We start from the raw sequence: 223,845 nt of genomic DNA on the forward strand, positions 1-223,845 counted from the left end.
GAAACTTCGTCGCCAGCAGCGCCGCCGCCCTCGTCAGTGATCGGGCTTATAGACCCTACCTCCGAACCAAGTCAACAGGCCGATTTTGAAAAAAATCAAAAAACAAATAACTGATTGATTCTTATGTGAGTTTTGTGAACACCCCTGTGATCAGCGCAAATAAACCGCCAAAACACCCACAGGTATCCTCGATAAAGCGCTCTGGCCGGCCGGATGATGGCAGAACAAGCTGCAAAGCCGCATTTCTAAGTCCCCGCCCTCATCATCGCCCCAGCCATTTTATGGGAAACAGCATATGACTCGCCGCAAAAGCGACCGGTTGATTTGACACCCCTGTCATAAATATGCACATCTTCGCCCCCAGCCTGCGGCTTGCATGAAGGAAGCGGATCACGATCGGCATGATGACGGACAAGATGATGCTCCGATCGCTCGGTAACGAGCCGCCGATCCTGGCCGATGGCAGGCGGGCGCCGGATCGGCGCGAGGTTTCTCTCCGTTGGCTTTCCGGCACCTTCCTGACCGGCGTTACCTCGAGCATCCTGATGGGAGTGGCATTGTTTGCCGCACTCGACGGCCGACAGCAGCTCGCCATCCCCGCGGAAGCCTATGCGACGATCGACAGTCATAATGCTACCGACGATCAGGTCACGCGCGGCGGCCGGCTGATTTCCACCGCAATCGCTTCGAAGCCTTCCGACCGCAATATTCTCGAGGTTTCCACCGTTGTGCGCGATGGCGACAAGGAAGTGGTACGCCGCCAGCCCTTCGCTCATGTGAAGATCGCCCTCGCTACCAACCGCATCGCCAGCGAGAGCTACCCGCCCTTCGATCCTCTGGCGATCTTTTCGACGGACGACAACATCCCGCAGCCGGCCAACAAGACCGGTGCCATCTACGGATCGGACGTCGAATCCGAAGTCAGCCTGAAGACGATCCCCTTTCCCGCCAAGGACATTCCATTCCAGCTCGCCGGCTCCATGTCGCTGGACGAGGTCGAGGAGAACGTCCGTTCCAACGGTTCGGTGCTGGCCGATGGCAATACCCAGCTTTCGGCGCTCTACTATGTCGATCCGCGCCGTTTCGCCAATGACGATTCCGATGTCGACCTGACGGCGGGTCTTTCCGCACGCATCGTCGAAGAAAACATGTCCGTCTCGGCTCCGGAAGCGGTGACCGCGCAGACGGAAGAATTCGCCGACGACATCATTCCGGTCCGCGAGAACATGCCGATTGCCGCGGCACTCACGGGCGCCGGCTACCTCAAGGCTGACGCGAATGATGTCGCAAGCAAGATCCAGCCGCTCTTCGGTTCGTCCGATGTCTCCGCCGGCGACGTGCTGCGCATCGGCATCCTGCAGAAGGGCGAGCAGGCAAAAATCATCCGCGCCAGCATCTATCGCGGCACGAAACATCTGCTCACAATAGCCCAGAACGACCATGGCGAATTCGTAGCCGGGAACCCACCACCGATGCTCGATGCCATCTCCACGGCTTTCGACAACGACGCGCCTGCCCTGGCGGCCGGGCGCGATCTGCCGAGCGTCTATGACGGCATCTATCGCGCCGCTCTTTCCTACGGCATGACCAAGGAAATGGTGGCCCAGATCGTCAAGCTGCTTGCGAGCAATGTCGACTTCCAGGCACAGTTGAAGCCGACGGATTCGCTGGAAGCCTTCTTCTCCGTCACCGACGACAAGGGGCAGGCGACGGCCGATTCCGAGCTGCTCTACGTCAACGCGCGGTTCGGCGACAACGTCACCCGCTTCTACCGCTTCGAAGATCCGACCGATCACTCGATCGATTACTTCGACGAGAACGGCAAGAGCATCCGGCAGTTCCTGCTGCGCAATCCCGTTCCCACCGGCGTCTTCAAATCCGGCTTCGGCATGCGCCGCCACCCGATCCTCGGCTTTGCGCGCATGCATACCGGCGTCGATTGGTCGGCGCCCCGCGGCACGCCGATCATTGCCGCCGGCAATGGCGTCGTCGAGAAAGCCGGCTGGGATTCGGGCGGCTTCGGCAATCAGACGCTCATTCGCCATGCGAACGGCTACGTCTCCTCCTACAATCACCAGAGCGCCATCGCCAAGGGCATCGTGCCGGGCGCAAAGGTGGTTCAAGGGCAGGTTATCGGCTTCATCGGCTCGACTGGTCTCGCGACCGGCCCGCATCTGCACTATGAGCTGATCGTCAACGGCACGAAGGTCGATCCGCTGCGCATCCGCCTTCCCGGCGGCAAATCGCTGGAAGGCGATGCGCTCACCAAATTCCAGGAAGAGCGCAAGCGCATCGATACACTGCTCACCGACGAGAAGACGAAGCAGATCGCCAGCAAATAGCCTGGGCCCATTTCATGCTGAGCTGTCGGGTAGCCCCATGGCAAAATGGCGGCCCAAAGACCGCCATCCGCACTTCTTCATTTATTGAGCCGCCGCAACTTAGCGGTTCAGCTTTTCACGGAATTTCTGAACCACTCTATTTCTTTGTTTTCACGCTGTTCCGGACGGAAAACCGCTGCGCACGTTACCTATAATTGCTCTAGGCTGCTTCGTTTACCGCCTGGCGCGGACGGAACAAAAGCCGGTCCGAACCACTGGTAACCTTGACGAGCGAACCGTCCGGAATTTGACCCGAAAGGATCTGTTCGGCGAGCGGATCCTGAACATATTTCTGAATCACCCGCTTCAGCGGCCGCGCGCCATAGACCGGATCGTACCCTTTGTTGGCGAGCCAGTTACGGGCATCATCGTCGAGTTCGAGCGCGATCTTGCGCTCCGACAGCAGCTTCAGCAGGCGTTCGAGCTGAATATCGACGATCGCGCCCATCTCATCGCGCTTCAGGCGGTGGAACAAGATGATTTCGTCGATACGGTTCAGGAATTCCGGCCGGAAATGCGACCGGACAACATCCATCACCTGCTCGCGCACCAGATCGCTGTCATCGCCATCCTTCAGCTGAGTGAGATACCCGGCGCCCAGATTGGAAGTCATGATGATCATCGTGTTGCGGAAGTCGACCGTACGGCCCTGCCCGTCCGTCAAGCGTCCGTCATCCAGAACCTGGAGCAGGATGTTGAAGACATCGGGATGCGCCTTCTCGATCTCGTCGAACAGCACGACCTGATAGGGCCGGCGGCGGACCGCTTCCGTCAGCGCTCCGCCTTCCTCATAGCCGACATAGCCGGGAGGTGCACCGATCAGCCGCGCCACGGAATGCTTCTCCATGTATTCGGACATGTCGATGCGCACCATCGCCGTTTCGTCGTCGAAGAGGAAGCGGGCAAGCGCCTTCGTCAGCTCCGTCTTGCCGACACCTGTGGGGCCGAGGAAGATGAACGAGCCGATCGGCCGGTTCGGATCCTGCAGGCCGGCACGCGAGCGGCGGACGGCGCGTGAGACGGCCTGAACGGCGTCACCCTGGCCGACGACCCATTTTGCGAGCTCGTCCTCCATGCGGAGCAGCTTGTCGCGCTCACCTTCCAGCATCTTGTCCACGGGAATCCCGGTCCAGCGGGAGACGACCTGCGCGATATTGTCGGCGGTAACGACCTCCTGCACCATGGAATCGCGGGCACTATCCTGCTCTTCCGCCGCATGGAGTTCCTTCTCCAGATTGGGGATGACGCCATAGGCGAGCTCGCCGGCACGCTGGAACTCACCCTTGCGCTGGGCAATGGCGAGCTCATTGCGGGCATCGTCGAGCTGCTTTTTCAGGTCGGCGGCAAGACCGAGCTTCTGCTTTTCGGCCTGCCAGCGCGCGGTCAGCGCATCGGCTTCCTCTTCCAGAGAAGCAAGATCTGTTTCCAGCCGCTTCAGCCGGTCAGCCGAGGCCTGGTCGGTTTCCTTCTTCAAGGCTTCGCGCTCGATCTTCAGCTGGATGATGCGGCGATCGAGCTCGTCGAGTTCTTCCGGCTTGGAATCCACCTGCATGCGCAGACGCGCTGCGGCTTCATCCATCAGGTCGATGGCCTTGTCCGGCAGGAAGCGGTCGGTGATGTAGCGGTTCGAAAGGGTCGCAGCAGCCACCAGTGCGGCATCTGCGATGCGCACCTTGTGATGCTGCTCATATTTCTCCTTCAGACCGCGCAGGATCGAGATCGTGTCTTCGACGGTCGGCTCTTCGACCATGACGGGCTGAAAACGGCGGGCAAGGGCCGGATCCTTCTCGACATGCTTGCGATATTCATCGAGCGTAGTCGCGCCGACGCAGTGCAGCTCGCCGCGCGCAAGCGCCGGCTTCAGAAGGTTGGACGCATCCATGGCGCCGTCAGCCTTGCCAGCGCCGACGAGGGTGTGCATCTCATCGATGAACAGTATGATCTCGCCGTTTTCGGACTGCACCTCATTGAGGACGGCCTTCAGCCGCTCTTCGAACTCACCGCGGAATTTCGCACCGGCAATCAGCGCGCCCATGTCGAGCGCCATCAGTTTCTTGTCCTTCAGCGATTCCGGCACGTCGCCATTGACGATGCGCAACGCCAGACCTTCGACGATGGCCGTCTTGCCGACGCCGGGCTCGCCGATCAGAACCGGATTGTTCTTCGTGCGGCGGGACAGGACCTGAATCGTGCGGCGGATTTCGTCGTCACGGCCGATCACGGGATCGAGCTTGCCTTCGCGCGCCTCCGCCGTGAGGTCTCGGGCGTATTTTTTCAAGGAATCGAAGCCCTGCTCGGCATTGGCGGAGTCCGCCGTGCGGCCCTTGCGGATCTCGTTGATGACCTGATTGAGGGCAACAGGCGTAACGCCTGCATTCTTCAGCGTCGCCGAGGTCGAGGCCGTAGGCTCGATCGCCAGGGCCTGCAAAAGACGCTCGACGGTGACGAAACTATCGCCGGCCTTCTTTGCTGCATCTTCGGCGGTCGCGAAGACCTTGGCGAGCGGCTGAGAAAGATAGACCTGGCCGTCGCCGCCGGAAACCTTCGGCAGCTTGGCAAGCGCGGCATCATTCGCAATGCGGGCAGCTTTCGCGTCGCCGCCGGCGCGTTCGATCAACGAGGCGGCCATGCCCTGATCGTCGTCCAGAAGCACTTTGAGAACGTGCTCGGGCGTGAACTGCTGATGACCTTGCGCAAGCGCGTTGGTTTGGGCGGATTGCAGGAAACCGCGTACCCGCTCCGAGTATTTTTCAATATTCATATGAGACCTCCATGAATCGCTCTGCCCGGACCGGCACAGACCGATGATTGAGATTGAGCCCCCTCTAGAGGCAGGCCCCGCCTTCCCGCCATTGAGATTTGCGGCAAGACAACTGGAGAGAATATGGGAGGGTATTTGAAGAGTTTAAAGGGTGCGAAACGCGAAAAAGGCACGCGATTTGTCGCCGCAGCGCGCCGACTTATGGGGCAGTTCAACCCGGCTTCGCCAGCCGACGGCATCGAATCTTTGCGTCTCGCTGCTTGATGACATTCCGCCTTTCATACGCTCACAGCAAAACGGCAACGGCAGCGCATGTCGCACTGCCGTTGCCGTTTCAATTTCTGCCGTCCGCGCTGGAACGCGCATAGGTCTTATTCCGAAGCAGCGTCCGCCATGGCCGGCGCTTCGCCAGACCCGGCCTCATCACCTTGACCTTCGCCTTCGCCCGATGCAGCGCTGCGGCGCGGCTGGCGGCGCGGGCGATTGCCCCCCGCACTGCGACGGCGAGGCTGGCGCTCGCTGGCGGCGACGGCCGGTGTTTCCTCTTCGATCGCCACTTCGGCCGGAATGCCTTCGATTACGGGCTGGGGGCCTGTACCGTTGATGGCTTCGGCCTCGTGCGCGGGCGCTGCGGCAACCGCCGGAGCGGAATGCTGCGGGCGCGCCGAGGGCTGAGCCATCTGCGGTTGATCGTCGATTTCCTGCGCGTCCATATCGTCGAGGTCGCGCTCGGCATTATCGCGGTCGTTGTAGTTATGATGATCGTCGCGCTGATAGCGCTCCTGCATCTGCGCCTGCGCGCTGGCAATGATCCGATTGTAATGTTCGGCGTGCTGCAGGTAGTTTTCTGCCATGACGCGGTCGCCGGAGCTTTGAGCATCACGAGCCAAGGCCGCGTATTTCTCGGCAATATGCTGCGCGGTTCCGCGGATTTTCACATCGGGACCAGAGCTGTCGTAAGTCCTGGTCAGCGGGTTCGAGCCCTTGCGGTTGAAATTGTTGTTGTTATTTCCGCCGCCGCCGTTGTTGTTGTTACCACGCCCCCGACCGCGCTTGTTCTGCTGTCCTGGCCTCATAGATCCTTCACCTGAATTCTCTTCGTTGGGATAAAATCATACACGACACCCGCCGCCGCGGTCCGGACAACGCCAAACCAGGGCTTTCGTGCCGCAAGCAAACTGCGCTTTGGCGCCGGTCTGCCGCTCGACTACGTCAGATTAAACTGATCACGCATTGGGTTATCTTCAACCTTTGACACTCTTACCAGAGAGCGGTTCCCCGAGGCTGTCCAAGATAAGCGAATCGTCTCGCTCATTCCCAGCCGCCCAACGCGTGAGCGCAACCTATATTGCTTCCTCAGGAAATCCAAGCTTTTTCTTTGCGATAACAACGGGGTTCCACAAATCCGCTGAAAACGACGCATTAATGTTGAAATTCAAACACAAGAACCCGGTCGTTCTGCCCGTAGTCGCGAACCGCCTTGACGAGGGAAAATCCTGCTCCTTCAAAAATCGAAGTCACCGTTTCACGCTGATCGTAGCCGATCTCCACACCTATCATGCCGCCGGGATGCAGGAATCGAGCCGCGTCCTTCGCGATCGCCCTGTATGCATCCAGCCCATCAAGGCCCCCGTCAAGGGCTGCGGGAGGATCGAAATCCTTTACTTCTGGAGCGAGAGTGGAAATGACATTGGACACAATATAGGGCGGATTTGAGACAATCACATGAAAACGTTCGTGGATGGCGTCAAACCAGCTCCCATGCGCGGTCCTGAACCGCGCCGCCAGGCCATTTCGCTCAGCATTCCCGCGAGCGGTTTCCAGCGCTTCGCTGGAAATGTCGGAACCTACGCCCTTCGCTCCGGGGCATTCATGAAGCAGCGCCAGACAAATGGCGCCGGTTCCCGTTCCGATGTCCAGTATATGGATATTGCCGATCTGAGATTCAAGACGCCTGACATACGGCAGCATCGTATCGACGAGAATTTCCGTATCGGGCCGCGGTTCGAGTGTCGCAGCCGAAAGCCGCAGCGACAGGCCGTAGAATTCCCGCTCGCCGAGAATGCGATAGACCGGCTCGTGATCGAGCCGTCGGGCGATCGCCGCACGTACCCTCGCGGCGTCATCCTCGGACACAGGCTCGGAACCCCGCGTCACGAGCCGGGTAGCGGAAAGATGAAGAAGGCCGCCGACAAGAATCCGGGCTTCCGTGGCGGGATCGTCGAGATCGGCCTCGGCAAAACGCGCGCGCACCTCCTGCAGGAGCCCGGATACGGTTGGCCCCTGCCCGCCGCTCATGCCTGTTCGCCGAGCTGGGCGAGCTGGCTCGCCTGATAATCCGCCAGCAGCGCATCGACCACTTCGTCGATCTCGCCTTCCATCATCCGGTCGAGCTTGTAGAGCGTCAGGTTGATGCGGTGATCGGTGACGCGCCCCTGCGGGAAATTATAGGTGCGGATGCGTTCGGACCGGTCACCGGAGCCGACCTGGCTCTTGCGGTCGGCGGAACGCTCGCTGTCGGCGCGCTGACGCTCCATGTCGAAAAGGCGGGAACGCAAGACCTGCATGGCCTTGGCGCGGTTCTGATGCTGCGATTTTTCCGAGCTCGTCACCACGATACCCGAGGGGATGTGGGTGATACGCACGGCCGAGTCGGTGGTGTTGACGTGCTGGCCGCCTGCACCCGAGGAGCGCATCGTGTCGATGCGGATATCCTCAGGCCGGATTTCGATATCGATTTCCTCGGCTTCCGGCAGCACGGCGACGGTCGCCGCCGAGGTGTGGATGCGGCCGCTCGCCTCGGTTTCCGGCACGCGCTGCACGCGGTGAACGCCGGATTCGAACTTTAGCCGGGAAAACACGCCTTTGCCGCTGATGGTGGCGATGATTTCCTTGAATCCGCCAGCTTCGCCCTCGCTTGCGGAGAGCACTTCCACCTTCCAGCCGTTGCTGGCGGCGAAGCGCTCATACATGCGGAAAAGGTCGCCGGCAAAAAGGGCCGCTTCGGAGCCGCCGGTGCCTGCGCGGATTTCCAGGATCGCGCTCTTCTCATCGGCGGCATCCTTCGGCAGAAGCTCGATCTGAATGGCCTGCTCCAGCGTCTCGATACGCTCCTTCACCTCGGGCAGCTCCATTTCGGCGAGATCGCGCATGTCGCGCTCGACCGATTTGTCGGAAAGCATGGCCTCGAGATCGGCAGCCTCGGCAAGGGCGCGCTCGTAGTCGCGGATCTTGGTCACGACCGGCTGCAATTCGGAATATTCGGAAGCAAGCTTCACATAGACATCCGCGGCCGGGCCGGCGGACATGCGAGCTTCGATCTCGCCGAAACGGCGTTCCAACTCGCGCATTTTTTCAACGGGAAGCTTCGCCACCCTCTACTCCAATTCTTCTTATTATTTCTGCTTTGATATTATGCGCATGGTCCTGCCTGCAATCCGCTTCGTGCTTTTCGGGATCGGGCGCTAGAGCGGAATATTGTGGCTCTCGGCAAAGTGCACAAGGATCTCCCGCATCGATGCCTTGGGCTGCTTGTCATCCAGCGCAGCCTCCATGACATCGGACAGGGCCTTGAGGTCGAGCCCGAGCAGCATTGCCTTGACCGGGCCGATCGCGGCCGGCGACATGGAAACCGAGCGGAAGCCGAGGCCAAGCAGGGCCATGGCCGAAATCGTCTTGCCGGCCAGTTCGCCGCAGAGGGTCACCGGTGTATTGTTGCGTTGCCCGGCGCGCACGATATCGCGCAGGATTCGCAGGAACGGGCGCTCCAGCGGATCGAAGCGATCCGAAACGCGGGCATTGCCGCGATCGACCGCCATTGAGAACTGGAACAGATCATTGGAGCCGACGGAGACGAAATCGACCTCCGCCATCAGCTCGTCCAGCTGCCACAGCAGCGCCGGCACCTCGAGCATCGCGCCGAACTGCAGCTTGCGCGGCAAGCCGTGTCCGAAGCGCGAGAGGTGCTGGACTTCCTTCTGCAGGAGTTCGCGCACGGCCCTGATCTCGGAGACTTCCGTGACCATCGGCACCATCATCTTCAATTCGCCGTCGGCCGACGCCTTGAGCATGGCCCTGAGCTGCGTGCGCAACAGGCCGGGACGATCGAGCGAGAGGCGGATGGCACGCCAGCCGAGCGCGGGATTTTCTTCCTCATGCGCCCGGAAATAGGGAACGACCTTGTCGCCGCCGATATCGAGCGTGCGGAAGGTGACGACCCGGCCGCCTGCCTGCTTCATGACATTGCGATAGAAGGCTTCCTGCTCATCCGCCTTCGGCATGGTCGAGGCGATCATGAACTGCAATTCAGTGCGGAACAGGCCGATACCCTCGGCTCCGGATTCCGCAAGCTGCGGCAGGTCGACCAAAAGGCCGGCATTCATCAGCAGCGAAATGCGCTGCCCGTCCTTGGTGACCGGCTCGACGGAGCGCAGAGCCCGGAACTGCTCCTGCCTGCGGGCACGGAACCGGACCTTCTCCTCATAGGAGCGCTGATGATCGGCCATCGGCCGCAAATGCACATGGCCGCCGTCGCCATCGATGATGACCGGATCACCGTTTTCCGCCAGCGCGACGATGCCTACCGCCTGTCCGACGACCGGAATGCCCATGGCGCGCGCCACGATGACGACATGGCTCGTGACCGCGCCCTCTTCCAGCACCAGGCCGCGAATATTGGCGCGGGGATAATCGAGCAGTTCCGCCGCACCCATCGCACGCGCGAAGATGACCGCGTCGTTCGGAAAGCCTTCGGCGCTGGTACGGCCGGAATGCCCGATGAGCTGCCGTAAAAGCCGGTTCGCCAGATCCTCGAAATCGTGCATGCGCTCGCGCAGATAGGGATCAGTCAGCCGCATCATCCGCGCCTTGGTGTCGCTCTGCACCTTTTCGACGGCTGCTTCAGCGGTCAATCCATTGCGGACGGCCTCCTCGAGCTTGCGCACCCAACCCTGGTCATGTGCGAACATGCGGTAGGTTTCAAGAACCTCGCGATGTTCGCCTTCCATGGAAACATCGCGGCGCGAGAGCATGTCGTCGATCGAAATGCGCAGCGATCCGAGCGCTTGGGCGAGACGTCCAATTTCCTTGTCGGCATCCTCGTTCAGAAGGTTGGTGACGACGATGCGCGGCTCGTGCAGCACGACATAGCCGAGGCCAATGCCTTCATTGTAGCTGTCGCCATCGATCGTGACCGAGCGAGTGAGATCGAGTTCCAGGCCGGGCTTGGTGATCTTCTTCAGCTCGCCGGTCGCGATCATCTCGGCCAATACCATGGCCGTCGTTTCGAGCGCCTCCAGCTCTTCCTCTCGATAGGTGCGGCTCGCCTTGTTCTGGACGACCAGGACACCGAGCGACCGGCCGGTGCGCAGGATCGGCACGCCGAGGAAGGAATGATAGATCTCTTCGCCGGTTTCCGGCAGATAGCGGAAGGCCGGATGCGATTGCGCATCGGAAAGATTGAGCGGCTGGGCGGATGCGGCAATCGTGCCGACGAGGCCTTGCCCCATCTTCAATTGCGAAAGGTGGACAGCCTCTTTCTTGAGGCCCTCGGTAGCATACAGTTCGAGGACACCGTCGGCGCGCAGCACGTAGACGGAGCAGACTTCAGCAACCATGTTGCTGGCAATCTGGCGGACGATCCGGTCAAGGCGCTCCTGCGGCTCCAGCGGCTCCGCCATCAATTCGCGTAGCCGCTTGAGCAGAACGCGTGGACCGCCGGATAGGTCTCTCATTGCGCCACTAGCTCCCGAATCAAGATGTCATGCCTGTCTTGCCCACGTCAGGGCCGGCCGAAACTCGCCTCCGTCACGGTCCGTCGTCAGCTGTCGTGAATCAACTCTTATCCAGACCGTAGCAGGAATGCAAAGTCCTGACTGCGAGTTCTGCATAAGGACCGTCGATCAGGATGGAAATCTTGATTTCCGACGTCGTAATGGCCTTGATGTTGATGCCTTTTTCGGCAAGTGCCCGGAAAGCGGTCGCAGCCACGCCCGCATGCGAGCGCATGCCGATGCCGATGACCGAAACCTTGACCAGACCTGATTCGCTCTGGACGACATCGTAGCCGATCTTTTCCTTGTTCTCCCCCAGGACGCGCAGCGCCTTCTCGACATCGCCCGAGGGGACCGTGAAGGTCATGTCGGTCTTCGAGCCGTCCTCGGAAATGTTCTGGACGATCATGTCGACATTGATGTGGTTTTCGGCCAGCGGCCCGAAGATCGCGGCGGAAACGCCCGGCCGGTCGGCAAGACGGCGCAGCGAGATCTGGGCCTCATCCTTGGCATAGGCAATGCCGGTGACTACTTCCTGTTCCACGATTTCATCCTCGTCACAAATCAGCGTTCCGGGCGGGTTGAGCAGATCTCCCATGCCCGGAGCATCGGGATCCTCGAAAGAAGAGCGCACGAACGTGCGGACCTTGAACACCATGGCGAGCTCGACCGAGCGCACCTGCAGCACCTTTGCGCCGAGAGAGGCCATTTCGAGCATTTCCTCGAAGGCGATCTTCTTCAGGCGGCGTGCCTTGGGCTCGATGCGCGGGTCGGTCGTATAGACGCCATCGACGTCGGTATAGATATCACAGCGGTCGGCCTTGACGGCGGCGGCGATCGCGACCGCTGACGTGTCGGAGCCGCCGCGGCCGAGCGTCGCGACGCGATTGTCGGGACCGAGACCCTGGAAGCCGGCGACGACTGCCACCTGCCCCTCCTTCATCCGGCGGATCATGTCTTCGCCGTCGATGTCGAGAATGCGGGCCGCGCCATGCGCATTGTCGGTGCGGATCGGGATCTGCCAGCCCTGCCAGGAGCGGGCGTTGATGCCCATCGCCTGCAGCGCAATCGCCAGAAGGCCGGACGTGACCTGCTCGCCGGAGGCAACAACCGCATCGTATTCGCGCGCATCGTAGATCGAGTGATTGGCGCCGGCGACCTTGGGCATGTTCTGAACCCAGCCAACGAGCTCGTTGGTCTTGCCGGACATGGCGGAAACGACGACTGCCACTTCGTGACCGGCGTCGACCTCGCGTTTCACATGGCGGGCGACATTCTTGATGCGGTCCAGATCAGCGACGGAGGTCCCGCCGAATTTCATCACGATGCGTGCCATGTGCCTCTACCAGTACCCTGCGCCGGGCGGCTGAATGCGATAAGCCCGACATGCAAAATCGCCCTTCCGGTTCGGTAGCCGGAAAAGCGTGATCTCAATGGGGCCGTCTCTTAGCGAGTTTGTCGGGCAGGCGCAATAGCGCTGGACGCCACGGCGACTAAAAGTTTACTCTAGAAATCAACTTTTAAGGTGGACCAGAACTTGTCGAGAATACCCCCTTCCTTAGGCAGGTTTTCCCTGTTGAGGAAGGTCGCGACAAGCACGCCGCCTTCCGGCCGGCCGGTCGCAACGATCTCATACTCCATGACGTCGTCGTCCGTGGTCGTCTCGGCCTTGAGGCCCTTCAATACGGTACCGCTCGGCAATGTGCGCTGGGTTGACCGCTTGCTGACCTTCGCGCCCCCATTGAGGCTTTCCTGCACCATCTGCTGCAGGACGGCATCGGTATAGCTGGAAGGATTGAGACCCTTATAGACCTGCACGATGATGCCGGTGCCGATCGGCGTCATCAGCGCATATTGCTGGACGCCGCCCCCGAGATCCGTCTTTGCGACCGTGAATTTGCCATCGTGATCGAAGGAGAATTTTCCGCCGGTGAAGGTCACCGTCTCGCTGCGCTGCAGCTCCACAGGCACCTTGCTGCCGTCCTTCATGGTGACTTCGAGTGTATCACCGGGATTGATGCCAACGCTGACCCCGTCGATCGTCAGGCGAAACCCCTTGCCGTCCCCGGCATTTGCATGGCTGGCCGCAAGCCAGCCCATGGCGATGGCCGTCGCGAGACGGAGTGGTCTCATGAGGAACTCCTCTACAAGCCGGTCGATCGCAATCGATCCCGGTTCCGAAAGTCCATTTCACAGCCCGGGGATTGATCGGCCATAAGATACCTCCGTGTCAACCTTCCCATCGCAATTCGCGCCTCTCGATCGAGGTATCCCACAGCTGATCGAAGGCCGCAGGCCCTTGACATCGCGCATCGATCGTCCGACTTCACCCTACGGATAGAATTATTGCGTGCAGTCGTCCGAACATTCGAACGACGCAAATCTCGGAGCGAGCCATGAACGAAACGGCAAAGAGCACGATCGACCAGAGCGAAGTGGACCGTTTCTCCGCCATGGCGGCGGAATGGTGGAGCCCCACCGGCAAGTTCAAGCCGCTGCACAAGTTCAACCCGGTGCGCCTCGCCTATATCCGCGACCGCGCCTGCGAGAATTTCGACCGGGATCCGAAGAGCAGCCGGCCGCTGGAAGGCCTGCGCGTACTCGATATCGGCTGCGGCGGCGGCCTGCTGTCCGAGCCGGTCGCCCGCATGGGCGCCACCGTCATCGGCGCCGACCCTTCGGAAAAAAATATCGGCATCGCCTCGACACACGCAAAAGCCTCCGGCGTTCCCGTCGACTACCGCGCCGTCACCGCCGAACAATTGGCCGAGGCCGGCGAGACCTTCGATATCGTGCTCAACATGGAAGTGGTCGAGCATGTCGCCGACGTCGAATTCTTCCTGTCGACCTGCGCGAAAATGGTGCGACCCGGCGGCCTGATGTTCGTTGCGACCATCAACCGCACGATGAAGGCCGCGGCCCTTGCCATCTTCGCCGCCGAAAACCTCCTGCGCTGGCTGCCGCGCGGCACCCATCAGTATGAAAAGCTCGTGCGTCCGGAGGAGATCGAAAAGCCGCTTGCCGCGAGCGGCCTCGAGATCACCGCCCGCACCGGCGTCTTCTATTCGCCGCTGCAGGACCGCTGGAATCTCTCGAAGGACATGGATGTCAACTATATGCTGTTGGCGAAACGGGCGAATCTGAGCTGATCGCGCATCTGCAAACCTTTTTCAGGCCTTCGCGCTTCAAACCTTCAATGTCAGCACATGCGCCAGCAACTCGGTCTGACCCACAGCGTTAAGAGCAGCGATCTCCTTGATACGCAGGCGATCGATCTTCTGAGGTCGGCCATCAGGCCCATAGGACTGCTTGAACGAAAAGGCTGTCGGGCTTGCCCCGTGATCATGAAGATGCTCCAGCCGCTCGACGCCATCCTTCCATTCCGGAACGTCCCCCGCATCCACCCACCAGAGGACAAGCGGCGGCCAGCTCTGCCTGACGTTCCAATGTCGTGCGCCCTTCAGGGCGTCCGCATGCACGCCGCTATAGGTGAATGCCATCAGCGATTCGATATCGGTCCAAAGCGACAGGGATGACGGCGCGGTCTGAAAACCGCTGCCCTCGATGAAACGCGGAAAGACCTGCTCTCCCCAGCAAGCCGCGCCGGGCTCGCCGGCATAACCGGAGCGGCCGATGAAACCTCGAGCATGCGCAGCCGCCTCGAAATTCGCCGCTTCTCGCAACCGAAAACTCTCGACTGCATGGCTTTCATAGGCCGCAACATGCAGCCCGAAATTATACATGGCGAGATGCTTGCCCGCGCCCGCCGGCATCAGTTGATATCGTCTGGCAATACGGGAATGGCGGCGATCTCGATACCTTCCTCGACGAGGGCCTGTGCCTCATCCGGCGTCGCCTTGCCGATGATCCCGCGCGCATCCGCCTCGCCGTAATGGATCTTGCGGGCTTCCTCGGGAAACTTCGTGCCGACATCCTCTGCATTGGCCTTGATGGCGTCAACCGCTTCCTTGAGCTTTGCCATCGCCTCCTTGCGCGCTGCGTCCATTGCGAGCGTCTGCATCTCGTCCTTCTTGCGAGCCGTCGACACGGAGGGCGCCATCAGCAGCTTGGAGATCGCAGCCGAGTTGCAGACAGGACAAGTGAGGAAACCGTTTGCGACCTGGCGATCGAAATCGGCACTTTCGGAAAACCAGCCCTCGAACTCGTGGGCATTGTCACAGGTAAGCGAATAACGGATCAAGCAGCGGCGCCTCCAGCCGCCGGCGTCGCGATCTTCTCCAGTGAAAATTCACGCGCATTCTTCAGGTTCGGTATCTTGTCATGGGCTGATTTAACGGCGGCAACGTCGATCTCGGCAATGACGACAGCTTCGCCCGTGCCGCCAGCCGATGCCAGCACCTTGCCCCATGGATCGATGATCATCGAATGGCCGAAGGTCTCACGGCCGTCTTCATGCTTGCCCGCCTGGGCGGCGGCAATGACGAACATCCCGTTTTCGATGGCGCGGGCTCGCAGCAAAATTTCCCAATGCGCCTCGCCGGTCTGCTTTGTGAAGGCGGCAGGCACCGTCATCACCTCGGCGCCGGCAACGGCCTGGGCGCGGAAGAGCTGCGGAAAGCGCACATCGTAGCAGATGGAAAAGCCAAGTTCCGCAAACGGCAGCGACGCGATGCGCGCTTCCGATCCCGCGCGGTAGACGGCGCTCTCACGCCAGCTCTCGCCATTGTCGAGATCGACGTCGAACATATGGATCTTGTCGTAGCGATTGATGAGCTTGCCGTCGGGACCGAAGAGAAAACCGCGATTGGCGATCTTGCCGTCATCGAGCGCAATGGCCGTCGAGCCGATATGCAGATGGATGCCGAGTTCCTTCGCCAGTTCGGAGGCCGTCTTCAGGATGATATCGTTCGGCTCATCCCTCAGCACGGCACGCAGCCCCGGGCGATCCTTTTGCACGGCACCGGTCATCTCCGGCGTCTGCACGTAGATCGCGCCCTGCGAGGCGGCATCCCGCACCAGCCGCGCCATATCAGCCGCATTTTTCACCGGATCGACGCCGGAACACATCTGGACGGCAGCAGCCTTGAAGCTCATCCGTTTCTTCCTCGCCAATATGGATCAGGCAGCCAGCATCGCATCGAGCTTGCCGGCCCGATCGAGCGCATGGATGTCGTCGCAGCCGCCGACATGCTTGCCATTGATGAAGATCTGCGGGAAGGTCGAGGCGCCATTCGCCTTGGCAATCATTTCCTGCCGCATTTCCGGCGAATAGGTGGCGTTGTGCTCGACATAGTCGACGCCTTTCGATTCGAGCAGGGATTTCGCACGGGCACAATAGCCGCAGAATTCACGCGTATAGATAACGACGGATGCCATGATCCACTCCGTAAAAGCCTATATCTGACTGTCATATAAGATGGCCGACGACCCTTGCAAAGGTCAAAACAGTGACATCGGCAGCCCCTGCTTTCTTCAAGGCGCGCGCGGCAGCCGCGACCGTAGCGCCGGTCGTATAAACGTCGTCGACGAGAACGATGCGCCGCCCGAATATATCGGCGGCTCTATGCTCGGAAATGGCGAAAGCACCGCGCACATTGTCCTGCCGCGCCTTGGCTCCCAAACCCACCTGCTGGCTCGTGCGTTTGACGCGCAGCAGTGTTGCCGCCAGCAGCGGCTTGCCCGAAAGGCGGGCGATATGCCGGGCAAGTTCGGCCGCCTGATTGTACTTGCGCGCAAACAGCCGCGCCCGGTGCAGCGGCACCGGAATGATCGCATCACAGGCAGCGACCGTCCCGTCGCTGGCGCGCAGCATCCAGCCCGCCATCATCGGCGCGAGATCGGTGCGATCGCGATATTTCAGGCTGAGAACGAGATCGCGCACGATGCCGTCGTGAACGGCGGCGGAGCGCAGACGGTCGAAGACCGGGGGATCGGCAATCGCCTCGGCGCTCAGAATGCCGGCACCAAGATCATGGGAAAACGGACTGCCCAGTACCTCGCAATAGGGCCGCTCGATGAAGCGAATACCGGACCAGCATGCCGGACAGAGGCCTCGATGTGCGCCCACCGAAACCCCACAGCCCGGACATGCGGGCGGATAGACGAGATCGGCAAGCGCCATCCAAGGCTTTTTCAGCCCGGCGCTCAGCATCGAAAAGGTGATTTCGCGTCCCATCATCCCCATATGATTGAGACTAGCAATTCCAGGAAAAGTGTATAGCGCTTTTCCGTCCGGAATTGCGCAACAGGAATGCGTGTGCCCGGCCACCCGCCGAATTGAGGATAGCGCAGGAAACCATCATGGAAATCGTGTTCGACCAATCGCTGCTTTCGGCCCGCAAGCGCCGGGCGCTAAGACAAGGTGACGCGAAAGCGGCTTTCCTGCTCGACATTGCCGCTGGCGAGCTCGCCGAACGGCTTGCTGTTACCGAGCGCCATTTCGATTCGGCAGTCGAACTGCAGGGGGCGACCGGCATTGCCGCGCGCCTGGCTCTGGCGACGGGCAAGGTCGGTCACCTGAAACGGATCGAAAGTGAGAAGGGTTTTGCTGCCCCCGGCGAGACCATCATCGAGGCGCCGCCGGAGGAACTGCCGCTCACGCCGGAATCGATCAACCTCGTGCTTTCTCCGCTCAGCCTGCATGTCACCAACGACACCCCGGGCGTCTTCATCCAGATCCGCCGCGCGCTGAAGGCCGACGGTCTTTTCCTGGCGGCGATCCCGGGCTCGGGAACCCTGCAGGAATTGCGCGATGTGCTGCTCGCGACAGAGATCGAGCTTACGGGCGGGGCCAGCCCGCGCGTCATCCCCTTTGCCGATGTCCGCGATATCGGCGGTCTCCTCCAGCGTGCCGGCTTTACCCTACCCGTCATCGACGCCGAAACCTATACGGTGCGCTACGACAATCTGTTTGCCCTGATGCGCGACCTGCGCGCCATGGGCATGACCAATCCGTTGGTCGATCGCAGCCGCAAGCCGCTGACGCGCGCCTTCTTTCTGCGCGCGGCCGAGCTCTACGCCGAGCGCTATTCCGATCCGGACGGGCGGATCAGGGCGACATTCTCCATCATCTATGTCTCAGGCTGGGCACCGCACGAGAGCCAGCAGAAGCCGTTACAGCCGGGTTCGGCCAAGGCGCGGTTGGCCGATGCGCTCAAGGTTGAAGAGCACAAGCTCAAACAGTAGGCGATCGCGTCAGTTCTGCGACGCTGCCGAATTCTGTACCGTATTGGATAGAAGATTGAATGTGCTTGAGAGGCTGCCGCCGAAGGCGCCGACACCACTGATGATTGCGGCCGACATCAAGGCTGCAATGAGACCATATTCAATGACCGTGGCACCGGTCTTGTCGGTGAAAATACGCCGAACGGAACGCATAAGCTCGAAGCTCCCAGCATTGGACAACTGATGAATCCGATGCTCGTCATGGCATCCGGCAGGCTATGCTCATGCACTATCAGCATTTCCGCTTTTCTTCGATGCGCGAAACGCTCTGTCTTTTGTTTCCTTACGCATTCCGGACGGAAAACCGCTGCGCACTTTTCCTGGAAATGCGTTATTGGCAGCCGGTATCGGCCCCATAACCCTGGACGATGCAGACCGAACCCGGCTCCTGCTGCAAAACGCTGCGGCGGATCGTATACCGCTTGCCATTTTCCGTCTGCGGGATCGAACCCGTAGCAATATTGTCGATATCCGGCGCGCTTGCAAGCACGCGCGACTTGGATTTGTCCGAGAGCATCGGGGTCAGAATAAGCGAAAGCGCAACCGCCGCCGTGCCGAACAGCAAAGCGATATTCAACGCGCCCGTCCTGCGCGACGTGGAATAGGACTGCTCTTTTTCCTGAACAGCTTTCCAGAAATCGTCGTCCATTATGTCAAGCCTTCTCTAACGCACCCAACAACCGCTTGATTGAGAGAATTCAATGCCAGAAGGTCATAAACGATCTCTTAATATCCACATGTAAATTAATGAGACGTAAAATTCTGGGACAGTATCCGATTCTGACTATACCACTGATATAAAAGGGCTAATTGCCATTAACCATACTTGCGGCATACCGCCTTTACGCATTTCAAACCCTCATTGCGCAAACCCGAAAAAGATCCGCCCGCTACGGAACATCGAATTCGCTTCGCGGGCGCACGCGCTGCGGGAAGATTTCCTCGACACGCCAAATAATAGAGATTGACGCTTGCGCGCCCACGATTTATCGTGGAAGTTGTATTTTGTTATCTTGGATTGTGGGAATTTGCACATGGCAGGTTTGTTCAAGGCGGTTGGCGGTTTGGTGATTGGTATTGCGATCCTGTTCGGGATTGCGACGTTGTTTATTGGAAGTGCGGCTGGCGTAGCGGCAGGGCTGATAGCCGCCCTTTCCTACGCTTTTAGCGGTGCCGGGATTTATGCCTTTGGACTGATGCTCGAACATCTGGAGGCGATTCGCGGTGAGTGCGGCAGGCAATCTGACATGCTCACGGATTTGCTCCGCAGAATGCCGAAGACCGATGCGCCCCCCAGGGAGCCCGGCGTCTCCCACCTCGATCAACTTGCAAAATCAAGTTTCAAATTCAAGGATATCTAAACACGGCGCGACGCCACCGATGGCAGCGTTACCTCAGCCCTTACCTTAAAAAGCTGCCTTAAAAAGCTAAAGCAGATCCTGCAAAAACGGAATCAGCGGCTCGTCGGCCGGCGGCATGGGGTAATCACGCAAAACTTGCGGCCGCACCCATTTGATCGCCTGCCCTTCCCGGCCATGCGGTATCCCCTCATAGCGCCGGCAGATGTAAAGCGGCATCAGGAGATGAAAGGTTTCGTAAGTGTGGCTGGCAAAAGTCAGCGGCGCGAGACAGGCGATTTTCGTCTGGATGCCAAGCTCTTCCTGAAGCTCGCGCACCAGGGTCTCCTCGGGCGTCTCGCCGGCTTCCACCTTGCCGCCGGGAAATTCCCACAGGCCGGCGAGCGATTTTCCCTCAGGACGCTGGGCCAGCAGGATGCGGCCATCCGCGTCGATAAGCGCACAGGCGGCAACGAGAACGATCTTGCGGCCAGCCTCGCTCATGCAGCCCTCGGCGGTTGCCAATAGCGATAACGATAGGCTTCATGGAAGCCGAAACGGACATAGAGCGCCAGAGCCGGCGCATTGTCGGCGCTGACCTGAAGCCAGGCGGTCTTGGCGCTGCGCATACGGGCCCAGCGCAACGCAGAAGTCAGGATTTCGACGCCCAATCCCTTGCGCCGGTGCTGCGGCGAGACTGCAACCGACATGATACCGGCAAGATCATTGTCCTGCACGCAAAGCGTCGTTGCCAAAGGACCGGCTTCGGCATCCTCGATGACGAAGAGGCCTGATGGCGGTTTGATGCCGCTCACCACTTCGGCCAATGCGGGCTTCAGAGCCGGATCGGCCTCATCGACAACGAGACTCGCATCGACAAAGCGGCCGACATCGTGGCTCGGCAGGTGATCCAGCATGTCGGGCAGTTCGAGATCGATGAGATTGGCGGTCATGACGATCGTTTCGTCGAAACACGTCCAGCCGCGCTCCCGCAGGAGATCGATGAGTTTCGGCGAGGCGAGAGGCGTCTCGCGCACGACCATCGGCCTGCCGTAGGCCTCGAACTTGCGCTGTGCTTTTGCCAGCCGGATTTCGAGATCGCGATGATCGGAGGGATCGAGCGGCACGACGGAATTCAGCCGCTTCGACGGATGACCCGCCGTGAGCCGGATCTGCCAGCTGCCATCATATTGCACCGACGAAGCAGGCCATGCCCGAAAGCCGACGGCTTCGAGCCTGCGCACCAGGGGCAGCTTGTTTATCGTGGACTGCGCATGCATCAGCGAGGTATCAGCTCCGGTAGTCGCCATTGATGGCAACATATTCCTTGGTGAGGTCGCAGGTCCAGACCGTAGCGCTGCCGTTGCCGAGGCCGAGATCGACCTTCACCGGAATATCCTGCTGCTTCATGACATTCGAGGCGGCTTCCTCGGAATAGGAAGGGTCGCGCTCGCCGTCGACGGCGACGCGAACGTCGCCGAACCAGATGGCGAGCTTGTCGCGGTCCGCCATTTCGCCCGCCTTGCCGACCGCCATGACGATGCGGCCCCAATTGGCGTCTTCGCCGGCGGCCGCAGTCTTGACCAGCGGCGAATTGGCGATCGAAAGGGCTATGCGCTTGGCGGCCGCGTCATTTTCGGCGCCCGTCACGGTAATCTCGAGCATCTTGGTCGCGCCTTCGCCGTCGCGAACGACCTGGATGGCGAGATCCTTCAAAAGCTCATTGAGTGCCGCACGGAAACCGGCAAGCTTCGGATCGTCGGCACGGTCGATATGCGCCTGGCCGTCGGCTGCGGCGGCACCCGTGGCAAACAGCATCAGCGTGTCCGAGGTCGAGGTGTCGCTGTCGACCGTCATCGAATTGAAACTCGGGCCGACGCCGTCGGAAAGCAGCGTCTGCAGAACGGCAGAGGAGATATCGGCATCGGTGACCACGAAGGAGAGCATCGTCGCCATGTCGGGCGCGATCATGCCGGCGCCCTTGGCAATGCCGTTGATGGTGACCTTGACGCCGCCAATCTCGGCGGTGCGGGTCGCCACCTTCGGATAGGTGTCCGTAGTCATGATCGCCTTGGCGGCCTCGAACCAGAAATCGCTCGTCGCATCCTTGGCCATGGTATCGAGCACACCGGCAAACTTGGCGGCGTCAAGCGGCTCGCCGATGACGCCGGTGGAGGCGAGATAGACTTCGTTTTCACTGCAGCCCACAGCCGCAGCTGCGGACTTGGCCGTCAGCTCGGTCGCCTGGCGGCCCTTCAAACCGGTGAAGGCATTGGCATTGCCGGAATTGACGACGACGGCGCGCGCGCTGCCGTGTGCCAAGTTCTTGCGGCAGAAATCGACCGGAGCCGAAGGGCACTTCGAACGGGTGAAGACGCCCGCAACGGCGGCCGGCTTGTCGAAAACCATCAGCAGGACGTCGGTCCGGTTCTTGTACTTGATACCGGCGGATGCCGTGGTCATGCGCACACCGCGAAGCGCAGGCATGGCAGTAAAGGTTTTAGGAGCGAGCGGAGAGACGGAACCGGACATGAGACCCACCTAACAGGAAAGGGCCTGGAAAACCCAGGCCCTGATTGCTTGACTGCTGTGACTTACTGCTGCGGCTGAGCGTCGGGCGCTGCCGCACCATCGGCGGGAGCAACGGCGTCGTCGGCCGGCGCCGCATCCTGCTGCTTCTGCGCATCGTCATAGGCCTTGCTGAGCGCCGGATCGTTGATGACGACCTTGGTGTCCTGCTTGGCCTTGTTCAGGAGCTCAAGATATTTGTCGCGCATGACGAGCTGACGAACCTGGTCCTTGACCTGGTCGAACGGCGGAGGAGGAGCATTGCGCTTGTCCTCGACCTTGATGATGTGCCAGCCGAAATCGGTCTTTACCGGGGTCTTCGTGTAGGTGCCGACCGGAAGCGCGAAAGCCGCGTCTTCGAATTCCTTGACCATGCGGCCATGGCCGAAATAGCCGAGATCGCCGCCGTCAGCCTTGTTCGGGTCGGTCGACTTTTCCTTGGCAAGTGCGGCGAAATCCTTGCCGGCATCGAGTTCCTTGATGATCGCCTTGGCTTCATCCTCGGTCTTGACGAGGATATGGCGGGCGTGAACTTCTTCCTGCTTCGGCAGGGCTGCGACTTCCTTGTCGTAGCGGGCCTTGACTTCATCGTCCTTGATGGCGTCGGCAACGTGAGCCTTGAAGTAGGCATTGTGCAGCTCGCGGTCGCGCAGATAGGCCATATGGGACTGGAAATCCGGTGTCTGATCGAGCTTCTCGGCAGCGGCCTTCTGCGACAGCAGCTTCACGTCGACCGAGGCCGAAAGTGCTGCGACCTTCTTCTGGTCGTCCGGAAGCTGGCCGAGCTGCGGATCGAGATTGGCGATCGCCAGATCGAGTTCGGATTGATGGATTTCGACATCGCCGACCTTGGCGACAACGGGGTCCTTGGCATCGGCCGCGAAGACCGGAGCCTGGAAGGTAACGATTGTTGCGAAAGCAACCGCAGCAAGCTTGTTATACTTCAACATAAAATAACCCTTCGGTGGTCTCGACCGGCTCGACAGATGTGAATCCGGCGTGAAAAAGCCTTCAGCAGGAGAATGTGGCCTTTCTGTATCGGCCAAATCCCGTTGACATCAATCGACCCCCCTCTTATCTGTCACGCAACCTCGCGTCCAGAACAGTTTCCGGCCGTTTTGTGCTATACTCCCGTTTTTTTCGGGAAGGGATAAAGCAGGAAACGGCAGGATGAAATCTCAGAAAGGACCAGTCACATGGTCAGCCTAGGTGGAATTGCCCGCAAGTTGTTCGGCTCGTCCAACGACCGCCGGGTTAAATCGTTCCAGCCGCAAGTAGCCGCAATCAATGCGCTCGAGCCGGAGATACGGGCGCTGTCCGATGAAGCTCTGGCCGCCAAGACGGTTGAGTTCCGCCAGCAGCTCGCGGAAGGCAAGACGCTGGACGATATCCTCGTGCCGGCCTTTGCAGTGGCGCGCGAAGCCTCGCGCCGCGTTCTCGGCATGCGACCTTTCGACGTGCAGCTGATCGGCGGCATGATCCTTCATTCCAATGCCATCGCCGAAATGAAGACCGGTGAAGGTAAAACCCTGGTTGCTACCCTGCCGGTCTATCTCAACGCGCTGGCCGGCAAGGGCGTGCATGTCGTTACCGTCAATGATTACCTGGCGCAGCGCGACAGCGGCACCATGGGCCGCCTCTACAGCTTCCTCGGCCTGACGACCGGCGTCATCGTCCACGGCCTGTCGGATGAACAGCGCCATGACGCCTATGCCTGCGACATCACCTACGCCACCAATAACGAGCTCGGTTTCGATTATCTGCGCGACAACATGAAGTATGAGCGCGCCCAGATGGTTCAGCGCGGCCACAGCTTCGCGATCGTCGACGAAGTGGATTCGATCCTCGTCGACGAAGCCCGCACGCCGCTCATCATCTCCGGTCCGCTCGACGACCGCTCCGATCTCTATACCACCATCGATACCTTCATTCCCCGTCTGGCGAAGGAGGACTACGAAATCGATGAAAAGCAGCGCTCGGCCAACTTCTCCGAAGAAGGCACCGAGAAGCTGGAAAACATGCTGCGCGAAGCTGGCCTGTTGAAGGGTGAATCGCTTTACGACGTCGAGAATGTCGCGATCGTCCACCACATCAACAACGCGCTCAAGGCGCACAAGCTCTTCCAGCGCGACAAGGACTATATCGTCCGCAACGGCGAAGTCGTCATCATCGACGAATTCACCGGCCGCATGATGCCGGGCCGCCGCTATTCGGACGGTCAGCACCAGGCGCTGGAAGCCAAGGAACATGTGCAGATCCAGCCGGAAAACCAGACGCTGGCGCAGATCACCTTCCAGAACTATTTCCGCATGTACGACAAGCTCGCCGGCATGACCGGTACGGCTTCGACGGAAGCAGAGGAATTCGGCAACATCTACGGCCTCGACGTGATCGAGGTGCCGACCAACCTGCCGGTCCAGCGTATCGACGAGGACGACGAGGTCTATCGCACGCATGCCGAGAAGTACAACGCCATCATCAACGAGATCCTGGATGCTCACAAGCGCGGCCAGCCAGTGCTGGTCGGCACGACGTCGATCGAAAAGTCCGAACTTCTCGCCGACCTCATGCGCAAGCGCGGCTTCTCCAATTTCCAGGTTCTGAACGCCCGTTACCACGAGCAGGAAGCCTACATCGTCGCCCAGGCCGGCGTTCCCGGTGCGGTGACGATCGCCACCAACATGGCCGGCCGCGGCACCGACATCCAGCTCGGCGGCAATCTGGAAATGCGGGTCGAACGCGAACTGCACGAAATGGAGCCGGGTCCGGAACGCGACGAGGCCATTGCCCGCATTGCCGAAGAGATCAAGGAACTCAAGCAGAAATCGATCGCCGCCGGCGGCCTCTACGTCATCGCCTCCGAGCGCCACGAAAGCCGCCGTATCGACAATCAGCTACGTGGCCGTTCCGGCCGCCAGGGCGATCCGGGCCGCTCGAAATTCTACCTGTCTCTTCAGGACGACCTGATGCGCATCTTCGGCTCCGACCGCATGGACGGCATGCTGCAGAAGCTCGGCCTTAAAGAAGGCGAGGCGATCGTCCATCCCTGGATCAACAAGGCGGTGGAACGCGCCCAGAAGAAGGTCGAGGCTCGCAACTTCGACATCCGCAAGAACGTTCTGAAATATGACGACGTTCTGAACGATCAGCGCAAGGTCATCTTCGACCAGCGCGTCGAATTGATGGAATCGAAGGATCTCTCCGAATTCGTCGGCGACATGCGCCATGACGTCATCGAGGACCTCGTTGCTAGACATATTCCGGAGCGCGCCTATGCCGAACAGTGGGATGCCGACGGACTGAAGACGGCTGTCGCCAACTTCTTCGATCTCGATCTGCCCATTCATGACTGGGTCAAGGAAGAGGGCATCGCCGAAGATGACATCCGCGCGCGCCTGACGGAAGCGGTCGAAAAGGCAGCGGCCGAAAAGGCCGAGCGCTTCGGACCCGAGATCATGACCTATGTCGAACGCTCCATCGTGCTGCAGACGCTGGACAATCTCTGGCGCGAGCACATCGTCAACCTCGATCATCTGCGCTCTGTCATCGGCTTCCGCGGCTACGCCCAGCGCGATCCGCTGCAGGAATACAAGGCGGAAGCCTTCGAGCTGTTCCAGGCGCTGTTGAACAACCTTCGCCAGGCGGTCACAGCCCAGCTTTCGCGCGTCGAACTCGTACAGCAGCCGGCCGAGCCGGAAACGCCGCCGATGCAGGCCCGCCACATCGATGCGACGACGGGTGAGGACGAATTTTCCCCGTTCACGCTTGCAAGCGAAAGCTTCGTATCTCCGGAAAATCGCGATCCACGCAACCCCGCCACCTGGGGCCGGGTTGGCCGCAACGAGGCCTGCCCCTGCGGGTCCGGCAAGAAGTACAAGCACTGCCACGGCGCCTTCGAAAGCAGCGAAGTGGTCTGAGGCCCGCAAACCGATAGCAATGAGCAAAAATGCCGCCTTCGGGCGGCATTTTTGCTGGGCAGGATCTGAAACGGGTTATCATCTGATAAATCAGGGCGCCACGAATTCCTTCTCCGCTCGGGAGAAGAAGGACGCGGCGACGCCCTCATTTCATATGTAATTGCTGCCGGATGAGTGGAGTCGTCCCCCAACGAAGAGCCAAACGAGCTCAGACAGCGGAATGCGGATCCTCGCTATAGAGATGGATCGGGTAGCCTGATCCGATGACATCAAGCACACGATCGAACCAAGCCGTAAGTGCTGGATAATCGGCAAGATCGAAGCCGCAATCCGCCGCCTTGTGGGCGTAGGCGTAAACCGCAATATCCGCGATCGAAAACTCGTCGCCAACGAGAAACGTCGTGTTCTTCAGCCCGCGCTCGAGCGCTGCAAGCGCTCGAAGGCCGGCCGAGCGTTTGGCTTCTGCTATGACGGCATTGGAGTCCAGCCGCCCCGCCAGCGTCCAGAAGCGCAGCGTACCGATGACCGGTTCGACATGATATTGCTCGAAGAACAGCCATTGCATGATCTTGGCGCGCCGATAGCGCTCCGCCGGCAGAAACCGTGTGCCATCGGCAATATAGGTGAGAATAGCGTTCGATTCCGCAATCGTTCGCCCATCCTCCAGTTCGAGCACGGGAATGCCGCCTGCCGGATTGAGCTCGAAGAAGGCGTCTGTGCGCCCCTCACCTTCGAAGATGGATACCAGGCGGGTCTGGTAGGGAATATCGAGCAATCCGAACAGAACTCTCGCTTTCCAGCCATTCTGCGACGGCAAATAATCGTAAAGTGTGAGCATGAAATCCTCCTCCGATAGACCCTGGATTCTGCATGCCGGCCGAACCGCGGCCACCCGTTTCCTGAGGCAGCGGCATGACGCTGTCCCAAGGGAGATTGCGCCTCATGATTGCTTTCAGGATCGATCGATAAGCAACCCGCCATTTCGGGAAAGCCATTTTATAGGATGCAAGAACTGATTCTTAACTCTCCTCTGCCAAGACTATCGCGAGTTTGGGATCATACTTAAAGTATTGCGTATCTATCATGGCGGTCTTTCAAACAGCGGAAAGAATGTTGCCGTCCGCTTTGCGGGCCGCCCTATCGCCGTGTCTGCGCAGGATCAGCATCCTGCTTGCCGGTCAGGACGAGAAAGCCGCCTCGCAACGGATGGCGCTCACAGCCTTCGCCATCCGCGTCGCGGGCGCCGCCCTCGCCTTTCTCTCGCAGATCATCCTAGCACGCCTCATGGGCCGCTTCGAATACGGTATTTTCGTCTTCGTTTGGGTTCTGATGATCCTGTTCGGCAATCTCGCCTGCCTGGGCTTCCCGACGGCCATCATCCGCTTCCTGCCGCAGTACGACGCCAGCGGCAATTACAATGCCATTCGCGGTCTGAACACCACGGCACGCCGGTTCGTGGTCGCCGTCTCGGGGACGCTGGCGCTGATCGGGGCACTCTTGCTTTTTGCCTTTCGCGGCATGGTCGAGCACTACTACGTGATGCCGGTTTTCCTCGGTCTGATTGCCGTGCCGATGATCGCGCTCGGAGATGTGCTGGATGGTACGGCCCGCGCCAAGCACTGGCCGATCATGGCGCTCAGCCCAACCTTCCTCATCCGCCCGACGCTGATCCTGCTCTTCATGGTGGCTGCGATCCTCGCCGGTGCGCCCCGCGATGCCGTTACCGCCATGGCCGCGGCGCTCGCCGGTGCCTTCACCAGCGTCCTGCTGCAATATCTCGCAGTGACGCTCCGTCTGCGCCGCCAGTATCCGAGAGGTCCGAAGGCCGTGGAATTCAATGCCTGGACCGCCGTCGCCCTGCCGATCTTCCTGGTCGAAGGCGTGGGATACCTGCTCACCAACTCGGACGTCATCGTCGTCGGCATTTTCCTCGATCCGGATGAAGTCGCCGTCTATTTCGCAGCGGCAAAAACGATGGCCCTGGTGCTCTTCGTCTCCTTCGCCGTCAGGGCGGCCATCGGACCGCGCTTTGCCGCGATCCTTGCCGAAGGCGATCGGAGCAAGCTCGCAGCCTTTGCGACGGAGGCGACACGCTGGTCCTTCTTTCCGGCGCTCGCCATCGGCCTCGTGGTACTGGCGGCGGGGCAGCTTCTGCTCTCGCTGTTCGGCGCCGCCTTCGCGGAGGGACAGATCGTAATGGCGATCCTGCTTGCCGGCATCCTCGCAAGAGCGCTGGTCGGCCCTGCCGAAGTGCTCCTGACCATGGCGGACAAGCAGATGCTCTGCGTCTATCTCTATGCTGTGGCGCTTGTTGCCAATGTCGGGCTTAACGTCGTGCTCATACCCAACTTCGGCATCGAAGGTGCGGCAATTGCCGGCGCCACCGCCATGGCAATCGAAGCCCTGCTCCTGCACGTCGTCGTCCGCCGTGCACTCGGCATCAGCCTGTTTGCCCTTACGCGGCGTCCGGCGGTGCCATCAGCAGCGAGGACTTTCTGATCATGGCACGTCCTCCTCATATTGAAACCACCGATAGCCAAGTGAACGCCCTCACTCATACGCTCGCGGCGCTGCACTTCGAAACGCCAAAAGCCGAAGCGCGGGTCGAGGTCGGCCGCGCCGGGCGCGAACTCTGCCTCTATCCCGGCAAGCTCGGCTATGAGCTGCAGGATGAGCTCGACTTCCTCTCCAACCGCGCTATGGAACCGAACGTCTTCTTCTCGGGCCGCTTCCTGGCACCCGCCATGCCGCGTCTCGAGGACCGGCAGGTGCGTCTGGCACTGATGCGTGACAACAGCAGCACGCGCAGCCGCATCCGTCTTCTGATGCCCTTCACAGTCGACAAGCCGGGTTTTGCGATCGGCCCGTCGATCATCCGCGTCTGGTCGAATTCCTTCGGCCCGCTCGGCACGCCTTTGCTCGATTCCGAGGATGCCGGCGAAACGCTCGACAACCTCTTCGAGGCACTCTCCCGATCGGAACTGCATCTGCCCACTACGCTCGTATTGCCGGATGTCCGGCTCAACGGTCGCTTCGTCCAGATGGCCAAGGTCATTGCCATCGGCCGAAACCTGCCGATCGCCATTGCCAATCCGTTCCAGCGTCCGATGCTCCAGAGCAACGACGACGCGCTCACCTATCTCAGGCGGACGATTTCCAACGCGCATCTGCGAGAAATGCGCCGCCAATGGCGACTTTTGGAAAGCCATGGCGAGATCAGCTACAGCGTCGCCCGCCAACCCCGCGATATTCATGGACGCATGGAAGAATTTTTGGCGCTGGAGGCAAGCGGCTGGAAGGGCAGGAAGCGCTCGGCGCTCGTCACCGATCGCCATCATGCCGCCTTTGCCCGCGAAGCGATTTCCAACCTTGCGGCAATCGACGCGGTGCGCATCCACACCATCGATCTCGACGGCAGGGCCATCGCCTCGATGATCGTGCTCATTATGGGCGGCGAGGCCTATACCTGGAAGACCGCCTATGACGAAACCTATGCCCGTTTTTCGCCGGGCAAGCTGCTGATGGGGGAACTGACGGAATGGCATCTGGACGATGCCAACGTCGTCCGCTCCGATTCCTGCGCCGTGCCGGATCATCCGATCATGAGCCGCTTCTGGCATGAACGCGAGGACATGGGCACGCTGATCGTCGGCCTGACGCCGAACGGCGACCGCGACGTGCGCCAGGTGACCACGCAGCTGCATATGTATCGCAGCACGCGCAACATGGCGAAGCTGCTGCGCGAAAAGATCCTGTCGCTTACGAAACGCTGACTTCGGCAATTGCCTTCTCGCGCAGAAGGCGGCGGATCACCTTGCCCGAGGTCGTCAGCGGCAAAGCATCGACGAATTCGATTTCGCGCGGATATTCGTGCATGGAAAGCCGGGTCTTCACCCATTCCCGAATATCGGCGGCCAATTCTGCGCTCGGCTCGCGGCCGGGCACGAGGACCACATAGGCCTTGACGATTTCCGTTCTGACCGCATCCGGCTTTCCCACCGCCGCGGCAAGCTGCACGGCGGGATGGCCGCCGAGGCAATCCTCGATCTCGCTCGGCCCGATACGATAGCCGGACGAGGTAATGACATCGTCGTCGCGCCCCACGAAGGAAATATAGCCATCCGCGTCCTGCCGGCCGATATCGCCCGTCAGCAACCAGTCATGGGCGAATTTCGCCTCCGTCGCCGCCTCATTCTGCCAGTAGCCGAGAAACATCACCGGATCGGGCCGCCTTATGGCGATCTGCCCGCTCTCGCCCACGGGAACCTCGATACCCTCGGCATCGACGATCGCCACGCGATGGCCGGGCACCGGTTTGCCGGTCGCGCCGGCACGGCTGACGCCGAAGGCCTCGCTGGAAGAGAGCACGAAATTGCATTCAGTCTGGCCGAAGAACTCATTGACGCTGACACCGAGCGTAGACCGCGCCCATTCGAAGGTTTCGCGGCCGAGCGCTTCGCCGGCCGAACCGATGGTGCGCAGCTTGAGATCGTACCGGACACGCGGATTGTCGACGGCCTTCAAAAGCCGCAGCGCCGTCGGCGGGATGAAGGCATTGCGCACCTCCATCTCGGCCATGATGCGGAAGGCCATATGGGGGTCGAACTTCTGCGCGGGGGAGGAAACCACGGGAACGCCCAGCATCAGGCTCGGCAAGAGCGCATTCAGAAGGCCGCCGGCCCAGGCCCAATCCGAGGGCGTCCAAAGCCGGTCTTCGGACTTGGGAAAGCCCTCATGGGCGAACTGCATGCCCGGAATATGCCCCGGCAGAACGCGATGGCCGTGGAGCGCCCCTTTGGGCGGGCCGGTCGTGCCCGAGGTGAAGATCATCATTGCCGGATCGTCCGGGCCGGTGTCGGCGATCTCGAACCAGGGCGGGTGCGCCGCGATAAGCTCGGCAAAACCGGCAACGCCATCCTCGGCGCCATCGATACTGATCACTTGTGCGAGTTCAGGCAGGCGGTCTCGAATCGGACGCAGCCGTTCAAGACCGAAACGGTTCGTGACGATCGCCGCCGCACCGGCTGCCTTCAGCCGGTATTCCAACGCCTCTGCGCCGAACAGCAGGGCCAGCGGCAGGGCGATCGCCCCCATCTTGTAGATCGCCACATGCGCCACGACCGTTTCGAAACCCTGCGGCAGCAGCAGCGCGACCCGATCTCCCGCCCGCACGCCCAGCGAGGCAAGCGCATTGGCAAAGGAGGCGGAGCGATCCCGCAACTCGCCATAGGTCATGGAAAAGTGATTGCCGTCCGGATTGAAATGCTGAAGGCAGATCCGGTTGGGTTCGCGCTCGGCCCAGGCATCGCAAACAGCATGTCCTATATTGAATTTCGCCGGAATCTCCCAACGAAAGTCGCGATAGAGGGCTTCGTAAGTATCACACGGGGGCAATTTCATGCGGAATTCCAAAAATTGTGCGGCGCAGCTAACACCTGTCGCCCGCAGGGTTCAAGGAAACATTTGAGTTTGCCGTCTTCCCTGCCAAATGATTTGCCTTATTTATTGAAGAATACTTCGAAGCTCTTCACGAACTGACGCACCGATCGGCGGTAAGCCTGACCGCCGGATTATTTTGGTGACGCACGCATTCCGCCGCTCTCCAGGCGGCGGGCCTCTTTGCGCCGGGTAATCGAATGGACGGAGAATATCGATGGAATACGTAAAGCTTGGCCGGACCGGTCTGGAAGTCTCACGCATCTGCCTGGGTTGCATGACCTATGGCGACCCCAACAAGGGCACGCATGCCTGGTCGCTGAAGGAGGAGGACAGCCGCCCGCTGCTCCGCCAGGCGATCGAGGCCGGCATCAATTTCCTCGATACGGCCAACACCTATTCCAACGGCTCGTCGGAAGAGATCGTCGGCCGCGCCATCAAGGATTTCGCCAAGCGCGACGATATCGTGCTCGCCACCAAGGTCTTCAATCGCATGCGCCCCGGCCCGAACGGCGCCGGCCTCTCCCGCAAGGCGATCTTCGACGAGATCGACAACAGCCTTCGCCGCCTCGGCACCGATTATGTCGATCTCTACCAGATCCACCGCTGGGACTACACGACCCCGATCGAGGAAACGCTGGAAGCGCTGCACGACGTCGTCAAGGCCGGCAAGGCCCGCTATATCGGCGCCTCCTCCATGTACGCCTGGCAGTTCGCCAAGGCGATCTACACCTCCCGCCTTCATGGCTGGACCGAGTTCGTCAGCATGCAGGATCACCTGAACCTGCTCTATCGCGAAGAGGAGCGCGAAATGCTGCCCTTCTGCGAGGACCAGAAGATCGCCGTCATCCCCTGGAGCCCGCTCGCCCGCGGCCGGCTCACCCGCGACTGGGACGAAACGACGGCCCGTACGCAATCCGACGAATTCGGCAAGACACTCTATACCCAGGCGCTCGAAGCCGACCGCAAGATCGTCGATGCCGTCGGCGCAGTCGCCAAGGCGCGCGGCATCCCGCGCGCGCAGGTCGCAACCGCCTGGATCCTGCAGAAGAGCGCCGTCACCGCCCCGATCATCGGCGCCTCCAAGCCCGGCCACATCACGGATGCAGTCGCTTCCCTGGAAGTTAAATTGACGCCAGAGGAAATCGAGGCGTTGGAAAGCCCCTATGTTCCGCATGGGGTTGCCGGGTTCAAGTGATCGAAGATCTACGGATGGTCAGGTTGGTGATATTGCGGCTACTTGCCTAGCCCCTCACTCCTCTTCCGGCAAAGCAATCCGCATATGAAATGAAGTGGTTGCCGAGCAACTCCTTCTCCCCAGCGGGGAGAAGGTGGCCCGAAGGGTCGGATGAGGGGGACGGGGCTGGCCGACCTGAATTCATGGACTTTCCTGCTCTCGGCAAGCCCCTCATCCGCCTGACGGCACCCTCTGAAGCCGATTGGCCACGCGGCAAATCGCGCAAAAGTGACTTCACGAGCAGGTCATAGTTGGGGCTTAACAGATCGAGGTTCCTTTCCCCCGAGGATGATATCCGATGATCACAGTTCCCTTCGAAGCGCGGCGCTTTCAATCGACCGCGGCCTATTACCTGCGCTATCGCATCCCCTATCCCGACAGGCTGATCACCCGCGTCGCCGAGCGCAGTGGGCTGAAGCCCGGCGATCATGTGCTGGATCTCGGCTGCGGCCCCGGCCAGCTCGGCATTGCCTTCGCGCGGCTGCAGGGCGCCGCCGTCACCGCCATGGATCCGGAACCGGAAATGCTTGCAGAAGCCGCGCTCGGCGCGAAGACAGCCGGCGTCGACATCAGCATCCGGCAGGGTTCCTCCTATGATCTCGGCCCCGATATCGGGAACCTGCACCTCTGCGTCATGGGCCGCTCTTTCCACTGGATGGACAGACCGGCAACGCTTCAAGCACTGGACAGGCTGATCGAGCCGGGCGGCGCCGTCGCCCTCTTTCACGATAAAGGCATTTTGGCGGAGCCGGATTGGCGCGGCATCCTCGAGCCGCTGATGGAAACCTATTCGCCCGAGCGCAGCGCGGAGCGGCAGATGCGCCGGAGCAAGGAATGGGCGCCGCATGAAGCCATGCTGCTCGCCTCGCCCTTCCACAATCTCGAACGGATCGGCATCGTCTCGGAGTACACCAGAGATATCGAAGAGATCGTCGGCCGCATCTTCTCGATGTCATCGACCTCGCCGCAGGCGCTGGGCGACAAGGCGGCCGATTTCGAAGCGGCACTCCGCGCCGAGCTGCTGGCGGTCGCGCCCGACGGCAAATTCAGGGAGGTCGTCGAGGCGAACGGGCTGCTCGCCTTCCGCGACTAGATCAGCTGTTTTCGTTACCCCGCGGCGAAAGCTCCTGCCGGGTCGCCGACAGGAATTCCTGCGACAATTCGGGATTGTCCATCGCGCGCGCCAGGATGACGGCGCCGACCATGGCGGAAAGGCTGGCAAAAGCCTTGCGCCGGCGTTCCTCCGGCGTTTCGCCGGGCACAATCTCCTCAAGCACCTCGACCAGCCCCATGAGACCGCCGGTGAAAGTGGACTGCATCTTGGGGCCGTGGCGGCTGACCTCCTGTGTCAGCGCCGCAAAGACACAGCCGGTCGCATGCTCCACAACGTTGCGATGCGAGAGATAGTGGGCAAGCAGCGCTTCCAGCGGCTGGTCGGGCGAGCTTGCCGCCACTTCCTTCCAGCGCTCCAGCGAACGGGCCACCAGCGCCTTGCTCGCTTCGCAGGCAAGCTCGTCCTTCGAATCGAAATGTCCGTAGAAGCCGCCATGCGTCAGCCCCGCCGCCTTCATAATCTCGGCGACGCCGATGCCGTCGAAACCCTTCTCGCGAAAGAGCTCGCCTGCCACGGCAAGGATCTTCTCGCGATTCTCGGCGAATTTCTCCCGGCTCACTCTCATCAAAAAACTCCATCAGAACATCAAGAAAACTGTATTGACAATTTATATGATGGCCATCATCAATACGCAACAAATATGACAGCAATCATGTAAATGCCTTTGCACAAACGTTCAAGCCGGGAGAACGGCAGAGCGCTAGACGTGGTACGGTACCCCCCCGACTGTCCACGATCCGGCGTTTTCGCAAGTCCGGCCCCGACGACACGATACCAACCTGATTGGAACGCAGCTCATGGTTTCCACTGCCCTTGCCTCGACGCTTGCCCGGCGCAACATCCATTATGGATGGGTCGTCGTCGCCGCCACCTTTCTCACCATGCTGGTCACGGCCGGCGCCATGGGCGCCCCCGGCGTGCTCATCAAGCCGCTGGAGGATGAATTCGGCTGGAGCACCTCCTCCATCTCCTCCGCCCTTGCCGTGCGGCTGTTGCTGTTCGGCCTCATGGGTCCCTTCGCAGCCGCCTTCATGAACCATTTCGGCGTTCGCAAGGTCATCGTCTTCGCCCTGGCGACCATCGGCGTCGGCTTTGTCGGCTCGCTCTTCATGACGCAGGTCTGGCAGCTGCTTTTATGCTGGGGCATCATCATCGGCTTCGGCACGGGCCTTACCGCCATGGTGCTGGCGGCGACCGTCTCGACGCGCTGGTTCACCAAGCATCGCGGCCTCGTCATCGGCATGCTGTCGGCAAGCTCAGCCACGGGACAGCTGGTCTTCCTGCCGCTGATGGCGGAGCTGACGACGCGCTACGGCTGGCGCACCACGGTGCTTTTCGTCTGCGGCATGATCGTCGTCGCGGCCTTCATCGTGCTGCTTCTGATGCGCGACCGCCCCTCGGACGTCAATCTGCCGCTGGTCGGCGAGGTCCACATCACGCCGCCACCGGCCGCCACCAGGAACCTGAAGGCAGCACTCGCCTCGCCGATCGCGATCCTGCGGGAGGTCTCCACCACTTCGACCTTCTGGATCCTCTTTGCCACCTTCTTCATCTGCGGCCTGTCGACCAACGGCTTGATCCAGACGCATTTCGTCACGCTCTGCGGCGATTTCGGCATCGTGCCTGTCGCCGCCGCCAGCGTGCTCGCCGTCATGGGTATTTTCGATTTCTTCGGCACGATCGGCTCCGGCTGGCTTTCCGACCGCTTCGACAATCGCTGGCTGCTCTTCTGGTATTACGGCCTGCGCGGCCTGTCGCTGGTCTATCTGCCCTTCAGCGATTTCACCTTCTACGGCCTGTCGATCTTCGCCGTCTTCTACGGCCTCGACTGGATCGCCACCGTGCCGCCGACGGTCAAGATCGCCGCCGACCGCTTCGGCCGCGAAAAGGCTGGCCTCGTCTTCGGCTGGGTCTTCGCCGGCCACCAGCTGGGCGCCGCCACCGCCGCCTATGGCGCCGGCCTCACGCGCACGGAGCTGAACACCTACCTCCCCGCCTTCTTCGTCGCCGGCGCCTTCTGCCTGCTCGCCGCCATCCTGGCGATCACCCTGCAAAAGTCCGGCTCCACCAGCAAAGGCCCGGCCATGGCTCACTGAGCCTCAAACGGCAAAAAGCCCATGGCGTCCACCCGACACCATGGGCCAAACCGCAACCCTGCGGAAACACTCGCAATATCTGCCGACCCGGCTTGCGCGCCGAGCCGATCACATGCTAGACAGCCGCCTCGTCAGTACCCCGTTGCCCCATTGGCGGAATTGGTAGACGCGCTCGACTCAAAATCGAGTTTCGAAAGAAGTGCTGGTTCGACTCCGGCATGGGGCACCAAAAATCCTCAAATATGTCAAGAACTTTTCCAATGACTTGAGCTTCCATCTACTCAGCAGACTGCTACAATGCCAGACTTGGAGGACGTGACCATTTATCCTAGGTTGACCCTTGGAAACGGTACCTTCTATCATCGAAAATCCCCTCTATGTCGTGCACTCCTCGCGCCACAACATGGCCGATGGATGTGACCTAGCCGGCGTCCACCTGACCGACACGGCGGCAATTCTTGGCCACCTCAATACAGGTGCCAGTGAGAAGCACTACGATTCCGAGGTGGTAAAACGTACACGTCCAATGTGGGCGATGGACAGGCTTTCGTGACGGCCACAGAAGTGACGGCCCAGCCCGACAAATGACGGGCCGGCTCTCTAACTGGCTCGCTTAGCGACTACCCGTTGCCGATCATCTTTCCTGCCTGGTGCTCAACAACGCACTTTCAGGCTCCTTCACCGCGCCTTTGTCATGCGCTGAGAGCAATTTTTAGCGCCGAGCGCAAGCACCGAAAATGTTGGTTGACTTAAGGCGCACCACAATCAACTCTACCGCGAAAGAGTTTGAGGGGCATTGGACATGTTTAAAATTGTTGTCGCGGTAGGCCTCTGCCTGCTCGCTGTGGGCTGCGCACGTTCCAGTGCAATGCGAATTTCGCAAAACGAGGCAATCATAAGCACGAGCGCCGCGCCGGTTTGCGGAGATGAAGGCGCAATGAAGGTCGCCGAAAAACAAGCGGCGATCGAAACAATCAAGGCAGGCTATGATCGCTATATGATAGTCGGCCAGCAAGGACAGGACACGACCCATTTGATTCAGATGCCGGGATCTTACTCAACGACCGGCACTGCGACTTTCTCAGGCAATACCGGTTTTTACCAAGCCAACACTGTTTATCAGCCTGGACCTATGTTCGTCGCCGGCCGTCATAATCAGAAGCTGGCGGTGCATATGTTTAAGAACGGTGAGCCTGGGGCTCAAAATGCGCTTTCTGCGAAGGAAACACTTGGAACTAAATGGGCGGACATTGTTAGAGACGGCGTGATGACCTGTACCAGCTAAAGCCTTAGCGCCTGATCACCGGGCGAGGTCCCATCATCGACGCTTCATCATCACGAAAAATTTTGCCTTTCCGCCACTTCCATCAGTCCCCGACCATTTACAGCCATAATCCTGCCCCCTAAAGGTTTGCAACGCAGCAAAAAGGGGGCCCTATGCTTCGTAGACTGTACGACTGGACCATGTCGCTTGCCGGCCGCAAATCGGCGGAAATCTGGTTGGCCGTTATTGCCTTCGTCGAGAGCTCCATCTTCCTCGTTCCCGCGGACGTGCTGTTCCTGCCGATGTCGCTCGCCAAGCCCGAGCGCGCCTGGCGTTATGCGCTGACGGCGACGGTTGCCTCCGTGCTGGGCGGCATTGCCGGCTGGGCGCTCGGCTACTACGCCTTCGAGACCATCGCCAAGCCGATCCTCGAATTCTACGGCAAGCTCGACGCCTTCAACCAGATGAGTGCCGGCATCACCTATGAATGGGTGCTCCTGCTGCTGGTCACATCGGGCCTGGCGCATCTGCCGCCGATCAAGGTGGTGACGATCCTCTCCGGCGTCACTCATATCAATCTCGGCCTCTTCATTGTCTCGGCCATCGTCGCCCGCGGCGCCCGCTTTTTCCTCTTGGCCTTCCTGCTTCGCCGCTATGGCGAATCCATCCGCCATTTCATCGAAAAGCGCCTGGGCCAGATCGCCATGGCCGCCGCCGCCGTTCTCATCGCCCTATACGCCGTCTTCCATTTTGCCCTGGCGAGCTGACCAAGGAGCCCCCAACGCATGTCCACGACTTCGCCTTCCTCCCGCGCCGGCCTCGGCTATGGCGTCCTGCTGACGATCGGCATGATCGTGGTCATCGGCTCGGCGCTCGGCTTTCAGTATATCGGCGGCTATATCCCTTGCGCGCTCTGCCTGGACCAGCGCCAGCCCTATTATTACGGTATCCCCGTCGCCATCATCGCCGTGCTGACGGCAATCGCCGGCCTGCCCTCCTGGATCACCCGCGGGCTGCTCATCATCGCCGGCCTGATGATGGTGGTCGGCGGCGGCATCGGCGTCTATCACGCCGGCGTCGAATGGCACTTCTGGGAAGGCCCGACCACCTGCTCGACGACGGCAAGCAGCGTCACGCAGAATGCCGGCGACCTGCTCGGCCAGCTGAACACCATCAAGGGGCCGTCCTGCACGGAAGCGGCGCTGCGCATCCTCGGCCTGTCGATGGCTGGCTGGAATGTGATCGCCAGCGTGATCCTGGCTGCTATTGCTTTTGTGGGTGCGAAGAACGCTGCTTAAACCCTTCTCTCCCGCGGAGAGAAGGTGAGCGCGAGCAGGTGAGCAAAGCGAAACTGCGAGCGGCCGGATGAGGGGGACGAGAAGCGAAGCGACGAGGGCCTTGAGCGGCGAGCGAAAGGCAAATTTGCGAGCCGCCGCCCCCTCATCCGACCCTTCGGGCCACCTTCTCCCCAAGGGGAGAAGGAAATCTTACGGCTGCAGTTCCGAATCCCAGTAGAGATAGTCGAGCCAGCTGTCGTGCAGGTAGTTCGGCGGGAACAGGCGGCCGTTATTGTGCAGGTCCTGCACGGTCGGCTGGTATGGCTTCTGCGCCGGGAACATGCCGGCCTGCTTCGGCAGCTTGCTGCCCTTGCGCAGGTTGCAGGGCGAACAGGCGGCCACGACGTTCTCCCAGGTCGTCTCGCCGCCGTGGGCGCGCGGGATGACGTGGTCGAAGGTCAGGTCGTCATGGGAGCCGCAATACTGGCATTCGAACTTGTCGCGCAGGAAGACGTTGAAGCGGGTGAAGGCGGGATTGCGGGACGGCTGCACATAAGTCTTCAGGCATACGACGCTTGGCAGCCGCATCGAGAAGCTCGGCGAGGACACACATTGATCGTATTCCGCGATGATGTTCACACGGTCAAGGAAAACCGCCTTGATCGCGTCCTGCCAGGACCAGAGCGACAAGGGATAGTAACTCAGCGGTCTATAGTCAGCGTTCAGCACGAGCGCCGGCAGGGACTGCGGGGAGACTGCAATCGTCAAGGAACCCTCCTGATCGATTCGGCATCTACATCTTGTATATTAGGCCGGTTGTTACAGGATTGTGAAGTCCAATAAATTCAGCGCATAAAGGCGATTTCAGGGAGGGCGCCGATTATACTATAGGCAGCGCGTCCCGGCGCGTTTTCACGGCATAATAAGCCCAGAAGAGCCGGGCCGCGACCGAGCGCCAGGGCGCCCAAACCGCGGCCTCCAGGGCAACGGCCTTGGCCAAGGGCCTGACGTCATGACCGAACGCCATGCCGACGGCCGCCTGCAGCGCCACGTCGCCCGCCGGAAACACATCTGCGTGACCGCCGCAGAACATCAGGTAGACTTCGGCGGTCCAGGGGCCGATTCCCTTGATGGACGTCAGTTCGGCCAGCGCCTTTTCAGGTAATTCGGCGCTGAGCGCGTGAAGATCGAGGCTGCCGCCTGCAACGGCCTCGGCCACGCGATGCAGCGTCTCGTGCTTGATTCGCGACAGGCCGAAGTTTCGCCAGGCCTCCGGCTCCAGCCCCACATAGCCTTCAGCGGTCACCTGCCCCATCCCGGCAATCATCTTCCCCCAGATCGCGTCAGCACTGGCGCGCGAGACGACCTGCGATACGATGATATGGGCAAGCCCTTCGAAGCCCGGCTCGCGCAGGCGCAGCGGCAAGCTACCCGCCTCTGCGGCAACCGGCCGCAGGCGCGGATCGAGTTCCAGCAGGGCAGCAAGCCCTCGTTCGATATCGCGCTCGTCGCGAATGATCTGCATGACGTCTCGTAGTCCCCGGTTCGAATTCGTGGCAGAAGAAAGCATGATCGAGATTCCCCGTCAAAAGCCGAAGTTCCGTTTTGCCCCGAGCCCGAACGGCCCGCTGCATCTCGGCCATGCGCTCTCGGCGATCCTCAACCACGACATGGCTGCAGAAGCCGGCGGCGATTTCCTGCTGCGCATCGAAGACATAGATCAGGCGCGCTGCACACCCGATTTCGAAAAGGGCATCTATACCGATCTCTCCTGGCTCGGCCTCAGCTGGCAGCAGCCGGTGCGCCGGCAATCCGAGCATTTTGCGGCCTATCAGGCGGCGTTGCAGACCCTTATCGCACGTGGCCTCGTTTATCCCGCCTTCCTGACCCGCGGCGAGGTCAAATCGCGCGTCGCCGCTTTCGAGGCGGATGGCAAATCCTGGCCACGCGACCCCGACGGCACGCCGCTCTATCCACCCGACGATCGCGAGCGCAGCGATGCCGAGCGGCAGCGCCTGCTGGCATCGGGCATGAAACATGCCTGGCGTCTCGATATGGAAAAGGCGCTAGCGACAGTGGACGAACCATTGCACTGGCAAGAAAGCGGCGATGGCACCATCCTTGCCAACCCGGCCGCCTGGGGTGATGTCGTACTGTCGCGCTCGGATGCGCCCTCGAGCTACCATCTTTCTGTTGTCGTCGACGATGCCGTTCAGGGTATCACCCATGTCGTGCGCGGGCTGGACCTCTTCCACGCCACGTCGATCCATCGCTTGCTGCAGACGCTGTTCGGCCTGCCGGAGCCGCTCTATCATCACCACCGTCTCGTCCTCGGAGAGGATGGCAAAAAGCTCTCCAAGAGCATGCGCGACACCGGCATTGCCGAATGGCGCCGACAGGGCCTATCATCGGTTGAGCTTCGCCGACGCATCGGCCTCTGATTTGGCTCCTGGTTCTGAGGGTATCTTTTCCGAAGCTACCTCGGCGGCCGCACGGCTCGCCACCTTGCCGAACAGCAGACGGCGCACGCGAAATTTCATCAGCGCCGCATTGATCTCCGCCCCCATGATGAAGATCACCGCGAGCATGTAGAGAAAAATCAGCACGATCATCACCGAGGCGAGGCCGGCATAGGTGGCGGTGTAATTGGCGAAGGTCGAGAGATAATAGGCAAAGAGCACCGCGCCGATCGACCAGAAGAGCAATGTCAGTATGACGCCGGGGATGACGTCCAGCAGCCGCCTGCGTCCGGCCGCCAGCCACAGATGCAGGATCAGCAGGCCCGCCAGCAACAGGAAGATCGTACCGTAGATCCGCCAGCTGAAGACGATGTCGAGGATGTCGGCAAGCTTGGGCAGCCATTGCCGGGTGTAATTGAGGGCGAGGGGTACGGCGACGAGCAGAATGCTGAGAATGGCAAAGATGAGTACGGCAATCAGCACGTAGCCAAGGCTGGCGAGGCGGTTGAAATACCAGGGCCGGGTCTCGAGCACGCGGTAGGCGCGGTTCAGCGATATGCGCAGTGCCTCGACGCCGTTCGAGGCGAAATAGGCGGCTGCAAGCACGGAGACCGTCAAAAGCCCGCCTCGCGGGATGGTCAGCACCTGCACGACCTGATCGGCGACCGGCTTGGCGATCGCCTCCGGCCAGGTGTCGAAGATCAGATGCACGGCCGTCGACGAAAACTGGCTGGCGCCGAGAAAGCTTGCCAGCGCCGTGCCGAAGATCAGGAAGGGGAAAACCGCCAATAGCGTCGAAAGCGCCACATGACTTGCCATGGCAAATCCGTCGTCCTCGACGAAATGGAACACTGCGTCGTAGATCACCTTGTAAGTCGTCCGCAGGGCTGTCGGCATTCCATCTCCGCTTGGCGTCGGCATTCATTCGGCTGGTACCGCCGTTGTCGATTGTATCGGGGTCCTGAATATGGGAAACGAGTCCCGGTTTGTACAGGAATCATCTTCCCATGACGGAACAACGCACGATCCTCGTCACTGGTTGCTCCTCCGGCATCGGCGCTTATTGCGCACGGGCGCTGAAAGCCGATGGATGGCGCGTCTTTGCAACCGTGCGCAAGGAAGACGATCTCGCCCCGCTCGAAGCCGACGGGATCGAAGCGCTGCTCCTCGATTATACAAAGCCCGAGACCATTTCCGCCACCGTGGCGACGCTACGCGAACGTACGGGCGACCACATCGACGCCCTTTTCAACAATGGCGCCTACGGGCAGCCGGGCGCCGTCGAGGACCTGACGACGGATGTGCTGCGCGAGCAGTTCGAGACGAATTTCTTCGGCTGGCACGAGCTGACGCGCCAGATCCTGCCGCTGATGCGCAAACAGGGCCATGGCCGCATCGTCAATTGCTCGTCCATTCTGGGACTCGTTCCCTATCGTTTCCGCGGTGCCTATACCGCCTCGAAATTCGCGCTGGAAGGGCTCACGATCACGCTCAGAATGGAGCTGCAGGATAGCGGCATCCATGTGAGCCTCATCGAACCCGGGCCGATTGCGACGAAGTTTACCGCCAATGCGCTCACCAAGATCAACGAGCACATCGACCTCGAAGGCTCGCCCCATGCGGTGGAATACCGCAGGCAGCTGAGGCGTCTGGACGGCTCGGGCCCGATCAGTAAACATAAATTGGGTCCGGAAGCGGTCTATGATGTGTTAAAATCGGCTTTGAACGTTAGAAACCCGCGTCCACATTATCTGGTAACGACGCCCGCCAAACAGGGCGTCCTTCTGAAAAGGCTGTTGCCGGCCAACCTTTTCTATCGTCTGATGCGCCGGCTGGACTGAAGCAATCCCGAGAAAGATAGGACGCTATTTTCCGCGCGGAATTGCATGAAACTCAAGAAATGGCGGGCCGAGCTTGTATTGAAGACCGAGCTGCCGTGAAGACAAGGATGGAGGAGCCATGTCTACGTTTACCTACACTGCCGCCATCATTGTCATGGGACTTGTCGCGATCGTTCTTGTTCGCGGCCTGCTGAACATGATGAAAGGCGACAATCCGAACCTTTCGAACCGGCTGATGCAGCTGCGCGTGCTGCTGCAGGCAGTCGCAGTGATCCTGATCATGCTGACGCTCTGGCTGACGGGCGGCGGCCGCCCGGCCTAGAGCCGGATGATTTTAGATCGAATCGACCTAAAATCTGAATCCGTTCTAGAATCAAAGAAGTAGAGCATGATGTCGCCCGAAAACCGCTAACACTTTTGCTCGAAAGCAATTTCAGGAAAAGTACGTAGCGGTTTCCGTCCGGAATTGCGTAAAACGAAGGGTTGGAGCACTTCGCGATCCGAAGAAAAGCGAAAGGCTCTAACGACAGGAACACGATGGTCAGGCTCAACAAGATCTACACCAGAACCGGCGATGACGGCACGACGGGCCTTGCCGCCGGCCCGAGACGGCTGAAGCACGATCTGCGCGTCGAAAGCTACGGGACCGTCGACGAAGCCAATTCCGCCATCGGCGTCGCCCGGCTGCACATGTCAGACATGCCCGAAGTCGACGCGGTGCTGGTGCGCATTCAGAACGATCTCTTCGATCTGGGCGCCGACCTTTCGACGCCGGAAACCGATGAACCTCTACCCTATGAACCCCTGCGCATCACCGACCATCAGGTCGAACGCCTGGAACATGATATCGACCTGCTCAATGCCGATCTCGAGCCTTTGAAATCCTTCGTTCTGCCGGCCGGCAGTCCCGCCTCCGCGCATCTGCATCTCGCCCGCACCATTGCCAGGCGTGCCGAACGCCTGATGGTGGCGCTGTCGCGTGAGCAAGGCGAACGCGTCAGCCCGGCGGCACTGAAATACATCAATCGGCTTTCCGATTTCCTTTTCGTCGCCGCCCGTCACGCCAATGATAAGGGCCGCGCCGACGTGCTCTGGGTTCCCGGCAAGAATCGGTAGCGACAGGCGCCAGTCGCTGGGGCATATGTATTGACGTTGACGTAAACGTTATTTATGCCTTTCAAGCAATTCGCGTTTCAGCGGCCTGGAAGCGTTGTAATTGGGGAAAAAACGCGTATCCATGTCGCCATTCGACAAATGGAATGGCGCTAAGCAGCGCATGTTCTCGGGCGGTCATGTTGAAGGAAGGATTCCATGAAGATACTGGTTCCCGTTAAGCGGGTCGTTGACTACAACGTAAAGATCCGCGTGAAGCCGGATGGTTCTGGCGTTGAGCTTTCGAACGTGAAGATGTCGATGAACCCGTTCGACGAGATCTCGGTCGAAGAGGCGCTGCGTCTGAAGGAAGCCGGCAAGGCCGAGGAAGTGGTGGTCGTTTCGATCGGTCCGGCCAAGGCCGAGGAGACGCTGCGCACCGCGCTTGCCATGGGCGCGGATCGCGCCATCCTGGTCGAGACCGACGATGCCGTCGAGCCGCTCGCCGTCGCCAAGATCCTCAAGGGTGTCGCAGACGCCGAACAGCCGGGCCTCATCATCGTCGGCAAGCAGGCGATCGACGACGATTCGAACCAGACCGGCCAGATGCTGGCGGCGCTCCTCGGCACCGCCCAGGCAACCTTCGCCTCCAAGATCGAGATCGGTGAGGGAAGCGCCAAGGTGACCCGCGAAGTCGATGGCGGTCTGCAGACCATCGAAGTCAAGCTCCCGGCCGTCGTCACGACCGACCTGCGCCTGAACGAGCCGCGCTATGCCTCGCTTCCGAACATCATGAAGGCCAAGAAGAAGCCGCTCGACAAGAAGAGCCCGGCAGACTTCGGCGTCTCGACCGAGCCGCGGCTGAAGGTCCTGAAGACGGAAGAGCCCGGCGGCCGCAAGGCCGGCGTCAAGGTCGGCTCGGTTGCCGAGCTGGTCGAGAAGCTTAAAGTCGAAGCCGGCGTGCTTTAACCCACAGTCCGAACGAGGAGTTAGACATATGGCCATTCTTCTTCTGGCTGATCACGACAATGCCCACCTCTCCGACCAGACCGCCAAGGCGCTGACGGCTGCCGCAAAGATTGGCGGCGATGTGCATGTGCTGGTCGCCGGTGCCAGCGCCAGGGCTGCGGCCGATAAGGCCGCCAAGCTTGCCGGCGTCTCCAAGGTGCTGGTTGCCGAGGATGCAAGCCTTGCCAACAATCTCGCCGAACCGCTGGCGGCGCTGATCGTTTCGCTTTCCGGTTCCTATGACGTGATCATCGGCGCTGCGACCTCGGTCGGCAAGAACGTGCTGCCGCGCGTTGCCGCCCTGCTCGATGTCGCCCAGGTCTCGGAAATCATCGAAGTCGTTTCCGCCGATACCTTCAAGCGGCCGATCTATGCCGGCAATGCCATCCAGACGGTGCAGTCGACCGACGCCAAGAAGGTCATCACCGTGCGCACGGCTTCCTTCGCATCTGCTGCCGAAGGCGGCTCGGCTGCGATCGAGACGGTCTCGGCCCCTGCCGATCCCGGCCTCTCCACCTTTGTCGGCGATGCGCTGTCGACGTCGGATCGTCCGGAGCTGACGTCGGCCAAGATCATCATCTCGGGTGGCCGCGCGCTCGGCTCGGCGGAGAAGTTCCGCGAAGTCATCCTGCCGGTTGCCGACAAGCTCGGTGCCGCCGTCGGCGCATCGCGGGCCGCCGTCGATGCCGGCTATGCGCCGAACGACTGGCAGGTGGGCCAGACGGGCAAGGTGGTCGCCCCGCAGCTTTATATCGCCTGCGGCATTTCCGGCGCCATCCAGCATCTGGCCGGCATGAAGGACAGCAAGGTCATCGTCGCCATCAACAAGGACGAGGAAGCGCCGATCTTCCAGATCGCCGACTACGGCCTCGTCGCCGACCTCTTCGAGGCACTGCCGGAACTGGAAAAGGCGCTTTGATCGCGCCCACCGCCTTCTCGCAGTTGCGAGAGACTGGAAAATCGTCTCTTATAGGTCTATCAATCTTTGCCGGGCTAGAAATGGCCCGGCAAATTTAGGTTAAAAGCATAGCGCATCGCCAGGAGCGCGCCGGGGAGTTGGCAATGAGTTCGCTGAAAACGATCGGTATTATCGGCGCGGGCCAGATGGGCTGCGGCATCGCCCATGTATCCGCGATGGCCGGCTACAAGGTCCATATCTACGATCTCTCGCAGGACCGCATCGAAAGCGGGCTTGCCACCATCAACGGCAACCTCGCCCGGCAGGTCGCTTCCGGCAAAACGACCGACGAGGAGCGCAAGGCAGCCCTCTCGCGCATCACCGGCTCCGCCGATCTCAACGATCTCGCCCAGGTCGATCTCGCCATCGAAGCCGCAACGGAAGACGAAAGCGTCAAGCGCAAGATCTACGCGCAGGTCTGCCCCGTCCTGAAGCCCGAAGCGCTGCTCGCTACCAATACCTCGTCGCTGTCGATCACCCGGCTTGCCTCTGCCACCGACCGTCCCGAACGCTTCATGGGCATCCACTTCATGAATCCGGTTCCGGTCATGAAGCTGGTGGAACTGGTGCGCGGCATCGCCACCGACGAATCGACCTTCTCCGCCGCCAAGGACTATGTTGCTTCGCTCGAGAAGACGATCACCGTCGCCGAGGATTTCCCCGCTTTCATCGTCAACCGCATCCTGCTGCCGATGATCAACGAGGCGATCTACACGCTCTATGAAGGCGTCGGCACCGTGGATGCCATCGATACCGCCATGCGGCTCGGCGCCAACCATCCGATGGGCCCGCTGCAGCTTGCCGATTTCATCGGCCTAGACACCTGCCTTTCGATCATGCAGGTGCTGCATGACGGGCTCGCCGACTCCAAGTATCGCCCCTGCCCGCTCTTAGTAAAATATGTCGAAGCTGGCTGGCTCGGCCGCAAATCCGGCCGCGGTTTCTATGACTACCGCGGCGAAACGCCGGTTCCTACGCGGTAAACCTCTTTGCAGCCTTAGGTCGACCCTCGTGGTTCGAGGCTCCGCCCTTCGGGCTCCGCGCCTCACCATGAGCCCGGAACGAAACTGCACGGCGACCACCGAAAAGATGCGCTGAAAATGACGGAAATTGCAGCGGGGACAGTAGATTAGCCTCCCTCCGAGGTGGAGCGCAAGCGACCCTAGAAGGGAGAGGGCGGGTGATGGAACACCCAGACCGCTCAACTCCCAGCAGCCGCCTTCACCAGCTTCTTCGCGTCGTCGCTGTCCCACGCCGCAGGTCCGTTCATGGCTGACAACAGGCAGCCCTTGTCGTCGATGAGCAGCGTCACCGGCAAACCAAAGGCCAGGCCCTGCTTTTTCAGAACGTTAAATACGCCCATCGTGTTGTCGCGGTAGTAGCCGAGCTTGTCGATCGCATATTCGGTGCGGAAGGCCTTGGTCTTTTCATCGTCACCGGTGTCGATGTTGACCGCGACCACCTCGAACTTGTCGCTGCCGACGCTCTTCTCAAGCGCGTTCAGTGCAGGCATTTCCTCGCGGCACGGCACGCACCATGTCGCCCAGACGTTGAGCAGCACGGTCTTGCCGGCGAAGCTGCCGATCGACAGCGGCTGCCCCTCAGCTCCCTTGAAAGAAACATCCTCGAGCGAGATCGGTGACGGCGGCACGCTCATGGCGGCGACCTGACCTTTGGTAAAGGGCGTCAGAGCAGCGGCACGATCCTTGGCCGATCCGCATTGATCGGCAGAAGCCGTTTCACCAATGCCATTGCCATACCCTGCCTCCTTCACGTATACCGCTGCCGCGCCGGCAATGACGCCAGCGACGGCGGCAAGTATTACGAGTTTCATGGACGGCAGACCGAACGGCTTCTTTGCTGTCATTTCATTCTCCAGGTGGGCATCTCATGACTGACGGCACGGACACCAAATCCTCCAACCAGATGTGGGGCGGGCGTTTCGCTTCCGGCCCCGCGGCAATCATGGAGGAGATAAATGCCTCGATCGATTTCGACAAGAAGCTGTTTGCCCAGGACATCCGCGGCTCAATCGCGCATGCAAGCATGCTGGCCCATCAAGGCATCATTTCAACCGACGATAAAGACAAGATCGTTCACGGGTTGAACACGATCCTGTCAGAGATCGAGAGCGGCAATTTCGAGTTCTCCCGCCGTCTCGAAGACATCCACATGAACGTCGAGGCACGGCTTGCAACCTTGATCGGCCCGGCCGCCGGCCGCCTGCACACTGCCCGCTCGCGCAACGACCAGGTGGCGCTCGACTTCCGCCTTTGGGTCAAGGAAGAGCTGCAAAAATGCGAGCAGGCGCTGACGGAGCTGATCGCAGCCTTCCTCGACCGCGCCGAAGAGCATGCCGAAACCGTCATGCCCGGCTTCACCCATCTACAGACGGCGCAGCCCGTCACCTTCGGCCATCATTGCATGGCCTATGTCGAGATGTTCGGCCGCGACCGTTCGCGCGTGCGCCACGCCATCGAGCATATGGACGAATCCCCGATCGGTGCCGCTGCCCTTGCCGGCACCGGCTTCCCGATCGATCGCCACATGACGGCCAAGGCACTCGGCTTCCGCGAGCCGACCCGCAACTCGATCGACACCGTCTCCGACCGCGATTTCGCCCTCGAATTCCTGTCGATCGCCGCCATCGCCGGCATGCATCTGTCGCGCCTTGCCGAAGAGATCGTCATCTGGTCGACGCCGCAATTCGGCTTCGTGCGTTTGTCCGATGCCTTCTCCACCGGTTCCTCCATCATGCCGCAGAAGAAGAATCCGGATGCCGCCGAGCTCGTGCGTGCCAAGACCGGCCGCATCAACGGCTCGCTGGTGGCGCTGCTGACCATCATGAAGGGCCTGCCGCTCGCCTATTCCAAGGACATGCAGGAGGACAAGGAACAGGTGTTCGACGCCGCCGAAAGCCTGGAACTCGCTATTGCCGCCATGACCGGCATGATGCGGGACATGACGATCAACACCGCCCGCATGAAAGCCGCCGCCGGCTCCGGCTATTCCACCGCCACCGATCTCGCCGATTGGCTCGTGCGCGAAGCCGGCCTGCCGTTCCGCGATGCCCACCATGTGACGGGGCGTGCCGTGGCGCTTGCCGAAAGCAAATCCTGCGAACTCGCGGAGCTCTCGCTTGCGGACCTGCAGGCGATCCATCCGGATATCACCGACAAGATCTTCGATGTCCTGACGGTCGAGGCCTCGGTCGCCAGCCGAAAGAGCTTCGGCGGCACGGCGCCCTCGGAAGTGCGCAAGCAGATCGCATTCTGGCGCGCCCGCAACTGAGAAAAACGGCGAAATCACAAGCAACAATCAGGGTGCACAAGGGTCGGAAACTTCGCTAAGAAGAGTGACTTCCGCGTTTGCCGCCCAAGAGGATTTCGATGCAGATCAACATGCCGCACATCATCCGCCTGACCGTCGTGCTTTCGGTCGTCGGCCTTGCCGTGGTCGGATGTGGCCGCAAAGGCCCTCTCGATCCGCCGAGTGCGCACGCGACCAAAGGCGGTGACGTCTCCAAGCCAACGAAGGAACCGGGTACGGAGGACAAAAAGTTCTTCCTCGACCCGCTTCTCTGATTAGGCAGCGACCGTGAACCATTTTGAATATCGCGATGGCATCCTCTACGCCGAGGATGTTCCGGTTCCTGAGATCGCCAAGGCGGTCGGCACACCTTTCTACGTCTATTCGACGGCAACGCTCGAGCGCCATTATCGCGTCTTCGCGGAAGCCTTCGGCGATGTCGATGCCATGGTCTGCTACGCCATGAAGGCCAATTCCAACCAGGCGGTGCTGAAGACGCTCGGCAGGCTCGGCGCCGGAGTCGATGTCGTCTCCGTCGGCGAGCTGCGCCGCGCACTGGCCGCGGGCATTCCGGCAAGCCGCATCATGTTCTCCGGCGTCGGCAAGACGGCGCAGGAAATGGACGTAGCGCTCGAAGCCGGCATCTATTGCTTCAACGTCGAATCCGAACCGGAACTGGAAGTGCTGAACCAGCGCGCCGTCCGGGCCGGCAAGGTGGCCCCCGTCTCCTTCCGCATCAATCCGGATGTGGACGCCCGCACCCATGCGAAGATCTCGACCGGTAAGAAGGAAAACAAGTTCGGCATCTCCTGGGAGCGTGCCCGCGCCGTCTATGCCCGCGCCGCCGGCCTGCCCGGGATCAAGGTCTCCGGCATCGACATGCATATCGGCAGCCAGATCACCGAGCTGCAGCCCTTCGACGACGCCTTCAAGCTGCTGCGCGACCTTGTGGAAACGCTGCGCGGCGATGGCCACGATATCCATCACGTCGATATCGGCGGTGGCCTCGGCATCCCCTATCGCGACGACAACAATCCGCCGCCGTTGCCGGATGCCTATGCCGAGATCGTCAAGAACCAGCTGCGCGGCCTCAATTGCAAGATCATCACCGAGCCCGGCCGCCTGATCGTCGGCAATGCCGGCATTCTGGTGACCGAGGTCATCTATGTGAAGGATGCCGGCAACAAGAGCTTCGTCATCGTCGATGGCGCCATGAACGACCTCATCCGTCCGACGCTCTACGAGGCCTATCACGAGATCAGGCCGGTTGCGGCCGGCGATGCCAGCACACCGCGCATCAAGGCCGATGTCGTCGGCCCGGTCTGCGAGACGGGCGATTATCTGGCGCTCGACCGCGAGATGGCGCTGCCGAAGCCCGGCGATCTTCTTGCTGTCAGTTCGGCCGGCGCCTATGGCGCCGTACAGGCCGGCACCTACAACAGCCGGCTTCTGGTTCCCGAAGTGCTGGTCAGGGGCAATGAATTCCACGTCATCCGCCCGCGTGGGACGTACGAGGAACTGATCGGCCTGGATTCCATCCCGGTCTGGCTTGAGGGATAACCGGCTGCAATTAGTAACTTCGGGCAGAACTGCGAAAGCCGCTTTGCCCGATCACGTTTCAGCGAAGCCCGATGAAAAAGCAGCCTTTCACGCCCGTTGCCCTCGTCTTCGCCACAAAGAATGTTATCTTTGATTGAATGGTGTCTCGCCGTGCACCGCGTGCGCGAGCGTGTGGGACGCCGTGCCACCCAAACGGGCGACCAGCCAACGTCAGATCGGGAGAAGACCGGACCGATGACCACCTCCAGCAACCCTAGGAAGGGCGCTTTCGCCACCCGCCCGGCGCTGGCGCGCATGGTTGCGGTAAAGCGTCTTTTTGCGCGGCTGGTGCTGGTCAGCGAACAGCTTCTGCCGCGGCTGTTGCTGCCGGCCTCCATTCTGGCCCTGTTTCTGTCCGCCGCCTGGTTCGGCATCTTTCGCATAACGCCGGATGTTCCGCGCTTTCTGCTGCTTGCCGTCTTCGCCGTCGGTTTCGCCATCTCCCTCTATCCGCTGCGCCGCCTGCGCTGGCCGGACACCATGGAAGCGGATCGGCTGCTGGAGGAGCGCAACGGCCTCGCCCACCAGCCCGTTACGGTGCAGGAAGACGAACCGGCGCTCGACACCCCCTTTGCCCGCGCGCTCTGGCGCGAGCACCAGACGCGCATGGCAGAACGCATCGCCGCCCTGGACGCCGGGCCGCCAAGGCCGGATATCACCCGTTACGACCGCTTCGCATTGCGCGCCATCCCCGCTCTGCTGCTGGTAACGGCCTTCAGCTTTTCCATGTCCAACAGCGGCGGCTCGCTGAGCGATGCCTTCACGCCATCGAGTTCCACGTCCAGCAACCCGGATATCCGTGTCGATGCCTGGGTCACCCCGCCTTATTATACCGGCGAGCCGCCGGTCTATCTGACGGGCAATGTCGATAATGCCGGCAATAGCCTGAACGTGCCGCAATTCTCGGAGCTCACCGTGCGTGTTTCGGGTGCCGCAACGGACGAGAAAGTGCTGTTCCAGGCAACTGGCGCGGAAAAAGGCGCAGAAATTCCCGAGCAGGCCGATGATGCCGACAAGCAGGGGCCGGCTGGCGCAAAACCCGCGACGCCTCCCGGCATACCGCCGGCAGCGAACGGCACCGGCAATATCCCGGCTGCGGACGGGATGGTTGCCCGCACCCACGTTCTCAAACTCGAGAAGGGTGGCGAACTCACCGTCAACGGCAAGTCCTGGTCCTTCAACGTGGTCGTCGACAAACCGCCGGAAATCACCTTCGACGGCATTCCGCATGCGACGGCGAGCGGTGCGCTGGAACTCGGCTTCAGGGTCAAGGACGACTATGGCGTCGAGGAAGCCCACGCCGAGATCGTGCCAGTCGAATCCGATCCGGCCGCGACCCCGCTCTATGGGCTGTCCGAATACAGACTGGAGCTTCCGCGTCGTGACCGCCGCAATGGCAAGGGTCTGGCAAGCCACGATCTGACGCAGGATCCGCTGGCCGGCAAACGCGTGCGCATCACCCTCGTCGCCAAGGACGGAGCCGGTCAGACCGGCCGCAGTTCGCCCTATGAGATGATATTGCCATCTCGCAATTTCAGCCAGCCGCTCGCCGCCGCCGTGGCCGAAGAACGTCAGGTCTTCGCGCTCGACACACGGAAGATGCCGCAGGCGATCGAGCTCAACAAGTCGCTGACCATACGGCCTGAAGAGACCATTCCCGATCTCGGCAATTATCTTGCGATCAAGTCGGCGCTGACGCGCATGAAGCTTGCAAGCAGCGAAGCCTCGCTGAAGGACACCGCCGATTATCTCTGGCAGATCGCGCTCGGCATGGAAGACGCGCAGCTGACCGATGCGGAAAAGGCCCTGCGCGACGCCCAGCAGCAGCTCTCGGACGCCCTGCAGCGCAATGCCTCCGACGCCGAGATCAAGAAGCTCACCGACGAGCTGCGCAAGGCCATGGACGCCTATATGAAGGAGCTGGCCGAGCGCATGCGCAACATGCCGGCCCAGCCGAACCAGCGCGCCGCCAATATCCTGCGCCAGCAGGATCTGCAGCGCATGATGGATCAGATCGAGAATCTCGCCCGCTCCGGCAATCGCCAGGCGGCACAGCAGATGCTTTCCGAACTCCAGCAGCTGATGAACAGCCTGCAGGCCGGCAAGCCGCAGCCCGGGCAGCAGCAGCAGAATCAGGCCAACGACAAGATGCGCGAGCAGATGGACAAGCTCGGCCGCATCATGCGCGATCAGCAGAAGCTTATGGATCAGACCTTCAAGCTCGATCAGGCGATGCGCGACCGCATGCAGCGCGGCGATTCCAATGAGGATGGCGATGGCTTTATGGATCAGCCCATGCCCGGCCTCAACGATCAGATGCGCCCGGATATGGGCCAGCGCAATTCAGGTCAGCAGGATCAGCAGCAGGGCCAGAACCAACAGGGCCAGAAGGGCAAGGATCCCACCGACGGCATGACGGCGGATCAGTTGCGCGACGCGCTGAAGCAATTGCGCCAGCAGCAGGAGGATCTCGGCAAGCAGCTCGGCGAGCTTCAGAAAAATCTCGGCTCGCTTGGCATGAAGCCGAACCAGAATTACGGCAAGGCGCAGCAGGAAATGAAGGGCGCGTCAGGTCAGCTTGCCGAGGGCAATGGCGAAGGCGCCGTTCAGGGCCAGGGACGTGCGCTGGATGCCCTGCGCAAGGGCACGCGCGAGATGATGAACCAGCTCATGGCCCAGATGCAGCAGGGACAAGGCCAGGGTCAGGGACAGATGCCGGGACAGATGGGCCAGGGAGGCCAAAACAGCCGCGACCCGCTCGGCCGGTCGCGTAACGAGGGTGGTTTCTCCGACAATCCCAATGACAACATGGTGCCGGACATCATCAAGGCAGAGCGCGCCCGCCAAATTCTGGACGCCATCCGCGAGCGGCTGAGCAACAATCCGACGCTCAGCGAAGAACGGCGTTATCTGGAACGTTTGCTCAATTTGGGTCAGTAAGGCCGCTTTGGGCCTGTCGCGCTGACGAGAATGGAGCCAGCACGAACAACCCGTGCTGACCAGAAATCAATGTCAGGCAGCCAGCGCCCGCGCAACGGCTTTGCGGATGTCGGGCAACGCAAAGGGCTTCGCAACGACGTCGACGATCTTTTCCATAAGGTCGTCGGCACGTTCGCGCTGCTCCGCATAGCCGGTCATGAGCAGGATTTTCATGCCTGGGCACGTCGAATGCGCCTGATGGGCAAGTTCGATGCCATCCATCACGGGCATCCGGATATCCGACAGCAGGAGGTCGTAGCCGCCCTCTTTCAGCTTTTCCAAGCCTTCCGCGCCGTCCGCCGCCTCTTCGGTCTCGTGGCCGTCCAAGCGCAGCGCGCGGGCGACGAAGCTGCGAAGCGAATCTTCGTCTTCCGTGATCAGAATTTTTGCCATGGTCCGTGCTCCTGGTCCGTCATGTTCCGCGACCGAAATCACCAGAATTCCGTTTGCGATAGGTAAACGTCGCAGAGGCGATCGGGCTCCGTGGTTAACGGTTCGTCATCGTTGGAGCGGAATGGGAAAGGCGGACATGCCGCCGGGATTAACTTAAATTCAGGCCTCCGCGTCGCCCGTGACGACGCCGACGAAGGGCAGTTCGCGGAAGGCGTAGGCGACATCCATGCCATAACCGACCACGAAATAATCGGGGCATTCGAAGCCGACATAATCGGCCTCCAGCTCTTCCTGGCGCTTGACGCTCTTGTCGAGCAGCACGGCCAGCGTGACATTGCGGGCACCACGCTCGTAGAGCAGCTCCTTGGCGAAACGCAGCGTGCGGCCCGATTCTAGAATATCGTCGATCAGCAGCACATCGCGATCGCGAACGTCGCTGTCGATGTCCTTGACGATGCGCACGCCCTGCGACGTCGTGCCGGCGCCGTAGCTCGAAAGCGTGATGAACTCGACCTCCGGAGCAAGCCCGGTTTCATGCAAGGCACGCAGCAAATCGGCCGCGAAAATGAACGAGCCCTTGAGGATGGCGATGACGAGGAGATCCTTCGTCGGCCCGCTGGCGATTTCCTTCGCCATGGCGTGATTGCGTTCGGCAATCTGCTCGGCAGTGAAAAGCGGCTCGATATTCTTCCCGCGTACGACAGGCATTGATTGGCATGCTCCATGGCTGCGCGGCCCTTGGCCGCCGATCAAGCTCTACAGCGCCGCGCGTCGTATAAGACGCGCAAAGGTCGCTGTAGCACTCTAAAGCAGTAGCCCGTAGCACAATCGGCAAGCCGGACACACCCCAGCGACGGATGATTTTGGTCGAATCGACCGAAAATCCGAATCCGCTCCGGAATTAAATAGGTTGAGCATCATGTCGCCCGAAAACCGCGTACGCTTTTCGGCATCACGCTCTATGGCATGAAGGAAAGCCGGACATCCGGCGTTTTTCCACCGGGATGCTGCAATCGTGTCGAGAATCCGCGGCTTTCATGCGGCCCGAGACGATCGACGGCGGTGTCCACCACGATGCTCCTGACCAACTGGTTGCCGGCGAAAAGATCGGCGCGCACCTGCGGAACCGAAAGCGTGGCACCGCTGACATTCTCGATGATGCCGTTCAGTCTCAAGACGGGCAGCCCGTTCTCATCTCTTGGCGTCAGCGTCACATGCGAGAATTGCAGCGGATCGGACGTCGCCTCCGCTGGTGCGTTTGAGAAACCGGAAAAACCGCCGGAAAGACCGAAGATCAATATTGCAAGGCAGATGATGAGCGCCACGAAACTGCGACGCGATGCCTGCTGCAGGACCTCCTCGGTCACCTGCAGAACGGACAGGATGCGTGAGAAGGTGGTCTTGCGCGTTACCGGCTGCGGTTTTGCTCGGGCATGCCCGCCATAGCGCATGTTGACGCCGGATGCGGTCCGCCCGCGCGCAGCAGAAACGGTCACGAATTCGGCATCGACGATATCGGGCTTTGGCATGACGTAACGCGCCTGACCGGATCCCGCTCCGCGTTCGGGCGGAATGAGGTCATAAACCAGTCCCGCCTGCTGTTGACGGTGGCGAAAAGCGCCCATGATGGCCTCCCGTTGCGGTGATCCACATGGTTTCGACGCCCATTACTAATCAGGGCATTGAAACGAATCCTGCCCAGTCGTAAATTTTAATGGTTAATGCTTCGCAAAGATCGCCATGAATAGGGCGCCTTTCCAGAAAAATTTACCGGCTGTTAATGCCATTGGTTAACAAGTCGCCTGATTGAACCCTGCGGAAGACTGGACTGCCCGTTGATTCATTTTGAGAACGTCGGTTTGCGCTACGGCATGGGTCCGGAAATCCTCCGCGACCTGAGCTTCGACATACCGAGGAAATCGTTCCAGTTCCTGACCGGCCCCTCCGGCGCCGGCAAGACCACACTGCTGCGGCTGCTCTTCATGTCGCTGCAGCCGACGCGTGGGCTGATCCGCATGTTCGATCGCGAGATTTCGTCGATCCCGCGCAACGAACTGCCACTGCTGCGCCGCCGCGTCGGCATCGTCTTCCAGGATTTCCGGTTGCTCGAGCATCTGACGACCTATGAAAATGTTGCCCTGCCGCTCCGCGTGCGCGGCAAGGATGAAAGCTCCTACCGCACCGATGTCCTGGAACTGCTGAAATGGGTAGGGCTCGGCGAGCGCATCAATGTATTGCCGCCGGTTCTTTCGGGCGGCGAGAAGCAGCGCGCCGCCATCGCGCGAGCCCTCATCGACCGTCCGGAAATCCTGCTCGCCGACGAACCGACGGGCAATGTCGATCCCCCGATGGCGCGCCGCCTGCTCAATCTGTTTCTGGAACTCAACCGTCTCGGCACCGCTGTCGTCATTGCCACGCACGATCTCGCTTTGATGGACCAGATCGAAGCGAGACGCATGATCCTATCGGGGGGGCATCTCGATATCTATGACTGACCCCCGCCCCCGCAGGACAGCCCCGAGTTCCGCGGCTCCGCAAGCGCGGCAAGCGCCCGGTACATCGCCTGTAGAACGCAAGCGCCCGGAGATGCGCGTTCGCCCGACGGGGCCGATCGTGCCGTCCTCGAACATTCAGGGCAATGCGCTGATCGTCGTCATCGCCATCATGGCCTTTCTCGCCTGCCTCACACTCGGTGCGGTCAGCATGGTGCGCTCGACGGCGGCGAGCTGGGAAAGCCAGATTTCCCGCGAGATCACCATCCAGATCAAGCCGGACGACAATCTCGACATGGAAAAGGCGCTCGCGAGCGCCCGCGATATCGCATTGAGCTTCGTCGGCACCAAATCGGGCCAGATTGTCGACGAGGCGGCGACTGCGCGCCTGCTGGAGCCGTGGCTCGGCGCCGGCCTCGATATCAAGGAACTCCCCGTTCCGCGCCTCGTCATCATCACCATAGACGAGACGCATCCGCCTGATTTCGAAGCCATGCGCAACCTGCTCAAGGCGCAGATCCCGCAAGCGACCCTGGACGATCATCGCACCTGGGTCGACCGGCTCGTGTCGATGGCGCACACCACCGTTCTCATCGGCACGGGCGTGCTGCTGCTCGTCTTCACTGCCATGGTCCTGACGGTGGTTTTCGCCACGCGCGGCGCACTATCCGGCAATCGCCATATCGTCGAGGTCCTGCATTTCGTCGGGGCCGAAAGCACCTTTGTAGCCAATGAATTCCAGAAGCATTTCCTGAAGATCAGCCTCAAGGGATCCGGAGCCGGCAGCGCGCTCGCCGCCCTGTTCTTCGCGACAGCCGGCATCCTGCAGAGCCATACGATTGCCACGCCGCAGACCGACCAGGCAACGGCATTGTTCGGGACTTTCTCCGTCGGCGCGCTCGGCTATGTCGGCATTCTCGCCACCATGATCATCATCGCACTGCTGACGACGCTGACGGCACGTTTCACCGTGATGCGCACGATCTACGAGATCGATCTGGTCCGGTCCGATCCCGGGCGGACGGATAGCGTACAGAATTGACGCTTCAGCGATGTTTTTTTACCGTTTGCCAGCCCGTTCCTTGCCGCAATTGGCGTATAATACCGAATCATGAGCATGGATCTGACGACTCGCAAGACCGTGAGTTTGCAGTCGCTGCGGACACGCCCCCGCGGCGACGGACCCGTGCGCCGCAGCCTGTTCCGGCGTCTCCTGCGCTGGGGTGGCTTCGCTTTCATCTTCTTCGTCGCCATCGTTTTCGGCGGCTTCCTGCATTTCGCCGATTCGATCACCACCTTGAAGCCGCCGCTCGACCCCAAGGCCGATGCCATCGTCGTGCTGACGGGCGGCTATCAGCGGATCGATCAGGCGGTGGAACTGCTGCGCACTGGCGCCGGCAACCGCCTGCTGATCTCGGGCGCACATCCGACCACAACACCGACGCAGATCCGCAAACTGACGCAGAGTTCCGCCAGCCTGTTCAGCTGCTGTGTCGACATCGGCTACGACGCGCTCGATACGATCGGCAATGCCCGCGAAGCGGCAAAATGGATTCATGCCAGGGGCTATAAGAGCGTTCTCGTTGTCACGAACAACTACCATATGCCCCGCAGCCTGGCGGAACTGAAATATGTCGATCCCTCGACCGATTTCATTCCCTATCCGGTCGTCAACTCCGATCTGAAAAGCAAGAACTGGTTCACGGACCCGAATGCGCTGCGGACGATGATCTCCGAATATGTGAAGGTGCTCCTTGCCGGTGCCCGCAACCTTACCGGCCTCGGGCGCCCGCTGGGCCTGCGCTCGCGGCAGCCGGCCGAGGACGACGACTGAGGTCGGCCGCGTCAAACCGTGCGTCGGTTTGTGCGACATAGAGAGCTTCGCCCGCAAAGAGCGAATCTAGGAGGGCGAACGGGCGAAGACGCGCAACCACACAAAGACCGACTTTTTATTGACGCCGTAATCGTGTAGGCAAACTTTCGGATGCTGGCGCAAGCCGGTGCAGTGGAAAAGCCTCGATGATTATCTTGCGTTCGATCCTGTTCAACACGGCCTTCTATGCCAATCTGATCATTCGCATGATCGTGTTGACCCCGATTTACTTCCTCATGCCGCGCAAGGCGGCCTATGCGATCCCGAAGGCGTGGGCGAAATCCAGCACCTGGCTGATGGAGAAGATCGTCGGCACCACCTTCGAGATCGAAGGCCTGGAGAACATCCCCAAAGGCAGCTTCATCTTCGCGCCCAAGCACCAATCCTTCTGGGATACATTCGCGCTGCTGCCCTATCTCGAGGATCCGGTTTACATCCTGAAGCGTGAGCTTTTGTGGATCCCATTGTTCGGCTGGTATGCGAAGAAGCAGCGCATGATTCCGGTGGATCGCGGTGCGCGCGGCAAGGTCATGTTCGATGTGTTGAAGCGTACTCGCGAGGAACTCGCGACAGGCCGTCAGCTCATCATCTACCCTGAAGGAACCCGTCGTCCGCCGGGTGCTGAGCCGGTCTATAAATACGGCATCGCCCGCATGTATCGCGACCTCAACATCCCCGTCGTCGCCGTTGCCATGCATCCCGGCCTTTTCTGGCCGCGCCGCACCTTTCGCAAGTATCCGGGCCACATCAAGGTGCGCATCCTGCCGCCGATCGAGCCCGGCATGGACCCGGATGCCTTTTTCGCACGTCTGATCGAGGAAACGGAAAGGGCAAGCGACGAGTTGCTGGTCGAAACGATCGCCAACAACCCGAACCTGCCGGTTCCGCCGACGGCGGCGCAGCGTCTCGCGGAAATCACCAAGGCAAAACCCGTTACCGCGGCAGTCTGAGCGAGCTCTCAATGCCAGACGACGGGCTCAGGATGCCTTTCGCATCCGCTCAACTTCGCCGGCGACCTGCTCGAGCCAGTGATCGCGGATGCCCATATCCCGCAGATGCGCCAATGTATTGAAGAGATAGGCATCGTTCGGCCCGGAGCGGCCGATGGCGGATTCCACCACATGCGCCGCCTCGACCGTATCCAGCGAGCCGGCATATTGCCTATGGGTGCGATCGACGACATAGGCGACGGCGGTGACGCGCCGCCCGTCGGCGAGCCGGATCGGCAGGGTCTTTTCGAGATAGACGTTGGTGACGAGTTCGCGCTCGCGCAGATAGGTCAGCACCTCGTCCCAATCGGAGGCGGGAACCCGAAAGGCCATGCCGCGGCAGGAACCGCCGCGATCGAGGCCGAGGACGAGACCGGGGGTTTCCTCCGTGCCGCGATGAACCCAGGAACGGACGCACAGAGAGCGGCGATAACCGAAAATCAAGGCCTCGGCCCGCTCGTCATAACCAAAGCCCGGATTCCACATGAGGGATCCGTAGCCAAACACCCAAAATTCGTCCATATCCAACGCCAAATCACTGTGAAGCTTCGGTCCAACCATTGGAGAACAACATGGCAGCGTCAAGCCAGAGCGTAACGACCGGTCGAGGCAAGCGTCTGTGGCTCATCCTTTTTGGGCTTGTTGTGGTTTTGGCCGGTCTTTACACCGGCGGTTGGTACTATGCGACCGGTTTCGTCAGGAGCAATGTCCTGAAGGCGCTCGGCCAGCAGAACAGTGCCGGCATTGCCGGCAAATGCGAGAACATGGTCTTCAACGGCTTCCCCTTCTCCATCGGCCTGACCTGCGACACCGTGACGGTCGATAATCAGACGCGGGGCGTCTCCACCAATTTCGACGGGCTCAGCGCCTCCGCGCCGGTCTTCCAGCCCAACCATGTGAGCTGGAGCCTGAAATCTCCTGCAGAGCTACGGACGACGGAGGGCCTGACGGTATCGGCCGAATGGGCCTATCTGCAATCGAACCTCGTCGCCAAGGGCCGCGGCGTGGCGCAGACCCAGACCGTCATCGAAGGATTGAATGCCGGCATCGTCTCCTCCGTCACCGGCCAGAGCGTCAATGTCACCGCTGCCCACACGGAGATGCATGCCAGCCAGAACGGCACCGATCTGGATTTTGCGATCGGCATCGAAAATGCCAATGCCGTGATCAAGGATTTTCCGCAGACCCTGCCGACCGCCTCGACGAGCGCCAACGTCACGCTATCGGGCAAGGCCGGCCTGCTCGATGGCAGCGATCGCGAAGGGCTTCGCGGCTCGGCAGGCATGCTGCATAAGGCCGTCATCGACATCGGCGACGGGCGCATCATGACGCTTTCCGGCCCTTTCAATTTTGATGATGAGGGTTTTCTGTCCGGCCAGTTCAAGCTGGAGATCAATCAGATCGGCCCTTGGGGTGATAGTCTAACCACCACGCTGCCCGCCGCCAAGAACATCATCAAGACGGCCACGAAGATGCTGAAGGCGTTGGCCGGTGGCGGCGACAAGGTTTCCGTCGATCTCACCGCCGATCGCGGCCGCCTCTCGCTCAGCGGCTTCATCCCGCTCGGCAAGATCCCGCCGATCTAAGTTCAATACCGTCGCCCCGGCCGAGAGAAGGCCGAAGAGCAGTTATTCCTTCGCATCCAGCGCATGGCGACCGAAATCCGGCACGTCGACATCCTGGCCGGCTTCGACGATCGAACGGCGGATAGCACGCGTACGCGTGAAAAGGTCGAATATCTTGTCGCCGTCACCCCAGCGGATGGCGCGCTGCAGCGATGCCAGATCCTCGGAAAAACGAGACAGCATTTCCAGAATGGCATCGCGATTGTGCAGGCAGACGTCGCGCCACATGGTCGGATCGGATGCGGCAAGGCGGGTGAAGTCCCGGAAGCCGGAGGCGGAATATTTGATGACTTCCGACTCGGTCACCGTCTCCAGATCGTCGGCGGTGCCGACGATGTTGTAGGCGATCAGATGCGGCAGATGCGAGACGATCGCCAGCACCTTGTCATGATGCTCCGGGTCCATCTCGTCGACACGGGAGCCCAGAGTCTCCCAGAAGCCGCGAAGCGTCCTGATCGCGGCTTCGTCCGTGCCCGGAACGGGCGTGAAGATGCACCAGCGGCCCTTGAAGAGCCCCGGAAAACCCGCATCCGGACCGGATTTCTCCGTACCTGCGAGCGGGTGGCCTGGGATGAAGTGCACGTTCGGCGGCATATGGGGCTGCATCTGTGCAATGACTGATGCCTTGGTCGAGCCGACATCGGTGACGATGGCGCCCGGCTTCAGATGCGCAGCGATTTCCCTGGCGACGCTTTCCGAAGCGCCGACCGGCACGGAAACGATGACAAGATCGGCGCCCTTCACCGCTTCGGCCGAGGACGGCGTATAGCGATCGCCGAGCTTCAGTTCCTCGGCACGCTTCAGCGTCTCGGCGCTGCGCGTCGAGATCACGACTTCCTTGGCAAGGTGGAGACGCTTGATGTCATGGGCGATGGAGGAGCCGATCAGGCCGATGCCGATCAGCGCGATGCGGTCGAACTGGATGTTGCTCATGCGTTGCGTCCCATGAATTCGGTCAGAGCGTCGATCACGCCGAGGTTGGCCTCTTCGGTGCCGATGCTCAAGCGCAGCGAGTTCGGGAAGCCGTAGGCCCGCACGGCGCGCAGGATATAGCCGCGGCTCGTCAGGAAATCATCGGCCTCCGTAGCGCGCTTGCCGTTGCTGTCAGGGAAATGGATCAGCACGAAATTCGCAACCGACGGCGTCACCTTGAGGCCGAGAGCCTCGAGCGCAGCCGTCACCTTCCCGATCCAGAGCGTGTTATGCGCGACGGCTTTTTCCGTAAAGGCCTGATCGCGAATGGCAGCCGCTCCCGCGGCGATGGCCGCGCTGTTCAGGTTGAACGGAGCGCGCACGCGGTTGATCGCGTCGACGATATCGACTGGGCCGTACATCCAGCCGATACGAAGTGCGGCAAGGCCATAGACCTTGGAGAAGGTACGGGTCATGACGACGTTCTGATTGGCCGAAACGAGTTCAAGACCCGCCTCGTAGTCGTTGCGGCGGACATATTCGGCATAGGCGGCATCGAGCACGAGAATGACGTGCTTCGGCAGGCTCGCCTGCAGCCGGCGGATCTCGCTGACAGGCACATAAGTGCCGGTCGGATTGGCCGGATTGGCGATGAAGACCATTTTGGTCTTTTCCGTGACGGCGGCGAGGATGGCGTCGACATCGACGGTGCAATCCCTTTCCTTGACGGTGACGGGCGTCGCGCCGGCGGCCATGATCTGGATCTTGTAGACTAGGAAGCCGTGTTCGGTAATGATGCCTTCATCGCCCGCGCCGAGGTAGGTGTGGCAGAGCAGGCCGAGCAATTCGTCGGAACCGTTGCCGCAGAGGATATTGGCCACATTCAGCCCGTGGACATCGGCGATCGCCTGGCGCAGCTCCTTGGCCTGCCCGTCCGGATAACGCTCGAGATTGCCGGCAGCGCTGCGGAAGGCTTCGATGGCCTTGGGGCTGGCGCCAAGCGGCGTCTCGTTCGAGGAAAGCTTGAACACGCGCGCAACGCCCGGCGCATGCTCCTTGCCCGGCACATAGGCGGCGATATCGAGAATGCCGGAACGCGGGACGGGCTTGCTCATTTCCATGCTCATGGGATCGACCTTGGGAAGGACCGGAAAATTCCGGTTTATAACACCCCGTCGCATTAATGCGGATTGACAAATTTGTCGAGTGTGACGCTACGGCGAAAGCGTTACGCGCCATCGCGCGTCGTCGGTATGCCGCGCGGTGCCAGCACCGGCACGAAGACACGGCGCGAGGCACGGACGGCCACGGGCAGTCCCTGATAGAGCCGCTTCTGCGCCTCCACGATGATGACGCCGGAAAAAGCCGGCCAAAGGGTGCGGCCGACCCGCTCGAAGGCGCGGCGCAGCCGCAGCACGGTGCGCAGCTTCGATGGCGGAAAGAACAGTGCCTCCGCGGTCGCGCCGGGCGTGAAATTGGTTTCGCGCAGCAGCGAGGTGAGCTGGCCGCGCGAATAGGGCCGGCCGGAGCCGAATGGCGTATGCTCCATGCGCGCCCATACGCCGGTACGGTTCGGCACGACGATGACCAGCCGACCGCCGGGCGCCAGAACGCGCCAAAGCTCCTTCAGAGTCTCGCGCGGACTTTCAGCGAATTCCAGCGAATGCACCATCAGCACGCGGTCGATCGAACTGTCGGGCAGCGGCAGTTCTTCATCGAAGATCAGGGCTGTCGCCGAAGCCGAGCCCATAGGCCAGTTCACCGCACCCTGTCCCGCCGGCATGAAGGCGAAGGTGCGTTCGGTATCGGCACGAAAACGGTCGAGATAAGGAACGGCATAGCCAAGGCCGACAAGCCGCTCCTCCGGCATGCGCGCCCAGATGGAAGAAAGCGCCATGGCGATAGATTGCTCCGCCAAACGACCAAGCTCGGAATGATAAAACTGGCGAAGATCGACGATATCGGTATGCATCGAAACAAATGTTATCAGCCGAACGTTGGACTTCAAGGCCGAACGGCTTACATTCTCTACCAACGGAAAAGATGAGGATGATTTCGGTCATGAAACCATTGGAATTAGAGATATTTATCTGCCGTTCCGACAATTACGGCGTCTTGGTCCATGATCCCGAAACCGGATCGACGGCATCGATCGACGCTCCGGAAGCGGATGCGATCCTGAAGGCGGCCGATCGTCGCGGCTGGACCATCAGCCATATCCTGACCACGCATCATCACACCGATCATGTCGAGGGCAATCTGGCACTGAAGGAGCAGTTCGGCTTGGAGATCATCGGCCCGATCAACGAGGCCGTCGCCATTCCGGGCCTCGATCGCGCCGTCGGCGATGGCGATACGTTCGAATTTGCCGGCCATACCGTCAATGTCATCGAAACGCCCGGCCACACGGCCGGACACGTCTGCTATCACTTTGCCGACGACAAGCTGCTCTTTGCCGCCGACACGCTGTTTGCGCTCGGTTGCGGCCGCCTGTTCGAACGGCCGGCACTGGATATGTGGGCCTCCCTGCAGAAACTTGCGGTCCTGCCGGACGAAACGGCCGTCTATTTCGGCCATGAATATACGCTCTCCAACGCCCGCTTCGCGCTAACCATCGACCCGGACAACGAACGGCTGAAGGCACGCGCCGCGGATATCGAGGCGTTGCGGGCGCAAGGCAAGTTCACTATCCCGACTACTCTGGCGCTGGAAAAGGAAACGAACCCCTTCCTGCGCGCCGCCGATCCGGCGATCCGCCGCCACCTGCTGATGGAAAGCCGCAGCAACGAAGAAGTCTTCACCGAGATCCGCAAGCGCAAGGACAATTTCTGATGCGGGCAAAGGAGATCATCGAAACGCTTTCCATGCAGCGGCATCCGGAAGGCGGCTGGTATGTGCAGACGTTTCGCGACGAGAACGGCGGCGCGCGCGGCCATTCCACGGCGATTTATTATCTGCTGGAAGCGGGCGAACGCTCGCATTGGCACCGGGTGCACGACGCCGCCGAGGTCTGGCACTTTTATGCCGGGGCGCCGCTTGCTCTCCATCGTTCCGCCGATGGCAAGACCAGTGAAAAGCTCGTACTGGGCGTCGATCTGGCAAAGGGCGAGCGTCCGCAGGCCATCATCCCGGCCAACTGGTGGCAATCGGCCGAAAGCCTCGGGCAATTCACGCTTGTCGGCTGTACGGTCGCACCCGGCTTCGAATTTTCAAGCTTCGAGATGGCGCCGCCGGACTGGAAGCCTGCTTCAGGCTGAACCTTCTTTTACCTTTCATTGACATCACGCAGGGTGCGGCCAGACGGTGCGCAGCGACAGCCTTGAAAAAGCGACGCGCTGTGTCAGCTTTACACGGGGAAAGTGAAAATTGATTGATCCGGAGGAGGTTTTTTCGTGCGTTTGTTGTTTCCTTTTCTCGTCGCGGCGGGATGTGTCATGAGCGCCCCTGTCCTTGCCCTCGATGCCCCGGCTTCTCCACCCGCCAGCCAGCCCCTGAAGAACTTCGTGACCTCGGTCGAGAAGGATGGGTCGATCACTTTCCGCCTTTATGCGCCCGCGGCAAAGGCGGTTTCGGTTGCCTTGGGCTCGCGCGATCCTGTCGCCATGCAGCGCGGCGACGACGGCACATGGAGCGCCAAGACCGAAGTGCTGAAGCCGGATCTCTACGAATATTACTTCAACATCGACGGCTTTCGCACCATCGATCCCGGCACCAATGCGCCCAAGCCGCAGCGGCAGGTCAATACCAGCCTAATCCTGGTGCCCGGCAGCATTCTCGATATCCGCAATGTGCCCCACGGCGACCTGCGGCTGGTGACCCTGCATTCCAAGGCCCTGAATTCCGAACGGCAAATGTATGTCTACACGCCGCCCGGCTACACCGATTCCTCCAAGCCGCTGCCGGTGCTCTACCTCTATCACGGCTTCGGCGACACTGTGGGGTCCTGGGTCCTCCAGGGCCGCGCACCGCAGATCCTCGACAACCTTCTCGCTGAAAAGAAGATCGAGCCGATGATCGTCGTCATTCCGGATACGGAAACCGACGTGCCGAACGCGGTCGCCGAGAACTTCCCCGCCGCCGACCGCCGCGCGAATTTCTATCCCGCCAATGCCGAGGCAGCCGATCGCGAGCTGACGGAAGATCTCATTCCGTACGTGACGAAGCATTATCGGGTGCGAAACGAGGCGAGCGGCCGCGCCGTGGCCGGCCTGTCCCAGGGCGGCTATCAGGCCCTCGTATCCGGCCTCTCGCATCTGGACACGTTCGGCTGGGTCGCGACCTTCAGCGGCGTCAGCACGACGACCGTTCCGAACAAGACGGTCGACGCCGTGCTGAACGAGCCGGAGAAGATCAACAAGGCCTTGCACAACTTCACGGTAACGGTGGGAAGCAAGGACCAGGTCGTCGGCAAGGACGTAGCCGGCCTGAAGGCGACGCTGGACGACAAGAAGATCGAGCACGAATACCGTGAGTATCCGGATCTCCAGCATGAGATGGATGTCTGGCGGCCGTCGCTCGTCGCCTTCCTGCAAGAAGTCTTCAAGAAATAGGCGGCAATGACCGTGGTGGAACTACTCCGCCGCTTCCGCCTGCGTCCCTACGGCATCGTCCCGGCGCAGGATCATGCGATGGGCGGCCAGCACCGCCCCTCCCGTCACGAGGAGGCAAGCGAGTGCAATGCCCCAGCTCGGCTCGGCAAAGCCGAACAGCGTCAGGATCAGCGTCGAGAGTAGAGGCGCGGCATAGCTCGCCGCGCCAAGGATCTGGATATCGCCGTTCTTGACGCCATAATCCCAGGCATAAAAGGCAGCGCCGACCGGAAAAAGGCCGAGGCCGAGCACGGCGATCCATTGGGCCACGCTCTCCGGCCAGATCGTTTCCTCCAGGCCAAGGTGGCAGAAAAAGGAGAGAATCGATGTCACGAGGCAGAAGATGGTAACGACATCGGTGGAAACGGCCTCGAAGCGGCGCGTGATCAGCGAATAGCCGGACCAGGTAAAGGCGCAAAGGAATGCCGCGCCATAGCCGACGGCATAGGCACCCTCGAAATGAAAGCCGTTGCGGCCGATGATCAGAACCGTGCCCGCAAGTCCCATCAGGGCGCCGAGAATATGATACCATCGCAGCCGCTCGCCGGGTAGCAGCGCCGAACCCACGACGATCAGCAGCGGCCAGAGATAGGCGATGAGGCCCGCCTCCACCGCAGGCGCGTGGCGCAATGCCGTGAAATAGAGGAAGTGATAGCCGAATAGCCCGGCAATGCCTGTTATCCAGACCTTGGCAGGCTGGCGCAGCAGCTGCAGCCGCTCCGGCTTCAGCAGAAGAACGATGATGCCTGGAATGCTGCCGATCGCAAAGCAGACGGCAAGCAGCTGGAAGGGCGGCATCTTGCCGGAGGCGACGGTCAAAAGCGCCAGAAACGACCACATCAAAATGGCTGAAAAGCCTATCAACGTCGCGCGGAATTTCATCCCTGCCCCCAGCCCGTTGCCGCGGACGCCCCGAGCCCGCTAAAGCAATTCACAAAAATGCATAGCCATTTCCACCGGAAATTGCGTAGAAACAACGGCGGGAATCGTCAAGCGTTTCCGTAACACGGCACCCGGCCTAGCTGCCATATTTTACCGCCGTAATCGTCACCGTTCCATATTGTGTCGGGATACGGACGTAAACAGGAGCGTAGACATTCATGGTGTCCGCTTTGGCAAACCAGATCTCCATATTGTCGCTCTTGGCAAGATAGAGATAGTCCTTGCGGGTGCTCTTGTAGCCGCTTTTCGGCGTGAAGCGCACGCCGCAGGCAATGGTCTTGCCCTTGAAACCCTCCGTCGAGAAGGGGTGCGATCCCTTCGGCGACAGCTTCAGATCCATCCGCATCTCGCCGTCGAAGACGGCCAGCGTCTGATTGCAGAGATTGAGGCTGGGCGTGATCGGAAAGATCATGCCCGATATCGGATCGAGCACGGACTTCAGATCGCCTTCCGTGATGGGAATCCAGGTGTCCGGTCGTTTCGGCTCGGGCGTGATCGTGTTCGACGTCACGTTGCCGTTGGCATAGGCGACATCATAGGTGCGCTCTTTCTTCCCGCTCTTGTAGAAGAGCGTGTAATGGGTCGCCTGCAGCTTGCTGTCGTTGACGATGCCGGTCACATCGGTCTTCGCGTCGATCGAGGTGACGAGATCCGCAAGGCCTGCCGACGTGATGTCGCCGCGAATGGTGAACTGCTTGCCGGTGACCTCGGTCTTGAAATCCGCCCTGGCGATCGGCAGGCCGGCCAGCGAAACGCGATAGCGCGTTTCATGCCGCAGCACATCGGCCAGTGCCATCGACGGCATCGACACAACGATCGCTGAAATGAGAAGCCATTTCCGAATTTGAACCATGATCAGGGCCTTCAACGAGGGTCAGGCTGGATATATAGTTGCTTTGCTTGCCTGCTGCGAGCGTCAGACAACAGCAGCTTTTTGACGGAATTGCGGGAAAACACAAGGTTTGGCTTGACGCGGCCGGCCTCTCTGACTATAGAACCGCAACTTTCCAATTATGGCCTGTTGGATTGCGCGCCGGGTTTTGCCCGGGATGTCTATCCGATGGCCGAGAAAAACAAAAGTAGGTGTACCATGTCCCGCATGTGCGAATTGACCGGCAAGGCCGTCCTCGTGGGCAACAATGTCAGCCACGCCAACAACAAGACCAAGCGTCGGTTCCTGCCGAACCTCTGCCAGGTCACGCTGATCTCCGACGTTCTCGGCCAGCGCTACCGTCTGCGCGTTTCCGCTGCAGCGCTCCGCTCGGTCGAGCATCGCGGTGGTCTGGACGCTTTCCTCCTGAAGGCAAGCGAAAACGAACTCAGCATGCGCGCTCGCCTCCTGCGTCGCCAGATCGTCAAGAAGTCTGCTGAAGCTGCAGTCGCCGCTTAATCGGCACCTGCGCTTCGCAATTTTCATACGGGTTAAGAGGCTTGCACGGATGATATCCGGACAGGCCTTTTTCCATGCCCGGCTTCCCTCAACTGGTGGCATCACCCAGGATAAAAAAATGCTGACGGCACGCTATACCCTAATCTACGTTCTGCTGATGACGCTGGTCGTCGTCGCTTCCAACATTCTCGTGCAGTATCCGCTGCAGGCGACACTCGCCGGCATCAATCTCGCGGATATCCTTACCTGGGGCGCCTTCACCTATCCGGTCGCCTTCCTCATTACCGATCTGACCAACCGCCAGTTCGGCCCCAAGGCCGCGCGCAAGGTCGTTTTCGCAGGCTTCGTCGTCGGCGTCGCGCTGTCGTTCTATACGGCACAGCCGCGCATCGCGATCGCCTCCGGCTCGGCCTATCTCGCAGGCCAACTTCTCGATATCTCGGTCTTCAACCGCCTTCGCCGCATGGCCTGGTGGCGCGCACCGCTATTCGGTTCGCTCATCGGCTCGATGCTGGACACGCTGATTTTCTTCTCCTTCGCCTTCGCGCCCTTCTTCGTCTTCTTCGGGCCGAACGAACCTTTCGCGATCGAATGGGCGCCTATCCTCGGTGCCTTCGCCATCTCGGCGCCGCGCTGGATTTCCTGGGCGATCGGCGATTTCACGGTCAAGGTAACCGTCGGTCTCGTCATGTTGCTGCCTTACGGCGCGCTGATGAACATGCTGAAGCCGATGTCGCAGGCTCCAACCGCCTGAGCGGCCGACCGTCGGCGCGGATCGCTGCCGATTCGCGCCATGCGGGGGCATTAGCCCAATCGGGAAGACTGCGCGGGTCTTTGTAAGGCCGGTGTAGGAAGCCAGTCAGCCGCCCCGCTTCTATTTCTGACTGACGACACTTTCATCGTGCAGGCGAAATTCGAGCATCAGGCTGCGCTGCAGGATCGAATGATTGTCGTCCGAGATCAGAATGACATGCAGGGAGCCGTCGGCGGCCCTGAAGACGTCGATACCTTCCATATTGTCGATCTGCGCCGTGGATCCAGCCTCGAAGATAACGTCGCCATCCACGACCGCGCCCGGCTTGATATCCGCGCCGGCGATCCGGCGGATGCGGACGCCGAGACCATGCATCAGCCCGAAGCGCCGCTCCAGCAGCAATAGGTCTCCATCCGGCAGAAAGACGCCATCGCTGACGCTGAAGCCGGCGTGGCGCCGCACCGTGAAGCGGCCATTCAATGGTCCATCCAGAATGGCGGCAAGCATATCGCCCTGATCGTCCAGGCTGTCTTCGGTGACGAGAACGGCACTGCCGGCAAGCGGGCTCGACTGCGGCGCGATCATCAGCGCTTCGAGGCTGTGATTGGCCCGCAGCTGCAATCGCGGAATGGGAAGGGGCAAGCTCCCGTCAGGCGGAGAAATTTCGAAACCCGGGTCGGGATAGGCATCGACGCGATGATATTGCTCGTAGCTGACGAGGACATGATCTCCGCGCAGCGCCAGCCCTTCCGCATCCATATCCCCTTTGCCCGCATCCGTGCCGCCATGACGGTCGATCATCGGCGTGATGCGAGCGTCGCCGACACCCTTCAGGCGGCCCTCATCGTCTCGCTCGATGATTCCAGTCATCCAGTGTCCAGTATCCAGCACGGCAATGAAATGCCGCTGATCGGGACGCAAGCGAAGAGCCGAGATGGCGCCGAGAAACACATTGTTCGAGCTGAGTTCAAGGCCACCGACAAATTCCAGCGCGCCGAACCGTGTTTCATTCGAACCAGGCTTGAAGGTGGAAATCACCGTGGCGCTTATCTCCGCCGGACCGCCTTCCTCGCCCTTGTCGCCTGAGCTGCAGCCGGCAAGCAGCGCTGCGAGAACTGCGGCCAACAAGGTGCGCCACGGCCGCGGCAGATCACGGCCAGAGAGTACAGCCCCTTCCGGCAGAAAAGGCACCGGCCTTGTGGCCGATGCCGAAAAACAACGCAGCGGGCTCAGCTGGCGCGGCGCATGCGCGAGCGCGGCATGCTGGTCTGATCTTCGAACAGCGAGGCAAGCTGCTCCGTCATCGCGCCTGCAAGCTCGTCGGCATCGACAATGGTGACGGCGCGGCGGTAGTAGCGCGTCACGTCATGACCGATACCGATTGCCAGCAGTTCCACCGGCGAACGCGTCTCGATCTGGTCGATCACGGCGCGCAGATGCCGCTCCAGATAATTGCCCGGATTGACCGACAGCGTGGAGTCGTCGACCGGTGCACCGTCCGAGATCATCATCAGGATACGGCGCTGCTCGCGGCGGCCGAGCAGGCGGTTATGCGCCCAGATCAAGGCCTCGCCGTCGATATTCTCCTTGAGCAGGCCTTCGCGCATCATCAGCCCGAGGTTGCTGCGAGACCGTCTATAGGGCTCGTCGGCAGATTTGTAGATGATGTGGCGCAGATCGTTCAGCCGGCCCGGCGTCTGCGGCTTGCCGCTCGCGAGCCACTTTTCACGCGCCTGACCGCCCTTCCACGCTTTGGTGGTGAAGCCAAGGATTTCGACCTTCACGCCGCAACGCTCCAGCGTGCGGGCCAGGATGTCGGCGCAGGAAGCTGCCACCGTGATCGGCCGTCCGCGCATCGAGCCGGAATTGTCGATCAGCAGCGTCACCACCGTATCGCGGAACTGCGTATCGCGCTCCATCTTGAAGGACAGCGCCTGCATCGGGTCGATGATCAGGCGCGGCAGGCGGGCCGGATCGAGATACCCCTCTTCCAGATCGAAGTCCCAGGAACGGTTCTGCTGCGCCATCAGGCGACGCTGCAGACGGTTGGCAAGCCGGCCGACGGCACCCTGCAGATGCGCAAGCTGCTTGTCGAGGAAGGCACGCAGGCGCTCGAGCTCGGCTACGTCGCACAGTTCCTGTGCCGTGGTGGTCTCGTCGAACTCCTCGGTATAGACGTGGTAGTCGACCTTCTCGTTGAAGTCGGCAAAGGGCGTGTTCGGACGGCGGGTTTCGCCCGGCGTTTCCGAATCTTCCTCCCCCTCTTCGCTCATGTCGTCGTCGGAGATCTCGCCGCCGTCTTCGGTCGCACCGTCTTCCATCTGCTCGTCGGAAGCTTCGCTATCCTCCGCGGGCGCGGCATCGGCGCCCTCGTCTTCCTTGACCTCGTCGTTATCCTGGTCCTCGCCGCTCGGCTTGTCCTCTTCGCTCTGCTGATCCTCGCTGTCGGGCTCCGACTGCTCGTCGCCATATTCTTCGGCCATCTCCATGGCCGTCAGCATGTTGCGGACGATACGGGCGAAGCTCTGCTGGTCGTTGATGGACGACAGCAGGTTATCGAGCTCGCCGCCAGTCTTTTCCTCGATGAAGGGACGCCAGAGATCGAGCACCTTGCCGGCGGTTTCCGGCGGCTTCTGACCGGTTAGCTTCTCGCGCACGATCATGGCCATGGCCTCACCGATCGGCGCATCCTCGCGCCGCTCGATGCCGGAAAAATTCGCCTTGGCGTATTTTTCCGTATTCATCGAATTGAGGTTGGCGGCGACGCCGCTCATGCGCAGCGAGCCGATCGATTCGACACGGGCCTGTTCGACGGCATCGAAGATGCTGCGGGCATCCGCACCCTGGGGTGCCATGACGGCATGGACACGTGCATCATGACAGGCAAGCCGCAGGGCCATCGAATCGCCGAGGCCGCGGGTCACCGCGAGCTCATGGGCCGTCGGCCGTTTCGAAAGCTCCGGCAAGCGGATGCGCTCGCCGGTCATACCCGGGCGTTCGTTGGCAAAGGCCACCTCGACCTCGGCATCACCGGCGATCGAGCGGACGCAGCCGGTGATCGCCCGGCGCAACGGCTCCATGTCCACCGGTGCACCCGGCTTCGCTTTGGAATTATCTCCGCGACCTGACATGATGTATCGGCTTTTCCCTAAAGCAATTCGAGGAAAAATGCATAGCAGTTTTCTATCCGGAATTGCGTCAAAACAAAAAGATAGAACGTTTTCGCGATTCGAAGAAAAGCGGAAATGTTCTAGGCTTCGAGCACGATGTTGGCGGCACTTTCCTTCAGCTCAACGCCGAAGGCGCGCTGATAGTGCTCGGCGACCAGGGGCCGCTCCAGCTCGTCGCACTTGTTGAGGAAGGTGACGCGGAAGGCAAAGGCGACGTCGCCGAAGATCTCCGCGTTCTCGGCCCAGGTAATGACGGTACGCGGGCTCATGACGGTCGACAGATCGCCGTTCATGAAGGCCGCCCGCGTCAGGTCGGCAACACGGACCATCTTGGAAACGGTGTCGCGGCCCTTGTCGGTGCGGAAGGACTTCACCTTCGCCAGCACGATATCGACTTCGTTATTGTGCGGCAGATAGTTCAGCGTCGTTACGATCGACCAGCGGTCCATCTGCGCCTGGTTGATCTGCTGGGTGCCGTGATAGAGGCCGGTCGTGTCGCCGAGGCCGATCGTGTTGGCCGTCGCAAAAAGGCGGAAGGCCGGGTGAGGACGAATGACGCGGCTCTGGTCGAGCAGGGTCAGGCGGCCCGAGGATTCCAGCACGCGCTGAATGACGAACATCACGTCCGGACGGCCGGCATCATATTCGTCGAAGACGAGCGCGACATTGTGCTGATAGGCCCAGGGCAGGATGCCGTCCTTGAATTCGGTGACCTGCAGGCCGTCCTTGACGACGATCGCGTCCTTGCCGACGAGGTCGATACGGCTGACATGGCTGTCGAGATTGATGCGCACGCACGGCCAGTTGAGGCGGGCGGCGACCTGCTCGATATGGGAAGACTTGCCGGTGCCGTGATAGCCCGAGATCATCACGCGGCGGTTATGAGCGAAGCCGGCGAGGATGGCAAGCGTGGTCTCGCGGTCGAAGAGGTAGTCCGTATCCAGATCGGGCACGTAAGCGCTGCCCTGGCTGTAGGCGGGCACGCGGATATCGGAATCGATGCCGAAAACCTCACGGACCGAAACGGTGGTATCGGGGATCTCGGAAATATCAAGGTCAATCTTGCTCATCATGTCTCCAGGGCGGGTGGCTCTCACCCTGCCATATCAAACTTAGCCGATTTGTCCGAAACGCCGCAGCTTGTTGCCCGCATCCGTTCGGTCGGAACAGCGGCGATACTTCTCCGGGACTAAAGCAAAATCTCGGCGCGATGATGTGATCGCTTGCGAGCATCCTTGAACAGAGTCCCGGACAAGAAACGCCGCGTCCGGAAAGTTGACCGAGGTGCAGCCAGCCAAATGCGCACCCTGCCGCGGTTGCCCGCAGCTTCAGCCGATTTGGACCATACCTGATTGAAGGCGGAGAGCAAGAACAGGAATTAACAAAAACCGTTCTGTTTCAATAATTGATAGGCCTGAATGACTGCACGAAAACGCTCTTCCGATCCGCGGTCGCCGCCATTGGCATCGGGATGGTGCATTTTTACCAATTCCTTGTAGCGGCGCTTGATTTCCGGGGCCGAAGCATTGGCGCCGAGGCCCATTGTATCGAAGGCCTTCGCTTCCAGCGTCTTGAGCTTGCGCTGCTGCGGAAAACGCGGGCCTCGGCCCTGTCCTTCGCCTTCCCTTACGAAGCCGAAGGGATCGCGGACTCGGGAATAGGCGCCGGAACGGATATCGGAATGAAGCGGGCTATGCTTGGCAGCCTTGTTCACCCCGACCGTCCAGGTCGGACGGTGGCCGGTGATGGCTTCCTTCTGGTAGCGCGCGATTTCCCCGTCCGAGAGGCCGGAGAAATAGTTATAGCCCTTGTTGTATTCCTTGACGTGCTCGAAGCAGAACAAAAAGAACTGCCCTTCCGCATTGCGCCCCACCGGGGCGCGATGCGTGCCGTGTTTGTCGCAGCCGTCCCACTGGCACGTCGGCGGACCCTGTTCGGGCTCCTGCGCGCGCTTGCGGCGGGTGCGGATACGATCGAAATATTTTGAATCAAGTCTCATGGCGTCCTAATTATGGGGCCTTGGATACCCCACAACAAGAATTGACAAACAGGAATGTTACAGGCTTTGTGGGAGCCTTTTTTCGAGAACGAGGTCGAAGCGGGAATATGGAAACGATACTGCAATCCCGCATCGAGCGGAAGCTCATCGACGCCTTCGCGCCAGAGCGCCTTGCCGTCATCAATGAAAGCCACCTTCACGCGGGTCATCAGCCCGACATGACGGGAACCGGCGAAACCCATATAAGAATTCGAATCGTTTCCGCCAAGTTTTCCGGCATGCCGCGCCTTGCGCGCCATAGGGCGATCAACGAGCTTTTGAAGCCGGAGCTGGACGCGGGCCTGCATGCACTGGCGGTGGAGCCGGCGGCGCCCGGAGAAGCGGTGCGCTGGTAGACACCGCAAGACGCCCTAAACCGGCTTTGCCTCTTCGGTTTCGGCAGGGCGAATGCGCAGTTTCGTGATGCGGTTCTTTTCCCTTTTCATCACGATGAAGCGTTTGCCGTAAAAGGTGAAAGCCTGCCGCTCTTCCGGAATGGTCATCGATTCGTGGATGACGAGGCCGGCAATCGTCGTCGCCTCTTCATCAGGCAAATCCCAGTCGAGGGCGCGGTTCAGATCGCGAATCGGCACGACGCCGTCGACGACAATCGATCCGTCGGCCTCCTGCCGCACGCCCTGGATATCGAGATCGTGCTCATCGGCAATATCGCCGACGATCTCCTCCAGAATATCCTCCAGGGTGACGATGCCCTGTACCTCGCCATATTCGTCGACGACGACCGCGAAATGCTGCTTGCGGCGCAGGAAGGCATTGAGCTGATCTTCCAGATTGGTGCTGTCGGGCACGAACCAGGGCTTTTGCGCGATCTTGACGATATCGAGATTTTCCGGTTCGACATTGCGTTCCGCCAGCGCCCGCAGCAGGTCCTTGGCATGCACGACGCCGATGATGTTGTCGATCGTGCCGCGCCAAAGGGGCATACGCGTATAGGGGCTGTCGAGAATGCTCCGCACCACCACCTCAGGCGGATCGTCGGCGTTGATGGCACGCATCGCCGTACGGTGGACCATGATATCGGAGAGTTCCAGTTCGCCGAGATCGAGCAGACCGCCCAGACGGTCGCGGTCCGCCTTGACCACCGATCCCTCGCGGTGGAGCAGATCCACGGCACCGCGCAGCTCCTCATGCGCCGTCAGCATCGATACCTCCCGGGAGAGATTGACGCCGAAGATACCGAGGATCTGGCGCACGATGGCATTGACGACGCTCGACACAGGCCCGACGACGATGACGAAGAGGCGTGTCGCACCGGCGACATTCAGCGCGAAGCGGTCCGGCGTCGCAATGGCCCAGCTCTTCGGCAGAACCTCCGCGAAAATGACGAGAATGACCGTCATGGCGGCGGTGGCGATCGCCACGCCGGAATTGCCGAACAGACCCAGGAACAGGCTGGTCGCAAGCGAGGACGACAGAATATTGGCGAGATTGTTGCCGATCAGCAGCGCGCCGATCAACCGGTCGCGGCGCTCTATCAAGAGCCGCACGATGCCGGCCCGCCTGTCGCCATTGGCTTCCAACGTATGGATACGGCTGCGCGAAGCCGCCGTCAGCGCTGTCTCCGAGCCGGCAAAAAACGCGGAAAGCAGCACCAGGGCCACGATCGAGATAATCTCGGGCCAATATTCCCACAGAACAGCCAGCATGCCCTCGACGGTCATCAGGGATGTTTTTCCTTCAAGAAGCTCAGGACTTCGGAAGACGGCACATCGTCGGCAACGAAGGACTGACCGATGCCATGCGTGAGGATGAAGGTGAGCTTGCCGCTCTTGACCTTCTTGTCCTGCGCGATCGCATCCATCAGCGCTTCGGCCGGCGGCAGCTCGCCCGGAATATCATCCATCCGCGTCGGCAGGCCCACGGCCTTCAGATGCGCTACGACACGCTTGGCGTCATCGGGGCTTGCCAGATTGAGCCGGGCGGAAAATTCATGCGCCAGCACCATGCCGATCGCGACACCCTCGCCATGCACCAGCCGGCGGCTGTCATAGGCGGTGGCCGCTTCCAGCGCATGTCCGAAGGTGTGGCCGAGATTGAGCAAGGCACGCGCCCCGTTTTCACGCTCGTCGGCAACGACGACATCGGACTTTGCCTGACAGCTTGCGGCAATCGCCTCGATACGGGGCGTGCCACCGGCGAAAACATCCTTCCAGTTGCCCTCGAGCCAGGCAAAGAAATCCGGCTTGTCGATCAGCCCGTATTTGGCGACTTCGGCATAGCCGGCGCGGAATTCGCGCTCGCTCAGCGTATTCAGCACATCGGTATCGGCAAGCACGAGATCGGGCTGGTGGAAGACGCCGACGAGGTTCTTCCCGTGACGGGTGTTGATGCCGGTCTTGCCGCCGACGGACGAATCTACCTGCGACAGCAGCGATGTCGGCACTTGAACGAAACGAACGCCGCGGCGCACGATGCCGGCGGCAAAGCCCGCAAGATCGCCGATGACGCCGCCGCCAAGCGCGATCACCGCATCATTGCGCTCCACGCGCGCGGTCAGCACCGCATCGCAAACGGTGATCAGATGCTCGAAGCTCTTGGTCTTTTCGCCGGCTGGCAAAACGAGGCTGGAAGCCTCGATCCCGGCCGCCTCCAGGCTGGCGGCCAATGCAGCGAGATAAAGCGGCGCGACGTTTTCATCCGTGACGATGGCCGCCTTGCGGCCCTTCAGCCGCGCTGCGATCTCCTGGCCCGCACGCGCGATCAGGCCGGGGCCGATCAGGATGTCGTAGGCACGCTCGCCGAGAGGCACGCGCACGAGACGCTCTGCGGAGGCCGGTGCAATCGCATTCATGGCATTTTGCTTTCTGCTTTCTTTCCCTCGGCGATGGCGGCAAGGACTTCTCTGACCATGATATCCTTGCTTACGTCGCGGGAGAGAACCGTGATATCGGCTTCCGCGTAGATCGGATAGCGTGCATTCATCAGGTTCTCGAGGGTCTGTTTCGGATTCTCGGTCTTGAGCAGAGGGCGCGTATCACGCTTGTTCACCCGCTCCCACAGCACATCGAGATCGGCCTTCAGCCAGACCGAAAGGCTGCCGCGCTTGACGTGCAGCCGCGTGCTTTCGTTGATGAACGCGCCGCCGCCCGTCGAGACGACGCGCGGACCGCCCTTGAGCAGCCGCTTGATGACGCGCGTCTCCAGCGCCCGGAACTCCTGTTCGCCATAGGCGGCAAACAATTCGGCGATCGTCATGCGCGACACGCGCTCGATCTCGGCATCCGTATCGACGAAGGGAAGGCCGAGCTGCTGCGCAACGGGCCGGCCGATCGAGGATTTCCCTGCTCCCATCAATCCCACGAAAACAAGATTGCGCTGACCCAGCGCAGCGCGCGCCCTGTCTCTGAGGCTCTCGGCAAGGGTCAGGACTTGTTCACTCATCGGCCCATTCACAATTTCTTTGGAAACGGTATCGTCAAATGCACCGGTAGCGTCAAGACGCCGCTGCCGTAAACATGTCTGCATTATCCTTCGGCTAACTCTTGAAGGACATAATTATTGCGCATCGCCGCGCCAATGAACGGCGAAGGAGAGTTTTCGAATGCCCACCCTGTTTCGCTTCCTTGTCATCTGCGCGGTCATCGCCGGATCGATATATGGAGCGATGTGGGCTCTCGTGCTCTTCGTCGATCCCCAGCCGCGCGACGTGACGATCCGCATTGCCCCCGAGCGCCTCAACCCGCCGACGACAGGCTCGCTGAAACCATGAGCGCGCCGGCCGAGAATGTACGAGCGGGCAAGAGGGATCTGGGGCGCGTGCACCTGGAAGCTTTTCTGGAGATGATGAGCGCCGAGCGGGGTGCCGCCGTCAACACGCTGCAATCCTACGAGCGCGACCTCGATGACCTCCATTCCTTCCTGTCCGGCCAGGGTATCCGCTTGACAGAAGCCGGTCCCAGCGATCTGGCCGCTTATCTTTCCAGCCTGTCGAGCCAGGGCTTCAAGCCGTCCTCCCAGGCACGCCGCCTCTCCGCCATGCGGCAATTCTATAAGTTCCTCTATGCCGAAGGTCTGCGTACCGACGATCCCACCGGAATTCTCGATGCGCCCAAGAAGGGCCGGGCCCTTCCGAAGACGATGGGCGTCGATGAGGTGACGAGGCTTCTGACCCAGGCAGAGCGGGAGGCGGCGGTCGAAGGGCCTGATCAGCTGCAGCGCCTGCGCATGCTGGTGCTTCTGGAAATGCTTTACGCCACCGGCATGCGCGTCAGCGAGCTCGTCTCTCTGCCGGCAAAAGTCTTGGATCAGGAAGGTCGTTTCCTGATGATCCGCGGCAAGGGCAACAAGGAGCGGCTGGTGCCGCTATCACAGACCGCCATTTCGGCCCTGAAGGCCTATGGTCGTCTGCAGGCCGCGATTTCAGCCAAGGCCAGGCAGCCGCTATCCGAAAATCCCTGGCTTTTCCCCGCCGCATCCAAGCAGGGTTATCTGCCGCGTCAGGTCTTTGCGCGCGATCTCAAGGATCTTGCCATCCGGGCCGGCCTGACGCCTTCGATGATCTCGCCGCACGTGATGCGCCATGCATTCGCGAGCCATCTTCTCGCCAACGGCGCGGACCTGCGCGTGGTGCAGGAACTTCTCGGCCATTCGGACATTTCGACGACACAAATCTACACACATGTGCTGGAAGAACGCCTCCATCAGCTGGTCCAAACGCATCACCCCCTTGCCAAACAGGCAAAAAAACAGGATTAGGACCGGCATACAGGCCAAAGCCGCCATCTCTCGTCACGGGCAAAAGGATCGGAAACGCACCTCATGCACAATTATCTGGACTTCGAAAAACCCATCTCGGATCTCGAAGGCAAGATTCACGAGCTCAAGAAACTGGCGAGCGAAGACGAAAGCATCGACACGTCCGAAGAAGTCGGACGGCTTGAAATCCGCGTCCGCGAGGCGATGGCCGACATCTATTCCAAGCTCAACGCCTGGCAGAAGACGCAGGTCGCTCGTCATCCGCAGCGCCCGCATTTCGTCGACTATGCCAATACCCTGTTTACGGAATTCACGCCGCTCGCCGGCGATCGTCAATTTTCCGAGGATGCTGCCATCCAGGCGGGCTTTGGCCGTTTCCGCGGCCAGCCGGTCGCCCTCATCGGCCAGGAAAAGGGCAACGACACCAAAAGCCGCCTGAAGCACAATTTCGGCAGCGCCAGGCCGGAAGGCTACCGCAAGGCGATCCGCATTCTGGAAATGGCCGATCGCTTCCAGCTGCCCGTCATCACGCTGGTCGATACCGCCGGCGCCTATCCGGGCGTTGGTGCCGAAGAGCGCGGCCAGGCCGAAGCGATTGCCCGCTCGACCGAGATGTGTCTCGGCGTGAAGGTGCCGATCATCTCCATCGTCATCGGCGAAGGCGGTTCGGGCGGCGCCATCGCGATTGCCGTCGGCAACCGCGTCTATATGCTCGAACATTCCATCTACAGCGTGATTTCGCCCGAAGGCGCGGCGTCGATCCTGTGGCGCGATTCAACGCGCGCCAAGGAAGCCGCCACCAACATGAAGATAACCGCCGATGATCTGAAAAGCCTCGGCGTGATCGATGGCATCATCCCCGAGCCCGTCGGCGGCGCCCATCGCGATCCTAACGCCGTGATAAGCGCGGCCGGCGAAACGATTGCGAACGCGCTTGCTGAACTTTCCAGCCGTTCGGGCGAACAATTGCGCAGCGACCGCCGCCAGAAATTCCTCAACATCGGCCGCAATCTCTGAGCAGCATTCGAAAAAAGTGATCGCCGGAAGCGGGAATGAGGCCAAACCTTGGCCACATTTCCGTTATCGAAGCTATTATGGCAAAGAAAAGCTTGCCGACGCGCTGCGGGCACGTCATAGGCTGGTAAGGAATTTTCAAGTATAAACCGCCTATGATTCCGTTTCATGCTTCGAGGGGAGTGGCGAAACAGATCGAGCTGCCACTCTTCGCATTTATGGACCAAGTCAGAATGCGCATTCGTCACCTTGCCTATGTCTCCCTGATGGCGCTGGCGCTCGCCGGCTGCAACGACGCGCTGGACACCGCGTCGATCGACCTGTCGAAGGTGAAGAACAAGGTCGAACAGCCGCTTCCGAACCATATCCTCGCCGACATGGCCAAGAAGGGCATGGACCGCAACTCGCCGATCATGATCCGCATCTTCAAGGAAGAAGGCGTGATGGAGATCCTAAAGGCGAACCAGAACAATCGTTTCGAAGTCATCGCCGATTACAAGATCTGCGCCTGGTCCGGCCGTCTCGGCCCCAAGGTGAAGGAAGGCGACCGGCAGGCGCCGGAAGGCTTCTATATGCTGACGCCGGCCAACCTGAACCCGAATTCAAAATACTATCTCGCGATCAACACCGGCTTTCCGAACCGCTACGATGCCGCCAATGGCCGCACCGGCAACAATCTGATGATCCACGGCGCCTGCTCGTCGTCCGGCTGCTATTCGATGACCGACCAGCAGGTGCTGGAAATCTATGCCTTCGCGCGCGACGCCTTCAAGGGCGGCCAGAAGGCCGTTCAGCTCGAAGCCTTCCCCTTCCGCATGACGGCGGAAAACATGTGGAAGCACCGCCTCAGCCCCAATATCGAATTCTGGAAGATGCTGAAGGTCGGCTACGATAATTTCGAAGTCACCAAGCGCCCGCCCGAGGTCGAGGTCTGCGAGAAGAAATATGTCTTCAACCAGCAGGCCAGCGGTCCATTCAACGCCAGCGGCAAATGCCCTGTCATGACGACGCCGCCGGCTCTGCAGATGGCGCTGGCGACCTATGACAAGCAATATCAGACGGATTATGCCGCTGCCTCGAAGAAGTTCGACGGCATGGCTTGGTACGACCCGACCGAAGCCGAGCGCAAGGCCATCGTCGCCAAGCAGCGCAAGGGCCACGATATCGCCTATGCTCCGACAGGCACCGCGCTTGCCGCCGGCAAGATGATGAAAGTCGCCGATCTCGAATCGATGATGGCCAACCAGTCCGCACAGCAGGTCGCGCGCGGCGGCACGGCAGTCAGCCCGACGGCCAATCCGGCGACGGCCAGCATTCGCGTGGCAGCGGCAAGCCCTGCGATAGCAACCCCCGAAGCGGCAGCACAGCAGCCCGCGGCCGGTCCGGTCGTTGCGGCCAATATTCCGGCCAATGTGCCGATCCCGACGGCAAATCCGATGAACCCCGGCCTGAACGCGCTCGCCTATGCGCCGAACCCCGCCGTCGAGACCGCGCAGACCGAGGCCAAAAAGCCGCCTTTCTGGAAGTTCTGGGCGAAGAGTGAATAGTCCCGATACCGAGATCTACGATCTGCGCGGCCTGAAATGCCCCTATCCGGCGATCAAGACGGAGAAGCGCCTGCGCGGCATGGCAAGCGGCGCGACCTTGGCCGTGGAAACCACGGATCCCCTCGCCGTCATCGACATCCCGCATCTCTGCAACGAAAAGGGCCACACGCTTCTCGTGAGTGAGAAGACAGTCAGCGGCCATCGCTTTGTGATCCGCAAGGGGTGAGCATTTGCGACCGTGGCCATCCTCGTCGTTCGAGGCTCGCTGCGCTCCCGCCTCACCATGAGGGCAATCGCACATGAGGCAGGTACGCTGCCGCACACCCCTTCTCCCCAGCGGGAGAAGGTGCCGTCAGGCGGATGAGGGGGTACCCGCCACGCGCACGGAAGTCCATGAATTCAAATCGGGAAAGCGCCCTGACCGGCCCTTCGGGCCACCTTCTCCCCGCTGGCGACAAGGAGCTTCGAGCGCGAAGCGGGTTGTTGGATTTCATCGGGACTTAGCTAAAATTTCATCCCCGGCACCGCCAGCGGATTGTCCTCCAGCGCCGCCCTGTCAGGCGTATCGACACGCGGCTTGCTGAGGAAGGCGTCGAACAGGCCCTTCACGAAATCCTCGGGCAGATCCTTCGTGATGATGACCATGCGCGTGCGCCGGTCCTCGGGATCGGGCCAGGCCGGCAGCCGCACCGGCGTATGGAAGATGTTCTGTACGCCATGCAGCACGACGGGACGCTCCGGCCGGTCGGAGACGGCGACGATCGCCTTCATGCGCAAAAGCTTTTCGCCATGCGCCGAACGAAGGAGATCGATGAACATTTCGAGCGCCATCGGATCGATGGGCTGCGTCTCGACAATGGAGAAGGAGCGGATCGATCCGTCATGACGCGTGACATCATGAGCGTGCTGATGCCGATGGCCGTGATGGTGCCCATGATGGTGATGATGGCCATGGCCGCCGTGGTCATCGTGGTGATCATCGTGGTCATCGTGGTGATGGTGATCGTCGTCCGCCTGAAGCTCGTCCTGCAGCCAGCGGCCGACATCGGCGATCTTGGATGCTGGGTCGTAGAGGCCGTTGATGAGAATGCTTGCGCGGCCGGCTTCATCGCTATCGGCATTCAGGATTTGCGCGCGCGGATTGAGTGCCCTCAGCCTGCTCTCCAGCTCAGCCTCCGGCACGGCACCGGCAATCCCCGTCTTCGACACGATCAGCCGGTCGGCAACCGCCACCTGCTTGCGCGCCTCTTCATGATTGTCGAGCGTCTGCAGCCCGTTGACGGCATCGACGACGGTAATGACGCCATCGAGGTCGAAATTGTTGGCGATGATCGGATTGCCCATGACCGACTGCATGACGGGCGCGGGATCGGCAAGGCCGGTCGTTTCGATGACGACGCGCTTCAGCGGCCGGATGCGCCCTGTCTGCATCGCGTCCATGAGGTTTGCCAGCGTATCCACCAGCTCGCCGCGCACCGTGCAGCACAGGCAGCCATCGGAAAGCTCGATGATGGAATCGCCGGAGCTTTCCACCAGCAGATGGTCGATGCCGACATCGCCGAACTCGTTGATGATGACGGCTGCATCGCGCATCGCCTCATCCTTGAGGATGCGGTTGAGCAGGGTCGATTTACCCGCACCGAGGAAGCCGGTCAGGATGGCAACCGGCACTCTTTGCTGCGAAACGCTCATGGGTACTATCCGATAATTGTAGCAATTCCAGGAAAGTGCGTCGCGGCTTTCCGTCCGGAATTGCATGAAAACAAAAAGACGGAGCGGTTCGGAGTTTCCGTGAAACGCTGAACCGCTCTAGAAAGTGGGACGCGGCATCGGAACCGGCACATTGGCGCCGACGGAAATCGCGACCTTGCTGTCCTTGATCGCCTTGTCGCCTCGGGCGGTCACATCGTCCTTGTCGCCCTTGGCGGCCGTCGCGATGTCCTGGCCGCCGATCAGGCCGGCATAGACGAAATTGGGCTCGTGATCCATTTCGTGGATATAGGGCGACTGGACCTTGGTGCGGCCGAACGGATCGCGGGTTTCGCTGCGCGCCTGCGCGCCCTTGGCGCTGCAGATATCGGCCGTGACATCGGCGACCTCGCCGGTAACCGGCATATCGGGCCTGAGCGTCGCCAGCGTATCGTTGGTGGACAGCTGATTCTGGAAACCCTTTTCGAGGAGATTGGCGGAATCGTCGGCACGCGCCGCCAGGCTGTCGGTTCCGAGGACGACCGAGATCAGCGTGCGGCCGTTGCGGGTCGCCGAGGCGATCTGGTTGAAGCCGGCCGCGCAGATGAAGCCGGTCTTCATACCGTCGGCGCCCTCGAAGCGTCCGATAAGCATATTGATGTTCGGCACCTGCTTCACGCCGTTGGTGAAGCCTTCGAGCGAGAAATAGCCGGCATATTGCGGGAACTCGCGGCGCAGCGAGACGCTGAGAATGGCAAGATCGCGCGCCGTCGTATATTGCCCCTTGCCGGGCAGGCCGTTCGGGTTGATGAAATGCGAGTCGCGCATGCCGAGGCGCGCGGCTTCCGCATTCATCCGCGCCACGAAGCCCTGCTGTGAGCCGCCGACCGTCTCGGCAACGGCCATGGCGAGATCGTTTGCCGATTTGACCAGCATCATCTTCAAGGCATTGTCGAGCGTCATCTTCTGGCCCGGCTTGAAGTACATCTTCGCCGGCGGCTGTGCGGCAGCAAGCTTCGACATGACCACCGGTGTATCGAGCCGGACCTGACCGGATTGGATTGCCCGGAACGTGACGTAAGTCGTCATCAGCTTGGTGAGAGAGGCGGGATACCAGCGGCGAAAGGCCTCCTGCTGGTCGAGAACGCGCCCGGTGCCGACATCGACGAGAATATGCGGATTGGCTCCGGCCGTTTGCGCGGTCGACAGGAAAAGCATGGATGCTGCTGCGGCCATAGGAACGAGCCGCAGGGCGGCATACAAACGATTCTGCTTCGTCGGCACGATCTATCCTTCAGAAGTCCGGAATTTTCTCGAAAGCTTCGTCTATTTAACCTATATGGCTAGGAGAAGGCAAAGGCGATTGACGACTTTATTTCCCGATGGCACGCAGCAAGGGCCGCAAGAGGCCCGCCCAGGCTGTGCCAAGGACCCGCAGGTTGAACCAGAATCGATATTGAGCAGCAGGAAAATCAGCATATGCCGATCTTGAACAGAGCCGCAGAACTTCAAGGCGAAGTGACCGAGTGGCGCCGCCATATCCACGCGCATCCCGAACTCCTCTATGCCGTTGAAAATACGGCCGCCTTCGTGGCCGAGAAACTGCGCGCCTTCGGGGTCGACGAGGTGGTGACCGGCATCGGCCGCACCGGCGTCGTCGGCCTGATCCGCGGCAAGGGCGAAGGGCGCACGATCGGCCTGCGCGCCGACATGGACGCCCTGCCGCTCACCGAAATCACCGGCAAGCCCTATGCCTCCCAAACTCCAGGCAAGATGCATGCCTGCGGCCATGACGGCCACACCGCCATGCTGCTGGGGGCTGCGAAATACCTCGCCGAGAACCGCAATTTCAACGGCAACATCGCCGTCATCTTCCAGCCGGCGGAAGAAGGCGGCGCCGGCGGCGACGCCATGGTCAAGGACGGCATGATGGAGCGTTTCCACATCGCCGAAGTCTATGGCATGCACAACATGCCCGGCCTTCCGGTCGGCCACTTCGCCATCCGCAAGGGTGCGATCATGGCCGCGACGGATGAATTCACCGTCTCCATCAAGGGCCTCGGCGGCCATGCCGCCATGCCGCACAGGACGATCGATCCGATCGCCATCGGCGCGCAGATCGTCTCCAACCTGCAGCTCATCGCCTCGCGCAGCGCCGATCCGCTGAAATCGGTGGTGGTTTCCGTCACCAAGTTCAACGCCGGCAATGCGCATAACGTCATCCCGAACGATGCGAGCTTCGGCGGCACGGTGCGCACGCTCGACCCTGAGATTCGCGACCTTGCCGAACAGCGCTTCAAGCAGATCGTGACAGGCATCGCGACGAGCCACGGCGCCGAAGTCGAGATCGAATTCCACCGCAACTATCCCGTCACCTTCAACCATGCCGACGAGACCGATCATGCGATTGCGGTGGCCGAGGAAATTGCGGGCGCCGGCAATGTCATCCCGAATATCGATCCAATGATGGGCGGCGAGGATTTCTCCTACATGCTCAACGCCCGCCCCGGCGCCTTCATCTTCGTCGGCAACGGCGACAGCGCCGGCCTGCACAACCCGGCCTACGATTTCAACGACGAAGTCATCGCCCACGGCATTTCCTACTGGGTGCGCCTCGCCGAACAGCGCCTCAACGCCTAAGGCTTCTCACCGATTCCCCGCGCAGCCTTCAAAGCCGCGCGGGGTGCACGCTCAAGACAGATTGTCCCCACGACGCAAAAAGGCTTGGCTTCGGGCCTCTGCTTTTGTATGGATCATGCCAAGTGGTCTCGTAGCTCAGCAGGATAGAGCATCAGATTCCTAATCTGAGGGTCACGCGTTCGAATCGCGTCGAGATCACCATTATTTCAGCCTGAATGATGATCGCGTGGTCGAGATTGAGAGAACATCGGGCTTCAACGCGTACAAATGATTTTGACCCTTATTGAGCCAAGCCTGCTCAATTTGGACGGTTTCGAGCAGGCGCTCATGCGCGGATGGTCGCCCGATCCTCGACGCCAGCATGATAAGTCGTTCATCGAAGCTGAACGGTAACGCTTAGGAGAGATAGATTAGCTTTCCTCGCACGGATAATATCGATGACACCATCGGACCGTGGCGTCTTGTGCCGTACCTGCTCAACGTTTTCCGCAGAGCCTTTCTCCACCGCTACCTGTCAAGTTCCTGCCCTCGGCTGGGTGAATTAAGGAGGATAAAAGGGGATAATCTGATCCATATCTTGCGACTCACGGGCGACTAATATTGCATTAAAATGCAATCTAACAGCTGAGAACAAGATGGCACTGTTTATAGCGACCTATGACCTCGGCGAAGCGCATTCGCCGCATTCTGCGTTCTTAAAAGCGGCGAAGAGCCTTGGCTGGGAACCCTGGATTAAGGGGAGTTCTGAGCCCAAATGGAGAAAATTGCCCAATACGACACTTGAAGCGACCTTCTCAGACATCGATGCCGCAGTAACGGCGTTCAAGGCAATCAAGCCTGCCGCTGAACGTGAGCTCGGGTATTCTATCACGATAGAGAAGTGGATTGTTATCCAATACACCGAGGCGCGTTTTAGATCTGACGAAACACTCACGATAAAGAAATAGGCGCCTTGGGGGTAGATGAGATGAAAACTACGAACGAATGCATTCAAATCGCTGCATCCGGCGGCGGTCTCGATTTGACCAAAGCCGGGAAGTCAACAAATGACTTGATCATGATTGCTGCTGCAGCTGCAGGCAAAGGCGCTCAGATTTGGGTGCCAGGGTCCAAATCCACAAATGACCTTATCCAGATCGCTGCCGCAGGCAGAGGTTGTGTATTCGTTAAGTTCGATTGAAATCACGTTTTACTTGGAAGTCGGCATTGGTCTTCGTCACCAATGCTTGCGCGAACTTCTCACGCGACGATTTTTAGAACCCGCGGAGCTACGCACAATCGGCAGATTGCCAATAAAGTCGCACAAAAATAGAAATCAAAAGAAATATAGCCCGCAGAAGACCAAGAAAACTAACAAACACAACGGCAATTTCAATGAAGCGGTCAGATAGTATGTTCGGAATTTCCATTGAAACTGCTAATTCAGTTGCCAATTGGACGTATTTGATAGCCGGGGCTTCGGCAGTCGTCTTCACGGCCGTTACCGTTGCAGCGAGCTGGGTGATGTGGCAAACCTCAACGGAGATTTCCAATGCAAAAGATCGCGAACTAGCGAAATTTCAGTTCGAGGCAAAAGAACGGACAGCTACCCTTGAAAAGCAAGCATCGGAGGCCGACGAGAGATCTGCCCAGCTTAAAAAATCGTCTGACCAACTGAAATTGGAAGCAGTTGCACTACAGGAGAGGCTAGAAGCCGAAAGGGCGAGTCGCCTCAAGCTTCAAGCAGCCCTTTCGTCAAGGCATCTTTCACCAGAAGATTCAGACAAACTAGCAACCGCCGTAGCTGGCAAAATACAACAAGTAGTTCTCAGCTTTACAAGCGACGCAGAGTCACTTGCCTTCGCTCAAGATATTGCGAACGCGCTCTCCCGTGCTGGGGTAAACGTTATTCCTAATCCGTCAGGGATGATAGTACCAAAACCTTATGGTGTAATTGTGACAGCGCCCGACCCGTCGCCTCTGACGACTGGCCTAAGATCAGCGGCCGTCGGAATTAAAGTTATGCCCTACCGCGGCGGGGAGCTGTCGATATTAGTGGGCGAAAAGCCTCCCCCGTTTTAAATTTTGCTCCTATTCCTTGTCTGCACATTCTTCACGTCTGATATGGATAGCTCGCATGAAAAAACGGATGTTAGAACGTTCCAGAGTACGCCGACCCTTTGGCCGGTGGAAACATGTAAGTGATAGGCATGAGATCTCCATCGGGCTATGGACCCCGAATGGCCTTCCGCATGAACGGCATGCGTCGCTATCGTTCAACATGGGTGACAAGCTGAGAGCAGAGCATCTGCAGGTTTGCATCCACCCACATGATTTCGTGTCTCTGGCGGCCGCAATGATCGCAACGGATCGAGAGGCCACGTTGCAGGCTTTCGCCTCCGCCATTCTTGCATCGACAGTCCCACCAAAATCTGCATCGTAGAAGTCACGACCGTCCGGTCTCGGGATCGGCAACCAGTAGCACATCATAGATGATCTTCTCGCCCGGATCGGGTATGCCCTCGTAATCCCCATCGGACGCGGGATGAACAAGGATTGAAGCTCGCGCTTACCCTACCGCGATCCTATTCCTCACCAACCGCACGCCAGGAATGGATTCCGCGACCGCGGTTGCCCGCTTCACCTCCTGATAGGTCGCGACCGAACCGTGCAGGCGGATTTCCTGGCCTGCCGCGATCACGCTCACATCGGAAGCATCGATTCCGCCGGCGACGGCGAGCGCATTGGCAACGGCGGATTCCAGCGCCGAGCGCCTGGCCTGCTCGTTTTCCAGATAGAGCTCCATGCCGTGAAACGTTGCCGCCTTGAAAACCATTCTCCACCCTCCGCACTCAGGTGGTCGGAAAACGCAGCAGTTTGCATTTGGTTCAATGGAGATTGGAAAAAATATGACTAATTGCGTGATCGCTTTCTGCGTGTACCACCGGAGGAGCGGTTGCATGGCTCCGGACTTGCCGCTCCCGGCAATCCCCTGTAGAGCCTTGGGAAGCAGCAGCAAATGCGGATACATGAATGAACACCGCCAGCAAGGGGCGTCGGCGCCTGACGATATTGGGTTCGACCGGCTCCATCGGCCAGAATACGCTCGACGTCATCGCCCAGCTTGGCGGGCGCGACGCCTTCGATATCGCCGCCATCACCGGGCATGACAATATCGGCCTGCTGGCCGAGCAGGCCAAGGCCTGCGGCGCCGCTTTCGCGGTGACCGCTAATGAGGAGCGCTATCGGGAGCTGAAGGATGCGCTTGCCGGATCGGGCATTGCCGTCGGCGCCGGCAAGAATGCCTTGATCGAGGCCGCCTCCATGCCATCCGACTGGGCGATGGCCGCGATCGTCGGCACCGCCGGTCTCGCACCGACGCTGGCAGCTGCCCGCCGTGGCGCCGATATCGCGCTTGCCAATAAGGAATGTCTCGTCTCCGCCGGCGATCTCTTCGTGCGCGCCGTTGCCGAAGGCGGCGGCCGGCTGATCCCAGTCGACAGCGAACACAGCGCCATTTTCCAGGCATTGGAAGACGACCAGCAGCACGCGGTGGAGCGCATCATCCTGACCGCGTCGGGCGGCCCCTTCCGCACCTGGACGCGCGAGCAGATGGCCAATGTCACGCCGGCAACCGCCCGCGCCCATCCCAACTGGTCGATGGGCTTCAAGATCTCGATCGGCAGCGCCTCCATGTTCAACAAGGCGCTGGAGATGATCGAGGCCAAGCACCTGTTCAATGTCCGGCCCGATCAGATCGAGGTCGTGGTCCACCCGCAATCCGTCATTCATTCGATGGTCGGCTACACGGATGGCTCCGTGCTGGCGCAGCTCGGCTGTCCCGACATGCGCACCGCCATCGGCTATGCGCTGACCTATCCCGCCCGCACGAAGCTCAGCGTCGACCGGCTGGATTTCGCCAAGCTCGCGCGGCTCGATTTCGAGGCGCCGGATGAAGTGCGCTTCCCGGCACTGCGCCTTGCCCGCACCGCATTGGAGCGTGGCGGCCTGCAGGGCGCAATCATGAATGCGGCTGAGGAGATCGCTTTTCACGCCTTCGTCGACGGCCGCATCGGCTTCCTCGAAATGGCCGACATTGCGGAAGCCGTCATGGACGAGATGATCGCGACCGGCAGCGCCGACACCATGGATGCCGTCTTTGCGGCCGACGCCGAGGCGCGCCGCCGCGCCGCCGCGCTCGTCGCTCAGCGGGAGAAGGCCGCGTAACGCGTAAGTATAAGTATAAACTTACGATTGGTGGCAGCTAAACAGCACGTCTAGCTTACCGGCCGTTCCTTACGCAACGGCCCTTGCCAGCGCACAGCGGGACCAGAGTGCGTGCAGCGCACCGACGAGCTGCTCGATATCGCCATCCGAATGCAGCGGCGTCGGCGTGATGCGCAGGCGCTCGGTCTTCTTCGGCACTGTGGGATAGTTGATCGGCTGCACATAGACGCCGGCGTCGAGCAGCAGGTCCGAAATCCACTTGCACTTGGCAGCATCGCCCACCATCACAGGCACGACATGGCTCGGGTTCGGCATATGCGGAATGCCTGATGCGTCGAGTTGGGCGCGCAGTCTGCGCACGCGATCCTGATGGCGCATGCGTTCGAACTGGCTGACCTTCAGATGCTGGATCGAGGCGACGGCGCCCGCCGCCAGAGCCGGGGGCAGCGAGGTCGTGAAGATGAAGCCCGACGCAAACGAGCGGATGAAATCGCAGAGCGCGGTGGAGGCAGCAATATAGCCGCCCATGACGCCGAACGCCTTGCCGAGCGTGCCTTCGATGACGGTCAGGCGATCCATCAGCCCCTCGCGCTCGGCAATGCCGCCGCCGCGCGGACCGTACATGCCGACGGCATGCACTTCATCGAGATAGGTCATCGCGCCATACTTGTCGGCGAGATCGCAGATTTCCTTGATGGGGGCGATATCGCCATCCATAGAATAGACGCTCTCGAAGGCGATCAGCTTCGGCGCCTTCGGATCGGCAGCCTTCAGTTTGGCTTCGAGATCGTGCAGATCATTATGCTTCCAGATGACCTTGTCGCACTTCGCATAGCGAATGCCTTCGATCATGGACGCATGGTTCAGCGCATCCGAGAAGATGACGAGGCCGGGAATGCGCGCGCCGAGCGTGCCGAGCGTAGCCCAGTTGGAGATGTAACCCGAGGTGAAGATCAGGGCGGATTCCTTGCCGTGCAGATCGGCGAGTTCCTGCTCGAGAAGAACATGATAGTGGTTGGTGCCAGAAATATTCCGGGTGCCTCCCGCACCCGCGCCACAGTGATCGATCGCCTGCTTCATCGCCTCGATCACCTTCGGATGCTGGCCCATGCCGAGATAGTCGTTGGAGCACCAGACGGTCACTTCCTGCGGGCCGTTGGGGGTATGTCTGACAGCGCGAGGGAAATTGCCACGGCGGCGTTCGAGATCTGCGAAAACCCGATAACGGCCCTCATTGTGAAGACCTTCCAGCTCGCCTTTAAAAAATGCTTCGAAATCCATCATATGCTCCAGAACCGTGCGACCGTTTTCGAGAATGCCGGTTCGCACGTCAACCCCTCCACTTTGCTTTCGCGCCCGACTGCGGCAAATGGCCCCTAATTTTGAACAATTCCAGACAAGAATAACCCTTCACGTCAAATTGACAATCGAAACCGTGCTGGAAACACTCTATCCGGAGCGGAGGGTAAACCCCCGCTCCGAGCTCGTTCGCGGCTGATCTATGCAGCCGCCACCGCACGCTTGGCCATGACCTTGATCAAATTGGCGCGATATTCGGCCGTTGCATGCAGATCTGACAGCAACTCCGCGGGGTCGACTGTCACGCCCGCCACCGCCTCCGGCAGCCAATTCGCCGCAAGCGCCTGCTCCAGCTCGGCATGGCGGAACACGCCGTTGGCGCCGGCGCCGGTAACGGCGACACGCACCCCACCTGCCCCTTTGGCGACGAAGACCCCCGTCATCGCGTAGCGCGAAGCGGGATTGGGGAACTTGGCATAGCCTGCCCGCTCGGGCGCATCGAAGGCGATGGAGGTGATGAGCTCAGCCCCCTCCAGCGCCGTCTCGAACAGGCCGCGGAAGAAATCGTCGGCCACGATCTGGCGCCGGTCGGTGACAATCGTAGCATTCAGCGCCAGCATCGCCGACGGATAGTCCGCCGCTGGATCGTTGTTGGCGATGGAGCCGCCGATCGTGCCCATATGCCGGACATGCGGATCGCCGATCATGCCGGCAAGGTCGCAGAGCGCCGGACAGACCGCGCGGATCGCAGCGGAAGAGGCGACCTCCGCATGGGTGGTCGCCGCGCCGATCGTGACCCTGCGGCCATCGACGCGTATCCCCTTGATCGAAGGGATATGCCTGAGATCGACGAGATCGCTCGGCGATGCCAGGCGCTGCTTCATGGTGGCGATCAGCGTCATGCCGCCGGAGACATATTTGCCTTCGTCGGTATTGGATAGAAGCTTGACGGCTTCGTCGACCGAGGAGGGGCGATGGTAATTCGTTGCATACATTGTTCTATCCTCCTCTCGCTTCAGGCCGTGGCCCGCGCCGCTTCCCACACCTTGAGCGGGGTCGCCGGCATGGTCAGTCTGTTGTTGCCGATGGCATCGGTAATCGCGTTGATCAGCGCCGGCGGCGAGCCGATGGCGCCGGCCTCGCCGCATCCCTTGATACCCAGGGGATTGTTCGGACAAGGCGTGTTCTGATGCGAAAGCTGGAAGAACGGCAGATCGTCTGCGCGCGGCATAGTGTAATCCATGAAGCTCGCGGTCAGAAGCTGGCCGCTCTCATCGTAATGCACGCCTTCCAGCAACGCCTGGCCGATACCCTGCGCAATGCCGCCATGCACCTGCCCCTCGACGATCATCGGATTGATGATATTGCCGAAGTCGTCGGCGGCGACGAACTGCACGATCTCCGTCTTGCCGGTTTCCGGGTCCACCTCCACCTCGCAGATGTAGCAGCCGGCCGGAAAGGTGAAGTTCGCCGGATCGTAGAAGGCGGTTTCCTTGAGGCCAGGTTCCATACCCGCGGGCAGATTGTGCGCCGTATAGGAGGCCAGCGCCACCTGGAACCACGGCAATGTTTTATCGGTGCCCGCCACCTTCAGCTCGCCATTCTCGATGACGATATCGCTCTCATCGGCCTCCATCAGGTGTGCGGCGATCTTCTTCGCCTTCGCCTCCACCTTGTCGAGCGCCTTGACGACTGCGGACATGCCGACGGCGCCCGAGCGGGAGCCATAGGTGCCCATGCCCATCTGCACCTTGTCGGTATCGCCATGGACGATGGAGACGCTGTCGATCGGCACGCCGAGGCGATCCGCCACGAGCTGCGCAAACGTCGTCTCATGCCCCTGGCCATGGCTATGCGAGCCGGTGAGCACTTCGATCGTTCCGACCGCGTTCACCCGAACTTCGGCCGATTCCCAGAGCCCGACGCCGGCCCCTAGCGATCCCACGGCCTGCGAGGGCGCGATGCCGCAGGCCTCGATGTAGCAGGCCATGCCGATGCCGCGCTTCATGCCGCGGCGGGCGGCCTCCGCCTTGCGAGCCGGGAAGCCGGCCCAGTCCGCCTGCTGCATGGCGGCGTTGAGTGAAGCCTCGTAGTCGCCGGCGTCGTAATTCATGATCACAGGCGTCTGATAGGGGAACGAACGGATGAAATTGATCCGCCGGAGTTCCGCCGGCGAGACGCCGAGTTCGCGCGCCGCCGTTTCCACCGTGCGCTCCAGCAGATAGGTCGCCTCCGGCCGCCCTGCCCCGCGATAGGCATCGACGGGTACGGTATTGGTATAGACCGTGCGGACATTGGCATGGATCGCCGGAATGGCATATTGCCCCGACAGCAGCGTTGCATAGAGATAGGTCGGCACCGCCGAGGAGAAGAGCGACATATAGGCGCCGAGATTGGCGATCGTATCGACCTTCAGCGCCGTCATGCGGTTTTGCGCGTCAAAAGCCATACTGACTTTGGAAACGTGGTCGCGGCCATGCGCATCGGTCAGGAAGGCCTCCGTGCGGTCGGCCGTCCATTTGACCGGCACGCCGGTCTTTTTCGATGCCCAAAGGCAGACGATTTCCTCCGGGTAAATATAGATCTTCGAGCCGAAGCCGCCGCCGACATCGGGCGCGATGACACGCAGCTTGTTTTCCGGCGCGACATTGTAGAAGGCGCTCATGACGAGCCGGGCCACATGCGGGTTCTGGCTGGTCGTGTAGCAGGTATAATGGTCTTCGGCCGCATCATAGATGCCGAGCGTGGCGCGCGGCTCCATGGCGTTAGGCGAAAGCCTGTTGTTGTGGATCTCGATTTCGGTGACGTGCGCGGCCTCGGCGATCGCCCTGTCGGCCGCTGCCGCGTCGCCAAGCTCCCAGTCGAAAATCAGGTTGTTTGCCGCTTCCGGATGGATCTGCGGCGCGCCGGCTTTCAACGCATCCACCGCCTCGACGACGGCAGGCAGCTCCTCGTAGTCGATTGCTACGGCTTCCGCCGCATCGCGCGCCTCGCCCAGACTGTCGGCAACGACGATGGCGACTGCATCGCCGACATAGCGCACGGTATCGACCGCCAGCGGCCGCCACGCGCCCATTTTCATCGGCGATCCGTCGCGGGAATGGATCATCCAGCCGCAGATCAGGTTGCCGATGCCGTCATCAAGCAATTGCTTGCCGTCGAGCACGCCGATCACGCCCGGCATGGAAAGAGCCGCGGAGGTGTCGATGCTCTTGATCCTTGCATGTGCATGCGGGCTGCGGACGAAATAGGCATATTTCATGCCCGGCGTCACCATGTCGTCGGTGTAGCGCCCCTTGCCCGTCAGAAATCGCTTGTCTTCCTTGCGCGCCACGCGCGCACCAATGCCTTCCACGCCCATCACATCCTCCCATCGGGGTTGCGGGCCTGGCGCCACGCCAAGACGTCAATCATCGGCGCTCTGCCAGACGGTCTCGGTGAAACTCTATTCGGCCGCTTGGCTTGCGGCATTCATCTCGGCATTGGCCGAAAGCACTGCCTTGACGATGTTGTGATAGCCGGTGCATCGACAGATATTGCCTTCGAGCTCGCTGCGCACCGTCTTCTCGTCCAGCTTGCCGCCATGGCGGTTGATCATGTCGACCGATGTCATCACCATGCCCGGCGTGCAGAAGCCGCATTGCAGGCCATGATGCTCCTTGAAGGCGGCCTGAACCGGGTGCAGCTCGCCATTGGCGGCCAGACCCTCGATGGTTGTGATCTTGGAGCCAGAAGCCTGGACGGCCAGGATCGAACAGCTCTTCACCGACTTGCCGTCCATGTGCACGACACAGGCCCCGCACTGGCTGGTGTCGCAGCCGACATGGGTTCCGGTCAGGCCGAGTTTTTCCCTGATGAAATGGACAAGCAGCGTGCGATCCTCACACTCGCCGCTGACCGAACGGCCGTTCACCGTCAAAGTCACTTTTGCCATATTTTCCTCCTCGCCTCCTCCAGAGGCAAGGGGCATCATTTGACTTTTTCGCAAACCGATCAACCTCTACTTTAGAGAGGAGGCGGATTTTCTGCCTCGCGGCCAGTTGTTTTCTTCTCCAGACGGAAGGCCGTCTTTTTTCAGCAATGAAAAAAACTGCTAACCACCAATAGACAATCATATTTTGCACGATATTTTCTATCGTTGCAGGACTGTAAAGACAGCCCATCGTGGTGGAGCTGAAGAATTGGGACGACGTTGGCCGGGGTTCGGCTTAACTAACGTTGGAGAGAGTAAATGAAGAAAGTTCTTATGCTCGCATTGGTCGGCTTGTCTATCGCAAGCTGCACGCCGACCGAACAGGGCGCAGGCATCGGCGCAGCATCCGGCGCGATCATCGGCGGCGCAGTCACCGGCAACGTCCGTGGCGCGGCAGTCGGCGCAGCGATCGGCGGCGTATCTGGCGCCGTCATCGGCAGCGTCCAGGAACAGCCCGGCCAGTGCTACTATCGCGACCGCTACGGACGCCGCTACATCGACGATTGCCCGCGCGGCGGCTATCGCGGTGGTTATGGCGGCGGCTACGGCGGCTATTGATCAGCCTTTCATCGAATTTCGAAGATCCCGGGCCGCAAGTCCGGGATTTTTTGATTCCGGCCGCTAAATAGCCGCGGCACGGGCACCAACCTGCCGCCACATGGCCGAGGGTAACCCGTGGACACTGTTTTTCAGACCGCTCGAATAGATGAGCACCCCAGCGGAACACTGGCGTTTCACCCCATATTGGGCATGTTTTAGACGTTTTCGACTCCAAAACGGTACACCTGAGGGAGTTTTGCCTCTATGGTGGCCGCGCGTTAACTCCCGGGAAACGTCAAACTGAGTAAGTTCTCATGTAACCGTAAAGCGGCGTATGCATAAAAGAACTGAACCGAGAAAGAGTATTGCGTATCGGCAGGCAGGAACCGTGGCAGCGGTTGCGGCAGCGCTCGCGTTCGGTCCGGTGTGCGCCCAAAATGCCTTTGCGTTTAAGCTGTTCGGCATCAAGCTCTGGGGTGAAGACGAAACGGCGGATCAGGTTTCCGATCCCGTCCACTACACGGTCGATTTCAAGGCAGACAATCTCGACAAGGATCTCAAGGAGGCATTGAGCGATAGCTCGATGCTGATCTCCGATGAAAAGAAGCCGGTTTCCGGCGATCTCGGCGTCGTCGTGAAGGCGCGTGACGATCGTGACCGCCTGATCGCGACGCTTTATGAAAAGGCCCGTTATGGCGGCGTGGTCACCATCACCGTCAACGGCACCCCCCTCGAAGCCTTGCCGCCGACACCGACCTTCAGCCGCGCCAAGCCCGTTGCCGTCACGATCAGCGTCGATCCGGGCCCGGTCTTCAAGCTCGGCAAGATCAGCCTGCTTGGCGACGCCGCCAGGTTGGACCCGGCCAATTATGGTCTCGTGCGCGGCGGCAATGCCGGCTCGCTGACCATTCTGAAGGCGGGTGACAAGATGGTCGCCGACTTCAAGAACGAGGGTCATCCGCTCGCCAAGCTCGACAAGCGCGATGTCGTCGCCGATCATTCGACCAATACGGTCGATGTTTCGCTGAAGGTCGATAGCGGCCCCGTCGCTCCCTTCGGCAATGTCGGCGTTACCGGACAGAAGTCGGTCGATCCGAATTTCATCAAGCGCTATGCCCGCATCAATGAAGGCAAGCCTTATTCGCCCGCGGAGCTGAAGAAGGCGTCGGACCGTCTGAGAAAGCTCGGCGTCTTTTCCAGCGTCACCATCCGCGAGGCCGACAAGCTGGCGCCGGATGGCAGCATCCCGACGACCATCGAGGTGTCGGAAGGCAAGCAGCGCTTCTTCGGGGTCGGCGCGCAATATTCCACCATCGACGGCTTCGGCCTGCAGGGCTATTGGGGACACCGCAATCTGACCGGACGCGCGGATTCGCTACGCATCGAGGGCTCTGTTTCCCGGATCGGCGAGACCACGGATGTCGGCCAGTTCGACTACACCGCCGGCATCACCTATGTCAGGCCCGCGACCTTTTATCCTTCCGCGACCTTCACGACAGGCCTCAAGATGCAGAGCCTGCATCCCGACGCCTACGACGCCAACACCGTCACGGCGAGCGGCGGCCTCGCCTATGAAATCAACGATCAGGATACCGTGTCCGCCGGCGGCGAGGTGTCCTATGAATCCGATACGACCGACGCTTTCGGAAAACGTAATTACCTGACGGTCGCGATCCCGCTCGAATATGTCCGGGATACGCGTGACAACAAGCTGGACCCGACCGAAGGCTATCGCGCTTCCATCAGCGCCAAGCCGAGCTATGAGGCCATCGGCGGCACGGTCTTCAGCTCCTTCGAGGGCTCGATCACCGGTTACAAGGGCATGGGGGCCAACAACAACGTGGTCTTCGCGGGCAAGCTGGCGGCGGGCTCGCTGCTCGGTGCAAACGGTATCGAGGACATTCCCGCGACCCGGCGTTTCTATGCCGGCGGCGGCGGCTCGGTGCGCGGTTACAGCTATCAGGAAATCTCGCCCTATAACTCCCGCGGTGACGAAACCGGCGGACGCTCCTACGTGACCGCCTCCTTTGAAGCGCGTGTGAAGATCACCGATACGATCGGCGTGGTACCCTTCGTCGATATGGGCAGCGTCACCGACGGCGTCCTGCCCGATGGGTCCGATCTGCGCATTGGCGCTGGCGTGGGCTTGCGCTACGCTACGCCCTTCGGTCCGATCAGGCTCGATGTCGCCGTGCCGTTGAAGAAATATGACAATGGCACATCTTATGGCATCTATGCCGGCATTGGTCAGGCCTTCTGATAAACCCCAGAGTTGTCGCAGGTCTTTCAGCACACGGTTACGAAATTGAGGCTACTGTCGCTTTCATGAGCATATTGATTCGAATCCTCGGGAAACTGGTGCGCTTGATCGCCTACGCGGTCGTGGCAATCCTCTTGCTCGTGATTGCGGCTGTGCTCGTCGTCGGCCTGGTACCCTCCGCAACAGGCTATGCCGTCGATCAGGTGGCGAAGCTCGCCTCGACGCCGGATCGCACCATCGCGATCGCCGCCCCCTCCGGACTGCTGAGCGGCAATCTGAGGATCGGCTCGATCACCGTATCCGACACCAAAGGTCCCTACGCCAAGGTACAGAACCTTGCCATCGACTGGTCTCCATTGTCTTTGCTGACCGGCACCTTCCACGCCGATCGCGTCGCAGCCGGTGTTATCGACTTCAAACGCTTGCCGGTTTCGACGGCCGCAGCCGCGCCACAAACCCAGTCGACCGGAGGCAGCGGCTTCTCGCTGCCCGTCGCTGTCGATATCGGCGCCATCGTCCTGCCCGATCTTCGGATCGGACAGGCCGTCGCAGGACAGGATTTCGTTCTCGCCGCCGACGGCAGCGTCAAGGCCAACAACAGCAGCATGGGTCTGATGATCGATGCAAGCCGCCATGATGTGCCCGACGCCAAGCTTTCCGCCGATATTGCCTTCGCTCCGGCGCAAAATCAGCTGAAGCTGAGGACGCAGATCTCCGAGCCCCGCGACGGCATGCTGGCCGGGCTGCTGCATCTGCCGGGCGGTCCGGCGGTCAATATCGATCTGTCCGGAGATGGCCCTCTCTCCAATTGGGCCGGCAAGCTGCAGGCAGCCCTCGACGGCAAGCCGACGGTTGCTATCACCGGCCATCACAGCCTCTCCAAGGACGGCCTGCACCACATCGACATCAAGGGCGGCGGCGATGTCGATTCGCTCCTGCCGCCGACCCTGCGTGCGCTCTTCGCCGGCCAGACGACGATCGATCTGTCGGCAGCCTTTGACGGCAAGGGCAAGATCGATATCCAGACCGGCAACCTCGCCACAGGCAGCGCCGTGCTTGCCGCATCGGGCACGCTCGATCCCGCCGGCAACAACAGCCTCAATGCCAATCTGATCGGCACTTCCGGTCCTGTCGACTTCCGCTGGCCGATGGAGAACGGCGAGGCCCGCGCCCTGATCTCGCGGGTCGACATCGCGCTGACGGGCGCGGCGCAATCGGTGAAGATCGATGCCAAGGCCGCGCTCGATAGCGCCAGCACCCCGCAAGGCAATATCGGACAGATCAATCTCAGTGCCCGAAGCGATGCCTTCAACCTCACCGGCATGTCCGGCCCGCTGCAGCTTCGCCTCGTCGTCGGCCAGACGGCTTTCGTGAGCCTCGATCTCAACCGCCTCATTCGCGCGCCGGTCGCCCTGACCGCGCCGCTGCAGCTCTCGCCCGATACGATCGGCTTCAACAATACGACGCTTGAAAGCGCCAGCATCGGCGGCACCGTCAACGGCAAATATACGCTTTCCTCAAAGGCGCTGACGGGCAATTTCAAACTCTTCGCGCTGCCCGGGGTGCTGCCTGAGGGCATATCGAACAAGTTCGAGGGGACCATTTCGCTGGAGGGTCAGGTCGCCGGCACTGTGCCGACCAAGATGACGCTCTCCAATCTTGCGGTGAAATCCAACGTGGCCGAGATCGGCGGCAATGTCGCGCTCAGCGACCAGTCGCTGACGTCGGATATCACCGGCAGGGTGCTCGATCTTTCCAAGCTCGTCCCAAATGCCGAGGGACAAGCCGATATCGATCTCAAGGCGAAAGGTCCGCTCTCCGCGCTCAGCATCGACGCGACGGTCAAGGCCGTCAATGTCAAGCTGGCGGGACGGCTGCTCGATACGCTCGATGTCGGCGTGACCGGCACCGCCGACCCCAAAGCGCCGCAGGCAAAGGTTCAGGCGAGCGGGACAATCGACGGCAAGCCGATCCGCATCACCGCCGACGCGATTTCCAAGGATGGCCGCACCAGCATCCCGTCGCTGGCGGCCGAAATCGGCACAAACAAGCTGCAGGGCAAGCTGGATCTGTCGCCGAGTTTCGAGCCGACGGGCGCACTGAGCTTCGACCTGCCGGATCTCGGTCTTCTGGCCGCGCTTGCCGGACAGAAGGCCGAAGGCGACCTCAAGGGCTCGCTCGATATCGCCAGCGCCAACGGCAAGACCGGCCTGAAGGTCAACGCCAATGGCAATGACATCCGCCGCGACGATCTTATCATCAGCAAGCCGGTCGTGGCGCTTGCCGTCGACGATCTCAAGGCCTTCTCCGCCAACGGCGGCATCCGCGCCGATGCGATCGCCTCCGGCGCCAACCGCATCGCCGATCTCAATCTGACCTTCACCCAGCAGGGCAGCCGCACGGATTTCGATCTGAAATCGTCCTATGACAACGCGCCGCTGACGACACGCGGCAGCGTCGAGACGGCCGGCGGCCAGACGACCGTGAATCTCGATTCGTTTGCGGGTGCGCCGCGTACCATCCCGGTGAAGCTTGCATCGCCGACGAAGATCGTCATCAAGGACGGCGTCGCCTCGCTGAACGGCCTGACGCTTCAGACCGGCGGCGGTTCGGTGACCGTTGACGGCACCGCCGGGCAGGCCCTGAACATCAATGCAAAGATCGCCAACCTGCCGGCGAGCCTCGCGAATGTCTTCGTGCCGACGCTGGCGGCAGAGGGTGTGATTTCGGGCACGGTGGCGGTCACCGGCAAGGCGGCCGCGCCGGCCGTGGTCTTCCAGACCAATTGGTCCGGTGCGGCGACAAGCCAGACGAAATCCGCCGGCCTCGCCGCACTCGGCATCAAGGCCGACGGTAAGTTCGCCGACAATGTCGTGACCATCAACACCAACCTGACCGGCCAGAGCGGGCTGGCGCTGAATGGCGGTGGCACCATCGCCATGGCCGGCAACAAGGCCATGGCGCTGAGATTTGCCGGTAATCTGCCGTTCGACGCTTTGGCGGGCCAGCTGGCCGCCCAGGGTCTGGTGATGACAGGCACCGCCAAGATCGATATCCAGATCGGTGGCACGACGGCGGCGCCCGCCATTACCGGCTCGATCACCACCGACGGCGCCAAGCTGGTCGATGTGCGGCGTAACCTGACGCTCAACGGCCTTGCCGCCACGGTTACGCTCGACGGCAGGCAGGCCGTCATCTCGCGGCTGAGCGGCAATCTCACCAGCGGCGGCAGCGTTTCGGGCAGCGGCACGGTCGGCATTGCCCCTGATAGCGGTTTCCCTGCCGATATTCAGATGAAGTTCAACAACGCCATCTATGTCGACGGGACCCTCGTCACCGCGACGGTCAACGGCACACTCGGAATCAAGGGACCCTTGATCACCGCGCCGATGCTGACGGGCAATCTCCGCATCAACAAGGCATCGATCACGGTGCCGCAAAAGCTGCCGGCATCGTTGTCGGAGATCAACATCAAGCACAAGAACGCTCCGGCTGCGGTCAAGGCCCAGTTCAAGGATCAGAAGCCCGAGGCGCCGCGCAGCAAATCGACGACTCTCGGCCTCGACCTGCAACTCGATGCCCCCTCGCAGATCTTCGTCCGTGGCCGCGGCATCGATGCCGAACTCGGCGGCAATGTCACGGTTCGCGGCACGGCAGCCGAACCTGTGGTATCCGGCGGCTTCACCATGCGGCGTGGACGCCTGACCATCTTGAGCCGCCGGCTCGATTTCACCGATACCAGCAAGATCACCTTCGGTGGAGACCTGACGCCCGCCCTCAATATGGAAGCGACGTCGACGGCAGGTTCCACCACCATAACCGTCGATGTCACTGGCCTTGCGACCGACCCGCAGATCGGCTTCTCGTCTTCTCCGGCTTTGCCGCAGGATGAGGTTCTCGCACAGTTGATCTTCGGTCAATCCATGTCGAAACTCTCGGCCATGCAGATCGCCCAGCTGGCCGATGCCGCCAGCCAGCTTGCCGGCGGACGCTCGACCTCGTTGTTCGAAGGCCTGCGCAGCCATCTCGGCGTGGACGATCTGGATATCTCCACGGATGCGAACGGCCAGGCACAGGTTGGCGCCGGCAAATATCTCAACAGCCGCACCTATATCGAGCTACAGCAGGGCGCCTCCAACAATACCAAGGCGATCATCAACCTGAATGTCGGGCGCGGCGTGAAGCTTCGCGGTGCGGCAGGCTCGGACGGCGCCGGCGAAGCCGGCATCGTCTACGAACATGAATATTGAGGAATACCTGGCCCTCGAAAAGGACCATCATTCGCAGGTTTGCCGAGCAGCTTGATAAACACGACGGCCCGGAGGCCGCCGGCACGCACGTCTCAGGATCATTGCGAAGGTAGAGGCAGCAATCAAGCCGTTCTCGACGGCGCTTCCATACACGCCGCCATGATTACACCCATGGCATCTCACCGCGACAATGAGGAAACGAGAGCGCGCATTATTGCGCAGCGCGTGCCCGCACGGAGATTCGCTGTTAGAGGACGATCATTTTGCGCAATGGGACTGATCAATTTGTCGAAAGACGGTCGATTCTGGACAATTTTCCATCTTTTTGCTGTCATCCAGACAATTGATAATGCCGGCCAATATAATCGGACCGGTCAGCCCTTCATGGCGCGATCTGATCTATGTCGTTGTTTTTACCCCGTTCCGAAAACCGCTGCTGGCTTTTCCGGAATCGCTCTAACCCTCGGAGCAATGCCGATGAATACGCAATCCACTCCCGTTACCCTGATCGGCGTTCCCCTGGAAGAAGGTTCCGGCCGCCGCGGCGCCGGCATGGGTCCGACGGCGCTCCGCATCGCCGGCATCGAAACGACATTGATCGAGCTTGGCCATCGCGTCACCGACAGCGGCGACTTGCGTCCTGTTCCGGCAGCGGACCTTCCGGAGCATCCGAAGGCCCACAATCTGAAGATCGTCGGCGCTTTCACCCGCGCGTTGGAAGCAAAGGTCTATGATGTCGCATCGTCCGGAGGCTTCCCGCTGATCCTTGGCGGCGACCATAGCCTCTCCATGGGCAGCGTCTCCGGCATGGCCCGCCACGCAGCCGAGGTCGGCCGTCCGCTCTTCGTGCTCTGGCTGGACGCTCACTCCGACTTCAATTCACCCGCCACCTCGCCGTCGGGCAATATTCATGGCATGCCCGTCGCATTCTTCTGCGGCGAAGCCGAGATCGAAAGTGTTCTGCCTGCCGGACGGCCGCTGGTCGATCCGACGAAGGTCTTCCAGGTTGGCATCCGCTCCGTCGATCCGCGCGAGCGCGAGGAAATCCGCGAACACGGCGTCAACGTCTTCGATATGCGTTCCCTCGACGAGCAAGGCGTCGCCGCCATCATGCGCAAGGTGCTCGATGCCGTCAGCGCCGCCAACGGTTTGCTGCATGTGAGCTTCGATGTCGATTTCCTCGATCCGGATATTGCCCCGGGCGTCGGAACGACAGTGCCGGGCGGCGCCACCTATCGCGAAGCGCATCTCATCATGGAAATGCTCTCCGACAGCAATCTCGTCTCCTCCCTCGATCTCGTCGAGCTCAACCCCTTCCTCGACGACCGCGGCAAGAGCGCCCGTGTTCTCGTGGAAATGGCTGCAAGTCTCTTCGGCCGGCGCATCTTCGACCGCCCGACACGAGCCGCTTGAGGCCGTCTATTCTTCCCTCGAGGCCACCCTCGTCCAGGCTCAGGATGAGGGTGGAGAGGGCGCGGTCCTTGATACGGCTTGCCCCTTTTTTTCGGCAGCGCTCGAAAGACCTGCCCTCATGGTGAGGAAGCCCAAAGGGCCCTCTCGAACCGCAAGGGGCGGGTGGCCGGCCTCTCTCTGCAACCTCCGTACTTCCAGCATCCTGCCCTACCAGCCTGTCCAGTCGAAACCGCTTGTATAGATTTATGTTTGAGCAATCTTCTTGCTCTATCGTGGCATGAACACGCCGGATTCGGCGTCATGGTTCAATGGGAAGAGCGTTCATGGCCACGATCAATTCCACCAGCTTCAGCGGCGAGACTCTGGAGATCATTGCCTTCCGGCTGCATGATCAGGAATTCTGCGTCAAGACCACCACGATCCGCGAAATCCGCGGCTGGGCACCGTCAACGCCGATCCCGCATGCGCCGGCCGATGTCATCGGCGTCATGAACCTGCGCGGCTCCGTGATCCCGATCATCGATCTTGCCTACAAGCTCGGCATGCAGAGCACGGTCGCCAACGAGCGCAGTGCCATTGTCGTCGCCGAAGTGCACAGCATGGTCATCGGCATGCTGGTTGATCGCGTCTCCGATATCCTGACGATCGCCTCCAGCCAGGTACAGCCGGTTCCGGAAGTGACCGCCTCCTTCGACCGCGCCTATTGCGAGGGCATCATTGCCACGGAGAATGGAATGATCTGCTTCCTGAACCTCGCCAAGATGTTCAAGGAAAACGAAACGGACGAACTCGCCGCTTAACTTCACCGTATAGTCTTTTACGAAACCGCCGCGCTCTCGCGGCGGTTTTTTATTACCTCATAATTTTAGTTAGTTATGTTTTATTTGAATATAATTTCTAACTAACTAATTTTTACTCGAAATTAATGCAGACAACTCCATCATCGATTGTGAAGCGAGGAAACAAAATACAATCTTTGCATTCCGACCATCCCTTGCGGAACGCCGTTTTCGGCGTGCCGACGAGCACGGCCGCCCGCTTCGATGCCATTAATCGACGCCCGACACACGTGAGCTTTCTCAGAGGGAATAGGAATGTTCAGTTTATCATCGGATGCCAGCCGCATTCTTTCCGCAATATCTAAATCACAGGCCATCATTGAATTCGATATTCAAGGTAAAGTACTGACTGCAAATGAGAGTTTCTGCCGCACGCTGGGCTACGAGCTGAAGGAAATCGTCGGCAATCATCACCGGATGTTCTGCGATCCCGCCTATGTGACAACCCCTGCCTATCATGATTTCTGGGCGCGTCTCGGCCGCGGCGAATATGACGCTGGCACCTACAAGCGTTTTGCCAAGGGCAATCGCGAAATCTGGATAGAGGCCTCCTACAATCCCGTCTTCCGCAACGGAAAACCGGTAAAGGTCGTAAAATTCGCCACCGACGTCACCGAGGCCAAGAAGAAGACGATCGACGATGCCGGCAAGCTTGAAGCACTCTCGCGCTCGCAGGCCGTCATCGAATTCCTGCCGACCGGCGAAATCCTGACCGCGAACGAGAACTTCTGCAGCGCGATGGGCTATGCGCTCAGCGAGATCGTCGGCAAGCATCACAGTATTTTCTGCGATCCGGCCTATGCCCGCACCGAGGAATACAAGCGTTTCTGGCAGCGCCTGGCGCAGGGCGAGTTCATCGCCAACGAATTCGTCCGCTACGGCAAGGGCGGCAAGGAAATCTGGATTCAGGCGGCCTATAACCCTATCGTCGATGCCGACGGCAAGGTCTACAAGGTCGTGAAATTCGCGACCGATGTCACCTCCCGCATGAGCGCCATCAGCGAACTTGCCGGCGCACTCCGCAGACTGTCGGAAGGCGACCTGACGAAGACGCTCGAGCGGTCCTTCGTGCCCTCCATGGAACAGCTTCGCCGCGATTTCAATGCGACCATCCAGAAGCTTTCCGTGACGCTGACCACAGTGGGCCACAATGCCAGCGCCATTGCTGCCGGCTCGCGCGAGCTTGGCAATTCAGCCGGGGCCTTTTCAAAGCGTACCGAGCAGCAGGCCGCCTCGGTGGAAGAGACGGCCGCGGCCCTGGAAGAAATCACCACGACCGTCGCCGATTCCAGCCAGCGTGCGGAAGAAGCAGGGCGTCTCGTTGCCGAAACCAAACGCGGCGCCGAAGAATCCGGCACGGTGGTCCGCAACGCCGTCGCCGCCATGGACCAGATCGAGAAATCCTCGCGTGAGATTACCAACATCATCGGCGTCATCGACGATATAGCTTTCCAAACCAACCTGCTGGCGCTGAATGCCGGTGTCGAGGCCGCACGAGCCGGCGAGGCAGGCAAGGGCTTCGCCGTCGTGGCGCAGGAGGTACGCGAGCTTGCTCAGCGCTCGGCCAGTGCCGCCAAGGAAATCAAGGCGCTGATCACGACATCGAGCGAGCATGTCAGGAACGGTGTCGGTCTTGTCGGCCAGACGGGCAAGGCGCTGGAACAGATCGTCACCCAGGTTGGCGATATCAACACCAACGTCGCTGCCATCGTAAAGGCGTCGAAGGAACAGACGATCGGCCTTAGGGAGATCAACTCGGCGATCAACTCGCTGGATCAGACCACTCAGCAGAATGCCGCGATGGTCGAAGAGAGCACCGCCGCAAGCCTCAGGCTCGCCAATGAGGCGGATGCGCTGCACACGCTGCTGGCGCAATTCCGCCTGGCCGATTCGATGATCCGCGATATGGTAATGCGGCGCGCCGCCTGATCTCCCTCGCAATGAACCTTCAGCACGAGGCCGTCTCGGATAGTCGAAGCGGCTTCGTGGTCTTGCGGAAGTCGTTTAGCCGAACAGAGCGTAAGTGCTCTTGATCGTCACCCAGACACCCCAGAGGAGCGGAATGCCGACGAGCGCCCAGGCAATCAGCGCCCTGCCATCGAAACCGCCCGTGTCGATGCCGAAAGAGCCGGTGGGACCCGCATTGGCAGCAGCGGTTTTTGCCTGCAGCACGGCGACCTCCTCGTCCGACATGAACCACTTGTCAGAGAGCGGCTTGACCGGCGAATTGGCAATCAAGCCCAGAGCCAGCATGACCGCGAGAATATACATGGTGAAGGTGTAGAGCTGCGCACCTTCTACGCCAGCTGCCTTCTGCGCCTCACGGATGTAATTGACGCCGACAGGCCCGATGATCCCGGCCGTCGCCCAGGCCGTCAGCAGCCGGCCGTGGATCGCGCCGACGAACTGCGTGCCGAATATATCGGCGAGATAGGCGGGAACCGTGGCAAAGCCGCCGCCATACATCGACAGGATGATGCAAAGCGCGCCGACACAATACCGCCCATCCCAATGCATCACCCCGTGACGATATTAAGCCGGCTTGATTTCGTCGGCCGGCGCCGGCCTGTGGATCAGCGAGGCCGCTTCCAAGACCAAAGGGCTCAACCCGCTATCTCCGTGATCGATGATTGCGAAAAGCTGGCGGCGCATGCGTGGCTCCCAGAATTTGTTGATATGGGTGGCAACGCCCTGCACCGCTTCGTTTGCCGGCTGCGTCTTGAAGAAGGTGGCGATCTGGTTCGCCATGTAGATAAGCTTGGTTTCGGTCTTGCCGTGCGGCGTTTCCTCAGGCGACATCGGCGATGCTCCCCGTGATAATGCGATGCGGATGAGTGAAAATCTCGAAGTCGTCGCCGCGCACCAGCGCCACCAGCGTCATGCCGGCCTCCTCGGCCGTGCGGATGGCAAGCGCCGTCGGCGCGGAGATGGCAACAAGGACAGCACTACCCAGGATAGCCGCCTTCTGCACCATTTCGACGGACAGGCGGCTGGTGACGGCAACCACACCTTCCGCACCCTTATGGCCGGAACGGACGACCGCGCCGCAGAGCTTGTCGAGCGCATTGTGCCTGCCGACATCCTCGCGCACGGCAAGCAGCCCCCCGGACGGAATATAGAAACCTGCACCGTGAACGGCATGAGTCTCGCGATGCAGCGGCTGCGCATCGTTGAGCAGCGCGATCGCGCGGACAATGTCCTTTTGCGTCAGTTTTAAAGCGACCTGTGAGACATCCGGTACCTTGCGCACCGCCTGCTCGATCGATTCGATGCCGCAGAGGCCGCAGCCGACGGGACCCGCCATATGGCGGCGGCGCAGCCGCAAGGCATCTGCCGCATGGTCGACGAGCGTGATCTGCACGTCGATCCCCTGCTCGTCCTCGATCGGTTCGACGGCGGCTATCTGAGCGATGTCGGTAATGATGCCTTCGGTGAGACTGAAGCCGACGGCAAAATCCTTGATATCGGCGGGTGTGCCCATCATGACCGCATGCGAGGTGCCGCCATAGGAAAAGGCGATCGGCACTTCCTCGGGAACGATACGGGAGCCGGACCGCACCAAGCCGTTGCGGCGGGCGGTTTCGGGGATAGTGGTGGTGGCTGTGAATCTGGTCATTGGCGGGTGGGGCGGAAAGTACCCCCCTCTGTCGCTGTCGCGACATCTCCCCCAGAAGGAGGGAGATCGTTGGGAGTTTGACGCTCTTTATCCGTCAAACAATAAGCTGCAATCTTTGCAAATACAGCATCTGCTTGTGCCGCGCGCATCCCGCGACCTGCCAATCTCTCCCCTTGTGGGGGAGATGTCACCAAGTGACAGAGGGGGGTATTCCTCCGCATCCTCAAATTCACTCCGCAGCCTCCATTTTCCCGGCAATACGCCGCGACTGCCGAGCCTGCTCATCATACTCGACCTGCCACTGCGACGGACCGTTCGATGGCGAAACCTGCACCGCGGTCACCTTGTATTCCGGGCAGTTCGTCGCCCAGTCGGTGTAATCGGTGGTGATGACGTTCGCCTGCGTATCCGGATGATGGAAGGTCGTATAGACGACACCGGGGGCGACGCGATCGGTAATCAGCGCTCGAAGCGTCGTGTCGCCGGAGCGGCTGCTGAGCCGGATCCAGTCGCCATCGCGAATGCCGCGCTGCTCGGCGTCATGCGGATGGATTTCCAGCCGATCCTCGGCGTGCCAGACGACATTCTCGGTGCGCCGCGTCTGAGCGCCGACATTGTACTGGCTGAGAATGCGCCCGGTCGTCAGCAGCAGCGGAAAACGCGGGCCGGTGCGCTCGTCGGTCGGAACATATTCCGTGCGGATGAACTTGCCCTTGCCGCGCACGAAGCCGTCGACATGCATGATCGGCGAGCCGAGCGGCAACTTTTCGTTGCAGGGCCACTGCACCGAGCCCATCTTTTCCAGATAGTCGTAGGAGACCAGCGCGAAGGTCGGCGTCGTCGCCGCAATCTCGTCCATGATCTCGGAAGGATGGGTGTAGTTCCAACCCAAGCCCATGGCCTGCGCCATCTTCTGCGTCACCTCCCAGTCGGCATAGCCGTTGCGTGGGGTCATGACCTTGCGCACGCGATTGATGCGGCGCTCGGCATTGGTAAAGGTGCCGTCCTTTTCGAGGAAGGTCGAGCCAGGCAGGAAGACATGCGCGTAGTTGGCTGTTTCGTTCAGGAAGAGATCGTGGACGACGACGCATTCCATCGCGGCAAGGCCGGCCGCGACATGCTTGGTATCCGGATCGGACTGGAGGATATCCTCGCCCTGGATGTAGATGCCCTTGAACGTGCCGTCGACGGCCGCATCGAGCATGTTCGTGATGCGCAGGCCGGGCTCGTTATTGAGCTTCACGCCCCACAACTTTTCGAAGACTTCGCGCGTTGCGTCGTCCGAGATGTGGCGATAGCCGGTCAGCTCGTGCGGGAAGGAACCCATGTCGCAGGAGCCCTGCACATTGTTCTGACCGCGCAGCGGATTCACGCCGACACCCGGACGGCCGATATTGCCCGTCGCCATGGCAAGGTTGGCGATCGCCATGACCGTCGTCGAGCCCTGGCTGTGTTCGGTGACGCCGAGGCCGTAATAGATCGCGCCATTGCCGCCCTTGGCGTAGAGGCGCGCGGCCCCGCGCACGAGATCGGCTGGAACGCCGGTGTATTTTTCCGTTTCTTCGGGGCTGTGCTGCAGCTCGGCCACGAAGGCTGCCCAATCCTCGAACTCCGACCAGTCGCAGCGCTCGCGGATGAACGTCTCGTCGAACAGGCCTTCGGTAACGATGACATGTGCCAGCGCCGTCAGCATGGCGACATTGGTGCCCGGCTTCAGCGGCAGGTGATAGCTCGCCTCGACATGCGGCGTGCGCACCAGATCGATGCGGCGGGGATCGATGACGATGAGCTTGGCCCCCTGGCGCAGCCGCTTCTTCAGACGCGAGCCGAAGACCGGATGGCCGTCGGTCGGGTTGGCGCCGATGACGACGACCACGTCGGAATGCTCGACGCTGTCGAAATTCTGCGTGCCGGCCGACGTGCCGAAGGTCTGGCCAAGTCCGTAGCCTGTGGGAGAGTGGCAGACGCGGGCGCAGGTATCGACATTGTTGTTGCCGAAGCCGGCGCGCACCAGCTTCTGCACCAGATAGGTTTCCTCATTGGTGCAGCGCGAAGAGGTGATGCCGCCGATGGAATCGCGACCATACTGATATTGCAGCCGCTTGAACTCGGTAGCGATATGAGCAAAGGCCTCGTCCCAGCTCACTTCGCGCCAAGGATCGGTCACCTTCTCGCGCACCATGGGGTTGAGGATGCGGTCCTTGTGGGTCGAATAGCCATAGGCGAAGCGGCCCTTGACGCAGGAATGACCGCGATTGGCCTGGCCGTCCTTCCAAGGCACCATGCGCACCAGCTCCTCTCCGCGCATTTCCGCCTTGAAGGAGCAGCCGACGCCGCAATAGGCGCAGGTGGTGACGACGGAATGCTCCGGCTGGCCGATCGATATGACAGATTTTTCGGTCAGCGTCGCCGTCGGGCAGGCCTGCACGCAGGCGCCGCAGGAAACGCACTCGCTGTCGATGAAACTCTCATGCATGCCGGGCGAGACGCGCGAGCCGAAGCCGCGACCCTCGATGGTCAGCGCAAAGGTGCCCTGCACTTCCTCGCAGGCCCGCACGCAGCGCGAACAGACGATGCATTTCGAAGGATCATAGGTGAAATAGGGATTGGACTCGTCCTTCGGCATCCATTTCAGATTGATGTCGCCGTTGTTGCGGGCCTTGACGTGATTGTCGCCCTCGTAGCCGTAGCGCACATCGCGCAGGCCGACGGCACCAGCCATATCCTGCAGCTCGCAATCGCCATTGGCGGCACAGGTCAGACAGTCGAGCGGATGGTCGGAAATATAGAGCTCCATCACGCCGCGGCGGATATCCTTCAGACGGCCCGTCTGCGTGTGGACGACGAGGCCTGATGCGACAGGCGTCGTGCACGAAGCCGGCGTGCCGTTGCGGCCTTCGATCTCGACGAGACAGAGGCGGCAGGAGCCGAAGGCATCGACCATGTCCGTAGCGCAGAGCTTCGGCACCTGAATGCCGGCTTCCATCGACGCGCGCATGATCGACGTGCCTTCTGGCACCGTGATCTGGCGGCCGTCGATGGTCAGCGTCACCATGGTTTCGGACTGGGAGGCCGGCGTGCCGTAGTCGATTTCTGGAACGAGGGACATGGATCTTACTCCGCCGCTGCAATCAAGGGTGCCGGAGAGAAATCCTCCGGGAAATGGGTCATCGCGCTCATGACGGGATAGGGCGTGAAGCCGCCGAGGGCGCAGAGCGAACCGAATTTCATCGTGTTACAGAGATCGGCAAGCAATTCCCTGTTCTTCTCGGGCTCAATCCCTTGCGCGATCTTGTCGGCCGTCTCGACGCCGCGTGTCGAACCGATACGGCAGGGTGTACACTTGCCGCAGCTTTCGACCGCACAGAATTCCATCGCAAACCGCGCCTGCTTCAGCATGTCGGCGGTATCGTCGAAAACAACGATGCCGGCATGGCCGATCAGGCCATCCTCGGCCGCGAAGGCTTCATAGTCGAACGGCGTGTCGAACAGAGCGCGAGGGAAATAGGCGCCGAGCGGCCCACCCACCTGCACCGCCTTGACCGGCCGCCCGGACGCCGTGCCGCCGCCGATCCTGTCGACGATATCGCCGAGCGAAAGGCCGAAGGCCGTCTCGTAGAGGCCAGCGTGCTTGACGTTGCCGGCGATCTGCAATGGGATCGTGCCGCGCGAACGACCCATGCCGAAATCGCGGTAGAAGACCGCCCCCCTGTCCATGATGACGGGAACGGAGGCGAGCGAAATCACGTTGTTGATGACGGTCGGACAGCCAAACAGCCCCTTGTGTGCCGGCAGCGGCGGCTTGGCGCGCACCACGCCGCGCTTGCCTTCGAGGCTGTTCAGCAGCGCTGTTTCCTCGCCGCAGACATAGGCGCCGGCGCCGGTGCGGATTTCCATATCGAAAGTCTTGCCGGAACCGAGCACCGACGTGCCAAGAATGCCGGCCTTGCGGGCGATTTCGACTGCCTCGGTCATCGCCGCGATCGCATGCGGATATTCCGAGCGCGTATAGACGAAGCCCTTCGTCGCCCCCGTCGCCAAGCCGGCTATCACCATGCCCTCGATCAGCACGAAGGGGTCACCCTCCATGATCATCCGGTCGGCAAAGGTGCCGCTATCGCCCTCGTCGGCGTTGCAGACGATATATTTGCGGTCATCAGGCGCATCGAGCACCGTCTTCCACTTGATACCGGTCGGGAAGCCGGCACCACCGCGACCGCGCAGGCCGGAATCGGTCACTTCCTTGACGATATCGCCAGCCGCCATGTCGATGGCGCGGCGCAGCCCCTTCAGGCCGCCATGGGCCTCATAATCCTGCAGCGAAAGCGGATCGGTGACGCCGCAGCGGGCGAAGGTCAGGCGTGTCTGTTCTTTCAGGAATGGGAGGTTTTCGACCTCCCCAAGACAGAGCGGATGCTCGCTGCCTTCGGCAAGCCCTGCGTCAAAGAGCGCCGCTACATCCTTTGCCTTCACTGGCCCATAACCGATGCGCTTGCTGCCGAGCTCGACTTCAACCAAGGGCTCGAGCCAGAACATGCCGCGCGAGCCGTTGCGCACGATGCGCGCATCCAGGCCGCGTTTGGCCACTTCCTGCGCGACCGATTTTGCCACCTTCTCCGCACCGAGCGAAAGGGCGGCGGCATCGCGGGGGATATAGATGGTCACCGTCATTGGCGCGCCTCCTTCACGAGGTCTTCGGCGCTTTCATCGTCGAGCCGGCCATGCAACTCGCCATCCAGCATTGCGGCCGGAGCACAGGCACAGAGCCCCAGACAGTAGACCGGCTCCAGTGTGACGCTGCCGTCGAGCGTTGTCTGATGGAAATCGATACCCAAGAGCCGCTTGACGCGCTCCGCAACCGCATCGCCGCCCATCGACTGACAGGCTTCGGCGCGACAGAGCTTCAGAATGTGGCGGCCTGCGGAGTGATCGCGATAATCATGATAGAAGGTCATGACACCGTGCACTTCGGCGCGTGAAAGGTTGAGTGCCCTAGCAATCAGCGGCAGCGCATCCTGCGGCACATAGCCGAATTCCTCTTGAATCCCGTGCAGGATCGGCAAAAGCGGCCCCTCCATCGATTTCATGCTATCGATGATGGCTCCGGCGCGGATTGCGATATCATCCGCGGCCTGATTCAAACTCATTAGCAGCCTCCCGCGCATAGCTCCGAAGATCGAAGGCGAATCTTCGGAAAAGACCATGCGGCATTTCCTTCTGGCGCGCGATCGACACGCCACAAGGATAAGCTCGCAGGGAGACGGCAAAGGATCAATAAGGCAGTCTCGTCGCTCGATAGAAATTTTCTATCAATTCCCATTCTCTTCCGCGAGCAATCTCGCCTCGTGCAACAAGGCGGAGACGAGTGGCGTAAAGGGTTCGCGGTGGGTGGCGACCAGACCGACAAGATGCTCCGCATCAGGCTCCGTGATCGGGATCTTGTGAATATCCGCCGGAAAACCGAAGGAATCAGCGATGTTCTTTGGCATGATGCTCGCCCAGCGGCCGGTCTGCACATGCGAAAACAGCACGATCATCGAATTGGATTCCAGCGTCGGCTTGGCCGTAGCACCTGCCTCGGCAAGATGCCGATTGATGATGCGACGGTTCTGCATATCGGCAGTCAATAGACAAAGCCGAAGATCGCCGACCTCCTTCCAGGTGACGGTCTTGCGCTCGGAAAACGGGCTGCCCGCCGCCGTGATCAGATGGTAACGCTCCGCATAGAGCGGCACGCTGGTGACGCGGCCGAGCGGCTCGTTTTCCAGATAGGTGATGCCGGCATCGATCTCGAGATTTTCGAGCAGGCTCAGAACCTGCAGCGAATTGCGCGATAAAATGGAGAAGGTGACGTCGGGGTGTCTTTCCTGGAAAGGCGTGGTGATTTTCTGCACCATGGCGAGTGCCGTCGGAATGGCGGCAATGCGGATATGGCCGGCAAGCCCCTTGCGCGCCGCGCGCATCTCTTCGCGCATGGTTCGGCTGTCGCCGACGATGCGGCGCGCCCATTCCAACACACGCTGCCCCTCGGGCGTCAGCCCCTGAAAGCGCGAACCGCGGCTGACAAGCATTACGCCGAGCTGATCCTCCAGCTGGCGGATGGCCGCAGACAGGGTCGGCTGCGTCACGCCGCATTCCTCGGCCGCGCGGCCGAAATGCTTCTGATTCGCCAGCGCGATGAAGAATTCCAGCTTGTCGATCATCCCGCTCTCCCGAAGCGAAAGAGTTAGACCCGTCGCCTGACGAACGCAACATGCAAGGCAGCCTCAGGCATCAGCGATCGATCTGACGGAAAGCCTCTTGCAGCGAATCGACCACGGCGCAGATTTCCGACCGCGCGACGGCATAGTGGATGAGACGCCCTTCCCGGCGCGTATCGACGAGCTTATCCAGGCGAAGGCGCGCCAAATGCTGAGATACCACGGCCTGCGGCAGATCAAGAAGAGCCTCGAGTTCCATCACCGTTTTCTCGTGCTTGGCAAGCATGAAGAGAATTGCCAGACGGGTTTCATGCGACAATGCTTTCAGCAGGGCGCTCGCCTTTCGCGCCCTGTCGGTCATTTCCTCAACATCACGTTCCGCTTCACCGTCTTGCGGTAGAGACGACGACATATGGCAGCCTCTAGTAAGAATCCCCCGGGGATGTTTATAATATTATCAAATCAGAAGCTGATTCAAAAAAGACGCGGAAACCCAAAAAAGGTCCGCTTTATTAGCAGATAAGCTGCCCACCATTGATCTCGATCACCTGTCCGGTGATATAGCCGGAAAGCAGGGGCGCCGCGAGAAAGAGATAGGCGGGCGCGCAATCTTCGGGGGCGCCCAGGCGCTGAAGCGGGATCGATTTGCGCGTCTGCTCCAACTTCTCTCTCGATGAATAACGCTCATGAAAATCGGTCGCTATCGTGCCGGGCGAGACGCAGTTCACCCGGATTCCGTCAGGCGCCAGCTCCCGCGCCAACGCCTTCGAATAGGCCGCGACAAAGGCCTTCGAGGCGGAATAGATCGCCGATCCCGGGCTACCGCCGGTGAGCGCCGAAATCGAGACGGTGTTGACGATCGCCGCCTGCCCGGCAGCCCGCAGCAGCGGCAACAGCCCTCTCGTCACCTCCATGACGGAAGTCTGATTGAGATGAACGATCTGCTCGTATTGTTCGTCGGTCAGCTCGCCGGCCGCAAACCGGCCGACCATGGTGCCGGCATTGTTGACCAGCACGTCGATGCGGTCGAAACGCTCCCCCGCGGCGTTGACGAAATCGCGCGTACCCCAGGCCGCGAAATCGCCAGCCACGAGGAAGGCTCGCCGCTCGGCCTCCGCCTCCATCAGAAAATCGGGCAACTGGCGACCGGCGTCACGGCCGATATGGACGAGGACGCGGGCGCCGCAATCGAGAAACTGCCGCGCAACCTCCAGCCCGATACCGCGGCCGGCGCCGGTGACCACGACATTGCGATTTTCGAATAGCTTCGGATGAAACACGAGACCCTCCCCACATCACACAATTCGCGCGCCGGTAATTGCGGAATTTTCACTTTATCATATGATGACAAAAAAACGAAAGAAAGGGAGCGAAAACCATGTTCCTATCCGGACGTCAGACCGAGATTCTCGACATCGCCAAGGCGGAAGGGCGAGTATTGGTGGAGGAACTGGCGTTACGCTTCTCGGTCACGCCGCAAACCATCCGCAAGGACCTGAACGATCTTTGCGACGGCCGCGTGCTGTCGCGCGTGCATGGTGGCGCGATCTTTCCCGGCGGAACCGAGAACGTGAAATATGAGGCGAGACGTTCCATCGCCGCATCCGAAAAACAGGCGATCGGCCGCGCCGCGGCAAGCCTGATCCCCAATAACAGCTCGCTTTTCATCAATATCGGCACGACGACGGAAGCGGTCGGCGAGGCACTTCTTGGCCACCACGAACTGATGGTTATTACCAATAATATCAACGTTGCCAATAAGTTGCGCATTTTCCCCTCCATCGAGGTCGTCATCTCCGGCGGTGTCGTGCGCGGTTCGGATGGCGGCATCGTCGGCGAGGCGGCCGTCGATTTCATCAAGCAGTTCAAGGTGGACTATGCCGTCATCGGCGCCTCCGCGATCGATCCTGACGGCGCACTTCTGGATTTCGACTTTCGCGAAGTGAAAGTCGCGCAGGCGATCATCGCCAATGCACGGCACGTCATCCTCGTCGCCGATAGTACCAAGTTCGAACGAACCGCCCCGGTTCGCATCGGTCATCTCTCCCAGGTTCATACCTTCGTCACAGACGAATGCAGCATCGAATCCGTGCGTTCCATCGCGATGGAGCATGACGTGCATCTTGTTGAAACCTCTCGCAGATCGGCCTGATCGGCGCACTTTCCCTCAAGAAACGTTCGTTTGACATTCGTATCTGTTTCGTTTTAGATGGATTAGTTTCGATTTTCCATCTTCAAGGGATGGCTGGCCTTTGCGGAGGGGCGGGTGAGCGAGCAGGTCTACGATATTTTCGTTATCGGCGGCGGCATCAATGGCTGCGGCATCGCCCGTGACGCCGCGGGGCGCGGCTACAAGGTCGCGCTTGCCGAGATGAACGACTTCGCCTCCGGCACGTCGTCCGGCGCGACCAAACTCATCCACGGCGGGCTGCGCTATCTCGAACATTACGAATTCCGCCTCGTGCGCGAATCCCTCATGGAACGCGAAGTGCTCTGGGCGATGGCGCCGCACATCATCTGGCCGATGCGCTTCGTCCTGCCTTACCACAAGGGCGGCATACGCCCGGCTTGGCTGATCCGCCTCGGCCTTTTCCTCTACGACCACCTCGGCGGACGAAAGCTGCTGCCCCCGACAACGACGCTGGACATGAAGAAGGATCCGGCGGGCAAGCCGCTGAAGGCGCTCTTCACCAAGGCTTTCGAATATTCCGACGGCTGGGTCGACGATGCCCGCATGGTGGTGCTGAACGCACGCGATGCGGCCGACCGCGGTGCGACGATCATGCCGAGGACGAAGGTGATCTCCGCCCGCTGCGAAGGCGCTGTCTGGGTGATCGAAACGGAAAATGCGATCAGCGGCGAGAAGCGCCAGTTTCACGCGCGCATGCTGGTCAATGCCGCAGGCCCGTGGGTCGATCATGTGCTATGCGATGCCTTCGGCAAGAACGAGGTGCACAATGTCCGTCTCGTTCAGGGCAGTCATATCGTCGTGCGCAAGAAGTTCGACGACCCGCGCGCCTATTTCTTCCAGAACCCGGACAACCGCATCATCTTTGCCATTCCCTACGAGCAGGATTTCACGCTGATCGGCACCACGGATCGCGACTACAAGGACGATCCGAAGGATGTGAAGATCACCGAGGGGGAAACCACCTATCTCTGCAACGCCGCCAGCGAATATTTCAAGGAGCCGGTCCGGCGCGAGGACATCGTCTGGACCTATTCGGCCGTACGCCCGCTCTATGACGATGGCGCATCGAAAGCGCAGGAAGCCACACGCGATTACGTGCTGAAGGTCGAAGGCGAAGAGGGCCAGCCGCCGCTGCTCAACGTCTTCGGCGGCAAGCTCACCACCTATCGCCGCCTGGGCGAACATGCGCTGGAAAAGATCGGCGAAGCCATCGGCCTGAAGGGCACGCCCTGGACTGCCGGCAGCTCGCTGCCCGGCGGCGACTTTCCGGTTCGCGGCTATGAGGCCGAAGTCACCAGGCTCAAGTCGCGCTATCCCTTTCTCACCGATCCGCATGCCCGGCGCCTCATCCGCCGCTACGGGACGCGCGCTGCCGTGATCCTTGGCGACGCAAAGACGATCGCCGACCTCGGCCGTTGTTTCGGAAGCGATCTCTATGAGGCGGAAGTGCGGTATCTGATGGAGCAGGAGTGGGCCTATAGCGTCGCAGACATCCTCTGGCGCCGCTCCAAGAAGGGCCTTTATCTTTCGAAGGAAGAGGCCGCAGCTCTCGACAGCTATATGGCAGAGAGCCACGTCCACGCCTGAGCGGCCGATTCACTCTCCGGGATCGAGCAGCCGCGGGCCGACGCCTTCTTCGGCAAGCGCGTCCCACGGATTGCGTAAAGGGCAGCTATCGAGCGAAAGACAGCCGCAGCCGATGCAGCTGTCCAGCTGATCGCGAAGTCCCTCCAGGCGCCTAATGCGGGCGTCCAGATCGTCCTTCCATAGCTCCGAAAGCGCCTTCCAGTCGGATGCCGTCGGTGTGCGCCCCTGCGGCAGCGATTGAAGAGCCGCCTGAACCTCGGCAAGCGGAATACCGACCCGTTGAGCCACCTTGATAACGGAAACTCGCCGCAGCACTTCCCGGGGGTAGCGCCGCTGATTGCCGCGGCTGCGATGGCTCTCGATCAAGCCTTTCGCCTCATAAAAATGCAGCGCCGACACAGCCACGCCGCTGCGCGCCGCCACCTCGCCGACCGTCAGCAGCTTCGAGAATTGAGCCGGGTCGATTTTTCCCATTTTTCGCTATTGACCTTAACTTTACTTGAGGTTTTATAACCCTGGCTCCGAACCGCGTAAAGCAGGAGCAAGACATGACAGAAAGAACCCGGCTGGCGATCATCTACGGCAGCACGCGTCCGGGGCGGCTGTGCGACCGGGTGGTCAACTGGGTCGCCCGCGAACTGGCGCATTATCCGTCTATCGATATCGACCTGATCGATCCCCTCGAATTCGATCTGCCTTTTGAGCACAATCGCGAGCATCCCGGCGTCGCTGCTCTCTCAGAGCGGCTTTCGGATGCCGATGCCTTCATCGTGGTGACCCCCGAATACAATCACAGCTTCACCGCCTCGCTGAAATTCGTGCTCGACCTCGTCTACGAGCCCTGGCATGGCAAGCCTGTCGCCTTCGTCTCCTATGGCGGCATCTCCGGCGGCCTGCGCGCTGTCGAGCAGTTGCGGCTCGTCTTTGCCGAACTGCATACGGTCACTGTGCGCGATACGGTGAGCTTTGCCAATCCCTGGGGCAGATTTGCCGAGGATGGCACGCTGGAAAATCCGCTCGACGCCAGAAAATCGCTTGTCCTCATGATCGCGCGGCTGACGTGGTGGAGCAGTGCCTTGAAGCCGGCTCGCACGACACGCCCCTACCGCTCGGTTGCTGCCTGATCCCTATCCCCAACACAGGAATCCGATCCCCGTTTCTGGCAGGTGCGGGAGATCGGTTCGACGCCCGGACTGGCACCAATAGGTCCGGGCGTCCTGTCTCTGAGGATCACGCTTGCCGAAACGGTCGCAATGACCTAACGCAATGGAGGGAGATCTCGGGCGGATAGGAAAATGGAGAACGCCAAGCGGCTGGGAGGAGCGGATTTCATGCGCGCCGTCGCATGTCTGATGGTGCTTGTTCATCATCTCGTGCTCCGAATGAATTTCAACAAGATCCCGCCGGATCTGGACATGACCTTCATAGTGGCACGCTTCGGCAACCATGGCGTCTCGGTCTTCTTCGTCCTCAGCGGCTTCCTGCTCGCACGTCCCTTCTGGCTGGCGCTGGATAGAGCCCAACCGCTGCCTTCGCTGAAGATCTACGCCATGCGCCGCGCCGCACGCATCCTGCCGGGTTTCTGGTTTGCCCTGACGGTCGGCTTCGTTATCAGCTTCGCCATCTACGGCTTTCCGCTGGATGCAGAACTGGTCGGCCGCTACGTCGCCGGTTTCTTTCTGATGAGCCAGTGGCATTGGCGCACCTTTTTCCCGGTGCAGGGCGATGGGCCGCTATGGTCGATCCCCTTCGAGACCGCCTGCTATGTTCTCCTGCCGGTCGGCTTCCTGCTGTTGTTTCATCCGAAGCTGAGATCGCGCTCCGTGGTCGTCAGCCGCCTGCTCTGGATCGGCATCATCGCGGTCTCGCTGCTCGTTCACTGGCTCGTGGTCACCTATCTGCCGACCGACACTGTCGGGCGAGGATGGCAATATGGCTTCCAGGGCGGCGCCAAGGAATGGATGCCGCGCTACAATCCGATCGGCTTCTTCGCGATATTCGCGATCGGCGCGCTGGCGGCTGGCATCCAGACCATCCTACCGCCCCGGCGCTCGGCGATTTATGACATTGTCGGCGCGCTCGCGATCGTCATGGGCGCCTGGCAGCTGCCGCAGTCGATCGGCGGCGCGGCGGAAGGCTATGCCTGGCTCGGCATTCCCTATCAATTTCCGCTGCTGCCCCTTGCTGTCGCGGTCGCCCTTTGCATGCTTCCCCAATCGCTATTGCTGGCAAAGCTGCTCGACAATCCCGTGAGCCGTTATGTCGCCACCGTCTCCTTCGGCGTCTACATCTGGCAGGATATCGTGCTGACCTTGATGCCGCAGCTCTTTCCCTCGTCTTTCGGAGCGGGTTCGGACGATGTGCTGGGCGGCTGGGTAATCTCAAGCCTGATCGCAACCGCCATCATTTTCGCCATCGGCACGCTGAGCTATGTGCTGCTCGAACGCCCCGTCATTCAGTGGGCGCGGACTCGTGAAAACAAAGTCATGCGACCCGCCACTGCGTAGTACGAGGTTAGGGTCATGGGGGCACATCGGCGCCGCACACCCCCTTCTCCCCTCGGGGAGAAGGACTTGCGGTGCCTAGGCACCTCACATGCCACGGCCTTGCTGCCTAATTCTGCAGCGCCTTTAAATACGCGTCGCCCTCAGCCGCTCCTCGTCGAGAACGACGCCAAGCCCCGGCGCAACGCCAAGATTCAGCCAGCCGGCCTCATGCTTGAGCGGCGACGCCATCGGGTAATCGCGGCGAGCTTCGCTCCATTCCGGATTGTCGTAGGGATATTCGAGCCAGGCGGCGTCGGCGACACCAGCGGTCAGATGCGCATTGGCGAGAACCCCGATGCCGTTCGTCCAGGAGTGCGGCGTGAACTGTACGCCCGCCTCGCGCGCCTGATAGGCGAGACGCCGACAACCGGTGATACCGCCGACGAGCGCGACATCGGGCTGAATGACATCAAAGGCACGCTCCTCGATGATATCGCGGAATTCATAGAGTTCACGCGTCATCTCGCCGCCGACGATCCGCACCGATGTTGCCTGCTTCAATTCCTTCATGCCCTTACGATCCGAGCGATGAAGCGGCTCTTCCATCCAGTAGACGCCGAGCCGCTCCAACTCCCTGGCGACGGCAAGCGCATCCTTGAAGGTCCAGGGCAGGGTCGTATCCCAGGGCATGCGCCAACCCTGATTGCAATCGACCATCAGCTCCAGCCGGTCGCCGACACGGGCGCGGATCGCTTCCAGCGCCTTGACGTCCTCGCGCCAGCCGCCACGGCCGCCTGAAGACGAGGAGAAGCGCACCTTCATGGCCGGAAAGCCTTCGCCGATATAGCGCTCGGCCTGATCGGCCATGGCCGCAGGCTCCCGCAGCACGCCGGAGGAGGCATAGAGCCGCACGCGGCTGGCGCGGCCGCCGAGCATCCGCCAGACCGGCTCGCCCGTGATCTTGCCGGAAAGGTCCCACAGCGCAAGGTCCATCGGCCAGCAGCGGCCATAATGGAAATTGATATGCGACAGGATTTCATAGTGCCGTTCGACGTGCCGCGGGTCCTGTCCGATGAACAGATCCTCATGCCCCTCGAAACCCTTCATCAGGTCGCCGGAGCCGATGCCCTCGCGGCCCTCGTCATCCCTGACGCGCACGATGGTCGCATCGAAATGCCGGCGCGGGCGGCCATCCCAGCTCGCCTTGAATGCCGGATCGAGCGGCAGGCGGTGATGGGTGATCTCGATGGAAACGATCTTGCTCATGGTCGTGCCTCCCCGCAAGCCTCAGCCGAACTGCTGCCAAATGGTCTTGTAGTCGCAATATTTGTCGATTGCGTGCACCGAGCGGTCGCGGCCGAAGCCGGACTGCTTGAACCCGCCGAAGGGCGTCGCAAAGTTCGACATGTCATAGGTGTTGATCCACACCGTACCCGCATGGATCTCTTCGGAAAAGCGGTGGGCACGATCCATGTTCTTGGTAAAGACCGCGCCGGCCAGCCCATAGATCGTGTCGTTTGCGATCTTCAGCGCCTCCTCCTCGGTATCGAAAGGAATGGCGGCAAGCACAGGGCCAAAGATTTCCTGCCGCGCTAGGCTCATGTCGTTGGTCATGTCGACGAAGACGCCCGGCGACACATAATAGCCGCCGGTTTCGCTCAAGACTCGCTCGGCGCCGAAGGCACGACGCGCACCTTCCTTCTCGCCGGCCGCGATCATCGCCAACACCTTGTTCATATGCTCTTCCTCGATCAGCGCACCGATCTGCGCCGTAGGGTCGAGCGGATGTTTGAGGGCGATATCGGAGCGCGTGACAGCCTCGATCTTTTCAATGAGCTTCTCCTGCACCGATCGCTGTACGATGAGGCGCGTCGAGGCATGGCAGGTTTCGCCGGAATTATAGAAGCAGCCCCAGGCGGCAGCGACGGCAGCCGCATCGAGATCGGCATCCTCGAACACGACGAGCGGCGACTTGCCGCCGAGCTCCAGCGCCACGCGCTTGACGTTCGATTGCGCCGCATAGCCCATGATCAGCTTGCCGACCTCGGTCGAGCCGGTAAACGCGATCATGTCGACATCCATGTGCAGCGCCAGCGGCTTGCCGGTCTCCTCGCCATATCCCGTCACCACGTTGAAGACGCCGGCCGGCAAGTCGGCCTCGACTGCGAGCTCGGCAAGGCGGATCGCCGAAAGTGAGGATTGTTCGGCCGGCTTCAGCACCACGGAATTGCCGGCCGCGATCGCCGGCCCGAGCTTCCAGGCATCGATGATCATCGGATAGTTCCAGGGCGTGATCGCCCCGACGACGCCGAGCGGTACTTTACGGACCAATGCGCGGGCATTCGGGCCGGTCGGCGCGATCTCGTCATACATCTTGTCGATCATTTCGCCATAGAACTGGATGCCATCGGCACAAAGGCGCACATCGACACCGAGCGAAGCCATGACCGGCTTGCCGACATCGATCGTCTCGAGCATCGCCAGCTCATCGCCGTGAGCGCGGATGAGATCGGCCCATTTCAGCATGATCTTCTTCTTTTCCAGCGGCTCCTTCTTGCGCCAGATGCCGCTCTCGAAGGCGGCGCGAGCGGAAGCGACGGCAGCGTCTATATCCGCCGCATTGCCGCGCGCGAGCTCAGCGCCGGGCTTGCCATCCATCGGGCGGACGCGGATGAAGGTCTTGCCCGAGGCCGCGGCGCGATGGGCACCGTTTATGAAATGACGCCCTTCCGGCTTGAGGCCGGAAAGAACACTTTCCCAATAGTCGCGCGTGTAGTTCTTGGTCATTTCAAATTCCTTTCGGCAGCGCCATGACGGCGGCGGCAAAGCGGTCGATATCGGCATCCGTCACGTCGCGGATCGTCGAGCGCCGCATGGGCAGGTTTTCCGGCGCACGCATTTCGCGGGCGAGATCAGCTTCGTCGAACGGCTTGAAGGCCGCGGGCAGCGAACGGACAATGCCGCAGCGATCCATCCAGTCGGAGACGAAAGCGGGAAGTTCCGCGGCACTCTCGACATCACATGCCCTGGCGGCGGCATTGAGATCTGCCGTATCCGCTTCGACCAGCCATGGAAGCGTCGCTTCGAAGCCGAGTGCGGTTGCAAGACCATGGTGAACGGGACCAAGGCCCGCCAGCGCATGGCTGACATTGTGCGCGATCGCCGTGCCGCAATTGTCGATCGCAATGCCGGCAAAACAGGAGCCGAGCAGCACATCGCCGCGGGCGGCCATATCATGGGGCTGCTTCACGGCCGTTTCCAGCGCACCCGTCAGCAGCCGCAGTGCCTGATGCGCATAGAACTGTGCACCGCGATGGCTGTTGCGGTTCGTGGCTGCTTCGAAAGCATGGATGAAAGCGTCGAGGCCGCACCATGCAGTGAGATTGGCAGGCAAGGTCTTCGTCAGCGCGGGATCGAGAATGACGAGATCGGCCTTCGTCTCCGGGCCCCAGATCCAGAGCTTCTTGCCTTCGGGTCCGGCAAAGATATTCGTCGCCGATGTCTCCGAACCCGTGCCGGCCGTGGTCGGGATCATGATCTTCTTCAACGGGTTCTTTGGCAGCGGGTTGGCCGCCAGCGCATAATGCATTGGATCTTTACCCGAAGCGATGCAGCAGGCGACGATCTTGCCAATATCGAGCGCCGAGCCGCCGCCGATGCCGATTACCATATCCGCGCCCTGCCCCGCCGCGATCGCCGCATGCAGATGCGCAAGCTTCGGCTCGCCGGCAAAATCGGAGAAGACCTGCGTCTTTATACCCGGTTCCGCGAGCTCAGCGCTGATCCTGGCCGCAAGTCCGGACTGTGCCAGGAAGGCATCCATCACGAGCAGAACCGTGCCGACGCCGTGGAAGGATCTGACGGCAGCGGGAAGACCGGAGAGCGCACCCTCGCCGAAACGAATGTCAGGAATGGCGGAAACGGAAAAGGACACGCGGAATCACCTTGGAAAGCGGCTTAAAACGATGTCATAACTCTGTATCACAATTTCAGATCTTCAAATCCGGGCAATTATCGGGAATATTGATGATCTGAAATCATGGAGCGCCGATGCTAGAGAAAATACCGCTGGAGGCCTTTCGCGTGTTCGACGCCGCGGCGCGCGCCATGAACTTCTCCCGTGCCGGCCGCGAGCTGAACATCACCCAGGCCGCCGTCAGTCGCCGCATCAAGGGACTGGAGGATCATCTTGGCGCGACGCTCTTTACCCGACGCGGCCGCAATCTTGCACTGACGCCAGATGGCGAGCGGCTGTTTCAGCGCGTGCGCGCCACGCTCGAATATCTTGAGGAGAGCCTGGAGCCGTTTCGTACTGGTACGGGTGAAATCATTTCCATTGCGGCGAGCGGTTCGATCTCCCATCTCTGGCTCGGGCAGCGGCTGAGAGATTTCGGCAAGGAGAGCCCCGGCATCTCGGTGCGGCTGCTGACGACGGACGTCCATTCCGAACTTGCCTCGGAGAACAACGACCTCATCATCATCTATTCCACCGGCGAACACCCACGCTGGAGCCTGACCCCACTAATGAAAGAGGTGCTGGTGCCGATTGCCTCGCCGGATTACCTGGCGGCCCGCGGCCTCGACCCTCAGGCTCTGACGGCGGTCGATATCGCCGGGCTCGATCTTATCGACTACGAGCGCGCCAACGCTCATTGGATCAGCTTCCGCCAATGGTTCAGCCGCGTCGGCGATCCCCTGAAGGGTAAGCTGCCGAGGCCGCGCCTGTCCTTCTCGACCTACATCATGGCAGTGGAAGCAGCGTTACGGGGCGAAGGCATAGCCCTCGGCAGCCTCGGCCTTATTGAGGAATATCTGCAGTCGGGCTCGCTCGTCAGCCTCGGCAACGACCGGGTCGAGAGCGGCTTCGGCTATTATCTGGGTGCGCCGCGCTTCCGCTCGCTGTCTCCGGAGGCGGCACAGTTGCATAGGTTTCTGCTGACGGGACAGTAGACTTGACGCTATTTCCGGAGGAATCGCCTTACCGCCTCCGCTTTGAAAAGTAGCAGTTGCGGTCGCTCGCCACCCGTCCTCGTGGTTCGAGGCTGCAGCCCGTTCGACAAGCGCATGGGGCTTTCGCACCTCACAGGCTCTTGCGTACCTCTCCACAGGGCTCGCTCCACCTCATGGTGAGGTGCAACGCCGTTAAGCGAAGCGAAAACGGCGATGCCTCGAACCACGAGGTGGCCCGGGTTTGCGCCGCATATTACCCGCGCTTTGCTCCGCCTTCACCCGGAAGCAAGCAGCCGTTGCCTCGAAGGGCGAGGATGGCCTCCAGCCCTTTCAACAAAAAGCGGCCCAGAGGACCGCTTCCACATCATCCGCTGATTCGGATCGCATCAATCCTGCGGGATCGAGCCGCGCAGATGCGAGAGTTCCATGATGAAATGCTCCAGGCGCGATTTGTGCTCGTGATGCTCGGCATCCTCAAGTTCGGCCTTGGCAGCGTTGATGCGGCGGTCCAGTTCGTCGCGGCTCATGTCTTCGACCGGAACGGCGGATTCGGCAAGCAGCGTGCAGCCGGTCGGCAGGATGTCGGCGAAACCGCCGAAAACGACGTAGTCCTGCTTCTTGCCCGAAGCGGAATGCACCTTGACGACGCCCGGCTTGATCGTGGTCATGGTCGGCGCATGATGAGCCATGACCGTCATCTCGCCATCGGTAGCGGGGATGACGACATCGATGACCTGTTCCGACAGCAGCAGGCGCTCCGGAGAAACCAGTTCGAAATTGAAATTGTCAGCCATGACCCGTCACTTCTCGATTGTCTTATTCGCAAGGCAAGGGCGCGCGGACGATGCCGCGCGCCGATGGATTGGCCTGATTAGGCTGCCAGCTTCTTGGCCTTTTCGATCGCTTCGTCGATCGAGCCGACCATGTAGAAGGCAGCTTCCGGCAGGTGGTCGTATTCGCCGTTGACGAGACCCTTGAAGCCCTTGATCGTGTCTTCGAGGGCGACGAGCTTGCCCGGTGAGCCGGTGAAGACTTCGGCGACGAAGAACGGCTGCGACAGGAAGCGCTCGATCTTGCGGGCGCGTGCCACGGCCAGCTTGTCGTCTTCGGACAGTTCGTCCATGCCCAGGATGGCGATGATGTCCTGCAGGGCCTTGTAGCGCTGCAGCGTCGACTGAACCTTACGGGCAACTTCGTAGTGCTCTTCACCGACGACCATCGGATCGAGCATGCGCGAGGTGGAGTCGAGCGGGTCGACAGCCGGGTAGATGCCCTTTTCAGCGATGGAACGCGACAGAACGGTCGTTGCGTCCAGGTGGGCGAACGAGGTTGCCGGTGCCGGGTCGGTCAAGTCGTCGGCCGGAACGTAAATGGCCTGAACCGAGGTGATCGAGCCCGTCGTCGTCGTGGTGATGCGTTCCTGCATCTGGCCCATGTCGGTGGCGAGCGTCGGCTGATAGCCCACGGCCGAGGGAATACGGCCGAGCAGAGCCGACACTTCCGAACCAGCCTGCGTGAAGCGGAAGATGTTGTCGACGAAGAACAGAACGTCCTGGCCTTCATCGCGGAAGTTTTCAGCAACGGTCAGACCGGTCAGAGCGACGCGGGCGCGGGCGCCCGGCGGTTCGTTCATCTGGCCGTAAACGAGCGCAGCCTTGGAGCCTTCGCCGCCGCCATGCTTGTTGACGCCCGATTCGATCATTTCGTGGTAAAGGTCGTTGCCTTCGCGGGTACGTTCACCCACGCCTGCGAACACCGAGTAACCACCGTGCGCCTTGGCGACGTTGTTGATCAGTTCCATGATGAGAACGGTCTTGCCGACGCCGGCGCCGCCGAACAGGCCGATCTTGCCGCCCTTTGCGTAAGGAGCAAGCAGGTCGACGACCTTGATGCCGGTGACGAGGATCTGCGCTTCCGTGGACTGCTCGACGTAGGACGGAGCTTCCTGGTGGATGGCGCGCTTCTTGGAGGTGTTCAGCGGACCTGCTTCGTCGACCGGCTCGCCGATGACGTTCATGATACGGCCGAGCGTCTCGTGTCCGACCGGAACCGAGATCGGTGCGCCCGTGTCCTTGACCGGCTGGCCGCGGACCAGACCTTCGGTCGAGTCCATGGCGATCGTGCGAACGGAGTTTTCGCCGAGGTGCTGTGCGACTTCGAGAACCAGACGATTACCGTTGTTGTCGGTTTCAAGCGCGTTCAGGATCGCCGGGAGTTCGCCTTCGAAAGCAACGTCCACAACGGCGCCGATAACCTGCGTAACCTTACCGACAGAACCTGCGGGGGTAGCTGCGTCAGCCATATTCTTACCCTCTTTCCCTAACCTCAGAGCGCTTCCGCGCCCGAAATGATTTCAATCAATTCCTTGGTGATCTGTGCCTGGCGCTGACGGTTATAGTTCAGCGTCAGCTTGTTGATCATCTCACCAGCGTTGCGCGTCGCATTGTCCATCGCGCTCATCTTGGCGCCCATCTCGCCGGCGACGTTTTCGAGCAACGCGCGGAAGATCTGGACGGAGATGTTGCGCGGGATCAGGTCCGCGAGGATCGAAGCCGCATCCGGCTCGTATTCGTAGACGGCGCCCTTGTGGGCCGCGTCCTCTTCGACGACGGCCGGAGCCGAAGCCGGGATGAGCTGCTGCGCCGTCGGCACCTGGCTGATCACCGACTTGAATTCGGAATAGAACAGCGTGCAGACATCGAATTCGCCGGCTTCGAACATCTCGATGATGCGCTTGCCGATGGCGTCGGCATTGTCGAAACCGATGCGCTTGACGTCGCGCAGTTCCTTGCGCTCGACGATCAGAGACGCATACTCGCGACGCAGAATATCGTAACCCTTCTTGCCGACCGTGAAGATCTTCACGGTCTTGCCTTCGGCGAGCAGCTTGCGAACGTGATCCCGTGCAAAACGTGCGATCTGCGAATTGAAGCCGCCGCAAAGGCCACGCTCGGCCGTGCAGACGACGAGTAGATGCACATCGCTCTTGCCGGTTCCGGTCATCAGCAGCGGCGCACCGTCAGCATCGCTGACGGCAGACGAAATGTTGGCGAGAACAGAGGCCATGCGCTGCGAATAAGGCCGGGCGGCCTCGGCCGCCTCCTGCGCACGCCGAAGCTTCGCCGCGGCGACCATTTTCATCGCCTTGGTGATCTTCTGCGTCGCCTTGACGGAGGCGATCCGGTTTTTCAGATCCTTGAGTGAAGGCATCCTTGGTCCGTCCTAGAGCTTGGGCCCGATTACGCGAAAGACTTGGCGAAGCTGTCGAGAGCAGCGGTGAGCTTGCCCTTCGTCGCGTCGCTGATGGCCTTTTCGGTACGGATGGTGTCGAGGATTTCCTTGCCTTCCGAGCGGAGGTAGGACAGCAGACCCTGCTCAAACTTGCCGACCTGCGCGACAGGCAGCTTGTCGAGATAGCCGTTGACGCCGGCGAAGATCACCGCAACCTGCTCTTCCGTCTTCAGCGGCGAGAACTGCGGCTGCTTCAGGAGTTCGGTCAAGCGGGCACCGCGGTTCAGCAGGCGCTGCGTTGCCGCATCGAGGTCGGAGCCGAACTGGGCGAAGGCGGCCATTTCACGATACTGGGCAAGTTCACCCTTGATCGAGCCGGCAACCTGCTTCATCGCCTTGATCTGCGCCGACGAACCGACGCGCGAAACCGACAGACCGACGTTAACGGCCGGGCGAATACCCTGGTAGAACAGGTCTGTTTCAAGGAAGATCTGGCCGTCGGTGATCGAGATCACGTTGGTCGGAATAAAGGCCGAAACGTCGTTGCCCTGCGTTTCGATGACCGGGAGAGCGGTGAGCGAGCCAGCGCCCTTATCGTCGTTCATCTTCGCAGCGCGCTCGAGGAGGCGCGAGTGCAGGTAGAAAACGTCGCCCGGATAGGCTTCGCGGCCCGGCGGGCGGCGCAGCAGCAGCGACATCTGACGGTAGGCAACGGCCTGCTTGGAGAGGTCGTCATAGCCGATCAGGGCGTGCTGGGCATTGTCCCGGAAGTATTCGCCCATGGCGCAGCCGGCAAACGGAGCCAGGAACTGCATCGGAGCCGGATCGGAAGCGGTCGCCGCAACGATGATCGAGTACTTCAGCGCGCCGCGCTCTTCGAGCACCTTGACGAACTGGGCGACGGTCGAGCGCTTCTGGCCGACGGCGACGTAGACGCAGAAGAGCTTTTCGCTGTCCGGACCGTTATCCTGAATGGACTTCTGGTTCAGGATCGTGTCCAGGATGATGGCGGTCTTGCCGGTCTGGCGGTCGCCGATGACGAGCTCGCGCTGGCCGCGGCCAACCGGGATCAGAGCGTCGATGGCCTTGAGGCCGGTGGACATCGGCTCATGAACCGACTTGCGCGGAATGATGCCCGGAGCCTTGACGTCGACGCGGGCGCGGCGGGTTGCATTGATCGGACCCTTGCCGTCGATCGGATTACCGAGCGCGTCGACAACGCGGCCGAGCAGTTCCGGACCGACCGGAACGTCGACGATCGCGCCGGTGCGCTTGACGGTGTCGCCTTCCTTGATGTCGCGGTCGGAGCCGAAGATAACCACGCCGACATTGTCGGATTCGAGGTTCAGCGCCATGCCGCGGATGCCACCGGGGAATTCGACCATTTCGCCGGCCTGAACATTGTCCAGACCGTAGACGCGGGCGATACCGTCACCGACGGAGAGAACCTGGCCGACTTCGGAGACTTCAGCTTCCTTGCCGAAGTTTTTGATCTGATCTTTCAGAATTGCGGAAATTTCCGCGGCGCGGATATCCATCAGCCGACCTCTTTCAATGCAAGCTTAAGGGTGGAGAGTTTGGTGCGAAGGGACGTATCGATCTGACGCGAACCGACCTTGACGATCAGGCCGCCGAGGATCGACGGATCGACGGTGACGGCAATCGCCACATCCTTGCCGGTGACGCCCTTCAGCGCCGCCTTCAATTCATCTTCCTGCGCCGGGGTGAGCGCATGAGCCGAGGTGACCTCGGCGGAAATCTCGCCGCGATGCTGAGCGGCGATGATGCGGAAAGCCTTGATCATGCCCGGCAGCGCAAACAGGCGCCGGTTGCTGGCCACAAGCTTCAGAAAATTGGTGACATAAGCGCCGAAGCCGGCCTTTTTCGCCAGCGCTTCAATCGCACCAACCTGCTCTTCGGCCGAAAAGACCGGGCTGAGGACGAAGCGCTTCAGATCATCGCTTTCGTCGAGCATGGCTTGGAACCGATCGAGATCGGCGGCCACTGCCGATACGGCACCCTCTTCAAGGGCCAATTCGAACAGCGACGAGGCATATCGTTCTGCAACGCCAGAAACATGCTGGGATGTGTCTGCCACGGGCACAAAATTCCCTGATTTCAACCCAAGAACCAAACTTCCGTGTGACGGAAGCGATATGTCCTTGAATTCGTTTTGATTTCCCCCAGAAATCAGCAGGAGTGCTCTCCCGCCTCATCCGAAATTCGGGGTTCGTCTAACATAGGATATTGAGACTCGCAACACGCGTATTCGACGAATACGCCATTCCGGCGAATTTATGATGGCAAAATTCGAAAAGCATGAGAATAGCGCGGGCAAAAACGGCAGCGCCGGAGCCGTTTTCGGCTCAAATATAGCCGAGACCATAGAGAAAAGGTAGCGCAGCAAGAATCGCCTGCGCAACCAGAAGGAGAAGACTCAAAAATACGCTGCCCCGATCGGACATGAGCGACAGGATGCGACCGAACGCCGCGACGCCGAAGGAGGCGCCGAGCGCGAGATAGATCATCGGCTGCGCGAGCAGAATTGCCACCAACCCGAAACCGACCATGAAGCCGCCGGCCGAGCGCGCTTCGGCATGGGCTTCCGAACGGCCTTCCTTCACCTGCAGCCTCAGGAAGCGATAGGTATAGCCCGGCGCGAACATCAGGAAGAGGCCGATCAGTGCCGTAATGGCAGCCGAACAATAAGCAAGCCGCTCACCGAATTCGGTCGGAAAATAAAGCTCCATCGGTCGCCCTCAGAATCAACCGTGCAAATCACGTTAAATGAGACGGCCGACTTATGGCATGATCCGCGTTAGAAGGGGAAGGTGCAGCCGAAATATCCGTCGCGTCAATCACAGAAAGCTTTGCGGATCGACATCGAGCTGCACCTGCACGGAACCGCGCTCCTTGGGAGACTGCGCCAGCATGGCCCGCAGAAAGCCCTGCATGTCGGAATTGCGCCGGCCGTGCACCAGCAGGCGGAAGCGATGGCGGCCGCGCACCAGCGCAATCGGCGCTTCGGCCGGACCCAGCACCGAAATACCTGAAACCTGCGGCGCGGCGTTGCGCATGCCGCGCGCATGGGTTTCGGCATCCTGCCTGCTGTCGGCGGAGACGATGATCGACGCGAGCCGGCCGAAGGGCGGCAATATGGCCTTCTCCCGCTCCGATATCTCGCGCTCGTAAAAGGCGCTGGCATCGCCGGATACGATCGCCTGCATGACAGGATGCTGCGGCTGATAGGTCTGCAGCAGACCGTGGCTTTTCAGACCGGTTCGCCCGGCGCGGCCCGTCACCTGCGACAGGAGCTGGAACGTCCGTTCGGCAGCGCGTGGATCGCCATTCGCCAGGCCAAGATCCGCATCGACAATGCCGACCAGCGTCATCAGCGGAAAATTGTGCCCCTTGGCGACGAGCTGCGTGCCGATGACGATGTCAGCCTCGCCCTTGGCAATCGCGTCGAGTTCCAGCCTCAGCCGCTTGACGCCCCCCATGATGTCGGAGGAGAGCACGATCGTCCGCGCTTCGGGGAAATGCCGCTCCACCTCCTCGGCAATGCGCTCGACGCCGGGGCCACAGGCGACGAGATGGTCGAGCGTGCCGCATTCGGGACAGGCCTCAGGCGTGCGCTCGGCATAGCCGCATTGATGGCATTGGATCTGGCTGCGGAACCGGTGCTCTACCAGCCAGCTCGAACATTGCGGGCATTGGAAACGATAGCCGCAGACCCGGCAGAGCGTCAGCGGCGCATAGCCGCGCCTATTAAGGAACAAGAGCGCCTGCTCGCCCTTGGCAACCGTCTTGCCGATCGCGCGGATCATGACCGGCGAAAGAAATCCGCCGCGCTCCGGCGCATGCCGGCGCATATCGATCAGGTGCAAATCCGGAAGGGCCGCATCGCCGAAGCGCGTCGGCAGGTGGATTGTGGTGTAGCGTCCGCTCTGGCCGTTGACCTGGCTTTCGACCGATGGGGTCGCCGACACCAGCACGACGGGAAAATCGCCGATGCGTCCGCGCACCACGGCCATGTCTCGCGCATTATAATAGACGCGATCCTCCTGCTTGTAGGCAGGATCATGCTCTTCGTCGACAACGATGAGACCGAGATCCTCGAAGGGCAGGAAGAGCGCCGAACGCGCTCCGGCCACCACCCTGACTTCGCCCGTGACTGCTTGGCGCCAGACCTTCTCGCGCATCCTCGGCGCAAGATCGGAATGCCATTCGGCCGGCTTGGCGCCGAAGCGATCCTGAAAACGCTCGAGAAAGCTTGCCGTCAGCGCGATTTCCGGCAGCAGGATCAGCACCTGCTTGCCGCGCCTCAGCGTTTCGGCAATCGCCTCGAAATAGACCTCCGTCTTGCCGGAGCCGGTGACGCCGTCGATCAGGGAAACCGCGAATTCGCCCTTGCGCACGTCAGCCAATATCTCTTCAGCGGCGTCCCTCTGCGGCCCCTGCAGCCTCGATGCGGTGAACTCCGGATCGGGCCTGGCGACGACCGGCGGCGGGGGTAGGAAGATGGTCTCGAAAATGCCCTGCGCGATCAGCCCGTCAATGACGCTGGTGGACACACCGGCCGCATGTGCAAGCCCGGTGCGCGTCCACGAAAGCCCGTCGGCAGCGATCTCCATCACCTTGGCGCGAGCCGGCGTCATCCGCTCCGGCTGGCCGCCGATAAAGCGCAAGCCTTCGATCATCGGCTCGGGATCGAAGGCGGCCGGCGCCCTCAGCGCCATGCGCGCCACCAGTCCCGGCGGCGACAGCGTATAGGCGGCAACCCAGTCGATGAAATCGCGCATATGCTTGCCGAGCGGCGGGCAATCGAACACATGGCTGATCGGCCGAAGCTTCTGCGGATCGACGCCGCCGTCATCCTCGCCATCCCAGACGAGGCCGATGACCTGCCGCGGCCCGAGCGGCACCTGCACGACCGAGCCCGGCTCCACCGCCATGCCCTCGGGCACGGCATAGGAGTATGCCCTCGGCGCCGGCATCGGCACGAGAACGGGCACGGTACGGCTCATCACAGGTTTTGCGGGCGCGGCCTCGAAAAGCGCACCGAACAGATCGGAAGAATCTTTGCTCATTGCGCCAGACCATGCCCCGGACGGAGGCAAAAGAAAACCCGCCTTGCTGGATCGCTGCTATTCATCATCCCCATCAATCACGCCGGTCAGCCGCATGCCGTCGATCCAGGTGGAGCCATCCTCCCGGATCACCCGGCGCGGCTTCGCTCCGCAGCGCTCCTGCACGGCGTCCGCCAGACGTTCTGAATGGGTGACGATCCAGATCTGGCTGGTCTTTGCCGCCTCAGCGATCATATCGGCAAGCGGCACCAGCATGTCGGGATGCAGGCTCGCCTCCGGCTCGTTGAGCGCGATCAGCGGCGGCAGGCGGTAGGACATCAGGGCAGCGGCAAGACCGAGGAAGCGAATCTGGCCATCCGATAACTCGCGCGGCTGGAAGACGCGGTTGGGAAACTCAGGAAGCATCAGGCCGAAATCCGCCGTTTCCTCCGGCACCGGCACGACGAGCCGAGCGCCGCCAAGAGCGACGGCGATTACGCGGTCGAGTTCGACCGTATCTCCTCGTATATGTTTGAGCGTGGCGAAGGTGGCGGCAATGTTGACGCCATCCTCATCCAGCATAGGCGACGTTATCGCCAGGCAAGGCGCACGCAGTGGCGAACCGCGATCGGTGCGGAAACCATGAAAGAAGCGCCAGGCATCGACAGCTCGCCGGAAGGTACCGATCTCTGGATAATGTCCGGCATCACCCAGCAGCGCGATCGCGGTTTCCGATGGCAAGGCCGGTTCGCGATAGGCTTCCATGCGGCCATTCTCGCCACGAACGGCAATACCAGGGCCGTCACGCTTCATCATCGTGACCGGCCGGCGCCCGGCTTCGAACGTAAGCTCCTCGGTTTTGATTTCCGGCTCAAGTGAGAAACCCGCAGCAGTCGGCGGCCGTATGCCGGCCTCGATCGAGTAGCGAAATGTCGCCGCCCGCTCCATGTCGAGCAGCTCGACATCGAAACGGATGCGTGCGGGTTCATGCGAGCGACGCTTGCCCGACCACATGGCCGAGAACATGCCGCCTTCGCTTGAGATTTCATATGCCAGGCGGCCGCGAACCGCGGCCTGCACAAGTTGCAGCGAGCGATAGAGATTGGACTTGCCCACCCCATTCTCCCCGATGAACAGATTGACGTCGGCAAGATCCATGCGGATCGAGCGCAGGGAGCGATAATTCCTGGCAGACATGGAGCGTAGCTGCATGGCCGAGGGTTTAGCCGATTCTGAAATTAAAGAGAATGCGAAACCAGGGGTTCGTCCTGGTTCGGAGGAACGAGCGGCGTGAAGGTTGCGTTGCCGTCCGCCGCAAGATCGAAGACCGTGTGCTTCTCCAGCGCCTTCGTCACCTCGTTGACATCGCCGTCCAGGTGCTCGACGGGAATGAGATTGCCGACGAGGAAATCGAACCGGTCGCCACGCTTGTTGAGCAGCTCGTGGAACACCGTCATGTCGCGCAGCTCGGTCGACCACTTGGCGAACCAGTAGAACAGGCCGGAATTGCGCGCCGTCAGATGCACGGGCAGGATCGGCAGATTGTATTTGCGCGCCAGGCCTACGGCCGAGGTTTTCCACGGCCGCTCATTCAGCTTGCCGTTCGCCCAATAGGCGATGCGGCCGGAGGGAAACAGCACCGTGACCTTGCCTTCCGCCACGGCGCGGTTGGTCAATTGCAAGGTCTCGCGCGTCTTCGGCTTGCTCTTATATTCCTCGCGCCATTCGACCGGAATGATCATCTCGGCAAAGCGCGGGTTGACGCGTACCGCATCGCGATTGGCAAAGATCATCATATCGGGCCGGCGCGACTTCAGGAGGTCGAAGACGGCGACGCCATCGGCAATCCCGGTGGGATGATTGCTGACGAGAATGAAACCGCCGGTAGCCGGAATGCGGTCGGCATGGGTGACGCCGATATCGAGCCGCAGCAGATCGCTCATATATTCGAAGCACTGGAAGCCAGAAAGCTTGGCGACATCATCGGCGAATTCGATCGCCTTGTTGTAGCGCAGCAGCGTGTAGAGAAAGGGGCGCATCAACGGCCAGAGCGGATTGCGGACGATCTTCTGCCCGCGTTCGGCAATCAACGTATCGACGATATGCCCCGGTTGCCCCTGGGACACCAAAGCGATTGCTTCTGCAATCTGCCCGAGTGCAGTTATCGAACCGCGGCGTGCCATGAAGTATCCTGAATGGTTGGGATATATCCTATCGCAATCGAATATGATCGAAGCATGACAAGCGCCTCGCATATGGAAGGCGGGACCATCCTAGATCCGGAGCGACCCATATGCAGTTTATTGGAGTCCAGATGCGGCCCGCGGCACGCAGGGGAAACGCACCGGAAGCAACGGGAAAATTAGCGATTCCATAACCTTCCTTCCTTCAAAGTGGCAGAAGGAATGCGAATTTCAAGGGGTTTTCCACTGAACGAATTGCTTGTTATCGCCGACTCAAGGTTGATGGCGGAACGCGGCCGCTGGCTCGAAGCGCTCGGCCGGGAGCGGCGGCTCGCCGCCCATACGCTGAACGCCTATGAACGCGATACGCGACAATTCCTGATCTTCCTCACCGGCCATCTCGGCGGTCCGGCGACGATCGAGGATATTCATGCGCTGCGCCCTGCCGACTTTCGCGCCTTTCTGGCCGCCCGCCGCAAGGACGGCGCGGGCGCGCGTTCGCTCGGGCGCAATCTCGCCGGGCTTCGTTCGCTGCTGCGCTATCTCGAAAAGAAGGGCCTGGTGAATGCCGCGGGTGCCGCCGCGGTGCGCTCGCCCAAACAGCCGAAATCGCTGCCGAAGCCACTTTCCGACCGGCAGGCGATTACCGTTGTCAGCGATGAGGCGCAGCTTCACGAAGAGCCCTGGATCGCCGCCCGCGATGCCGCCGTGCTGACCCTGCTCTATGGCTGCGGCCTGCGCATCTCCGAAGCGCTCGATCTCAAGCCGCGGGATTTTCCGCCGGGCGCAACCTCGCTGCGCATTACCGGCAAGGGCAACAAGACCCGGCTGGTACCGTTGCTTCCGATCGTCACGCAAGCGGTCGACCAATATCGTAAGCTCTGCCCCTACCATCTAGACGATGATGGCGCCCTCTTTCGCGGCGCGCGCGGCGGCAAGCTGCAGCCGGGCATCATCCAGCACGGCATGCAGAAGCTGCGCGGCGCCTTCGGGCTGCCGGATACCGCGACGCCGCATGCGCTGCGCCATTCCTTTGCCACTCATCTGCTGGCCGGAGGCGGCGACCTGCGCACCATCCAGGAACTGCTCGGCCACGCCAGCCTTTCGACGACGCAGGTCTATACCGGCGTCGATTCCTCGCGGCTGCTCGAGGTCTACGACCGCGCCCATCCGCGCGCGTAAGGAAAGATTAACCTCTCCCGTTAAGAGAATCTCCGTCTCGCGCGCGTAGAGCAGAGCCATATCGCGCATGCCCTGCGAAAGCCGCTTTCGGGCGTTAGCGGTCATGCCCTCTGCGAACGGAAGGTTCTGATGATTTCTGCCCTCGGGTCCAAGACGATACGGTCGAAGCCGACGCTTGGCGATATGCTGCTCTGGCTTGCAACCGCCCTTCCGTTGATGCTCGCCATTCTGTTGATCGCGACCATGCTGACGCTGCAGCCGGCCCATGCCGAAGGTGCCGTGTCCGACAGCTGCGGCGGCAAGGATCTCATGGCCGAACTGCAAAAGAGCGACCCGGCAAAATACGCCTCCATTATCGCCGCCGGCGATAAGGTAGAGAATGGCAAGGGCATCTTCTGGAAGATCGAAAAGCCCGGCCTGAAGCCGTCCTGGCTACTCGGTACCATGCATGTCTCGGATTCACGCGTGGTCACCATGCCCAAGGGAGCCGCCGATGCTGCGGCCGCGGCTGATACGATCGTGGTCGAATCGGACGAAATTCTCGACGACAGGAAGGCTGCGGCTACGCTCTTCGCCAACCCTTCGCTCACCATGCTCACCGACGGCTCGACCATCAGCCAGCATCTGACACCGGAAGAAAATGCCCGGCTCGAAGCAGGGCTGAAGGCGCGCGGCATCGCGCTCGCCGCGGTTTCCCGCATGCAGCCCTGGCTGATCTCGAGCTCTTTCGAGATGACGGGCTGCGAGGTCCGCCGCAAGACGGCCGGCGCGAAATTCCTCGATCAGAAATTGGCGAGTGACGCCATGGCCGAGGGCAAGAAGGTCGTTGGTCTCGAAACTCTGGCCGAGCAGGCCAGGGCCATGAGCGACCTGCCGATCGCGCTGCACCTGAAGTCGCTGCTGCAGGCGCTCGAACTGGGCGACAAGATCAACGATATCAACGAGACCATGACCGGCCTCTATCTCGCCGGCAATATCGGCGCGATGATCCCGATGCTGAAGGTAATCGAACCGGACCAGAAGATCACGGACGATGATACCGCCGCCTTCGAGCAACGCATCATTCTCGACCGCAACAAGGTCATGGCCGAGCGTGCCGCTCCGGTTCTCGACAAGGGCAATGCTTTCATCGCCGTCGGCGCGCTTCACCTCGTCGGTGATCAGGGCCTCGTGTCGCTGCTGCGCAAGCAGGGCTTTACAGTGACGGCGGTGAACTGACCGCTCGCATCCCATGGCCGAGATCGGCAAGCATCCTCGCGACGATCAGCCGGTGGAATGGCGTGATGATTGCGAGATAGATCCGGTCAAGCTGCCGATCGGCAAACGCCGGCTGCGGCAATTCGGCCGGCAGGTTAGCGAACCGCCGATCCGTTGGCCGGCAATATCTTCACCCGCCAGGATGTTTTCGGCTTCAGATAGGTCGCTGCAACGGCGCGGACATCCTCGGCGGTCACGGCCTCGTAGCCGCTGATGCTCCCGCGAATACGGTCGAGGCGCCGGGGATCTCTCTGGGCATCGCGAAGATTCTGGACCCAATAGCCGTTGGTCTGCTGCGAGCGCTTCACCGCTTCAATGATCGGAACCTTGGCCCGCGTCAGCTCATCGGGCGAAATATCTCCATGACCGAGATCGGCAGCGATCTTATCCACCAGCTCGAAGAAATGATCCACCTTGGCGGGCGTGGTTTCGACATAGAGATAGGCAAAACCATAGCCGGGGATCGATCTCGATAGATCGACCTCGCCCTGAGGGCTGTAGGTGGCGCCCTCGGCGATGCGGAACTGGTCGATCAGGCGATTCTGCAGGATCGCCCCAGCGACATTGGCAGCGGCAGCTCGCGGCAGATCGGAGAGGAAATCGCCGATAGGGATGGCGACGGCTGCGCCGGCATTGTCGCTGCGCCCGTCATGAAGCCGAACGACGGGATCGATCGTCGGTGCCGGAAAATGCACGTCGGAGCCGTCGCGCTGCTTCTCTCCGTCGTCGCGAACCGGCAAGGCGCCGAAGGTCTGCGCGGTCAAACGAACGGCGTCGTCGACCTCGACATCGCCGACGACGATGACCTCGATCGCCCCCTTCGAAAGTGCAGGCTGCAGGAAGCTCTTGAAGTCTTCCGGCTTGGTATCTACCAGTTGCGTGCGGTCCGGGAACGCCCAGCGCGGATCGCCGGAATGCAGGAGACCGGAAAGATCACGCCCGACCACGCTGCCCGGTGTCGCCTGAAGCTGGGGAAGCATATTCAGATACGCTTGCTGAACCCGCTTGAAGACATCCGGACGATAGGCCGGGCCGGAGACATAGGCGGTCAGCAGCTGCAATTGCGTCTGCAGGTCGCGCGGCTGCGTCGTACCCTCGAATTTGAAAGAAGCATCTTGAACGGCGAAATCGATGCTGACGACCTTCGCGGCAAAGGCTTTCTGCATGTCGTCATAGCTGATGGCCTTCAGGCCGGACAACGGCAGCGCCGGTGCAGCCCAGATCGGCAGCGGACGATCATTCGGCAGGTCCAGCCGGCCGTGACCGATCTCTGCGCGCACCAAAACCTCGTCAGCGCGATATTTGGTCGGCTTGACGGTCAGGCGAACGCCATTGGCGAAACGTATCATCGTAATACCGAGATCATCGACCTCACGGCGTTCGACGACATCGCCCGGCTTGCCGAAATCGGTATAGGGCCATGCGACCGCAGCCGTCTGTTTCGGTGGCTTCACCGCCACTGCGTGCGAATCGGCATAGGCCTTCTCGACAGCAGCATCCCCGCCCTCGGGCATTTGCGGGATTTGCAGCACCAGCTGCGGACCATTGCCGGTAAAGACGCGCTGAAGAGCCTTGTTTACCTCGTCTGCACGCAGGTCTTTCATCGCGGCATCAAACAGCGCCAGATCGTCCGCAGGTGAGGTGAACACCATATTTTCGCCGACGCTCCAGTTGAGCGCGCCGGCAATATCCGGACTGGTACGCGTCGCGGCTCCGCTCGCGGCAGCCTGCAGGGTGGAGCGATATTCGGCAATTTCCCTGTCGATCTCGCTCTGGTAGGCACCGAACTGCGCAATGCGGCGTTGCTCCTGATCGATAGCTGCCAGGGCAGCCTGCCATTCAGCGGGATCGCTATCGGCGGCAACCATCGCGACATGGGCTGATTTCAGCAGATCCTGCGCACCGGCCCGCGCGCTGACGAAAGGCGGGTCGGGCTGCTGCGCCAGAACGGACAGGCGCCGATTGAGAACGGCAAGACCGATATCCTCGACCAGCCGCACGCGCCGCTTGGCAACCGTATCCGGCGAAGTGTCGTAAGCCCGTGTCCAGGCAAGCTGCACGCGGGTCGCGCCACCCGGCACGATGACCGTGCCGACGCGCGCTCCATGGCTTTGGAGCGTGCCGAGATCAGGGTCGGCGGGTGCAGGTGCGGCGGCGGTCCAATTGCCGAAGCGAGTCCGGATATCGGCTTCAATGGCGGCGGCATCGATATCGCCGACGACGATCAGGGTGGTGCGATCCGGGCGATAATAGGTGCGGTAGAAGTCCCGCAGCAGATCGACCGGAGCATTGCTGATGATATCGGTCTTGCCGATGGGCGGGCGCTGCGACACACGCTGCCCTGGCAGCAGTTGCGCGAGCAAACCGGTCCCGCCGCGATATTGCGGCGTGTCGCGCAGCTTCTCTTCCGAAAGAATGACTCCGCGCTCGCGGTCGAAGGCGCCGGCATCGAGCGTCAGTTCGCTCGCCGTCTCGCGCATCAGCATCAGCCCGGTCGAGACCGTCTCCGGATTGGCTTCCGGCAGATCCAGCGCATAGACAGTTTCGCCATAGCTCGTGGATGCATTTGTATCCGCGCCGAAAGCCAGACCAAGACGCTGAAGTGTGCGCACCATCTCGCCTTCTGGCACATGGGTCGAGCCCTTGAAGGCCATATGCTCGAGGAAATGCGCAAGGCCTTGCTGGTCATCGCGCTCCTGCAGCGAACCGGCGCCGATGCGGAGGCGGATCGCCACCTGACCCGCCGGCGTCGCATTGTGCATGACGGCATACCGCATGCCGTTCGGCAAGGTCCCGAAACGTATCCCCTGCTCCACCGGCAGGTCGCTTGCCGCCTGCAGCCAGCCGGCGACAGGCATTTCCGCATGGGCCGGAGCCGCAACGGTAACGAGGAACGCGAGCGCTGCCGCAACGAAAAGTTTCAGGGATAGGCGGCCGGCTGGGTTTTGACGTGACATGCTTGCTTTGTTGGTGAAAACGATGAGATGATGCGATGCAAGGAGCCCCGTACATCGCATCATCAGGCAAGCATTGCAATGCCGGCACTTGTCATGCCGGGACGCTCCGATCTTACATATGGATCGGCTTGAAGAAGGTCGCGAGCGCGGCTTCCTTCACGGCTTCCGACATGGTGGGATGCGCATGGCAGGTGCGGCCGAGATCTTCCGACGAGCCACCGAATTCCATCAGCACGGCGATCTCGTGGATCATCTCGCCGGCGCCGAAGCCGACGATGTGGCCGCCGAGAACGCGATCCGTTTCCTTGTCGGCGAGGATCTTGACGAAACCGTCCGTCGCCAGCATGGCGCGGGCGCGGCCATTGGCCGAGAACGGAAACTTGCCGACCTTGTAGGCGATGCCCGCCGCCTTCAGCTCTTCCTCGGTCTTGCCGACGGAAGCGACTTCCGGCTGTGTGTAGACGACGCTCGGAATGACGTCGTAATTTACGTGACCGGCCTGACCGGCGAGGATTTCGGCAAGCGCCACGCCCTCGTCTTCCGCCTTATGGGCGAGCATCGGACCCTTCACGACGTCACCGATGGCATAGATGCCGGCAACATTCGTCTTGAAGTGGCCGTCGATCTCGACGCGACCGCGATTGTCGAGCGCGACGCCCGCTTCTTCGAGGCCGAGGCCTGCCGTGTACGGCTTGCGGCCGGTGGCGACGAGAACGACATCGGCATCGAGCACGACCTTGTCGCCGCCCTTGACCGGTTCGAAGGTGACCTTAGCGCCGTTGCCGGTTTTTTCCACGCCGACGACCTTCGCGCCGAGGTGGAACTCAAGACCCTGCTTGGCGAGCATGCGCTGGAACTGCTTGGAGACTTCGCCGTCCATGCCGCCCAGGATGGTGTCGAGATATTCGACGACGGTGACCTTGGCGCCGAGGCGCGACCAGACCGATCCGAGCTCGAGACCGATGACGCCGCCGCCGACCACGATCATCTTGCCCGGCACCTTGTCGAGCGCGATGCCGCCGGTCGAGGAGATGATGACCTTCTCGTCGATCTCAAGCGGCACGCCCGGAATGCCGGCAACGTCGGAACCGGTGGCAATGACGATATTCTTGCCTTCGATCTCGGTGACCTTGCCGTCGTCAGCCGTGACGGAAACCTTGCCGGCCGAAACGATCTTGCCGGTGCCCTGGAAGGCATCGATCTTGTTCTTCTTGAAGAGGAAGGCGACGCCGTCGACGTTCGACTTGACCGTCGCGTCCTTGTGCGCCAGCATCTTTTCAAGATTGAGCTTCGGAGCGGCAACTTCGACGCCGAGGGCATCCATGCCATGGCCGGCATGATGGAACACTTCGGAAGCGTGCAGCAGCGCCTTGGAGGGGATGCAGCCGACATTGAGGCAGGTGCCGCCATAGGTCGCGCGCTTTTCGACGACCGCGACCTTCAGGCCGAGCTGCGCGGCCTTGACTGCGCAGACATAGCCGCCGGGGCCGGTTCCGATAATGATCACATCGTAGGACATGTTTCAATTTCCTTGTTTGATATCTTTGTTAGTCGGCCGCCCGCGCCAGGGCGAGGCGGATGCCGAAGCCGACGAGCGCCGCTCCGGTGATGCGGTTGAACCATTTGCCCGACGCGATGAAACGATCGCGCACCGGCTTGACGGTGAAGAAGGTGGAAACCCCGGCAAACCAGGCGACAAGCGCCGACGCCATGCCGATGCCGTAGCTGAACTGGATGAGCGCCGGCGTATCGTGATGCACGAGCGTCGAAAACAGCGACAGGAAGAACAGCACCGGCTTCGGATTCAGGGCATTGGTGACGAAACCCGTCGCCAGGCAGCGCCAGACGGAAACCGGCTTTCGGTCTTCTTCCGTGATCTCGACATCCTTCACGTGGAAGCCCGCCTGACGGAAGGACTTGATGCCGAGATAGACGAGATAGAGAACGCCGGCCCACTTGATGAGGCTGAAAAGCATCAGCGACTGCGACACGATCAGGCCGAGGCCGAGAATGGTGTAGCTGATGTGAAAGAGCAGCGAGAAGCCCATGCCGAGCCCGGTCATCATGGCCGCACGGCGGCCATGCACGATGCTCTGGCGCAGGATCACGGCGAAATCGGCGCCGGGAACGACGATGAAGATCGAGAACACCACCATCAGGCCGAGAAATTCGAAGATATACTGCATGTTATCAATCCGTTCCGATCAGCGGCCACCGCTCACGTCGAGCACGGCACCGGTTATATAGGATGCGTGCAGGCTCAACAGATAGAGAATGGCATCCGCAACTTCGTCGGAAGTTCCTGCCCGCTTCATCGGCAGCTGCGGTGCGACATCGCGAGCTCGGTCCGGCAGGCCGGCGGCGGCATGGATATCGGTATCGATAATGCCGGGCCGGACAGCATTGACGCGGATGCCTTCCGCAGCCACCTCGCGAGCAAGCCCCACAGTGAACGTATCGATCGCTCCCTTGGAGGCGGCATAATCGACATATTGTCCGCCGCCGCCGAGCGTGGCGGCCATGGAGGAGACGTTGACGATCACCCCGCCCTTACCGCCGTGGCGGGTCGACATGCGACGCACGGCTTCGGCCGCCGCCAGCATCGAACCGGTGACATTGATGCGGAACATGCGGTCGATCCGCTCCGGCGTCATCTCGTCCAGGCGCTGGATGACATCGACGACGCCGGCATTGTTGACGAGCCCGTCGATACGGCCGAAATGCGCATCGACCTTGGCGAAGATGGATTTGATATCCTCAGGCTTGCCGACATCGCCGGCAATCGCGATCGCCTCGCCGCCGGCGTCGACGATCGTCCCCACCACAGCCTCGGCCGCATCCTTGTTGGAGGCGTAATTGACCGCCACGGCCCAGCCATGCCGAGCGGCGGCCAGGCAAAGCGCGGCACCGATGCCGCGGCTGCCGCCGGTTACGAGAAGAACAGGTGCATCGTCGGTCATTGATTGCATCCTTTCAGACTAAGGACATCCCAGGGCGCGACAGTCGCCTTGCCCTTGCCCCAGAGGGACGATTTCTGGATCGCGGGACCGAGCGCCGGCAGGAAAAGCCGATCCGCCGCACTCTCGCCTTGCGCCGGCAGCGCGCGGATATGGCCCTTCAGATCCGAGGCGTAGACCATGCCCTGCCAGACGGTGCAAGCGCGGAGATCCGCGCCGGTGACATCGCCTTCGGGGCATTCGAACATGATCCGGCCATCGGCACGCAGTTGATCGTCACCGCGCATGACGATGCCTTCGGCCAAGATGGCCGTGTTGCGCACGGCGAGCTTGAACCTGTTGCTGACTGACGATTCCGACCCCATCGGCTCGAAGCGCAGCTCATAGGCATTGTCCATATCGACATAGATAGCCTTTTCCTGCAGGCACTCTTCCGCATGGGCAGGCATGGGATTGGCCGCGCAGGCCAGCATTATCCAAGGCATTGATGCCAGCCGTGTCATCATGGTCTGAGCCGGCATGGTCATTTCCCTCCCGGCTCGCGCCGGCCATCGGCATTCTCGATTACGCCGAAATCGGTGAATAGAACCAGCGGATGCCCGCCGGCATCGAGCCCCCAGAATACCGGATAGAAGCCGTCGCCCCAGCCGCTCGAGAAAACGGCGACGTTACCCCGTTTGCCTGATACGGGCCGGTGCAGGGCATAGTCGCCGTTATTCGGCTGCAACTCGGACGCCAGAACATCATCATAGTAGTTGATATCCGACGACGACGTCTCGAGCTTCACCCGCTTTTCGCGCTCCTGGATCAGCGTATAGGTGTCGGCATCCATGTAACAGCCGAGACCGGCATCGACCGGATAGCCGAAGAATTCGTCATTCTTCAGCGAATTGATATCCTGGCCAGGTACCAAGGCCGGTTCCCAGCGCACCGGCTTGCCCTCGGCAAAACGCATGCTGGCCGCAGCGATGCGGCCGAAGGCTTGATATAAGGTGACGGGATAGTCGCCGGGAGAAACGGTGCGGGTAAATGCCTCGCGGTCAGGCCCGACAAGCGGATCGCTGGCGACGACCCGCCCCGAGGTCAGCTCGACCTTACCGATGCGACGGATATTGATCGAACGGGCGGCAAGATCGGCGTCGCCAAGCGACACCAGATCGAGATTGCTGCTGAGCTTGGACATGTCGAGCTCGCCCGCACCGGCGGCCGATGGCACCCATGCGGCGACGGCGCAAAACAATCCGCGCAGCGTCCGCAGGGGCCATGTCGACATGATCCAACGCTCCCCTTAGAGATCGAGAACGAGACGTTCCGGATCTTCCAGGCTTTCCTTGACGCGCACGAGGAAGGTCACCGCTTCCTTGCCGTCGACGATACGGTGATCGTAGGAGAGCGCCAGATACATCATCGGGCGGATGACGACCTGACCGCCGATGGCGACGGGACGCTCCTGGATCTTGTGCATGCCGAGAATGCCCGACTGCGGCGCATTCAGGATCGGCGAGGACATCAGCGAACCGTAGACGCCGCCATTGGTAATGGTGAAGGTGCCGCCCTGCATGTCGGCCATCGACAGTGAGCCGTCGCGAGCGGCCTTCGCCAGACGGCCAAGTTCCTTCTCGATTTCCGCGATCGACATCTGGTCGGCATCGCGGATCACGGGAACGACGAGGCCCTTGTCGGTGCCGACAGCCATGCCGACGTGGCAGTAGTTCTTGTAGATGATGTCGGTGCCGTCGATCTCGGCGTTGACAGCCGGCAGTTCCTTCAGCGCGTGTGTGACGGCCTTGGTGAAGAAGCCCATGAAGCCGAGCTTCACGCCATGCTTCTTCTCGAAGATGTCCTTGTACTTGTTGCGCAGGTCCATGACGGCCTTCATGTCCACCTCGTTATAGGTGGTGAGCATGGCGGCGGTGTTCTGTGCGTCCTTGAGGCGCTTGGCGATCGTCTGGCGCAGGCGGGTCATCTTGACGCGCTCTTCGCGGCTGACGTCCTCGACGGCGGTCGGGGCGCGGGCGGCAACGGGTGCGGTCGGCGCGGCGGCTGGAGCCGAAGCGGCCTTGGCGACGGCAGCGATGACATCGCCCTTCAGGACCTGGCCGCGCTTGCCGCTGCCTTCGACCTGATCGGCGGAAAGGTTGTTTTCGGCCAGCAGCTTGCCGGCAGCCGGTGCCGGCGGCATCGAGGAAGCCGGAGCGGAAACGGCGGGAGCGGCAACCGGTGCGGCAGCGGCAGGCGCCGGGGCAGCAGGTGCGGCGGCGGCCTGTGCCGGAGCGGCAGCAGCGCCGTTGCCGGCGGATATCTGGCCGAGCAGCGCGCCGAGACCCACGGTTTCGCCGGCCTGGGCAACGATTTCGGAAAGCGTGCCGGCAGCAGGCGCCGGCACTTCGATCGTCACCTTGTCGGTTTCGAGTTCGAGAAGCGGCTCATCGGCCTTGATGGCATCGCCGACCTTCTTGAACCAGGTACCGACGGTCGCTTCGCTGACGGATTCGCCGAGGGTAGGAACGCGGATTTCAGTGGCCATTGTTCAAATCCTGATTTTCGTCTTTATGAGTTGGATGGAATTCCGGCGACAGAGGACCGGAGAATGAGTGAGGGCATCGGCGAGATTTCGATACGGAAACCGAGTCCGGCGAGAAGAACGGGGTCGGCATCACCAAGCGCCTTGGCCGCATCGGCATGCTCGACGTCGACGACAGCCATGCCGAAAGCACCATCGGCCGCGAAGACCGGGCCGACGACAATTGCCGTTCCGGCACTCGCATGTTCACGCCAATAGGCGGCGTGTTGCTGCATGGCGGCCATCTCCTCCTCCGTACCGTCATGCGGGAAGCTGGGGCGCGGCGGCACAAGTTTCAGATGAAAATAGGCCATCGCGCAACCCCTCAACCGCCGAGCGCGTCCTCAAGGAACGCCGCAAGCTGCGCTAGATGCTTGGACATCAGGCCCGTCGCCGGAGAGGCGGCGGCCGGACGGCCGGTGTAGCGAACGCGCTGGTACTTGGCATCGATATGGGCGAGCACCCATTCCAGATACGGATCGATGAAGGACCATGCGCCCATGTTCTTAGGCTCCTCCTGGCACCAGACCATCTCCGCATTGCGGAAGCGGCTGAGCTCGTTGATGAGCGCCTTGGCCGGGAACGGATAGAGCTGTTCGATACGCAGCAGGTAGATATCATCGATGCCGCGCTTCTCGCGCTCTTCCAGCAGATCGTAATAGACCTTGCCCGAGCAGATGACGACGCGACGGATCTTGTTGTCCTTCTGCAGCTTGATCGGACCGTCCTTGATCAGCTCCGCATCGTCCCACAGCAGGCGGTGGAACGAGCTTTCGCCCGCCATCTCCGCCAGCGTCGACACCGCGCGCTTGTGGCGCAGCAGCGACTTCGGCGTCATCAGGATCAGCGGCTTGCGGAAATCGCGCTTCAGCTGACGGCGCAGGATGTGGAAGTAGTTCGCCGGCGTCGTGACGTTGGCGACCTGCATGTTATCCTCGGCGCAGAGCTGCAGATAACGTTCCAGACGGGCCGAGGAGTGTTCCGGACCCTGACCTTCGTAGCCATGCGGCAGCAGGCAGACGAGACCGGACATGCGCAGCCACTTGCGCTCGCCCGACGAGATGAACTGGTCGAACACCACCTGCGCACCATTGGCGAAATCGCCGAACTGGGCTTCCCAGAGGGTCAGCGCGTTCGGACGGGCAAGCGAATAGCCGTATTCGAAGCCGAGAACCGCTTCTTCAGAGAGCATCGAGTTGATGACTTCGTAGCGGGCCTGGGTCGGCGAGAGATTGGCGAGCGGGATGTAGCGCTCTTCGGTCTCCTGATCGTAGAGAACCGAATGACGCTGCGAAAAGGTGCCGCGTTCGCAATCCTGACCGGACAGGCGGATCTTGTGGCCTTCGACCACGAGCGAACCGAAGGCCAGGGCTTCCGCCATGGCCCAGTCGATGCCCTCGCCCGTCTGCACCATGTTGGCGCGGTTTTCCATGAAGCGCTGGATGGTGCGGTGCGCGTGGAAGCAAGCGGGGATTTCCGACAGCTTGCGGCCGATTTCCTTCAGCGACTTCATCGGCACGGCGGTCTTGCCGCGGCGCTGCTCGTCGGCATTGTCGGCCGTGTGCAGGCCGGACCACTCGCCGTCGAGCCAGTCGGCCTTGTTCGGCTTGTAGGACTGGCCGGCCTCGAACTCCTGCTCGAGATGCGCACGCCAATCGGCCTTCATCTTCTCGACTTCGCCCTCGGTCAGCACGCCTTCGCTGATCAGACGCTGCGAATAGATCTGCAGCACCGTCTTGTGGGCGCGGATGACCTTGTACATGTTCGGCTGCGTGAAGGACGGCTCATCGCCTTCATTGTGGCCGTAACGGCGATAGCAGAACATGTCGACCACAACGGGCTTGTGGAACTTCATGCGGAATTCTGTCGCGATCTTCGCGGCATAGACGACCGCTTCGGGATCATCGCCGTTGACGTGGAAGATCGGCGCCTCGATCATCTTGGCGACGTCGGACGGATAGGGCGACGAACGCGAGAAGGCCGGATTGGTGGTGAAACCGATCTGGTTGTTGATGATGACGTGCATCGTACCGGCAACGCGGTGGCCGCGCAGACCGGACAGACCGAGGATTTCGGCAACGACGCCCTGGCCGGCGAAAGCCGCGTCACCATGGATGAGCAGCGGCACGACCTTGGCGCGCTCGGACAGCGGGATGATGTCGCCGTCCCACTGGGTGGCGCCCATATCCTGCTTGGCACGGGCCTTGCCCATGACGACCGGGTTGACGATTTCGAGATGCGACGGGTTTGCCGTCAGCGATACGTGCACCTTGGCACCATCGAAATCGCGGTCCGAGGACGCGCCGAGATGGTACTTCACGTCGCCCGAACCCTCGACTTCGTCAGGCGCGTAGGAGCCGCCCTTGAACTCGTGGAAAATGGCGCGGTGCGGCTTGCCCATGACCTGGGACAGCACGTTCAGACGGCCGCGATGCGCCATGCCGAACACGGCTTCGCGAAGACCGAGCTGGCTGCCGCTCTTCAGGATCTGTTCAAGCGCCGGGATAAGCGATTCGCCGCCGTCGAGGCCGAAACGCTTGGTGCCCTTGAACTTGACGTCGAGGAACTGCTCGTAGCCTTCGGCTTCGATGATCTTCTGCAGGATGGCCTTCTTGCGTTCGGGGTTGAACGCGATGCCCTTGTCCGGACCTTCGATGCGTTCCTGAATCCATGCCTTTTCCTCCGGGTTGGAGATGTGCATGAATTCGACGCCGAGGGTGGAGCAATAGGTGCGCTCGAGGATTTCGATCATCTCGCGAACGGTCGCGAATTCGAGGCCGAGCACGTTGTCGATGAAGATCTTGCGGTCGAAGTCGGCCTCCGTGAAGCCATAGGCTTCCGGCGACAGCTCCTTGTAGTCTTCGACCGGAGCGGCGATGCCGAGCGGATCGAGCTTGGCGTGCAGGTGGCCGCGCATGCGATAGGCGCGGATCATCATGATGGCGCGGACGGAATCGCGTGTCGCCTGCAACACGTCGGTCGCGCTCGCCGGCGCACCGGCGGCGTCGGCCTTGGCCTTCAGCTTGGTTTCGATAACCTTTTCGACAACGCCCCAGTCGCCGTCGAGCGCGGAAACCAGATCGCCCTTCGGCTGGATCGGCCAGTTCTTGCGCCGCCAGGAGGCGCCCTGCGCTGCCTTCTTCACATCGTCGGGGCTATCCTCGAGCGCCTTGAAGAAAGACCGCCACTCGTCGGAGACCGATGAAGGATCGTCCTCGTAGCGCGCGTAGAGCTGCTCGATATAGGCAGCATTGGCGCCATCCAGGAACGAGGTGATCTGAAATTGCTCGTTGGCTTCTTGCCTTGCCATGGTGAATCTGCGGGCGCTCTCGCCCGTCTCCCAACTTGTTTGCATTGCCGGTTTTCGGGTCCCCGGCGACCGTATTTCGTTCGCGGCCGTCAAGGCCGCAGCTATGCACTTGCGAATGCCGGAACCGGACGGGACAAGGCGACTGCCGCCCCGTCCGGCCTTGCTATAGGTAGGCTCAGCCCTTCAGGACTTCCACCAGCGTCTTGCCGAGCCGCGCCGGCGACGGCGACACGCGGATGCCTGCCGATTCCATCGCTGCGATCTTATCTTCCGCGCCGCCCTTGCCGCCGGAGATGACGGCGCCGGCATGGCCCATCGTGCGGCCGGGAGGTGCGGTGCGGCCGGCGATGAAGCCGACCATCGGCTTCTTGCGGCCCTTCTTGGCTTCGTCCTTGAGGAACTGCGCGGCGTCTTCTTCCGCCGAGCCGCCGATTTCGCCGATCATGATGATCGACTTGGTTTCGTCGTCGGCGAGGAACATTTCCAGGACGTCGATGAATTCGGTGCCCTTGACCGGGTCGCCGCCGATGCCGACGGCCGTCGTCTGGCCGAGACCTTCATTGGTGGTCTGGAACACGGCTTCATAGGTCAGCGTGCCGGAGCGCGAGAGAACGCCGACGGAGCCCTTCTTGAAGATGGAGCCCGGCATGATGCCGATCTTGCATTCGTTCGGCGTCAGAACGCCCGGGCAGTTCGGCCCGATCAGGCGCGACTTCGACTTGATCAGACGGTCCTTGACCTTGACCATGTCGGCGACCGGAATGCCTTCCGTGATGCAGACGATGAGCGGGATTTCGGCTTCGATCGCTTCGAGGATCGCAGCCGCGGCACCGGCCGGCGGCACGTAGATGACCGATGCGTTAGCGCCGGTCGCTTCCTTGCCTTCAGCGACCGATTTGAAGATCGGCAGCTTTTCGCCCTTGGAACCGGTCCAGGTTTCACCGCCCTTGGAAGGGTGGATACCGCCGACCATCTTCGTGCCGTGATAGGCGAGCGCCTGTTCAGTGTGGAAGGTGCCGGTCTTGCCGGTCAGGCCCTGAACCAGAACCTTGGTGTCTTTGTTGATGAGGATAGACATGCGAGGCCTTTGTTACGAGAGGTTGGAAGACGCGGAGGCAACGCGGCGATATAAGCCGCTGACGACCTCCTGCCATGTATCGCTGCCGGCGGGCGAGAACGTGACGCCCATGCGGTAGCAGTCTTCATTTTCGAACTGGAAGAGAGTGCGTTGTTGACCGCGCGGCGAGACCTTGGTCAGGACAAGCTTGTCGTCGGTCCATTCGCCGGAGGCCGGCGCGGCGGGCGTAAAGCCTACCGTATCGAACTGATAGAGCTTGTAGGCCTGATCCGCAGCGTCGAAGCCGAAAATGTTCCGGGCTTCGAACGACGTGCTGCCGTCCCGCGTCTGCACGTAGCGCTGCTCGACGAAAAATCCGCCGAACAGCCACTCGGCCGTGAGGCGCGCGGCTGCCGTGCCTTCCTTCGTCCAGGCCGAAGCCGCGACGCGCTCTTCCCCTTCCCAGGTGCCGGCAAAGGCACCGAGGCGAAGATGAGCAGCCGTTGGAGCGAAGGAAGCAGCCATCCCGATCAGCCCTTGACTGCCTTCACGATCTTCTGGGCGGCATCGTCCAGGTCATCTGCGGAGATGACGTTGAGACCGGATTCATTGATGATCTTCTTGCCGAGCTCGACATTGGTGCCCTCGAGGCGCACGACGAGCGGAACCTTCAGACCGACTTCCTTGACGGCTGCGAGCACGCCTTCGGCAATGACGTCGCACTTCATGATGCCGCCGAAGATGTTGACCAGAATGCCCTGGACGGCCGGATCGGCAGTGATGATCTTGAAGGCGGCCGTGACCTTTTCCTTGGTGGCGCCGCCGCCGACATCGAGGAAGTTCGCCGGCTCGGCGCCGTAGAGCTTGATGATGTCCATGGTTGCCATGGCAAGACCGGCGCCATTGACCATGCAGCCGATGTTGCCGTCGAGGGCGACATAGGCGAGGTCGTATTCGTGCGCCTGGATTTCCTTCTCGTCTTCTTCCGTCGTGTCGCGCAGTGCGCGGATGTCTTCATGACGGAAGAGCGCGTTGCCGTCGAAGGAAACCTTGGCGTCGAGAACGCGTAGGCGGCCGTTGGTCATGACGATCAGCGGGTTGACCTCGAGGAGCGCCATATCCTTCTCGACGAAGGCCTTGTAGAGGATCGGGAAGAGCTTGGCGGCATCCTCGCGGGCAGCACCCTCGAGCTTCAGCGCGTCGGAAAGGGCGGCCGTGTTGGCAGCCGTCACACCCGCCGACGGATCGATGGCGACGGTGATGATCTTTTCCGGCGTATCGTGCGCGACGGTCTCGATATCCATGCCGCCTTCCGTCGAAACGACGAAAGCGACCTGACCGACGGAACGGTCGACGAGGATCGAGAGATAAAGTTCGCGGTCGATATCGGCGCCGTCTTCGATGTAGAGACGATTGACCTGCTTGCCGGCCGGGCCGGTCTGCTTGGTGACCAGCGTGTGGCCGAGCATTTCCTTGGCGTTGGCGACGACTTCGTCAACCGACTTGGCAAGGCGGACACCGCCCTTGGCATCCGGGCCGAGTTCCTTGAACTTGCCCTTGCCGCGGCCACCGGCGTGAATCTGGCTCTTGACGACGTAAAGCGGGCCCGGAAGCTGCTTGGCAGCGGCGGCGGCTTCATCGGCGGAGAAGATGGCGACGCCGTCCGCGACGGGTGCGCCATAGGTCTTCAGCAGCGCCTTGGCCTGGTATTCATGAATGTTCATGGGTCTATCCCTGTTGGAAGTCGGAAATTACTTCAGCGACGGCGCGATCGTCGTGCAAGCCTCGCAAAGGCCGGCAACGGCCGCGACCGACTTGTCGAAGGCTTCCTTTTCGGCCTTGTTCAGGTCGATCTCGATGACGCGCTCGATGCCGCCGGCACCGATGACGGTGGGAACGCCGACATACATGTCCTTCACGCCATACTGGCCGGAGAGGTAGGCGGCGCAAGGCAGGACGCGCTTCTTGTCCTTGAGGTAGGATTCGGCCATGGCGATGGCGGAAGCGGCCGGAGCGTAATAGGCGGAACCGGTCTTGAGCAGGCCGACGATCTCGGCGCCGCCGTCACGCGTGCGCTGGATGATTTCTTCGAGGCGCTCGGCGGTGAGCCAGCCCATGTTGACGAGGTCCGTCAGCGGGATGCCGGCAACGGTGGAGTAGCGGGCGAGCGGAACCATCGAGTCGCCGTGACCGCCGAGAACGAAAGCCGTGACGTCTTCGACCGATACGTTGAATTCCTTGGCGAGGAAGAGGCGGAAGCGCGAACTGTCGAGCACGCCGGCCATGCCGACGACCTTGTTGGTCGGCAGGCCCGAGAACTTCTGCAGCGCCCAGACCATGGCGTCGAGCGGATTGGTGATGCAGATCACGAAGGCGTTCGGGGCATACTTCTTGATGCCGGCGCCGACCTGTTCCATGACCTTGAGATTGATGCCGAGAAGATCGTCGCGGCTCATGCCCGGCTTGCGGGGAACGCCGGCCGTGACGATGCAGACGTCTGCGCCTTCGATCGCGGAATAGTCGCTGGCGCCGGTGAGGTTGGCGTCGAAGCCTTCGACCGGGGAGGACTGGGCGATGTCGAGACCCTTGCCCTGAGGAATGCCGTCCGCGATGTCGAACAGGACGATATCGCCCAGTTCCTTCAGGCCGGCGAGATGCGCCAGCGTGCCACCAATCATGCCAGAACCAATAAGTGCGATCTTGTTGCGCGCCATTTCGGTGTATCCTTTGCGATCAAAATCCGTGGCAGGACACCTGCAAGGCATCCACCTTTGCCGCCATTCGCATAGACCCAAAGGGCGAAATTGGCAATTGATTATTTTGAGATCAGGAATTTCAATCGGTTAGATCGAAAAATTCTTACGTAAACGTAAGCGGGTGTTTCACTGGTTTGTTACTCGGCGGCGCGCCTTGCCCGAGTCTGAGCGAGATATTCGGCGCTGCGCATCTCGAAAAGCCGCGAGGCGGTCCGGTCGAATTCGAAGCCTTCGGTGCCCCGGCGTTCCACTAGCAAGTCCTCCGGCATCGCGGCTGCGGAGACGTAAAGCCGGATATTATGATCGTAGAGCGTATCGATCAAAATGATGAAACGCTTCGTTTGGTTCCGCTTATCCGGACCGAGCTTCGGCACGCGATCAAGAAAGATCGTATCGAAACGCTCGGCGATGGCCAGAAAATCGGCGGGGCCAAGCGGCGCGCCGCAAAGATCGGCGAAGGAAAAACGCGCCATGCGATCGACGGCCAGCGGGACATGGATGGAGCGCCCCTTCATCGGGATCTCCGCCGGCTGCGCCTTGCGCCCGTGCAATGCCTGCATCCAGGAGGCATCCATCGCCATGTCGGTACGCTGGTCGAGGGGGGTGAGATAGACGGGCTGGCTGTTCAGCTTCTCCATGCGGTAGTCGGTCGGCGAATCCAGCGTCACGATATCGACATGCTTCTTCAGAAGATCGATAAAGGGCAGGAAAAGACCGCGATTGAGCCCGTCCCGGTAGAGATTGTCCGGCTCGACATTCGAAGTGGCGATCAGCACGCAGCCGAGCGAGAACAGCTCGGAAAACAGCCGCGAAAGGATCATCGCGTCGGCAATGTCGGTCACGGTGAATTCGTCGAAGCACAGCAGTTCGGCTTCGGCGTAGAGATCGGCGGCAACAGGCGGTATGGGATCGGCCTGCTTCGTCTCGCCGTTCTTGAATTTCAGCCGCTGCGCCGCAATCCGGTTGTGCACGTCGGTCATGAACTCGAAGAAATGCGCCCGGCGCTTCTTCTGGCAGGGCGCCATCGAGAAGAACATGTCCATCAGCATGGTCTTGCCGCGGCCGACGCTGCCGTGAATATAGAGGCCTTTGATCGTCTCGACGGACTTCTTGCGCGCGGCAAACATCCACCCCAGGGCGCTGGATTTTGCGGCGGGCCGCTTACGCTTGAGATCGGCAAGCACACGGTCCAGCATCTTCGCCACATCCATCTGCGCCGAATCCACCTGAAGGGACCCGGACGCCGTCAGCGCCTTCAGCTGTTCGCAGACGCTGAGCGAGTAATCTGGCATGGGCTGCATGGGGAAATATCCGCCTGTGCAAATGGGGCGCACCCAAAGGATGCTGCCCCTTTCAAATAAGCTTATCGGCTGAGGCTGAGCGGCTGGCCGGAGGCGGTCGAACCGTCGAAGCGCGCAGCGGCCGTCTTGTAGAGTGTGCCGATGGTCGAGCCATCACGATTTTTCAGGAGGACCTGCTTGCCGGAAACCTCCCACGAACCCATGGAGGTCAGTTCGCCCGCGCAGCCGCGCGTACCGCCGCGCGAGCCGCTGCCGAGATTGGTCAGCGTCAGGAACATGTCGCAGCTCGATCCGCCATTGCTGACCTTCCAGCTGCCGACCATCGATTCCTTCGTGACATCCATGGCGGAAGCCGCCATCGCCTGCTGTTGCGCCGGATTCCCCGCATTCGGAGCGCCCGTGGGAGGGGCTGGAAACTGCGAGCCGTTGCCGGCGCCTGGTGGCGGAAGCTGGCTTGATTGTACGGAAGGAACAGGCTGAGCCTGCAGTGGCGGCGGAGAAGAATAACTGTCGTTGTTGTATGCCGTGCGCTGGCAACCGGCAAGCGACAGACCAATCGCCGCAGCCGTCGCTGCATATCTAAACTGCATCATCACACTCCTAAATGATTGTCCACCGCTGACATCTGCAAAGTGATATTTAATGATGTCCGAATTATCGTATTTCACTTTGGTTAATCAAGTCGATACCGCCACAAAGTGCCGTAGGCCATAGCTGGACAAGAATTGGGTGGTTTCAAGGCTTAATCCGCTGCAACCCGTCTAAAATGGCTGCGAGCGGCCGTTCGGTGGCCTCTCCGATGCCCGTCCTTGCTCGAATGCTTTCGCGACGGCAACATGTTATGCGCCATCTGGAGAACGATGCGGGCGCTTCGGCGAGCCCGCCGCAGCATTTTGCTTTGCGGTTAAACGGCTGGAAACGGCGGGTCAGACCCGCCGTTCGACCATCATCTTCTTGATTTCGGCGATTGCCTTGGCCGGGTTCAGACCCTTCGGGCAGGTCTGGGCGCAGTTCATGATCGTATGGCAGCGATAGAGACGGAAGGGATCCTCGAGATTGTCGAGGCGTTCGCCCTTGGCTTCGTCTCTGGAGTCGATCAGCCAGCGGTAAGCCTGCAGCAGAACAGCCGGACCGAGATAGCGGTCGCCGTTCCACCAGTAGCTCGGACAGGAGGTCGAGCAGCAGGCGCATAGGATGCACTCGTAGAGGCCGTCGAGCTTCAGGCGGTCTTCATGGCTCTGCTTCCATTCCTTGGCCGGCGGCGGCGATACCGTCTTCAGCCAGGGTTCGATCGAGCGATGCTGGGCGTAGAAGTTTGTCAGATCCGGCACGAGGTCCTTGACGACAGGCATATGCGGCAGCGGATAGATCTTCACGGTGCCCTTGATCTCGTCCATGCCCTTGGTACAGGCGAGCGTGTTTGTGCCGTCGATGTTCATCGCGCAGGAGCCGCAAATCCCTTCGCGGCAGGAGCGGCGCAGCGTCAGCGTCGGATCGATCTTGTTCTTGATGTAGAGCAGACCGTCGAGCACCATCGGGCCGCAATCGTCGACATCGATGTAATAGGTATCGATGCTCGGGTTCTGGCCGTCATCAGGGCTCCAGCGATAGACGCGGAATTCGCGCGTGTTCTTCGCGCCGACCGGCTTCGGCCAGACCTTGCCTTCGCGCATCTGAGAGTTCTTGGGGAGAGCAAGTTCAACCATGGTCAGTTCCTCTCAGATCAGTACACGCGTGCCTTCGGCTCGATCTTGTGCGGATCGATGCCTTCGGCGATCAGGTCGGTGTGAACCGGACGATAGTCAAGCTTCACCTCGCCTGCCTCGTTGACCCAGGCAAGCGTATGCTTGCGCCAGTTCTCGTCGTCGCGGCCGGCGAACTTGCCCTCGGTATAGTCCTCGCGGGCGTGCGAGCCGCGGCTTTCCTTGCGGGCTTCGGCGCCGTAGATGGTCGTGATGGCATTGGCCATCAGATTGTGCAGTTCGAGCGTTTCCACGAGATCGGAATTCCAGATCAGCGACCGGTCGGTGACCTTGATGTCAGGCAATTCCTTCCAGATCTCCGACAGGCGGCGGCAGCCGGATTCCAGCGATTCCTGCGTGCGGAACACGGCGGCGTCTTCCTGCATGGCGCGCTGCATCTTCTCGCGCAGTGCCGCAGTCGGCGTCGAGCCGCTGGCGTGGCGCAGGCGGTCGAAACGCTCCATGATCTTGTCGCAGGCGGCGACGTTCACAGGCGGAACAGGGCTGTTGCGGTCGATGACCTGGCCGGCTCGGATGGCGGCGGCGCGGCCGAAGACCACGAGGTCGATCAGCGAGTTGGAGCCGAGGCGGTTGGCCCCGTGCACCGAAGCGCAGCCGGCTTCGCCGACAGCCATCAGACCGGGCAGAACGCGCTCGGGATTGCTGCTGTCGGCATTCAGCACTTCGCCCCAATAGTTCGTCGGGATGCCGCCCATATTGTAGTGAACGGTCGGCAGGACCGGGATCGGATCGCGGGTCACGTCGACGCCGGCGAAGATGCGGGCGCTTTCGGAAATGCCCGGGAGACGCTCGTGCAGCACGGCGGGATCGAGGTGGTCGAGATGCAGGAAGATATGGTCCTTGTTCTTGCCGACGCCGCGACCCTCGCGGATCTCAAGCGTCATGCAGCGCGAAACGACGTCGCGGGAGGCAAGGTCCTTCGCCGAGGGAGCATAGCGCTCCATGAAGCGCTCGCCCTCGGAATTGACGAGGTAGCCGCCTTCGCCGCGCGCGCCTTCGGTAATAAGACATCCCGAACCGTAAATACCGGTGGGATGGAACTGCACGAATTCCATGTCCTGCAGCGGCAGGCCGGCGCGGGCCACCATGCCGCCGCCGTCGCCGGTGCAGGTATGGGCAGACGTCGCCGAGAAATAGGCGCGGCCATAGCCGCCGGTCGCCAGCACCACCATCTTGGCGGCGAAGCGATGGATCGTACCATCATCGAGGCACCAGGCAACGACGCCGGTGCAGCGGCTGCCATCATCGGACATGATGAGGTCGAGCGCGAAATATTCGATGAAGAATTCCGCGTTGTTTCGGAGCGACTGACCGTAGAGCGTGTGCAGGATAGCGTGACCGGTACGGTCGGCGGCGGCACAGGTGCGCTGTACCGGCGGTCCCTCGCCGAAATTCTGCATGTGACCGCCGAACGGGCGCTGATAGATCTTGCCTTCTTCGTTACGGGAGAAAGGCACGCCGTAATGCTCGAGCTCGTAGACGGCCTTCGGCGCTTCCATGACCATGTACTGCATGGCATCGACGTCGCCGAGCCAGTCGGAGCCCTTGACGGTGTCGTAGAGATGCCACTGCCAGCTGTCCGGCGTCATGTTCTGCAGCGAGGCGGCAATGCCGCCCTGGGCTGCGACCGTATGCGAGCGGGTGGGGAAGACCTTGGTGATGCAGGCGGTGCGGAAACCTTGTTCGGCCATGCCGAGCGTGGCGCGCAGGCCGGCGCCGCCGGCGCCGACGACGATTACGTCATAGGAGTGATCGATATATTTGTAGGCTTTCCCGTTCTGAGCGGGCCCATTCTGAGCGGATGAGTTCGGTGCCATGATGCAATTATCCTACGAACGCGATCTTCAGAACGGCGAAGAGACAGAGCCCCGCCACGACGATCGCGAAGAACGTGTTGAGCATGAGAAGGACGATCTTGGCGAATTCGCCATGAACATAGTCCTCGATAATGACCTGCATGCCGATCCTCATGTGAAAGAGGGCTGAGATCACCATCAGGCCGAAGATGACGGCGACGATCGGGTTCGACAGCGCATGCACAACTTCGGCATAGGGCGCGCCAGCATAGATCATCAGGAAGATGACGAAGAAGAGCAAGAGCGGAACGTTGGCAACGGCGGTCAGGCGCTGGCGCCAGAAATGATCGGTACCTTCCTTGGCGGAACCGAGACCGCGGACTTTGCCCAGAGGAGTGCGCATATCCATGAGAAATATCCTTTAAAGCATGATCCCGAATGCGCTGAAGCGCTTCCGGGAGCGATCATGCCAATCAACCCAACCGGATGATGATGCCGATGATCCAGACCAGCGCGGTCAGACAGATCGAGCCGATGAGCGTGGCCTTGGCCATCCTGGTCGAAACGGCGGGATCGAACCCATGCCCCAGATCCCACACGAAGTGGCGCAGACCGCCAAGCATATGGTGCAGAAGCGCCCAGGTGTAGCCAAACAGGATGATGCGGCCGATGATGGTGCCCATGATCCAGTTGACCAGATCGAAATAGGCCTGACCGGTCGCCGCGGCGATCAGCCACCAGGCGACCAGCAGCGTGCCGAAATAGAGCGCGCCGCCGGTGATGCGGTGGAGGATCGACATGACCATGGTGGGAATGGGTTTGTAGATTTGCAGATGCGGCGACAAAGGCCGGTTTTGTGTGACGTTCGCCATCAGAACCTCGCGGCGTTACGATACGCTTAGAACCCGGTATCCGGGGCAACGCGCGCGCAAAGACGTGCAGTGTGCGTTGCATCATTGCGACCAATAATCACAGAGACGCCCATCCACAAGCCCAATTGATGCCTGCATCGAATTTAATCGATTCGGATCGCATTGCACTTTAGCGAGCATGCAAGCACGGACTTCCCATTCGGGGCCGTTTACCATTTCGGCAACCGTGACGTGGACTTCGCGCGGCTCTTGGGGCAATCTGCCGTTAAGATTTCATTAACCGATCGAAGCGAGGCGAATCATGAAGCCGCATCTTTTAAAGGCAGCAGCGCTCATCGTGGCGGCGGCAATTCTTTCCTTCGCACCGGCATCGGCGGGCGACTACCGGCACTGGCATCATCAGGACCGCTCCGGCTTGGTGCACCTGAACCAGATAGCGGAACCCCAGGATCGCGAGCAGCAACCTGCCCGGATCGTCATCATGGAACGGCGCGACGCGGCGAACGCCGGCAGCTATGCCGGCTCGGCCGACGTCTATCGGGCCGATGGTGGTACCTATGTCATCGGCTATGGCGGCTACAATCCCTACGCTCCGCCTGCCACAATGCAGCTGAGGCCGAAGGCGAAAGTCATCGATGTCCGCTATGCCGGCAATCCCTGCTCGTATGAAGCGGGCGTCTGCGTTATCCGGCACTGACGATTGTCAATCGGCGGCAAAACGCCAGACCGTCGTCTTCTTGACCTCGCTATCCTCCAGTGCCCGCGTAACCGGCACTTCATAGGTGGCCTGCGCCTCCAGGCGTTCCTTCGGAAGATAGGCCCTGCCGGGATCGCCGACCAGAACGAGCCTCCCCTCGCCGGCTAGTTGACGCAGCCAGGGAACGAGCTTCGCCGCGATATCACGATCGTAAAAAACATCACCGGCAAGAATAACCTCCGCATCCACGGTGCGGCCTATGATATCCTCACCGGCGAAATCCAGATCGACGCCGTTTTCAACGGCATTGAGCCGGATCGCCGTGCCCGCCCACGGATCGATATCGACCGCGAGCACATGAGCCGCACCCGCACGCATCGCCGCAATCGCGACGAGCCCGGAGCCGCTGGCAAAATCCAGCACGATCTTGCCTGCAACGATCTCCGGATGATCGAGGATATAGCGCGCCAGGCTCTGCCCGCCGGCCCAGGCAAAGGCCCAGAAGGGCGGCGGCAAGCCGATCGCCTCCAGCTCCTCTTCCGTCTTCAGCCAGAGTTCATGCGCCTCGCTCGCAAGATGCAAACGGATTTCCGGCACATGCGGCGGCGCCATGAGGCTGGTATTGGCAAGGATGAAGCTTTCGGGATCGGTTTTCACGAGGTCCTTCAGCCGGATCAGACCGGCGGATTATCCAGGCCGCCCATGTGGCAGACTTCGAGCCATTCCTCGTCGGTCACCGGCTGCACGGAAAGCCGCATGGAGGTGACGAGCGACATTTGCGAGAGCTTCGGATTGGCCTTGATATCCTTGAGGGTCACGGGATTCGGCATGTCGCGCACCGCGCGGATGTCGACGCATTCCCAGCGCGGATCGTCCTTGGCGGTCGAGTCCGGATGGGCGAGCGCGCAGACCTCCACGATACCGACGACCTCCAGCCCGTCATTGGAGTGATAGAAGAAGCCCTTGTCGCCGATCTGCATGGACCGCATGTTGTTGCGGGCAAGATAGTTGCGCACGCCGGTCCATTCGGTGCCCTTTGCGCCGGCATCCTTCTGCTGTTGCCAGGACCAGGAGGACGGCTCGGATTTGTAAAGCCAATGAGCCATCTCTCATGCCTCCGGATTGTTGAAGACCCAGTTGAACGGCTTGATCTCGACGCTCTCGAACAGGCCGGCCTTCATATAGGGATCGGCGTCGGCAATCGCCTTGGCTGCCTCGCCGCTCTCGGCATTGACGACAACAAGGCTGCCGTTCGGCTTGCCGTCCGCATCCAGGAATGGACCGGCCATCTTCAATGTGCCTTCGGCATTGAGCTTGTTCAAATGCTCCAGATGCGCCGGACGCGTCTCCATGCGAACATTCAGATGACCGGGCTTGTCCTTGCAGACAAAGGCGAAAAGCATGGTTTAATTCTCCCAAGAAAATCAAAAACGATTGATGGCGATGGATAAGGCCTTACTTGCGGCACGTCATCTGGTTTCTGCGCGAAGAGGGTTGATGAAATCCAGACCCCAAAAGTCTTTTTCGTTGTCCGTAGCCAAAACACAATCGTTCACGACAGCTATAGAGGCGATAATCATATCAAAGGCATTTCTCGGGCGCCCAATCGACCGCCCTTCGGCCATGAGTTGTGCCCAGAGCAATCCAGCGCGCTCGTCAAAAGGAAGGATTCGCCCGGCGAATACTGCCTGCGGTCCTGCAGAGCTTGAAAACCATGCTTCCAGCAAACTGCGCCTGCGACCCGCCGGCATGATCAAAATACCGCGCCGAATCTCGGCCACCACGAGAGATGGAACAAATAAATCATCATCTGCTTGCTCCGCATACCATGCCAAAAGCGCCTGCGAAGGCTCCGGTTTGATCGCGTTGCTAACAATGTTGGTATCCAGCAGGTAGCGCGTCACAGATCGATCTCACGCGGCTCGGTCCGCAGCCGTTCGAGATCCAGTTCAGCATCTTCGAGAGGAAAACTTCGGAGCGCGGCAATGACACCGCCCTTTTTTGAAGGTTCTTTCGAGATCGTCTTGATGACGACATCACGAATGCGGGCCGCTTCGGCACCATCCTCTGCCAAATGCCGTGCCAGCGAGCGAAGGAGCGCCTTATCCTCATTGAGCCCCAGCACCTCGAAGCGTGCCAGACCGCGCTCGCCAAGACGGGAGCGGTAATTCTGGACTGCGCGTTTCTGGGAACTGGTCATCGGGGTCTCCTATATATCCAGTAATATATCCAGAGATGCCCCGTTATTCAAGTTATTCCGTGGTGATCGGCCGTGTCATCAACTGGCCGATGGCTGTGGCTATGTCGAGCTTGCCGTCGATGATGGCGGAGACTGCCTCGGTGATCGGCATGTCGACGCCCAGTTCGTGTGCGAGCCGCGCGGCAATGGAGGCGGCATAGGCGCCTTCGACCAAGATGCCGTGCGTCGGATCGGCAGCCTTGCCTTCACCGAGCGCGATGCCAAAGCGCAGATTGCGGGATTGGTGGCTGGTGGCCGTCAGCACGAGGTCGCCAAGACCGGAAAGCCCGCGCACGGTTTCAGCCTTGCCCCCCTTGGCTGCAACGAAGCGCGACATCTCGGCAAGACCACGACTGATCAGCGCCGCACGGGCGGAATCGCCGATGCCACGGCCCTCGACAATGCCGCAGGCAATCGCGAGAACATTCTTCAAGGCACCGCCGAGCTGAACGCCGATGCGGTCATCCGATGCATAGAGGCGAAACGTCGGGCCGGAAATCGCCAGCGCAAGCCTCTCGGCCACCCCCATATCGGCTGCGGCAATCGCCATGGCCGTTGGCAAGCCCTTGGCGATGTCGGCGGCAAAGCCCGGCCCGGAGAGCACGGCGATTGCATGCTCCGGCAACTCCCGCTCCAGCATATCGGTCAGTAGGTTGCCGGAGACCTTGTCGATGCCCTTCGCACAAGTAACGACGACCGCATCTTTGGCAAGATAAGGCCCGTAATGGCGGGCAGCATCGGCCTGGGCCTGCGAGGGCATGGCAAACAGAACGATGCCGGCAGTGGAAACGGCGTCCGCCTCGGCAGAGAACTGCAGCGAATCCGGAAGGTCGATCCCGGGCAGAACGGCATCATGCATGCGATCGGCGGCGAGATCGGCCATCAAGCCTGCTTTCCGCCCGACGAGGATGACGTCGCTGCGACCGGTCAGTGCGATGACGGCGGCAAGCGCCGTGCCGAACGCACCGGCGCCGATGACTGCGATCCGCTCATTGCCGCTCATGCCTTCGCTCCTCGTTTGCCGTGTCCGAGCAGAGTTTCCGCCTTCTGATCCAGCGGCCAGCGTGAGCGCGGCTGCACGTCGAGATCGTCGGGTGCGGCGCCCGCCGCCATGCGTTCCAGGCCGGCCCAGGCGATCATGACCGCGTTATCCGTACATAATCTCGATGGCGGCGCGATGAAGCGGAACCCACTGGCATCGCAAAGCTCCTGCAGCGTGCGGCGCAGCTCGAGATTGGCGGCAACGCCGCCAGCCACGACAAGCGACGGCTTTTCCGTCTTCGGGAATTCCGTCTTGAAGCGCTGCAAGCCCCGGCCGATCCGGTCCTTCAGCGTGCGTGAAATCGCCTTCTGGAAGGAGGCGCAGATATCGGCGATATCCTGCTCCGTGACCGGCGCAATCGCGGTTGCCGCCTGCCGCACTGCCGTCTTCAGTCCGGAAAAGGAAAAATCAAGGCGGGTCTCGCCGACCAGCGGCCGCGGAAGATCGAAGCGATCCGGATTGCCGTTCTTCGCGGCAGCTTCTACGGCCGGGCCGCCGGGATAGGGCAATCCAAGGAGTTTCGCCGTCTTGTCGAAGGCTTCGCCGAGAGCGTCATCGATGGTCGTGCCCCAGCGCTCATATTCCCCGACGCCGCGCACCAGGATCAACTGGGTGTGACCGCCGGAAACGAGCAGCATGAGATAGGGAAACGTGAGTCCGTCCGTCAGCCGCGCCGTCAGGGCATGGCCTTCCAGATGGTTGATGGCATATAATGGCTTACCTGTCGCGCGCGAAATTGCCTTGCCTGTCATCAACCCGACAAGCAGGCCACCGATGAGGCCCGGCCCGGAGGTGGCGGCAATGGCATCGACGTCCGAGAGCGACACATTGGCGCGTTTCAATGCTTCGTCGATCAGCGTATCCAGCGCCTCGACATGGGCACGCGCGGCGATTTCCGGTACGACGCCGCCATAGGCGCTATGCTCGTCCAATTGGCTGAGGACGACATCGGAACAGACCCTGGGCGTGCCGTCATCCCGGCGCTCGACAATGGCTGCAGCGGTTTCGTCGCAGCTTGTTTCGATGCCGAGAATGCGAAGAACGGATGCCATGGAGAAAGTTCGTTGCCTACAGGTCGATTGCGGTAAAGCGGAAATATGGTTACGGGAACTGTCGGTAACAACGGATCAAAGCGGATGCAAACAAAACCTTTCCGGATCGGCACACGCGGCAGCCCGCTGGCGCTCGCCCAGGCGCGAGAAGCGCGCGACCGCCTGATGGCGGCCCATGGCCTTCCGGAGGAGATGTTCGAAATCGTCGTTCTCACCACAAAGGGTGACCGCATCACCGATCGGTCTTTGGCGGCAATCGGCGGCAAGGGCCTGTTCACCGAGGAACTGGAAGAGAAGCTGACCTCAGGCGAACTCGACTTCGCCGTTCACTCGGCCAAGGACATGGCGACGAAGCTGCCGCAAGGCCTGGCTTTGACTGCCTATCTGCCGCGCGAGGACATTCGCGATTCGGTCATCGGCCGTACCGCGCCGAAACTGATCGAGCTGCCGCATGGGGCCACCGTCGGATCGGCGTCGCTGCGCCGGCAGGCGCTGATCCGCCGCCTGCGACCGGATATCAACGTCATCACCTTCCGCGGCTCGGTCCAGACGCGTCTTCGCAAGCTGGAAGAGGGACAGGCCGACGCGACCCTGCTGGCGCTCGCCGGCCTGAAGCGGCTGGGCAATGTCGACGTCATCACCGACATTCTCGATCCTGACGAATTCCCACCCGCGCCTGCGCAAGGCGCAATCGCCATCGAGAGCCGGATCGACGATCAGCGGATGAACGACCTGCTCGCCGCGGTCAATGACGGCCCGACTTTTGATGCCGTATCCTGCGAGCGCGCCTTCCTGGCGGCGCTCGATGGCTCCTGCCGCACACCGATAGCCGGCTACGCAATCTGCGAAGGCGACCATCTGCGCTTCTTCGGCATGATCCTCACCCCGGACGGCCGACAAGTGCACACGACCACCATTGAGGGCCACCGCCGCGATGCCGAGGCGCTCGGCGTCAATGCCGGGCAGGCGATCCGCGCTGAAGCCGGCAGCACCTTCTTCGAAGACTGGATCTGACAAAAGATGCGCGTCGTCGTCACCCGCCCCCAGCATTCGGGTGAACGTACCGTTCGGCGATTGGCGCAGATGGGGCACGAGTCTCTGCTGCTGCCGCTAGTCGAACCCGTCCATCGTGTCCAGGAAGCAAGACGCGCACTCCTGGCAACGCAGGGCGCCATCGCCGTCACCAGCGCCGAGGCGATCCGCGCGCTGGCGGTGCTGGGCGGGGATATCGAGCCCCATCTCGGACGGCCGCTCTTTGCAGTGGGCAAGGCAACGGCCAAAGAGGCAGCGGAGCTGGGATTCAGCAATATCGCGGTTTCCGAAGGCGGCGGCGCCGAGCTTGCCGCTCTGATTTCATGCCATTCTGCCGGCGGGAATACCACACCTCTCCTCTATCTCGCAGGCTTTCCCCGGGCACCCGGCTTCGAAGCGGGATTGGCGGAGCGGCACCTGCCTTTCCTGACGGTCGAATGCTACCGGATGCGGGATATCGGCCCCGACGATGTCACTCTTCGCCGGCTTTTCGCCGACGCTCGCGCGGATGCCGTGCTGCTTTATTCTCACGAAACAGCTAGGCGCTTTTTCAGCCTGTCTTTTGTCAGTCACACCATGGAGGTTTTTGCCGAAACACGGTTTCTTTGCTTGAGCGAAGCCGTCGCCGGCGCAGTTCCGGAGACGCTGCAATCCCAAGTCGATATCGCCGACATGCCGAACGAAGACCGACTTCTGGCGCTTCTGATCCGGGCGTAAGGCCGCAATTTTGATGTAAGGCCTTTCCATAATCGTCTTGTCTGTCTAACTTCGCTGCAGCGCATGAAAAGAGGACCTCATGGTATCGCGAAAAACGCCTAACCATTCGAAGCCCAACGAAGAACCGGTCACGATCGATCTGGAAGCCGAAAAGACTGCGCAGGACGCAGCTCCCGAAAATTTGACGGAGCGCAGCCATGAGGAACCTGGCGGCTCCTCGACCAAGGAGGGGGAAGTGCCGCTCGAAGCGGATAAGGAGCCGCTTCGCGATGAGGCTCAGGAGTCTATTTTCGCCTCCGCTCCGCAAGAGCCGCAAGCTGCAGCCGCGCACGAGGCCGATCCTCGGCCTTCCCATGCCGAACAAGCGCCTCATACCGAGGGTGCGCCATCGCACGCAGGTTCGACTTCGGGGCTGATCGCGGCGGGCATCGTCGGCGGCCTGATCGCCCTCATCGGCGCCGGCGCCTTGCAATATGCAGGCTTCCTGCCGGGCGGCCGCGCCAGCAAAGGCAATTCGGCCGAGATCGCCGCATTGAATGCGCAAATCGACGGCCTCAAGCAGAGCGTCGCCAATCTCGCCGCCGCGCCGGCAGCCAAACCGGACGCAACGCTGGCCGCCCGAGTCGCAGCGCTTGAGACGAGTGTGGCTCACGGCGGGGCAAGCGGATCCGGTGGCGCCGCAAATGCCGCTTCCGATCAGAAGATCGCTTCGCTCACTGGCGAGGTCGAGCAGCTGAAGGCAGATCTCAGCAAGGCGACGCAGAGCCAGGCAAGCTCCGATGCCGAAGTCAGCAAGCGTCTCGACGACGCCGAAAAGAAGCTGAGCGGGCCGAGCCAGGAGAGCGCTGTCGCCCGTGCCATCGCGGCGGCGGCGTTGAAGGCGGCGATCGACCGCGGCGGCCCCTTCCAGCCGGAGCTCGACACCTTCGCCAATGTCGCGCCGGACGATCCGGCTGTCGCCGCTCTCAAGAATTTTGCCCAGACCGGCGTACCCTCTCGGGCCGACCTGATCCGTCAGGTTTCGAATGTTGCAACGGCAATCGTCGCAACGGCGCAGACCGATGATCCCAACCAAAGCTGGAGCAGCCGCCTGATATCCGGCGCCAAGTCGCTGGTGCAGGTCCGCCCCGTCGGCGATGTGCCGGGCGACAGCATCGATGCCATCGCCGCTCGCTTCGAGGACAAGGTGAGGAATGGTGATCTTCCGGGTGCTGTGACCGAGTGGAACAGCCTGCCCGATGCCGCCAAATCCGCATCGGCCGCCTTCAAGCAATCGCTGGAGGCCCGCATCCGCATAGAGGACCTGGTAAGTGACGCCTTGTCGAAGGCAATCGCCAATACCGGGAAACAGAACTAGAGCATGATGCCGAAAAGTGTGAACGGTTTTCGGACGGCATCATGCTCCACCTATTTGATGTTAGAGCGGATTCAGATTTTAGATCGTTTCGATCTAAAATCATTCGGCTCTAAGGACGGAGCGCAGCAATGATCAGACTGCTTATCTTCGCCATTCTCGTCCTGGCTCTCGGCTATGGTTTTTCCTGGCTCGCGGATCGGCCTGGCGATCTCTCTCTGGTCTGGGAAGGCCAGCTTTACCAGACGAAGCTGATCGTCGCCGCCGCCATCCTGATTGCGATCGTCGCCGCCATCATGATCGTCTGGTGGTTCGTGCGCCTGATCTGGACCTCGCCGCACTCCGTCACCCGCTATTTCCGTGCCCGCAAGCGTGACCGTGGCTATCAGGCGCTTTCCACCGGCCTCATAGCCGCCGGCGCCGGCAACGCGCTGCTTGCCCGCAAGATGGCGGCCCGGACCCGCGGCCTCATCCGCTCCGATCAGGAGCCGCTGATCAATCTGCTCGAAGCCCAGGCAGCCTTGATCGAAGGCAAGCATGAAGAGGCCCGCCAGAAATTCGAGCAGATGGCGAATGATCCTGAAACGCGCGAACTCGGCCTGCGCGGCCTCTATCTCGAAGCCAAGCGCCTCGGCGCGCATGAGGCGGCGCGGCAATATGCCGAGAAGGCTGCCGACCAGGCGCCCTACCTGCCCTGGGCGGCACAGGCGACGCTGGAATATCGCAGCCGGGCCGGCCGCTGGGATGATGCCATCAAGCTGCTCGATCAGCAGAAGGCAGCCAATGTCGTCGACAAGGCAACCGCCAACCGTCAACGCGCCGTCCTGCTGACGGCACGCGCCGGCGACAAGGTGGAAAGCGATCCCGCCGGCGCGCGCGACGATGCGCTGGCGGCATTGAAGCTCGTGGACGATTTCGTGCCCGCGGCACTGATCGCCGCCAAGGCCTTGTTCCGTGAAGACAAGGTGCGCAAGGCTGCCTCCATTCTCGAGCAGGTGTGGAAAGCGCAGCCGCATCCGGAAATCGGCAGAGCCTATGTGCGGGCCCGCAGCGGCGATTCCGTTCTCGATCGCCTCAAGCGCGCCGAACGGCTGGAAGCGATCCGCCCGAACAATGTCGAAGCTCTGCTGTTGACCGCAAAGGCGGCGATGGACGCGGGCGATTTCGGCAAGGCCCGCGCCAAGGCCGAAGCCGCCGCACGGATCGATGCGCGGGAGGGCGCCTTCCTGCTTCTCGCCGATATCGAAGAAGCCGAAACCGGCGATCAGGGCCGCGTCCGCCACTGGATGGCGCAGGCGCTGCGCGCCCCCCGCGACCCCGCCTGGGTCGCCGATGGTTTCGTCTCGGAAAAATGGCTGCCGCTGTCGCCGGTAACCGGCCGCCTCGACGCCTTCGAATGGAAGGCGCCGTTCGGTCAGGTCGAAGGTCCGGTCGAAGAGGCTTCTTCGGTCTCTGTCGATGCGGCGCTGAAATCGCTGCCGCCTGTGCGCGAGACAGCTCGCGCAACCGCGGCGGAAACACCGAATTCACCAAAAGTTGCATCGCCAGCCAGCAATGCCTATGTCATGGAATTGGAGCCGGCCGTGGCAAAATTCACGCCGAGCGTGCCCGAGACAGCGCCAAAACCGGTGCAGCAGGACGCGGAGCCGCGGCCCTTCTTCGGTGGTGCGCCTGATGATCCGGGCGTGAAAGATCATAAACTTGAACCGGAACCCAAGACACGGCTCAAATTGTTTTAAGGCAATTCCGGCAAAAGCGCGCAGCGGCTTTGCGTCTGGAATTCGGGAAGACAAAAAGATGGAGCATGGTGCCCCAAGAACCCTGCTCGGCCCGTTTTGAGAATGGAGACGCATGTTCGAACGCTTTCAGGAATTTCTTCATAACCTGACCCAAGACCATCCCAGATCCAGCTTTGCGCCCGACGACCCGCGTGTCGCCGTGGCGGCTCTCTGCATCCAGGTGATGGAGGCGGACGGCAAGATCGAGAACAGCGAGAAGAAGCGGCTGCGCAAGCTGCTGAAGGAGCAGTATGGCCTCGATGGCCGCAAGCTCGACCAGCTGATCGCGGCCGGCGAGGAAGCGGAAAGCGAGGCGGTCGATTATTATCGCTTTACCTCGGATCTGAAGCGCCACCTCGACAGCACGCAGCGCCTCGAACTGCTCGGCATTCTCTGGGATATCGTCTATGCCGATGGCGAACGCAGCGAGATGGAGGACCATGCTATCTGGCGCATCGCGGACCTCATGGGCATTTCCGATCGCGAACGCATCATGAAGCGTCAGGAAGCTGCCGCACGCGCGCCCGGTTTCAGGGTGGAGACAGGCAATGATGATTGAAGGGCCGAAGAGCGCCGGCCGCCCGATATTGATCATCCTGCATCAGGAGCGCTCCAGCCCCGGCCGGGTCGGCCAGATGCTGCTGGAAAAAGGCTTCGATCTCGATATCCGCCGCCCGGTCCTCGGCGATCCGCTGCCCGCGACGTTGGAGGCCCATGCCGGCGCCGTCGTCTTCGGCGGCCCGATGAGCGCCAACGACCCTGACGACTTCATCAAGACCGAAACCGACTGGCTGAAGGTACCGCTTAAGGAAAACCGGCCGTATCTCGGCATCTGTCTGGGCGCGCAGCTGCTCGCTCGCCACCTCGGCGCCAAGGTGAAGGCGCGCGATGACGGCAAGACAGAGATCGGCTGGTATGCATTGCAGCCGACGGAAAAGGGTCGCCTGCTGATGCGCTGGCCGCAGATGGTCTATCATTTCCATCGCGAAGGCTTCGACCTGCCGCACGGCGCCGATCTTCTGGCAACGGCGGAGACCTACCCCAACCAGGCCTATCGCTACGGCGCCAACGCCTGGGGCCTGCAATTCCATGCGGAGCTCACCCGCGCCATGATGCAGCGCTGGGTCGTGCATGGCGAACATCGCTTCTGCATGCCGAACGCGCAGCAGGGCCGCGAACATCTGGAAGGCCGCATGATCTTCGACGCGGCATTAAAGGCCTGGCTGTCGGAATTCCTCGATCTTGTCTTCGAGGGCAAGCAGGCGATGGCGGCCTAAAGGCCTTCGCCTGACAACAGAACGCGATCGAATTCATCGATCGCGCCGCGGATCGCAGACGCATATCGCTTCATCTTTTCCGCGTCATTCATAAGAATATCTCTGACGCTTCTCGGAATTTCGAGCTGGACGCCGGCCTGTCGCTGGCCGCGATTGCAGATATTGCCGGCGGAAGCTCCCGCAAGCGCCTCCCCTTTCACTCTCGCGGCCGCCGCAAAGTCATTGAGGCGCAATGCCCTGACGATCCCGTCACGAAGCGCCGTGTCGAGACCGCCGATCCAGCTCGTCAGCGGATCCTCCCGATCCGCTCGCCCGTGAACGGCGACGACGACCGAGGAACTGGCCACTAAGCCGTTTGCTATCGGTTCATCGAAATTTTCGGAGGTGACGTGCAGCTCATGATGGAGCCTCGCCGCATCGAGCCCCTCGAAACGATAAAGGCAGAACCTCTCCTCCGCGATCGCCAGAGCGATCTCGGATGTGGCGGGCTCAATGAAACCGCCATGGGGAGCGATGACAGCGACATTAGATGATCGATCCTCGATATGGATGCGATAGTCGACGCCTTCAGTTTCACGCTCGCGAAGCGCCGAAAACGAATTGTATCGATCCGGCAACCTCGCCATTGCGCGCTCCTCAAACCGGCTGCGGCTCGCCGTCACGGTCGGGCGCGTTGAGACTATCGATCCGGCGCAGCTGCGGGAAACCTGTGGCCCAGAGGATGGCGACCGTCAGCGTGCCGAGGCCTCCGATGACGACGGCGGGAATTGCGCCGAAATAATGCGCCATGGTGCCGGCGCGGAATTCGCCGAGCTCGTTCGACGCGCCGACGAAGACCATGTTGACGGCATTGACGCGGCCGCGGACATGATCCGGCGTCCAAAGCGTAATCAGCGTTTCGCGCACATAGACAGAGATCAGGTCGGAAGCGCCCATGACGGCCAGAGCTGTTATCGACAGCCACGGCGTATGCGAGATGCCGAAGACGAGCGTGCCCACGCCGAACATGGCGACGCCGGCAAACATGCAGAGACCGGCGCGGTTCCGGATGGGATAGGTCGCCAGAAACAGGCCCATGGCGATCGCGCCGAAGCTTGGCGCCGCGCGCAGCATGCCGAGACCCCATGGTCCGAGCGTCAGGATATCGCGCGCATAGATCGGCATCAGCGCGACGGCGCCCCCGAGCAGCACGGCGAAAAGATCGAGCGAGACGGCGCCGAGCACCACTTTTTCGGACCAGATGAACCGGAAGCCGGCGAGCATCTCGTTCAGGCTACGCCGCTCATGCGCGATGCGCTGCTGCGGCTTGGGGATCAGAAAGGTGAGCACTGAACCGGCCGCGAAGAAAAGCACGGCCACGGAATAGGCGATATTGGCTCCGATGCCATAAAGCAGGCCGCCGGCCACCGGACCGAGGATGGCGGCCGCATCCCATGACATCGAGTTCCAGGTGATGGCGTTCGTCAGATCTTCGGGCGGTATCAGGTTGGGCGCCAGCGATTGCATGGCCGGCGTCATGAAAGCCCGCTCGATGCCGAAGACCGTGAGGATCAGAAACACCGGCAGCGGCGCGAAGGTGCCCGATACGGTCAGAAACAGCAGCGCAGTCGTGCAGAGAGTGCCGACGAAAATGCAGATCGCGGAAATCAGGCGCCTGTTGTACCGGTCTGCCACCGTGCCCGTCACAAGGATCAGCAGCAGCGACGGCAGGAACTGCACGAGGCCGATCAGACCGAGATAGATCGGCTGGCCGGTGTGCTCATACATCTGCCAGCCGACGGAGACGCTGACGACCTGCGTGGCAAAGCCCGTCAAAAACCGCGCGAAGAAGAAATAGGTATAGGCAATGTGTCTGAAGGCGGCAAACCGGTCTCCGCTGGCAGCGAACGACATGGGACGAGACTTTCCGACGGGGGCGGCCAGCGCAAATGCAGGCCTTTTAAACAGGATTCAACATGCTTGGGAGCATGGGACTTGCCCGTTTAGTCGCCAATGTCTACATGTCTGTCAACCGCGAATTGGAGACGGACATGCTCGCCCTATTTCAAACCATTGATCTGGCTTTGAATCTTTATACTTGGATATTGATCGCCAGCGCCATCTTTTCCTGGCTCTATGCATTCAACGTCATCAATTCGAGCAATCAATTCGTCAGCTCCGTCGGCAACTTCCTTTATGCGGTCACCGAACCTGCCCTGCGGCCGATCCGCCGCATTCTGCCTGACCTCGGCGGCATCGATATCTCGCCGGTCATCCTGCTCTTGATCATCTTCTTCATCCGCTCGCTGATGTGGAATTCGATCGTCCCCATATTCCTGCGGTGAACAAGGCCTGGCAGGCCTTTCCGGATCACATCAGGCTTTCCGTGCGGCTCACGCCCAATGGCGGGCGTGACGCGATTGATGGGCTCGAAACCGGCAGCGACGGCGAATGTTATCTGAGGGCGCGCGTTTCTGCAGCACCCGAAAAGGGCAAAGCCAACAAGGCACTGATCGCCTTGCTTTCAAAGAGCCTCGGCATTCCCAAATCCACGTTTACCCTCGTCAGCGGCGAAACGGCGCGCAAAAAAATCCTCCGGATCGAGGGCGAGCCGGAGGATTTGATGGAGAAATTAAACCTTGTTGCGAGGGCTGATCAGGCCTTTGCCTTCTTGGCGCGGGCGATGGCTTCGACGATCAGCTCGCCGGCTTCCTTGGAGCCGCCCCAACCAAAGATCTTCACCCACTTGCCGGGCTCCAGATCCTTGTAGTGCTCGAAGAAATGTTCGATCTGCTTCAGCGTGATCTCCGGCAGGTCGGTATATTCCTTGACCTTTTCATAGCGCAGCGTCAGCTTCGGCGAGGGAACGGCGATGATCTTCTCGTCCTTGCCGGAATTGTCTTCCATTTTCAGCACGCCGATCGGGCGGACATTGATGACGCAGCCCGGGACCAGTGGACGGGTGCTGGCGATCAGAACGTCGATCGGGTCGCCGTCTTCGGAGAGCGTGTGCGGGACGAAGCCGTAATTGCCCGGATAGGTCATCGGCGTGTAGAGGAAACGGTCGACGACCAGCGTGCCGGCCTCCTTGTCCATTTCGTACTTGATCGGATGGCCGCCGACCGGCACTTCAACGATGACGTTGACGTCTTCGGGCGGATTCTTGCCAATGGAAATCGCGTCGATACGCATGCTTGTCCCCTAGATAAGGATGGTTGCCGCCAGCCCCATAATAGGATTCATGCCGCAACGCAACAACGCATCGGGAAAGAGGCGGATTTACTGCATGATTCCTCAAATCGGAATCGATTTTAGGGATGTAATTATGCAGCAGATTTAGAGCGCTACAGCGCCGCTCACGGCCAGACGAAGCCGATCTTGCGCAGCTGCCTGTGATCGAAGGTTTCGATGCCCTCGCAGAAATCCGCGCCCCCCTGCCCACGATAGAAGCGGTATGCATTCTCGTTTTCCTCGAGGCACCAGACCACCAGTCCCTTGCAGCCGAGCGATTTCAACAGTCGGCGCGCCTCGCCGAACAGCATGCGCCCGAGGCCCAGCCCTTGGTACTGCGGGCGCAGATAGAGTTCGTAGATCTCGCCTTCCTGCGGCAGCGCGCGGGCGCGATTGAGGCCGAGCGTGGCATAGCCTGCGATCTCGCCGGCGACATCCAGAACCAGCAGCGTTGCCGGTCCGCTGGTCGCCTTGCGCCACCAGGCTTCGCCGCGGCGCTCGATCATCTGGCCGAGAGCGCGATGCGGAATGATGCCGGCATAGGTGTACTGCCAGGACTGGCGGTGCACCTCCGAAATGGCCCGGGCATCATCAGGTTCTGCCCGCCGAACATCAATCGACAACGTCTTCATAACGTCTACTCTGATCTTACCAACGAGAATTAACCATCCTCATTCATAAAGATGGCAGACTTGCCCACAGGCTTTATCCGTGGATCATTGACAAAAATTAACGACTTTTTAACCTTTTGGACAAGGGCTCAAAAACCGAACATGCAATTAAAAACCCCGGCACGAAGGCCGGGGTCGAATGCATTGCTCGGTTAGGATGATCAGGCCAGACGGGCCTTCTCGTAACGCTTGCGCTCGTTCGGATCGAGATACATCTTCCGCAGGCGGATCGACTTCGGTGTCACTTCCACCAGCTCGTCGTCCTGGATCCAGGAGAGCGCACGGTCGAGCGTCATGCGGATCGGCGGGGTCAGCTTCACGGCTTCGTCCTTGCCGGCGGCGCGGATGTTGGTGAGCTTCTTGCCCTTCAGCACGTTGACTTCGAGGTCGTTGTCGCGCGAGTGGATGCCGATGATCATGCCGGCATAGACCTTCTCGCCGGCATCGATGATCATCGGGCCGCGGTCTTCCAGGTTGAACAGGGCATAGGCCACGGCTTCGCCGGCTTCATTGGCGAGCAGCACGCCGTTCACACGGCCGCCGATTTCGCCCTTGTAGGGCTGATAGTCATGGAACAGACGGTTCATGACGGCCGTGCCGCGCGTGTCGGTCAGAAGTTCCGACTGATAGCCGATAAGGCCGCGCGTCGGCGCCAGGAAGACGAGACGGACGCGATTGCCGCCCGAAGGACGCAGCTCGGACATTTCAGCCTTACGCTCGGACATCTTCTGCACGACGATGCCGGAATGCTCCTCATCCACGTCGATGACGACTTCTTCGATCGGCTCGAGCAGCTGACCGTTCTCATCCTTATGCATGACGACGCGCGGACGCGACACGGCAAGCTCGAAGCCTTCGCGGCGCATGGTTTCGATGAGAACTGCGAGCTGCAATTCGCCACGACCGGAAACGTAGAACGAATCCTTGCCTTCGGCTTCTTCGATCTTCAACGCAACGTTGCCTTCGGCTTCCTTGAAGAGGCGGTCGCGGATGACGCGCGAGGTGACCTTGTCGCCTTCGGTGCCCGCATAGGGACTGTCGTTGACGATGAAGGACATGGTGACGGTCGGCGGGTCGATCGGCTGCGCGACCAGCGGCTCGGTAACCTGCGGGTCGCAGAAGGTATCGGCGACGGTGCCCTTGGAAAGGCCGGCGATGGCGACGATGTCGCCCGCATGCGCTTCTTCGATCGGCTGGCGCTCGATGCCGCGGAAGGCGAGGATCTTCGAAATACGGCCGGTTTCGATGAGGTTGCCGTCGCCACCCAGAACCTTGACGGCCTGGTTCGGCTTGATCGAGCCGGAATGGATACGGCCGGTGATGATACGGCCGAGGAAGGGGTTGGCTTCCAGGATCGTGCCAATCATGCGGAACGGGCCTTCGCCGACGGTCGGCTCCGGAACGTGCTTGACGACGAGATCGAGAAGCGGGCCGAGGCCTTCTTCCTTCGGGCCATCGGGCGAATAGTTCATCCAGCCGTTACGGCCTGAACCGTAGAGGATCGGGAAATCGAGCTGCTCGTCGGTGGCGTCGAGATTGGCGAAGAGATCGAAGACTTCGTTGATGACCTCGTCGGCGCGGGCGTCCGGACGGTCGATCTTGTTGATCGCAACGATCGGGCGCAGGCCGACCTTGAGCGCCTTGCCGACGACGAACTTCGTCTGCGGCATCGGGCCTTCGGCAGCATCGACGAGAACGATCGCGCCATCCACCATGGAGAGAATACGTTCGACTTCACCGCCGAAGTCGGCGTGGCCGGGCGTGTCGACGATGTTGATGCGGGTATCCTTCCAGACGACCGAGGTCGCCTTGGCAAGAATGGTAATGCCGCGTTCCTTTTCCAGATCGTTGGAATCCATGACGCGTTCGGCAACGCGCTGGTTCTCGCGGAAGGAGCCGGACTGCTTCAGGAGCTCGTCGACGAGGGTGGTTTTCCCATGGTCAACGTGCGCGATGATCGCGATGTTGCGAAGTGCCATATGTCTTAATCTCTGAGGCTGGGGCGCAGTGTTTGGTAAACACGCCAATTGCATTTGGCGCGCTCATACCCTTTTTTTCGCGAATGCGAAAGGGGGGAGGCAAGAAAGGGGCTGAATGCCGGCTTTCCGTGCCTCACGCATCAGTCTTACACGTCTGGGCAGCCGAACTCTTTTCTATCGCATGGCCAAGTCAGATCCACGCAATCGCCTCGATCGGGATTTGTGCAGCTCAGTCAGGCGGCATGTTTCAGTAAGAACGCATTATGATGAAGCAGGAAAGCTTTGAGGCGCTCGGGATAGTCGTGCGTCACTGCGTCTCGCACGCTTTGCCGCATTGCCAACTCCCCGCGCCATGCCTTGACACGCGAGAGCCCGTCGAACACGCCGGTCGATGTGATGGTGTCGAATACATCGAAGTAACGGAAGATCGGCGCGAAAACTGCATCGACCAGGCTGAACGCCTCTCCAGCAAAGAAGGGGCCGGTTTTCAATTCCGCCTCGACACGAGCAAATTTATCGATCAGCGCCTTGCGCTTGACCTCATAGGTCCCTTCGTCCCTGGCGGTCTCGAATCCCCACAAATCCGAAAGGATGGAAGAACCGAATTCCATCCAGCCGCGATGGCGGGCACGCGCGAGCGGATCGTCGGGGTGGAGCCGAGCACCGGATTGGGTTTCCTCGATATATTCGCAGATCACGGCGCTCTCGAACAAAACCGTTTCCACTCCGTCGTCCTGCCGCACGATCAGCAGCGGAACTTTGCCGAGCGGGGAAATAGCCAGAAACCAATCGGGCTTTGCAGATAGATCGACATAGCGGAACTCGAATGGCGCACCCTTTTCGGCAAGCGTGATGGCGGCTCGCTGCACGTAGGGGCAAAGGTAGTGGCTGACAAGGACCAGTTTTGCGTCGGACATGATCAATCTCCTGGATCTTCGTTCAAGATAGATGTAATTGCATCTATATGCGGTCTTGCCAAGCCGGTCAACATAGATGTAATTGCATCCATGCCCGACTATTCAGATGCCAGCGCTTCAAAACCCTCCGCCGCCGTCACGCGAGCATGGGTGCGCCTCATGCGCACGCAACAAATCGTCCTCGCGGCGATCGAGCATGATCTGAAGGACGCCGGCCTGCCACCGCTCGGCTGGTACGATGTGCTATGGGAGCTGACCCAGGCGACGGAAGGGAAGTTGCGCCCCTATGAGATCGAGGAGCGCACGCTCCTCGCCCAGCATAATCTGTCGCGCCTGCTCGACCGAATGGAAAAGGCCGGCCTGGTTCATCGTGAAATATTTTCCGAGGACGGCCGAGGCCGCTGGGTCCTTATCACCGAAGCAGGAAGTGCCATGCGCAGCCGCATGTGGGCAGTCTATGCCTCGGCGCTTCAACGCCATGTGGGCGATAAGCTGAACGATGCGCAAGCAGGCCAATTGGCTGAGCTGTTGGCATTGCTTTCTCGCAAACCCTGATTGACCGAGAAGATCAGTGCGAAGCAAGCACTGCCACATAAATCAGCCGCCAAGGTTGACCTTTCGCGGCTGACTTTTTTCTGCCTACGGAACGCAAAGATCAGGCCGCCAAGCCCTTCTTCTTCAGCATCGCATCCGGGCTCGGCAGCTTGCCGCGGAAGGCCTTGTAGGCATCTTCCGGATCGATCGAACCGCCGACGGAATAGATGTTGGCCTTCAATTTTGCGGCCATATCCGGATTGAAGGCATCGCCGGTTTCCTCGAAGGCGGAGAACGCATCGGCATCGAGCACTTCCGACCACATGTAGGAATAGTAACCGGCCGAATAGCCGTCGCCGGAGAACACATGCTGGAAGTGCGGCGTCGCATGGCGCATGACGATGGATTTCGGCATGCCGATCTCCGCAAGCACCTGGGCTTGCACCGCCATCGGATCTTCGACGGCGCCACGCGTATGGAATGCCATGTCGACCAGAGCCGAAGAGGTGAATTCGACCGTATTGAAGCCGGCATTGAAGGTGCGGGCGGCAAGAACCTTGTCGAGCAGTGCCTGCGGGATCGGTGCGCCGGTCTCGTAGTGGACGGCATATTCCTTGAGAATGGCGGGTACTGTCAGCCAGTGCTCGTAAAGCTGCGATGGCAGTTCGACGAAATCGCGGGAAACCCCCGTGCCCGAAACCGAGGGATAGGTGACGTTCGAAAGCATGCCGTGCAGCGCATGGCCGAATTCATGGAACAGTGTACGGGCATCGTCGAGCGACAGCAGCGCCGGCCGGCCTTCCCCCGGCTTGGCGAAGTTGCAGACATTATAGATGATCGGCAGTTCGCCGGTATGGCCGTTCTTCAGCGGCAGCTTGTGCTGCGATTGAAAAGAGCTCATCCAGGCGCCGGAGCGCTTCGAGCTGCGGGCGAAATAGTCGCCGAGAAACAGGGCGACGAGCTTGTCGGAGCGGTCGCGAATCTCGAAGACGCGCACATCGGGATGATAGGCGGGAACACCCTTCTGTTCGATGGCCTTGATGCCGAACAGGCGGCCGGCAACATCGAAGCATGCGGCAATGATCTTTTCGAGCTGCAGATAGGGCTTCAATTCGGTTTCGGAAAAATCGAACTTCCGTGTCCGGATCTTCTCGGCATAATGACGCCAATCCCAGGGCATGACCTCGTGGTTGCGGCCCTCCTCGGCGATCAACGCCGCGATATCCCTTTCTTCCTCTGCCGCGCGTGCTGCCGCCTTGTCCCACACGGTCATCAGAAGATCGTTCACCGCTGCCGGCGTCTTTGCCATGGTGTTGTCGAGCTTGAGTTCGGCGAAATTCGCGTAGCCAAGCAGCTTCGCCTTCTCTGCTCTTAAGGCCAGAGTCTCGCGAATGATCTCACGATTGTCGGTCTTGCCGCCATTGGCGCCGCGCGCCACCCATGCGTTGAAGGCCTGCTCACGCAGATCACGCCGCTCGGAAGAGGTGAGGAACGGTTCGATGATCGAGCGCGAGAGGGTGACGGCATATTTGCCCTCCTCGCCGCGTTCGCGCGCAGCCGCTGCCATCGCCTCGCGCAGATAGTCGGGAAGGCCGGCGAGATCGGCCTCTTCCGACAGCAGCAGCGCCCAGCTCTTTTCATCCGCCAGCACGTTCTGCCCGAATTGCGCGCCGAGGCCGGCAAGCTTTTCGTTGATGGCAGACAGGCGCTCCTGTTCGGCCTTCGGCAGCTTGGCACCGGCCTTGACGAAGCCCTTCCAGTGCCGCTCCAGCACCCGGGTTTCTTCCAGTGTCAGCCCAAGTGCGTCGCGGCTTTCCCAGAGCGCGTCGAGGCGGGCAAAGAGCGCCGCATTCGTGCCGATCTTCGAATAGTGCCGGGCCATCTTTGGTGCGATCTCGCGCTCGAGTGCCTGGATGGTCTCGTTCGTATGCGCGCCTGCCTTGTTCCAGAAGAGCGCAGAAATGCGCGACAGCTCGTCGCCAGCGATCTCCAGCGCCGTCACGGTATTGGCGAAGGTCGGTGCCTCGCTCTTGCCGGCGATGGCATCGATCTCGGCCTCATGCGATGCAAGCGCTGCATCGAAGGCAGGTGCAAAATCCGTATCCTTCACCGCATCGAAACGCGGCAGCCCCTGATGTCCGGTCCATTCGGTGAGCGCAGGATTGACGGCGATAGGGGAAGACATGCGGGGCATCCTTTCGACAGACATCTGATCGAAGCACGATATAAGGCCAGCTCCGCCGAATTGGTATGGCGGGAGCCTAACAAATTGATAGGGCGGACTCAGGCCTTGCGCCAGCCGAGCAGGCCGGGCGTGGCATGCCAGAGCGCCTGCACAGCAAATCCCATGAAGAGGACGCCGGAGCAGCGCACGATCAGCCGCTCATGCGCGCGATAGAAGCGCCGAACAGCGCCTGCTCCGATAATACTGATGAGAATGACGTCGGCCGTTATGAACCCCGCAAAGGAAACCGTCAGCAGCAACGGCAGGGCGCTGAAGGTCAGCGCGCCGGCGGAGCCCGCGACAAGTGCCGTAAAGGTTGCCAGCGCTACGGGATATCCCTTTGGATTGGTTAGCCCGAAGATCAGGCCGCGGCGGAACGGCCGGTCGACATTGACGAGTGCCTTGCCATCGCCCTTCGGCTTGGCCGTCACGGCACTCCAGCCGATCCAGGCGAGATAGAAGCCGCACAACAAGCCGAGCAGGTCGAAGACGAAGGTGCCGATGGTCTTGGCGCCGACGATGGCGACCAAGGCGAGTGTGGACCAGACGAGATCGCCCAGCAGATGGCCGCTGACGAAGAATGCGCCCGCCCTGCGCCCCTGTCCGGCGCCTATGCCGAGCAGCGCCAGAAAGGCGGGGCCGGGGATGAGCACATAGAAAAGCGCGGCCAGAAAAGCGCCGACAACAAGCGATTGCGTCATGATGGATGTTCCCGCTGGCAATCGCGCGAGAGTAGCAATCTGCGGAACCCGGTCAAGCACGAGCGCGTTGCGGACAGAAGAAGTCGTTGTGTTCATGGGACGAAATCAATATGTACGTAGTGGGGCCCAAAAACTAAAGAGCGTAGGTAGGGAAGCGCTTATGAACAGCAGGATTAATACGGATTCGCTCGCCTTTCTTGTGAGCGATTGCGCCCGACTGATCAGGGCGGCCTTCGAGCGACGCATTCTTGTCGCCGGGCTTGGACTGACGGCCGGAGAAGCGCGGACGCTCATGCAGGTTGCCGCCATCAATGGCAGTCGCCAGCTCGACATCGCCTCCCGCATGGGGTTGGAGCCGATGACAGTCAGCGCCTTTCTCGACAAGTTGCAGGCGCGCGGCCTGATCGAACGCCAGCCCGACCCGCTCGACCGCCGTGCCAAGCGCATCGTGCTGTCGGATGCCGCCGACGCCAAGTTGAAGCAGATCGATAGGGAGATCTGCGAAGTCGAGCGTAATGCGACACAGGGCTTCGATCCGGCTCTTCAGCTTCAGTTGCATGACGCCCTGTGTGTTTTCCGCAGCAATCTGCAGAAGGCGGAGGCACCGGCGGAAGTCGAACGCGAATTGCGGCCGGTGGAATAATCCAAGCCCGCCGCCTTCGCAGGCTCAGATGAGAAAGCCCGCCTCCGGCGACACCGCAAGCGGGCTTCATCGAGAGAGAGCGGTTACTTCGACAGGTTGCGCTTGGCGAGCGTGCGCAGGCGCAAGGCGTTGAGCTTGATGAAACCAGCCGCATCCTTCTGGTCGTAGGCGCCCTGGTCGTCTTCGAAGGTGACCAGCTTGTCGGAGTAGAGCGACTTCGGGCTTTCGCGGCCGATGACCATGACGTTGCCCTTGTAGAGCTTCAGTGTCACCTCGCCTTCGACATGCTCCTGGCTTTTGTCGATCAGGGCCTGCAGCATCTCGCGTTCCGGCGAGAACCAGAAGCCGTAATAGATCAGCTCGGCATAGCGCGGCATCAGCTCGTCCTTGAGGTGCGCGGCACCGCGGTCGAGCGTGATGGATTCGATGGCGCGGTGGGCCGCGAGCAGGATCGTGCCGCCGGGAGTCTCGTAGACACCGCGCGATTTCATGCCGACGAAACGGTTCTCGACCAGATCGAGACGGCCGATGCCGTTGTCGCGGCCGTACTCGTTCAGCTTCGCAAGCAAGGTCGCTGGGCTCAGTCGCTGGCCATCGATAGAAACGGCATCACCCTTTTCGAAGCCGATCTTGATGATGGTGGCCTTATCGGGGGCTGCTTCCGGCGAGATCGTGCGCATGTGCACATACTCGGGCGCTTCCTGGGCCGGGTTTTCCAGGACCTTGCCTTCGGACGAGGAGTGCAGCAGGTTGGCGTCGACGGAGAAAGGCGCTTCGCCCTTCTTGTCCTTGGCAACCGGAATCTGGTGCTTCTCGGCAAATTCGAGCAGATCGGTGCGGCTCTTGAACGACCAGTCGCGCCAGGGTGCGATGATCTTGATGTCCGGATTCAGCGCATAGGCCGAAAGCTCGAAACGAACTTGGTCGTTGCCCTTGCCGGTCGCGCCGTGAGCAATGGCGTCGGCGCCGGTCTTCCTGGCGATCTCGATGAGATGCTTGGAGATCAGCGGACGCGCGATCGAGGTGCCGAGCAGATAGACGCCTTCATAGACGGCATTGGCGCGGAACATCGGGAAGACGAAATCGCGCACGAATTCCTCGCGCACATCCTCGATATAGATTTCCTTGATGCCGAGCATTTCGGCCTTCTTGCGCGCCGGCTCCAGCTCTTCGCCCTGGCCGAGATCGGCGGTGAAGGTGACGACTTCGGCGCCGAGCTCCGTCTGCAGCCACTTCAGGATAATCGAGGTGTCGAGACCGCCGGAATAGGCGAGAACGACTTTCTTCACGTCTTTATGTGATGCCATGATGAGTTCCGTTTCAAGGCGGACCAGAGAAAATGCCCGCAAACCTGTATCGCGGAACTTTTAGCGAGATTATCGTGCGGCGCAAGGGGAGGCGAGAGCGGGACGTTTCTCAGGACAGCGTCAAAGATGGGCGCCGATATTCATCCGTCGATGCAGGATGCGGATGATCGTGACCGTTTCGACGCCATCCTTATAGATGATGAAATGAGCCAGAGGCGAGAGCGAGATAATCCCGTTTGATGCCGCCGACCTTGCGATCGCGTGCGATGCCCTTCATCAAAGCATGACAACGATCACGCAGAGCGAAGACATAATCCTCCGCTTGCTCGTGACCCCATTTTTCCTCGGTATAGTCGTAGATTTGATCGATGTCGGACGTTGCTTTCGGCGAGAAGACCAATTTCTTCATCGCTGATTGCGCAACTTTCTCTTTCCTTCGATAAATTCATAGAAGTCAAACTCCTCCGGCTCGCCCGAGGCCTCCCCTTCGGCGATCGCCGCTTCAATCGCATCTATTTCCGCCCGGCTACGGAATAATTTCAGCGCGGCGTCGATGACCTCGCTTGGCGAATCGTAATTGCCGTGGCTGATCTGCTCGCCGATAAACGCATCCATCTGCTCGTCGATTTCTATGGACACATGCTTTGTCACGAGCGCGACCTCCAGCGGTTTGACTTGATTGCCGAAAGTACCATATTCGGCGGCGACCGAACAATGCCTGAGGAGGGCTCCGCTCGTGACCGATATTCAAGACATTTTCAAGAAATCCAATGTTGCCGTCATCACCGGAGGCGCTTCCGGCATCGGCTTTGCCGCGGCGAAACATTTCGCATCCCTCGGCATGAGCGTCGTCATCGCCGATCTCGGCGGCGATCGCCTGGCCGAAGCGAGCGCTGAACTCAAGACGATTGCAGGCGAAGAGCATGTGATGGCCATCGAGACGGATGTCGCCAGCAAGGAAGCGCTGGAAGCACTGGAACGTGCCGTCCTGCAGCGTTTCGGCCGCGTGCATGTGTTGATGAACAACGCCGGCATCGGCCCGGAAACCTCCATCTTCAGCGCCCAGGCCGGCTGGGACGCGATCCTCGGCGTCAACCTGCTCGGCGTCATCAACGGCACGCGCGTCTTCGGGCCCGGTATGCTGGCGCACGGCAAGCCGGGCGTCATCATCAACACCGGCTCGAAACAGGGCATCACCACGCCTCCCGGCAATCCCGCCTACAATGTCTCGAAGGCCGGTGTGAAGGTCTTTACTGAGGCGCTGCAGCACGAGCTGCGCAACACGGAAGGCGCCAGGATTTCGGCCCATCTCCTCATCCCCGGCTTCGTCTTCACAGGCTTGACCAAAGGCGATCGACGGGAAAAGCCTGCTGCCGCCTGGACGCCAGAGCAGACGGTCGAGTTCATGATGGAAAGCCTGAAGCGCGGCGATTTCTACATTCTTTGCCCCGATAATGATGTGGCCCGGCCGGTCGACGAACGCCGCATGCTCTGGGCTGCCGGCGATATTGTCGAGAACCGGCCGCCGCTGTCGCGGTGGCACCCGGACTATGCCGATCAATTCAAGGCTTTCCTCGAAAGGAAGGATTGATTTGCAATCAACCGAAAGCCGGGTAAGAACGGATAGACCTAAAGCATATCGCGATCTTTCAGATTCGCTTCCTGTGCTTTAGCTCCTTGATTTTGCGCATGTCGTTCTCGCAAAACCGCTATACACTTTTGCGCGACATGCTTTAATCCGGCTTTCGGAGCAGCCCTTATGGATTTCATACCCAGCCTGCCGACCCTTCTTGCCTTTTCCGCAGCGAGCCTGCTGCTGGCGATGACGCCCGGTCCCGACATGACGCTGTCGATCAGCCGTGCGCTGGCACAGGGCAAGAAGGCGGCGCTCTTCGTCGTGCTCGGCACCACGCTCGGCGTTGTCGTTCATACCTGCCTGGTGGCCTTCGGCATCTCGGCGCTGATCACTGCCTCTCCGGTCGCCTTTACCGTCCTGAAGACCGGCGGCGCCGCCTATCTGCTCTGGCTGGCGGTCCAGGCAATCCGCTTCGGCTCCAGCCTGTCGGTCAAGAAGATCGATACCGTCGGGGGAACGCCCTTCGCCAACATCTCGAACGGTTTCTGGGTCAATCTGCTGAACCCGAAGGTCATCATCTTCTTCATGACCTTCCTGCCGCAGTTCGTCACCGCCGGCGATCCCGCAGTCACGCACAAGCTGCTCTTCCTCGGCTTCTTCTTCATCGTCATCGGCATGCCGGTGAACATGCTCGTCGTTCTTGCCGCCGACGGTCTGTCGTCCTGGCTGCAGCGCAATCGCGGCGTGATGCGCGGCCTCGACTACGCCTTTGCCAGCGTTTTCTCGATCTTCGCGGTGAAGATCTTCTTCACTCAGGCTCGTTGAGAACGGACCATTGTCCCGCAAAGCGGCCGGCGATCCACCAATAGACGGTGGCGCAGGCTGCACCTAGAAAGGCAAAGCAGACGGCGACGGTAATCAGATTGAGCGTTTGCGGCCGTTCCGTCCCGCCCGAAATCAGGATGGACGCGACCGCCGATAGAACCGCGCCGAAAATCGCATAGCCATACCATCGACGCATGCCGCGCCATTCGAGAATGGGAATGACCACAAGAGACGGCAGGATGCTGACGATCATCGCGACCTTGGTCAGAGCGATGGTCAGGACGAAAAGCTCGGGCGCCGCGGTCTCCGGTATGGTCCACGCAGCAACACAGGCCAGCACGAAGCCCATCAGAGCGCAGGCGGCGACATAGCCCCACAGGAGGCGCATCGGCTTGCGCAGTCCAAGAAGCATCTATCTCAATCCTCGCCGTGATTGGCGATCATCATGGCTTCGAAAGCCAATCGCTCCGTCTTGCGCATGCGCTCGGATTCCGATTTCAGCTGACCGCAGGCGGCGAGAATGTCGCGGCCGCGCGGCGTGCGGATCGGCGAGGCATAGCCGGCCGAATTGATAAAATCAGCGAACTTCTCGATCTGCTCCCAATCGGAACACTGATAGTTCGTGCCGGGCCAGGGATTGAAGGGGATCAGGTTGATCTTGGCCGGAATGCCCTTCAGAAGCTGGATCAAGCCCTTCGCATCCTCGAGGCTGTCGTTGACACCCTTCAGCATCACATATTCGAAGGTAATGCGCCGCGCGTTGGAGAGGCCGGGATAGGCGCGGCAGGCGTCCATCAGTTCCTTCAGCGGATATTTCTTGTTGATCGGTACCAGCATGTCGCGCAGATCGTCGCGCACCGCATGCAGCGAGATCGCCAGCATGACGCCGATCTCGTCGCCGGTCCGGTAGATTTCCGGCACGACCCCCGAGGTTGAAAGGGTGATGCGCCGCTTCGAAAGAGACAGGCCGTCGCCATCGGATGCGATCAGCAGCGCCTGTTTGACGCTGTCGAAATTATAGAGCGGCTCGCCCATGCCCATCATGACGATGTTGCTGACCTTGCGTCCCTCGGCCGGCATGATCGTGCCCTGCGGCGCTTCGCGATCCGGGAAATCGCCGAGACGATCGCGCGCCAGAAGCAACTGCGACAGGATTTCCTCCGCCGTCAGATTGCGCACGAGGCGCTGTGTGCCCGTATGACAGAAGGAGCAGGTGAGCGAGCAGCCGACCTGGCTGGAGATGCAGAGCGTACCGCGCCCTTCTTCCGGAATATAGACGCTTTCGACTTCGACGGGACGACCGGCGCCGCGCGGCGGAAAGCGCAGCAGCCATTTGCGGGTGCCGTCATTGGAGACCTGCTCCTCGACGATCTCGGGACGGGCGATGGTGAAATGCGTCTTCAGCATCTCGCGCATGTCCTTCGACACATTCGCCATGGAATCGAAATCGGAGACGCCGCGCACATAGATCCAGTTCCAGAGCTGGCTGACGCGCATCTTGATCTGCTTGTCGGCAACACCCTTTTCCTTGAGTGCTGCACCCATTTCCTCGCGCGTCATGCCGATCAGCGACGGCTTCGGCGAAAGTTCGACCGGCTGCGGTACCGGCATGGGCTTCAGCCTGGAGGGAGTTATGACATCGGTGGCGGACATAGGATCGTTCCAACGGTTCACAGCGGCGATGCCGCAAAAGCTGACAAAAGCTGCGGATGCGGACAAGGCACGGAAATCTGAAGATTCATGCGGCGGCGGGGCAATCTATCTGCCGCACACCTATCGTTGGCGCGGCATTTAGCATTAATTTCCGCCCGCGTCATCCCTTTCCCTCGAAAGCCTGAGGTCGGCCCTTGAAACAAAAAGGCCGGTCAGCATGGCCGGCCTCATCATCACGGTCGCGGCGACGGGGAGGATCACATTCGCGTGATCCCTCGGCCTTCGATCTATTTGCAGTTTTCGATCTGCTTCAGCGCAGCGCTCACACCCTTCAGCGAATAGGTGTAGGAAGTGGCGGTGCCCTTCTTCGACGTCGCGGAAACCTTCAGCGAATGTCCGGACTTCAGCGCGGCGACGAGCGCCGGCTCCTGCGCGGCGTTTTCAACCCAGGCCGCCTTGTCCTTTGTAAACATCACGAAGGTCTTGTTGTCGATCGTGACATTGACCTTGGAGTTGTCCTTGAGGGGATAACCCATCATCGCCTGCGGCTCATACGAGATGTTCTGGCCCGGACGCTGGGTAACGATAAAGAAGTTGTCACCATGATCGACGCCGGAGGTCGGCAACTTCGTTTTGGCGACCGACAGGACATAGCACACCTTACCGGCCGCCGACTGATAGGAATAAGCGCCCCAGTCGCCAAATTGTTGGATCAGTGAAGGCGCTGCCGGCGCTGCCGCTTTCGTTTGTGCAGGCGCCTGCTTCTTGGTCTGCGCGGACGCTATGCCGGTTCCGGCCAGAACGAGCGAGAGGGCGATTGCGAAGCTTTTTACAAACATGGTTTCCTGCCGATTTCTTGCGGTCCAGAGCTCATGGCGATTCGTTTGACGCACGCCTATGCTCGTGAGCTGCCTTATTTTGACTTTATTCAGGTTACCAAACCGTCAACGGAGCACCGCCCGCCACTGGCGCCGTGTCATTTCAACCCAGTTATCGCACGAAGCTTGAAAGGCACAAGATGGAATTGGAAAACCCGGATGGTGGAATACCACCCAACGGATTCGATTTAAGACAGAAAGATTCAGGCAAGAATTTGACCTCGCTAAAATCAGCGAGCCCTCATAAAGCTCTGGAAAGCCGAGAGGATTTGAACCGATCGGCGAAAGTGGTCATCAGGCCGTCTTCATGGCCTCCGGTTCGTTCTGTAAAGCCCGATCGGCGGCATCGTAGTGCTCTTGGCGGATATGCCCCCTGATCATGCTGAAGGCGAGCGTCAGCACGGCTACGTCATCCGAGTAGCCGATGACGGCAAAGAAATCGGGGATGATGTCGATGGGCATGACGAAATAGCCGAGTGCCGCCAGCAATATGCCACGGACGCGGGTCGGCGTGTCCGGATCAAGCGCGCAATAGAAGGCAGCCACGACGTCACGCGAGAACGGAATATGGCGAGCCGCCTTCCGCAAGGTCGGCCAGAATTTTCTGCGCACCGATTTCTCCTGCTCTTTTTGGGTCTCGTCGTCACCAGGCATCAGGATTTCCCCGTACTTGATGTCATCCATTCCATTCACCTCTATTCGCCGCCCCGTCGCCCGGGCCGTGTCAACATATGGTGATCGCCTGGCGCGATTCAATCGATCCGGCGCGCAGCCGCTTTCTCCATCGCTTTCGCGAGCTTCACGTCATAGTCGGTCAGACCGCCAGCATCATGGGTCGTCAGCTTCACCTCGACGCGGGAATAGACGTTGAACCATTCCGGGTGGTGGTTGAATTTTTCTGCGGCAAGGGCGGCTTCGGTCATGAAGCTAAAAGCTTCGACGAAGTTGCGGAACTTGAAGGTTTTTGAAATGGACAGCCCGTCTGCGGCAAGCGCCCATCCGCTGAGTTCCGCAAGATTTTCATCGATTGCCGCGCGGTCCAGCTTCTCGTATTTCATGATGCATCACTCCTCTCTAAGCAATTCCAGGAAAAGTGCGAAACGGTTTCCCTCCGGAATTGCGTAAAAGCAAAAAGGATAGAGCGTTTTCGCATTTCGAAAAAAGCGTAAAAGCTCCGGAGGTTGAACGATAGCATGGATCGTCACAGGGTTCTTTTCGTCTGCGCCGGCAATATCTGCCGCTCGCCCCTCGCCGAAGGCATATTCAGGCATCTGGCGGGTGAAGCCGGCCGTGGCGGCGAATTCGACATCGATTCGGCCGGTACCGGCGGCTGGCATCAGGGAGAACGCCCGGATCGCCGCTCGGTTGCGGTTGCCGCCGGCCATGGAATCGATATTTCAGCCCAGCGCGCCCGCCGCATCGAGCCGGCCGATTTCGGCAGGTTCGATCTCATCCTGGCAATGGATCAGGACAATTTGAAGAACTTGCGCAAGACAGCGCCCCTCGATGCCCTCGGCAAGCTGCATCTCTTCAATGCCCTTGCGCTTGGCAACAACAAGGATATCCCCGATCCCTACTACGGCGACCGCGAGGATTTCGAGGCTGTCTATACCATGCTCTTGACCGGCTGCAGCGCGCTGTTGCCCAAAGTCGGGAACGCACTGCGGGGCTCGTGAAGCGGGAATATCTCTTCGGTGAGATAAGGACCGCCGCCGACCGATTCGCGCGACGACAAGAGCACAAAACGCCCGACCGTGAACGGCGCCGTATAGAAGTTGCCGCGGCCGGAGAGATAGTGCACCACATCGTCGACCCGCGAGGACTTCAGCCTGGCGAGCGTCACATGCGGCGTGAACTTGCGCGGATCCGGCTGCAGGCCGATGCGCTGGCAGATGCGCTCGATCTCGCCTTGCAGCGCGAACATATCCGGTGTCTGCGAGACCCCGGCCCAAACCGAATGCGGTTTCTTGGAGCCGAAGGAGCCGATGCCCTCCAGCCGAAGCTGGAATTCGGGCCGATCTATCCGGTCCAGCCGGTCGACGATCTCATCGGCCGTGCGGCCATCGACATCGCCGATGAAGCGCAAGGTAATGTGATAATTTTCAACGTCGATCCACCTGGCTCCCGGGAGACCACCGCGCAACAATGACAGGCTCATGGCCGCATTGCGCGGAATTTCGAGGGCGGTAAAAAGTCTCGGCATGACGAGCACTCCCCGAATCTCTTGCAGGTAAAGGTAGGGAATCACGCATTTGCAGTCGGTGCAAGCACCTATTTCGCACCTGCGTCAATCGTCCCTACAAAACTGATAACAGCCGGCAACATACGCTCGACCATCACATCGATCCCCTTGGGGTTCGGATGCATCCCGTCCGACAGCTGCAAATCCGCATGAGTTGCCACGCCATCGAGGAAGAATGGATAAAGCGGAAGCTGGTATTTGTCGGCCAGACGTTTGTAGATCGGATTGAACTTCTCGGCATAATTGCCTCCCATATTCGGCGGCGCCAGCATGCCGACGAGGAGGATCGGGATTTTTCGGCCCTTCAATCGCTCGATCATCGTCTCGAGGTTCTTCTCCGTCTGCTCCGGGGGAATGCCGCGCAGCGCATCGTTGGCGCCGAGCTCAAGGATCACGCCATCCGTACCGTCAGGCACGGACCAGTCGATGCGCGAGAGGCCGCCCGAGGTCGTATCTCCCGAAACGCCCGCGTCGGCAACCGCGACATCCAATCCCTTGGCCTTCAGCGCCGCCTCCAATTTGGCGGGAAAGCCATCGCCGGGCGGCAGCTGATAGCCCGCCATCAGGCTGTCGCCGAAGCCGACCAGCTGAATGGTCCGCGCATTTGCAGAACCCGCCACGCCAAACAAAAGACCGAAAGTGATGACAGCGAAGTGAAGCGCGGCAACTTTAAAACCCATGATCCATTCCCTAAATTCGCTGCTCGGGCCAAATTGCGCCCGCCATTGTCTCTGATGTTCTCTGATATATAGGGCGTTCGCATTGGCAAAAACCATCATCGAGCTGAAGAAGGCGGATTTAACGCTCGGCAACGCCGCCGCCTCCGTCCATGTGCTGAAGGGCATCGACCTCACCATCATGGAGGGTGAATCGGTGGGCATTGTCGGCCCCTCCGGTTCCGGAAAATCCACTCTGCTGATGGTGCTCGCCGGCCTCGAAAAGCTCGACAGCGGCGAACTTCTGATCCGCGACACGCCGCTGCACAGTCTCAGCGAAGATCGCATCGCCGATTTTCGCGGCCGCAATATCGGCATCGTCTTTCAGTCGTTCCACCTGATCGCCAACATGACGGCGCTCGAAAACGTCGCCGTGCCGCTGGAACTTGCCAATGTCCGCGATGCCTTCGACATCGCCCGGCGCGAGTTGGAAGCAGTGGGGCTGGGCGAAAGGCTCACGCACTATCCCGGCCAGCTTTCCGGCGGCGAACAGCAGCGCGTGGCGATCGCCCGCGCGCTCGCCCCCTCGCCCGCCGTCCTGATCGCCGACGAACCGACGGGCAATCTCGACACCGATACTGGCCGGCAGATCGCCGACCTGCTCTTCGCCCAGCAGGCCGAACGCGGCACGACCATGCTGCTCGTTACCCACGATCCCGCGCTTGCCGCGCGCTGCTCGCGTCAGATCCGCGTTCGCTCCGGCGAGATCGAGAATGACGGCACCCGCACCCGCACCAGCCAGGCAGCACTGGCATGAGCGCGGCGGGACTGCGCCTGCCGCTTGCCTTCCGCCTTGCCATGCGCGAATTGCGCGGCGGCCTTGGCGGCTTCTATATCTTTCTCGCCTGCATCGCGCTCGGCACCGGTGCAATCGCCGCCGTCAATTCGGTTTCCCGTTCGATCACCGATGCGATCTCGACGCAAGGGCAAGCGCTGCTTGCCGGTGACGCCCGTTTCGAACTGCGCAATCGCGAGGCGACGCCGGAAGAATTCGCCTATCTCCAAAGTCTAGGGAAAGTTTCGCGCTCCACCGGCCTGCGCTCCATGGCGAGGCTGCCCGATGGATCGGATCAGGCGCTGGTCGAGGTTAAGGCGGTCGACGACGCGTATCCGCTCTACGGCACCTTTGAGGCCGACCCCAGTCAGCCGCTCTCGACGTTACTGGCCGCAAAGGATGGCGCCTATGGCGCCGTCGTAGCCCCCCTGCTGCTGGAACGCCTGAACCTCAAGGTCGGCAGCGATCTGCTGCTAGGCAATACGAAGCTGCACATATCGGGCACCATCCAAAGCGAGCCGGATGCCGTCTCCGAAGGCTTCGGCTTCGCGCCACGTCTGCTCACCAGCCGCGACGCACTGATCGCCTCCGGCCTGATCACGACCGGCAGCCTCGTCGAACAGGCCTACAGGATCCGCATGGCCGATCCCGCCACCGGTCTGCGCAATCTCGCCGACCGCGCCAATGCCGCCTTCCCGCAGGCGGGCTGGTCGATCCGCAGCAGCGACCGTGCAGCACCTCAGCTCGCCGACAACGTCACCCGCTTCTCACAGTTTCTGACGCTCGTCGGCCTGGCGGCGCTCATCGTCGGCGGCGTGGGCGTTGCCAATGCCGTCCGCGCCTTCCTCGATTCGAAGCGCACCACCATCGCCACCTTCAAATGCCTGGGCGCGCCGGCCTTCGTCGTCGTGCTGATCTATCTCATCCAGATCGCCGTCATCGCACTTGCCGGCATAGCAATCGGCCTCGTGCTCGGCGCCCTCGCACCTATGATCGCGTCGCAGTTCATGGCGGAATTCCTGCCGATCTCGACCGCACCGCGGCTCTATCCCGGCGCATTGACGCTGGCTGCCCTCTTCGGCCTGCTGACGACTCTGGCCTTCGCCATTCCGCCGCTCGGCCATGCCCGCGAGGTGCCGGCAACGGCGCTGTTTCGCGAACAGGGCTTCGAAGTGCGCCGCCTGCCCGGCTGGCCCTATCTGCTGGCCGCCGGCGTGCTGATGGCGGCCCTGGCAGCTTTGGCGATCGCCACCGCCTATGATCGCTTCATCGCGATCGTTTTTGTCGTCTCGATCGCCGGCGCTTTCATCGTGCTGCGCGCCGTTGCCGCCCTGCTTTCCTGGCTTGCCCGCCGCAGCCCGCGCGTGCGCTCACCCGCACTGCGCCTTGCGATCGGCAATATCCACCGGCCGGGTGCGCTGACTTCATCCGTCGTGCTGTCGCTCGGCCTCGGTCTGGCGCTGTTGGTGACCCTGACGCTGATCGACGGCAACATGCGCCGCGAGCTGATGGGGCGCATGAGCGAGCAGGCGCCGAACTTCTTCTTCGTCGACATCCAGGGGCCGGAACTGGAAGGCTTCCGCAAGATCGTCCTCGACGTCGACCCTAAGGGCAAATTCGTCGAAGCGCCGATGCTGCGCGGCCGGATCGTCGCCTTCAACGGCGAGGATGTCACCAAGATGAAGGTGCCGGCCGCAGGCCAATGGGTCCTGCGCGGCGACCGAGGCATTACCTATGCGGATACGGTGCCGGAAAACGCCTCGGTCACGGAAGGCAAATGGTGGGGCAAGGACTATAGCGGCGAACCGCTGGTCTCCTTTTCCGAAGAGGAAGGCAAGGCGCTCGGCCTGAAACTCGGCGACAAGGTCACCGTCAACGTGCTCGGCCGCAACATCACCGCCAAGATCGCCAGCTTCCGCAAGGTACAATGGCAATCGCTATCGATCAATTTCGTGATGATCTTCTCGCCCAATACGTTCAAGGGCGCACCGCACGCCTGGCTCGCGACCCTGACCGACACCTCCGCCACCTCCGAACAGGAAGCGGCGATCCTGAGGAAAGTCACCAATACCTACCCGACCATCACAAGCGTCCGGGTCAAGGATGCGCTCGATGTCGTCAACACGCTGGTAGGGCAGCTGGCGGCCGCCATCCGCTCCGCCGCCTCTGTCGCGCTCATCGCCTCCGTGTTGGTGCTGGCTGGTGCGCTCGCCGCCGGAAACCGCGCACGCACACATGATGCCGTCATCCTCAAGACGCTCGGCGCGACGCGGGCGACATTGATCCGCGCCTTCAGCTACGAATATCTGATTCTGGGGGCGGCAACCGCCGTCTTTGCCCTGATCGCCGGCGCCGCCTCCGCCTGGTATATCGTCAGCCGCATCATGCACCTGCCCTCGGCCTTCCTGCCCGACGTCGCCCTATCGACGCTCGTCATCGCTCTGGTGCTGACGGTCGGCATCGGCCTGATCGGTACCTGGCGCATCCTCGGCCAGAAGGCGGCGCCCGTTCTGCGCGAGCTCTAATCTCTCCGCCAACGCCGCAGAGCCGCCAAAACGGCCCGATGTTACATCGATTTAACATCGGGCCGGCCGGTTGACCCTTGTGCATGCGGCCCGAAAGCCTCATATTCTGTGCAGGCATGCTGAGCTCCGCAGCGGCGCCTGGGTTCTGAAAAACCCGACACCGTACTCACATCGGAGCTTGAAAGAGGAAAACATGGCTGACTTTCGCAATTACCAAAACCGGGCGCAGAGCGGTGCGCAATCCGGTGCGATGATAGACGAGGGCCTTCGAGCCTACATGCTCAAGGTCTATAACCTGATGGCGCTGGGTCTGGCGATCACGGGTGTTGCCGCCTATCTCTCCTTCTCGCTCGCTTTCGCAAACGGACAGATCACGGCCTTCGGCCAGGCGATCTACTTGAGCCCGCTGAAGTGGGTTGTCATTCTCGCTCCCCTGGCAATGGTCTTCTTCCTGAGCTTCAGGATCAACCGCATGAGCGTGGCCGCCGCGACGACGACCTTCTGGGTCTACGCCGCGCTTGTCGGCCTGTCGCTTTCGTCGATCTTCATCATCTACACCGGCCAGAGCGTCGTGCAGACCTTCTTCGTGACCGCCGCCTCCTTCGGCGCCCTGTCGCTCTACGGCTACACGACGAAGCGTGACCTGTCGGCGATGGGCTCGTTCCTGATGATGGGCCTCTTCGGCCTGATCATCGCATCGCTGGTCAACATCTTCCTGGCATCGTCCGCCCTGCAGTTCGCCATTTCCGTAATCGGCGTCCTGGTCTTCGCAGGCCTTACCGCCTGGGACACGCAGCGGATCAAGGAAATGTACTATGATGCCGACGATGCGACCGTTGCCGGCCGCAAGGCGATCATGGGCGCCCTGTCGCTCTACCTCGACTTCATCAACCTGTTCATGTTCCTGCTGCAGTTCCTCGGCAACCGCCGTTAATCGCACCGCATGAACGGCCAACGGAAGGCGGCTTCGGCCGCCTTTTTATTTGCCTGGCGGGTAAGCCTGCTATTTGATAGCAATCTTCACAAACCGCAGATCAGGCAATGAAAACAATGTCAGTCAGCCTCCGCAGCGCAACCGCAGACGACCTTCGCCATATCACCGCAATCTATCGCGATTCCGTCCTCAGCGGCACGGCAAGCTATGAGATCACGCCGCCGGACCAGGAGGAAATGGCCGCCCGGTTCGAGGCGATCCGTGACAAGGGCTATCCTTATCTCGTCGCCGAAGACGAGGCCGGCGCTTTCCTCGGCTATGCCTATGCCTCCTCGTTCCGCACGCGGCCGGCCTATCGCTGGATGGTGGAGGATTCGATCTATCTGGCAACGGAGGCCCGCGGTCGCGGCGTCGGCAGGCTCCTGCTCGAGGCGCTCGTCGAAAGCTGCGAGAGGCTCGGCTTCCGCCAGATGATCGCCGTCATCGGCGGCGCCCATCCCGCCTCCGTCGCCCTACACCGCGCGGCTGGCTTTGCCGAAGTCGGACTGCTCAAGGGCGCCGGCTACAAGCATGGGCGATGGCTGGATACGATGCTGATGCAGAAGGCGCTCGGGGACGGCGCGGAAACCGATCCGGATCCGTCGGTCTATCCTGGGACGTTGTTTGGGGGGTAGTGCCGGCCTGGCAATTGTTGCGCCTATGATCCCCCTCTGCAAATGAGTAGAAACTACTTCTCCACCAGCTTCAGCTGCTTGTCGAAAACCTTCAACACTTGGCTCAGCTCATGACCGCGCTTCAGGATCATGCCGTTGGTATTGATGACGGAAAAGGCACCCTGCTTGGCCGAAAGCTTCGGATTTTTTTCAATGCGGAAGAGCGGCATCTCGCCGGAGCGCTTGAAGACGGAGAAAACCGCCTTGTCCTTCAAATGATCGATGGCGTAGTCGCGCCACTCGCCCTCGCCCACCATGCGGCCATAGATCCAGAGAATCGCATCCAGCTCCCGGCGATGAAACGTCACCGGCAGCGGGTCCTTGCTCTGTTTGTATTCTCTGAGATCAACGACGACGGATGAATTGGTATCGACGGAACGGCTTTCACCGTGTCTCAAATCCGGCTGATCAGTCATCAATCCCCCAGGGGCTATCTCATGACAGGAGAATGACAGTTTGCCTCAGCCACATCAAATTGCAAGACGGCTGCCGCCTCACAATTTCTTTCCCAACTGTGAACCACCTCGTCAGCGCCGCATTTCAGCCAAAACGACGCCCAATTTACAGGAAGTATAGAGGGCCGTTTGACGCCGCCGCGTCAAACGGCCCGGCCGGGGCGCATCGATTAAACCCCAGCCCCGAATGCGTCCTCGCCGGGCACCACCCCTTTTCGGCGCCAGCCGAAATAGGGACCCCTTTTTGGCACCAGCCAAAATAGGGAACCCATTTTTTGGCCTCGGCTAGAATAGGGACCTTTTCGACCCAAGCCGAATGGACGAACTCCGGCAAAGCTGACAAAGCCGCTCAGCCGTCGGAACCTACCGTCAAGACAGTCGCCCCGAGAATGGCGGCCGGATCGCCCGCAGGCGTCGATGCCTGCAGCAGGATTGCGAGGCCCCGCCGGCCGGCTTTATCGAGCACGGTCGAGGGCAGTACGAGGCTCATGGCCTTGCCGTCCCACATGCCCACCGTCTCGACATCGGATACCGCATGCATATAGGCGATCTGCTGGCCGGTATTTTCACCGCCCTTCGGCGCCACCATCTGCTCCTTGTCGAAATAGACGGCAACCACATTGGCCTTGCCCTGCCCGGCCCCAATCTTGATCTCCAGCTCGTCACCCTTCATGGCGGCACTGACAGAAACCGTCAGCCCCTCGCCAAGGCGCTGAAAATCATCCAGCTTGATGTTGATGGCATTGAGATCGGCGCCGTTCATATGGTCCCTGCCATTGACGATCGCCTGTGGCGTATAGACCCCGCTGCGGCCCATCGTGCGGGCATAGGCATACTGGCGCGCCGTATTGTCCTTGGACGCCATGGTGTCGTTCCAGCCGAGATAGTTCCAATAGTCGACATGGTAGGCAAGCGCCACGACATTGCCCTGGCGGATCAGCTTGCGAAAGGCCGCATCGGCCGGAGGACAGGAGGCACAGCCCTGCGAGGTGAAAAGCTCGACGACGCCCTTGATCTTCGGGGCTTCCTGCGCATGCAGCGAACTTGCGAGCGCAATGCCTGCCACAAGTGGTACCGAAAATCGAAGGCGCATTTCCATCTTACCCCTGCATCAAATCCCGAGAGCCTTCTGCCCATACAGACTCCGAAACACTCATGCTTGCCGAGCGGCCATGCTCACATCAAGCCTGAAAAACCTGAAACAAGAGATAATAGCTTAGCGCGATGACGCAAAGTCACGATGGGGTGAGGCTCAGGCCATATGGCAGCAACGCCGAACACATCACCGTGAAAAACAAGACGCCGCCGGGAGAGTTTCCCGGCGGCGTCCCGTTTTTAGTTTCGATGCCTATCAGGCAGCGAGATCGCGCAGAACGGTCTGCAGGATGCCACCATTATTGACGTAGACGACCTCATCCAGCGTATCGATGCGGCAGATGATCGGAACGTCCTTCACGGTGCCGTCGCCATAGGTGATCTTGGCGATCTTGCGCTCGCGTGGCTTGATGTTTTCCAGCCCTTCGATCGTGACCAGTTCGTCGCCCTTCAGGCCGAGGCTGGCCCAGGTCGTGCCTTCCTCGAAGACGAAGGGGATGACGCCCATGCCGACGAGGTTCGAACGGTGGATGCGCTCGAAGGACTGGGCGATCACGGCGCGTACGCCGAGCAGGTTCGTGCCCTTGGCAGCCCAGTCGCGCGACGAGCCGTTGCCATATTCGACGCCTGCGAAGATAACGAGCGGAACACCCTCGGCCTTATACTGCATGGCCGCATCGTAGATCGACGTCTCTTCCTTGGACGGATAATGGATGGTGTAGCCACCTTCCTTGCCGTTCGGGCCGAGCATGTGGTTGCGGATGCGGATGTTGGCAAAGGTGCCGCGCATCATGACTTCATGGTTGCCGCGGCGCGTGCCGTACTGGTTGAAGTCCGCAACGCCGACGCCATGACCAAGGAGGTAGGCACCCGCCGGCGAGGCAGCCTTGATCGAACCGGCCGGCGAAATGTGATCGGTGGTGATCTTGTCGCCGAGGAGGCCAAGAACGCGAGCACCCTTGATGTCGGAAACGCCGGCGCCCTTCTTGCCCATGCCCACGAAGTAGGGCGGGTTCTGCACGTAGGTCGAGTTGTCGTCCCAGGCATAGGTCTGGCCCGCAGGAACCTGCACGGCCTGCCAGTTGGCGTCGCCCTTGAAGACATCGGCATATTTGGTCTCGTAGAGCTCACGGGTGACATATTTCTGGATGAACTCCTGAACCTCATGCGAGGTCGGCCAGATGTCCTTCAGATAGACGGGCTTGCCGTTCTGATCCTCGCCGATCGGCTCCTTCGTCAGATCGAGCTGCACGGAGCCCGCGAGCGCGTAGGCGACGACGAGCGGGGGCGAAGCGAGATAGTTCGCCTGGACGTCGGGCGAAATGCGGCCTTCGAAGTTGCGGTTGCCGGAGAGGACGCCGGCGACGATCAGGCCCTTGTCGTTGATCGTCTTCGAGATCGGCGCCGGCAGCGGGCCGGAGTTGCCGATGCAGGTGGTGCAGCCGAAGCCGACCAGGTTGAAGCCGAGCTTGTCGAGATCGGCCTGCAGACCGGACTTGGCAAGATATTCGCCGACAACCTGAGATCCCGGTGCCAGCGAGGTCTTGACCCACGGCTTGGTCTTCAGGCCCTTGGCAACGGCGTTGCGGGCAAGAAGGCCGGCAGCGATCAGCACCGACGGGTTGGACGTATTGGTGCAGGAGGTGATGGCGGCGATCGCAACGTCGCCATGGCCGATATCGAAATCCGTGCCTTCGACCGCATAACGGTTGGAGAGCTGGCCCGGCTTCTTGTATTCGGTTTCCAGCGAGGTGGCGAAGCCGGAAGCGATGTTTTCCAGCGCGATACGGCCTTCCGGACGCTTCGGGCCGGCCATCGACGGCACGACGTCGCCGAGGTCGAGTTCGAGCGTATCCGTGAAGACGAGGTCGGAACCGTCATTGTCGCGCCACATGCCCTGAGCCTTGGAATAGGCTTCGACGAGCGCGATACGGTCCTTGGCGCGGCCGGACATGTTGAGATAGTTCAGCGTTTCCTTGTCGACCGGGAAGAAGCCGCAAGTCGCGCCATATTCCGGGCCCATGTTGCCGATGGTGGCGCGGTCGGCGAGCGGCATGTTGTCGAGGCCGGGACCGAAGAATTCGACGAACTTGGAAACGACGCCCTTCTTGCGCAGCATCTGCACAACGGTCAGAACGAGGTCGGTCGCGGTAACGCCTTCCTTGAGCTTGCCGGTCAGCTTGAAGCCGATGACTTCCGGCAGCAGCATGGAGACCGGCTGGCCGAGCATGGCGGCTTCAGCTTCGATACCGCCGACACCCCAGCCGAGAACGCCGAGGCCGTTGATCATGGTCGTGTGCGAATCGGTGCCGACGCAGGTGTCCGGATAAGCGATCGTTTCGCCGTTCTCTTCCTTCGTCCAGACGGTCTGGCCGAGATATTCGAGGTTCACCTGGTGACAGATGCCGGTGCCGGGAGGAACGACACGGAAATTCTTGAATGCCTGCTGGCCCCACTTCAGGAAGCGGTAGCGCTCGCCGTTGCGCTGGTATTCCAGCTCGACGTTCTTGGCAAAGGCCTGCGGCGTGCCGAATTCGTCGACGATGACGGAATGGTCGATGACGAGGTCGACGGGAACGAGCGGGTTGATCTTTTCCGGATCGCCGCCGAGCGAGACCATCGCGTCGCGCATGGCAGCAAGGTCGACAACGGCCGGAACGCCGGTGAAGTCCTGCATCAGCACGCGCGCCGGGCGATAGGCAATTTCGTTCTCGACGGTGCCCTTGTTGGTCAGCCATTCGGCGACGGCAAGGATATGCTCCTTCGTGACCGACTGCCCGTCCTCAAACCGCAGCAGGTTTTCCAGAAGCACCTTCATGGAATAAGGCAGCTTGGAAACGCCGGACAGACCATTAGCTTCAGCCTTGGGAAGGCTGAAATAGACATAGTCTTTCCCGCCCACGGTCAGCGTGGAACGACAATTGAAACTGTCAAGAGATTTAGACACGAGATACCCCGTTTCTGATAGCCAACACAGTCGTGCGAACGCCTATGCACTTTATGCACATCAGGATGCGGGTACGGCCATTTCCGCTGTCCGCACGTAAGGAGAAGACCTTATGTTCGGCGCAAGGATGAAATTCACGCCGGCCGCTGGCGTGGTTGCAGGTCTTATAGATAATTTCGTAAAGACTTGCCAGAGTGACAAAGCGCAAATTTCGACAATTTTTTGCGCGCTGCAGCAGCGAAAACCGGGAAAGCCTGAGCGAATGCATCTAAGCGCTGAAAATCTGTCGGCAAGGCGGGGCGAAGACCTGATTTTCTTGAACGTTTCCTTTAACTTGGCAGGTGGAGACGCACTGGTTTTGACAGGGCGCAACGGGTCGGGAAAATCGACGCTTCTGCGCGTAGTGGCAGGCCTTCTGAGGCCGGAAAAGGGCCGTGTCATATTCACCGGAAAGGACGGCGAATCGGACCGGCCGGCGAGCGAAGCCAGCCACTATCTCGGCCACCGCAATGCGATGAAATCCGAGCTGACCGTCGCCGAAAATCTCACTTTCTGGAAAACTTTCCTCGGCGACATGGCGGGCGGCTCCGGCCTGAATGTCGATGAAGCGGCCGATGCCGTCGGCCTTGCCGGCATCGCGCACCTCCCCTTCGGTTACCTCTCCGCCGGCCAGCAGCGGCGAATCGCTTTCGCAAAACTTCTGGTCGCCCACCGCCCCATCTGGATCCTCGACGAACCGACGGCAGCGCTCGACAGCTCCGCCGACCGGCTGTTTGCCGAGTTGATCACGGCGCATCAGAAGAGCGGAGGCATCGTTCTTGCGGCGACGCATCAGCCGCTGGGACTGGAGAATGTGCAGGAGATGCGGATGACGGGGTTTGCCGGGGGGAGTGAGGGGGTTTGGGGATGATGCAGATATTTCTTCTTATGCCGCACCTTCGATACCCCCCTCTGTCACCTCGTGACATCTCCCCCACATGGGGGGAGATTGTTGAGAATTTACCGCACCCGCTTACAAAACCAGCGGGTTCTGCTTCTGCAGATTCGATGTTCGATCAGTGCATGCACGCGCCGCAAGTTACCAATCTCCCCCCTTGTGGGGAAGATGTCGCGAAAGCGACAGAGGGGGGTACTCTAGGTGTCTCTCAGCATGAAAGAGTCTCCTCATGACCGCCCTCTTCCTCCGCGACCTCAGACTTTCGGTGCGCGCCGGTGGCGGGGCGTTGATCGGCATTCTCTTCTTCCTCACCGTCGTCGCCGTCATTCCCTTCGGCGTCGGTCCCGACCTCAAGCTTCTCTCGCGGATCGGTCCCGCCATTGTCTGGATCGGCGCGCTGCTTGCCAGCCTCCTCGGCCTCGACCGACTGTTCCAGGCAGAACGCGACGACGGTTCGCTCGATCTGCTCGTCATGCAGGAAACGCCCCTGGCGCTCACGGTCTTCGTCAAATGCGCGGCGCATTGGGTGGCGACGGGCCTGCCTCTCGTCATCGCCTCGCCGCTTCTCGGTCTCTTTATGAATATGAACGAGACGGCAATCGGGGCGACGGCCCTGACGCTGCTCGTCGGTTCGCCGGCGATCACCTTCATCGGTGCGGTCGGTGCCGCCGTCGCGGTGGCACTGCCGCGCGGCGGGCTGCTGGTCTCCATTCTCGTTCTGCCGCTCACCATTCCCGTGCTGATCTTCGGCGTCAGCGCCACCTATGCCGCTGTCGAAGGGCCGCAGCCCTTTCTGCCTCCGTTCCTGATCCTGATGGCCTTAACGTTATTCTTCGCCGTGCTCGGGCCTGCGGCGGCAGCTCTTGCCCTACGCAACACAACGGATTGATAGCCCGGAAATGCTGGGGTCGATTGCCGTATAAGCGATATCGGTTTAAACAGGAAAAATGAGCGACATCAGCCCTGCAATCAGCCGATTTTCCGACCTCGCCAACCCCACACGGTTCCTGGCGCTTTCGGCGCGTCTCATTCCCTGGCTGGCGGCCATATCCGCCGTGCTCTTCGCGATCGGTCTCTATCTCGCCTTCTCGACCGAGGGCGATTATCAGCAGGGCGATACCGTCCGCATCATGTATATTCACGTCCCGGCCGCCTGGCTCTCGATGATGTGCTACACGATCATGAGCATGTCGGCGATCGGCACGCTCGTCTGGCGCCATCCGCTCGCCGATGTCGCCGGCAAGACGGCGGCTCCGCTCGGCGCCGCCTTCACGCTGATCGCGCTGGTCACCGGATCTCTCTGGGGCAAGCCGATGTGGGGCACCTATTGGGTGTGGGATGCGCGCCTGACCTCCGTCTTCATTCTTTTCCTGATGTATCTCGGCCTGATCGCGCTCAACCGCGCCATGGACGATCCGTCCAAGGCTGCCCGCGTCGCCTCGATCCTGACGCTGGTCGGCTTCATCAATATCCCGATCATCAAGTTCTCCGTGGACTGGTGGAACACGCTGCATCAGTCGGAAAGCATCATGCGCATGGATGGCCCGGCCATCGACGCGGAATTTCTCTGGCCGCTCTTCATCATGGCGCTCGCCTTCACGCTGCTGTTCTTCACGCTGCACCTGATGGCGATCCGCAACGAGATCTGGCGCCGCCGCATCGCCACCCAGCGCCGCATGGCGGCGCGCATGGCAAGCCGGGAGGACTAGCATGTCGCATCCCTTCTATGTCTTCGGCTCCTACGGCTTCGCCGCCTTCATGATCCTTGCGATCATCGCCTGGGTGTGGATCGACGGGCGCCTCCGCCGCCGCGAACTCGCAACATTGGAAGCCTCCGGCATCCGCCGCCGCTCGCAGCGCGCGCCCGAAAGCGAAACCAAATGACCACGGATGCCGATAACAAGGATCAGCCGAAATCCAGCGGCACCGCACGCTATCTGCTGGCGCTCGTTCCGCTGATCGTCTTTGCCTGCATCGCATTCGCCGTCGGCAAGGTCATGTATGACCAGGAAGTGCATGGCACCGATATATCGGCCATTCCCTCGGCGCTGATCGGCACCAAGGCGCCGAAGCTCGCGCTCGCGCCTCTCGAAGGCTCCAACCTGCCGGCGCTGACCGATGACGCCATCAAGGGCAAGCTGACGCTCGTCAATGTCTTCGCCTCCTGGTGCATCCCTTGCCGCGACGAGCATCCGGTGCTGAAGGAGCTTGCCAAAGGTGGTCAGCTCAACATCGTGGCGATCAATTACAAGGACACGAGCGAAAACGCCCTCCGTTTCCTTGGTGAACTCGGCAATCCCTATAACGCCATCGGCATCGACCCGAACGGCTCGGCCGCCATCGACTGGGGCGTCTACGGCATTCCGGAATCCTACCTCGTCTCCCCCGACGGCACGATCCTCTACAAACAGGTCGGTCCGTTTACGCCGACGAGTTTGAAGGAGGGGCTCTATCCAGCCATAGCGAAAGCGCAGGAAAAGCCGGCGTCTTAACTCCCTTCTCCCCTCGGGGGAGAAGGTGCCCGAAGGGCGGATGAGGGGCTGGGGCCCGAAACAACAAGGCCTTAAGCGGTGAGCGAAAGCCATCCCTCTCCCGGTAACGCCCCCTCACCCGGCGCTGTCGCGCCACCCTCTCCCCAATGGGCGAGGGTGAAAAGATTAAATCCCGCCCTGCCACGTCTTGATCGCCTCAACCGGCCAGACCAGCATCAGCACGTTGAGCGTGAGATTATCGCGGATCAAATAACCGGTGAGCAGCTCGAAGACGATGGCGATGACAACCGTCACCAGCACCGGGGCGCGCCAGGCGAACAGGAAGCCGACCACCATGAACACGGCATCCATCGACGAGTTGAGGATGCTGTCGCCGACATAATCGAGCGAGATCGTCGCGGCGCGGTAGCGGTTGATGATGATTGGGGAATTCTCCAGGATTTCCCAGCCGGATTCGATCAGCATGGCAACGAAGAGCCGCATCGACAGCGGCTTGCCGCGCATGATCAGATGCGTGAGCCCGAAGAAAAGGAAGCCGTGGATGATGTGCGACGGGGTGTACCAGTCGGCAATATGCTGCGAGTTGCCGCTCGATTTCACCACCGGCTCGAACAGCTTGACGTAGCCGCAGGTGCAGATCGCCACGCGGCCCATCAGATGCTCCGCCACGATCTGCACGAGCAGAACGACCGCGCAGGCGACGAACCAGAAGCTCTGTTGCCGGTAGCGGCTTTGGGCGTCGATAGCTTCGCTCATTTCCCGTTTTCCACCGGCGGCTCGACCGTGTGCTTCATGATCAGCGGCATCTGCGACAGGGTGAAGAGGATGGTGATCGGCATCGTTCCCCAGACCTTGAAGTTCACCCAGAGATCATCCGCCGCCTTGGCATCGGGAAGATAAAGCCAGTTCGAGCCACGCCAGACGACTTCGTTGAGCACGGCGAGAACGAAGAAGAAGATGCCCCAGCGCAGCGTCAGCTTGCGCCACCCTTCGGCATCCAGCTGGAAGGCGGCATTGAAGACATAGCCGAGCAGCGACTTGCCGAAGGCAAGGCCGCCGAGCAGAACGATGCCGAACAACGCGTTGACGATGGTCGGCTTCATCTTGATGAAGGTTTCGTTCTGCAGGTAGATGCCGAGGGCGCCGAAGATGACGACGACGATGCCGGAGACGAAGGGCATCAGCGGCAAATGCCCGAGCATGACCTTCGAAACGATGAGCGAGATCACCGTCGCGGCCATGAACAGACCTGTGGCGACGAAGAGCGGACCGCCGAGCGTCGCCAGCTGCGGAAAATGCTGCGCCAGCCAGTCGCCACGCAGATTGCCGAAGAAGAATACCAGCAAAGGCCCGAGTTCCAGCACCAGCTTCAGCAGGGGATGATGCCTGTCGGCAGCACTTGGGGCGAGATCGCGGTCACTGGTCGTCATTGCGGCACTTTCCCTATCGTCGAACTTGTTCTTGTCATTCATTGGCTGCTTGCAGCTCCCGTTCCCGCGATGGCATGGGCAAAATCCTCGGCCTCGAACGGCTCGAGATCGTCTACCCCCTCGCCGACGCCGATGAAATAGACCGGCAGCTTGTGCTTGGCCGAGATGGCGACGAGAATACCGCCGCGCGCCGTGCCGTCGAGCTTCGTCATGATCAGCCCGTTCACACCGGCGACATTGCGGAAGATTTCCACCTGGTTCAGGGCGTTTTGGCCCGTGGTGGCATCGAGCGTCTGCAGCACCGTATGCGGTGCATCCGGATCGAGCTTGCCGAGCACACGCACGATCTTTTCCAGCTCGGCCATCAGTTCCGCCTTGTTCTGCAGGCGGCCGGCGGTATCGATAATTAAAACGTCGCTCTTGTTAGCCTTGGCCTGCTGGAAGGCATCGAAGGCAAGGCCGGCGGCATCCGCGCCGAGCTTGGTGCCGATGAAGTCCGATTTCGTCCGCTCAGCCCAGATCTTCAACTGCTCGATGGCGGCGGCACGGAAGGTATCGCCGGCGGCCATCGTGACCTTCAGCCCGGCGCCGGAGAGCTTTGCGGCCAGCTTGCCGATCGTCGTCGTCTTGCCGGTGCCGTTGACGCCGACAACGAGGATGACATGCGGCTTGTGGCTGAGATCGAGCTGCAAGGGCTTGGCAACCGGCTTCAGCACTTTGGCGATCTCCTGCGCCATGATGCGGCCGACATCTTCGCCAGTCACATCCTTGCCGTAGCGCTCGGAGGCCAGCGTATCGGTGACGCGCATCGCCGTTTCCACACCGAGATCGGCCTGGATCAGCAGATCCTCCAGATCCTGCAGCGTCTGATCGTCGAGCTTGCGCTTGGTGAAGAGTGCGGCGATTTGCCCGGTCAGCTGCGACGAGGTGCGCGCAAGCCCGGCGCGCAGGCGCTGGAACCAGGAAAGCTTCTGTTTTGGCGCTTCGTGGATGGGAGCTGGCGCGGAGGCGGCGGTGGAGAAGCCCTTGGGGAGGATGGGGGTAGATGGGGTTTCGATGACTTCCGAGGAAGGTTCGGAGCTTGCTTCGGTTTCCGTGCTTTCAGACGAAGGTTCCGAGTTTGGCGAAGCTTCCTCACCCCCCTCTGTCCTGTCGGACATCTCCCCCACAGGGGGGGAGATTGGTTCGATGGGGCGCTCTTCTGTAACTACATTCGCTTCAGGATCGGCAGCATGTTGCGCTCCGATTGCCTGAAGGTCTTCATGTTGCTCTTCTGACTCGAATTCAAGCGAACCCGGAGCCTCAGCGGCGGCCTCAACCTCTTTCACGCCGGAGGCGTCCGCCTGGCTTTCAGCCTGTCGCTCTTGCTCAGCCGGCGCGGCATCCTCCAACCGATCTCCCTCCTTGTGGGGGAGATGTCCCGAAAGGACAGAGGGGGGTGATACAGGTTCGGCAGGTTCCGAAGCCGGCGAAACATCCGCAACAGGCGCTTCCTGCTCCGGGGCAATTGCCTCAACCTTCGGCAAATCCTCCGCAGGCGCCTGCTCCTCGACCGGCTTTTCGCGGCCGAAGGTGAAGACTTTTTTGATGAAACCGAGCGCCATGAAATGTCCGTTGAAGCATTAGGCCGCGTCGGCGGCCAGAAGTTGCATGTCGAGGTGCTTGCCATTGTGGCCGGTGATTGCGACCTGCACAAGCTCGCGCGGGCGAAGGCCAGGGGTGGCGACAAGCGTGAAGTTTTCCGTATGCGCCAGCCCGTTATTTTCCACAAGCAACCATTGCCGCGTGCCGACCATCTTGTCGAGATGCGCCTGGTGCAATCTTTGCCCGACCGCGCGCAGGCGGGCGGCGCGCTCCTTGATCAAGCCGCGATCAAGCTGCGGCATCCGGGCGGCCGGCGTACCCGGGCGCGGGCTGTACGGGAAGACGTGCAGATGCGCGATGTCGGCCTCTTGCGCCAGGCCGACGGCATTGGCGAACATCTCTTCCGTCTCAGTCGGAAAGCCGGCGATCATATCGGCGCCGAAACTCGTCTCCGGGCGCAGGCGGCGCACATCCTCTATGAAACGCATGGCGCCGGCGCGCGAATGCCGCCGCTTCATCCGCTTGAGGATCATATCGTCGCCATGCTGCAGCGAGAGATGCAGATGCGGCATGAAGCGCGGCTCGTCGGCGATAAGATCCATCAGATGCCGATCGGCCTCGATGCTGTCGATCGAAGAAAGACGCAGCCTTCGGATCTCCGGGATCTGCTTCAGCAGCGTCTTGGCTAGCAACCCGAGCGTCGGCGCTCCCGGCAGATCGGCGCCATAGCTCGTGGCATCGACACCGGTCAGCACGATCTCGCGATAACCGCTTTCGGTGAGATTACGCGCCTGATCGACGACGGCGCCCATGGGTACCGAGCGCGAATTGCCGCGGCCGTAGGGGATGATGCAGAAGGTGCAGCGATGGTCGCAGCCATTCTGCACCTGGATGAAGGCCCGCACATGACCGTCGATATGGCGGATCATCTGGGGCGCGGTCGCCCGCACGCTCATGATGTCGTTGACCCGCAGCTTCTCTTCCGCAGAAACGCCGAAATCGGGAAGCGCCCTGTAGGAGGTGCTCTTCAGCTTCTCCTCGTTGCCGAGCACGGCATCCACCTCAGTCATTTCGGCAAAGGTCTGCTTCTCGGTCTGCGCGGCGCAGCCTGTGACGATGATGCGAGCATTCGGATTGTCGCGCCGCGCCCGGCGGATCGCCTGCCGCGCCTGGCGCACGGCCTCGCCCGTCACGGCACAGGTATTGACCAGAATGGCATTGTTGAGCCCGGCTTTTTCCGCCTCGGCCCTCATCACTTCGGATTCATAGGTATTGAGACGGCAGCCGAAGGTAATGACCTCGACCCCGCTCACCGCGCCTGAGCCCCCTGCTCTTCATCGCGCGTCCAAAGACCCGTAACCGGATCGACCATGCCGGACCATTCCCATTCGGCGGGACCCGTCATCACGACATGATCATTGCTTTCAAGCCATTCGATGGTGAGCTTGCCCGGTGCAGGCGCCGAGGCGACGTCGATCGTCACCTTGCGGCCGGTGCGGCCGGTGCGGGCGGCACTGACGGCTGTCGCACAGGCGGCCGAGCCGCAGGCAAGCGTCAAGCCAGCTCCGCGCTCCCAGGTGCGGGTGCGCACAAGGGTCGGCGAAAGCACCTGCGCCAGCGTGATATTGGCGCGCTCGGAAAACATCGGATGATTTTCGAGCAGCGGACCGAAGCGATCGAGATCGAAGGACATCGGGTCCTTGTCGACCCAGAAGATCGCATGCGGATTGCCCATCGACATCACGGAAGGCGAATGCAGGACGGGATTGTCGATCGGCCCGATCTGCAGCTCGATGCGGCTGGTATCGGCAAATTCCTCGGCAAGCGGGATCTTGTCCCAGACAAAGACCGGCGTGCCCATATCGACCGAAATCGTGCCATCCTCATGCTCCCTGGCATTCAGGATGCCGGCGACTGTCTGGAAGGTGAACACCTTCTTGCCGGTTTCGGCCGCCAGCGCCTGCACGACGCAGCGCGTGCCGTTGCCGCAGGCCTGCGCCTTCGTGCCGTCGCAGTTCAGGATATCGATCCAGGCGTCAGTGCCCTCAATCTTCGGATCGTGAATCGCCATGATCTGATCGAACTGGGTGGCCGGATCGGCATTGAGCGCGATCGCCGCCGCCGGCGTCACCACATCCTTGCGGCCGCGCATGTCGACGACCAGGATCTTGTTTCCAAGCCCGTTCATCCTCGCGAATTCGACCGTATTGCTCATGATGCCATGTCCGTCCGTGTTTTCGAGCTGTATATGGCGGAAATGCGGGGGAATTACCAGTGGGACGTGAAGGAGGCATTATTCGGGACCGTCCAAGAGGCTGAAACGATCCCAAATCACAGGGCTGCGGCCAGCCTTCTGTTGAATTTCAGATTTCCCCATAGCGAAAATTCCGCAAGGCAGCCTTGACGCCATTTATTTTCAGAAAAATCATTCGCCGTGTCGGATATTCAGATACTGCCACGTCCTAGGCTCGTCCACTCCGTCAAACCACAGGGATTACGACCATGCCGAATACCATACGCCTGCACCGCGTTCTGGCGACCAACCCCGAGAAAGTCTATCGCGCATTCATCGAAGCGGATGCGCTGGCCAAGTGGCTGCCGCCGAACGGTTTTGCCTGCAGCGTGCATCACTTCGAGGGAAAGGTCGGCGGCACGTTCAAGATGTCGTTCCGCAACTTCACCACTGGCGAGAGCCACTCCTTCGGCGGCGATTTCCGCGAGCTGATCCCCGGCGAGCTGGTGCGCTACACCGACAGGTTCGACGACCCGAACCTTCCGGGCGAAATGGAAGTAACCGTGACCTTGAAGAAGGTTCTCGTCGGAACTGAGGTCAACATTACCCAGGCCGGCATCCCCGATGTCATCCCGCCGGAAGCCTGCTATCTCGGCTGGCAGGAATCGCTGATCAATTTGGCAAAGCTGGTTGAGCCTGAGATTACGCAGTAAGGCACGCCGACGCACGACGCACCCCCTTCTCCCCGGGGAGAAGGGATATTTGGCGCCCCTCACACAACAGGCACGTTGAAAACCTCGCCTGCCCGAAGCGGGCGAAACCGATCCGGCTCCACGCCCTCGGCCTTCAGCGCGGCATCCAGCGCCTGAACGGGCGCATCGATGCCCTCGTCCGTCAGTTGGAAGGTCGCAAAATGATGCCCCGCGACATAGGCGGCGTTGCAGAGCTTCATGCCTTTGACCGCCTCTTCCGGATTCTGGTGCTGGCCTTTCATGAACCAGCGCGGCTCATAGGCGCCGAACGGCAGGATCGCGAGGCGAAAGCCGCCATGCTTTTGCCGGGCGGCCTCGTAGTTGACGCCATCGTGAAAGCCGGTGTCGCCGACATGGTAGATCTTGCCCGATGGCGTGGTGAGCACGAATGCCGCCCAGAGCGCCATGCGCCGGTCGCCCATGCCGCGCGCCGACCAATGATGGCAGGGCTCGGCATCGATCCTCACTCCGCCCCTGACTTCAATATGATCGCCCCAGTCGACGACAGTGATGTCGGCATCGGGAATGGCGCGGCGAATGATCGTATCGTTGCCGAGCGGCGTGACGATCTTTGGCCGATGCGCCTGCTGCAGGCGGGCAAGGGTCACGAGATCGAGATGGTCGTAATGATTATGCGTGACAAGCACGAGGCCGATATGCGGCAGGTCCTCGAAGCGGATGCCGGGCGGCACAACCCGCTTCGGCCCGACGGAGCGGAAGGGACTGACCCGCTCTGACCAGACCGGATCGGTCAGGATATTCAACCCGGCGACCTGCACCAGCATCGAGGCGTGCCCGACCATGGTCACCCGCATCTGACTACCGAAAACATGCCGGTCCGGCTTGGCCGGCGGAAAGGCGCTGATAACAGGATTGGGCCAGCGCACTCGCCCGCCGCCGAGCTGCCAGCGCAAAAGATCGAGCCCATTGCCTGGCGCGATGCCGCCGGGATTGAAGAAACGTTTGCCATCGAAGTGATCGGACACCGGACCCTGATAATAGGGGTTTTTCCTGGCCGAGCACAATGAGCTTGTCATGCCTTACCCGCTCCTCGCTCACCCGTCGCTTCGCCCTTCGGCAGGCCGATCTTAGCGAACCATTCTTCGACCTCGGAAGGCGTCAGCGCCTCCTCGAGCACGACATTCGCCGGCATGGCGAAAAGCTGCGGCGTAAAAAAGCTCGTGTCCCACAGCGCCGCGCCTTCGATGGGAGGCGAAAGCAGGATGATCTGCCGGCCATCGATGCGGGAAATCGTCTCGACCGAGGCCTCGCCGGAAACATCGGCAAGACCCGGCTCCTCCCGCCGCATCGTCTGGTAGCGCCACCAAGGCTCGTCATTACCCTCTTCGGCCACGGTCACGCAGCGTGCCATGTCGACAATGAACCTATTGGGCGCACGGCCGCCAGGAAGCCGCTCGCCGAAGGCCGCCTGGAGGAGCGTGAACAGATGAAAGCAATTGGCGATATTCTCGTAGCGCAGGCGAAAGCCCTCGCGGCTCGGCAGGTGCAGCACCAGCAGATCGTCGCTGCGGCTCAGAAGCATCTGGCGGACCCAGGCCGCACCCGGCGTATAATCCTGTAATTCCGCAAGCTGCGCCATCAGCGTTGTGTTGCGGGCGGCGAGCGCGCGTTCCTGCGGCATGCCGGCAAGATGCGAAACCACCGATTGGCCGAGCAGCTGAAAGGCATCGAGCAGCTGTCTCTGCCGTGGGCTCAGCTCCTTTCGGCCGGCAAAGCCGCGATGGATCTGCGGCAGCCACGCCAGATAGAGCTCCCAGACAGCCGGACCGCTGCGCTCCACCGCACTACCCTTTTCGACGATGGTGCCGAGCATATTGGCAAGAACGGCGGCTCCCGGTGGCGGCAGGCGGCTGAGCTCGCGCGCCGCCCGCGCGGCGATCTTCGGCTGGGCCTTGGCGCTCGCGTAGAAGGCTTGCGCCGCCGCGTTGAAACGGGTGTCGACCCGGCCACCGGCATAGGCACGACAGGCAGCAAGAAGATCGGTCAGGGCTGCATCATTCATTCGGAACGGTCTCGAGGAATCACTTGACGGCTGGGATCGATACAACAATTTGAAAACGGTTATACGGTCAAATCGACATCGATATGATGATGTCATGCGTGCATTTCAGGCATTTCGGCCGCATTGGGTTGACTTTGCCGGCCTTTTCCTGTTTATCGCCCGCAATCTGCGACGAGCACAAGCCTCCGAGCCACCGACCGGGACCCATTAAGGTATAAAGAGATCCCGGAGGTCAACACCCGACAGCGCGATGCGCCCTCGGGTGCTTTTTGGCTTTGCGTCTTGTTTTCGTCATGGAAAAGCACGACGTTTTCGGGCGAGGAACCGCGCAAGTTGCGCCAAGTCCAAATCCCAAGCGATCGATAAGGAAGAACCGATGTTTGAAAACCTCCAGGACCGTCTTGGTTCCATTCTGAATGGACTGACAGGCCGCGGCGCGCTTTCGGAAGCTGATGTTTCCGCAGCACTGCGCGAGGTTCGCCGCGCGCTGTTGGAAGCCGACGTGGCGCTGGATGTCGTTCGTTCCTTTACCGATCGCGTCCGTGAAAAAGCCGTCGGCGCCGAAATCCTGAAGTCGATCAAGCCCGGCCAGATGGTGGTCAAGATCGTCCATGACGAGCTGATCGAGATGCTCGGCGGCGAAGGCGTCGGCATCGACCTCAACGCTCCCGCCCCGGTCGTCGTCATGATGGTCGGCCTGCAGGGCTCCGGTAAGACCACCACGACTGCCAAGATCGCCAATCGCCTGACGAGCCGCGACCGCAAGAAGGTTCTGATGGCCTCGCTCGACACGCGCCGTCCGGCAGCGCAGGAGCAGCTGCGCCAGCTCGGCGTACAGACGGGCATCGACACGCTGCCGATCATCGCGGGTCAGTCGCCGACCGATATTGCCGCACGCGCCGTCCAAGCCGCCAAGCTCGGCGGCCATGACGTCGTCATCCTCGACACCGCTGGCCGTACGCATATCGACGAGCCGCTCATGGTCGAGATGGCGGATATCAAGAAGAAGTCCACTCCGCACGAAATCCTGCTGGTCGCCGATAGCTTGACCGGTCAGGACGCCGTCAATCTCGCCCGTAACTTCGACGAGCGCGTCGGGATTACCGGCCTTGTGCTGACCCGCATGGACGGCGATGGTCGCGGCGGTGCCGCCCTTTCGATACGCGCTGTGACAGGCAAGCCGATCAAGCTGATCGGTGTCGGCGAAAAGATGGGTGAGCTGGAGGAATTCCATCCCCGCCGTATCGCCGACCGCATCCTCGGCATGGGCGACATCGTCTCGCTCGTCGAGAAGGCTGCCGAGAATATCGACGCCGAAAAGGCGGCCGCCATGGCTGCCAAGATGGCCAAGGGCAAGTTCGACCTCAATGATCTCGCCGACCAGCTCCAGCAGATGCAGAAGATGGGCGGCATGGGCGGCATCATGGGCCTGATGCCCGGCATGTCCGGCATGAAGGACAAGATGGCGGCCGCCGGCCTCGACGACCGCCTGTTCAAGCGCCAGCTCGCCATCATCTCCTCGATGACCAAGGCCGAGCGCGCCAATCCGGATCTCCTCAAGCATTCCCGCAAGAAGCGCATCGCCGCCGGCTCCGGCACCGACGCCTCCGACATCAACAAGCTTCTGAAGATGCACCGCCAAATGGCTGACATGATGAAGATGATGGGCGGCAAGGGCAAAGGCGGCATGATGAAGCAGCTGATGGGCGGCCTTGCCGGCAAGATGGGCCTCGGCGGTGGCATGGGTGGCATGCCCGACCTTTCGAATATGGACCCCAAGCAGCTCGAAGCCCTGCAAAAGCAGGCCGAAGCAGCCGGCCTCGGCCGCCCTGGCGGTCTGCCGGGTGGCTTGCCGGGTCTGGGCGGCGGGGGCGGTTTGCCGGGTCTCGGCGGCGCCAAGCTGCCTGGCCTAGGCGGTGGTTTCCCGGGGCTTCCCGGTTTGCCGAAGAAGAAGTGAGAAGGATCGTTGACCCCCATGATTGATCCAGACGTCAAGGCCCAACTGGGCAAATACCGCCAGTCGATCGACAATATCGATGCCGCGCTGGTGCATATGCTGGCCGAACGCTTCCGCTGCACGAAGGAAGTGGGCGTGCTGAAGGCCAAGTACGACCTGCCGCCGGCCGATCCGGCGCGCGAAGAATTTCAGATCGAGCGTCTGCGCCGCCTGGCAAAGGACGCCAATCTGGACCCGGATTTCGCCGAGAAGTTCCTGAACTTCGTCATCAAGGAAGTCATCCGGCATCATGAACAGATCGCTGCGGATTTCAAAGGGTAACCCCCGGCCGCATGATCCCAAAAGGCGCAGGACGTTTTCGAGAGGGATCATACAGCATGAAAAAAGCAGCGCGACGTAACCATGCCGCACAACGAAGCGGTCAAGAAAAGCCTAAGGAGAATTAACATGGCATTGAAAATTCGTCTCGCCCGCGGTGGCTCCAAGAAGCGCCCGTATTACCACGTTGTCGTAGCCGACGCCCGTTCGCCACGCGACGGCCGTTTCCTGGAGACCCTCGGCTCCTGGAACCCGATGCTGGCCAAGGACGACGCCAAGCGCGTTGAACTGAAGGTCGAACGCATCAAGCATTGGCTCGACCACGGCGCACAGCCGACCGACCGCGTTCTGCGCTTCCTCAACGAAGCCGGTATTGCAAAGCGCGAAGCCAAGAACAACCCGGAAAAGGCAAAGCCGGGCAAGAAGGCTCAGGAGCGCGCTGCCGAAAAGGCACAGAAGGCTGCTGACGCCGCTGCTGCTTCCGAGTAATCGGACCTCGCATTCATTGAAAACGGGTGGCATGGCGACATGCCGCCCGTTTTTTGTTTCCCATCGGCAAATGTTCAGCCTATGAGAGAACCAACTGCAGCGCCGCGCGTCGCATGGAGGCGCAAAGGCCGCTGCAGCATTTTGGATCTGCTGCATAATCCCGGCAACCGGCGAAGAGACCATGACGAAACTGCAAAACCCGGTATTGATGGCGACCATCGGCGCGGCACAAGGCTTGCGAGGCGAGGTGCGCGCCCGCGCCTATACGTCGGATCCGACTGCGCTCGGCGATTACGGACACCTGCACAGCATGGACGGCCGCAGCTTCGAAGTTCTGGAAATCCGCGAGGCCAAGAACGTCGTCATCGTGCGCTTCCGCGGCATCAACGACCGCAATGCCGCCGAGGCGCTGAACGGCCTGGAACTCTATATCGAGCGTGACAACCTGCCGGATGACGAACTCGACGACGACGAATTCTTCTACACCGATCTCGAAGGGCTGGAAGCCGTCGATGATCAGGGTGTCGGCTATGGCACGGTCAGCGGCATCTATGATTTCGGTGCCGGCGACCTGCTGGAGCTGAAAGGTCCGGGCAAGCGCCCCGTGCTGATCCCCTTTTCCGAAGCCGCCGTGCTCGAGATCGATCTGGAGGCCGGCAAGATTTTAATCGATCCTCTGGCCGCGGGACTTGTCGACAACCCGGACGACCTCATCGGCAAGTCGGAAAAACCCGAAAAGCCGCGCAAGCCGAAGAAGTGAGCCTTATTGGGAAGTGACCGCGCCATGAGTTTTCGGGCGACCATATTGACGCTTTATCCCGAGATGTTTCCCGGCCATCTCGGCACGTCCCTTGCCGGCAAGGCCATGGAACGCGGGCAGTGGTCGCTGGATACAGTACAGATCCGCGATTTCGCCACGGACAGGCACCGCACCGTCGACGACACGCCGGCCGGCGGCGGCGCCGGCATGGTACTGAAGCCGGATGTGCTTGCCCGCGCCATTGACCATGCCAGCGAGAACGACAGCCGCCCGCGCCTGCTCATGAGCCCACGCGGCAAGCCGCTGACGCAGAGGCGGGTGCGTGAACTCGCCGCCGGCGATGGTGTCATCATCGTCTGCGGCCGTTTCGAAGGGGTCGACCAGCGGGTGATCGACGGGCGCAATCTCGAAGAGGTCTCGATCGGCGATTACATCCTCTCCGGCGGCGAGCCGGCAGCCCTTATCCTGCTCGACGCCATCGTCCGCATTCTGCCCGGCGTCATGGGCAACGATCTTTCCGGTCTTCACGAAAGCTTCGAAGGCGGCCTGCTCGAACATCCGCAGTACACGCGGCCGCAGGTCTGGGAAGGACGCGAGATTCCAGCGATACTGATCTCCGGCAATCATGGCGCCATCGCCAAATGGCAGAGGCAAGAGGCGGAGAAGCTGACGAAAGAACGCCGGCCGGATTTGCTTGACCAAACGCCCAGGGAGTAGCCGATCGAAGGCGATGGGGCGCCCGCCGAAACCTCACCGATCAATTGAAATTCCAGACAGCCCCAGATAGCGCCCGCCGAGCACGATGGTCAGCGAGCAGGCCGCTGCCATTTAACCGTGATGACCCGGCGAATTTGCTTGACCCGCCACTTCAAGAGCGGCGGATCGAAGCTTCGTGACAATATGCCCTGCCGAAGCCGGACATCGGATATTACTTTTGCAAAGCGGCGGCAGCCGGTGCGCCGCGCATCCTGAGCACATAATAGACCCCGCCGCCGATGGCGACGCCGAAGAACCAGCCATAGGTCCCCCACCAATCCGGCAGAATGCTGGTGAAGGTCGGCAGGATCGACGAGAACAGGCCGCCGATGACGAAGGCGATCAAAGCGTTGACATTCCAACCGCTCTGGAACGCGAACTCGCCGTTCTCATGATAGAGCGCCTCGACATTGAGCTGACCTTTGCGGATCAGATAATAGTCGACCATCATGATGCCGAAGATCGGGCCCATGGTGGAACCGATGAAGTTGACGAAATGCGCGGCGCCGGTCTCCCATGGCGCGAAGGGATAAAGCACCAGCGCGATCAACGCTGCGATATAGCCACCGCGCTTGAAGCTGATATGCTTCGGGAAGACATTGGCGAAGTCGAAGGCCGGCGAGACGAAATTCGCCACGACGTTGATGCCGAGCGTCGCCACCGCGAAGGTGAGCGCCGCCAGCAAGGCCAGGAACCAACTGTCGAATTTTGCCGAGATCGCTTCCGGATGCAGCAGCACTTCGCCATAAACGGCAAATGCTGCCGTCGTCGTCACGCCCGCAACGAGGCAGAAAGCCAAAAGGTTGATCGGCAGACCCCAAAGATTGCCCTTGCGCAGGGTTTTGGTGTCCGTGGCATAGCGCGAGAAATCGCAGAAGTTCAGATAGAGCGCCGCAAAATAGGTGATCCAGGTCGCGGCGACTGCGGCAAGCGCGGCAAAGCTGCCCGGTTCACCCGGCACGCCGGCATCCTTGGTCTTGTCGAGCAGCACATCCCGCGGAATTTCGGCGCCGAAGGAGAAGGTGCCGGACTTCACCACCAGATAGACGGCAAGAAAAAGCATCATCACCCAGACCGCCGGACCGGCCCAATCCTGAAACTTGCGCACCGTCTCCATGCCGTGCTGAATGATCAGCAACTGCAAGCCCCATACGATGACATAGCAGATGATTTCCAGCGTGGAGTGGCCGAGCAAATGGCTATTCTGATGGAAGGCAAGAATGCTGTCGTTGCGCGTCAGCAGTGCGACGATCGCACCGGAAGCTGCCGCCGTCTGCGCGCCGTACCAGAAGCAGGCGACAACGGCGCGGACCAGCGCCGGTAGATTGGCGCCGAATGTGCCGAATGAAGCACGCGCCAGCACCGGGAAGGGCACGCCGGTCTTGACGCCGGCGTTTCCTACAAGGCTCATAAAGAAGAAGATCACCAGCGAACCGATGCCGATGGCGATGACGAAGTTGATGAAGCTGCCGCAGAGCAGAAAAAGACTGGCGGCGAGATAGTAGCCCCATAGACTATGGACGTCTGAGGTCCAGACGTTGAAAATACTGAAAGCTCCCCATTTCCGCTCTTTGGCTGGTGCCAGATCCTCGTTGTAAAGCGAGGGCGATGGATTATTCACTGTCATGACTGCCCCTTTCTCAGTTCCCCTGGTGAAACTTTTATCAGTTCCTCTACCGAGAGAAGTGTGCCGCACGACGTGAATTTTGACAATTATTTAAACGCTTCGGATACCGGCTTATTTTTTAGCCAGCGCGTGGAATGCGCCCCTCAAAAGCGGCCTCTCGTTCATGAAATTACCCCATAAAGGGGTGACAAAGCCGCGACAATAGGATATGTGCGCGCCGGCATGGGAAATTTCCCATCAACCAGCAAAGAAGAGCAGACGTATTCGCTCCTGCCTGAACGGGCATATATCCGAGGCGTGATCTCAGGGTCCGACCAAAGATAGAATGATGAGCGCTCTGGCTGTTGAACCAACAACGAGGTTGATAACATGAACATCATTCAGCAGTTGGAAGCCGAACAGGCTGCCAAGATCGAAGCCAAGCGCACGCTTCCCGAATTTTCCGCTGGCGACACCGTTCGCGTCAACGTGAAGGTCACGGAAGGCAACCGTACCCGCGTTCAGGCCTATGAAGGCGTTTGCATCGCTCGCTCCGGCGGTGGCCTGCAGGAAAACTTCACGGTCCGCAAGATCTCCTACGGCGAAGGCGTTGAGCGCGTATTCCCCGTTTACTCGCCGATGATCGAAAGCGTCGAAGTCGTTCGTCGCGGTAAGGTCCGTCGCGCCAAGCTCTACTACCTGCGCGACCTGCGCGGTAAGGCTGCCCGTATCGTCGAAAACACCGGCACCCGCGCCCGCAAGCTCAACGACGCAGAGCGCCAGGCTCTGGCCGACGAGAAGGCACGCATCGAAGCCGAAAAGGTTGCAGCCGCTCAGGCGCTCGCAGCCGAGAAGGCAGCAGCCGAAGCCGCAGAAGCAAAGGCAGCCGCAGAAGCAGCTGCTGCAGCCGAGCCGGCAGCGGAATAAGTTTCGATCCACTTCGGATCGCAAAGCTTGAAGGCGGCCCTCGGGTCGCCTTTTTGCTGTCTGCCGTCAGCACCGAGCGAAAACGATCTTTCTCAATTCGCGGCCCGCTTTAGAGTTGCTTTCCCATTTTTATGATCGCGGCCGTGGCAATAGCCTTGCCATCCGCTTTCCAAATATGACAGTTTTCCGCCACTCCGGCGTCGGGTGATTTCAGGTCGAATCGGCCTGAAAATCTGGATCCGCGCCAGAAGCAAATAGGGAGAGCATGATGTTGTCCGAAAACCGGTGACACTTTTCGGCATCATGCTCTAATCGGGGAGATTTCCATGGCATTCCGTCGTTCGTTCCTTCTGGGCCTTGGCGCCCTCATGCTTGCACCTTTCGCTTCTTTCGCCGCCGATCTTCCGAATCTCAACGGCAGGACCGTCATCGTCGTTACCGAGAATGCCTATCCGCCGCTGCAGTTCATCGATCCGAAGACGAACAAGGCGATCGGCTGGGAATATGACGCCATGAACGAGATAGCCAAGCGCCTGAATTTCAAGGTCGAGTACCAGAACACCAGCTGGGACGCGATGATCCAGGCCGTTTCCGAAGGCCAGTACAACATCGGCATGACCGGCATCACCATCAAGGACGACCGCAAGCAGAAAGTCGATTTCTCCGACCCCTATATGCGCTCGCAGCAGTTCATGCTCGTGCGTGGTGACGAGAAGCGCTTCACCGACGCCAAGAGCTTCGCCGCCGTCAAGGATGCGCTGATCGGCGCGCAGCCCGGCACGACGCCCTTCTACACCGCCGTCTATGAAGTCCTCGACGGCAACGAGCAGAACCCGCGTATCAAGACCTTCGAAACCTTCGGCGCCACCGTGCAGGCACTGAAGACCGGCGATGTCGACATGGTGCTGACCGACGGCACGGCGGGCAAGGGCTATGTCGATGCCTCCAATGGCGGCCTGAAGCTGGTCGGCGGCCCGCTCGGCACCGAGGATTTCGGCTTCATCTTCCAGAAGGGCTCCGATCTCGTCGCCCCGGTCAATGCCGCGATTGCCAGCCTCAAGGCCGACGGCACACTCGACGCGCTGAACAAGAAGTGGTTCCTCGACTATAAGATGGGCCAATGAGCCCTGCAGATCGACATACTGGAAGCCCGCTCTGATGGCACCTTTGGCAGGCCCGGGCGGGCACCGCGGCAAGGAAGACTTTCCCTGGTGGCTGGTGGCCCTCGCTATCCTCGGCATCGTCGCTTCCTTCGCAATTGCGGCGAACGGCCTCTATGCCCAGATTTTCTCCCTTCTGCTGAATGGCATCGGCGTCACGGTCTTCGTGACGCTGGTGGCCTTCACGCTGGCCATGCTGCTCGGCCTCGGGCTCGCGCTGCTCGGCCTGTCGGATTTCCTCGTGCTCCGGCAAATCGCGCGTTTCTATATCGAGATCGTGCGTGGCATTCCGATGCTGGTGCTGCTTTCCTATGTCGCCTTCGTCGGCACGCCGGCCTTTGTTGCCGTCTATAACTTCATCACATCCCCGCTGATCTCCGTCGGCTGGACGGCGCCGCTCGTCACCCGCGACGTGCCTTTCGTCTGGCGCACGATCATCGCGCTGACCATCGGCTATTCATCCTTCATCGCCGAAATCTTCCGCGCCGGCATCCAGGCGGTCGACCAGGGTCAGATCGAAGCGGCAAAGGCATTGGGCCTCAGCCGTTTCCAGCGCTTTCGCCTCGTCGTCTTTCCTCAGGCGATCCGAGTCATCCTGCCGCCGCTGTCGAACGATTTCATTGCCATGGTGAAGGACAGCTCGCTCGTTTCAGTCCTCGGGGTCGCCGATATCACCCAACTCGCCAAGCTCTATTACTCGGCCAATTTCCGCTACTTCGAAACGCTGTCCATCCTTGCCTTCATCTATTTGCTGCTGACGATCGGTCTGTCCCTGCTGCTCAGGCAGCTCGAAGCCTGGATGCGCCGCCGCTCCGGCAGCGACCGCTCCGCCTTCCCCCGCATGGTGGCGCGCCAGCCGCCGGAAGCGCAGGTGTGATCGGTTCGGCCGGATCCCGGCCGTTCCGATACAGCCTATCGTCGCCATTGCCGAAGGTTTTGAAAATTGATATGAGCATGGCCATGAGTAAGATCATGAGCAAAGACGGACGTTACGTCACGGCTTTCGTGCTGCAGGACCACAAGCGCCTGCCGGCACGCTTCTTTGCGATGATTTCGGGCGCGCTCAACAGCCGACTTCGCTGATCACACCCGAGGCCGGCGGTCCTGATCCGTCAATCCCCTTTTCGATAATGCCAATATGGATCTGTAGCCATGAGCGCTCCACGCACACTGTACGACAAAATCTGGGATGACCACCTGGTCGACAGCCAGGAAGACGGTACCTGTCTTCTCTACATCGACCGTCATCTCGTTCACGAAGTGACGTCGCCGCAAGCCTTCGAAGGCCTGCGCATGTCCGGCCGCAAGGTTCACGCGCCGCAGAAGACGCTGGCCGTCGTCGACCACAATGTCCCGACCTCGCCGGATCGCCACCTCGGCATCAAGAACGAGGAAAGCCGCATCCAGGTCGAGCAGCTTGCCAAGAATGCCGCCGAATTCGGCGTGGAATACTACTCCGAAAACGACAAGCGCCAGGGCATCGTCCACATCATCGGACCCGAGCAGGGCTTCACCCTGCCCGGCATGACCATCGTCTGCGGTGACAGCCATACCTCGACCCACGGCGCCTTCGGCTCGCTCGCCCATGGTATCGGCACCTCGGAGGTCGAGCATGTGCTCGCCACGCAGACGCTGATCCAGAAGAAGGCCAAGAACATGCTGGTGCAGGTCGACGGCCAGTTGCCGCCGGGCGTCACCGCCAAGGACATCATCCTCGCCATCATCGGCGAGATCGGCACCGCCGGCGGCACCGGCTACGTTATCGAATATGCCGGCGAAGCCATCCGCTCGCTGTCGATGGAAGGCCGCATGACCATCTGCAACATGTCGATCGAAGGCGGCGCCCGCGCTGGCCTGATCGCTCCGGATGAGACTACCTTTGAATATATCAAGGGCAAGCCGCGCGCGCCGAAGGGCGAAGCGCTGGAGCAGGCAATCGCCTATTGGAAGACCCTGAAGTCCGACGAAGGCGCGCATTACGACCGCATCGTCAAGCTCGATGCCGCAAGCCTGCCGCCGATCGTCTCCTGGGGCTCCTCCCCGGAAGACGTCATCTCCGTACAGGGCGTTGTTCCGAACCCGGACGAAATCCAGGACGAGACCAAGCGTGCCTCCAAGTGGCGCGCGCTCGACTATATGGGTCTGAAGCCGGGCACGCCGATGACCGAGATCAACGTCGATCGCGTCTTCATCGGCTCCTGCACCAACGGCCGCATCGAAGACCTGCGCGCCGTCGCCAAGGTCGTCGAAGGCAAGAAGGTCGCCTCCACGGTGGATGCCATGATCGTTCCGGGCTCCGGCCTCGTGAAGGAACAAGCCGAAGCCGAAGGCCTCGACAAGATCTTCAAGGCTGCCGGCTTCGACTGGCGCGAGCCTGGCTGTTCCATGTGCCTCGCCATGAACGACGACCGCCTGAAGCCGGGCGAACGCTGCGCCTCGACCTCGAACCGCAACTTCGAAGGCCGCCAGGGCTTCAAGGGCCGCACGCATCTGGTCTCGCCCGCCATGGCCGCAGCCGCCGCGATCGCCGGCCACTTCGTCGATATCCGCGAGTGGAACTGATCCTTTCAAGGACATGAATGATAAAAGGGCGGCCCCATGAATGGCCGCCCATTTCGTTTGTGGATAGAAAATCGCATATCAAACGGGGTTGGTGCCCAACGCACCTTCTCCCCTCGGGGAGAAGGTGGCCCGAAGGGGTCGGATGAGGGGGACAATGGCCTTGGACTCATCAGCTTCGGTGTCCCCGGCATACCCCCTTATCCGCCTGTCGGCACCTTCGCTCCCGGAGAAGGAGTCTGCCCGGCCGGAGCCTGCTGCGCCCGCTGGCTCAGCCAGACGCTGGCGAGCACAATGATGATGCCGAAGATCTGCATCGGGCTCAGCTGCTGGCCGAGCACGGCCCAGCCGAGGATTACCGCGGTCGTCGGGCTGAGGAAGCCGAGCGGCGAAACCATCGAGGGTTCGAGCCGCGACAGACCGCGGAACCAGAGAATATAGGTCAGCGCCGCGCCGATCAGCCCGAGATAGGCAAAGCCGAGAATGTTTGCGCCGGTCAGATGCGGCAGCGCAGGCTCAAGCAGCAGCGCTACCGGCAGCAACAGCACGCCGCCCGCCGTCAGTTGCCATGCCGTGAAGGTCAGGGGCGAGACATCGGGCCGCCAGCGGCGGCTGAGCACGGTTCCGGCCGCCATGGAGAAGGCGCCGGCGATGCCGGCAACAATGCCGGTCGGATCGAGCGTTGCATTCGGCGTCAGGATCAGCAGCGCGACACCGCCGATACCGGC

General features: G+C 61.0%; 215 protein-coding genes, 2 tRNA genes and 2 pseudogenes (1 of these 219 only partly in view). 93 read left to right on the top strand and 126 right to left on the bottom strand.

Features of this window, described 5'->3' with window-relative positions; genetic code table 11:
- Positions 1 to 401: 401 nt before the first annotated feature.
- Positions 402 to 2,342: a M23 family metallopeptidase gene (locus tag C7U61_RS16290; protein WP_106999140.1), complete on the top strand. Its 1,941-nt coding sequence runs from the start codon at positions 402 to 404 to the stop codon at positions 2,340 to 2,342.
- Between the two features lie 199 nt (positions 2,343 to 2,541).
- On the opposite strand, the gene clpB is transcribed toward C7U61_RS16290, so the two are convergent.
- The 7 genes from clpB to C7U61_RS16325 form a co-directional block, all read right to left on the bottom strand.
- Positions 2,542 to 5,142 (bottom strand): ATP-dependent chaperone ClpB, encoded by a 2,601-nt coding sequence (gene clpB, locus C7U61_RS16295; protein WP_106999141.1) that lies wholly within the window; start codon positions 5,140 to 5,142, stop codon positions 2,542 to 2,544.
- Between the two features lie 371 nt (positions 5,143 to 5,513).
- Positions 5,514 to 6,218: a DUF4167 domain-containing protein gene (locus C7U61_RS16300; RefSeq protein WP_106999142.1), complete on the bottom strand. Its 705-nt coding sequence runs from the start codon at positions 6,216 to 6,218 to the stop codon at positions 5,514 to 5,516.
- Positions 6,219 to 6,564: 346 nt separating this feature from the next.
- Positions 6,565 to 7,440, bottom strand: a complete 876-nt coding sequence (gene prmC / locus C7U61_RS16305; RefSeq protein ID WP_106999143.1) for a peptide chain release factor N(5)-glutamine methyltransferase — start codon at positions 7,438 to 7,440, stop codon at positions 6,565 to 6,567.
- Positions 7,437 to 8,516, bottom strand: a complete 1,080-nt coding sequence (gene prfA, locus C7U61_RS16310) for a peptide chain release factor 1 (protein ID WP_106999144.1) — start codon at positions 8,514 to 8,516, stop codon at positions 7,437 to 7,439. Before prfA ends, prmC begins: the two co-directional genes overlap by 4 nt.
- Positions 8,517 to 8,606: 90 nt before the next feature.
- Complete coding sequence (gene ptsP / locus C7U61_RS16315) at positions 8,607 to 10,874, bottom strand: phosphoenolpyruvate--protein phosphotransferase (protein ID WP_106999145.1); 2,268 nt, start codon at positions 10,872 to 10,874, stop codon at positions 8,607 to 8,609.
- Positions 10,875 to 10,974: 100 nt separating this feature from the next.
- Entirely contained in the window at positions 10,975 to 12,249 is a 1,275-nt protein-coding gene (locus tag C7U61_RS16320) for an aspartate kinase (RefSeq protein ID WP_106999146.1), read from the bottom strand.
- Positions 12,250 to 12,419: 170 nt separating this feature from the next.
- Positions 12,420 to 13,046, bottom strand: a complete 627-nt coding sequence (locus tag C7U61_RS16325) for a hypothetical protein (RefSeq protein ID WP_106999147.1) — start codon at positions 13,044 to 13,046, stop codon at positions 12,420 to 12,422.
- A gap of 263 nt (positions 13,047 to 13,309) precedes the next feature.
- On the opposite strand from C7U61_RS16325, the gene ubiG reads away from it, so the two are divergent.
- The gene (gene ubiG / locus C7U61_RS16330; protein ID WP_106999148.1) at positions 13,310 to 14,062 is read left to right on the top strand and encodes a bifunctional 2-polyprenyl-6-hydroxyphenol methylase/3-demethylubiquinol 3-O-methyltransferase UbiG; all 753 of its coding nucleotides are present in this window, start codon (positions 13,310 to 13,312) and stop codon (positions 14,060 to 14,062) included.
- Positions 14,063 to 14,098: 36 nt separating this feature from the next.
- Here ubiG and C7U61_RS16335 read toward each other — a convergent pair whose 3' ends face one another.
- The 5 genes from C7U61_RS16335 to C7U61_RS16355 are packed head-to-tail and all read right to left on the bottom strand — an operon-like array spanning position 14,099 to position 17,058.
- The gene (locus tag C7U61_RS16335; RefSeq protein ID WP_106999149.1) at positions 14,099 to 14,686 is read right to left on the bottom strand and encodes a DUF3291 domain-containing protein; all 588 of its coding nucleotides are present in this window, start codon (positions 14,684 to 14,686) and stop codon (positions 14,099 to 14,101) included.
- On the bottom strand, positions 14,686 to 15,114 hold the full coding sequence (locus C7U61_RS16340; RefSeq protein WP_106999150.1) for a DUF1178 family protein: 429 nt from the start codon (positions 15,112 to 15,114) through the stop codon (positions 14,686 to 14,688). Before C7U61_RS16340 ends, C7U61_RS16335 begins: the two co-directional genes overlap by 1 nt.
- Positions 15,111 to 15,968, bottom strand: a complete 858-nt coding sequence (locus C7U61_RS16345; protein ID WP_106999151.1) for a carbon-nitrogen hydrolase family protein — start codon at positions 15,966 to 15,968, stop codon at positions 15,111 to 15,113. Before C7U61_RS16345 ends, C7U61_RS16340 begins: the two co-directional genes overlap by 4 nt.
- Positions 15,969 to 15,992: 24 nt before the next feature.
- Positions 15,993 to 16,250, bottom strand: a complete 258-nt coding sequence (gene grxC, locus C7U61_RS16350) for a glutaredoxin 3 (RefSeq protein WP_106999152.1) — start codon at positions 16,248 to 16,250, stop codon at positions 15,993 to 15,995.
- A 31-nt stretch (positions 16,251 to 16,281) separates the two neighbouring features.
- On the bottom strand, positions 16,282 to 17,058 hold the full coding sequence (locus tag C7U61_RS16355) for a ComF family protein (RefSeq protein WP_106999153.1): 777 nt from the start codon (positions 17,056 to 17,058) through the stop codon (positions 16,282 to 16,284).
- Between the two features lie 116 nt (positions 17,059 to 17,174).
- Between C7U61_RS16355 and C7U61_RS16360 the strand changes: the two genes are divergently transcribed.
- Positions 17,175 to 18,059, top strand: a complete 885-nt coding sequence (locus C7U61_RS16360) for a methyltransferase domain-containing protein (RefSeq protein WP_106999154.1) — start codon at positions 17,175 to 17,177, stop codon at positions 18,057 to 18,059.
- Between the two features lie 9 nt (positions 18,060 to 18,068).
- On the opposite strand, the gene C7U61_RS16365 is transcribed toward C7U61_RS16360, so the two are convergent.
- Together C7U61_RS16365 and C7U61_RS16370 are read right to left on the bottom strand one after the other, a co-directional pair.
- On the bottom strand, positions 18,069 to 18,251 hold the full coding sequence (locus C7U61_RS16365) for a Flp family type IVb pilin (RefSeq protein WP_106999155.1): 183 nt from the start codon (positions 18,249 to 18,251) through the stop codon (positions 18,069 to 18,071).
- Positions 18,252 to 18,429: 178 nt separating this feature from the next.
- A complete protein-coding gene (locus tag C7U61_RS16370; protein WP_015341285.1) occupies positions 18,430 to 18,747 on the bottom strand; it encodes a hypothetical protein in 318 nt (105 codons plus the stop codon).
- 385 nt (positions 18,748 to 19,132) lie between these two features.
- Between C7U61_RS16370 and C7U61_RS16375 the strand changes: the two genes are divergently transcribed.
- Positions 19,133 to 19,459: a hypothetical protein gene (locus C7U61_RS16375; protein WP_106999156.1), complete on the top strand. Its 327-nt coding sequence runs from the start codon at positions 19,133 to 19,135 to the stop codon at positions 19,457 to 19,459.
- 66 nt (positions 19,460 to 19,525) lie between these two features.
- Here the strand turns inward: C7U61_RS16375 and mutT are convergent, their stop codons facing one another.
- From mutT to C7U61_RS16395, 4 genes are all read right to left on the bottom strand, one after another.
- Positions 19,526 to 19,939 (bottom strand): 8-oxo-dGTP diphosphatase MutT, encoded by a 414-nt coding sequence (mutT, locus tag C7U61_RS16380; protein WP_106999157.1) that lies wholly within the window; start codon positions 19,937 to 19,939, stop codon positions 19,526 to 19,528.
- Positions 19,936 to 20,745: a GNAT family N-acetyltransferase gene (locus tag C7U61_RS16385; RefSeq protein ID WP_106999158.1), complete on the bottom strand. Its 810-nt coding sequence runs from the start codon at positions 20,743 to 20,745 to the stop codon at positions 19,936 to 19,938. The genes mutT and C7U61_RS16385 overlap by 4 nt, the downstream gene beginning before the upstream one ends.
- Entirely contained in the window at positions 20,726 to 21,967 is a 1,242-nt protein-coding gene (gene argJ, locus C7U61_RS16390) for a bifunctional glutamate N-acetyltransferase/amino-acid acetyltransferase ArgJ (RefSeq protein WP_106999159.1), read from the bottom strand. Before argJ ends, C7U61_RS16385 begins: the two co-directional genes overlap by 20 nt.
- A gap of 62 nt (positions 21,968 to 22,029) precedes the next feature.
- Complete coding sequence (locus C7U61_RS16395; RefSeq protein ID WP_106999160.1) at positions 22,030 to 22,953, bottom strand: peptidylprolyl isomerase; 924 nt, start codon at positions 22,951 to 22,953, stop codon at positions 22,030 to 22,032.
- A gap of 246 nt (positions 22,954 to 23,199) precedes the next feature.
- Here C7U61_RS16395 and secA point away from each other — a divergent pair, with 246 nt between their 5' ends.
- Positions 23,200 to 25,920: a preprotein translocase subunit SecA gene (secA, locus tag C7U61_RS16400; RefSeq protein ID WP_106999161.1), complete on the top strand. Its 2,721-nt coding sequence runs from the start codon at positions 23,200 to 23,202 to the stop codon at positions 25,918 to 25,920.
- A 208-nt stretch (positions 25,921 to 26,128) separates the two neighbouring features.
- Here the strand turns inward: secA and C7U61_RS16405 are convergent, their stop codons facing one another.
- A complete protein-coding gene (locus C7U61_RS16405; RefSeq protein ID WP_106999162.1) occupies positions 26,129 to 26,758 on the bottom strand; it encodes a glutathione S-transferase family protein in 630 nt (209 codons plus the stop codon).
- 245 nt (positions 26,759 to 27,003) lie between these two features.
- On the opposite strand from C7U61_RS16405, the gene C7U61_RS16410 reads away from it, so the two are divergent.
- Both C7U61_RS16410 and C7U61_RS16415 read left to right on the top strand, forming a co-directional pair.
- A complete protein-coding gene (locus C7U61_RS16410) occupies positions 27,004 to 28,419 on the top strand; it encodes a lipopolysaccharide biosynthesis protein (protein ID WP_106999163.1) in 1,416 nt (471 codons plus the stop codon).
- Positions 28,420 to 28,421: 2 nt separating this feature from the next.
- Complete coding sequence (locus C7U61_RS16415) at positions 28,422 to 29,693, top strand: GNAT family N-acetyltransferase (protein WP_106999164.1); 1,272 nt, start codon at positions 28,422 to 28,424, stop codon at positions 29,691 to 29,693.
- Here the strand turns inward: C7U61_RS16415 and C7U61_RS16420 are convergent.
- Positions 29,680 to 31,320, bottom strand: coding sequence for an AMP-binding protein (locus C7U61_RS16420; RefSeq protein WP_106999165.1), 1,641 nt, complete (start codon positions 31,318 to 31,320; stop codon positions 29,680 to 29,682). The two genes, C7U61_RS16415 and C7U61_RS16420, sit on opposite strands and share 14 nt — an antisense overlap.
- 253 nt (positions 31,321 to 31,573) lie before the next feature.
- On the opposite strand from C7U61_RS16420, the gene C7U61_RS16425 reads away from it, so the two are divergent.
- Positions 31,574 to 32,554 carry an aldo/keto reductase gene (locus C7U61_RS16425; protein ID WP_106999166.1) on the top strand — a complete coding sequence of 327 codons (981 nt, stop codon included), beginning with the start codon at positions 31,574 to 31,576 and terminating at the stop codon, positions 32,552 to 32,554.
- A 337-nt stretch (positions 32,555 to 32,891) separates the two neighbouring features.
- The gene (locus C7U61_RS16430; RefSeq protein WP_106999167.1) at positions 32,892 to 33,686 is read left to right on the top strand and encodes a class I SAM-dependent methyltransferase; all 795 of its coding nucleotides are present in this window, start codon (positions 32,892 to 32,894) and stop codon (positions 33,684 to 33,686) included.
- A gap of 1 nt (position 33,687) precedes the next feature.
- On the opposite strand, the gene C7U61_RS16435 is transcribed toward C7U61_RS16430, so the two are convergent.
- A complete protein-coding gene (locus tag C7U61_RS16435) occupies positions 33,688 to 34,272 on the bottom strand; it encodes a TetR/AcrR family transcriptional regulator (protein ID WP_106999168.1) in 585 nt (194 codons plus the stop codon).
- Positions 34,273 to 34,504: 232 nt separating this feature from the next.
- Here C7U61_RS16435 and C7U61_RS16440 point away from each other — a divergent pair, with 232 nt between their 5' ends.
- The 5 genes from C7U61_RS16440 to C7U61_RS16460 all read left to right on the top strand — a co-directional run bounded on the left by C7U61_RS16440 (position 34,505) and on the right by C7U61_RS16460 (position 38,365).
- Positions 34,505 to 35,803: an MFS transporter gene (locus tag C7U61_RS16440; RefSeq protein ID WP_106999169.1), complete on the top strand. Its 1,299-nt coding sequence runs from the start codon at positions 34,505 to 34,507 to the stop codon at positions 35,801 to 35,803.
- A gap of 144 nt (positions 35,804 to 35,947) precedes the next feature.
- A tRNA-Leu gene (locus C7U61_RS16445) sits at positions 35,948 to 36,032 on the top strand.
- Between the two features lie 573 nt (positions 36,033 to 36,605).
- Entirely contained in the window at positions 36,606 to 37,088 is a 483-nt protein-coding gene (locus tag C7U61_RS16450; protein WP_106999170.1) for a hypothetical protein, read from the top strand.
- Positions 37,089 to 37,240: 152 nt separating this feature from the next.
- On the top strand, positions 37,241 to 37,834 hold the full coding sequence (locus tag C7U61_RS16455) for a YqaA family protein (protein WP_106999171.1): 594 nt from the start codon (positions 37,241 to 37,243) through the stop codon (positions 37,832 to 37,834).
- Between the two features lie 18 nt (positions 37,835 to 37,852).
- Positions 37,853 to 38,365 carry a disulfide bond formation protein B gene (locus tag C7U61_RS16460; RefSeq protein ID WP_106999172.1) on the top strand — a complete coding sequence of 171 codons (513 nt, stop codon included), beginning with the start codon at positions 37,853 to 37,855 and terminating at the stop codon, positions 38,363 to 38,365.
- 189 nt (positions 38,366 to 38,554) lie between these two features.
- On the opposite strand, the gene C7U61_RS16465 is transcribed toward C7U61_RS16460, so the two are convergent.
- The gene (locus C7U61_RS16465) at positions 38,555 to 39,112 is read right to left on the bottom strand and encodes an HNH endonuclease (protein WP_015341304.1); all 558 of its coding nucleotides are present in this window, start codon (positions 39,110 to 39,112) and stop codon (positions 38,555 to 38,557) included.
- 112 nt (positions 39,113 to 39,224) lie between these two features.
- The gene (locus tag C7U61_RS16470) at positions 39,225 to 39,914 is read right to left on the bottom strand and encodes a DNA-3-methyladenine glycosylase (protein WP_181315865.1); all 690 of its coding nucleotides are present in this window, start codon (positions 39,912 to 39,914) and stop codon (positions 39,225 to 39,227) included.
- Between C7U61_RS16470 and gluQRS the strand changes: the two genes are divergently transcribed.
- Positions 39,913 to 40,785 (top strand): tRNA glutamyl-Q(34) synthetase GluQRS, encoded by an 873-nt coding sequence (gene gluQRS / locus C7U61_RS16475; RefSeq protein ID WP_106999174.1) that lies wholly within the window; start codon positions 39,913 to 39,915, stop codon positions 40,783 to 40,785. The genes C7U61_RS16470 and gluQRS overlap by 2 nt on opposite strands.
- On the opposite strand, the gene C7U61_RS16480 is transcribed toward gluQRS, so the two are convergent.
- Positions 40,750 to 41,700, bottom strand: coding sequence for a YihY/virulence factor BrkB family protein (locus tag C7U61_RS16480; RefSeq protein WP_106999175.1), 951 nt, complete (start codon positions 41,698 to 41,700; stop codon positions 40,750 to 40,752). The genes gluQRS and C7U61_RS16480 overlap by 36 nt on opposite strands.
- 110 nt (positions 41,701 to 41,810) lie before the next feature.
- Here C7U61_RS16480 and C7U61_RS16485 point away from each other — a divergent pair, with 110 nt between their 5' ends.
- The 6 genes from C7U61_RS16485 to C7U61_RS16510 all read left to right on the top strand — a co-directional run bounded on the left by C7U61_RS16485 (position 41,811) and on the right by C7U61_RS16510 (position 46,685).
- Entirely contained in the window at positions 41,811 to 42,644 is an 834-nt protein-coding gene (locus C7U61_RS16485; RefSeq protein WP_106999176.1) for an SDR family oxidoreductase, read from the top strand.
- Positions 42,645 to 42,762: 118 nt separating this feature from the next.
- Entirely contained in the window at positions 42,763 to 42,966 is a 204-nt protein-coding gene (locus C7U61_RS16490; protein ID WP_106999177.1) for a twin transmembrane helix small protein, read from the top strand.
- A gap of 215 nt (positions 42,967 to 43,181) precedes the next feature.
- The gene (locus tag C7U61_RS16495) at positions 43,182 to 43,760 is read left to right on the top strand and encodes a cob(I)yrinic acid a,c-diamide adenosyltransferase (protein WP_106999178.1); all 579 of its coding nucleotides are present in this window, start codon (positions 43,182 to 43,184) and stop codon (positions 43,758 to 43,760) included.
- A gap of 195 nt (positions 43,761 to 43,955) precedes the next feature.
- Positions 43,956 to 44,705: an electron transfer flavoprotein subunit beta/FixA family protein gene (locus tag C7U61_RS16500; RefSeq protein WP_106999179.1), complete on the top strand. Its 750-nt coding sequence runs from the start codon at positions 43,956 to 43,958 to the stop codon at positions 44,703 to 44,705.
- A gap of 28 nt (positions 44,706 to 44,733) precedes the next feature.
- The gene (locus C7U61_RS16505; protein ID WP_106999180.1) at positions 44,734 to 45,663 is read left to right on the top strand and encodes an electron transfer flavoprotein subunit alpha/FixB family protein; all 930 of its coding nucleotides are present in this window, start codon (positions 44,734 to 44,736) and stop codon (positions 45,661 to 45,663) included.
- A gap of 143 nt (positions 45,664 to 45,806) precedes the next feature.
- Complete coding sequence (locus C7U61_RS16510) at positions 45,807 to 46,685, top strand: 3-hydroxybutyryl-CoA dehydrogenase (RefSeq protein WP_106999181.1); 879 nt, start codon at positions 45,807 to 45,809, stop codon at positions 46,683 to 46,685.
- Between the two features lie 218 nt (positions 46,686 to 46,903).
- Here C7U61_RS16510 and C7U61_RS16515 read toward each other — a convergent pair whose 3' ends face one another.
- Positions 46,904 to 47,569, bottom strand: a complete 666-nt coding sequence (locus tag C7U61_RS16515; protein ID WP_106999182.1) for a TlpA disulfide reductase family protein — start codon at positions 47,567 to 47,569, stop codon at positions 46,904 to 46,906.
- A gap of 23 nt (positions 47,570 to 47,592) precedes the next feature.
- Between C7U61_RS16515 and argH the strand changes: the two genes are divergently transcribed.
- From argH to C7U61_RS16535, 4 genes are all read left to right on the top strand, one after another.
- The gene (argH, locus tag C7U61_RS16520; protein ID WP_106999183.1) at positions 47,593 to 48,993 is read left to right on the top strand and encodes an argininosuccinate lyase; all 1,401 of its coding nucleotides are present in this window, start codon (positions 47,593 to 47,595) and stop codon (positions 48,991 to 48,993) included.
- Between the two features lie 98 nt (positions 48,994 to 49,091).
- Positions 49,092 to 49,286 carry a lipoprotein gene (locus C7U61_RS16525; protein ID WP_015341316.1) on the top strand — a complete coding sequence of 65 codons (195 nt, stop codon included), beginning with the start codon at positions 49,092 to 49,094 and terminating at the stop codon, positions 49,284 to 49,286.
- A 13-nt stretch (positions 49,287 to 49,299) separates the two neighbouring features.
- Positions 49,300 to 50,571, top strand: a complete 1,272-nt coding sequence (gene lysA / locus C7U61_RS16530; RefSeq protein ID WP_106999184.1) for a diaminopimelate decarboxylase — start codon at positions 49,300 to 49,302, stop codon at positions 50,569 to 50,571.
- A gap of 234 nt (positions 50,572 to 50,805) precedes the next feature.
- Positions 50,806 to 53,550, top strand: coding sequence for a TIGR02302 family protein (locus C7U61_RS16535; RefSeq protein WP_106999185.1), 2,745 nt, complete (start codon positions 50,806 to 50,808; stop codon positions 53,548 to 53,550).
- A gap of 72 nt (positions 53,551 to 53,622) precedes the next feature.
- On the opposite strand, the gene C7U61_RS16540 is transcribed toward C7U61_RS16535, so the two are convergent.
- The 3 genes from C7U61_RS16540 to C7U61_RS16550 form a co-directional block, all read right to left on the bottom strand.
- On the bottom strand, positions 53,623 to 53,982 hold the full coding sequence (locus C7U61_RS16540) for a response regulator (RefSeq protein WP_106999186.1): 360 nt from the start codon (positions 53,980 to 53,982) through the stop codon (positions 53,623 to 53,625).
- A gap of 159 nt (positions 53,983 to 54,141) precedes the next feature.
- Positions 54,142 to 54,690 carry a hypoxanthine phosphoribosyltransferase gene (gene hpt / locus C7U61_RS16545; RefSeq protein WP_106999187.1) on the bottom strand — a complete coding sequence of 183 codons (549 nt, stop codon included), beginning with the start codon at positions 54,688 to 54,690 and terminating at the stop codon, positions 54,142 to 54,144.
- 251 nt (positions 54,691 to 54,941) lie between these two features.
- The gene (locus tag C7U61_RS16550) at positions 54,942 to 55,607 is read right to left on the bottom strand and encodes a hypothetical protein (RefSeq protein WP_106999188.1); all 666 of its coding nucleotides are present in this window, start codon (positions 55,605 to 55,607) and stop codon (positions 54,942 to 54,944) included.
- Between the two features lie 210 nt (positions 55,608 to 55,817).
- Between C7U61_RS16550 and ftsE the strand changes: the two genes are divergently transcribed.
- The 4 genes from ftsE to C7U61_RS16570 all read left to right on the top strand — a co-directional run bounded on the left by ftsE (position 55,818) and on the right by C7U61_RS16570 (position 59,297).
- Positions 55,818 to 56,477 (top strand): cell division ATP-binding protein FtsE, encoded by a 660-nt coding sequence (gene ftsE, locus C7U61_RS16555; RefSeq protein ID WP_015341323.1) that lies wholly within the window; start codon positions 55,818 to 55,820, stop codon positions 56,475 to 56,477.
- A 91-nt stretch (positions 56,478 to 56,568) separates the two neighbouring features.
- Positions 56,569 to 57,516 carry an ABC transporter permease gene (locus tag C7U61_RS16560; protein WP_106999189.1) on the top strand — a complete coding sequence of 316 codons (948 nt, stop codon included), beginning with the start codon at positions 56,569 to 56,571 and terminating at the stop codon, positions 57,514 to 57,516.
- A gap of 69 nt (positions 57,517 to 57,585) precedes the next feature.
- Positions 57,586 to 58,308, top strand: a complete 723-nt coding sequence (locus C7U61_RS16565; protein ID WP_181315866.1) for a YdcF family protein — start codon at positions 57,586 to 57,588, stop codon at positions 58,306 to 58,308.
- Positions 58,309 to 58,493: 185 nt separating this feature from the next.
- A complete protein-coding gene (locus C7U61_RS16570; protein WP_106999191.1) occupies positions 58,494 to 59,297 on the top strand; it encodes a 1-acyl-sn-glycerol-3-phosphate acyltransferase in 804 nt (267 codons plus the stop codon).
- A gap of 27 nt (positions 59,298 to 59,324) precedes the next feature.
- Here C7U61_RS16570 and C7U61_RS16575 read toward each other — a convergent pair whose 3' ends face one another.
- Positions 59,325 to 59,858 carry a gamma-glutamylcyclotransferase gene (locus C7U61_RS16575; protein WP_181315867.1) on the bottom strand — a complete coding sequence of 178 codons (534 nt, stop codon included), beginning with the start codon at positions 59,856 to 59,858 and terminating at the stop codon, positions 59,325 to 59,327.
- Between the two features lie 50 nt (positions 59,859 to 59,908).
- On the opposite strand from C7U61_RS16575, the gene C7U61_RS16580 reads away from it, so the two are divergent.
- The gene (locus C7U61_RS16580) at positions 59,909 to 60,922 is read left to right on the top strand and encodes a DUF2125 domain-containing protein (protein ID WP_106999193.1); all 1,014 of its coding nucleotides are present in this window, start codon (positions 59,909 to 59,911) and stop codon (positions 60,920 to 60,922) included.
- Positions 60,923 to 60,964: 42 nt separating this feature from the next.
- Here C7U61_RS16580 and C7U61_RS16585 read toward each other — a convergent pair whose 3' ends face one another.
- The 3 genes from C7U61_RS16585 to C7U61_RS16595 form a co-directional block, all read right to left on the bottom strand.
- Positions 60,965 to 61,894, bottom strand: coding sequence for a prephenate/arogenate dehydrogenase family protein (locus C7U61_RS16585; protein WP_106999194.1), 930 nt, complete (start codon positions 61,892 to 61,894; stop codon positions 60,965 to 60,967).
- Entirely contained in the window at positions 61,891 to 63,000 is a 1,110-nt protein-coding gene (hisC, locus tag C7U61_RS16590; RefSeq protein ID WP_106999195.1) for a histidinol-phosphate transaminase, read from the bottom strand. The genes C7U61_RS16585 and hisC overlap by 4 nt, the downstream gene beginning before the upstream one ends.
- A 101-nt stretch (positions 63,001 to 63,101) precedes the next feature.
- The gene (locus C7U61_RS16595) at positions 63,102 to 63,881 is read right to left on the bottom strand and encodes a class I SAM-dependent methyltransferase (RefSeq protein ID WP_069612917.1); all 780 of its coding nucleotides are present in this window, start codon (positions 63,879 to 63,881) and stop codon (positions 63,102 to 63,104) included.
- 53 nt (positions 63,882 to 63,934) lie between these two features.
- Between C7U61_RS16595 and gloB the strand changes: the two genes are divergently transcribed.
- From gloB to C7U61_RS16610, 3 genes are all read left to right on the top strand, one after another.
- On the top strand, positions 63,935 to 64,705 hold the full coding sequence (gloB, locus tag C7U61_RS16600; protein ID WP_106999505.1) for a hydroxyacylglutathione hydrolase: 771 nt from the start codon (positions 63,935 to 63,937) through the stop codon (positions 64,703 to 64,705).
- Positions 64,705 to 65,130: a cupin domain-containing protein gene (locus C7U61_RS16605; RefSeq protein WP_106999196.1), complete on the top strand. Its 426-nt coding sequence runs from the start codon at positions 64,705 to 64,707 to the stop codon at positions 65,128 to 65,130. Before gloB ends, C7U61_RS16605 begins: the two co-directional genes overlap by 1 nt.
- A gap of 177 nt (positions 65,131 to 65,307) precedes the next feature.
- A complete protein-coding gene (locus C7U61_RS16610; RefSeq protein ID WP_245410818.1) occupies positions 65,308 to 66,423 on the top strand; it encodes an esterase in 1,116 nt (371 codons plus the stop codon).
- A 21-nt stretch (positions 66,424 to 66,444) separates the two neighbouring features.
- Here the strand turns inward: C7U61_RS16610 and C7U61_RS16615 are convergent, their stop codons facing one another.
- Positions 66,445 to 67,344: an EamA family transporter gene (locus C7U61_RS16615; RefSeq protein ID WP_106999198.1), complete on the bottom strand. Its 900-nt coding sequence runs from the start codon at positions 67,342 to 67,344 to the stop codon at positions 66,445 to 66,447.
- 136 nt (positions 67,345 to 67,480) lie between these two features.
- A complete protein-coding gene (locus C7U61_RS16620) occupies positions 67,481 to 68,209 on the bottom strand; it encodes a DUF3108 domain-containing protein (RefSeq protein WP_245410830.1) in 729 nt (242 codons plus the stop codon).
- 285 nt (positions 68,210 to 68,494) lie between these two features.
- On the opposite strand from C7U61_RS16620, the gene rpmB reads away from it, so the two are divergent.
- Positions 68,495 to 68,794 (top strand): 50S ribosomal protein L28, encoded by a 300-nt coding sequence (rpmB, locus tag C7U61_RS16625; RefSeq protein WP_069612914.1) that lies wholly within the window; start codon positions 68,495 to 68,497, stop codon positions 68,792 to 68,794.
- 118 nt (positions 68,795 to 68,912) lie between these two features.
- Complete coding sequence (locus tag C7U61_RS16630; protein ID WP_106999199.1) at positions 68,913 to 69,548, top strand: queuosine precursor transporter; 636 nt, start codon at positions 68,913 to 68,915, stop codon at positions 69,546 to 69,548.
- A gap of 120 nt (positions 69,549 to 69,668) precedes the next feature.
- Here C7U61_RS16630 and C7U61_RS16635 read toward each other — a convergent pair whose 3' ends face one another.
- The 4 genes from C7U61_RS16635 to C7U61_RS16650 form a co-directional block, all read right to left on the bottom strand.
- The gene (locus C7U61_RS16635; protein WP_245410819.1) at positions 69,669 to 70,673 is read right to left on the bottom strand and encodes an esterase-like activity of phytase family protein; all 1,005 of its coding nucleotides are present in this window, start codon (positions 70,671 to 70,673) and stop codon (positions 69,669 to 69,671) included.
- Between the two features lie 104 nt (positions 70,674 to 70,777).
- The gene (gene cobT, locus C7U61_RS16640) at positions 70,778 to 72,679 is read right to left on the bottom strand and encodes a cobaltochelatase subunit CobT (RefSeq protein WP_106999200.1); all 1,902 of its coding nucleotides are present in this window, start codon (positions 72,677 to 72,679) and stop codon (positions 70,778 to 70,780) included.
- Between the two features lie 119 nt (positions 72,680 to 72,798).
- Positions 72,799 to 73,788: a cobaltochelatase subunit CobS gene (gene cobS, locus C7U61_RS16645; protein ID WP_106999201.1), complete on the bottom strand. Its 990-nt coding sequence runs from the start codon at positions 73,786 to 73,788 to the stop codon at positions 72,799 to 72,801.
- A 308-nt stretch (positions 73,789 to 74,096) separates the two neighbouring features.
- A complete protein-coding gene (locus C7U61_RS16650; RefSeq protein WP_106999202.1) occupies positions 74,097 to 74,717 on the bottom strand; it encodes a J domain-containing protein in 621 nt (206 codons plus the stop codon).
- 107 nt (positions 74,718 to 74,824) lie between these two features.
- On the opposite strand from C7U61_RS16650, the gene C7U61_RS16655 reads away from it, so the two are divergent.
- Positions 74,825 to 75,112, top strand: a complete 288-nt coding sequence (locus C7U61_RS16655; protein ID WP_106999203.1) for a BolA family protein — start codon at positions 74,825 to 74,827, stop codon at positions 75,110 to 75,112.
- 15 nt (positions 75,113 to 75,127) lie between these two features.
- On the opposite strand, the gene C7U61_RS16660 is transcribed toward C7U61_RS16655, so the two are convergent.
- From C7U61_RS16660 to C7U61_RS16670, 3 genes are read right to left on the bottom strand one after another with little or no spacing between them, the layout of a single operon-like run.
- Positions 75,128 to 76,438 (bottom strand): HlyC/CorC family transporter, encoded by a 1,311-nt coding sequence (locus C7U61_RS16660; RefSeq protein ID WP_106999204.1) that lies wholly within the window; start codon positions 76,436 to 76,438, stop codon positions 75,128 to 75,130.
- Positions 76,438 to 77,568 (bottom strand): 3-dehydroquinate synthase, encoded by a 1,131-nt coding sequence (gene aroB, locus C7U61_RS16665; protein ID WP_106999205.1) that lies wholly within the window; start codon positions 77,566 to 77,568, stop codon positions 76,438 to 76,440. Before aroB ends, C7U61_RS16660 begins: the two co-directional genes overlap by 1 nt.
- Positions 77,565 to 78,158, bottom strand: coding sequence for a shikimate kinase (locus tag C7U61_RS16670; RefSeq protein ID WP_106999206.1), 594 nt, complete (start codon positions 78,156 to 78,158; stop codon positions 77,565 to 77,567). Before C7U61_RS16670 ends, aroB begins: the two co-directional genes overlap by 4 nt.
- Positions 78,159 to 78,318: 160 nt before the next feature.
- Between C7U61_RS16670 and C7U61_RS19550 the strand changes: the two genes are divergently transcribed.
- The 5 genes from C7U61_RS19550 to C7U61_RS16690 all read left to right on the top strand — a co-directional run bounded on the left by C7U61_RS19550 (position 78,319) and on the right by C7U61_RS16690 (position 82,259).
- The gene (locus tag C7U61_RS19550) at positions 78,319 to 78,486 is read left to right on the top strand and encodes a hypothetical protein (RefSeq protein WP_167078112.1); all 168 of its coding nucleotides are present in this window, start codon (positions 78,319 to 78,321) and stop codon (positions 78,484 to 78,486) included.
- Positions 78,483 to 79,472, top strand: a complete 990-nt coding sequence (gene xerD / locus C7U61_RS16675; RefSeq protein ID WP_106999207.1) for a site-specific tyrosine recombinase XerD — start codon at positions 78,483 to 78,485, stop codon at positions 79,470 to 79,472. Before C7U61_RS19550 ends, xerD begins: the two co-directional genes overlap by 4 nt.
- A 63-nt stretch (positions 79,473 to 79,535) precedes the next feature.
- Positions 79,536 to 80,489 carry an acetyl-CoA carboxylase carboxyltransferase subunit alpha gene (locus C7U61_RS16680; RefSeq protein ID WP_106999208.1) on the top strand — a complete coding sequence of 318 codons (954 nt, stop codon included), beginning with the start codon at positions 79,536 to 79,538 and terminating at the stop codon, positions 80,487 to 80,489.
- Between the two features lie 230 nt (positions 80,490 to 80,719).
- The gene (locus C7U61_RS16685) at positions 80,720 to 82,033 is read left to right on the top strand and encodes a murein L,D-transpeptidase family protein (RefSeq protein ID WP_106999508.1); all 1,314 of its coding nucleotides are present in this window, start codon (positions 80,720 to 80,722) and stop codon (positions 82,031 to 82,033) included.
- Positions 82,026 to 82,259, top strand: coding sequence for a sulfurtransferase TusA family protein (locus tag C7U61_RS16690; protein ID WP_106999209.1), 234 nt, complete (start codon positions 82,026 to 82,028; stop codon positions 82,257 to 82,259). Before C7U61_RS16685 ends, C7U61_RS16690 begins: the two co-directional genes overlap by 8 nt.
- A 278-nt stretch (positions 82,260 to 82,537) precedes the next feature.
- Here C7U61_RS16690 and C7U61_RS16695 read toward each other — a convergent pair whose 3' ends face one another.
- Together C7U61_RS16695 and C7U61_RS16700 are read right to left on the bottom strand one after the other, a co-directional pair.
- The gene (locus C7U61_RS16695; RefSeq protein WP_106999210.1) at positions 82,538 to 83,725 is read right to left on the bottom strand and encodes a GTP-binding protein; all 1,188 of its coding nucleotides are present in this window, start codon (positions 83,723 to 83,725) and stop codon (positions 82,538 to 82,540) included.
- Between the two features lie 117 nt (positions 83,726 to 83,842).
- The gene (locus tag C7U61_RS16700; RefSeq protein ID WP_181315871.1) at positions 83,843 to 84,958 is read right to left on the bottom strand and encodes a D-alanyl-D-alanine carboxypeptidase family protein; all 1,116 of its coding nucleotides are present in this window, start codon (positions 84,956 to 84,958) and stop codon (positions 83,843 to 83,845) included.
- 243 nt (positions 84,959 to 85,201) lie between these two features.
- On the opposite strand from C7U61_RS16700, the gene C7U61_RS16705 reads away from it, so the two are divergent.
- From C7U61_RS16705 to C7U61_RS16725, 5 genes are all read left to right on the top strand, one after another.
- Positions 85,202 to 86,362, top strand: a complete 1,161-nt coding sequence (locus C7U61_RS16705) for a M20 aminoacylase family protein (RefSeq protein WP_106999212.1) — start codon at positions 85,202 to 85,204, stop codon at positions 86,360 to 86,362.
- A gap of 124 nt (positions 86,363 to 86,486) precedes the next feature.
- Positions 86,487 to 86,563: transfer RNA gene (locus C7U61_RS16710), tRNA-Arg, on the top strand.
- A 434-nt stretch (positions 86,564 to 86,997) separates the two neighbouring features.
- A complete protein-coding gene (locus C7U61_RS16715; protein WP_106999213.1) occupies positions 86,998 to 87,309 on the top strand; it encodes a hypothetical protein in 312 nt (103 codons plus the stop codon).
- Between the two features lie 20 nt (positions 87,310 to 87,329).
- Positions 87,330 to 87,542, top strand: a complete 213-nt coding sequence (locus tag C7U61_RS16720; RefSeq protein ID WP_146143959.1) for a hypothetical protein — start codon at positions 87,330 to 87,332, stop codon at positions 87,540 to 87,542.
- 194 nt (positions 87,543 to 87,736) lie between these two features.
- Entirely contained in the window at positions 87,737 to 88,423 is a 687-nt protein-coding gene (locus C7U61_RS16725) for a hypothetical protein (RefSeq protein WP_106999215.1), read from the top strand.
- Between the two features lie 487 nt (positions 88,424 to 88,910).
- On the opposite strand, the gene C7U61_RS16730 is transcribed toward C7U61_RS16725, so the two are convergent.
- On the bottom strand, positions 88,911 to 89,177 hold the full coding sequence (locus tag C7U61_RS16730; protein ID WP_106999216.1) for a BON domain-containing protein: 267 nt from the start codon (positions 89,175 to 89,177) through the stop codon (positions 88,911 to 88,913).
- 197 nt (positions 89,178 to 89,374) lie between these two features.
- On the opposite strand from C7U61_RS16730, the gene dxr reads away from it, so the two are divergent.
- The gene (gene dxr, locus C7U61_RS16735; RefSeq protein ID WP_106999217.1) at positions 89,375 to 90,568 is read left to right on the top strand and encodes a 1-deoxy-D-xylulose-5-phosphate reductoisomerase; all 1,194 of its coding nucleotides are present in this window, start codon (positions 89,375 to 89,377) and stop codon (positions 90,566 to 90,568) included.
- Positions 90,569 to 90,637: 69 nt separating this feature from the next.
- On the opposite strand, the gene hemA is transcribed toward dxr, so the two are convergent.
- The 4 genes from hemA to C7U61_RS16755 form a co-directional block, all read right to left on the bottom strand.
- Positions 90,638 to 91,849, bottom strand: coding sequence for a 5-aminolevulinate synthase (gene hemA, locus C7U61_RS16740; protein ID WP_106999509.1), 1,212 nt, complete (start codon positions 91,847 to 91,849; stop codon positions 90,638 to 90,640).
- A 218-nt stretch (positions 91,850 to 92,067) separates the two neighbouring features.
- Positions 92,068 to 92,862 (bottom strand): xanthine dehydrogenase family protein subunit M, encoded by a 795-nt coding sequence (locus C7U61_RS16745; protein ID WP_106999218.1) that lies wholly within the window; start codon positions 92,860 to 92,862, stop codon positions 92,068 to 92,070.
- Positions 92,863 to 92,882: 20 nt separating this feature from the next.
- Positions 92,883 to 95,228: a xanthine dehydrogenase family protein molybdopterin-binding subunit gene (locus C7U61_RS16750; RefSeq protein WP_106999219.1), complete on the bottom strand. Its 2,346-nt coding sequence runs from the start codon at positions 95,226 to 95,228 to the stop codon at positions 92,883 to 92,885.
- A gap of 84 nt (positions 95,229 to 95,312) precedes the next feature.
- Complete coding sequence (locus tag C7U61_RS16755; protein WP_106999220.1) at positions 95,313 to 95,801, bottom strand: (2Fe-2S)-binding protein; 489 nt, start codon at positions 95,799 to 95,801, stop codon at positions 95,313 to 95,315.
- A 297-nt stretch (positions 95,802 to 96,098) separates the two neighbouring features.
- Here C7U61_RS16755 and C7U61_RS16760 point away from each other — a divergent pair, with 297 nt between their 5' ends.
- The 6 genes from C7U61_RS16760 (at position 96,099) to C7U61_RS16785 (ending at position 107,071) form a co-directional block, all read left to right on the top strand.
- The gene (locus C7U61_RS16760; protein ID WP_069612891.1) at positions 96,099 to 96,398 is read left to right on the top strand and encodes a glycine zipper domain-containing protein; all 300 of its coding nucleotides are present in this window, start codon (positions 96,099 to 96,101) and stop codon (positions 96,396 to 96,398) included.
- A 316-nt stretch (positions 96,399 to 96,714) separates the two neighbouring features.
- Entirely contained in the window at positions 96,715 to 98,640 is a 1,926-nt protein-coding gene (locus C7U61_RS16765) for an autotransporter assembly complex family protein (RefSeq protein ID WP_106999221.1), read from the top strand.
- 65 nt (positions 98,641 to 98,705) lie between these two features.
- On the top strand, positions 98,706 to 102,890 hold the full coding sequence (locus tag C7U61_RS16770) for a translocation/assembly module TamB domain-containing protein (protein ID WP_106999222.1): 4,185 nt from the start codon (positions 98,706 to 98,708) through the stop codon (positions 102,888 to 102,890).
- Positions 102,891 to 103,367: 477 nt separating this feature from the next.
- Positions 103,368 to 104,303, top strand: coding sequence for an arginase (gene rocF / locus C7U61_RS16775; RefSeq protein WP_106999510.1), 936 nt, complete (start codon positions 103,368 to 103,370; stop codon positions 104,301 to 104,303).
- A 323-nt stretch (positions 104,304 to 104,626) separates the two neighbouring features.
- On the top strand, positions 104,627 to 105,103 hold the full coding sequence (locus C7U61_RS16780; RefSeq protein WP_106999223.1) for a chemotaxis protein CheW: 477 nt from the start codon (positions 104,627 to 104,629) through the stop codon (positions 105,101 to 105,103).
- A gap of 294 nt (positions 105,104 to 105,397) precedes the next feature.
- Positions 105,398 to 107,071, top strand: coding sequence for a methyl-accepting chemotaxis protein (locus tag C7U61_RS16785; protein ID WP_106999224.1), 1,674 nt, complete (start codon positions 105,398 to 105,400; stop codon positions 107,069 to 107,071).
- 75 nt (positions 107,072 to 107,146) lie between these two features.
- Here the strand turns inward: C7U61_RS16785 and C7U61_RS16790 are convergent.
- The 9 genes and pseudogenes from C7U61_RS16790 to C7U61_RS16830 form a co-directional block, all read right to left on the bottom strand.
- A pseudogene (locus C7U61_RS16790) lies at positions 107,147 to 107,620 on the bottom strand (MFS transporter); the annotation flags it as partial.
- Between the two features lie 54 nt (positions 107,621 to 107,674).
- A complete protein-coding gene (locus C7U61_RS16795) occupies positions 107,675 to 107,941 on the bottom strand; it encodes a formate dehydrogenase subunit delta (protein ID WP_106999225.1) in 267 nt (88 codons plus the stop codon).
- Positions 107,931 to 108,758: a formate dehydrogenase accessory sulfurtransferase FdhD gene (gene fdhD / locus C7U61_RS16800; RefSeq protein WP_106999226.1), complete on the bottom strand. Its 828-nt coding sequence runs from the start codon at positions 108,756 to 108,758 to the stop codon at positions 107,931 to 107,933. Before fdhD ends, C7U61_RS16795 begins: the two co-directional genes overlap by 11 nt.
- A gap of 229 nt (positions 108,759 to 108,987) precedes the next feature.
- Positions 108,988 to 111,867 carry a formate dehydrogenase subunit alpha gene (fdhF, locus tag C7U61_RS16805; RefSeq protein ID WP_106999227.1) on the bottom strand — a complete coding sequence of 960 codons (2,880 nt, stop codon included), beginning with the start codon at positions 111,865 to 111,867 and terminating at the stop codon, positions 108,988 to 108,990.
- Between the two features lie 5 nt (positions 111,868 to 111,872).
- Positions 111,873 to 113,429: an NADH-quinone oxidoreductase subunit NuoF gene (locus C7U61_RS16810; RefSeq protein ID WP_106999228.1), complete on the bottom strand. Its 1,557-nt coding sequence runs from the start codon at positions 113,427 to 113,429 to the stop codon at positions 111,873 to 111,875.
- The gene (locus tag C7U61_RS16815) at positions 113,426 to 113,905 is read right to left on the bottom strand and encodes a formate dehydrogenase subunit gamma (protein WP_106999511.1); all 480 of its coding nucleotides are present in this window, start codon (positions 113,903 to 113,905) and stop codon (positions 113,426 to 113,428) included. Before C7U61_RS16815 ends, C7U61_RS16810 begins: the two co-directional genes overlap by 4 nt.
- Positions 113,906 to 114,067: 162 nt before the next feature.
- Positions 114,068 to 114,961 carry a LysR family transcriptional regulator gene (locus tag C7U61_RS16820; protein ID WP_106999229.1) on the bottom strand — a complete coding sequence of 298 codons (894 nt, stop codon included), beginning with the start codon at positions 114,959 to 114,961 and terminating at the stop codon, positions 114,068 to 114,070.
- Positions 114,962 to 115,031: 70 nt separating this feature from the next.
- The gene (locus C7U61_RS16825; protein WP_106999230.1) at positions 115,032 to 115,370 is read right to left on the bottom strand and encodes a metalloregulator ArsR/SmtB family transcription factor; all 339 of its coding nucleotides are present in this window, start codon (positions 115,368 to 115,370) and stop codon (positions 115,032 to 115,034) included.
- A gap of 100 nt (positions 115,371 to 115,470) precedes the next feature.
- Complete coding sequence (locus C7U61_RS16830; RefSeq protein ID WP_106999231.1) at positions 115,471 to 116,238, bottom strand: SDR family NAD(P)-dependent oxidoreductase; 768 nt, start codon at positions 116,236 to 116,238, stop codon at positions 115,471 to 115,473.
- A 98-nt stretch (positions 116,239 to 116,336) separates the two neighbouring features.
- Between C7U61_RS16830 and C7U61_RS16835 the strand changes: the two genes are divergently transcribed.
- Together C7U61_RS16835 and glpD are read left to right on the top strand one after the other, a co-directional pair.
- Positions 116,337 to 117,110, top strand: a complete 774-nt coding sequence (locus C7U61_RS16835) for a DeoR/GlpR family DNA-binding transcription regulator (RefSeq protein ID WP_106999232.1) — start codon at positions 116,337 to 116,339, stop codon at positions 117,108 to 117,110.
- Positions 117,111 to 117,224: 114 nt separating this feature from the next.
- On the top strand, positions 117,225 to 118,736 hold the full coding sequence (glpD, locus tag C7U61_RS16840; protein WP_106999233.1) for a glycerol-3-phosphate dehydrogenase: 1,512 nt from the start codon (positions 117,225 to 117,227) through the stop codon (positions 118,734 to 118,736).
- Positions 118,737 to 118,745: 9 nt separating this feature from the next.
- Here glpD and soxR read toward each other — a convergent pair whose 3' ends face one another.
- Positions 118,746 to 119,210 carry a redox-sensitive transcriptional activator SoxR gene (gene soxR / locus C7U61_RS16845; RefSeq protein WP_106999234.1) on the bottom strand — a complete coding sequence of 155 codons (465 nt, stop codon included), beginning with the start codon at positions 119,208 to 119,210 and terminating at the stop codon, positions 118,746 to 118,748.
- A 74-nt stretch (positions 119,211 to 119,284) separates the two neighbouring features.
- On the opposite strand from soxR, the gene C7U61_RS16850 reads away from it, so the two are divergent.
- Together C7U61_RS16850 and C7U61_RS16855 are read left to right on the top strand one after the other, a co-directional pair.
- Positions 119,285 to 119,860 carry an NAD(P)H-dependent oxidoreductase gene (locus C7U61_RS16850; RefSeq protein WP_106999235.1) on the top strand — a complete coding sequence of 192 codons (576 nt, stop codon included), beginning with the start codon at positions 119,285 to 119,287 and terminating at the stop codon, positions 119,858 to 119,860.
- 171 nt (positions 119,861 to 120,031) lie between these two features.
- Positions 120,032 to 121,243 carry an acyltransferase gene (locus C7U61_RS16855; RefSeq protein ID WP_106999236.1) on the top strand — a complete coding sequence of 404 codons (1,212 nt, stop codon included), beginning with the start codon at positions 120,032 to 120,034 and terminating at the stop codon, positions 121,241 to 121,243.
- 123 nt (positions 121,244 to 121,366) lie between these two features.
- Here C7U61_RS16855 and C7U61_RS16860 read toward each other — a convergent pair whose 3' ends face one another.
- Genes C7U61_RS16860 through C7U61_RS16870 form a run of 3 tightly spaced genes read right to left on the bottom strand, consistent with a single transcriptional unit; the run spans position 121,367 to position 125,156 of the window.
- Entirely contained in the window at positions 121,367 to 122,488 is a 1,122-nt protein-coding gene (locus tag C7U61_RS16860; protein ID WP_106999237.1) for a mandelate racemase/muconate lactonizing enzyme family protein, read from the bottom strand.
- Positions 122,489 to 122,509: 21 nt separating this feature from the next.
- Entirely contained in the window at positions 122,510 to 124,009 is a 1,500-nt protein-coding gene (locus tag C7U61_RS16865; RefSeq protein WP_106999238.1) for an aldehyde dehydrogenase, read from the bottom strand.
- Between the two features lies 1 nt (position 124,010).
- Entirely contained in the window at positions 124,011 to 125,156 is a 1,146-nt protein-coding gene (locus C7U61_RS16870; RefSeq protein WP_106999239.1) for an iron-containing alcohol dehydrogenase, read from the bottom strand.
- A gap of 116 nt (positions 125,157 to 125,272) precedes the next feature.
- Between C7U61_RS16870 and C7U61_RS16875 the strand changes: the two genes are divergently transcribed.
- On the top strand, positions 125,273 to 126,172 hold the full coding sequence (locus C7U61_RS16875; RefSeq protein WP_106999240.1) for a LysR substrate-binding domain-containing protein: 900 nt from the start codon (positions 125,273 to 125,275) through the stop codon (positions 126,170 to 126,172).
- Between the two features lie 386 nt (positions 126,173 to 126,558).
- Here the strand turns inward: C7U61_RS16875 and C7U61_RS16880 are convergent, their stop codons facing one another.
- From C7U61_RS16880 to C7U61_RS16920, 9 genes are all read right to left on the bottom strand, one after another.
- Positions 126,559 to 126,966 (bottom strand): F0F1 ATP synthase subunit epsilon, encoded by a 408-nt coding sequence (locus C7U61_RS16880; protein ID WP_106999241.1) that lies wholly within the window; start codon positions 126,964 to 126,966, stop codon positions 126,559 to 126,561.
- 77 nt (positions 126,967 to 127,043) lie between these two features.
- Complete coding sequence (atpD, locus tag C7U61_RS16885; protein ID WP_106999242.1) at positions 127,044 to 128,474, bottom strand: F0F1 ATP synthase subunit beta; 1,431 nt, start codon at positions 128,472 to 128,474, stop codon at positions 127,044 to 127,046.
- Positions 128,475 to 128,497: 23 nt separating this feature from the next.
- A complete protein-coding gene (locus C7U61_RS16890; RefSeq protein WP_106999243.1) occupies positions 128,498 to 129,382 on the bottom strand; it encodes a F0F1 ATP synthase subunit gamma in 885 nt (294 codons plus the stop codon).
- Positions 129,383 to 129,411: 29 nt separating this feature from the next.
- Entirely contained in the window at positions 129,412 to 130,941 is a 1,530-nt protein-coding gene (atpA, locus tag C7U61_RS16895; RefSeq protein ID WP_106999244.1) for a F0F1 ATP synthase subunit alpha, read from the bottom strand.
- Positions 130,941 to 131,507, bottom strand: coding sequence for a F0F1 ATP synthase subunit delta (locus C7U61_RS16900; RefSeq protein ID WP_106999245.1), 567 nt, complete (start codon positions 131,505 to 131,507; stop codon positions 130,941 to 130,943). Before C7U61_RS16900 ends, atpA begins: the two co-directional genes overlap by 1 nt.
- 262 nt (positions 131,508 to 131,769) lie before the next feature.
- Complete coding sequence (locus C7U61_RS16905) at positions 131,770 to 132,153, bottom strand: DUF4345 domain-containing protein (protein WP_106999246.1); 384 nt, start codon at positions 132,151 to 132,153, stop codon at positions 131,770 to 131,772.
- Between the two features lie 108 nt (positions 132,154 to 132,261).
- On the bottom strand, positions 132,262 to 134,493 hold the full coding sequence (locus tag C7U61_RS16910) for a primosomal protein N' (RefSeq protein WP_106999247.1): 2,232 nt from the start codon (positions 134,491 to 134,493) through the stop codon (positions 132,262 to 132,264).
- A 57-nt stretch (positions 134,494 to 134,550) separates the two neighbouring features.
- Positions 134,551 to 135,684 (bottom strand): AAA family ATPase, encoded by a 1,134-nt coding sequence (locus C7U61_RS16915; protein WP_106999248.1) that lies wholly within the window; start codon positions 135,682 to 135,684, stop codon positions 134,551 to 134,553.
- Between the two features lie 26 nt (positions 135,685 to 135,710).
- A complete protein-coding gene (locus C7U61_RS16920) occupies positions 135,711 to 136,655 on the bottom strand; it encodes a 1-acyl-sn-glycerol-3-phosphate acyltransferase (RefSeq protein WP_106999249.1) in 945 nt (314 codons plus the stop codon).
- A 246-nt stretch (positions 136,656 to 136,901) separates the two neighbouring features.
- On the opposite strand from C7U61_RS16920, the gene C7U61_RS16925 reads away from it, so the two are divergent.
- The gene (locus C7U61_RS16925) at positions 136,902 to 137,837 is read left to right on the top strand and encodes a tyrosine recombinase XerC (RefSeq protein WP_106999512.1); all 936 of its coding nucleotides are present in this window, start codon (positions 136,902 to 136,904) and stop codon (positions 137,835 to 137,837) included.
- 129 nt (positions 137,838 to 137,966) lie between these two features.
- Entirely contained in the window at positions 137,967 to 139,055 is a 1,089-nt protein-coding gene (locus C7U61_RS16930) for a TraB/GumN family protein (protein ID WP_106999250.1), read from the top strand.
- 134 nt (positions 139,056 to 139,189) lie between these two features.
- Here C7U61_RS16930 and C7U61_RS16940 read toward each other — a convergent pair whose 3' ends face one another.
- The 19 genes from C7U61_RS16940 to sdhC all read right to left on the bottom strand — a co-directional run bounded on the left by C7U61_RS16940 (position 139,190) and on the right by sdhC (position 160,426).
- Complete coding sequence (locus C7U61_RS16940; protein ID WP_106999513.1) at positions 139,190 to 142,051, bottom strand: M16 family metallopeptidase; 2,862 nt, start codon at positions 142,049 to 142,051, stop codon at positions 139,190 to 139,192.
- Positions 142,052 to 142,163: 112 nt separating this feature from the next.
- The gene (gene lpdA / locus C7U61_RS16945) at positions 142,164 to 143,570 is read right to left on the bottom strand and encodes a dihydrolipoyl dehydrogenase (protein WP_106999251.1); all 1,407 of its coding nucleotides are present in this window, start codon (positions 143,568 to 143,570) and stop codon (positions 142,164 to 142,166) included.
- A 28-nt stretch (positions 143,571 to 143,598) separates the two neighbouring features.
- Positions 143,599 to 144,237, bottom strand: a complete 639-nt coding sequence (locus C7U61_RS16950; RefSeq protein ID WP_106999252.1) for a LysE family transporter — start codon at positions 144,235 to 144,237, stop codon at positions 143,599 to 143,601.
- 18 nt (positions 144,238 to 144,255) lie between these two features.
- Positions 144,256 to 145,011, bottom strand: coding sequence for an SDR family oxidoreductase (locus tag C7U61_RS16955; protein ID WP_106999253.1), 756 nt, complete (start codon positions 145,009 to 145,011; stop codon positions 144,256 to 144,258).
- Positions 145,008 to 145,535: a hypothetical protein gene (locus C7U61_RS16960; protein ID WP_245410820.1), complete on the bottom strand. Its 528-nt coding sequence runs from the start codon at positions 145,533 to 145,535 to the stop codon at positions 145,008 to 145,010. The genes C7U61_RS16955 and C7U61_RS16960 overlap by 4 nt, the downstream gene beginning before the upstream one ends.
- Positions 145,532 to 146,281: a DUF4241 domain-containing protein gene (locus C7U61_RS16965; RefSeq protein WP_106999254.1), complete on the bottom strand. Its 750-nt coding sequence runs from the start codon at positions 146,279 to 146,281 to the stop codon at positions 145,532 to 145,534. Before C7U61_RS16965 ends, C7U61_RS16960 begins: the two co-directional genes overlap by 4 nt.
- Before the next feature lie 15 nt (positions 146,282 to 146,296).
- Positions 146,297 to 147,535 (bottom strand): 2-oxoglutarate dehydrogenase complex dihydrolipoyllysine-residue succinyltransferase, encoded by a 1,239-nt coding sequence (odhB, locus tag C7U61_RS16970; RefSeq protein WP_106999255.1) that lies wholly within the window; start codon positions 147,533 to 147,535, stop codon positions 146,297 to 146,299.
- Positions 147,536 to 147,558: 23 nt separating this feature from the next.
- Complete coding sequence (locus tag C7U61_RS16975) at positions 147,559 to 147,885, bottom strand: YciI family protein (RefSeq protein ID WP_106999256.1); 327 nt, start codon at positions 147,883 to 147,885, stop codon at positions 147,559 to 147,561.
- 11 nt (positions 147,886 to 147,896) lie between these two features.
- Positions 147,897 to 150,881, bottom strand: a complete 2,985-nt coding sequence (locus C7U61_RS16980; protein ID WP_106999257.1) for a 2-oxoglutarate dehydrogenase E1 component — start codon at positions 150,879 to 150,881, stop codon at positions 147,897 to 147,899.
- A 175-nt stretch (positions 150,882 to 151,056) separates the two neighbouring features.
- A complete protein-coding gene (gene sucD, locus C7U61_RS16985; RefSeq protein WP_106999258.1) occupies positions 151,057 to 151,959 on the bottom strand; it encodes a succinate--CoA ligase subunit alpha in 903 nt (300 codons plus the stop codon).
- A gap of 12 nt (positions 151,960 to 151,971) precedes the next feature.
- Positions 151,972 to 152,463, bottom strand: a complete 492-nt coding sequence (locus C7U61_RS16990; protein WP_106999259.1) for a DUF1579 family protein — start codon at positions 152,461 to 152,463, stop codon at positions 151,972 to 151,974.
- Positions 152,464 to 152,468: 5 nt separating this feature from the next.
- Positions 152,469 to 153,662 (bottom strand): ADP-forming succinate--CoA ligase subunit beta, encoded by a 1,194-nt coding sequence (gene sucC, locus C7U61_RS16995; protein WP_106999260.1) that lies wholly within the window; start codon positions 153,660 to 153,662, stop codon positions 152,469 to 152,471.
- A gap of 27 nt (positions 153,663 to 153,689) precedes the next feature.
- Positions 153,690 to 154,652, bottom strand: coding sequence for a malate dehydrogenase (mdh, locus tag C7U61_RS17000; protein ID WP_106999261.1), 963 nt, complete (start codon positions 154,650 to 154,652; stop codon positions 153,690 to 153,692).
- Positions 154,653 to 154,831: 179 nt separating this feature from the next.
- A complete protein-coding gene (gene zapE / locus C7U61_RS17005; protein ID WP_106999262.1) occupies positions 154,832 to 155,995 on the bottom strand; it encodes a cell division protein ZapE in 1,164 nt (387 codons plus the stop codon).
- A 62-nt stretch (positions 155,996 to 156,057) separates the two neighbouring features.
- Entirely contained in the window at positions 156,058 to 156,585 is a 528-nt protein-coding gene (locus tag C7U61_RS17010; RefSeq protein WP_106999263.1) for a protease inhibitor Inh/omp19 family protein, read from the bottom strand.
- 336 nt (positions 156,586 to 156,921) lie between these two features.
- A complete protein-coding gene (locus tag C7U61_RS17015) occupies positions 156,922 to 157,701 on the bottom strand; it encodes a succinate dehydrogenase iron-sulfur subunit (protein ID WP_106999264.1) in 780 nt (259 codons plus the stop codon).
- A 17-nt stretch (positions 157,702 to 157,718) separates the two neighbouring features.
- On the bottom strand, positions 157,719 to 159,575 hold the full coding sequence (gene sdhA, locus C7U61_RS17020; protein WP_106999265.1) for a succinate dehydrogenase flavoprotein subunit: 1,857 nt from the start codon (positions 159,573 to 159,575) through the stop codon (positions 157,719 to 157,721).
- Between the two features lie 7 nt (positions 159,576 to 159,582).
- Positions 159,583 to 159,963, bottom strand: coding sequence for a succinate dehydrogenase, hydrophobic membrane anchor protein (gene sdhD / locus C7U61_RS17025; protein ID WP_106999266.1), 381 nt, complete (start codon positions 159,961 to 159,963; stop codon positions 159,583 to 159,585).
- Positions 159,964 to 160,027: 64 nt separating this feature from the next.
- A complete protein-coding gene (gene sdhC / locus C7U61_RS17030; RefSeq protein ID WP_106999267.1) occupies positions 160,028 to 160,426 on the bottom strand; it encodes a succinate dehydrogenase, cytochrome b556 subunit in 399 nt (132 codons plus the stop codon).
- A gap of 301 nt (positions 160,427 to 160,727) precedes the next feature.
- Here sdhC and C7U61_RS17035 point away from each other — a divergent pair, with 301 nt between their 5' ends.
- Positions 160,728 to 161,123 carry a hypothetical protein gene (locus C7U61_RS17035; RefSeq protein WP_106999268.1) on the top strand — a complete coding sequence of 132 codons (396 nt, stop codon included), beginning with the start codon at positions 160,728 to 160,730 and terminating at the stop codon, positions 161,121 to 161,123.
- Between the two features lie 6 nt (positions 161,124 to 161,129).
- Here the strand turns inward: C7U61_RS17035 and C7U61_RS17040 are convergent, their stop codons facing one another.
- The 7 genes from C7U61_RS17040 to tsaD all read right to left on the bottom strand — a co-directional run bounded on the left by C7U61_RS17040 (position 161,130) and on the right by tsaD (position 165,456).
- Entirely contained in the window at positions 161,130 to 161,780 is a 651-nt protein-coding gene (locus C7U61_RS17040) for a methyltransferase (protein WP_106999269.1), read from the bottom strand.
- A 17-nt stretch (positions 161,781 to 161,797) separates the two neighbouring features.
- Positions 161,798 to 162,229, bottom strand: coding sequence for an EVE domain-containing protein (locus tag C7U61_RS17045; RefSeq protein ID WP_106999270.1), 432 nt, complete (start codon positions 162,227 to 162,229; stop codon positions 161,798 to 161,800).
- 3 nt (positions 162,230 to 162,232) lie between these two features.
- The gene (locus C7U61_RS17050) at positions 162,233 to 162,526 is read right to left on the bottom strand and encodes a YciI-like protein (RefSeq protein ID WP_106999271.1); all 294 of its coding nucleotides are present in this window, start codon (positions 162,524 to 162,526) and stop codon (positions 162,233 to 162,235) included.
- A gap of 66 nt (positions 162,527 to 162,592) precedes the next feature.
- Entirely contained in the window at positions 162,593 to 163,027 is a 435-nt protein-coding gene (locus tag C7U61_RS17055) for a PIN domain-containing protein (protein ID WP_106999272.1), read from the bottom strand.
- On the bottom strand, positions 163,024 to 163,323 hold the full coding sequence (locus C7U61_RS17060) for a hypothetical protein (protein WP_106999273.1): 300 nt from the start codon (positions 163,321 to 163,323) through the stop codon (positions 163,024 to 163,026). The genes C7U61_RS17055 and C7U61_RS17060 overlap by 4 nt, the downstream gene beginning before the upstream one ends.
- Before the next feature lie 52 nt (positions 163,324 to 163,375).
- Positions 163,376 to 164,365, bottom strand: a complete 990-nt coding sequence (locus tag C7U61_RS17065) for an NAD(P)H-dependent glycerol-3-phosphate dehydrogenase (protein ID WP_106999274.1) — start codon at positions 164,363 to 164,365, stop codon at positions 163,376 to 163,378.
- Entirely contained in the window at positions 164,362 to 165,456 is a 1,095-nt protein-coding gene (gene tsaD, locus C7U61_RS17070; RefSeq protein WP_106999275.1) for a tRNA (adenosine(37)-N6)-threonylcarbamoyltransferase complex transferase subunit TsaD, read from the bottom strand. Before tsaD ends, C7U61_RS17065 begins: the two co-directional genes overlap by 4 nt.
- An 84-nt stretch (positions 165,457 to 165,540) precedes the next feature.
- Here tsaD and hemC point away from each other — a divergent pair, with 84 nt between their 5' ends.
- From hemC to C7U61_RS17100, 6 genes are all read left to right on the top strand, one after another.
- Positions 165,541 to 166,470 (top strand): hydroxymethylbilane synthase, encoded by a 930-nt coding sequence (hemC, locus tag C7U61_RS17075; protein WP_106999276.1) that lies wholly within the window; start codon positions 165,541 to 165,543, stop codon positions 166,468 to 166,470.
- A 6-nt stretch (positions 166,471 to 166,476) separates the two neighbouring features.
- Positions 166,477 to 167,205, top strand: coding sequence for a uroporphyrinogen-III synthase (locus C7U61_RS17080; RefSeq protein WP_106999277.1), 729 nt, complete (start codon positions 166,477 to 166,479; stop codon positions 167,203 to 167,205).
- Positions 167,206 to 167,284: 79 nt separating this feature from the next.
- Entirely contained in the window at positions 167,285 to 168,562 is a 1,278-nt protein-coding gene (locus tag C7U61_RS17085) for a mitofilin family membrane protein (protein ID WP_106999278.1), read from the top strand.
- A 128-nt stretch (positions 168,563 to 168,690) separates the two neighbouring features.
- Positions 168,691 to 170,298 (top strand): heme biosynthesis protein HemY, encoded by a 1,608-nt coding sequence (locus C7U61_RS17090; RefSeq protein WP_106999279.1) that lies wholly within the window; start codon positions 168,691 to 168,693, stop codon positions 170,296 to 170,298.
- Positions 170,299 to 170,410: 112 nt separating this feature from the next.
- Positions 170,411 to 170,896, top strand: a complete 486-nt coding sequence (locus C7U61_RS17095; protein WP_106999280.1) for a TerB family tellurite resistance protein — start codon at positions 170,411 to 170,413, stop codon at positions 170,894 to 170,896.
- Positions 170,886 to 171,614, top strand: coding sequence for a glutamine amidotransferase (locus C7U61_RS17100; RefSeq protein WP_106999281.1), 729 nt, complete (start codon positions 170,886 to 170,888; stop codon positions 171,612 to 171,614). The genes C7U61_RS17095 and C7U61_RS17100 overlap by 11 nt, the downstream gene beginning before the upstream one ends.
- Here the strand turns inward: C7U61_RS17100 and C7U61_RS17105 are convergent.
- Positions 171,611 to 172,240 (bottom strand): poly-gamma-glutamate hydrolase family protein, encoded by a 630-nt coding sequence (locus tag C7U61_RS17105; RefSeq protein WP_106999282.1) that lies wholly within the window; start codon positions 172,238 to 172,240, stop codon positions 171,611 to 171,613. The genes C7U61_RS17100 and C7U61_RS17105 overlap by 4 nt on opposite strands.
- Positions 172,241 to 172,250: 10 nt before the next feature.
- Entirely contained in the window at positions 172,251 to 173,507 is a 1,257-nt protein-coding gene (locus C7U61_RS17110) for an MFS transporter (RefSeq protein ID WP_106999283.1), read from the bottom strand.
- 107 nt (positions 173,508 to 173,614) lie between these two features.
- On the opposite strand from C7U61_RS17110, the gene C7U61_RS17115 reads away from it, so the two are divergent.
- Entirely contained in the window at positions 173,615 to 173,938 is a 324-nt protein-coding gene (locus tag C7U61_RS17115; protein ID WP_106999284.1) for a YggT family protein, read from the top strand.
- A pseudogene (locus C7U61_RS17120) lies at positions 173,935 to 174,237 on the top strand (DUF167 domain-containing protein); the annotation flags it as partial. The gene C7U61_RS17115 and the pseudogene C7U61_RS17120, both read left to right, overlap by 4 nt.
- A gap of 11 nt (positions 174,238 to 174,248) precedes the next feature.
- On the opposite strand, the gene ppa reads toward C7U61_RS17120, so the two are convergent.
- The 4 genes from ppa to C7U61_RS17140 form a co-directional block, all read right to left on the bottom strand.
- Positions 174,249 to 174,785 (bottom strand): inorganic diphosphatase, encoded by a 537-nt coding sequence (gene ppa, locus C7U61_RS17125; RefSeq protein ID WP_106999286.1) that lies wholly within the window; start codon positions 174,783 to 174,785, stop codon positions 174,249 to 174,251.
- A gap of 164 nt (positions 174,786 to 174,949) precedes the next feature.
- The gene (locus C7U61_RS17130) at positions 174,950 to 175,456 is read right to left on the bottom strand and encodes an N-acetyltransferase (RefSeq protein WP_015341436.1); all 507 of its coding nucleotides are present in this window, start codon (positions 175,454 to 175,456) and stop codon (positions 174,950 to 174,952) included.
- Positions 175,457 to 175,656: 200 nt separating this feature from the next.
- Positions 175,657 to 177,474: a translational GTPase TypA gene (gene typA / locus C7U61_RS17135; RefSeq protein WP_106999287.1), complete on the bottom strand. Its 1,818-nt coding sequence runs from the start codon at positions 177,472 to 177,474 to the stop codon at positions 175,657 to 175,659.
- A gap of 233 nt (positions 177,475 to 177,707) precedes the next feature.
- Positions 177,708 to 178,391 (bottom strand): glutathione S-transferase family protein, encoded by a 684-nt coding sequence (locus C7U61_RS17140; protein WP_106999288.1) that lies wholly within the window; start codon positions 178,389 to 178,391, stop codon positions 177,708 to 177,710.
- Positions 178,392 to 178,481: 90 nt separating this feature from the next.
- Between C7U61_RS17140 and C7U61_RS17145 the strand changes: the two genes are divergently transcribed.
- On the top strand, positions 178,482 to 178,946 hold the full coding sequence (locus C7U61_RS17145; RefSeq protein WP_106999289.1) for a MarR family winged helix-turn-helix transcriptional regulator: 465 nt from the start codon (positions 178,482 to 178,484) through the stop codon (positions 178,944 to 178,946).
- Positions 178,947 to 179,046: 100 nt separating this feature from the next.
- Here the strand turns inward: C7U61_RS17145 and C7U61_RS17150 are convergent, their stop codons facing one another.
- Both C7U61_RS17150 and C7U61_RS17155 read right to left on the bottom strand, forming a co-directional pair.
- A complete protein-coding gene (locus tag C7U61_RS17150; RefSeq protein WP_106999290.1) occupies positions 179,047 to 181,110 on the bottom strand; it encodes a M3 family metallopeptidase in 2,064 nt (687 codons plus the stop codon).
- A 98-nt stretch (positions 181,111 to 181,208) separates the two neighbouring features.
- On the bottom strand, positions 181,209 to 181,850 hold the full coding sequence (locus C7U61_RS17155) for a LysE family translocator (RefSeq protein WP_106999291.1): 642 nt from the start codon (positions 181,848 to 181,850) through the stop codon (positions 181,209 to 181,211).
- A gap of 160 nt (positions 181,851 to 182,010) precedes the next feature.
- Here C7U61_RS17155 and C7U61_RS17160 point away from each other — a divergent pair, with 160 nt between their 5' ends.
- Positions 182,011 to 182,493, top strand: a complete 483-nt coding sequence (locus tag C7U61_RS17160; RefSeq protein WP_106999292.1) for a MarR family winged helix-turn-helix transcriptional regulator — start codon at positions 182,011 to 182,013, stop codon at positions 182,491 to 182,493.
- Positions 182,494 to 182,576: 83 nt separating this feature from the next.
- On the opposite strand, the gene C7U61_RS17165 is transcribed toward C7U61_RS17160, so the two are convergent.
- The 3 genes from C7U61_RS17165 to C7U61_RS17175 all read right to left on the bottom strand — a co-directional run bounded on the left by C7U61_RS17165 (position 182,577) and on the right by C7U61_RS17175 (position 184,451).
- Positions 182,577 to 183,800, bottom strand: a complete 1,224-nt coding sequence (locus tag C7U61_RS17165; protein ID WP_106999293.1) for an argininosuccinate synthase — start codon at positions 183,798 to 183,800, stop codon at positions 182,577 to 182,579.
- A 190-nt stretch (positions 183,801 to 183,990) separates the two neighbouring features.
- Positions 183,991 to 184,209, bottom strand: a complete 219-nt coding sequence (locus C7U61_RS17170) for a type II toxin-antitoxin system RelE/ParE family toxin (RefSeq protein WP_245410821.1) — start codon at positions 184,207 to 184,209, stop codon at positions 183,991 to 183,993.
- Positions 184,206 to 184,451 carry a type II toxin-antitoxin system ParD family antitoxin gene (locus tag C7U61_RS17175; RefSeq protein ID WP_106999294.1) on the bottom strand — a complete coding sequence of 82 codons (246 nt, stop codon included), beginning with the start codon at positions 184,449 to 184,451 and terminating at the stop codon, positions 184,206 to 184,208. Before C7U61_RS17175 ends, C7U61_RS17170 begins: the two co-directional genes overlap by 4 nt.
- 85 nt (positions 184,452 to 184,536) lie before the next feature.
- Between C7U61_RS17175 and C7U61_RS17180 the strand changes: the two genes are divergently transcribed.
- Both C7U61_RS17180 and C7U61_RS17185 read left to right on the top strand, forming a co-directional pair.
- Positions 184,537 to 185,391, top strand: coding sequence for an SDR family NAD(P)-dependent oxidoreductase (locus C7U61_RS17180; RefSeq protein WP_106999295.1), 855 nt, complete (start codon positions 184,537 to 184,539; stop codon positions 185,389 to 185,391).
- A 168-nt stretch (positions 185,392 to 185,559) separates the two neighbouring features.
- Positions 185,560 to 186,201, top strand: a complete 642-nt coding sequence (locus C7U61_RS17185) for a LysE family translocator (protein ID WP_106999296.1) — start codon at positions 185,560 to 185,562, stop codon at positions 186,199 to 186,201.
- Here C7U61_RS17185 and C7U61_RS17190 read toward each other — a convergent pair.
- The 5 genes from C7U61_RS17190 to C7U61_RS17210 all read right to left on the bottom strand — a co-directional run bounded on the left by C7U61_RS17190 (position 186,185) and on the right by C7U61_RS17210 (position 189,790).
- Positions 186,185 to 186,613 carry a hypothetical protein gene (locus C7U61_RS17190; protein WP_106999297.1) on the bottom strand — a complete coding sequence of 143 codons (429 nt, stop codon included), beginning with the start codon at positions 186,611 to 186,613 and terminating at the stop codon, positions 186,185 to 186,187. The two genes, C7U61_RS17185 and C7U61_RS17190, sit on opposite strands and share 17 nt — an antisense overlap.
- A gap of 5 nt (positions 186,614 to 186,618) precedes the next feature.
- The gene (rlmN, locus tag C7U61_RS17195; protein WP_106999298.1) at positions 186,619 to 187,854 is read right to left on the bottom strand and encodes a 23S rRNA (adenine(2503)-C(2))-methyltransferase RlmN; all 1,236 of its coding nucleotides are present in this window, start codon (positions 187,852 to 187,854) and stop codon (positions 186,619 to 186,621) included.
- A 287-nt stretch (positions 187,855 to 188,141) separates the two neighbouring features.
- Positions 188,142 to 188,693 carry an invasion associated locus B family protein gene (locus tag C7U61_RS17200; RefSeq protein WP_106999299.1) on the bottom strand — a complete coding sequence of 184 codons (552 nt, stop codon included), beginning with the start codon at positions 188,691 to 188,693 and terminating at the stop codon, positions 188,142 to 188,144.
- A 333-nt stretch (positions 188,694 to 189,026) separates the two neighbouring features.
- The gene (locus C7U61_RS17205; RefSeq protein ID WP_106999300.1) at positions 189,027 to 189,416 is read right to left on the bottom strand and encodes a YkvA family protein; all 390 of its coding nucleotides are present in this window, start codon (positions 189,414 to 189,416) and stop codon (positions 189,027 to 189,029) included.
- A gap of 68 nt (positions 189,417 to 189,484) precedes the next feature.
- Complete coding sequence (locus tag C7U61_RS17210) at positions 189,485 to 189,790, bottom strand: 4a-hydroxytetrahydrobiopterin dehydratase (protein ID WP_106999301.1); 306 nt, start codon at positions 189,788 to 189,790, stop codon at positions 189,485 to 189,487.
- A 135-nt stretch (positions 189,791 to 189,925) separates the two neighbouring features.
- On the opposite strand from C7U61_RS17210, the gene C7U61_RS17215 reads away from it, so the two are divergent.
- Positions 189,926 to 190,408 carry a low molecular weight protein-tyrosine-phosphatase gene (locus C7U61_RS17215; protein WP_106999302.1) on the top strand — a complete coding sequence of 161 codons (483 nt, stop codon included), beginning with the start codon at positions 189,926 to 189,928 and terminating at the stop codon, positions 190,406 to 190,408.
- On the opposite strand, the gene thpR is transcribed toward C7U61_RS17215, so the two are convergent.
- Entirely contained in the window at positions 190,339 to 190,935 is a 597-nt protein-coding gene (thpR, locus tag C7U61_RS17220; protein ID WP_106999303.1) for an RNA 2',3'-cyclic phosphodiesterase, read from the bottom strand. The two genes, C7U61_RS17215 and thpR, sit on opposite strands and share 70 nt — an antisense overlap.
- Before the next feature lie 68 nt (positions 190,936 to 191,003).
- Entirely contained in the window at positions 191,004 to 191,654 is a 651-nt protein-coding gene (locus C7U61_RS17225; RefSeq protein WP_106999304.1) for an arylesterase, read from the bottom strand.
- Between the two features lie 82 nt (positions 191,655 to 191,736).
- Here C7U61_RS17225 and C7U61_RS17230 point away from each other — a divergent pair, with 82 nt between their 5' ends.
- From C7U61_RS17230 to C7U61_RS17245, 4 genes are all read left to right on the top strand, one after another.
- Positions 191,737 to 192,447 (top strand): ABC transporter ATP-binding protein, encoded by a 711-nt coding sequence (locus C7U61_RS17230; RefSeq protein ID WP_106999305.1) that lies wholly within the window; start codon positions 191,737 to 191,739, stop codon positions 192,445 to 192,447.
- A complete protein-coding gene (locus tag C7U61_RS17235; protein ID WP_106999306.1) occupies positions 192,444 to 194,990 on the top strand; it encodes an ABC transporter permease in 2,547 nt (848 codons plus the stop codon). Before C7U61_RS17230 ends, C7U61_RS17235 begins: the two co-directional genes overlap by 4 nt.
- Positions 194,991 to 195,183: 193 nt before the next feature.
- Positions 195,184 to 195,924 (top strand): Bax inhibitor-1/YccA family protein, encoded by a 741-nt coding sequence (locus tag C7U61_RS17240; RefSeq protein WP_106999307.1) that lies wholly within the window; start codon positions 195,184 to 195,186, stop codon positions 195,922 to 195,924.
- Positions 195,925 to 196,040: 116 nt separating this feature from the next.
- Positions 196,041 to 196,598 (top strand): GNAT family N-acetyltransferase, encoded by a 558-nt coding sequence (locus tag C7U61_RS17245; protein ID WP_106999308.1) that lies wholly within the window; start codon positions 196,041 to 196,043, stop codon positions 196,596 to 196,598.
- A gap of 53 nt (positions 196,599 to 196,651) precedes the next feature.
- Here C7U61_RS17245 and C7U61_RS17250 read toward each other — a convergent pair whose 3' ends face one another.
- From C7U61_RS17250 to acnA, 3 genes are all read right to left on the bottom strand, one after another.
- Positions 196,652 to 197,053, bottom strand: coding sequence for a DUF2794 domain-containing protein (locus C7U61_RS17250; RefSeq protein ID WP_106999309.1), 402 nt, complete (start codon positions 197,051 to 197,053; stop codon positions 196,652 to 196,654).
- A gap of 388 nt (positions 197,054 to 197,441) precedes the next feature.
- Positions 197,442 to 198,185 (bottom strand): thioredoxin family protein, encoded by a 744-nt coding sequence (locus tag C7U61_RS17255; protein ID WP_106999515.1) that lies wholly within the window; start codon positions 198,183 to 198,185, stop codon positions 197,442 to 197,444.
- Positions 198,186 to 198,443: 258 nt separating this feature from the next.
- A complete protein-coding gene (acnA, locus tag C7U61_RS17260) occupies positions 198,444 to 201,134 on the bottom strand; it encodes an aconitate hydratase AcnA (RefSeq protein ID WP_106999310.1) in 2,691 nt (896 codons plus the stop codon).
- Positions 201,135 to 201,396: 262 nt separating this feature from the next.
- Here acnA and ccmA point away from each other — a divergent pair, with 262 nt between their 5' ends.
- From ccmA to C7U61_RS17285, 5 genes are all read left to right on the top strand, one after another.
- Complete coding sequence (ccmA, locus tag C7U61_RS17265) at positions 201,397 to 202,044, top strand: heme ABC exporter ATP-binding protein CcmA (protein WP_106999311.1); 648 nt, start codon at positions 201,397 to 201,399, stop codon at positions 202,042 to 202,044.
- A 256-nt stretch (positions 202,045 to 202,300) separates the two neighbouring features.
- The gene (ccmB, locus tag C7U61_RS17270; protein WP_106999312.1) at positions 202,301 to 202,960 is read left to right on the top strand and encodes a heme exporter protein CcmB; all 660 of its coding nucleotides are present in this window, start codon (positions 202,301 to 202,303) and stop codon (positions 202,958 to 202,960) included.
- Between the two features lie 58 nt (positions 202,961 to 203,018).
- Positions 203,019 to 203,780 (top strand): heme ABC transporter permease, encoded by a 762-nt coding sequence (locus C7U61_RS17275; protein WP_106999313.1) that lies wholly within the window; start codon positions 203,019 to 203,021, stop codon positions 203,778 to 203,780.
- Position 203,781: 1 nt separating this feature from the next.
- Positions 203,782 to 203,955: a heme exporter protein CcmD gene (ccmD, locus tag C7U61_RS17280; protein WP_106999314.1), complete on the top strand. Its 174-nt coding sequence runs from the start codon at positions 203,782 to 203,784 to the stop codon at positions 203,953 to 203,955.
- Positions 203,952 to 204,563 carry a DsbE family thiol:disulfide interchange protein gene (locus C7U61_RS17285; RefSeq protein WP_106999315.1) on the top strand — a complete coding sequence of 204 codons (612 nt, stop codon included), beginning with the start codon at positions 203,952 to 203,954 and terminating at the stop codon, positions 204,561 to 204,563. Before ccmD ends, C7U61_RS17285 begins: the two co-directional genes overlap by 4 nt.
- 165 nt (positions 204,564 to 204,728) lie before the next feature.
- Here C7U61_RS17285 and C7U61_RS17290 read toward each other — a convergent pair whose 3' ends face one another.
- Genes C7U61_RS17290 through dapF form a run of 5 tightly spaced genes read right to left on the bottom strand, consistent with a single transcriptional unit; the run spans position 204,729 to position 209,792 of the window.
- The gene (locus C7U61_RS17290) at positions 204,729 to 205,319 is read right to left on the bottom strand and encodes a DUF2585 domain-containing protein (protein ID WP_106999316.1); all 591 of its coding nucleotides are present in this window, start codon (positions 205,317 to 205,319) and stop codon (positions 204,729 to 204,731) included.
- Positions 205,316 to 206,035, bottom strand: coding sequence for a septation protein A (locus tag C7U61_RS17295; protein ID WP_106999317.1), 720 nt, complete (start codon positions 206,033 to 206,035; stop codon positions 205,316 to 205,318). The genes C7U61_RS17290 and C7U61_RS17295 overlap by 4 nt, the downstream gene beginning before the upstream one ends.
- Complete coding sequence (gene ftsY / locus C7U61_RS17300; protein WP_106999318.1) at positions 206,032 to 207,597, bottom strand: signal recognition particle-docking protein FtsY; 1,566 nt, start codon at positions 207,595 to 207,597, stop codon at positions 206,032 to 206,034. Before ftsY ends, C7U61_RS17295 begins: the two co-directional genes overlap by 4 nt.
- 18 nt (positions 207,598 to 207,615) lie before the next feature.
- The gene (gene mtaB, locus C7U61_RS17305; RefSeq protein WP_106999319.1) at positions 207,616 to 208,890 is read right to left on the bottom strand and encodes a tRNA (N(6)-L-threonylcarbamoyladenosine(37)-C(2))-methylthiotransferase MtaB; all 1,275 of its coding nucleotides are present in this window, start codon (positions 208,888 to 208,890) and stop codon (positions 207,616 to 207,618) included.
- Positions 208,887 to 209,792 (bottom strand): diaminopimelate epimerase, encoded by a 906-nt coding sequence (gene dapF, locus C7U61_RS17310; RefSeq protein ID WP_106999320.1) that lies wholly within the window; start codon positions 209,790 to 209,792, stop codon positions 208,887 to 208,889. Before dapF ends, mtaB begins: the two co-directional genes overlap by 4 nt.
- Before the next feature lie 287 nt (positions 209,793 to 210,079).
- On the opposite strand from dapF, the gene C7U61_RS17320 reads away from it, so the two are divergent.
- Entirely contained in the window at positions 210,080 to 210,523 is a 444-nt protein-coding gene (locus C7U61_RS17320; protein WP_106999322.1) for an SRPBCC family protein, read from the top strand.
- A 59-nt stretch (positions 210,524 to 210,582) separates the two neighbouring features.
- Here C7U61_RS17320 and C7U61_RS17325 read toward each other — a convergent pair whose 3' ends face one another.
- Both C7U61_RS17325 and C7U61_RS17330 read right to left on the bottom strand, forming a co-directional pair.
- The gene (locus C7U61_RS17325; RefSeq protein WP_106999323.1) at positions 210,583 to 211,599 is read right to left on the bottom strand and encodes an MBL fold metallo-hydrolase; all 1,017 of its coding nucleotides are present in this window, start codon (positions 211,597 to 211,599) and stop codon (positions 210,583 to 210,585) included.
- Positions 211,596 to 212,585 (bottom strand): hypothetical protein, encoded by a 990-nt coding sequence (locus C7U61_RS17330; RefSeq protein ID WP_106999324.1) that lies wholly within the window; start codon positions 212,583 to 212,585, stop codon positions 211,596 to 211,598. The genes C7U61_RS17325 and C7U61_RS17330 overlap by 4 nt, the downstream gene beginning before the upstream one ends.
- Before the next feature lie 376 nt (positions 212,586 to 212,961).
- On the opposite strand from C7U61_RS17330, the gene ffh reads away from it, so the two are divergent.
- The 5 genes from ffh (at position 212,962) to trmD (ending at position 216,826) form a co-directional block, all read left to right on the top strand.
- The gene (gene ffh, locus C7U61_RS17340) at positions 212,962 to 214,542 is read left to right on the top strand and encodes a signal recognition particle protein (protein WP_106999325.1); all 1,581 of its coding nucleotides are present in this window, start codon (positions 212,962 to 212,964) and stop codon (positions 214,540 to 214,542) included.
- Positions 214,543 to 214,560: 18 nt separating this feature from the next.
- The gene (locus C7U61_RS17345; RefSeq protein ID WP_069614775.1) at positions 214,561 to 214,863 is read left to right on the top strand and encodes a chorismate mutase; all 303 of its coding nucleotides are present in this window, start codon (positions 214,561 to 214,563) and stop codon (positions 214,861 to 214,863) included.
- A 126-nt stretch (positions 214,864 to 214,989) separates the two neighbouring features.
- Positions 214,990 to 215,349: a 30S ribosomal protein S16 gene (gene rpsP, locus C7U61_RS17350; RefSeq protein ID WP_069614776.1), complete on the top strand. Its 360-nt coding sequence runs from the start codon at positions 214,990 to 214,992 to the stop codon at positions 215,347 to 215,349.
- 181 nt (positions 215,350 to 215,530) lie between these two features.
- The gene (rimM, locus tag C7U61_RS17355; protein ID WP_106999326.1) at positions 215,531 to 216,109 is read left to right on the top strand and encodes a ribosome maturation factor RimM; all 579 of its coding nucleotides are present in this window, start codon (positions 215,531 to 215,533) and stop codon (positions 216,107 to 216,109) included.
- A gap of 24 nt (positions 216,110 to 216,133) precedes the next feature.
- On the top strand, positions 216,134 to 216,826 hold the full coding sequence (gene trmD / locus C7U61_RS17360) for a tRNA (guanosine(37)-N1)-methyltransferase TrmD (RefSeq protein WP_106999327.1): 693 nt from the start codon (positions 216,134 to 216,136) through the stop codon (positions 216,824 to 216,826).
- A 211-nt stretch (positions 216,827 to 217,037) separates the two neighbouring features.
- Here the strand turns inward: trmD and C7U61_RS17365 are convergent, their stop codons facing one another.
- Positions 217,038 to 218,492 carry an NCS1 family nucleobase:cation symporter-1 gene (locus C7U61_RS17365; RefSeq protein ID WP_106999328.1) on the bottom strand — a complete coding sequence of 485 codons (1,455 nt, stop codon included), beginning with the start codon at positions 218,490 to 218,492 and terminating at the stop codon, positions 217,038 to 217,040.
- Between the two features lie 369 nt (positions 218,493 to 218,861).
- On the opposite strand from C7U61_RS17365, the gene rplS reads away from it, so the two are divergent.
- The 4 genes from rplS (at position 218,862) to leuC (ending at position 223,120) form a co-directional block, all read left to right on the top strand.
- Positions 218,862 to 219,398, top strand: a complete 537-nt coding sequence (gene rplS / locus C7U61_RS17370) for a 50S ribosomal protein L19 (RefSeq protein WP_069614778.1) — start codon at positions 218,862 to 218,864, stop codon at positions 219,396 to 219,398.
- Between the two features lie 326 nt (positions 219,399 to 219,724).
- Entirely contained in the window at positions 219,725 to 220,522 is a 798-nt protein-coding gene (locus C7U61_RS17375) for a transporter substrate-binding domain-containing protein (RefSeq protein ID WP_106999329.1), read from the top strand.
- A 34-nt stretch (positions 220,523 to 220,556) separates the two neighbouring features.
- The gene (locus C7U61_RS17380; RefSeq protein ID WP_106999330.1) at positions 220,557 to 221,435 is read left to right on the top strand and encodes an amino acid ABC transporter permease; all 879 of its coding nucleotides are present in this window, start codon (positions 220,557 to 220,559) and stop codon (positions 221,433 to 221,435) included.
- Between the two features lie 275 nt (positions 221,436 to 221,710).
- Positions 221,711 to 223,120, top strand: a complete 1,410-nt coding sequence (gene leuC / locus C7U61_RS17385) for a 3-isopropylmalate dehydratase large subunit (RefSeq protein WP_106999331.1) — start codon at positions 221,711 to 221,713, stop codon at positions 223,118 to 223,120.
- 197 nt (positions 223,121 to 223,317) lie between these two features.
- Here leuC and C7U61_RS17390 read toward each other — a convergent pair whose 3' ends face one another.
- Positions 223,318 to 223,845: the 3' portion of an EamA family transporter gene (locus tag C7U61_RS17390; RefSeq protein ID WP_106999516.1), read on the bottom strand. The gene runs 369 nt beyond the window's last position; the window shows 528 of its 897 coding nt (coding positions 370-897); its start codon lies beyond the right edge, outside the window; its stop codon occupies positions 223,318 to 223,320.

Source organism: Rhizobium sp. JAB6 (assembly GCF_003024605.1).
Classification (GTDB): domain Bacteria; phylum Pseudomonadota; class Alphaproteobacteria; order Rhizobiales; family Rhizobiaceae; genus Rhizobium.

What these genes read in the sequence shown, in the direction of transcription:
- C7U61_RS16290 (WP_106999140.1), top strand. Translation starts at nt 402, where the DNA reads ATGATGACGGACAAGATGATGCTCCGATCGCTCGGTAACGAGCCGCCG.
- clpB (WP_106999141.1), bottom strand. Translation starts at nt 5,142, where the DNA reads ATGAATATTGAAAAATACTCGGAGCGGGTACGCGGTTTCCTGCAATCC.
- C7U61_RS16300 (WP_106999142.1), bottom strand. Translation starts at nt 6,218, where the DNA reads ATGAGGCCAGGACAGCAGAACAAGCGCGGTCGGGGGCGTGGTAACAAC.
- prmC (WP_106999143.1), bottom strand. Translation starts at nt 7,440, where the DNA reads ATGAGCGGCGGGCAGGGGCCAACCGTATCCGGGCTCCTGCAGGAGGTG.
- ptsP (WP_106999145.1), bottom strand. Translation starts at nt 10,874, where the DNA reads ATGAGAGACCTATCCGGCGGTCCACGCGTTCTGCTCAAGCGGCTACGC.
- C7U61_RS16320 (WP_106999146.1), bottom strand. Translation starts at nt 12,249, where the DNA reads ATGGCACGCATCGTGATGAAATTCGGCGGGACCTCCGTCGCTGATCTG.
- C7U61_RS16325 (WP_106999147.1), bottom strand. Translation starts at nt 13,046, where the DNA reads ATGAGACCACTCCGTCTCGCGACGGCCATCGCCATGGGCTGGCTTGCG.
- ubiG (WP_106999148.1), top strand. Translation starts at nt 13,310, where the DNA reads ATGAACGAAACGGCAAAGAGCACGATCGACCAGAGCGAAGTGGACCGT.
- C7U61_RS16335 (WP_106999149.1), bottom strand. Translation starts at nt 14,686, where the DNA reads ATGCCGGCGGGCGCGGGCAAGCATCTCGCCATGTATAATTTCGGGCTG.
- C7U61_RS16345 (WP_106999151.1), bottom strand. Translation starts at nt 15,968, where the DNA reads ATGAGCTTCAAGGCTGCTGCCGTCCAGATGTGTTCCGGCGTCGATCCG.
- grxC (WP_106999152.1), bottom strand. Translation starts at nt 16,250, where the DNA reads ATGGCATCCGTCGTTATCTATACGCGTGAATTCTGCGGCTATTGTGCC.
- C7U61_RS16355 (WP_106999153.1), bottom strand. Translation starts at nt 17,058, where the DNA reads ATGGGGATGATGGGACGCGAAATCACCTTTTCGATGCTGAGCGCCGGG.
- C7U61_RS16360 (WP_106999154.1), top strand. Translation starts at nt 17,175, where the DNA reads ATGGAAATCGTGTTCGACCAATCGCTGCTTTCGGCCCGCAAGCGCCGG.
- C7U61_RS16365 (WP_106999155.1), bottom strand. Translation starts at nt 18,251, where the DNA reads ATGCGTTCCGTTCGGCGTATTTTCACCGACAAGACCGGTGCCACGGTC.
- C7U61_RS16370 (WP_015341285.1), bottom strand. Translation starts at nt 18,747, where the DNA reads ATGGACGACGATTTCTGGAAAGCTGTTCAGGAAAAAGAGCAGTCCTAT.
- C7U61_RS16375 (WP_106999156.1), top strand. Translation starts at nt 19,133, where the DNA reads ATGGCAGGTTTGTTCAAGGCGGTTGGCGGTTTGGTGATTGGTATTGCG.
- mutT (WP_106999157.1), bottom strand. Translation starts at nt 19,939, where the DNA reads ATGAGCGAGGCTGGCCGCAAGATCGTTCTCGTTGCCGCCTGTGCGCTT.
- C7U61_RS16385 (WP_106999158.1), bottom strand. Translation starts at nt 20,745, where the DNA reads ATGGCGACTACCGGAGCTGATACCTCGCTGATGCATGCGCAGTCCACG.
- argJ (WP_106999159.1), bottom strand. Translation starts at nt 21,967, where the DNA reads ATGTCCGGTTCCGTCTCTCCGCTCGCTCCTAAAACCTTTACTGCCATG.
- C7U61_RS16395 (WP_106999160.1), bottom strand. Translation starts at nt 22,953, where the DNA reads ATGTTGAAGTATAACAAGCTTGCTGCGGTTGCTTTCGCAACAATCGTT.
- secA (WP_106999161.1), top strand. Translation starts at nt 23,200, where the DNA reads ATGGTCAGCCTAGGTGGAATTGCCCGCAAGTTGTTCGGCTCGTCCAAC.
- C7U61_RS16405 (WP_106999162.1), bottom strand. Translation starts at nt 26,758, where the DNA reads ATGCTCACACTTTACGATTATTTGCCGTCGCAGAATGGCTGGAAAGCG.
- C7U61_RS16410 (WP_106999163.1), top strand. Translation starts at nt 27,004, where the DNA reads ATGGCGGTCTTTCAAACAGCGGAAAGAATGTTGCCGTCCGCTTTGCGG.
- C7U61_RS16415 (WP_106999164.1), top strand. Translation starts at nt 28,422, where the DNA reads ATGGCACGTCCTCCTCATATTGAAACCACCGATAGCCAAGTGAACGCC.
- C7U61_RS16420 (WP_106999165.1), bottom strand. Translation starts at nt 31,320, where the DNA reads ATGAAATTGCCCCCGTGTGATACTTACGAAGCCCTCTATCGCGACTTT.
- C7U61_RS16425 (WP_106999166.1), top strand. Translation starts at nt 31,574, where the DNA reads ATGGAATACGTAAAGCTTGGCCGGACCGGTCTGGAAGTCTCACGCATC.
- C7U61_RS16430 (WP_106999167.1), top strand. Translation starts at nt 32,892, where the DNA reads ATGATCACAGTTCCCTTCGAAGCGCGGCGCTTTCAATCGACCGCGGCC.
- C7U61_RS16435 (WP_106999168.1), bottom strand. Translation starts at nt 34,272, where the DNA reads ATGAGAGTGAGCCGGGAGAAATTCGCCGAGAATCGCGAGAAGATCCTT.
- C7U61_RS16440 (WP_106999169.1), top strand. Translation starts at nt 34,505, where the DNA reads ATGGTTTCCACTGCCCTTGCCTCGACGCTTGCCCGGCGCAACATCCAT.
- C7U61_RS16450 (WP_106999170.1), top strand. Translation starts at nt 36,606, where the DNA reads ATGTTTAAAATTGTTGTCGCGGTAGGCCTCTGCCTGCTCGCTGTGGGC.
- C7U61_RS16455 (WP_106999171.1), top strand. Translation starts at nt 37,241, where the DNA reads ATGCTTCGTAGACTGTACGACTGGACCATGTCGCTTGCCGGCCGCAAA.
- C7U61_RS16460 (WP_106999172.1), top strand. Translation starts at nt 37,853, where the DNA reads ATGTCCACGACTTCGCCTTCCTCCCGCGCCGGCCTCGGCTATGGCGTC.
- gluQRS (WP_106999174.1), top strand. Translation starts at nt 39,913, where the DNA reads ATGATCGAGATTCCCCGTCAAAAGCCGAAGTTCCGTTTTGCCCCGAGC.
- C7U61_RS16470 (WP_181315865.1), bottom strand. Translation starts at nt 39,914, where the DNA reads ATGCTTTCTTCTGCCACGAATTCGAACCGGGGACTACGAGACGTCATG.
- C7U61_RS16480 (WP_106999175.1), bottom strand. Translation starts at nt 41,700, where the DNA reads ATGCCGACAGCCCTGCGGACGACTTACAAGGTGATCTACGACGCAGTG.
- C7U61_RS16485 (WP_106999176.1), top strand. Translation starts at nt 41,811, where the DNA reads ATGACGGAACAACGCACGATCCTCGTCACTGGTTGCTCCTCCGGCATC.
- C7U61_RS16490 (WP_106999177.1), top strand. Translation starts at nt 42,763, where the DNA reads ATGTCTACGTTTACCTACACTGCCGCCATCATTGTCATGGGACTTGTC.
- C7U61_RS16495 (WP_106999178.1), top strand. Translation starts at nt 43,182, where the DNA reads ATGGTCAGGCTCAACAAGATCTACACCAGAACCGGCGATGACGGCACG.
- C7U61_RS16500 (WP_106999179.1), top strand. Translation starts at nt 43,956, where the DNA reads ATGAAGATACTGGTTCCCGTTAAGCGGGTCGTTGACTACAACGTAAAG.
- C7U61_RS16505 (WP_106999180.1), top strand. Translation starts at nt 44,734, where the DNA reads ATGGCCATTCTTCTTCTGGCTGATCACGACAATGCCCACCTCTCCGAC.
- C7U61_RS16510 (WP_106999181.1), top strand. Translation starts at nt 45,807, where the DNA reads ATGAGTTCGCTGAAAACGATCGGTATTATCGGCGCGGGCCAGATGGGC.
- C7U61_RS16515 (WP_106999182.1), bottom strand. Translation starts at nt 47,569, where the DNA reads ATGACAGCAAAGAAGCCGTTCGGTCTGCCGTCCATGAAACTCGTAATA.
- argH (WP_106999183.1), top strand. Translation starts at nt 47,593, where the DNA reads ATGACTGACGGCACGGACACCAAATCCTCCAACCAGATGTGGGGCGGG.
- C7U61_RS16525 (WP_015341316.1), top strand. Translation starts at nt 49,092, where the DNA reads ATGCAGATCAACATGCCGCACATCATCCGCCTGACCGTCGTGCTTTCG.
- C7U61_RS16535 (WP_106999185.1), top strand. Translation starts at nt 50,806, where the DNA reads ATGACCACCTCCAGCAACCCTAGGAAGGGCGCTTTCGCCACCCGCCCG.
- C7U61_RS16540 (WP_106999186.1), bottom strand. Translation starts at nt 53,982, where the DNA reads ATGGCAAAAATTCTGATCACGGAAGACGAAGATTCGCTTCGCAGCTTC.
- hpt (WP_106999187.1), bottom strand. Translation starts at nt 54,690, where the DNA reads ATGCCTGTCGTACGCGGGAAGAATATCGAGCCGCTTTTCACTGCCGAG.
- C7U61_RS16550 (WP_106999188.1), bottom strand. Translation starts at nt 55,607, where the DNA reads ATGGGCGCTTTTCGCCACCGTCAACAGCAGGCGGGACTGGTTTATGAC.
- C7U61_RS16560 (WP_106999189.1), top strand. Translation starts at nt 56,569, where the DNA reads ATGCGCGTTCGCCCGACGGGGCCGATCGTGCCGTCCTCGAACATTCAG.
- C7U61_RS16565 (WP_181315866.1), top strand. Translation starts at nt 57,586, where the DNA reads ATGAGCATGGATCTGACGACTCGCAAGACCGTGAGTTTGCAGTCGCTG.
- C7U61_RS16570 (WP_106999191.1), top strand. Translation starts at nt 58,494, where the DNA reads ATGATTATCTTGCGTTCGATCCTGTTCAACACGGCCTTCTATGCCAAT.
- C7U61_RS16575 (WP_181315867.1), bottom strand. Translation starts at nt 59,858, where the DNA reads ATGGACGAATTTTGGGTGTTTGGCTACGGATCCCTCATGTGGAATCCG.
- C7U61_RS16580 (WP_106999193.1), top strand. Translation starts at nt 59,909, where the DNA reads ATGGCAGCGTCAAGCCAGAGCGTAACGACCGGTCGAGGCAAGCGTCTG.
- C7U61_RS16585 (WP_106999194.1), bottom strand. Translation starts at nt 61,894, where the DNA reads ATGAGCAACATCCAGTTCGACCGCATCGCGCTGATCGGCATCGGCCTG.
- hisC (WP_106999195.1), bottom strand. Translation starts at nt 63,000, where the DNA reads ATGAGCATGGAAATGAGCAAGCCCGTCCCGCGTTCCGGCATTCTCGAT.
- gloB (WP_106999505.1), top strand. Translation starts at nt 63,935, where the DNA reads ATGAAACCATTGGAATTAGAGATATTTATCTGCCGTTCCGACAATTAC.
- C7U61_RS16605 (WP_106999196.1), top strand. Translation starts at nt 64,705, where the DNA reads ATGCGGGCAAAGGAGATCATCGAAACGCTTTCCATGCAGCGGCATCCG.
- C7U61_RS16610 (WP_245410818.1), top strand. Translation starts at nt 65,308, where the DNA reads ATGAGCGCCCCTGTCCTTGCCCTCGATGCCCCGGCTTCTCCACCCGCC.
- C7U61_RS16615 (WP_106999198.1), bottom strand. Translation starts at nt 67,344, where the DNA reads ATGAAATTCCGCGCGACGTTGATAGGCTTTTCAGCCATTTTGATGTGG.
- C7U61_RS16620 (WP_245410830.1), bottom strand. Translation starts at nt 68,209, where the DNA reads ATGCCGTCGATGGCACTGGCCGATGTGCTGCGGCATGAAACGCGCTAT.
- rpmB (WP_069612914.1), top strand. Translation starts at nt 68,495, where the DNA reads ATGTCCCGCATGTGCGAATTGACCGGCAAGGCCGTCCTCGTGGGCAAC.
- C7U61_RS16630 (WP_106999199.1), top strand. Translation starts at nt 68,913, where the DNA reads ATGCTGACGGCACGCTATACCCTAATCTACGTTCTGCTGATGACGCTG.
- cobT (WP_106999200.1), bottom strand. Translation starts at nt 72,679, where the DNA reads ATGTCAGGTCGCGGAGATAATTCCAAAGCGAAGCCGGGTGCACCGGTG.
- cobS (WP_106999201.1), bottom strand. Translation starts at nt 73,788, where the DNA reads ATGAGCAAGATTGACCTTGATATTTCCGAGATCCCCGATACCACCGTT.
- C7U61_RS16650 (WP_106999202.1), bottom strand. Translation starts at nt 74,717, where the DNA reads ATGAGACTTGATTCAAAATATTTCGATCGTATCCGCACCCGCCGCAAG.
- C7U61_RS16655 (WP_106999203.1), top strand. Translation starts at nt 74,825, where the DNA reads ATGGAAACGATACTGCAATCCCGCATCGAGCGGAAGCTCATCGACGCC.
- C7U61_RS16660 (WP_106999204.1), bottom strand. Translation starts at nt 76,438, where the DNA reads ATGACCGTCGAGGGCATGCTGGCTGTTCTGTGGGAATATTGGCCCGAG.
- aroB (WP_106999205.1), bottom strand. Translation starts at nt 77,568, where the DNA reads ATGAATGCGATTGCACCGGCCTCCGCAGAGCGTCTCGTGCGCGTGCCT.
- C7U61_RS16670 (WP_106999206.1), bottom strand. Translation starts at nt 78,158, where the DNA reads ATGAGTGAACAAGTCCTGACCCTTGCCGAGAGCCTCAGAGACAGGGCG.
- C7U61_RS19550 (WP_167078112.1), top strand. Translation starts at nt 78,319, where the DNA reads ATGCCCACCCTGTTTCGCTTCCTTGTCATCTGCGCGGTCATCGCCGGA.
- xerD (WP_106999207.1), top strand. Translation starts at nt 78,483, where the DNA reads ATGAGCGCGCCGGCCGAGAATGTACGAGCGGGCAAGAGGGATCTGGGG.
- C7U61_RS16680 (WP_106999208.1), top strand. Translation starts at nt 79,536, where the DNA reads ATGCACAATTATCTGGACTTCGAAAAACCCATCTCGGATCTCGAAGGC.
- C7U61_RS16685 (WP_106999508.1), top strand. Translation starts at nt 80,720, where the DNA reads ATGCGCATTCGTCACCTTGCCTATGTCTCCCTGATGGCGCTGGCGCTC.
- C7U61_RS16695 (WP_106999210.1), bottom strand. Translation starts at nt 83,725, where the DNA reads ATGAGCGTTTCGCAGCAAAGAGTGCCGGTTGCCATCCTGACCGGCTTC.
- C7U61_RS16700 (WP_181315871.1), bottom strand. Translation starts at nt 84,958, where the DNA reads ATGGCCGCAGCAGCATCCATGCTTTTCCTGTCGACCGCGCAAACGGCC.
- C7U61_RS16705 (WP_106999212.1), top strand. Translation starts at nt 85,202, where the DNA reads ATGCCGATCTTGAACAGAGCCGCAGAACTTCAAGGCGAAGTGACCGAG.
- C7U61_RS16715 (WP_106999213.1), top strand. Translation starts at nt 86,998, where the DNA reads ATGGCACTGTTTATAGCGACCTATGACCTCGGCGAAGCGCATTCGCCG.
- C7U61_RS16720 (WP_146143959.1), top strand. Translation starts at nt 87,330, where the DNA reads ATGAAAACTACGAACGAATGCATTCAAATCGCTGCATCCGGCGGCGGT.
- C7U61_RS16725 (WP_106999215.1), top strand. Translation starts at nt 87,737, where the DNA reads ATGAAGCGGTCAGATAGTATGTTCGGAATTTCCATTGAAACTGCTAAT.
- C7U61_RS16730 (WP_106999216.1), bottom strand. Translation starts at nt 89,177, where the DNA reads ATGGTTTTCAAGGCGGCAACGTTTCACGGCATGGAGCTCTATCTGGAA.
- dxr (WP_106999217.1), top strand. Translation starts at nt 89,375, where the DNA reads ATGAACACCGCCAGCAAGGGGCGTCGGCGCCTGACGATATTGGGTTCG.
- hemA (WP_106999509.1), bottom strand. Translation starts at nt 91,849, where the DNA reads ATGGATTTCGAAGCATTTTTTAAAGGCGAGCTGGAAGGTCTTCACAAT.
- C7U61_RS16745 (WP_106999218.1), bottom strand. Translation starts at nt 92,862, where the DNA reads ATGTATGCAACGAATTACCATCGCCCCTCCTCGGTCGACGAAGCCGTC.
- C7U61_RS16750 (WP_106999219.1), bottom strand. Translation starts at nt 95,228, where the DNA reads ATGGGCGTGGAAGGCATTGGTGCGCGCGTGGCGCGCAAGGAAGACAAG.
- C7U61_RS16755 (WP_106999220.1), bottom strand. Translation starts at nt 95,801, where the DNA reads ATGGCAAAAGTGACTTTGACGGTGAACGGCCGTTCGGTCAGCGGCGAG.
- C7U61_RS16760 (WP_069612891.1), top strand. Translation starts at nt 96,099, where the DNA reads ATGAAGAAAGTTCTTATGCTCGCATTGGTCGGCTTGTCTATCGCAAGC.
- C7U61_RS16765 (WP_106999221.1), top strand. Translation starts at nt 96,715, where the DNA reads ATGCATAAAAGAACTGAACCGAGAAAGAGTATTGCGTATCGGCAGGCA.
- C7U61_RS16770 (WP_106999222.1), top strand. Translation starts at nt 98,706, where the DNA reads ATGAGCATATTGATTCGAATCCTCGGGAAACTGGTGCGCTTGATCGCC.
- rocF (WP_106999510.1), top strand. Translation starts at nt 103,368, where the DNA reads ATGAATACGCAATCCACTCCCGTTACCCTGATCGGCGTTCCCCTGGAA.
- C7U61_RS16780 (WP_106999223.1), top strand. Translation starts at nt 104,627, where the DNA reads ATGGCCACGATCAATTCCACCAGCTTCAGCGGCGAGACTCTGGAGATC.
- C7U61_RS16785 (WP_106999224.1), top strand. Translation starts at nt 105,398, where the DNA reads ATGTTCAGTTTATCATCGGATGCCAGCCGCATTCTTTCCGCAATATCT.
- C7U61_RS16795 (WP_106999225.1), bottom strand. Translation starts at nt 107,941, where the DNA reads ATGTCGCCTGAGGAAACGCCGCACGGCAAGACCGAAACCAAGCTTATC.
- fdhD (WP_106999226.1), bottom strand. Translation starts at nt 108,758, where the DNA reads ATGACCAGATTCACAGCCACCACCACTATCCCCGAAACCGCCCGCCGC.
- fdhF (WP_106999227.1), bottom strand. Translation starts at nt 111,867, where the DNA reads ATGTCCCTCGTTCCAGAAATCGACTACGGCACGCCGGCCTCCCAGTCC.
- C7U61_RS16810 (WP_106999228.1), bottom strand. Translation starts at nt 113,429, where the DNA reads ATGACGGTGACCATCTATATCCCCCGCGATGCCGCCGCCCTTTCGCTC.
- C7U61_RS16815 (WP_106999511.1), bottom strand. Translation starts at nt 113,905, where the DNA reads ATGAGTTTGAATCAGGCCGCGGATGATATCGCAATCCGCGCCGGAGCC.
- C7U61_RS16820 (WP_106999229.1), bottom strand. Translation starts at nt 114,961, where the DNA reads ATGATCGACAAGCTGGAATTCTTCATCGCGCTGGCGAATCAGAAGCAT.
- C7U61_RS16825 (WP_106999230.1), bottom strand. Translation starts at nt 115,370, where the DNA reads ATGTCGTCGTCTCTACCGCAAGACGGTGAAGCGGAACGTGATGTTGAG.
- C7U61_RS16835 (WP_106999232.1), top strand. Translation starts at nt 116,337, where the DNA reads ATGTTCCTATCCGGACGTCAGACCGAGATTCTCGACATCGCCAAGGCG.
- soxR (WP_106999234.1), bottom strand. Translation starts at nt 119,210, where the DNA reads ATGGGAAAAATCGACCCGGCTCAATTCTCGAAGCTGCTGACGGTCGGC.
- C7U61_RS16850 (WP_106999235.1), top strand. Translation starts at nt 119,285, where the DNA reads ATGACAGAAAGAACCCGGCTGGCGATCATCTACGGCAGCACGCGTCCG.
- C7U61_RS16855 (WP_106999236.1), top strand. Translation starts at nt 120,032, where the DNA reads ATGGAGAACGCCAAGCGGCTGGGAGGAGCGGATTTCATGCGCGCCGTC.
- C7U61_RS16860 (WP_106999237.1), bottom strand. Translation starts at nt 122,488, where the DNA reads ATGAGCAAGATCGTTTCCATCGAGATCACCCATCACCGCCTGCCGCTC.
- C7U61_RS16865 (WP_106999238.1), bottom strand. Translation starts at nt 124,009, where the DNA reads ATGACCAAGAACTACACGCGCGACTATTGGGAAAGTGTTCTTTCCGGC.
- C7U61_RS16875 (WP_106999240.1), top strand. Translation starts at nt 125,273, where the DNA reads ATGCTAGAGAAAATACCGCTGGAGGCCTTTCGCGTGTTCGACGCCGCG.
- C7U61_RS16880 (WP_106999241.1), bottom strand. Translation starts at nt 126,966, where the DNA reads ATGGCTGACAATTTCAATTTCGAACTGGTTTCTCCGGAGCGCCTGCTG.
- atpD (WP_106999242.1), bottom strand. Translation starts at nt 128,474, where the DNA reads ATGGCTGACGCAGCTACCCCCGCAGGTTCTGTCGGTAAGGTTACGCAG.
- C7U61_RS16890 (WP_106999243.1), bottom strand. Translation starts at nt 129,382, where the DNA reads ATGCCTTCACTCAAGGATCTGAAAAACCGGATCGCCTCCGTCAAGGCG.
- atpA (WP_106999244.1), bottom strand. Translation starts at nt 130,941, where the DNA reads ATGGATATCCGCGCCGCGGAAATTTCCGCAATTCTGAAAGATCAGATC.
- C7U61_RS16905 (WP_106999246.1), bottom strand. Translation starts at nt 132,153, where the DNA reads ATGGAGCTTTATTTTCCGACCGAATTCGGTGAGCGGCTTGCTTATTGT.
- C7U61_RS16910 (WP_106999247.1), bottom strand. Translation starts at nt 134,493, where the DNA reads ATGAGCAAAGATTCTTCCGATCTGTTCGGTGCGCTTTTCGAGGCCGCG.
- C7U61_RS16915 (WP_106999248.1), bottom strand. Translation starts at nt 135,684, where the DNA reads ATGCAGCTACGCTCCATGTCTGCCAGGAATTATCGCTCCCTGCGCTCG.
- C7U61_RS16920 (WP_106999249.1), bottom strand. Translation starts at nt 136,655, where the DNA reads ATGGCACGCCGCGGTTCGATAACTGCACTCGGGCAGATTGCAGAAGCA.
- C7U61_RS16930 (WP_106999250.1), top strand. Translation starts at nt 137,967, where the DNA reads ATGATTTCTGCCCTCGGGTCCAAGACGATACGGTCGAAGCCGACGCTT.
- C7U61_RS16940 (WP_106999513.1), bottom strand. Translation starts at nt 142,051, where the DNA reads ATGTCACGTCAAAACCCAGCCGGCCGCCTATCCCTGAAACTTTTCGTT.
- lpdA (WP_106999251.1), bottom strand. Translation starts at nt 143,570, where the DNA reads ATGTCCTACGATGTGATCATTATCGGAACCGGCCCCGGCGGCTATGTC.
- C7U61_RS16950 (WP_106999252.1), bottom strand. Translation starts at nt 144,237, where the DNA reads ATGCAGTATATCTTCGAATTTCTCGGCCTGATGGTGGTGTTCTCGATC.
- C7U61_RS16955 (WP_106999253.1), bottom strand. Translation starts at nt 145,011, where the DNA reads ATGACCGACGATGCACCTGTTCTTCTCGTAACCGGCGGCAGCCGCGGC.
- C7U61_RS16960 (WP_245410820.1), bottom strand. Translation starts at nt 145,535, where the DNA reads ATGACCATGCCGGCTCAGACCATGATGACACGGCTGGCATCAATGCCT.
- C7U61_RS16965 (WP_106999254.1), bottom strand. Translation starts at nt 146,281, where the DNA reads ATGTCGACATGGCCCCTGCGGACGCTGCGCGGATTGTTTTGCGCCGTC.
- odhB (WP_106999255.1), bottom strand. Translation starts at nt 147,535, where the DNA reads ATGGCCACTGAAATCCGCGTTCCTACCCTCGGCGAATCCGTCAGCGAA.
- C7U61_RS16975 (WP_106999256.1), bottom strand. Translation starts at nt 147,885, where the DNA reads ATGGCCTATTTTCATCTGAAACTTGTGCCGCCGCGCCCCAGCTTCCCG.
- C7U61_RS16980 (WP_106999257.1), bottom strand. Translation starts at nt 150,881, where the DNA reads ATGGCAAGGCAAGAAGCCAACGAGCAATTTCAGATCACCTCGTTCCTG.
- sucD (WP_106999258.1), bottom strand. Translation starts at nt 151,959, where the DNA reads ATGTCTATCCTCATCAACAAAGACACCAAGGTTCTGGTTCAGGGCCTG.
- C7U61_RS16990 (WP_106999259.1), bottom strand. Translation starts at nt 152,463, where the DNA reads ATGGCTGCTTCCTTCGCTCCAACGGCTGCTCATCTTCGCCTCGGTGCC.
- sucC (WP_106999260.1), bottom strand. Translation starts at nt 153,662, where the DNA reads ATGAACATTCATGAATACCAGGCCAAGGCGCTGCTGAAGACCTATGGC.
- mdh (WP_106999261.1), bottom strand. Translation starts at nt 154,652, where the DNA reads ATGGCGCGCAACAAGATCGCACTTATTGGTTCTGGCATGATTGGTGGC.
- zapE (WP_106999262.1), bottom strand. Translation starts at nt 155,995, where the DNA reads ATGCAGCCCATGCCAGATTACTCGCTCAGCGTCTGCGAACAGCTGAAG.
- C7U61_RS17010 (WP_106999263.1), bottom strand. Translation starts at nt 156,585, where the DNA reads ATGCAGTTTAGATATGCAGCGACGGCTGCGGCGATTGGTCTGTCGCTT.
- C7U61_RS17015 (WP_106999264.1), bottom strand. Translation starts at nt 157,701, where the DNA reads ATGGTTGAACTTGCTCTCCCCAAGAACTCTCAGATGCGCGAAGGCAAG.
- sdhA (WP_106999265.1), bottom strand. Translation starts at nt 159,575, where the DNA reads ATGGCACCGAACTCATCCGCTCAGAATGGGCCCGCTCAGAACGGGAAA.
- sdhD (WP_106999266.1), bottom strand. Translation starts at nt 159,963, where the DNA reads ATGGATATGCGCACTCCTCTGGGCAAAGTCCGCGGTCTCGGTTCCGCC.
- sdhC (WP_106999267.1), bottom strand. Translation starts at nt 160,426, where the DNA reads ATGGCGAACGTCACACAAAACCGGCCTTTGTCGCCGCATCTGCAAATC.
- C7U61_RS17035 (WP_106999268.1), top strand. Translation starts at nt 160,728, where the DNA reads ATGAAGCCGCATCTTTTAAAGGCAGCAGCGCTCATCGTGGCGGCGGCA.
- C7U61_RS17045 (WP_106999270.1), bottom strand. Translation starts at nt 162,229, where the DNA reads ATGGCTCATTGGCTTTACAAATCCGAGCCGTCCTCCTGGTCCTGGCAA.
- C7U61_RS17050 (WP_106999271.1), bottom strand. Translation starts at nt 162,526, where the DNA reads ATGCTTTTCGCCTTTGTCTGCAAGGACAAGCCCGGTCATCTGAATGTT.
- C7U61_RS17060 (WP_106999273.1), bottom strand. Translation starts at nt 163,323, where the DNA reads ATGACCAGTTCCCAGAAACGCGCAGTCCAGAATTACCGCTCCCGTCTT.
- C7U61_RS17065 (WP_106999274.1), bottom strand. Translation starts at nt 164,365, where the DNA reads ATGAGCGGCAATGAGCGGATCGCAGTCATCGGCGCCGGTGCGTTCGGC.
- tsaD (WP_106999275.1), bottom strand. Translation starts at nt 165,456, where the DNA reads ATGGCATCCGTTCTTCGCATTCTCGGCATCGAAACAAGCTGCGACGAA.
- hemC (WP_106999276.1), top strand. Translation starts at nt 165,541, where the DNA reads ATGCAAACAAAACCTTTCCGGATCGGCACACGCGGCAGCCCGCTGGCG.
- C7U61_RS17080 (WP_106999277.1), top strand. Translation starts at nt 166,477, where the DNA reads ATGCGCGTCGTCGTCACCCGCCCCCAGCATTCGGGTGAACGTACCGTT.
- C7U61_RS17085 (WP_106999278.1), top strand. Translation starts at nt 167,285, where the DNA reads ATGGTATCGCGAAAAACGCCTAACCATTCGAAGCCCAACGAAGAACCG.
- C7U61_RS17090 (WP_106999279.1), top strand. Translation starts at nt 168,691, where the DNA reads ATGATCAGACTGCTTATCTTCGCCATTCTCGTCCTGGCTCTCGGCTAT.
- C7U61_RS17095 (WP_106999280.1), top strand. Translation starts at nt 170,411, where the DNA reads ATGTTCGAACGCTTTCAGGAATTTCTTCATAACCTGACCCAAGACCAT.
- C7U61_RS17100 (WP_106999281.1), top strand. Translation starts at nt 170,886, where the DNA reads ATGATGATTGAAGGGCCGAAGAGCGCCGGCCGCCCGATATTGATCATC.
- C7U61_RS17105 (WP_106999282.1), bottom strand. Translation starts at nt 172,240, where the DNA reads ATGGCGAGGTTGCCGGATCGATACAATTCGTTTTCGGCGCTTCGCGAG.
- C7U61_RS17110 (WP_106999283.1), bottom strand. Translation starts at nt 173,507, where the DNA reads ATGTCGTTCGCTGCCAGCGGAGACCGGTTTGCCGCCTTCAGACACATT.
- C7U61_RS17115 (WP_106999284.1), top strand. Translation starts at nt 173,615, where the DNA reads ATGTCTGTCAACCGCGAATTGGAGACGGACATGCTCGCCCTATTTCAA.
- ppa (WP_106999286.1), bottom strand. Translation starts at nt 174,785, where the DNA reads ATGCGTATCGACGCGATTTCCATTGGCAAGAATCCGCCCGAAGACGTC.
- C7U61_RS17130 (WP_015341436.1), bottom strand. Translation starts at nt 175,456, where the DNA reads ATGAAGACGTTGTCGATTGATGTTCGGCGGGCAGAACCTGATGATGCC.
- typA (WP_106999287.1), bottom strand. Translation starts at nt 177,474, where the DNA reads ATGGCACTTCGCAACATCGCGATCATCGCGCACGTTGACCATGGGAAA.
- C7U61_RS17140 (WP_106999288.1), bottom strand. Translation starts at nt 178,391, where the DNA reads ATGTCCGACGCAAAACTGGTCCTTGTCAGCCACTACCTTTGCCCCTAC.
- C7U61_RS17145 (WP_106999289.1), top strand. Translation starts at nt 178,482, where the DNA reads ATGCCCGACTATTCAGATGCCAGCGCTTCAAAACCCTCCGCCGCCGTC.
- C7U61_RS17150 (WP_106999290.1), bottom strand. Translation starts at nt 181,110, where the DNA reads ATGTCTTCCCCTATCGCCGTCAATCCTGCGCTCACCGAATGGACCGGA.
- C7U61_RS17155 (WP_106999291.1), bottom strand. Translation starts at nt 181,850, where the DNA reads ATGACGCAATCGCTTGTTGTCGGCGCTTTTCTGGCCGCGCTTTTCTAT.
- C7U61_RS17160 (WP_106999292.1), top strand. Translation starts at nt 182,011, where the DNA reads ATGAACAGCAGGATTAATACGGATTCGCTCGCCTTTCTTGTGAGCGAT.
- C7U61_RS17165 (WP_106999293.1), bottom strand. Translation starts at nt 183,800, where the DNA reads ATGGCATCACATAAAGACGTGAAGAAAGTCGTTCTCGCCTATTCCGGC.
- C7U61_RS17170 (WP_245410821.1), bottom strand. Translation starts at nt 184,209, where the DNA reads ATGAAGAAATTGGTCTTCTCGCCGAAAGCAACGTCCGACATCGATCAA.
- C7U61_RS17185 (WP_106999296.1), top strand. Translation starts at nt 185,560, where the DNA reads ATGGATTTCATACCCAGCCTGCCGACCCTTCTTGCCTTTTCCGCAGCG.
- C7U61_RS17190 (WP_106999297.1), bottom strand. Translation starts at nt 186,613, where the DNA reads ATGCTTCTTGGACTGCGCAAGCCGATGCGCCTCCTGTGGGGCTATGTC.
- rlmN (WP_106999298.1), bottom strand. Translation starts at nt 187,854, where the DNA reads ATGTCCGCCACCGATGTCATAACTCCCTCCAGGCTGAAGCCCATGCCG.
- C7U61_RS17200 (WP_106999299.1), bottom strand. Translation starts at nt 188,693, where the DNA reads ATGTTTGTAAAAAGCTTCGCAATCGCCCTCTCGCTCGTTCTGGCCGGA.
- C7U61_RS17205 (WP_106999300.1), bottom strand. Translation starts at nt 189,416, where the DNA reads ATGGATGACATCAAGTACGGGGAAATCCTGATGCCTGGTGACGACGAG.
- C7U61_RS17210 (WP_106999301.1), bottom strand. Translation starts at nt 189,790, where the DNA reads ATGAAATACGAGAAGCTGGACCGCGCGGCAATCGATGAAAATCTTGCG.
- C7U61_RS17215 (WP_106999302.1), top strand. Translation starts at nt 189,926, where the DNA reads ATGGATCGTCACAGGGTTCTTTTCGTCTGCGCCGGCAATATCTGCCGC.
- thpR (WP_106999303.1), bottom strand. Translation starts at nt 190,935, where the DNA reads ATGCCGAGACTTTTTACCGCCCTCGAAATTCCGCGCAATGCGGCCATG.
- C7U61_RS17225 (WP_106999304.1), bottom strand. Translation starts at nt 191,654, where the DNA reads ATGGGTTTTAAAGTTGCCGCGCTTCACTTCGCTGTCATCACTTTCGGT.
- C7U61_RS17235 (WP_106999306.1), top strand. Translation starts at nt 192,444, where the DNA reads ATGAGCGCGGCGGGACTGCGCCTGCCGCTTGCCTTCCGCCTTGCCATG.
- C7U61_RS17240 (WP_106999307.1), top strand. Translation starts at nt 195,184, where the DNA reads ATGGCTGACTTTCGCAATTACCAAAACCGGGCGCAGAGCGGTGCGCAA.
- C7U61_RS17245 (WP_106999308.1), top strand. Translation starts at nt 196,041, where the DNA reads ATGTCAGTCAGCCTCCGCAGCGCAACCGCAGACGACCTTCGCCATATC.
- C7U61_RS17250 (WP_106999309.1), bottom strand. Translation starts at nt 197,053, where the DNA reads ATGACTGATCAGCCGGATTTGAGACACGGTGAAAGCCGTTCCGTCGAT.
- C7U61_RS17255 (WP_106999515.1), bottom strand. Translation starts at nt 198,185, where the DNA reads ATGCGCCTTCGATTTTCGGTACCACTTGTGGCAGGCATTGCGCTCGCA.
- ccmA (WP_106999311.1), top strand. Translation starts at nt 201,397, where the DNA reads ATGCATCTAAGCGCTGAAAATCTGTCGGCAAGGCGGGGCGAAGACCTG.
- ccmB (WP_106999312.1), top strand. Translation starts at nt 202,301, where the DNA reads ATGACCGCCCTCTTCCTCCGCGACCTCAGACTTTCGGTGCGCGCCGGT.
- C7U61_RS17275 (WP_106999313.1), top strand. Translation starts at nt 203,019, where the DNA reads ATGAGCGACATCAGCCCTGCAATCAGCCGATTTTCCGACCTCGCCAAC.
- ccmD (WP_106999314.1), top strand. Translation starts at nt 203,782, where the DNA reads ATGTCGCATCCCTTCTATGTCTTCGGCTCCTACGGCTTCGCCGCCTTC.
- C7U61_RS17285 (WP_106999315.1), top strand. Translation starts at nt 203,952, where the DNA reads ATGACCACGGATGCCGATAACAAGGATCAGCCGAAATCCAGCGGCACC.
- C7U61_RS17290 (WP_106999316.1), bottom strand. Translation starts at nt 205,319, where the DNA reads ATGAGCGAAGCTATCGACGCCCAAAGCCGCTACCGGCAACAGAGCTTC.
- C7U61_RS17295 (WP_106999317.1), bottom strand. Translation starts at nt 206,035, where the DNA reads ATGAATGACAAGAACAAGTTCGACGATAGGGAAAGTGCCGCAATGACG.
- ftsY (WP_106999318.1), bottom strand. Translation starts at nt 207,597, where the DNA reads ATGGCGCTCGGTTTCATCAAAAAAGTCTTCACCTTCGGCCGCGAAAAG.
- dapF (WP_106999320.1), bottom strand. Translation starts at nt 209,792, where the DNA reads ATGAGCAATACGGTCGAATTCGCGAGGATGAACGGGCTTGGAAACAAG.
- C7U61_RS17320 (WP_106999322.1), top strand. Translation starts at nt 210,080, where the DNA reads ATGCCGAATACCATACGCCTGCACCGCGTTCTGGCGACCAACCCCGAG.
- C7U61_RS17325 (WP_106999323.1), bottom strand. Translation starts at nt 211,599, where the DNA reads ATGACAAGCTCATTGTGCTCGGCCAGGAAAAACCCCTATTATCAGGGT.
- C7U61_RS17330 (WP_106999324.1), bottom strand. Translation starts at nt 212,585, where the DNA reads ATGAATGATGCAGCCCTGACCGATCTTCTTGCTGCCTGTCGTGCCTAT.
- ffh (WP_106999325.1), top strand. Translation starts at nt 212,962, where the DNA reads ATGTTTGAAAACCTCCAGGACCGTCTTGGTTCCATTCTGAATGGACTG.
- C7U61_RS17345 (WP_069614775.1), top strand. Translation starts at nt 214,561, where the DNA reads ATGATTGATCCAGACGTCAAGGCCCAACTGGGCAAATACCGCCAGTCG.
- rpsP (WP_069614776.1), top strand. Translation starts at nt 214,990, where the DNA reads ATGGCATTGAAAATTCGTCTCGCCCGCGGTGGCTCCAAGAAGCGCCCG.
- rimM (WP_106999326.1), top strand. Translation starts at nt 215,531, where the DNA reads ATGACGAAACTGCAAAACCCGGTATTGATGGCGACCATCGGCGCGGCA.
- trmD (WP_106999327.1), top strand. Translation starts at nt 216,134, where the DNA reads ATGAGTTTTCGGGCGACCATATTGACGCTTTATCCCGAGATGTTTCCC.
- C7U61_RS17365 (WP_106999328.1), bottom strand. Translation starts at nt 218,492, where the DNA reads ATGACAGTGAATAATCCATCGCCCTCGCTTTACAACGAGGATCTGGCA.
- rplS (WP_069614778.1), top strand. Translation starts at nt 218,862, where the DNA reads ATGAACATCATTCAGCAGTTGGAAGCCGAACAGGCTGCCAAGATCGAA.
- C7U61_RS17375 (WP_106999329.1), top strand. Translation starts at nt 219,725, where the DNA reads ATGGCATTCCGTCGTTCGTTCCTTCTGGGCCTTGGCGCCCTCATGCTT.
- C7U61_RS17380 (WP_106999330.1), top strand. Translation starts at nt 220,557, where the DNA reads ATGGCACCTTTGGCAGGCCCGGGCGGGCACCGCGGCAAGGAAGACTTT.
- leuC (WP_106999331.1), top strand. Translation starts at nt 221,711, where the DNA reads ATGAGCGCTCCACGCACACTGTACGACAAAATCTGGGATGACCACCTG.